The 228,270-nt window shown below is 58.8% G+C and carries 220 protein-coding genes and 2 tRNA genes (1 of these 222 cut by a window edge); 129 read left to right on the top strand and 93 right to left on the bottom strand.

All coding sequences use genetic code 11. The features are described 5' to 3' along the window. The 4 genes from WH7805_RS09500 to WH7805_RS09485 form a co-directional block, all read left to right on the top strand. A protein-coding gene (locus tag WH7805_RS09500; protein WP_006042855.1) for a DEAD/DEAH box helicase crosses the window boundary here: on the top strand, positions 1–2,131 show its 3' portion. It extends 1,082 nt beyond the left edge of the window; only the last 2,131 of its 3,213 coding nucleotides appear in the window; its start codon lies beyond the left edge, outside the window; its stop codon occupies positions 2,129–2,131. Then, the gene (locus tag WH7805_RS09495; RefSeq protein ID WP_006042854.1) at positions 2,128–3,030 is read left to right on the top strand and encodes an SWIM zinc finger family protein; all 903 of its coding nucleotides are present in this window, start codon (positions 2,128–2,130) and stop codon (positions 3,028–3,030) included. The genes WH7805_RS09500 and WH7805_RS09495 overlap by 4 nt, the downstream gene beginning before the upstream one ends. Then, entirely contained in the window at positions 3,023–3,502 is a 480-nt protein-coding gene (locus tag WH7805_RS09490) for an MEKHLA domain-containing protein (protein ID WP_006042853.1), read from the top strand. The genes WH7805_RS09495 and WH7805_RS09490 overlap by 8 nt, the downstream gene beginning before the upstream one ends. A 174-nt stretch (positions 3,503–3,676) precedes the next feature. Continuing rightward, entirely contained in the window at positions 3,677–4,090 is a 414-nt protein-coding gene (locus WH7805_RS09485; protein ID WP_006042852.1) for an Hsp20/alpha crystallin family protein, read from the top strand. Between the two features lie 87 nt (positions 4,091–4,177). Here WH7805_RS09485 and WH7805_RS09480 read toward each other — a convergent pair whose 3' ends face one another. Then, entirely contained in the window at positions 4,178–5,482 is a 1,305-nt protein-coding gene (locus WH7805_RS09480; RefSeq protein WP_006042851.1) for an NRAMP family divalent metal transporter, read from the bottom strand. A gap of 72 nt (positions 5,483–5,554) precedes the next feature. On the opposite strand from WH7805_RS09480, the gene WH7805_RS09475 reads away from it, so the two are divergent. The 6 genes from WH7805_RS09475 to WH7805_RS09455 all read left to right on the top strand — a co-directional run bounded on the left by WH7805_RS09475 (position 5,555) and on the right by WH7805_RS09455 (position 11,383). Next, positions 5,555–7,309 (top strand): diflavin flavoprotein, encoded by a 1,755-nt coding sequence (locus WH7805_RS09475; protein WP_006042850.1) that lies wholly within the window; start codon positions 5,555–5,557, stop codon positions 7,307–7,309. Beyond that, positions 7,309–9,138 (top strand): diflavin flavoprotein, encoded by a 1,830-nt coding sequence (locus WH7805_RS09470; protein ID WP_038004620.1) that lies wholly within the window; start codon positions 7,309–7,311, stop codon positions 9,136–9,138. Before WH7805_RS09475 ends, WH7805_RS09470 begins: the two co-directional genes overlap by 1 nt. Positions 9,139–9,212: 74 nt before the next feature. Beyond that, positions 9,213–9,740, top strand: coding sequence for an NAD(P)H-dependent oxidoreductase (locus tag WH7805_RS09465; RefSeq protein ID WP_006042848.1), 528 nt, complete (start codon positions 9,213–9,215; stop codon positions 9,738–9,740). Positions 9,741–9,764: 24 nt separating this feature from the next. Then, on the top strand, positions 9,765–10,514 hold the full coding sequence (locus WH7805_RS09460; protein WP_006042847.1) for a pirin-like bicupin family protein: 750 nt from the start codon (positions 9,765–9,767) through the stop codon (positions 10,512–10,514). A gap of 290 nt (positions 10,515–10,804) precedes the next feature. After that, positions 10,805–10,939, top strand: a complete 135-nt coding sequence (locus WH7805_RS15105; RefSeq protein WP_255344564.1) for a hypothetical protein — start codon at positions 10,805–10,807, stop codon at positions 10,937–10,939. Positions 10,940–11,176: 237 nt separating this feature from the next. Then, positions 11,177–11,383, top strand: coding sequence for a hypothetical protein (locus WH7805_RS09455; protein WP_006042844.1), 207 nt, complete (start codon positions 11,177–11,179; stop codon positions 11,381–11,383). Positions 11,384–11,389: 6 nt separating this feature from the next. Here WH7805_RS09455 and WH7805_RS09450 read toward each other — a convergent pair whose 3' ends face one another. The 4 genes from WH7805_RS09450 to WH7805_RS09435 all read right to left on the bottom strand — a co-directional run bounded on the left by WH7805_RS09450 (position 11,390) and on the right by WH7805_RS09435 (position 16,470). Beyond that, entirely contained in the window at positions 11,390–11,650 is a 261-nt protein-coding gene (locus WH7805_RS09450) for a hypothetical protein (protein WP_006042843.1), read from the bottom strand. A 97-nt stretch (positions 11,651–11,747) separates the two neighbouring features. Continuing rightward, positions 11,748–14,684, bottom strand: coding sequence for an aminomethyl-transferring glycine dehydrogenase (gcvP, locus tag WH7805_RS09445; protein ID WP_006042842.1), 2,937 nt, complete (start codon positions 14,682–14,684; stop codon positions 11,748–11,750). Between the two features lie 55 nt (positions 14,685–14,739). Continuing rightward, a complete protein-coding gene (gene gcvH, locus WH7805_RS09440) occupies positions 14,740–15,129 on the bottom strand; it encodes a glycine cleavage system protein GcvH (RefSeq protein ID WP_006042841.1) in 390 nt (129 codons plus the stop codon). 21 nt (positions 15,130–15,150) lie between these two features. Further along, a complete protein-coding gene (locus tag WH7805_RS09435) occupies positions 15,151–16,470 on the bottom strand; it encodes a methionine gamma-lyase family protein (protein ID WP_083773584.1) in 1,320 nt (439 codons plus the stop codon). 120 nt (positions 16,471–16,590) lie between these two features. Here WH7805_RS09435 and WH7805_RS09430 point away from each other — a divergent pair, with 120 nt between their 5' ends. Then, on the top strand, positions 16,591–17,502 hold the full coding sequence (locus WH7805_RS09430) for a fatty acid desaturase (RefSeq protein ID WP_006042839.1): 912 nt from the start codon (positions 16,591–16,593) through the stop codon (positions 17,500–17,502). On the opposite strand, the gene WH7805_RS09425 is transcribed toward WH7805_RS09430, so the two are convergent. Beyond that, a complete protein-coding gene (locus WH7805_RS09425) occupies positions 17,490–18,215 on the bottom strand; it encodes a hypothetical protein (RefSeq protein WP_006042838.1) in 726 nt (241 codons plus the stop codon). The two genes, WH7805_RS09430 and WH7805_RS09425, sit on opposite strands and share 13 nt — an antisense overlap. Before the next feature lie 56 nt (positions 18,216–18,271). On the opposite strand from WH7805_RS09425, the gene WH7805_RS09420 reads away from it, so the two are divergent. The 7 genes from WH7805_RS09420 to WH7805_RS09380 all read left to right on the top strand — a co-directional run bounded on the left by WH7805_RS09420 (position 18,272) and on the right by WH7805_RS09380 (position 25,473). After that, on the top strand, positions 18,272–19,204 hold the full coding sequence (locus tag WH7805_RS09420; RefSeq protein ID WP_006042837.1) for a fatty acid desaturase: 933 nt from the start codon (positions 18,272–18,274) through the stop codon (positions 19,202–19,204). A 41-nt stretch (positions 19,205–19,245) separates the two neighbouring features. Further along, a complete protein-coding gene (gene rplI, locus WH7805_RS09415; protein WP_006042836.1) occupies positions 19,246–19,704 on the top strand; it encodes a 50S ribosomal protein L9 in 459 nt (152 codons plus the stop codon). A gap of 97 nt (positions 19,705–19,801) precedes the next feature. After that, a complete protein-coding gene (gene dnaB / locus WH7805_RS09410; protein WP_006042835.1) occupies positions 19,802–21,220 on the top strand; it encodes a replicative DNA helicase in 1,419 nt (472 codons plus the stop codon). A gap of 456 nt (positions 21,221–21,676) precedes the next feature. Beyond that, positions 21,677–23,656, top strand: a complete 1,980-nt coding sequence (gene mnmG, locus WH7805_RS09395) for a tRNA uridine-5-carboxymethylaminomethyl(34) synthesis enzyme MnmG (protein ID WP_006042832.1) — start codon at positions 21,677–21,679, stop codon at positions 23,654–23,656. A 24-nt stretch (positions 23,657–23,680) separates the two neighbouring features. Continuing rightward, positions 23,681–24,364, top strand: coding sequence for a hypothetical protein (locus tag WH7805_RS09390; protein WP_006042831.1), 684 nt, complete (start codon positions 23,681–23,683; stop codon positions 24,362–24,364). Positions 24,365–24,396: 32 nt separating this feature from the next. Further along, positions 24,397–24,957, top strand: a complete 561-nt coding sequence (locus WH7805_RS09385) for a chorismate lyase (protein ID WP_006042830.1) — start codon at positions 24,397–24,399, stop codon at positions 24,955–24,957. Between the two features lie 87 nt (positions 24,958–25,044). Then, positions 25,045–25,473: a hypothetical protein gene (locus WH7805_RS09380; RefSeq protein WP_006042829.1), complete on the top strand. Its 429-nt coding sequence runs from the start codon at positions 25,045–25,047 to the stop codon at positions 25,471–25,473. On the opposite strand, the gene WH7805_RS09375 is transcribed toward WH7805_RS09380, so the two are convergent. The 3 genes from WH7805_RS09375 to WH7805_RS09365 form a co-directional block, all read right to left on the bottom strand. After that, a complete protein-coding gene (locus WH7805_RS09375; RefSeq protein ID WP_006042828.1) occupies positions 25,460–25,981 on the bottom strand; it encodes a DUF1269 domain-containing protein in 522 nt (173 codons plus the stop codon). The two genes, WH7805_RS09380 and WH7805_RS09375, sit on opposite strands and share 14 nt — an antisense overlap. Before the next feature lie 42 nt (positions 25,982–26,023). Further along, positions 26,024–26,542 carry a hypothetical protein gene (locus WH7805_RS09370; RefSeq protein WP_006042827.1) on the bottom strand — a complete coding sequence of 173 codons (519 nt, stop codon included), beginning with the start codon at positions 26,540–26,542 and terminating at the stop codon, positions 26,024–26,026. A gap of 110 nt (positions 26,543–26,652) precedes the next feature. Beyond that, on the bottom strand, positions 26,653–27,201 hold the full coding sequence (locus tag WH7805_RS09365) for a SprT family zinc-dependent metalloprotease (RefSeq protein ID WP_006042825.1): 549 nt from the start codon (positions 27,199–27,201) through the stop codon (positions 26,653–26,655). 91 nt (positions 27,202–27,292) lie between these two features. On the opposite strand from WH7805_RS09365, the gene WH7805_RS09360 reads away from it, so the two are divergent. Genes WH7805_RS09360 through WH7805_RS09345 form a run of 4 tightly spaced genes read left to right on the top strand, consistent with a single transcriptional unit; the run spans position 27,293 to position 31,156 of the window. Next, a complete protein-coding gene (locus tag WH7805_RS09360) occupies positions 27,293–27,724 on the top strand; it encodes a hypothetical protein (RefSeq protein ID WP_038005324.1) in 432 nt (143 codons plus the stop codon). 34 nt (positions 27,725–27,758) lie between these two features. After that, on the top strand, positions 27,759–29,837 hold the full coding sequence (gene ligA / locus WH7805_RS09355) for an NAD-dependent DNA ligase LigA (protein ID WP_006042823.1): 2,079 nt from the start codon (positions 27,759–27,761) through the stop codon (positions 29,835–29,837). An 18-nt stretch (positions 29,838–29,855) separates the two neighbouring features. After that, complete coding sequence (locus WH7805_RS09350) at positions 29,856–30,971, top strand: DUF389 domain-containing protein (RefSeq protein ID WP_006042822.1); 1,116 nt, start codon at positions 29,856–29,858, stop codon at positions 30,969–30,971. After that, entirely contained in the window at positions 30,968–31,156 is a 189-nt protein-coding gene (locus tag WH7805_RS09345) for a hypothetical protein (RefSeq protein ID WP_006042821.1), read from the top strand. Before WH7805_RS09350 ends, WH7805_RS09345 begins: the two co-directional genes overlap by 4 nt. Here the strand turns inward: WH7805_RS09345 and WH7805_RS09340 are convergent. Then, on the bottom strand, positions 31,138–31,773 hold the full coding sequence (locus WH7805_RS09340) for a TVP38/TMEM64 family protein (RefSeq protein WP_038005322.1): 636 nt from the start codon (positions 31,771–31,773) through the stop codon (positions 31,138–31,140). The two genes, WH7805_RS09345 and WH7805_RS09340, sit on opposite strands and share 19 nt — an antisense overlap. 142 nt (positions 31,774–31,915) lie before the next feature. Between WH7805_RS09340 and WH7805_RS09335 the strand changes: the two genes are divergently transcribed. The 3 genes from WH7805_RS09335 (at position 31,916) to WH7805_RS09325 (ending at position 35,658) form a co-directional block, all read left to right on the top strand. Continuing rightward, a complete protein-coding gene (locus tag WH7805_RS09335; protein WP_071933704.1) occupies positions 31,916–33,184 on the top strand; it encodes an extracellular solute-binding protein in 1,269 nt (422 codons plus the stop codon). Beyond that, positions 33,181–34,533, top strand: coding sequence for a mechanosensitive ion channel family protein (locus WH7805_RS09330; RefSeq protein WP_006042818.1), 1,353 nt, complete (start codon positions 33,181–33,183; stop codon positions 34,531–34,533). The genes WH7805_RS09335 and WH7805_RS09330 overlap by 4 nt, the downstream gene beginning before the upstream one ends. A gap of 369 nt (positions 34,534–34,902) precedes the next feature. Next, positions 34,903–35,658, top strand: coding sequence for a mechanosensitive ion channel family protein (locus tag WH7805_RS09325; protein WP_232198991.1), 756 nt, complete (start codon positions 34,903–34,905; stop codon positions 35,656–35,658). Between the two features lie 15 nt (positions 35,659–35,673). On the opposite strand, the gene WH7805_RS09320 is transcribed toward WH7805_RS09325, so the two are convergent. Genes WH7805_RS09320 through WH7805_RS09310 form a run of 3 tightly spaced genes read right to left on the bottom strand, consistent with a single transcriptional unit; the run spans position 35,674 to position 38,239 of the window. Beyond that, a complete protein-coding gene (locus WH7805_RS09320; RefSeq protein WP_006042816.1) occupies positions 35,674–36,462 on the bottom strand; it encodes an ABC transporter permease in 789 nt (262 codons plus the stop codon). Further along, positions 36,462–37,259, bottom strand: a complete 798-nt coding sequence (locus WH7805_RS09315; protein ID WP_006042815.1) for an ABC-2 family transporter protein — start codon at positions 37,257–37,259, stop codon at positions 36,462–36,464. Before WH7805_RS09315 ends, WH7805_RS09320 begins: the two co-directional genes overlap by 1 nt. Further along, complete coding sequence (locus WH7805_RS09310) at positions 37,259–38,239, bottom strand: ATP-binding cassette domain-containing protein (protein WP_006042814.1); 981 nt, start codon at positions 38,237–38,239, stop codon at positions 37,259–37,261. Before WH7805_RS09310 ends, WH7805_RS09315 begins: the two co-directional genes overlap by 1 nt. A 204-nt stretch (positions 38,240–38,443) precedes the next feature. Here WH7805_RS09310 and WH7805_RS09305 point away from each other — a divergent pair, with 204 nt between their 5' ends. After that, positions 38,444–39,664 carry an extracellular solute-binding protein gene (locus tag WH7805_RS09305; RefSeq protein ID WP_038004614.1) on the top strand — a complete coding sequence of 407 codons (1,221 nt, stop codon included), beginning with the start codon at positions 38,444–38,446 and terminating at the stop codon, positions 39,662–39,664. 5 nt (positions 39,665–39,669) lie between these two features. Further along, on the top strand, positions 39,670–40,917 hold the full coding sequence (locus WH7805_RS09300; RefSeq protein ID WP_006042812.1) for a mechanosensitive ion channel family protein: 1,248 nt from the start codon (positions 39,670–39,672) through the stop codon (positions 40,915–40,917). A 17-nt stretch (positions 40,918–40,934) separates the two neighbouring features. Here the strand turns inward: WH7805_RS09300 and WH7805_RS09295 are convergent, their stop codons facing one another. Beyond that, entirely contained in the window at positions 40,935–43,679 is a 2,745-nt protein-coding gene (locus tag WH7805_RS09295; protein WP_038005321.1) for a valine--tRNA ligase, read from the bottom strand. 55 nt (positions 43,680–43,734) lie between these two features. On the opposite strand from WH7805_RS09295, the gene WH7805_RS09290 reads away from it, so the two are divergent. Then, complete coding sequence (locus WH7805_RS09290; protein ID WP_071933703.1) at positions 43,735–44,991, top strand: extracellular solute-binding protein; 1,257 nt, start codon at positions 43,735–43,737, stop codon at positions 44,989–44,991. Beyond that, on the top strand, positions 44,988–46,247 hold the full coding sequence (locus WH7805_RS09285; protein WP_006042809.1) for a mechanosensitive ion channel family protein: 1,260 nt from the start codon (positions 44,988–44,990) through the stop codon (positions 46,245–46,247). The genes WH7805_RS09290 and WH7805_RS09285 overlap by 4 nt, the downstream gene beginning before the upstream one ends. On the opposite strand, the gene WH7805_RS09280 is transcribed toward WH7805_RS09285, so the two are convergent. Both WH7805_RS09280 and WH7805_RS09275 read right to left on the bottom strand, forming a co-directional pair. Further along, complete coding sequence (locus WH7805_RS09280; RefSeq protein ID WP_050752034.1) at positions 46,213–46,782, bottom strand: 2OG-Fe(II) oxygenase; 570 nt, start codon at positions 46,780–46,782, stop codon at positions 46,213–46,215. The two genes, WH7805_RS09285 and WH7805_RS09280, sit on opposite strands and share 35 nt — an antisense overlap. Before the next feature lie 61 nt (positions 46,783–46,843). Next, positions 46,844–47,302 carry a hypothetical protein gene (locus WH7805_RS09275; protein ID WP_006042807.1) on the bottom strand — a complete coding sequence of 153 codons (459 nt, stop codon included), beginning with the start codon at positions 47,300–47,302 and terminating at the stop codon, positions 46,844–46,846. Between the two features lie 67 nt (positions 47,303–47,369). On the opposite strand from WH7805_RS09275, the gene WH7805_RS09270 reads away from it, so the two are divergent. From WH7805_RS09270 to WH7805_RS09260, 3 genes are read left to right on the top strand one after another with little or no spacing between them, the layout of a single operon-like run. Beyond that, positions 47,370–47,627: a hypothetical protein gene (locus tag WH7805_RS09270; RefSeq protein WP_006042806.1), complete on the top strand. Its 258-nt coding sequence runs from the start codon at positions 47,370–47,372 to the stop codon at positions 47,625–47,627. Positions 47,628–47,669: 42 nt separating this feature from the next. Continuing rightward, entirely contained in the window at positions 47,670–48,590 is a 921-nt protein-coding gene (locus WH7805_RS09265) for an oxidoreductase (protein WP_006042805.1), read from the top strand. Between the two features lie 11 nt (positions 48,591–48,601). Beyond that, positions 48,602–48,994 carry a Fur family transcriptional regulator gene (locus tag WH7805_RS09260; protein ID WP_006042804.1) on the top strand — a complete coding sequence of 131 codons (393 nt, stop codon included), beginning with the start codon at positions 48,602–48,604 and terminating at the stop codon, positions 48,992–48,994. Positions 48,995–49,520: 526 nt separating this feature from the next. On the opposite strand, the gene WH7805_RS14985 is transcribed toward WH7805_RS09260, so the two are convergent. Together WH7805_RS14985 and WH7805_RS09250 are read right to left on the bottom strand one after the other, a co-directional pair. Beyond that, the gene (locus WH7805_RS14985) at positions 49,521–50,210 is read right to left on the bottom strand and encodes a hypothetical protein (RefSeq protein WP_232198990.1); all 690 of its coding nucleotides are present in this window, start codon (positions 50,208–50,210) and stop codon (positions 49,521–49,523) included. A 1,081-nt stretch (positions 50,211–51,291) separates the two neighbouring features. After that, a tRNA-Val gene (locus tag WH7805_RS09250) sits at positions 51,292–51,363 on the bottom strand. Positions 51,364–51,417: 54 nt separating this feature from the next. Here WH7805_RS09250 and WH7805_RS09245 point away from each other — a divergent pair. Together WH7805_RS09245 and mazG are read left to right on the top strand one after the other, a co-directional pair. Continuing rightward, on the top strand, positions 51,418–51,930 hold the full coding sequence (locus WH7805_RS09245) for a metal-binding protein (RefSeq protein ID WP_006042802.1): 513 nt from the start codon (positions 51,418–51,420) through the stop codon (positions 51,928–51,930). A gap of 28 nt (positions 51,931–51,958) precedes the next feature. Continuing rightward, positions 51,959–52,804, top strand: coding sequence for a nucleoside triphosphate pyrophosphohydrolase (gene mazG, locus WH7805_RS09240; RefSeq protein ID WP_038005319.1), 846 nt, complete (start codon positions 51,959–51,961; stop codon positions 52,802–52,804). 6 nt (positions 52,805–52,810) lie between these two features. Here the strand turns inward: mazG and WH7805_RS09235 are convergent, their stop codons facing one another. Further along, complete coding sequence (locus WH7805_RS09235) at positions 52,811–53,245, bottom strand: dienelactone hydrolase family protein (protein WP_006042800.1); 435 nt, start codon at positions 53,243–53,245, stop codon at positions 52,811–52,813. A gap of 467 nt (positions 53,246–53,712) precedes the next feature. Next, entirely contained in the window at positions 53,713–54,147 is a 435-nt protein-coding gene (gene arfB / locus WH7805_RS09225; RefSeq protein ID WP_006042797.1) for an alternative ribosome rescue aminoacyl-tRNA hydrolase ArfB, read from the bottom strand. 132 nt (positions 54,148–54,279) lie between these two features. On the opposite strand from arfB, the gene speE reads away from it, so the two are divergent. Then, positions 54,280–55,143 (top strand): polyamine aminopropyltransferase, encoded by an 864-nt coding sequence (gene speE / locus WH7805_RS09220; protein ID WP_006042796.1) that lies wholly within the window; start codon positions 54,280–54,282, stop codon positions 55,141–55,143. After that, a complete protein-coding gene (gene speB, locus WH7805_RS09215; protein ID WP_006042795.1) occupies positions 55,140–56,024 on the top strand; it encodes an agmatinase in 885 nt (294 codons plus the stop codon). The genes speE and speB overlap by 4 nt, the downstream gene beginning before the upstream one ends. On the opposite strand, the gene WH7805_RS09210 is transcribed toward speB, so the two are convergent. Both WH7805_RS09210 and WH7805_RS14450 read right to left on the bottom strand, forming a co-directional pair. After that, complete coding sequence (locus WH7805_RS09210; RefSeq protein ID WP_006042794.1) at positions 56,018–56,398, bottom strand: cyclic nucleotide-binding domain-containing protein; 381 nt, start codon at positions 56,396–56,398, stop codon at positions 56,018–56,020. The genes speB and WH7805_RS09210 overlap by 7 nt on opposite strands. 118 nt (positions 56,399–56,516) lie before the next feature. After that, complete coding sequence (locus WH7805_RS14450; RefSeq protein WP_156783658.1) at positions 56,517–56,666, bottom strand: hypothetical protein; 150 nt, start codon at positions 56,664–56,666, stop codon at positions 56,517–56,519. A gap of 244 nt (positions 56,667–56,910) precedes the next feature. Here WH7805_RS14450 and gcvT point away from each other — a divergent pair, with 244 nt between their 5' ends. The 10 genes from gcvT (at position 56,911) to WH7805_RS09155 (ending at position 69,607) form a co-directional block, all read left to right on the top strand. Next, complete coding sequence (gene gcvT / locus WH7805_RS09200; RefSeq protein WP_006042792.1) at positions 56,911–58,020, top strand: glycine cleavage system aminomethyltransferase GcvT; 1,110 nt, start codon at positions 56,911–56,913, stop codon at positions 58,018–58,020. A gap of 47 nt (positions 58,021–58,067) precedes the next feature. After that, positions 58,068–59,903: an aspartate--tRNA ligase gene (aspS, locus tag WH7805_RS09195; RefSeq protein ID WP_006042791.1), complete on the top strand. Its 1,836-nt coding sequence runs from the start codon at positions 58,068–58,070 to the stop codon at positions 59,901–59,903. 80 nt (positions 59,904–59,983) lie between these two features. Further along, positions 59,984–61,114 (top strand): RNA polymerase sigma factor, RpoD/SigA family, encoded by a 1,131-nt coding sequence (locus WH7805_RS09190; RefSeq protein ID WP_006042790.1) that lies wholly within the window; start codon positions 59,984–59,986, stop codon positions 61,112–61,114. Positions 61,115–61,143: 29 nt separating this feature from the next. Next, a complete protein-coding gene (locus WH7805_RS09185) occupies positions 61,144–61,626 on the top strand; it encodes a Dps family protein (protein ID WP_006042789.1) in 483 nt (160 codons plus the stop codon). A 59-nt stretch (positions 61,627–61,685) separates the two neighbouring features. Beyond that, the gene (locus tag WH7805_RS09180; RefSeq protein ID WP_006042788.1) at positions 61,686–63,317 is read left to right on the top strand and encodes a CTP synthase; all 1,632 of its coding nucleotides are present in this window, start codon (positions 61,686–61,688) and stop codon (positions 63,315–63,317) included. Beyond that, positions 63,314–63,940: a 7-carboxy-7-deazaguanine synthase QueE gene (locus tag WH7805_RS09175; protein WP_006042787.1), complete on the top strand. Its 627-nt coding sequence runs from the start codon at positions 63,314–63,316 to the stop codon at positions 63,938–63,940. Before WH7805_RS09180 ends, WH7805_RS09175 begins: the two co-directional genes overlap by 4 nt. Before the next feature lie 39 nt (positions 63,941–63,979). Further along, complete coding sequence (locus WH7805_RS09170) at positions 63,980–64,564, top strand: M23 family metallopeptidase (RefSeq protein ID WP_006042786.1); 585 nt, start codon at positions 63,980–63,982, stop codon at positions 64,562–64,564. A gap of 66 nt (positions 64,565–64,630) precedes the next feature. Then, positions 64,631–65,395: a peptidylprolyl isomerase gene (locus WH7805_RS09165; RefSeq protein ID WP_006042785.1), complete on the top strand. Its 765-nt coding sequence runs from the start codon at positions 64,631–64,633 to the stop codon at positions 65,393–65,395. Next, a complete protein-coding gene (locus tag WH7805_RS09160; RefSeq protein ID WP_083773583.1) occupies positions 65,392–68,346 on the top strand; it encodes a peptidase domain-containing ABC transporter in 2,955 nt (984 codons plus the stop codon). The genes WH7805_RS09165 and WH7805_RS09160 overlap by 4 nt, the downstream gene beginning before the upstream one ends. Before the next feature lies 1 nt (position 68,347). After that, complete coding sequence (locus WH7805_RS09155; RefSeq protein WP_006042783.1) at positions 68,348–69,607, top strand: HlyD family secretion protein; 1,260 nt, start codon at positions 68,348–68,350, stop codon at positions 69,605–69,607. 16 nt (positions 69,608–69,623) lie between these two features. On the opposite strand, the gene WH7805_RS09150 is transcribed toward WH7805_RS09155, so the two are convergent. Further along, on the bottom strand, positions 69,624–70,166 hold the full coding sequence (locus WH7805_RS09150) for an ecotin family protein (RefSeq protein WP_006042782.1): 543 nt from the start codon (positions 70,164–70,166) through the stop codon (positions 69,624–69,626). Between the two features lie 33 nt (positions 70,167–70,199). Here WH7805_RS09150 and queC point away from each other — a divergent pair, with 33 nt between their 5' ends. From queC to WH7805_RS09130, 4 genes are all read left to right on the top strand, one after another. Further along, positions 70,200–70,880 carry a 7-cyano-7-deazaguanine synthase QueC gene (gene queC / locus WH7805_RS09145; protein ID WP_038005315.1) on the top strand — a complete coding sequence of 227 codons (681 nt, stop codon included), beginning with the start codon at positions 70,200–70,202 and terminating at the stop codon, positions 70,878–70,880. Beyond that, positions 70,877–72,184 (top strand): anthranilate synthase component I family protein, encoded by a 1,308-nt coding sequence (locus WH7805_RS09140; protein WP_006042780.1) that lies wholly within the window; start codon positions 70,877–70,879, stop codon positions 72,182–72,184. The genes queC and WH7805_RS09140 overlap by 4 nt, the downstream gene beginning before the upstream one ends. Further along, positions 72,181–73,017: an aminotransferase class IV gene (locus tag WH7805_RS09135; RefSeq protein ID WP_006042779.1), complete on the top strand. Its 837-nt coding sequence runs from the start codon at positions 72,181–72,183 to the stop codon at positions 73,015–73,017. Before WH7805_RS09140 ends, WH7805_RS09135 begins: the two co-directional genes overlap by 4 nt. 129 nt (positions 73,018–73,146) lie before the next feature. After that, a complete protein-coding gene (locus WH7805_RS09130; protein ID WP_006042778.1) occupies positions 73,147–74,724 on the top strand; it encodes an APC family permease in 1,578 nt (525 codons plus the stop codon). Here the strand turns inward: WH7805_RS09130 and WH7805_RS09125 are convergent. Together WH7805_RS09125 and WH7805_RS09120 are read right to left on the bottom strand one after the other, a co-directional pair. Beyond that, positions 74,712–75,533, bottom strand: a complete 822-nt coding sequence (locus WH7805_RS09125; RefSeq protein WP_006042777.1) for an HAD-IIB family hydrolase — start codon at positions 75,531–75,533, stop codon at positions 74,712–74,714. The genes WH7805_RS09130 and WH7805_RS09125 overlap by 13 nt on opposite strands. Beyond that, positions 75,530–77,260, bottom strand: coding sequence for an alpha-amylase family glycosyl hydrolase (locus WH7805_RS09120; protein ID WP_006042776.1), 1,731 nt, complete (start codon positions 77,258–77,260; stop codon positions 75,530–75,532). The genes WH7805_RS09125 and WH7805_RS09120 overlap by 4 nt, the downstream gene beginning before the upstream one ends. Before the next feature lie 69 nt (positions 77,261–77,329). Here WH7805_RS09120 and WH7805_RS09115 point away from each other — a divergent pair, with 69 nt between their 5' ends. After that, positions 77,330–78,625, top strand: coding sequence for a hypothetical protein (locus WH7805_RS09115; RefSeq protein ID WP_006042775.1), 1,296 nt, complete (start codon positions 77,330–77,332; stop codon positions 78,623–78,625). Between the two features lie 109 nt (positions 78,626–78,734). Beyond that, complete coding sequence (locus WH7805_RS09110; protein ID WP_006042774.1) at positions 78,735–78,992, top strand: DUF1830 domain-containing protein; 258 nt, start codon at positions 78,735–78,737, stop codon at positions 78,990–78,992. A 19-nt stretch (positions 78,993–79,011) separates the two neighbouring features. Here WH7805_RS09110 and urtE read toward each other — a convergent pair whose 3' ends face one another. The 8 genes from urtE to ureE all read right to left on the bottom strand — a co-directional run bounded on the left by urtE (position 79,012) and on the right by ureE (position 86,070). Beyond that, positions 79,012–79,722: an urea ABC transporter ATP-binding subunit UrtE gene (gene urtE / locus WH7805_RS09105; RefSeq protein ID WP_038004608.1), complete on the bottom strand. Its 711-nt coding sequence runs from the start codon at positions 79,720–79,722 to the stop codon at positions 79,012–79,014. Next, complete coding sequence (gene urtD / locus WH7805_RS09100) at positions 79,722–80,474, bottom strand: urea ABC transporter ATP-binding protein UrtD (protein ID WP_006042772.1); 753 nt, start codon at positions 80,472–80,474, stop codon at positions 79,722–79,724. The genes urtE and urtD overlap by 1 nt, the downstream gene beginning before the upstream one ends. After that, positions 80,471–81,598 carry an urea ABC transporter permease subunit UrtC gene (gene urtC / locus WH7805_RS09095; RefSeq protein ID WP_006042771.1) on the bottom strand — a complete coding sequence of 376 codons (1,128 nt, stop codon included), beginning with the start codon at positions 81,596–81,598 and terminating at the stop codon, positions 80,471–80,473. The genes urtD and urtC overlap by 4 nt, the downstream gene beginning before the upstream one ends. 4 nt (positions 81,599–81,602) lie before the next feature. Continuing rightward, positions 81,603–82,757, bottom strand: a complete 1,155-nt coding sequence (locus WH7805_RS09090) for a branched-chain amino acid ABC transporter permease (protein ID WP_006042770.1) — start codon at positions 82,755–82,757, stop codon at positions 81,603–81,605. 98 nt (positions 82,758–82,855) lie between these two features. Continuing rightward, positions 82,856–84,151: an urea ABC transporter substrate-binding protein gene (gene urtA, locus WH7805_RS09085; protein ID WP_006042769.1), complete on the bottom strand. Its 1,296-nt coding sequence runs from the start codon at positions 84,149–84,151 to the stop codon at positions 82,856–82,858. A gap of 100 nt (positions 84,152–84,251) precedes the next feature. Continuing rightward, positions 84,252–84,875, bottom strand: coding sequence for an urease accessory protein UreG (gene ureG, locus WH7805_RS09080; RefSeq protein WP_006042768.1), 624 nt, complete (start codon positions 84,873–84,875; stop codon positions 84,252–84,254). Further along, the gene (locus WH7805_RS09075; protein ID WP_006042767.1) at positions 84,875–85,546 is read right to left on the bottom strand and encodes an urease accessory protein UreF; all 672 of its coding nucleotides are present in this window, start codon (positions 85,544–85,546) and stop codon (positions 84,875–84,877) included. The genes ureG and WH7805_RS09075 overlap by 1 nt, the downstream gene beginning before the upstream one ends. Beyond that, positions 85,543–86,070: an urease accessory protein UreE gene (gene ureE, locus WH7805_RS09070; protein ID WP_038004605.1), complete on the bottom strand. Its 528-nt coding sequence runs from the start codon at positions 86,068–86,070 to the stop codon at positions 85,543–85,545. The genes WH7805_RS09075 and ureE overlap by 4 nt, the downstream gene beginning before the upstream one ends. A 112-nt stretch (positions 86,071–86,182) precedes the next feature. On the opposite strand from ureE, the gene WH7805_RS09065 reads away from it, so the two are divergent. Genes WH7805_RS09065 through ureC form a run of 4 tightly spaced genes read left to right on the top strand, consistent with a single transcriptional unit; the run spans position 86,183 to position 89,507 of the window. Further along, complete coding sequence (locus WH7805_RS09065; RefSeq protein WP_006042765.1) at positions 86,183–87,142, top strand: urease accessory protein UreD; 960 nt, start codon at positions 86,183–86,185, stop codon at positions 87,140–87,142. A gap of 18 nt (positions 87,143–87,160) precedes the next feature. Further along, positions 87,161–87,463, top strand: a complete 303-nt coding sequence (locus WH7805_RS09060) for an urease subunit gamma (RefSeq protein ID WP_006042764.1) — start codon at positions 87,161–87,163, stop codon at positions 87,461–87,463. Positions 87,464–87,473: 10 nt separating this feature from the next. Further along, a complete protein-coding gene (locus WH7805_RS09055) occupies positions 87,474–87,794 on the top strand; it encodes an urease subunit beta (protein WP_006042763.1) in 321 nt (106 codons plus the stop codon). A 3-nt stretch (positions 87,795–87,797) separates the two neighbouring features. Beyond that, positions 87,798–89,507, top strand: coding sequence for an urease subunit alpha (ureC, locus tag WH7805_RS09050; RefSeq protein WP_006042762.1), 1,710 nt, complete (start codon positions 87,798–87,800; stop codon positions 89,505–89,507). Positions 89,508–90,218: 711 nt separating this feature from the next. Here ureC and WH7805_RS09045 read toward each other — a convergent pair. The 7 genes from WH7805_RS09045 to WH7805_RS15100 all read right to left on the bottom strand — a co-directional run bounded on the left by WH7805_RS09045 (position 90,219) and on the right by WH7805_RS15100 (position 97,296). Continuing rightward, positions 90,219–90,893, bottom strand: a complete 675-nt coding sequence (locus tag WH7805_RS09045) for a DUF1028 domain-containing protein (protein ID WP_006042760.1) — start codon at positions 90,891–90,893, stop codon at positions 90,219–90,221. Then, complete coding sequence (locus tag WH7805_RS09040) at positions 90,890–92,170, bottom strand: Zn-dependent hydrolase (RefSeq protein ID WP_232199045.1); 1,281 nt, start codon at positions 92,168–92,170, stop codon at positions 90,890–90,892. The genes WH7805_RS09045 and WH7805_RS09040 overlap by 4 nt, the downstream gene beginning before the upstream one ends. Positions 92,171–92,274: 104 nt before the next feature. Continuing rightward, positions 92,275–94,299: an asparagine synthase (glutamine-hydrolyzing) gene (gene asnB, locus WH7805_RS09035; RefSeq protein ID WP_006042757.1), complete on the bottom strand. Its 2,025-nt coding sequence runs from the start codon at positions 94,297–94,299 to the stop codon at positions 92,275–92,277. Between the two features lie 9 nt (positions 94,300–94,308). Continuing rightward, positions 94,309–95,424: an aspartate carbamoyltransferase gene (locus WH7805_RS09030; RefSeq protein ID WP_006042756.1), complete on the bottom strand. Its 1,116-nt coding sequence runs from the start codon at positions 95,422–95,424 to the stop codon at positions 94,309–94,311. A 175-nt stretch (positions 95,425–95,599) separates the two neighbouring features. Then, entirely contained in the window at positions 95,600–95,746 is a 147-nt protein-coding gene (locus WH7805_RS14980) for a hypothetical protein (protein WP_006042755.1), read from the bottom strand. A gap of 4 nt (positions 95,747–95,750) precedes the next feature. Next, positions 95,751–97,181 (bottom strand): sodium:solute symporter family protein, encoded by a 1,431-nt coding sequence (locus tag WH7805_RS09025; protein WP_006042754.1) that lies wholly within the window; start codon positions 97,179–97,181, stop codon positions 95,751–95,753. Further along, the gene (locus tag WH7805_RS15100) at positions 97,171–97,296 is read right to left on the bottom strand and encodes a hypothetical protein (RefSeq protein WP_255344563.1); all 126 of its coding nucleotides are present in this window, start codon (positions 97,294–97,296) and stop codon (positions 97,171–97,173) included. The genes WH7805_RS09025 and WH7805_RS15100 overlap by 11 nt, the downstream gene beginning before the upstream one ends. A 199-nt stretch (positions 97,297–97,495) precedes the next feature. On the opposite strand from WH7805_RS15100, the gene WH7805_RS09015 reads away from it, so the two are divergent. The 3 genes from WH7805_RS09015 to WH7805_RS09005 are packed head-to-tail and all read left to right on the top strand — an operon-like array spanning position 97,496 to position 100,829. Further along, positions 97,496–98,968: a circularly permuted type 2 ATP-grasp protein gene (locus WH7805_RS09015; protein WP_006042752.1), complete on the top strand. Its 1,473-nt coding sequence runs from the start codon at positions 97,496–97,498 to the stop codon at positions 98,966–98,968. Next, positions 98,962–99,945, top strand: coding sequence for an alpha-E domain-containing protein (locus WH7805_RS09010; protein WP_006042751.1), 984 nt, complete (start codon positions 98,962–98,964; stop codon positions 99,943–99,945). The genes WH7805_RS09015 and WH7805_RS09010 overlap by 7 nt, the downstream gene beginning before the upstream one ends. Further along, positions 99,930–100,829, top strand: coding sequence for a transglutaminase family protein (locus tag WH7805_RS09005; RefSeq protein ID WP_006042750.1), 900 nt, complete (start codon positions 99,930–99,932; stop codon positions 100,827–100,829). The genes WH7805_RS09010 and WH7805_RS09005 overlap by 16 nt, the downstream gene beginning before the upstream one ends. On the opposite strand, the gene WH7805_RS09000 is transcribed toward WH7805_RS09005, so the two are convergent. From WH7805_RS09000 to WH7805_RS08990, 3 genes are all read right to left on the bottom strand, one after another. Then, positions 100,817–101,308, bottom strand: a complete 492-nt coding sequence (locus WH7805_RS09000; protein WP_006042749.1) for a hypothetical protein — start codon at positions 101,306–101,308, stop codon at positions 100,817–100,819. The genes WH7805_RS09005 and WH7805_RS09000 overlap by 13 nt on opposite strands. A gap of 83 nt (positions 101,309–101,391) precedes the next feature. After that, on the bottom strand, positions 101,392–102,435 hold the full coding sequence (gene moaA / locus WH7805_RS08995) for a GTP 3',8-cyclase MoaA (RefSeq protein ID WP_006042748.1): 1,044 nt from the start codon (positions 102,433–102,435) through the stop codon (positions 101,392–101,394). Then, the gene (locus WH7805_RS08990; RefSeq protein WP_006042747.1) at positions 102,432–103,016 is read right to left on the bottom strand and encodes a molybdenum cofactor guanylyltransferase; all 585 of its coding nucleotides are present in this window, start codon (positions 103,014–103,016) and stop codon (positions 102,432–102,434) included. The genes moaA and WH7805_RS08990 overlap by 4 nt, the downstream gene beginning before the upstream one ends. A gap of 255 nt (positions 103,017–103,271) precedes the next feature. Here WH7805_RS08990 and WH7805_RS08980 point away from each other — a divergent pair, with 255 nt between their 5' ends. Continuing rightward, positions 103,272–104,840, top strand: a complete 1,569-nt coding sequence (locus WH7805_RS08980) for a NarK family nitrate/nitrite MFS transporter (RefSeq protein WP_006042745.1) — start codon at positions 103,272–103,274, stop codon at positions 104,838–104,840. 80 nt (positions 104,841–104,920) lie between these two features. Then, positions 104,921–107,149 carry a molybdopterin oxidoreductase family protein gene (locus WH7805_RS08975; protein WP_038005313.1) on the top strand — a complete coding sequence of 743 codons (2,229 nt, stop codon included), beginning with the start codon at positions 104,921–104,923 and terminating at the stop codon, positions 107,147–107,149. Here WH7805_RS08975 and WH7805_RS08970 read toward each other — a convergent pair. Next, a complete protein-coding gene (locus tag WH7805_RS08970) occupies positions 107,130–107,597 on the bottom strand; it encodes a nitrate reductase associated protein (protein ID WP_006042743.1) in 468 nt (155 codons plus the stop codon). The two genes, WH7805_RS08975 and WH7805_RS08970, sit on opposite strands and share 20 nt — an antisense overlap. A 107-nt stretch (positions 107,598–107,704) precedes the next feature. Here WH7805_RS08970 and WH7805_RS14445 point away from each other — a divergent pair, with 107 nt between their 5' ends. Genes WH7805_RS14445 through glp form a run of 4 tightly spaced genes read left to right on the top strand, consistent with a single transcriptional unit; the run spans position 107,705 to position 109,867 of the window. Then, a complete protein-coding gene (locus WH7805_RS14445; RefSeq protein WP_006042741.1) occupies positions 107,705–107,866 on the top strand; it encodes a hypothetical protein in 162 nt (53 codons plus the stop codon). 25 nt (positions 107,867–107,891) lie between these two features. Then, complete coding sequence (locus WH7805_RS08960; protein ID WP_006042740.1) at positions 107,892–108,116, top strand: hypothetical protein; 225 nt, start codon at positions 107,892–107,894, stop codon at positions 108,114–108,116. Positions 108,117–108,138: 22 nt separating this feature from the next. Further along, positions 108,139–108,615, top strand: coding sequence for a cyclic pyranopterin monophosphate synthase MoaC (moaC, locus tag WH7805_RS08955; protein ID WP_006042739.1), 477 nt, complete (start codon positions 108,139–108,141; stop codon positions 108,613–108,615). Further along, positions 108,596–109,867 carry a gephyrin-like molybdotransferase Glp gene (gene glp / locus WH7805_RS08950; RefSeq protein WP_006042738.1) on the top strand — a complete coding sequence of 424 codons (1,272 nt, stop codon included), beginning with the start codon at positions 108,596–108,598 and terminating at the stop codon, positions 109,865–109,867. The genes moaC and glp overlap by 20 nt, the downstream gene beginning before the upstream one ends. A gap of 13 nt (positions 109,868–109,880) precedes the next feature. Here glp and WH7805_RS08945 read toward each other — a convergent pair whose 3' ends face one another. Both WH7805_RS08945 and WH7805_RS08940 read right to left on the bottom strand, forming a co-directional pair. Then, positions 109,881–110,333 carry a molybdenum cofactor biosynthesis protein MoaE gene (locus WH7805_RS08945; RefSeq protein ID WP_006042737.1) on the bottom strand — a complete coding sequence of 151 codons (453 nt, stop codon included), beginning with the start codon at positions 110,331–110,333 and terminating at the stop codon, positions 109,881–109,883. Positions 110,334–110,336: 3 nt separating this feature from the next. Continuing rightward, on the bottom strand, positions 110,337–110,600 hold the full coding sequence (locus WH7805_RS08940; protein ID WP_006042736.1) for a MoaD/ThiS family protein: 264 nt from the start codon (positions 110,598–110,600) through the stop codon (positions 110,337–110,339). Between the two features lie 45 nt (positions 110,601–110,645). On the opposite strand from WH7805_RS08940, the gene moaB reads away from it, so the two are divergent. After that, entirely contained in the window at positions 110,646–111,176 is a 531-nt protein-coding gene (moaB, locus tag WH7805_RS08935; protein WP_006042735.1) for a molybdenum cofactor biosynthesis protein B, read from the top strand. A gap of 5 nt (positions 111,177–111,181) precedes the next feature. Here moaB and cobA read toward each other — a convergent pair whose 3' ends face one another. Together cobA and WH7805_RS08925 are read right to left on the bottom strand one after the other, a co-directional pair. Next, entirely contained in the window at positions 111,182–111,970 is a 789-nt protein-coding gene (cobA, locus tag WH7805_RS08930; protein ID WP_006042734.1) for a uroporphyrinogen-III C-methyltransferase, read from the bottom strand. Then, positions 111,967–112,482 (bottom strand): DNA mismatch repair protein MutS, encoded by a 516-nt coding sequence (locus WH7805_RS08925; protein WP_369776003.1) that lies wholly within the window; start codon positions 112,480–112,482, stop codon positions 111,967–111,969. The genes cobA and WH7805_RS08925 overlap by 4 nt, the downstream gene beginning before the upstream one ends. 150 nt (positions 112,483–112,632) lie before the next feature. On the opposite strand from WH7805_RS08925, the gene WH7805_RS08920 reads away from it, so the two are divergent. From WH7805_RS08920 to WH7805_RS08900, 5 genes are all read left to right on the top strand, one after another. After that, the gene (locus tag WH7805_RS08920) at positions 112,633–112,866 is read left to right on the top strand and encodes a hypothetical protein (protein ID WP_232198989.1); all 234 of its coding nucleotides are present in this window, start codon (positions 112,633–112,635) and stop codon (positions 112,864–112,866) included. Between the two features lie 250 nt (positions 112,867–113,116). Continuing rightward, positions 113,117–114,658, top strand: coding sequence for a ferredoxin--nitrite reductase (locus WH7805_RS08915; RefSeq protein ID WP_006042731.1), 1,542 nt, complete (start codon positions 113,117–113,119; stop codon positions 114,656–114,658). A 28-nt stretch (positions 114,659–114,686) separates the two neighbouring features. Then, positions 114,687–114,881, top strand: coding sequence for a hypothetical protein (locus tag WH7805_RS08910; RefSeq protein WP_232198988.1), 195 nt, complete (start codon positions 114,687–114,689; stop codon positions 114,879–114,881). 30 nt (positions 114,882–114,911) lie between these two features. Next, positions 114,912–115,799 carry a formate/nitrite transporter family protein gene (locus tag WH7805_RS08905; RefSeq protein ID WP_006042729.1) on the top strand — a complete coding sequence of 296 codons (888 nt, stop codon included), beginning with the start codon at positions 114,912–114,914 and terminating at the stop codon, positions 115,797–115,799. Between the two features lie 5 nt (positions 115,800–115,804). Further along, positions 115,805–116,530 carry a hypothetical protein gene (locus WH7805_RS08900; RefSeq protein ID WP_006042728.1) on the top strand — a complete coding sequence of 242 codons (726 nt, stop codon included), beginning with the start codon at positions 115,805–115,807 and terminating at the stop codon, positions 116,528–116,530. 73 nt (positions 116,531–116,603) lie between these two features. Here the strand turns inward: WH7805_RS08900 and cynS are convergent, their stop codons facing one another. Further along, a complete protein-coding gene (gene cynS, locus WH7805_RS08895) occupies positions 116,604–117,086 on the bottom strand; it encodes a cyanase (protein ID WP_071933702.1) in 483 nt (160 codons plus the stop codon). Positions 117,087–117,234: 148 nt separating this feature from the next. On the opposite strand from cynS, the gene WH7805_RS08890 reads away from it, so the two are divergent. Both WH7805_RS08890 and WH7805_RS08885 read left to right on the top strand, forming a co-directional pair. Beyond that, positions 117,235–117,405 carry a hypothetical protein gene (locus tag WH7805_RS08890; protein ID WP_006042725.1) on the top strand — a complete coding sequence of 57 codons (171 nt, stop codon included), beginning with the start codon at positions 117,235–117,237 and terminating at the stop codon, positions 117,403–117,405. 82 nt (positions 117,406–117,487) lie between these two features. Next, on the top strand, positions 117,488–118,549 hold the full coding sequence (locus tag WH7805_RS08885; RefSeq protein WP_006042724.1) for an anthranilate phosphoribosyltransferase family protein: 1,062 nt from the start codon (positions 117,488–117,490) through the stop codon (positions 118,547–118,549). On the opposite strand, the gene WH7805_RS08880 is transcribed toward WH7805_RS08885, so the two are convergent. Continuing rightward, positions 118,519–118,977, bottom strand: coding sequence for a GNAT family N-acetyltransferase (locus tag WH7805_RS08880; protein ID WP_006042723.1), 459 nt, complete (start codon positions 118,975–118,977; stop codon positions 118,519–118,521). The two genes, WH7805_RS08885 and WH7805_RS08880, sit on opposite strands and share 31 nt — an antisense overlap. 46 nt (positions 118,978–119,023) lie before the next feature. Here WH7805_RS08880 and WH7805_RS08875 point away from each other — a divergent pair, with 46 nt between their 5' ends. The 4 genes from WH7805_RS08875 to WH7805_RS08860 all read left to right on the top strand — a co-directional run bounded on the left by WH7805_RS08875 (position 119,024) and on the right by WH7805_RS08860 (position 124,329). After that, positions 119,024–120,247, top strand: coding sequence for a tetracycline resistance MFS efflux pump (locus WH7805_RS08875; protein WP_006042722.1), 1,224 nt, complete (start codon positions 119,024–119,026; stop codon positions 120,245–120,247). A 98-nt stretch (positions 120,248–120,345) separates the two neighbouring features. Further along, positions 120,346–122,484, top strand: a complete 2,139-nt coding sequence (gene ppk1 / locus WH7805_RS08870; protein WP_006042721.1) for a polyphosphate kinase 1 — start codon at positions 120,346–120,348, stop codon at positions 122,482–122,484. A 176-nt stretch (positions 122,485–122,660) separates the two neighbouring features. Then, positions 122,661–123,680, top strand: coding sequence for an RpoD/SigA family RNA polymerase sigma factor (locus WH7805_RS08865; RefSeq protein ID WP_006042720.1), 1,020 nt, complete (start codon positions 122,661–122,663; stop codon positions 123,678–123,680). 4 nt (positions 123,681–123,684) lie between these two features. Next, on the top strand, positions 123,685–124,329 hold the full coding sequence (locus WH7805_RS08860) for a diacylglycerol/polyprenol kinase family protein (protein ID WP_006042719.1): 645 nt from the start codon (positions 123,685–123,687) through the stop codon (positions 124,327–124,329). Here WH7805_RS08860 and WH7805_RS08855 read toward each other — a convergent pair. Together WH7805_RS08855 and WH7805_RS08850 are read right to left on the bottom strand one after the other, a co-directional pair. After that, a complete protein-coding gene (locus WH7805_RS08855) occupies positions 124,326–124,646 on the bottom strand; it encodes a hypothetical protein (RefSeq protein ID WP_006042718.1) in 321 nt (106 codons plus the stop codon). The genes WH7805_RS08860 and WH7805_RS08855 overlap by 4 nt on opposite strands. A gap of 119 nt (positions 124,647–124,765) precedes the next feature. Then, positions 124,766–125,830: a 3-deoxy-7-phosphoheptulonate synthase gene (locus tag WH7805_RS08850; RefSeq protein ID WP_006042717.1), complete on the bottom strand. Its 1,065-nt coding sequence runs from the start codon at positions 125,828–125,830 to the stop codon at positions 124,766–124,768. Positions 125,831–125,943: 113 nt separating this feature from the next. Here WH7805_RS08850 and acnB point away from each other — a divergent pair, with 113 nt between their 5' ends. The 4 genes from acnB (at position 125,944) to WH7805_RS13565 (ending at position 137,698) form a co-directional block, all read left to right on the top strand. Beyond that, on the top strand, positions 125,944–128,526 hold the full coding sequence (gene acnB / locus WH7805_RS08845; RefSeq protein ID WP_038005310.1) for a bifunctional aconitate hydratase 2/2-methylisocitrate dehydratase: 2,583 nt from the start codon (positions 125,944–125,946) through the stop codon (positions 128,524–128,526). 17 nt (positions 128,527–128,543) lie between these two features. Further along, positions 128,544–130,049: a ClC family H(+)/Cl(-) exchange transporter gene (locus WH7805_RS08840; RefSeq protein WP_006042715.1), complete on the top strand. Its 1,506-nt coding sequence runs from the start codon at positions 128,544–128,546 to the stop codon at positions 130,047–130,049. Positions 130,050–130,132: 83 nt separating this feature from the next. Further along, on the top strand, positions 130,133–131,677 hold the full coding sequence (locus tag WH7805_RS08835; protein ID WP_006042714.1) for a radical SAM protein: 1,545 nt from the start codon (positions 130,133–130,135) through the stop codon (positions 131,675–131,677). A gap of 135 nt (positions 131,678–131,812) precedes the next feature. After that, positions 131,813–137,698, top strand: a complete 5,886-nt coding sequence (locus WH7805_RS13565; RefSeq protein ID WP_006042713.1) for a S8 family serine peptidase — start codon at positions 131,813–131,815, stop codon at positions 137,696–137,698. On the opposite strand, the gene WH7805_RS08820 is transcribed toward WH7805_RS13565, so the two are convergent. After that, a complete protein-coding gene (locus tag WH7805_RS08820; protein ID WP_006042712.1) occupies positions 137,699–138,979 on the bottom strand; it encodes an O-antigen ligase in 1,281 nt (426 codons plus the stop codon). Beyond that, entirely contained in the window at positions 138,976–139,839 is an 864-nt protein-coding gene (gene purU, locus WH7805_RS08815) for a formyltetrahydrofolate deformylase (protein WP_006042711.1), read from the bottom strand. Before purU ends, WH7805_RS08820 begins: the two co-directional genes overlap by 4 nt. A 5-nt stretch (positions 139,840–139,844) precedes the next feature. On the opposite strand from purU, the gene WH7805_RS14440 reads away from it, so the two are divergent. The 4 genes from WH7805_RS14440 (at position 139,845) to pstS (ending at position 142,684) form a co-directional block, all read left to right on the top strand. Beyond that, positions 139,845–139,985: a hypothetical protein gene (locus WH7805_RS14440; RefSeq protein WP_006042710.1), complete on the top strand. Its 141-nt coding sequence runs from the start codon at positions 139,845–139,847 to the stop codon at positions 139,983–139,985. 51 nt (positions 139,986–140,036) lie between these two features. Next, positions 140,037–140,495 carry a photosystem II protein PsbQ gene (gene psbQ, locus WH7805_RS08810; protein WP_006042709.1) on the top strand — a complete coding sequence of 153 codons (459 nt, stop codon included), beginning with the start codon at positions 140,037–140,039 and terminating at the stop codon, positions 140,493–140,495. Between the two features lie 17 nt (positions 140,496–140,512). Continuing rightward, the gene (locus WH7805_RS08805) at positions 140,513–141,598 is read left to right on the top strand and encodes an FAD-binding oxidoreductase (RefSeq protein ID WP_255344573.1); all 1,086 of its coding nucleotides are present in this window, start codon (positions 140,513–140,515) and stop codon (positions 141,596–141,598) included. Positions 141,599–141,673: 75 nt separating this feature from the next. Next, a complete protein-coding gene (pstS, locus tag WH7805_RS08800) occupies positions 141,674–142,684 on the top strand; it encodes a phosphate ABC transporter substrate-binding protein PstS (protein WP_006042707.1) in 1,011 nt (336 codons plus the stop codon). Positions 142,685–142,761: 77 nt separating this feature from the next. Here pstS and dnaK read toward each other — a convergent pair whose 3' ends face one another. After that, a complete protein-coding gene (dnaK, locus tag WH7805_RS08795) occupies positions 142,762–144,678 on the bottom strand; it encodes a molecular chaperone DnaK (protein WP_006042706.1) in 1,917 nt (638 codons plus the stop codon). 123 nt (positions 144,679–144,801) lie between these two features. On the opposite strand from dnaK, the gene WH7805_RS08790 reads away from it, so the two are divergent. The 4 genes from WH7805_RS08790 to WH7805_RS08775 all read left to right on the top strand — a co-directional run bounded on the left by WH7805_RS08790 (position 144,802) and on the right by WH7805_RS08775 (position 147,086). Continuing rightward, on the top strand, positions 144,802–145,695 hold the full coding sequence (locus WH7805_RS08790; RefSeq protein ID WP_038005304.1) for a shikimate dehydrogenase: 894 nt from the start codon (positions 144,802–144,804) through the stop codon (positions 145,693–145,695). Positions 145,696–145,748: 53 nt separating this feature from the next. Beyond that, a complete protein-coding gene (locus WH7805_RS08785; protein WP_006042704.1) occupies positions 145,749–146,213 on the top strand; it encodes a Tic20 family protein in 465 nt (154 codons plus the stop codon). A gap of 80 nt (positions 146,214–146,293) precedes the next feature. Next, positions 146,294–146,665 carry a 30S ribosomal protein S6 gene (gene rpsF / locus WH7805_RS08780; RefSeq protein WP_006042703.1) on the top strand — a complete coding sequence of 124 codons (372 nt, stop codon included), beginning with the start codon at positions 146,294–146,296 and terminating at the stop codon, positions 146,663–146,665. A gap of 43 nt (positions 146,666–146,708) precedes the next feature. Then, the gene (locus WH7805_RS08775; RefSeq protein ID WP_006042702.1) at positions 146,709–147,086 is read left to right on the top strand and encodes a hypothetical protein; all 378 of its coding nucleotides are present in this window, start codon (positions 146,709–146,711) and stop codon (positions 147,084–147,086) included. A 26-nt stretch (positions 147,087–147,112) separates the two neighbouring features. On the opposite strand, the gene WH7805_RS08770 is transcribed toward WH7805_RS08775, so the two are convergent. Both WH7805_RS08770 and WH7805_RS08765 read right to left on the bottom strand, forming a co-directional pair. Beyond that, entirely contained in the window at positions 147,113–148,318 is a 1,206-nt protein-coding gene (locus WH7805_RS08770; RefSeq protein ID WP_006042701.1) for an argininosuccinate synthase, read from the bottom strand. Continuing rightward, entirely contained in the window at positions 148,318–148,542 is a 225-nt protein-coding gene (locus tag WH7805_RS08765; RefSeq protein ID WP_006042700.1) for a hypothetical protein, read from the bottom strand. Before WH7805_RS08765 ends, WH7805_RS08770 begins: the two co-directional genes overlap by 1 nt. A 70-nt stretch (positions 148,543–148,612) precedes the next feature. On the opposite strand from WH7805_RS08765, the gene WH7805_RS08760 reads away from it, so the two are divergent. The 3 genes from WH7805_RS08760 (at position 148,613) to WH7805_RS08750 (ending at position 150,252) form a co-directional block, all read left to right on the top strand. Beyond that, a complete protein-coding gene (locus tag WH7805_RS08760) occupies positions 148,613–148,864 on the top strand; it encodes a DUF3134 domain-containing protein (protein ID WP_038005302.1) in 252 nt (83 codons plus the stop codon). An 87-nt stretch (positions 148,865–148,951) separates the two neighbouring features. Continuing rightward, positions 148,952–149,992, top strand: coding sequence for a phospho-N-acetylmuramoyl-pentapeptide-transferase (gene mraY / locus WH7805_RS08755; protein ID WP_369776014.1), 1,041 nt, complete (start codon positions 148,952–148,954; stop codon positions 149,990–149,992). Positions 149,993–150,003: 11 nt separating this feature from the next. Continuing rightward, a complete protein-coding gene (locus WH7805_RS08750; RefSeq protein WP_006042697.1) occupies positions 150,004–150,252 on the top strand; it encodes a hypothetical protein in 249 nt (82 codons plus the stop codon). A gap of 31 nt (positions 150,253–150,283) precedes the next feature. On the opposite strand, the gene WH7805_RS08745 is transcribed toward WH7805_RS08750, so the two are convergent. Then, positions 150,284–150,463, bottom strand: a complete 180-nt coding sequence (locus WH7805_RS08745; protein ID WP_038004587.1) for a hypothetical protein — start codon at positions 150,461–150,463, stop codon at positions 150,284–150,286. Between the two features lie 44 nt (positions 150,464–150,507). Here WH7805_RS08745 and purT point away from each other — a divergent pair, with 44 nt between their 5' ends. Continuing rightward, the gene (gene purT, locus WH7805_RS08740) at positions 150,508–151,677 is read left to right on the top strand and encodes a formate-dependent phosphoribosylglycinamide formyltransferase (RefSeq protein WP_038004585.1); all 1,170 of its coding nucleotides are present in this window, start codon (positions 150,508–150,510) and stop codon (positions 151,675–151,677) included. On the opposite strand, the gene WH7805_RS08735 is transcribed toward purT, so the two are convergent. The 4 genes from WH7805_RS08735 to recN form a co-directional block, all read right to left on the bottom strand. Continuing rightward, a complete protein-coding gene (locus WH7805_RS08735; RefSeq protein WP_006042694.1) occupies positions 151,662–153,824 on the bottom strand; it encodes an HAD family hydrolase in 2,163 nt (720 codons plus the stop codon). The genes purT and WH7805_RS08735 overlap by 16 nt on opposite strands. Positions 153,825–154,046: 222 nt before the next feature. Next, complete coding sequence (locus WH7805_RS08730) at positions 154,047–155,567, bottom strand: alpha/beta fold hydrolase (RefSeq protein ID WP_006042693.1); 1,521 nt, start codon at positions 155,565–155,567, stop codon at positions 154,047–154,049. Then, complete coding sequence (uvrA, locus tag WH7805_RS08725) at positions 155,567–158,548, bottom strand: excinuclease ABC subunit UvrA (RefSeq protein WP_006042692.1); 2,982 nt, start codon at positions 158,546–158,548, stop codon at positions 155,567–155,569. Before uvrA ends, WH7805_RS08730 begins: the two co-directional genes overlap by 1 nt. Positions 158,549–158,595: 47 nt before the next feature. After that, on the bottom strand, positions 158,596–160,284 hold the full coding sequence (recN, locus tag WH7805_RS08720; RefSeq protein WP_006042691.1) for a DNA repair protein RecN: 1,689 nt from the start codon (positions 160,282–160,284) through the stop codon (positions 158,596–158,598). Between the two features lie 78 nt (positions 160,285–160,362). On the opposite strand from recN, the gene WH7805_RS08715 reads away from it, so the two are divergent. The 7 genes from WH7805_RS08715 (at position 160,363) to purF (ending at position 170,309) form a co-directional block, all read left to right on the top strand. Continuing rightward, positions 160,363–162,228, top strand: a complete 1,866-nt coding sequence (locus WH7805_RS08715) for an AarF/ABC1/UbiB kinase family protein (protein WP_006042690.1) — start codon at positions 160,363–160,365, stop codon at positions 162,226–162,228. Positions 162,229–162,251: 23 nt separating this feature from the next. Continuing rightward, entirely contained in the window at positions 162,252–162,836 is a 585-nt protein-coding gene (locus WH7805_RS08710; RefSeq protein WP_006042689.1) for an alpha/beta hydrolase, read from the top strand. Positions 162,837–162,889: 53 nt separating this feature from the next. Continuing rightward, positions 162,890–163,996, top strand: coding sequence for a threonine synthase (gene thrC, locus WH7805_RS08705; RefSeq protein ID WP_006042688.1), 1,107 nt, complete (start codon positions 162,890–162,892; stop codon positions 163,994–163,996). Positions 163,997–164,472: 476 nt separating this feature from the next. Beyond that, complete coding sequence (dnaN, locus tag WH7805_RS08700) at positions 164,473–165,642, top strand: DNA polymerase III subunit beta (RefSeq protein ID WP_006042687.1); 1,170 nt, start codon at positions 164,473–164,475, stop codon at positions 165,640–165,642. 3 nt (positions 165,643–165,645) lie between these two features. Continuing rightward, entirely contained in the window at positions 165,646–166,416 is a 771-nt protein-coding gene (locus tag WH7805_RS08695) for a hypothetical protein (RefSeq protein ID WP_006042686.1), read from the top strand. A gap of 90 nt (positions 166,417–166,506) precedes the next feature. Next, complete coding sequence (gene purL, locus WH7805_RS08690; RefSeq protein WP_198005771.1) at positions 166,507–168,804, top strand: phosphoribosylformylglycinamidine synthase subunit PurL; 2,298 nt, start codon at positions 166,507–166,509, stop codon at positions 168,802–168,804. Next, on the top strand, positions 168,804–170,309 hold the full coding sequence (gene purF, locus WH7805_RS08685; protein ID WP_006042684.1) for an amidophosphoribosyltransferase: 1,506 nt from the start codon (positions 168,804–168,806) through the stop codon (positions 170,307–170,309). The genes purL and purF overlap by 1 nt, the downstream gene beginning before the upstream one ends. 2 nt (positions 170,310–170,311) lie before the next feature. Here purF and WH7805_RS08680 read toward each other — a convergent pair whose 3' ends face one another. From WH7805_RS08680 to queG, 3 genes are all read right to left on the bottom strand, one after another. Further along, positions 170,312–172,777, bottom strand: a complete 2,466-nt coding sequence (locus WH7805_RS08680) for a DNA topoisomerase (ATP-hydrolyzing) subunit A (protein ID WP_006042683.1) — start codon at positions 172,775–172,777, stop codon at positions 170,312–170,314. A gap of 88 nt (positions 172,778–172,865) precedes the next feature. Continuing rightward, the gene (locus tag WH7805_RS08675) at positions 172,866–173,717 is read right to left on the bottom strand and encodes a tetratricopeptide repeat protein (protein ID WP_232199043.1); all 852 of its coding nucleotides are present in this window, start codon (positions 173,715–173,717) and stop codon (positions 172,866–172,868) included. Positions 173,718–173,777: 60 nt separating this feature from the next. Continuing rightward, positions 173,778–174,743: a tRNA epoxyqueuosine(34) reductase QueG gene (queG, locus tag WH7805_RS08670; protein ID WP_006042681.1), complete on the bottom strand. Its 966-nt coding sequence runs from the start codon at positions 174,741–174,743 to the stop codon at positions 173,778–173,780. 41 nt (positions 174,744–174,784) lie between these two features. Here queG and WH7805_RS08665 point away from each other — a divergent pair, with 41 nt between their 5' ends. The 7 genes from WH7805_RS08665 (at position 174,785) to WH7805_RS08635 (ending at position 181,975) form a co-directional block, all read left to right on the top strand. Further along, positions 174,785–175,444 carry an HpsJ family protein gene (locus tag WH7805_RS08665; protein WP_006042680.1) on the top strand — a complete coding sequence of 220 codons (660 nt, stop codon included), beginning with the start codon at positions 174,785–174,787 and terminating at the stop codon, positions 175,442–175,444. Between the two features lie 49 nt (positions 175,445–175,493). Next, entirely contained in the window at positions 175,494–176,231 is a 738-nt protein-coding gene (locus WH7805_RS08660; protein WP_038005298.1) for a DUF502 domain-containing protein, read from the top strand. Positions 176,232–176,249: 18 nt separating this feature from the next. Then, positions 176,250–176,882, top strand: a complete 633-nt coding sequence (nusB, locus tag WH7805_RS08655; protein ID WP_006042678.1) for a transcription antitermination factor NusB — start codon at positions 176,250–176,252, stop codon at positions 176,880–176,882. Between the two features lie 5 nt (positions 176,883–176,887). After that, a complete protein-coding gene (ftsY, locus tag WH7805_RS08650) occupies positions 176,888–178,330 on the top strand; it encodes a signal recognition particle-docking protein FtsY (protein ID WP_006042677.1) in 1,443 nt (480 codons plus the stop codon). A gap of 74 nt (positions 178,331–178,404) precedes the next feature. Then, positions 178,405–179,817 carry a PP2C family protein-serine/threonine phosphatase gene (locus WH7805_RS08645; RefSeq protein WP_038004583.1) on the top strand — a complete coding sequence of 471 codons (1,413 nt, stop codon included), beginning with the start codon at positions 178,405–178,407 and terminating at the stop codon, positions 179,815–179,817. Between the two features lie 32 nt (positions 179,818–179,849). Beyond that, positions 179,850–181,262, top strand: coding sequence for an argininosuccinate lyase (argH, locus tag WH7805_RS08640; protein WP_006042675.1), 1,413 nt, complete (start codon positions 179,850–179,852; stop codon positions 181,260–181,262). Positions 181,263–181,381: 119 nt separating this feature from the next. Then, positions 181,382–181,975, top strand: a complete 594-nt coding sequence (locus tag WH7805_RS08635; RefSeq protein WP_006042674.1) for an RNA-binding protein — start codon at positions 181,382–181,384, stop codon at positions 181,973–181,975. Positions 181,976–181,993: 18 nt separating this feature from the next. Here the strand turns inward: WH7805_RS08635 and dusA are convergent, their stop codons facing one another. After that, positions 181,994–182,998: a tRNA dihydrouridine(20/20a) synthase DusA gene (dusA, locus tag WH7805_RS08630; protein WP_006042673.1), complete on the bottom strand. Its 1,005-nt coding sequence runs from the start codon at positions 182,996–182,998 to the stop codon at positions 181,994–181,996. Between the two features lie 61 nt (positions 182,999–183,059). Here dusA and msrB point away from each other — a divergent pair, with 61 nt between their 5' ends. Together msrB and WH7805_RS08620 are read left to right on the top strand one after the other, a co-directional pair. Next, the gene (gene msrB, locus WH7805_RS08625; protein WP_006042672.1) at positions 183,060–183,578 is read left to right on the top strand and encodes a peptide-methionine (R)-S-oxide reductase MsrB; all 519 of its coding nucleotides are present in this window, start codon (positions 183,060–183,062) and stop codon (positions 183,576–183,578) included. Then, complete coding sequence (locus WH7805_RS08620) at positions 183,550–184,812, top strand: NAD(P)/FAD-dependent oxidoreductase (protein ID WP_006042671.1); 1,263 nt, start codon at positions 183,550–183,552, stop codon at positions 184,810–184,812. Before msrB ends, WH7805_RS08620 begins: the two co-directional genes overlap by 29 nt. Before the next feature lie 34 nt (positions 184,813–184,846). Here the strand turns inward: WH7805_RS08620 and WH7805_RS08615 are convergent, their stop codons facing one another. The 3 genes from WH7805_RS08615 to WH7805_RS08605 are packed head-to-tail and all read right to left on the bottom strand — an operon-like array spanning position 184,847 to position 188,859. After that, the gene (locus WH7805_RS08615) at positions 184,847–186,100 is read right to left on the bottom strand and encodes a type II secretion system F family protein (protein ID WP_006042670.1); all 1,254 of its coding nucleotides are present in this window, start codon (positions 186,098–186,100) and stop codon (positions 184,847–184,849) included. A gap of 16 nt (positions 186,101–186,116) precedes the next feature. Then, complete coding sequence (locus WH7805_RS08610; protein ID WP_006042669.1) at positions 186,117–187,190, bottom strand: type IV pilus twitching motility protein PilT; 1,074 nt, start codon at positions 187,188–187,190, stop codon at positions 186,117–186,119. Positions 187,191–187,200: 10 nt separating this feature from the next. Continuing rightward, positions 187,201–188,859, bottom strand: a complete 1,659-nt coding sequence (locus WH7805_RS08605) for an ATPase, T2SS/T4P/T4SS family (protein WP_038004581.1) — start codon at positions 188,857–188,859, stop codon at positions 187,201–187,203. A gap of 95 nt (positions 188,860–188,954) precedes the next feature. Here WH7805_RS08605 and grpE point away from each other — a divergent pair, with 95 nt between their 5' ends. Genes grpE through rsgA form a run of 4 tightly spaced genes read left to right on the top strand, consistent with a single transcriptional unit; the run spans position 188,955 to position 191,995 of the window. Continuing rightward, positions 188,955–189,668: a nucleotide exchange factor GrpE gene (gene grpE, locus WH7805_RS08600; RefSeq protein ID WP_006042667.1), complete on the top strand. Its 714-nt coding sequence runs from the start codon at positions 188,955–188,957 to the stop codon at positions 189,666–189,668. A gap of 50 nt (positions 189,669–189,718) precedes the next feature. Then, positions 189,719–190,849 (top strand): molecular chaperone DnaJ, encoded by a 1,131-nt coding sequence (dnaJ, locus tag WH7805_RS08595; RefSeq protein ID WP_006042666.1) that lies wholly within the window; start codon positions 189,719–189,721, stop codon positions 190,847–190,849. A gap of 2 nt (positions 190,850–190,851) precedes the next feature. Further along, positions 190,852–191,094 carry a sulfurtransferase TusA family protein gene (locus WH7805_RS08590; RefSeq protein ID WP_006042665.1) on the top strand — a complete coding sequence of 81 codons (243 nt, stop codon included), beginning with the start codon at positions 190,852–190,854 and terminating at the stop codon, positions 191,092–191,094. Between the two features lie 19 nt (positions 191,095–191,113). Continuing rightward, positions 191,114–191,995, top strand: coding sequence for a ribosome small subunit-dependent GTPase A (gene rsgA, locus WH7805_RS08585; protein WP_038005295.1), 882 nt, complete (start codon positions 191,114–191,116; stop codon positions 191,993–191,995). On the opposite strand, the gene WH7805_RS08580 is transcribed toward rsgA, so the two are convergent. The 3 genes from WH7805_RS08580 to murC are packed head-to-tail and all read right to left on the bottom strand — an operon-like array spanning position 191,970 to position 194,635. Next, positions 191,970–192,311 (bottom strand): YbaB/EbfC family nucleoid-associated protein, encoded by a 342-nt coding sequence (locus WH7805_RS08580; RefSeq protein WP_006042663.1) that lies wholly within the window; start codon positions 192,309–192,311, stop codon positions 191,970–191,972. The two genes, rsgA and WH7805_RS08580, sit on opposite strands and share 26 nt — an antisense overlap. 24 nt (positions 192,312–192,335) lie before the next feature. Beyond that, positions 192,336–193,268, bottom strand: a complete 933-nt coding sequence (gene murB / locus WH7805_RS08575) for a UDP-N-acetylmuramate dehydrogenase (protein WP_006042662.1) — start codon at positions 193,266–193,268, stop codon at positions 192,336–192,338. Then, positions 193,244–194,635: a UDP-N-acetylmuramate--L-alanine ligase gene (murC, locus tag WH7805_RS08570; protein WP_050752024.1), complete on the bottom strand. Its 1,392-nt coding sequence runs from the start codon at positions 194,633–194,635 to the stop codon at positions 193,244–193,246. The genes murB and murC overlap by 25 nt, the downstream gene beginning before the upstream one ends. Positions 194,636–194,868: 233 nt before the next feature. Here murC and gap point away from each other — a divergent pair, with 233 nt between their 5' ends. Then, positions 194,869–195,894, top strand: coding sequence for a type I glyceraldehyde-3-phosphate dehydrogenase (gene gap / locus WH7805_RS08565; protein WP_006042660.1), 1,026 nt, complete (start codon positions 194,869–194,871; stop codon positions 195,892–195,894). A 62-nt stretch (positions 195,895–195,956) separates the two neighbouring features. On the opposite strand, the gene thiL is transcribed toward gap, so the two are convergent. Continuing rightward, complete coding sequence (thiL, locus tag WH7805_RS08560) at positions 195,957–196,943, bottom strand: thiamine-phosphate kinase (protein ID WP_006042659.1); 987 nt, start codon at positions 196,941–196,943, stop codon at positions 195,957–195,959. Positions 196,944–196,949: 6 nt separating this feature from the next. Then, on the bottom strand, positions 196,950–198,068 hold the full coding sequence (locus WH7805_RS08555; protein WP_006042658.1) for a peptidylprolyl isomerase: 1,119 nt from the start codon (positions 198,066–198,068) through the stop codon (positions 196,950–196,952). 32 nt (positions 198,069–198,100) lie between these two features. Here WH7805_RS08555 and efp point away from each other — a divergent pair, with 32 nt between their 5' ends. Further along, positions 198,101–198,664 carry an elongation factor P gene (efp, locus tag WH7805_RS08550; RefSeq protein ID WP_006042657.1) on the top strand — a complete coding sequence of 188 codons (564 nt, stop codon included), beginning with the start codon at positions 198,101–198,103 and terminating at the stop codon, positions 198,662–198,664. 2 nt (positions 198,665–198,666) lie between these two features. Continuing rightward, complete coding sequence (gene accB / locus WH7805_RS08545; RefSeq protein ID WP_006042656.1) at positions 198,667–199,146, top strand: acetyl-CoA carboxylase biotin carboxyl carrier protein; 480 nt, start codon at positions 198,667–198,669, stop codon at positions 199,144–199,146. Here the strand turns inward: accB and pdxA are convergent. Then, positions 199,133–200,161 carry a 4-hydroxythreonine-4-phosphate dehydrogenase PdxA gene (gene pdxA / locus WH7805_RS08540; RefSeq protein WP_006042655.1) on the bottom strand — a complete coding sequence of 343 codons (1,029 nt, stop codon included), beginning with the start codon at positions 200,159–200,161 and terminating at the stop codon, positions 199,133–199,135. The two genes, accB and pdxA, sit on opposite strands and share 14 nt — an antisense overlap. Here pdxA and WH7805_RS08535 point away from each other — a divergent pair. Further along, complete coding sequence (locus tag WH7805_RS08535) at positions 200,160–200,351, top strand: hypothetical protein (protein WP_006042654.1); 192 nt, start codon at positions 200,160–200,162, stop codon at positions 200,349–200,351. The two genes, pdxA and WH7805_RS08535, sit on opposite strands and share 2 nt — an antisense overlap. Here the strand turns inward: WH7805_RS08535 and WH7805_RS08530 are convergent. From WH7805_RS08530 to WH7805_RS08520, 3 genes are read right to left on the bottom strand one after another with little or no spacing between them, the layout of a single operon-like run. Continuing rightward, complete coding sequence (locus tag WH7805_RS08530) at positions 200,317–201,243, bottom strand: SDR family oxidoreductase (protein ID WP_006042653.1); 927 nt, start codon at positions 201,241–201,243, stop codon at positions 200,317–200,319. The two genes, WH7805_RS08535 and WH7805_RS08530, sit on opposite strands and share 35 nt — an antisense overlap. Positions 201,244–201,300: 57 nt before the next feature. Continuing rightward, complete coding sequence (locus WH7805_RS14435) at positions 201,301–201,483, bottom strand: hypothetical protein (protein ID WP_006042652.1); 183 nt, start codon at positions 201,481–201,483, stop codon at positions 201,301–201,303. 27 nt (positions 201,484–201,510) lie between these two features. Continuing rightward, positions 201,511–201,942: an HNH endonuclease gene (locus WH7805_RS08520; protein ID WP_038004577.1), complete on the bottom strand. Its 432-nt coding sequence runs from the start codon at positions 201,940–201,942 to the stop codon at positions 201,511–201,513. A gap of 253 nt (positions 201,943–202,195) precedes the next feature. Here WH7805_RS08520 and WH7805_RS08515 point away from each other — a divergent pair, with 253 nt between their 5' ends. Continuing rightward, a complete protein-coding gene (locus WH7805_RS08515) occupies positions 202,196–203,704 on the top strand; it encodes a DEAD/DEAH box helicase (protein ID WP_006042649.1) in 1,509 nt (502 codons plus the stop codon). On the opposite strand, the gene WH7805_RS08510 is transcribed toward WH7805_RS08515, so the two are convergent. The 3 genes from WH7805_RS08510 to WH7805_RS08500 form a co-directional block, all read right to left on the bottom strand. Further along, positions 203,659–204,078: a hypothetical protein gene (locus WH7805_RS08510; protein ID WP_006042648.1), complete on the bottom strand. Its 420-nt coding sequence runs from the start codon at positions 204,076–204,078 to the stop codon at positions 203,659–203,661. The genes WH7805_RS08515 and WH7805_RS08510 overlap by 46 nt on opposite strands. A 12-nt stretch (positions 204,079–204,090) precedes the next feature. Then, positions 204,091–204,495: a DUF6554 family protein gene (locus WH7805_RS08505; RefSeq protein WP_006042647.1), complete on the bottom strand. Its 405-nt coding sequence runs from the start codon at positions 204,493–204,495 to the stop codon at positions 204,091–204,093. Positions 204,496–204,558: 63 nt separating this feature from the next. Next, positions 204,559–205,074, bottom strand: a complete 516-nt coding sequence (locus tag WH7805_RS08500) for an AbrB family transcriptional regulator (protein WP_038005290.1) — start codon at positions 205,072–205,074, stop codon at positions 204,559–204,561. A gap of 119 nt (positions 205,075–205,193) precedes the next feature. On the opposite strand from WH7805_RS08500, the gene WH7805_RS08495 reads away from it, so the two are divergent. Both WH7805_RS08495 and WH7805_RS14740 read left to right on the top strand, forming a co-directional pair. Then, positions 205,194–205,463: a hypothetical protein gene (locus WH7805_RS08495; RefSeq protein WP_006042645.1), complete on the top strand. Its 270-nt coding sequence runs from the start codon at positions 205,194–205,196 to the stop codon at positions 205,461–205,463. A 122-nt stretch (positions 205,464–205,585) separates the two neighbouring features. Continuing rightward, positions 205,586–205,747 (top strand): hypothetical protein, encoded by a 162-nt coding sequence (locus tag WH7805_RS14740; protein WP_006042644.1) that lies wholly within the window; start codon positions 205,586–205,588, stop codon positions 205,745–205,747. A gap of 389 nt (positions 205,748–206,136) precedes the next feature. On the opposite strand, the gene WH7805_RS08485 is transcribed toward WH7805_RS14740, so the two are convergent. Continuing rightward, positions 206,137–206,208, bottom strand: a tRNA-Gly gene (locus WH7805_RS08485). A 57-nt stretch (positions 206,209–206,265) separates the two neighbouring features. Continuing rightward, entirely contained in the window at positions 206,266–207,417 is a 1,152-nt protein-coding gene (locus tag WH7805_RS08480) for an alanine--glyoxylate aminotransferase family protein (protein ID WP_006042642.1), read from the bottom strand. 55 nt (positions 207,418–207,472) lie between these two features. Between WH7805_RS08480 and cbiD the strand changes: the two genes are divergently transcribed. From cbiD to mrdA, 6 genes are all read left to right on the top strand, one after another. After that, entirely contained in the window at positions 207,473–208,681 is a 1,209-nt protein-coding gene (gene cbiD / locus WH7805_RS08475; RefSeq protein WP_083773581.1) for a cobalt-precorrin-5B (C(1))-methyltransferase CbiD, read from the top strand. Further along, positions 208,662–210,248, top strand: a complete 1,587-nt coding sequence (guaA, locus tag WH7805_RS08470) for a glutamine-hydrolyzing GMP synthase (protein WP_006042640.1) — start codon at positions 208,662–208,664, stop codon at positions 210,246–210,248. The genes cbiD and guaA overlap by 20 nt, the downstream gene beginning before the upstream one ends. A gap of 1,340 nt (positions 210,249–211,588) precedes the next feature. Next, positions 211,589–212,653: a hypothetical protein gene (locus tag WH7805_RS08465; protein WP_038004571.1), complete on the top strand. Its 1,065-nt coding sequence runs from the start codon at positions 211,589–211,591 to the stop codon at positions 212,651–212,653. A 960-nt stretch (positions 212,654–213,613) separates the two neighbouring features. Next, positions 213,614–214,225: a hypothetical protein gene (locus WH7805_RS08460; protein ID WP_006042638.1), complete on the top strand. Its 612-nt coding sequence runs from the start codon at positions 213,614–213,616 to the stop codon at positions 214,223–214,225. Between the two features lie 18 nt (positions 214,226–214,243). After that, on the top strand, positions 214,244–214,621 hold the full coding sequence (locus WH7805_RS08455) for a hypothetical protein (RefSeq protein ID WP_006042637.1): 378 nt from the start codon (positions 214,244–214,246) through the stop codon (positions 214,619–214,621). 4 nt (positions 214,622–214,625) lie between these two features. After that, complete coding sequence (mrdA, locus tag WH7805_RS08450) at positions 214,626–216,440, top strand: penicillin-binding protein 2 (protein ID WP_006042636.1); 1,815 nt, start codon at positions 214,626–214,628, stop codon at positions 216,438–216,440. A gap of 9 nt (positions 216,441–216,449) precedes the next feature. Here mrdA and WH7805_RS08445 read toward each other — a convergent pair whose 3' ends face one another. From WH7805_RS08445 to WH7805_RS08430, 4 genes are all read right to left on the bottom strand, one after another. After that, positions 216,450–217,598 (bottom strand): glycosyltransferase family 1 protein, encoded by a 1,149-nt coding sequence (locus WH7805_RS08445; protein WP_006042635.1) that lies wholly within the window; start codon positions 217,596–217,598, stop codon positions 216,450–216,452. Between the two features lie 13 nt (positions 217,599–217,611). Then, positions 217,612–218,805, bottom strand: coding sequence for an NAD-dependent epimerase/dehydratase family protein (locus WH7805_RS08440; protein ID WP_006042634.1), 1,194 nt, complete (start codon positions 218,803–218,805; stop codon positions 217,612–217,614). Between the two features lie 58 nt (positions 218,806–218,863). Beyond that, complete coding sequence (psb34, locus tag WH7805_RS08435) at positions 218,864–219,031, bottom strand: photosystem II assembly protein Psb34 (RefSeq protein ID WP_006042633.1); 168 nt, start codon at positions 219,029–219,031, stop codon at positions 218,864–218,866. Positions 219,032–219,132: 101 nt separating this feature from the next. After that, a complete protein-coding gene (locus tag WH7805_RS08430; RefSeq protein WP_006042632.1) occupies positions 219,133–219,945 on the bottom strand; it encodes a thiazole synthase in 813 nt (270 codons plus the stop codon). 105 nt (positions 219,946–220,050) lie between these two features. On the opposite strand from WH7805_RS08430, the gene WH7805_RS08425 reads away from it, so the two are divergent. After that, entirely contained in the window at positions 220,051–220,560 is a 510-nt protein-coding gene (locus WH7805_RS08425) for a hypothetical protein (RefSeq protein ID WP_006042631.1), read from the top strand. Here WH7805_RS08425 and WH7805_RS08420 read toward each other — a convergent pair. The 3 genes from WH7805_RS08420 to rpmI are packed head-to-tail and all read right to left on the bottom strand — an operon-like array spanning position 220,528 to position 221,743. Next, positions 220,528–221,121, bottom strand: a complete 594-nt coding sequence (locus WH7805_RS08420; RefSeq protein ID WP_006042630.1) for a hypothetical protein — start codon at positions 221,119–221,121, stop codon at positions 220,528–220,530. The genes WH7805_RS08425 and WH7805_RS08420 overlap by 33 nt on opposite strands. Positions 221,122–221,155: 34 nt before the next feature. Continuing rightward, a complete protein-coding gene (gene rplT, locus WH7805_RS08415; RefSeq protein ID WP_006042629.1) occupies positions 221,156–221,503 on the bottom strand; it encodes a 50S ribosomal protein L20 in 348 nt (115 codons plus the stop codon). A gap of 42 nt (positions 221,504–221,545) precedes the next feature. Beyond that, the gene (gene rpmI / locus WH7805_RS08410; RefSeq protein ID WP_006042628.1) at positions 221,546–221,743 is read right to left on the bottom strand and encodes a 50S ribosomal protein L35; all 198 of its coding nucleotides are present in this window, start codon (positions 221,741–221,743) and stop codon (positions 221,546–221,548) included. Positions 221,744–221,802: 59 nt separating this feature from the next. On the opposite strand from rpmI, the gene WH7805_RS08405 reads away from it, so the two are divergent. Beyond that, entirely contained in the window at positions 221,803–223,380 is a 1,578-nt protein-coding gene (locus tag WH7805_RS08405) for a SpoIID/LytB domain-containing protein (RefSeq protein ID WP_006042627.1), read from the top strand. A gap of 32 nt (positions 223,381–223,412) precedes the next feature. Beyond that, entirely contained in the window at positions 223,413–224,747 is a 1,335-nt protein-coding gene (locus WH7805_RS08400; protein ID WP_006042626.1) for a glycosyltransferase family 2 protein, read from the top strand. Positions 224,748–224,762: 15 nt separating this feature from the next. On the opposite strand, the gene WH7805_RS08395 is transcribed toward WH7805_RS08400, so the two are convergent. The 3 genes from WH7805_RS08395 to clpX form a co-directional block, all read right to left on the bottom strand. Beyond that, on the bottom strand, positions 224,763–226,526 hold the full coding sequence (locus WH7805_RS08395; RefSeq protein WP_006042625.1) for a DNA polymerase III subunit gamma/tau: 1,764 nt from the start codon (positions 226,524–226,526) through the stop codon (positions 224,763–224,765). A gap of 27 nt (positions 226,527–226,553) precedes the next feature. Beyond that, the gene (locus WH7805_RS08390) at positions 226,554–227,228 is read right to left on the bottom strand and encodes a lecithin retinol acyltransferase family protein (RefSeq protein WP_006042624.1); all 675 of its coding nucleotides are present in this window, start codon (positions 227,226–227,228) and stop codon (positions 226,554–226,556) included. 7 nt (positions 227,229–227,235) lie between these two features. Further along, a partial coding sequence (clpX, locus tag WH7805_RS08385) for an ATP-dependent protease ATP-binding subunit ClpX (protein ID WP_006042623.1) occupies positions 227,236–228,270 on the bottom strand: 1,035 nt, incomplete at its 5' end.

Genomic DNA, 228,270 nt, shown 5'->3' with positions numbered 1-228,270 from the left:
GGCCGGAGCAGCCTGGGCCGCTGGACCCGAAGGCCTTCAACTCGGGGAGATTCCTGTGGAGCATCCCGGTGAGGTGCTGCTCGAAGGCATGGGGCGTGCTCTCACGGTGTTCGAACCAATCGAACGGGGCCTGGATAGCGCCACGCCGGAAGCGATGCAGCTCACCCCGGCGGAAGCCTTCGTGCTGGTGCGCACCGCCGCCCGTCAGCTCCGGGACGTGGGCGTTGGTGTGGATCTCCCTCCCAGCCTCTCGGGAGGCCTGGCCAGCCGCCTCGGTCTGGCGATCAAGGCCGAACTACCCAAACGCTCGCGGGGGTTCACCCTTGGGGAAAATCTCGACTGGAACTGGGAGCTGATGATCGGGGGCGTCACCCTGACGCTGCGGGAGCTGGAACGGCTGGCCGGCAAGCGCAGCCCCTTGGTGCGCCACAAGGGGGCCTGGATCGAACTCAGGCCCAATGATCTCAAAAATGCAGAACGATTCTGTGCCGCCAATCCTGATCTGAGCCTGGACGATGCCCTTCGCCTGACGGCCAGCGAAGGGGACACGCTGATGCGCCTCCCCGTTCATGCCTTTGATGCTGGCCCTCGCCTTCAAGGGGTGTTGGAGCAATACCACCAGCAGAAAGCACCGGATCCACTTCCTGCGCCCGAGGGTTTCTGCGGTCAGCTTCGCCCTTACCAGGAACGAGGCCTGGGCTGGCTGGCCTTCCTGCACCGCTTCGATCAGGGAGCCTGCCTCGCCGACGACATGGGCCTGGGCAAGACGATCCAGCTGCTGGCCTTCCTCCAGCACCTGAAGATGGAACAAGAACTGAAACGGCCGGTGCTGCTGGTGGCTCCCACCTCCGTGCTCACCAACTGGAAACGGGAAGCCGCGGCCTTCACCCCCGAGCTCACAGTGCATGAGCACTACGGCCCCAAACGACCCTCCACCCCAGCAGCACTGAAAAAAGCCCTGAAAGACGTTGACCTGGTGCTCACCAGCTACGGGCTTCTGCAAAGAGACAGTGAACTGCTTGAAAGTTTCGACTGGCAGGGAACCGTGATCGATGAAGCTCAGGCGATCAAGAACCCTTCGGCCAAGCAAAGCCAGGCAGCCCGTGATCTGGCTCGCACCCGCAAGGGCTCCAGGTTCCGCATTGCCCTCACTGGCACACCGGTTGAAAACAGAGTGAGCGAGCTCTGGGCCCTGATGGATTTCCTCAATCCGAACGTGCTCGGCGAAGAGGAATTTTTCCGGCAGCGCTACCGCATGCCGATCGAACGCTATGGCGATATGTCGTCGCTTCGCGATCTCAAGTCGCGGGTGGGACCATTCATTCTGCGGCGCTTGAAAACCGACAAGGCGATCATCTCCGACCTCCCCGAAAAAGTGGAGCTGAGTGAATGGGTGGGGCTGAGCAAGGAACAGAAGTCCCTTTACGCGAAAACCGTGGAGAACACCCTCGATGCCATCGCCCGAGCTCCCCGAGGCAAGCGTCACGGCCAGGTGCTGGGACTGCTGACGCGCCTCAAACAGATCTGCAATCACCCGGCTCTGGCCTTAAAGGAAGAGGTGGCAGGCGACGACTTCCTGCAGCGATCGGTGAAGCTGCAGCGGCTCGAAGAGATTCTCGAAGAGGTGATTGCAGCGGGGGATCGAGCCCTGCTGTTCACCCAGTTCGCGGAATGGGGGCATCTGCTGCAGGGCTACCTGCAACGCCGCTGGCGCAGCGAGGTGCCGTTCCTGAGCGGCAGCACTAGCAAAGGAGAACGTCAGGCCATGGTGGATCGCTTCCAGGAAGACCCGCGCGGCCCCCAGCTGTTCCTGTTGTCCCTCAAAGCCGGCGGTGTGGGATTGAACCTGACCCGGGCCAGCCACGTGTTCCACATCGACCGCTGGTGGAATCCTGCAGTTGAAAACCAGGCCACTGACCGTGCTTACCGGATTGGCCAGACCAATCGGGTGATGGTGCATAAGTTCATCACCAGTGGCTCAGTGGAAGAGAAGATCGACCGGATGATCCGGGAGAAGTCCAGACTGGCGGAAGACATCGTGGGCTCCGGCGAGGAGTGGCTCGGTGGCTTCGACATGGGCCAACTCAAGGAGCTGGTGAGCCTCGAGGACAACGAAACACGCAACCCATGACCATCACTCCCAACGGAAACGGCATTAACACCTCCCTAGGGGACGACGGCCTCGGTCAGCAGCCCTGGTGGGTGGAACAGTGGATGGAGCTGATCAACTCCTACCGCTTCAAGAAACGACTGGAGCGTGCTTGGGCCTATGCCCGAGAGGGGCATGTGACCTCGATCCGCTTCGAGGGGCGACGGGTGCACGCCAGGGTGCAGGGCACCGGCGAAGACCCCTACAAGGTGAAGCTCTGGCTGGACGTGCTCAGCGACGAGGACTGGGGATACGTGCTGGAGGCGCTGACCCAGAAGGCCCGTTGGTCCGCCCAGCTGCTGGCCGGCATCATGCCTTCCGACATCGAGCGTGCCTTTGCAGCCAGCGGCCGGCGACTGTTTCCCTTCAAGCTTCAAGAGGTGCGCAGCGAGTGCAGCTGCCCCGACAAAGCCAATCCCTGCAAACACATCAGTGCTGTGTATTTCCTGATGGGGGAGCGGTTCAGCGAGGATCCATTCGTGCTCTTCCAGTTGCGGGGTCGCACGCGGGCCAAGTTGCTGGAGGACCTGGCCGAGCATCGGCTGCAAGCGCTCAACACCAGGCTGGCCAGCGATGAGCTCGACAGCGAAGGTTCAACCAAGGAGGCCACAACCCCAACGGCCGACACACCGCCTCCTCCCCACCCTGCTGTCCTCGATCCCACGCTCTGGTGGCGCTATGACGCCAGCCTTGACGGTGATCTTGTGGTGATCACACCGGCAATGGAGGGCGACACTGGCCTGGATGCGGCGGGGGATCTCCCTCTCGCTGAGGAACCGCGCTTTCCAGAGGCGCGGCCTCGGTTCCTGACCCATCTACGGGACCAAGGACAGGCGCTTGCGCAACAGGCCATGGTGGAAGCCATGACAGCAGGTGGCTGAAACCAGCCCCTGGCAGACCCTGGAGATCCAGGGTCTCGTGACGATTCTTTTGCTCTCCCATCGGCGCGCCTTCGACAGCCCACTGCTGGCCAGCGACCGACAGGGAACATCGCGGCGCCTGAGCGCACAGGAGCTGTTCAACAGCAGCATGGCCGTGCTGGCCCACGACAACACGGCTGACCCAGCCCTGATCTACGCCAACGCCACCGCACTGAAGCTCTGGAAACGCACCTGGCTGCAGATGATCGGCATGCCCTCGCGCCTGACCGCAGCGCAGTCGGAACGACGGGAACGGGCGGCTTCTCTCAAGCAGGCCCTCGCCCACGATGCAATCCATACCTATTCCGGTATCCGTATCGATCGACACGGGCGTCAATTCATGATCCGCAACGCCCGGATCTGGACGCTCTGGGATGAGGAAGGTCGTCGTTGTGGACAGGCGGCTGCTTTCTCCAGTTGGTGGTGGCTGTAATCAGCGCACCCACTGTTCGGTTCACCCGACATCCCAGTTGTGACGACCGAACTGGGTGGTTGAGACCGTACAAAAAAAGACGGTTCTCACCCTGATCAGATTGATCAACTACACGCAGATTGTCTGTGCGGGTGATTCAAACACCCACCACATACCGTTCCTGAGGAGTCACTCATGATCACCCTTCGTCAATCACCATTTGATCTTTTTGAACGGCTGGACCAGCAGCTGTCGCAGGCCGAGCGTGTTCCAGCAGCAGAGATCCACGAAACAGCCGATCACTACACCATTCGCCTTGAGCTGCCTGGAGTGAGCCGCGAATCGATCGACGTGAAGGCCACCGATCGCACGCTCAGCGTCAGTGCCGAACGCCGTCGTCCCGACAGCAACAATGCGTCTGAAGAGAGCCCAAGCGAGGACACCGCCCGGCTGAGCGAGTTCCGCTACGGCACCTGGAGCCGCAGCTTCCGCTTCAGCCAAGGGCTGAACCGGGATGCCGTTCAGGCCAGTTACCGGGATGGCGTGCTGGAGATCACCGCCGCCAAGGCCCAAAGCCACACCAGCGTGACGGTGGCAGTGGACGCTTGAAGTGGACGCCTGAAGTGGATGCCTGCGGTAGAGGCATGAGAACGAGAAATCCCAACCCCCATCGGCTGATGGGGGTTTTTTGGGGTCTCAGCGCGTCAGGGACCAACCGAGAAAGAGCAGGCTGAAACCGATCAGAAACACCAATCCAAACCAACTGAGGCCGCGCATCAACGGACCATCGCGGTGGTCTGGTGCCACAAGCTCAGAGTTCATGGTGTCCATAGCCATCCAGGCGAACACCGGAGCCGTGAGAAAGCTGCCCGTCATCGCCCCGAACACAAAATCCTTCACACCGATGCCACCGCTGTAGGCCCACAGCAGCGCCGCCAGAGCGGCCAGCAAATGCATCAGAATCCAGGTACCGATACGTCGACTCTGGGGGCCGGGAGCCGCATCGCCACGGTCCACACCCAGCAAGAGCCCCTGAATCGCTGAGATGCTGCGGGGATAGGCATCCAGGCAGGTGAGCGTGGTGCTGAACATGGCAGCGAAAGCGGCTGGAATGATGATCCAGGCCGCCCAGGAACCCATGGCCTCGGTGTACAGACGGATGAGGTTCTGAGCAAAAGCAACGCCACTGCCCTGGAAGAGGCCGTCGCCGCTTCCATACATGGTGTATGCACCCAGGATCACGAAAAAGACTGCCGTGAGCACCGTGATGCCGTAGCCGAGATTGAAATCCGCTTCTGCTTCCTGCAGCGAAGCGGTGTGCTGGCTGTCACGAGCCCGGGAAAACATCCAGAGCGAAGGCCACACGCACATCTCGACAGGTCCTGGCATCCAGCCCATCAGGGGTATCAGAAAACCGAGATCTGCCATCTGCCAGGGCGACGGATCGGCCGCTAACCAACTGGACGCCACATCCCCAGCAGGACCACGCAGTAACAGAGACAAGGCCGCCACTCCCGTGAGCAGGGTGAGCAGAGCCACCAGCAACTTGGAGAGCCGATCGAGAGCCCTGTACTTGCCCATGAACAGGATCAAACCGCTGGCGGCGAGCACGGCGATCGCCAAAGCAAAGGGATTGACCTGGGCCAGGACAGGCACATTGGTGAGCAACAGCCCGGCAACAAAACTCACCGCGGCGATCGTGAACGTACCGGTGAACAGACTCACCAGCAGATACACCGGCAGATAAGTCCTGTTGCGCTGCTGAAATCCCTCCAACAGCGACAGCCCGGTCGCGGCGGTGAACCGACTGCCCACCCTGAGGAAGGGGTACTTGATCAGGTTCGTGATCAGGATGAGACCGACCAGAGCAAAACCGAAGCGGGCTCCTGCCGTGGTGGACGACATCAGGTGGGATCCGCCGATGCAGGCCCCCGCAAGCAGGATCCCGGGACCGATGCTGCGCCGCAATCCCGAGATCGCGGCAGCGGCGCTAGAGGTCATGACAGCAAATCGCACTGCTTGCCATCTTCCAACCTGGAGTTCTTACAGTCGAGAACCGTCGTGTTTGCCGCCATGGCTGCCTCCACCCAGGCCGTCGCCGGACGTCTGAGCCTTCAGTGCCAGACCATCGCATCGGACTGCACAGCCATCCGTTCCCTCGACTGGGATCGCAGCCGCTTTGACATCGAGTTCGGTCTTCGCAACGGCACCACCTACAACGCCTTCCTGGTGCGTGGCGAGCGAACGGCGCTGATCGACACCAGTCACGCCAAATTCCGGGAGACCTGGCTTCCCCTGCTTCAGGAGCAAATCGACCCGCAGGCCATCGATCATCTGATCGTGAGCCATACGGAGCCTGACCACTCCGGTCTGATCGGTGATCTGCTTGATCTGAATCCCGAGATCGAAATTGTGGGATCGAAGGTGGCGCTTCAGTTCCTGAAAGATCAAGTGCACCGTCCGTTTCGCTCCCGTGCCGTAAAAAGTGGCGACAGCCTGGATCTCGGAACGAACCCAGAGAGCGGGGTGGAGCATCGCTTCGAGTTTCTCAGCGCTCCCAACCTGCATTGGCCCGACACGATCTTTTCCTTTGATCACGGCAGCGGCATCCTCTACACCTGTGACGCCTTCGGCTTGCATTACTGCTCGGAGGAGCTGTTCGACAGTGACCCCGGTGCGATTGCACCGGACTTTCGCTTCTACTACGAATGCCTGATGGGTCCCAACGCTCGCAGCGTGCTCCAAGCGATGAAACGCATGGATGGACTGCCGACGATCAACACCATCGCTGTGGGCCACGGACCGCTTCTGCGTCAGCACCTCAGTCACTGGCTCAATGACTACCGCGAGTGGAGCAGCCAGCGCAGCAAGGGCGACAGTTATGCGGCGGTCTGTTATGTGAGTCAATACGGTTTCAGCGACCGACTCAGTCAGGCGATCGCCCATGGCATCGGCAAAGCTGACGCCCAGGTTCAGCTCGTCGATCTGCGCGCGACCGATGCCCAGGAACTGACAGCTCTGGTTGGGGAAGCCAAAGCCGTGGTCGTTCCCACCTGGCCGGCAGAACCGGATGCCGAGCTGCAGAGCAGCATTGGCACCCTGCTGGCAGCCCTTCACAGCAAGCAGCTGGTGGGGGTGTACGACGCCTTCGGCGGCAACGATGAGCCGATCGATGCTGTGGCGGATCAGCTGAGGGCCCAGGGCCAGAAAACCGCCTTTGCCCCCCTGCGGATCCGTCAGCTCCCCTCAGGAGCGGATTACCAACGCTGCGAAGAAGCGGGGACCGATCTCGGGCAACTGCTCACACGGGAGAAAACCATCGCGGCCATGAAAAGTCTCGATGGTGATCTAGACAAAGCCTTGGGCCGTCTCAGCGGTGGGCTCTACGTGGTGACCGCCAGCCAGGGGGAGGGTGAAAGCCTGCGACGCAGCGCCATGGTGGCCAGCTGGGTGAGTCAGGCCAGCTTCTCGCCACCGGGGATCACCGTGGCGGTGGCCAAAGACCGGGCCATCGAAGCGCTCATGCAGGTCGGTGACCGCTTTGTGCTCAACATCCTGCGCGAAGACAATCACCAGCAACTAATGCGGCATTTCCTCAAGCGCTTCCCACCCGGAGCCGATCGGTTTGCAGGGGTGAATCTGCTTGAGCATGAGGCCCAAGGCGGACCGGTGCTCAGTGATGCACTGGCCTACTTGGGGTGCCGGGTTGAGCAGCGGCTCGAAGGTCCAGACCACTGGATCATTTACGCCGAGGTGGAGCAAGGCAATGTGGCCGATGCCGATGCCACCACAGCGGTGCATCACCGCAAAGTAGGAAATCACTACTGATGACCGCTTCCATATCTCCAGCAGCGGCCAGCGCGGAGCGACAGATGATCACACTGCCGATCGCAGAGGGTCTTACCTGTTTTCGCGGCCTAAGCCCCAAGCGCTCGCGGTTTGAACTGGAATACGCCCTGGAACGGGGAAGCACGGCCAACAGCTTCCTCTTTGCAGCGGGGCCGGACACCGCAGAAGTCACGCAACCCGCCGTTCTCGTGCACCCACCGGGAGCGGCTTACGCGTCCGTCTTTCTGCCGGTACTTCAGCAGACTCTGCCAGATCCAGCGTCCAAGCTGGTGGTGGTGGTGGGTCATGTGAATCCCAACCGCGTAGCTCTGCTCAGGGATCTGGTCTCGGCTTATTCCGGCCTGGAACTGGTGGCCTCCAATGCAGGAGCAAAGCTGCTGCGGGAGTTGTGGAGCCTGCGCCGCCCACAGGCCCCCGGTGATGAGAGCCCCCAGCCACCGCTGCCGGATCTACCGGAGATCAAGGTGATCCGTCAGGAGCAGACGCTCCCCGTGAGCCACGGTCATCAGCTGCATGTGCTTCCAACCCCGACCCCTCGCTGGCCCGGTGGACTGCTGGCCTTTGAGGAGACCCTCGGATTGCTGATGAGCGACAAGCTCTTCAGTGCCCACATCTGTACATCGGAATGGGCCGAGTTGAACCGCAGCGAGACCGAAGAGGAACGCCGTCATTTCTACGACTGCCTGATGGCGCCGATGGCCAGCCAGGTGGATGCCCTGGTAGAGCGCCTTGAGGAACTGGACATCCGCACCGTGGCCCCAGGCCATGGACCGGCGATCGACACCAGCTGGCGGAGTCTGTTCAACGACTACCGGCGCTGGGGTGAAAGCCAACAGCAGGCCTCGCTCTCGGTCGCTCTTCTCTTTGCCAGCGCCTATGGCAACACCGCAGCCATCGCCGATGCCCTCGCCCAGGGCGTCAGCCGAACAGGGGTACGCGTTACAAGCCTGAACTGCGAATTCACCCCAGCGGATGAACTGGTGCGCACGATTCAGACGGCCGATGGCTTGCTGATCGGCTCCCCCACGCTGGGAGGTCACGCCCCCACGCCGATCGTCTCGGCCCTCGGCACCCTGCTGGCTGAAGGAGACCGCAGCAAGCCCGTTGGTGTGTTCGGCAGCTTCGGCTGGAGCGGCGAAGCAATCGACCTCCTGGAAACCAAGCTCAAGGACGGTGGATTTCGTTTCGCCTTCGAGCCAATTCGGATCAAATTCAGTCCTGACGCGGCCACCGTGCGCACCCTTGAAGAAACCGGAACGCGCTTCGGCCGTTCCCTGCGCCAGGAACAGCGCAAACAACAGCGGCGCGGTGGTGGTGGTCTGCGTGAGAGTCGCAGTGACCCGGCAGTGCTGGCCCTCGGACGCGTGGTGGGCTCCCTTTGCGTGCTGACGACGCGCAAGGGCTCCCTCAGTGGCGCCATGGTGGCGAGCTGGGTGAGTCAGGCCAGCTTTGCGCCTCCGGGAATCACCGTGGCGGTCGCCAAAGATCGGGCTGTGGAGGCCTTGCTTCACAAAGGTGATCGCTTTGCCCTCAACGTGCTGGCGGAAGGTCGGGAGAGTGGGCCGATGAAGCAGTTCCTCCAACCCTTCGAACCCGGGGCCGACCGGTTTAATGGATTGGACCTGCAGTCGAGTCCCTCCGAGCAACCACTGCTACCTGAGGCCCTGGCCTGGATGGAAGGCGAGGTGAAGCAACGGATGGAATGCGGCGATCACTGGCTTGTGTATGCGGAAGTTCTCCATGGGGGCCTGTTTGACAGTGAAGCCAACACAGCCGTGCACCATCGCCGTAGTGGCGCCAACTACTGAGCCTGGCTGGATGACATCGGGCAGGCCTTGGCAAAACCCGACAAAATGCAGTGTTTTCAACGGATCATCCGGTCATGAGCACCGCCAGCAACCCAGACGTTCTGGTGATCGCCGCCAGCAATGGCGAGAACCTCAAGCTGGCGCAGCGTTTTGTCGACGAAGCCAAAGCGCAAGGCAAGTCCGCTGACCTGCTGGACCTCACCACCCTGGATCTGCCGCTGTTCACCCCACGGGTGAAGGAAGCAGGCATCCCCGATGGTGTGCGTCCCCTGCATGAGCAACTGATGGGAGCCCCGCGCTGGGTGATCTGCGCCCCCGAATACAACGGGTCCATTCCCCCGGTACTCACCAGCGCCATTGCCTGGCTGTCGGTGCAGGGGGACGATTTCCGTTCCCTGTTCAACGGTCGTCCCGTGGCCATGGCTAGCTTTTCCGGAGGCCCTGGCATCGAACTGCTGATGGTGCTGCGCACCCAGCTCACCCATCTCGGTGCCCAGGTTGTAGGCCGCACCCTGGCAGGCAACCAGAACCGTCCTCCCCAGGACAGCTCCCTGCAGGATCTGCTGAACCGGCTGATGCAGATGGCACCACTGAGCCTCTGAGCGATCGATTCCTTCATTCCCCCCATGCGTGAACCGGTTTCACCTCCAGCCGATCGCATCCCCGATGTGCTGCTGCGCCGCGCCGAAGAACGCTTCCACAGCCACCACGACTGGCTCGAGTCCTGGCACAGCTTCTCCTTCGCAGGCCACTACTCCCCTGACTGGATGGGCTTTGGCCCCCTGCGAGTGATCAACGACGACACGATTGCTGCAGGTCGGGGCTTCGGCATGCACCCGCATCGCGATATGGAAATCATCACGGTGATGATCCAGGGCCAGTTGAACCATCGGGATTCGATGGGCAACAGCGGCGTGATCAACGCAGGCGATGTTCAGCGCATGAGTGCCGGCACCGGCATCGTTCACTCCGAGATGAATGAAGGTCACGAGGCCTGCCGACTGCTGCAGATCTGGATCGAGCCCAGCGCAGAAGGACTCTCACCGGCCTACGAACAGCGAACATTCAGCATCGGATCCAGCACCTGGACACCCCTGCTGGCCCCGAACGACCCTTCGGTGATGGCGATCGAACGACCAGTGAGCGTTTGGCGCGCTCAGCCCAGTGCTGATCAGGAACTGCAGTGGCCTGCCCAATCCATCGAACGCGGTTGGATCCAGATGATTGAGGGCGAGATTGAGCTGACGCGACCATCGGCAGCAAGCATCCGCTTGCACAAAGGCGACGGTCTGGGATTCAAGGGATCATCGTCCGATCTCAAGATCCTGCAAAGCCACAGCGAAAACAGCGATGTGCTGCTGTTCGCACTGCAGTGATGGCAATGAGAGGGGTTGATCTCTCCTCAGATCGCGGTGCTGGTGTCGCGCTCCATGGCATCGATGCAAGTTCAACTGCAGCTGTTCTTTGTTGTTACCGGGTCACTTCTTGGTTTTCAACAGTTTGCGCCCCTCAGCAAGGGTTCTTTTCGTTGATCATGCTTCGATGTGCCGCTCTGATGATCGTTGTTTCGCAATACCTCTGGTATCAATCATCACGATCATTAAGCACAATCAGCATGGGCCGGTGAACAGCACCAGGACCACTGATCGGACTGCTGGGAGCGGCCGTGATCATCCTCGGCATGACGATCACCATGTTCAAACCAACCTGCCCTGAGTCGAGCAGCCATGATGAAGAACTTGAAAAGAAAGTAACTCTGGCGGATTCACACCACCCCATTGGCGGATCAGCATGCCCCTGACCAAGACACCAGGTGTAGGGCCTTCATCGACACAGTGCCTTTGAGATTCCAGGCAGAAGGAAGCACATTGATTACCGGTACTTAATCAAAAAACCTGCAATCAACTGCCTCGAGAGCAACACAACGCCGATGCGATAAACAAATCGAAACCCGATCCCGAAGAGAATCAGTAATTCGCACACACCCCACATGTTGTGCCCTGAAATGGCAGCGTCACCACACGCTATCCCCTCGAGAATGGGATTCCAAGAAGAGCATCAATACGCGGTTCGTTACCGCGGGTTCGTTCTGCTGCAACAACGCAACCACAGCTGGCTGGTCCGACCAGAACGCAGCCCGATGAAACTGCTCCCATTCCGCACACCCACCTGCTCGCTGGAGGATGTCAAGGCACTGGTGGATTGGAGGCTTCAGCAGGAAAGGAGCCTGCTTTCAATTGCCTGAAGTCGCTCAGGCGGCCTGAGGAGGCGGTGTCGGTGAACCCTGGGGCTGGAAAGGGATCACTAAAGTGGCCCAACGTTCTGGGCGCTGAGGACGCTGACGACGGGCTTGGCGCACGCCAAACGGAACGCGCAACACATTGGTGCCTTCAATAGGCAGTGTGTGACCTCGACCAAACGCTGCCTCGAGGCATTCAGGAATTTCAGGAAGCTGGAGACCATCCCCATCCTGGGTGGATGACGATGACCCGTTGGGTGTGTCGCTGATCATGAATCCCCTTAAATGCGACGCGATGCTGTGCAGTGTGGTGATCAAACCATTTGCACAAACAAAAATCGAACGTTTAATTTTCGATTTCAGTGAAAATTTATCGCACTGGGAGCGATTCAGCCAGCTCGGCCACGCTCGGGCAGGTGCAGATCAGGTTGCGATCTCCAAAAGCATTGTCAATGCGGGCTACGGCCGGCCAGAACTTGTTCTGTTGCTGGCCAGGCAAGGGGAAAGCTGCCTCTTGACGCGAGTAGGGCCTCTCCCAGTGGTCGTCTGTCACGGCTGCCAGGGTGTGGGGTGAGCGTTTCAGGGGATTGTTGTCACGATCGCTCTCTCCGCTCTCAATGCGGGACACCTCCTCCCGGATGGCAATCATGGCGTCACAGAAACGATCGAGTTCTTCCAGGCTTTCGCTCTCTGTGGGCTCCACCATCACGGTGCCGGCCACAGGCCAACTCACGGTGGGGGCATGAAAGCCGTAATCCATCAGACGCTTGGCGAGATCATCCACCTCCAGCCCTGCGCTGCGTTTGAGTCCGCGCAGGTCAAGAATGCATTCATGGGCCACCAGACCTCCTTCACCCCGAAACAGCACGGGATAGTGCGCATGCAAGCGATGGGCCAGGTAGTTAGCCGACAACAGAGCCACCGCCGTAGCGGTGCGCAACCCTTCAGCACCCATCATGCGCAGATACATCCAGCTGATCGGCAGGATTCCAGCACTGCCCCAGGCCGCCGCTGACACTGATGAAATCGGCTGATTGCCTCCGCACGGCATCAGCGGATGGCCCGGCAGAAAAGGCTGGAGATGAGCAGCAACCCCGATCGGACCCACCCCGGGGCCACCTCCACCGTGGGGAATGCAGAAAGTTTTGTGCAGATTCAGATGGCAGACATCGGCGCCGAAGGCACCGGGGCGGCACAACCCCACCTGGGCATTGAGGTTGGCGCCATCGAGATACACCTGGCCGCCATGCTCATGAACCAGAGAGCAGATCTCTCGAATCCGGGTTTCGAACACACCATGGGTTGAGGGATAGGTCACCATCAGTGCAGCCAGCACATCAGCGTGCTCCCTGGCTTTGGATCGCAGGTCCCCCACATCCACATTGCCTTCCTCATCACAGGCCACGGCCACCACACGCAGTCCAGCCATCACCGCACTGGCGGGATTGGTGCCATGGGCGCTGGTGGGAATGAGGCACACATCCCGCTGGGCCTCCCCGCGGGAACGATGCCAGGCCCGGATCACCAACAGACCGGCATACTCCCCCTGGGATCCGGCATTGGGCTGCAGTGAAACTCCGGCGAAGCCCGTCAGAGCGGCAAGCCAACGCTCCAGATCACGGATCAACGCCTGGAACCCCTCCTGTTGCGCCACGGGAGCAAAGGGGTGGACCGCAGCGAACTCACGCCAACTCACAGGGGCTAGTTCGGCCGCCGCGTTGAGCTTCATCGTGCAGCTCCCCAACGGGATCATGCCGTGCACTAACGACAGATCCTTGCTGACGAGGCGCTGGATGTAGCGCATCAATTCGGTTTCGCTGCGATAGCGATGGAACACGCTCTGCTGAAGCCAGGGACGCTGACGCAAAGGCACCCCAGCCATCACCTCCGCTGGAGACGATGGCTGCGAAGACACAGGTGGAACCGTCTGAACAACCTCTGCGCAGATGGAGAGCAAGCTCTGAATCTCGGCCTCATCACTGAGCTCATCAAGGCTGATGCCAAAACCATGGGCTTCGTCCGCCGGCACACCGTCGGGCAGCACTCTCAGGTTGTAACCCTCGCGAGCAGCCAGACGATGGACGAGTGGAGCCTGGGGGCAATGCACGTCGACACTGTCGAAGCGAACGCCACCTGGCACAGGGAAACCGAGCGCAGCCAACCCCAGCTCCAGACGAGAGCGCAACATCACAATCCGGTTGGCGATGGTCTCAAGACCCTCGGGGCCGTGATGGATGGCGTAGAAGGACGCCATCACGGCGAGCAGAACCTGAGCGGTGCAGATGTTGCTAGTGGCTTTGTCCCGGCGGATGTGCTGCTCACGGGTTTGCAAGGCCAGCCGTAGGGCAGGACGCCCCTCGGCATCGCGGGACTGACCCACCAGCCGGCCAGGCACCTGACGGCGGTAAGCATCTCGGGTGGCGAAGAACGCTGCGTGGGGTCCGCCCCCACCCATCGGAACCCCAAAGCGCTGGGCACTACCCACTGCAATGTCCGCACCGAGTGCGCCCACGGGCTCTAAGAGCACCTGCGCGAGTGGATCCACCGAAACGGTGACCAGCGCACCATGGGTGTGGGCACGTTCTATGCAGGCACGAGGATCCCAAAGCCGCCCGCAACGTCCGGGAAGTTGGAGCAAGACCCCAAAAACGTCATCCCCCCAGCGGAAGGCCTCCGGTTCAGCAACGTCCAGCTGCACTCCGATGGGCTCGCAGCGGGTGCGCAGAACCGCCAAGGTTTGCGGCAAAACAGCAGCATCAACCAGAAAGCGGTTTGCCCCCTCGCGTTTGCATACGCCAAAGCTCATCGACATGGCCTCAGCGGCGGCCGTGGCCTCATCGAGCAGAGACGCATTGGCGATCGGCAGTCCCGTCAGCTCGCTGATGAGAGTCTGAAAATTCAGCAGCGCCTCCAGGCGCCCTTGGGCGATCTCCGCCTGGTAAGGGGTGTAAGCGGTGTACCAGGATGGATTTTCTAGAACTTGGCGCTGAATCAGAGCCGGTGTGACCGTCTCGAAATAACCAAGGCCGATCAGGGAACGGCTCAGCTGATTGCAACTGGCAATCGTTCGCAATTCAGCCAAGGCAGGAGCTTCATCGACTCCCTCGGGGAGATCCGCACAAGGCGGCTCTGGATCGAGGATGTCACCTGGAACAACCGCTTGGATGAAGGCGTCGAGATCTGCAAATCCAAGGGCTTGCAACATCTGGTCCACAGCCTGGGGCTCAGGTCCGATGTGGCGACGGACGAAGGGAGAAATTGGTTGAACAGTCTTCGAGGCCGCCGTCCGCTGATCGAGCAGGGTCATGGGGCCTCAGCAATGAATCGACTGTAAGAAACATCCAATCCAAGTGCCCTGAGTGTCAGATTGCTGCCACTTTGGCCGCATAGGTCGCCGCATCCATCAGCTGATCCATCTGGGCCGGGTCACTGGGTTGGATGACCAGCAGCCAACCCTCGCCATGAGGGTCATTTTGGAGTTCTTCCGGATTCGCCAACAAGGCATCGTTCCGCTTCAGCACAGCCCCATTGAGTGGTGCATAGATCTCCTCAACGGCCTTGACCGACTCCACGGTTCCAAAGCTGCTGCCACGGTTGAGTTCAGCCCCGACCTCCGGCAGATCCACAAAAACAATGTCCCCGAGCTGGTCAACGGCATAGGCACTGAGCCCGATCCGGACGACGTCGGCGTCCTGCCAGGCGTATTCGTGGCTGTCGGCGTAACGGTACGAATCGGGGAAGTCGAAGGCCATCGGGCCGGCATTTGGCAATGTTCACCCAGTGTGGGCCAGATCCAGCCGTCCTGCTGCAGCCAGTGCCGTCAGTGCATCGATCACAGCGAGCTCCACGTGGGCGCGATGTGTCCCGCCCTGCACGTAAAGATTGAAGGGTTCCCGCAATGGGGCATCAGCGGAAAATTCACTGGTGCTGCCATCGATGAACGTGCCTCCTGCCATCACCAGATCACTGGCATACCCGGGCATCGCCGCCGGCACCGGGTCGAGATAGGAGCCCACCGGTGAACAGGCCTGAAAGGCACGGCACACCACCTTCAACGCCTCAGCATCACCCAACTGCACGGCTTGGATCAGATCACTGCGCAACGCCCCGGCCGCTGGCTGCACGCGAAAGCCAAGATCCGCGAACACTCCAGCCACCAGATCGGCTCCGATCAGAGATTCCGCAACCATTTGCGGAGCCAGAAAAAGCCCCTGGAGCAGCAACCGATGCAGATCGAAGCCCGTTCCGCCTTCCCGGCCGATACCAGGAGCTGTGAGGCGACAACAGGCCTGCTCCACCAGATCACTGCGGCCGGCGACATAACCACCGGCAGGGGCGATCGTGCCTCCGAGGTTCTTGATTAGAGAACCGGCCACCAGATCGGCTCCCACGGCAGGCGGTTCCTGCTCTTCCACAAGCTCGCCATAGCAGTTGTCGACAAAGCAGATGCAGTCGGGCTGCAATCGGTGGATCCGCTCACAGAGCCTGCCAATCGTCTGCACGCTGAGAGAAGGGCGCCAGCTGTACCCACAACTGCGCTGAATCAACACCAATTGGCAGGGCTGATCAAGTACCTGCTCCACTCCCTGCTCATCCACCGACCCGTCCGGACGCAGGAGAAGCTCCTCGTAGGCAACGCCGAAGTCCTTCAAGGATCCCTGCCCCTCACCCCGCAGACCGATCACTTCTTCCAGGGTGTCGTAAGGGCGTCCGGTGATCGACACCATGCGATCCCCTGGACGGAGCACTCCGAATAACGCTGCAGCAATGGCATGGGTGCCGCTGACGAATTGCAGTCGCACCGCTGCGGCTTCTGCGCCCAACACCCGGGCGAACACCCGGTCGATCACCTCCCGCCCCTGATCGCCATGGCCGTAACCGCTCACCGAGGCGAAGTGCTGCGGACCCACCCGTTCCGCCGCAAAAGCGTCCAGAACCCGTCGCAACCGAGGAGCGACAGCGGCTGTTCGCATTCGGGCGACAGGTTCCAAGCGCTCGCGAACGGCTTCAACCCTTGCTCGCGCCAAAGCCAGAGCCTGGCTGGGTTCCAAGGGCGTTTGGGAGGGACGTGTCCCCGACCGTTCTGAACCCATTGCCATCGGTAACCCGCGAAGAACCTGCTGTGTTCTTTTACATTCACATCTCCAACCGTCTGTTTTCGCTCCTTCTGTATCCCTTCGGACAGCAGCTGGATCGGATCATGGAGAGTTTTCTTGGTCACCACCAACCCAGTCGACAGCGGCAGCCAACGGGACCTGCGCATGCGCGCAGCCGTCATGGCACCCCGTGCACCCTTGCCGCAGCGCCAGCGGCGCTTGAAGGGAGGAACCACAGGCTTCATGGTGGTGATGCACGTGCTCGCCACAGTGGCCCTGCTGCCCCGGTTTTGGAGCTGGCAAGGCATCGCCACCTTCGCCGTTCTGTATTGGATGACGGTGCTCGGTGTAACCCTGGGTTTGCACCGACTGGTGGCGCACCGCAGCTTCGAGGTGCCGTCATGGCTTGAGAAAACCTTGGTGCTCATGGGCACCCTTGCCTGCCAGAGCGGTCCAATCGAATGGATTGCGCTCCACCGCCATCACCATCGCTTCTCCGACCAGCCCAATGATCACCACGACGCCGGTCGCGGCCTCTGGTGGAGCCACAGCGAATGGATGCTTCATGAAATCCCGGCTCTGGAACATAAGGAGCGCTTTGCAGGAGATTTGCTGAGTAGCCCCTTCTATGTGTGGCTTGATCGTTGGTTCCTGTTGCTGCAGATCCCCCTGGGTCTTGCTCTGTACTGGTACGGCAATGCGGCTGATGTGCACGGCGGGGGACTCGGACTCGTGCTCTGGGCCATTCCTTTACGACTCGTGGTCGTGTATCACGTCACCTGGTTGGTGAACTCCGCCACCCACGCATTCGGCTATCGGAATTTCAATTGCCCGGACCTATCCCGCAATTGCTGGTGGGTAGCGCTGCTGTCCTTCGGTGAGGGTTGGCACAACAACCATCACGCCCATCCGGCCAGCGCCAGGCATGGTCTGCGCTGGTTCGAACTCGACATCACCTGGATGCACATCCGATTGCTTCAGAAATTGGGATTGACCCGCCGTGTTCGCCAGGCTCGCTACCCCGGTTGAGAGCCCGAGCGAAGCTCAGCAAGAAAGTCTTCAGCGCTGAGCCCCTGCCGGCCCTCAAGCTTGAGATGGGTGGCATGGAGATCGAGGAACTCACCATCGAGTTCCTCAGCGCTGTAGTCCCGCATTCCTGCCATCACTTCTGCGAAACGTTCGCGGCGTTGGCTTTTGGTGACCGGATAGGCCTCCATCACGGCATCACGGCACTGACGCCAGGACTGCCCGCGACAAAGCCTGTCAGCGATGGAGGCACTGAGGACAGCCGACTCCTCCGGTGCAATTCGCCAATCAAAACCAGGTGGAAGCGAGGCCAAACCGACAAAGATTTCGAAAAGGTCACCGGCACCGAGGGGATTCGATTGGGAATCGAGCAACGGCACGGCTCCGTTTGTCAGCACCTTGAGCAGATCGGGATGAACCTCAGCGAGGTGCTCTTGGATCGGAGCAAGACCGGCATGCAGGACAGCATTGGCCTGACCGAGAGCAAGAAACACTTCTGGGCCTGGTGATGCCAGCTTGCCGTTGCGGAGGTTGGAGATCTGGGAGTTATGCACACGCCCCAGATCGAGCGCGTCAGCCAAGGCAGGCAACACCTTGTGCGACCAACCATTGCGCTCATGCCAGACGTGAAGGAGATGGGCCATCGCCCGCCGGCCCTCCTCAAGCTGGTCGCGGTAACTCCTGGTCACAGGATCAGTATCACTGACGTTGCTCATTGCTTGATACGGATCCGTATCGGGTATAAACTTTCGAGTATTAACCGGATTAGGCCATGGCTTCCAGCGTCATCACTGCGCCATCACCACCCAGTCGACCAGCAGCTTCGCACCGGGCCCAGGCACTTGCAACCCTGCTGCGCCAGCCCCGCAACGGCGAGACCCCCGCAGCACCGGCAGAAGGTCTTCACTGGGTGACGATCGGTTTCATGATCGTGATCCACAGCTTGGCCCTGTTGGCCCTGCTGCCGATGTTCTGGAGCTGGCAAGCCGCCGCCAGCCTGCTGGTGCTCTACTGGGTCACCGCCTGCCTGGGCGTGACCATCGGCTACCACCGCCTGCTGTCACACCGATCGTTCCAACTCCCTCGCTGGCTCGAGCGCTTCTTCGCCACCTGCGGCGCCCTCAGCTGCCAGCACGGGCCGATTGATTGGGTGGGATTGCACCGCCATCACCACAAGTTTTCCGATACGGATGCGGATCACCACAACAGCCATCGCGGCTTCTGGTGGAGTCATATGGGATGGATGCTCCAGCCCGTCACAGCCATGCAGGCCGTGCCCCGCATGACCGGCGACCTGGTACAGGATCCTTACTACCGCTGGCTGAACAACAATTTCCTGCTGCTGCAGTTGCCCTTGGCCGGCCTGCTGTTCTGGATTGGCACCGCCACCGGAGCCGGCGGCTGGGCCTTGGTGCTGTGGGGCATTCCCCTGCGCCTGGTGCTGGTGTATCACGTCACCTGGCTTGTGAATTCCGCCACCCACTGCTGGGGGACCGTGGCTTACGACAGCGGTGATGCCTCCCGTAACAACAAGTGGGTTGCGGCCCTCACCTTCGGCGAAGGCTGGCACAACAATCACCATGCGTATCCGCACTCGGCCCGCCACGGACTGCAGCAGGGACAGATCGACCTCACCTGGGAGCACATCCGCCTGATGCGGGCCCTGGGACTGGCCACGAAAGTACGCCTACCCGTGGCATCGTAAAATTCTCGATCGCTCATTAGACGTCGTCCGGAATCATCGCCATGGCCAAGCGCGTACAAGTCGTTCTGAATGAGGACGTTCTCAGCCTCGGTCGGGATGGCGACATGGTGGAAGTTGCTCCTGGTTATGCCCGCAACTTCCTTCTCCCTTATGGCAAAGCCGTCCCAGTCACCCCAGCGGTGATGAAGCAGGTGGAGCATCGTCGGGCCAAGGAGGCTGAGCGCCAGGCCGCACTCAAGCAAGAGGCCCTGGCCTTCCGCACCGCCCTCGACACCATCGGTCGCTTCACCGTGAAGAAGCAGACAGGCGATGACAACGTGCTGTTCGGCACCGTCACCAACGGCGACGTAGCGGAAGTGATCGAAGAAGCCACCAAGAAGGAAGTGGATCGACGCGACATCACCGTTCCCGACATCCACCGCACCGGCAACTACAAGGTCAGCGTCAAGCTGCACAGTGAAGTCACCGCTGAGATCAACCTGGAAGTGGTCAGCTACTGACCCAGGTCACGGCTGGATGCGTAAGGCCGTCACAGCCCACTCTGTTGCGTGTTCGCAAGTACGCCAGAGTGGGCGTCGGCGTTGAAAGGTCAGGCCCATGGTGAGCGTTCCCCTGACGGATGCCGGCGGCGAGTCCGCCGATGGGGATCGCCACGGCTACAGCAAGGGACGTCGGCGGGACGAACCCAACTTCGAAGCCCTGCCGGATTCCGTGCCGCCCCAGAACGTTGAGGCAGAGGAAGCTGTACTAGGCGGCATCCTGCTGGACCCCGATGCCATTGGCAGGGTGGCCGATGTGTTGCAGCCGGAGGCGTTTTATCTCGGTGCGCATCGGGAGATCTTTCGCACCGCGGTGATGCTCCACAGCCAGGGCAAACCCACAGACCTCACAGCCATGACCGCCTGGCTTGCTGATACAGGTGCCTTGGAGAAGGTTGGAGGGAGCAGCAGGCTCGTGGAGCTGGTGGAACGGGTGGCCTCCACGGCCTCGATCGAGCAGGTGGCCCGCCTGGTGATGGACAAGTTCCTACGCCGGCAGCTGATCCGCTCCGGCAACGAGGTGATCCAATTGGGCTTTGACCAAAGCCTGCCGATGGAGCAGGTGCTGGATCAAGCCGAACAGAAGATTTTTGCGATCAGCCAAGAGAAACCCTCCAAGGGCCTCACGCCCACCGCTGAAATCCTGACCAGCACGTTCAACGAGATCGAAAGCCGGTCGCTGGGCACGTCTGTGGCGGGCATCCCGGTGAATTTCTACGACCTGGATGCCATGACCCAGGGCCTGCAACGCAGCGACCTGATCATCGTGGCCGGCCGGCCGGCCATGGGCAAAACCTCGATCGTGCTCAACCTGGCCAAGAACGTGGCCCAGCTGCACGACCTGCCGGTGTGCGTGTTCTCCCTGGAGATGAGCAAGGAACAACTCACTTACAGGCTTCTCTCGATGGAGGTGGGCATCGAAGCCGGCCGGCTACGCACTGGCCGGTTGCAGCAGGAGGAGTGGCCTCTGCTCGGCCAGGGCATCAACACCCTGGGGCAACTGCCGATCTACATCGACGACAAACCCAACTCCGGCGTTCTGGAGATGCGCTCCCTCTGCCGGCGCCTGATGGCGGAACAGGGCAAGGAACTGGGTCTGGTGGTGATCGACTACCTGCAGCTCATGGAAGGATCCAGCCCCGACAACCGTGTGCAGGAGATTTCCCGCATCACCCGTGCCCTCAAAGGCATGGCCCGGGAGCTGAACGTGCCAGTGATCGCCCTCTCCCAGCTCAGCCGTGGCGTGGAGTCGCGCACCAACAAACGACCGATGCTGAGCGATCTGCGCGAATCGGGCTCGATCGAGCAGGACGCCGACCTGGTGCTGATGATCTACCGCGACGAGTACTACAACCCGGAGACCCCCGACCGCGGCATCACCGAAGTGATCGTGACCAAGCACCGCAACGGCCCGGTGGGAACCGTGAAGCTTCTGTTCGAGCCCCAGTTCACTCGTTTCCGAAACCTGGCGGCGTGAAGCGATCTCATTATGTGGATCGGTCGAATTCTGCTCCTTGGTGTTGGCTCGTCCTACATCGCCCGATGGCTTCTAAGCCCACAAGCCCATCGGAATTATGTTGCAGGTTGGCTCAAGGCTTTGCGCAGAACCACCAAATGGTTACCACCTTGGCGACATAAGGTTCGCCGCTTTGGCAAACGCACCTTTGTCGCAACACTCAGCCGATCCAATCGAAAAGGCCGATCGGACAACACCTCACTGCAATAAACCACCTGGAACAGAAGGAGTGCCTACCGACAGATCACCTGCATTGTGTACTGAGGGTGAAGCGTTTCCAAAACAAGTGGCCCACTGGATCCAACAGCAATGAGCTGATCAAGTTGGGCTTGAACCGAAATCTGACCACTGCGCCCGCTGTCTTGCGCAGCGACCCACTCAAACCTGGCGTCAGGGACAGCGATTGATAATGAGGACATGAGCTTTTCCGCCGCCCCCACCGAATCCTTCGACGTGATCGTGGTTGGCGGTGGCCATGCCGGCTGTGAAGCCGCCATCACGGCTGCTCGCCTCGGACTGAACACAGCACTCTTCACCCTCAACCTCGATCGCATCGCCTGGCAGCCCTGCAACCCCGCCGTCGGCGGCCCAGCCAAAAGCCAACTGGTGCACGAGGTGGATGCCCTTGGCGGAGTGATCGGCCGACTCGCCGACGCCACGGCGATTCAGAAACGCATCCTCAACGCCAGCCGCGGCCCCGCCGTCTGGGCCCTGCGAGCGCAAACCGACAAGCGCCAGTACTCGCGCCAGATGCTGCAGCTGCTACAGCACACCCCCAACCTCGCCCTGCGCGAGGCGATGGTCACCGGACTGGAGATTGAGGGCGATGCCAGCGGTGGTGGTGAATCCTGGGATCCAAGCCAGGGTCCTGCCGCCCGCATCACCGGTGTACGCACCTATTTCGGCAGCACCTACGAAGCCAAAGCCGTGGTGCTCACCGCCGGCACCTTCCTCGGCGGACGCATCTGGGTGGGGCATCAATCCATGGCCGCAGGCCGGGCCGGCGAGCAGGCCGCCGAAGGCCTCACCGACGCCCTGCAGCAGCTTGGGTTCCACACCGATCGGCTCAAAACAGGCACACCAGCCCGGGTGGATCGGCGCAGCATTGCCCTCGATCAACTCGACGAACAACCAAGCGACGCCGCCGACCGGTTTTTCTCATTTGATCCCGCCGCCTGGGTGAGCGGTGAGCAGATGAGCTGCCACATCACCCGCACCACAGCCGCCACCCACCAGCTGATCAAAGACAACCTCCACCTCACCGCCATCTATGGCGGCGTGATCGACAGCAAAGGCCCGCGTTACTGCCCCTCCATCGAAGACAAGATCGTTCGCTTCGCGGACAAAGACAGCCACCAGATCTTTCTGGAACCAGAAGGACGCGACACCCCAGAGATTTACGTGCAGGGGTTCTCCACGGGGCTGCCCGAACCGATTCAGCTGCAACTGCTGCGCAGCCTGCCGGGCTTGGAACAAGCCGTGATGCTGCGCCCGGCCTATTCCGTGGATTACGACTACCTGCCCGCGACCCAGCTCTTTCCATCATTGGAAACCAAACGGGTGGAGGGGCTGTTCAGCGCCGGACAGCTCAACGGCACCACGGGCTATGAGGAAGCCGCGGCCCAGGGGCTGGTGGCCGGCCTCAATGCCGCGCGACGCATCCGCGGACAGAGCGCCGTGCACTTTCCCAGGGAAGGCAGCTATATCGGCACGATGATCGACGATCTCGTGAGCAAGGATCTGCGCGAGCCCTACAGGGTGCTCACCAGCCGCAGCGAATACCGCCTGGTGTTGCGGGGTGACAACGCCGACCGCCGGCTGACGCCCCTGGGTCGTGAGCTCGGCCTGATCGATGACCGGCGCTGGCAGATGTTTGAACAGAAGCTCACCGCCCTGGAAAGCGAAAAGCAGCGGCTGGAAACTCAACGACTGAAAGTGAGCGATCCAGTGGCCCCAGCAGTGGAAGCGCAAACGGGCGCTTCGATCAAGGGCTCCATCACTCTGGCCGACCTACTGCGTCGACCCGGAATGCATGCGGACGATCTGGTGCACCACGGCCTTGCCGATGCCGACCTGCCCCTGCCGGTTCGAGAAGGCGCGGAAATCGACATCAAATACAGCGGTTATTTGCAGCGCCAACAGCAGCAGATCGATCAGGTGAAACGCCAGAGCCGGCGGAAGCTTCCCGCAAGCATCGACTACGCCAAGATCAGCACCTTGTCGCGGGAAGCGCGTGAAAAACTCACGGCCGTTCGCCCGATCACCCTGGGGCAAGCCAGCCAGATCCCTGGCGTGAGCCAGGCCGACCTCACCGCTCTGTTGATGTGGCTGGAGCTTCAACAGCGGCGTAATCCGTCGAACGCTCCAGACCTCGCCCCCACCGGCCAGGCTCGATAGCGTTACGGGAGCTAAAGACCTGCGGTGTCGCCACGCCTTTCCACATCCCGGGCCTACTGGAACTTGCGTGCTGAGCAGGTGATGGATCGGGTGTTCAGCGGCGGGGAACGCACGCTCGACGCTGTTCAGGTGCAGGTGAGTGAAGTGAATGCGCCACCGTCAGCTGGCGCCACGCCAAAAACGCCCAAGTCCAAGGACACACAGCCAAGTTCGCGCGTCCCAATCAGCCTGCTGGTGCTGACCCTGATGGGAGTGCTGGGCACCCTCACCCTGGGTCTCCAGTGGTGGAACGCCCAACAGGCACTGCAAAAGGAACGCAACCTGGCGCTGATTGAAAAGCTGCGCCAGCGCGCGCTGGAGACCCAGCCCGCAGATGCAACCACCGCGGTTCAGGAAGCCCAGGAGCCGATTCAAGCCCCGTCAACCATTCAGCAACTGGAGCCGGTGACCATTCCTATTCGATCCCAATCCCCACCTGAGGCAGCAGCACTGGCGCCAGCCACACCGGAGCCCCTCCTCGTGGGTGTGGTCCATAGCGGCGGGGGCCAGGGATCCGCCATTTTTCAACTCGGTGACCAGTCTCTATCGGCAGCACCAGGAGAGAGCATCGGTAACAGTGGCTGGTCCCTGCGCAGCGTGACGGCCAACGGTGCGGTGATCGAACGTGGCGGTTCCCTCCGATCACTCTCGGTGGGAGGCGCATTCTGAGCCCCTCCGAAACCCTGACCCCCTCGCCAGCTGTGCTCTGGGAAGCACCCACGTCGGCTGTTTTGGCGGGAGAAGAACCCGGCTGGCTTCCTGGCCCCTGGCGATTGATGCTGCTCGGTGATGGCAGTCCAACGAGGCACCTGCGCTTGCTGACAAACCATCCAGTCGCCGTGCGCGTCATTGCCATGGAGGCTGATCAAGCACTGAACGGCGCGCCACAAGAAGTGCGTGAACTCAGCCATCCCCTGCTGCGACGCCAGGTTTGGCTGGAGTGCGGGGGCACCACCCTTGCCTGGGCGGAAAGCTGGTGGAACCAGACGGAAGCGGAGCAGCATCTTCAGGACCGCAACCTGCCGATCTGGCTCAGCCTCACCCAGGGACGCTCGGAACTATTCCGAGAAGTGGATGGCCTGGCTCTAGTGACAGCTCCCTGGCTGGAACAGGGCTTTGGTGAACAAGGACCGTTCTGGAGCCGCCATTACCGCTTCTTCCGACAGGGGCGGGAACTGACCGTGATCCGCGAAGTGTTCAACCCAGCCCTGGAACGCTGGCTTGGGGAAGCTCCACGTCGACCGCTTCAAACAACGTCATGAAGAAACCAAGCGTTTAGTGCGGATTTGAACTTGACAACTTGCCGCATGTCGTGCACGGGCAATCATGCGTCTATCGGTATCGATTCCATGGCGACTTCCACCTGGTTGAACCTCAACGATCTCGGCCGCAGGTTCGGAATCTCAGCAAGTCACTGCGGACGCATGCTCGAGCAGGAAGGATGGCGAGACCGCCATGGATGTCCAACCCCTGCAGCACTCGAGATTGGTGCCGCCGAGCAACGTGCTCCTCACAGCAAAGGCCGCTCAGCCCTCTGGAATGCCGATCTCTGTGCGGCAGTTCTGGAGCGTCACGGACATCACCCGGTCAGCCGTGCGCAGCACGTGAGCCAATGGACGGATCTTCTTGAAGCCATGGCTGATGGATCACCTTCAATCACCACCAGCGCCGATCAGATGGCAGAGGAGCTGCCGCCTGACCTCGTTGACGCGGTGAACCAGCAGCTGAACCGGCGCGGTTGCCCATATCGGGTGCATCGGCAAGTCACGCAAGCCTGAGAGCCTCAGCCTGCTTGCGAGCCGTTTCCAGCTGCTCCTTGAGGGCCTCTTCATCGGTGTGACTGAGGTTGGTGTGAATCAACCGGGCATGGGGTGCATGGCGGCGCAGGCGCTCGATCACCCGATCCGGCGTGGAATCGCGCACCAATAGAGCCAGAGCTGCACTGCCCTGGGGCAACGTCTCCGCCAGTTCCTCCAGAAACTTGTCGTTGATTCCGATGTCGTTGAGAGCACCGGAAGCGGCACCGGCGCCAGCCCCAACGGCCGCACCCAACAGGGGATTGGCGAAGATCAGACCAATGAGCAGACCCCAGAAGGTGCCGCCCATGGCACCGGCAGCGGTCATGTTGATGGCTTGGCGCAGATGCACATGACCATCGTCACCGTGTTCAAGCACGACCGCATCCTCCAGGGTGATCAGATGCTCCTGCTGGATGGTGACCAGCTCACGCCTAACTTCCTCAGCCTCAGTGACCTTTGGGAAGCCCACAACCACAAGGTTGCTCATGTCGGTTGATTCAGTTGGGCGGAGCCTAGGGGCTATCGAACGTCAGGCTCCGTCGCGCCGACGACTGGAGCGGGGAAGGGAGCGTCGCCCCGAGGCCCGGGAAGCTGGAGCGGAGGGTGGAGATGGGGGTAAAGGTGCACCGTCCGAGCGACTCCAGCGTTCCACACGAAAGTCATCATCGTCGGGCCAATCCTCCTGAGCGGGCTCTTCAAACGGCGGAGGACTCATCTCGGCAGGAGGCTTCAACAGCGGTTGCCGCCGCGACATCGCATCCAATGGTCGCTTCCCTGAGGGACGAGGCCTCACCACAGTTGATGGCTCAGGGGCAGGTGGCCGCTCACTCCAGTCGTCCTCTTCATCCAGAAGCCAATCCATCCGATCACCCACCCAGCGGCCCACGGCATCGAAGCGCGATCCGGACTGCGGCCGCCCACCACCACGTCGACCCGGACGGGCACCGGAGACTCCATCCACCAGTTGCCGACCCGTTTCAATCCATTGATCAAATTTCGAATCCAATGGCTCAGCACCACGCTGGCGGCGTTGTCGACGTGCATCCATCTTTAAACGTTACCGACGCCGGTGCTCCAACCAACGTTCCCGTTGCAAGCCGATCAAAGCGATGGACACACCGCCCATTTCCAAAACCCAGAGAAACAGATCCATGAACGTCAGCTCTCCTCTTGGGCCGGCACATAGCCAAGCAGACAACTGGGATGCCAACGACCACCATGATGCTGATTGCAGCATTGGCGGCAAGCGGCCTGTTTCACGCGCCGCCGGTAGGGCGTCCGCCGTCCGCAGCGCGGGCAAACAGCAATCCAGCGCGGTGGTTGCTGCGGAACCGGAAAACGATGTCGAACGCTTACCTCAAAGCGATCTTGATCCGCATTGATGGCCTGCATGCGCGCCAAAAAGTTGGGGCCATGGCTTTCGTTGCTCTTCAGCACGAGATCCACCCAGGCATGAATCATCTCGTGGCAAAGGGTGCTCTCCGTGGCTTCGCGCGGCAGCTGCCCCAACAGGGGCCTCGACAACACGATCTCCCTGCCGAGGGGGGGTGCCACGGAAACACCACGCCGATAAAGACCGGCGGTGCGGCGAAGCCGGCCATCGCTCCAGCGAACGGCAACCAGGGGCTGATGCCCCTGGGTGAGCGAGCCCTCGAAGTGTTCACGGTTCAGCCGATGAAACAACGGCAACAACGGCTCGAGCGGCATGGTCGGCAGTCGCCGGACGCGGGAGGTCGGCCCAGTCTGCCTCCATCCAGCGGATCGTCAGTCAGACTCACGGTCCAAATGGCATGGGCTGATGGATCTGGGTCTGGTGCGGGAAATCGGAAGCAAGGCACTGCTCGCCGGCGGTGGCGCACTGCTCCTCTACTGGACGATCACCGCCGTGAAACTGGTGCTCAGCGCCCGCGGCATCAATCCCCTGATCAAGCAGTTCTTCACCCAGGTGGCCGCTGGACGGGTGGATGCGGCCTACCTCCTCACCACTAAGACCTACCGCCAGCATGTGAACCGCCAGCAGTTCATCCGCTATCTGGCCGGACTGAAACTCAATCGCTTCCGCAACCTCAAATCAGGCCGTCCCCGGCTTCAGGAAGGCAACATGATTCTCACGGTGAAACTGATCGCCGAAGACAAAGAGGAGATGCCGCTCGATTTCACCTTCACCAAGGTGGACGACAACTGGAAGATCGACCGCATCGCCACCGTCAACGCCAACGTCAAGAGCTGACTGCCCCTCCGTGTCCACTTCAATCCCGCAGGGTTTGCAGGAGCGCGCCGCCGAACTGAGGCAGCTGCTCAACAGAGCCGCGCATGCTTATTACGTGCTTGATGCTCCCGACCTCGAGGATGCGGTTTACGACAGGCTTTACCGAGAACTGCTTGACCTCGAATCAGCGCATCCAGAGCTGGTTGAGGCCGACAGCCCCACCCAACGGGTGGGCGGCTCTCCGGCCGAAGGCTTTCGCAGTGTCACCCACCGCGTCCCTCTGTTCAGCCTCGACAATGCCTTCAGTGCTGACGAGCTGCGGGGCTGGTACACCCGGCTGATCAAGGTGCTCGACCGCGAGCCCCCATCGGATTCTCCCCTGCCGGCTCTGGCGATGGTGGGAGAACTGAAGATCGACGGCAATGCTCTAGCACTGAGCTACGAGAACGGCGTTTTGGTGCGCGCCGCGACCCGTGGTGATGGCGATCAAGGAGAAGAGATCACAGCCAATGTGCGCACGATCGCCTCCATTCCCCTGCGCCTGCACCTCGATCATCCACCCGCCTGGGTGGAGGTACGCGGGGAAGCTCTGATCCCCGACAGCACCTTTGCCGCCATTAACGGGGAGCGGGCTGCTCGCGACGAGCCCCTTTTCGCCAATCCCCGCAATGCCTGCGCCGGCACCCTGCGTCAGCTGGACCCGAAGGTGGTGGCCGCAAGACGCCTCGACTTCTTCGCTTACACCCTTCACCTCCCCGAGGAGTGGTCGGGACAACGCCCCGCCAGCCAGTGGGAGAGCCTGCGCTGGTTGGAGGATGCAGGTTTCCGCGTGAACCCCAACGCCGCCCTGCTCCCAAACCTGGAGGCCGTTGAGCAGTTTTTCAGCGACTGGGACAGCCGCCGCCACGATCTCAACTACGCCACCGACGGTGTTGTGGTGAAACTCAACGACCTGCGCCTGCAGGACGCCGCTGGCTTCACCCAGAAAGCGCCTCGCTGGGCCATCGCTCTCAAGTACCCGGCAGAAGAGGCTCCCAGCCGCCTGCTCAAACTCACCTGCCAGGTGGGCCGCACTGGCGTGGTCACACCCGTTGCCGAATTCGAGCCGGTTTCCTTGGCGGGCACCAGCGTCAGTCGCGCCACCCTGCACAACGCCGATCGACTGCAGGAGCTTGACCTGCATAGCGGCGACACCATCATCGTGCGCAAGGCAGGGGAGATCATCCCTGAAGTGCTGCGAGTACTCCCCGAACTGCGTTTGGAGGGTGCCCTGCCCCTGGAACTGCCGCATCACTGCCCGTCCTGCGGCTCGGATCTCGTGCGCGAAAGCGGTGAAGCTGCCACACGCTGTGTGAACAGCAGTTGTCCCGCCATCCTGAGCGGCGCCCTGCGCCACTGGGTGAGCAAGGGTGCGCTGGATGTGGACGGCCTCGGCAGCAAGCTGATTGAACAGCTTGTGGAGCGCGGCCTTGTGCGCTCGATCGCCGACCTTTACCGCCTCGACACCGCCTTGCTCACCAGCCTGGAGCGCATGGGTGAGAAAAGTGCCAGCAATCTGGTGGCTGCTCTCGAGCAATCCCGCTCTCAGCCCTGGTCACGCCAGCTCTACGGCCTGGGGATCCATCATGTTGGTGAGGTGAATGCCAAGGCCCTGGCCTCCGCTTTTCCTGATGCGGACAGCCTCGCTGACGCAGCCGTTCTCCAGCCGGAGGCGATCACCGGTTTGCACGGCATCGGCCCGGAGATCGCCCAGAGTCTGCAGCAGTGGTTCAGCACATCGGCAAACCAGGATCTGCTTCAGCAACTGCGCGATGTCGGCCTCACGCTGGCCGCCTCGGACCAGGAACGCCAAACACTGGCGGATCGCAGCAACGGCAGCGGACAGCTCAGCGGCCAGACCTTTGTGCTCACTGGCACCCTGCCCTCGCTCTCCCGATCCCAGGCCCAGGCCTTGATCGAAGCCGCAGGGGGCAAAGTGAGCGGTTCTGTGAGCAAGAAAACCAGTTTCGTGGTGGCTGGTGACGAAGCGGGCAGCAAACTGGAAAAAGCGAAATCACTCGGTGTCAGCGTGCTCGATGAAGCAGCACTGATGCTCTTGATCCAAGACAGCGCCGACTCCATTCATCCGCTTTGAACTGAGACAACAAAACCGATGCCAAATCTGATCTCTGTCGCGGTCGAAGCACTCACAGGGGAATGGCAGATCAACCTCGAGCAGCGCGTCCCACGCAAAGAGCTCTACAAAGCACGCATTGCCTCCTCAAAACCGTCCCTGGGCTTCTTTCTGCTGCTGCTGTGTTCAGCGGTCATTGCCACTCTCGGGCTGATTTCCAACAGCACCGCCGTGGTGATCGGCGCCATGATCGTGGCCCCGTTGATGGACCCGATTCTGAGCCTGGCCTTTGCTCTGGCCATCAGCAACAACACCCTGGCGAAACGTTCCCTGCTCACTATTTTCCTTGGTGTACTCACGGTGGTGGGGACAGCGGCATTCCTGTCGATGCTGCTCGATGTGAGCGAAGTCAATCGGGAGATGATCTCCCGGACAGCCCCGAACCTGATCGATCTCGGCATCGCCATCGCCGCGGCCGTTGCCGGATCCTTCAGCATGACGAGAGCGGGGTTGTCGAACTCGATCGCCGGTGTCGCCATCGCTGTGGCCCTCGTGCCTCCCCTCTGCGTCTGCGGCATCGGCTTGAGCCTGGGCCAGGAAGTGGTGGCAGTGTTCGGACGGGGAACAGTGGCGGGGATCACCAATCAGATCGCCGAGGGATCGCTCCTGTTGTTCCTGGCCAACCTGATCGGGATCACCGTGGCCAGCCTGTTCATTTTCTTGATCCAGCACTACGGATCGGTGGCCCAGAGCTGGCGCAATCTTCTGGTGTGGCTCGGTCTTCTGGGTTTGCTCTCGATCCCCCTGTCCTCATCCCTGCGCGACTTCAGCAACAAGCAACAACTGGATGGCCAGTTCGCCAGTTTCAAAGCCGGGCGGGTGCGTCAGTTTGAACTCACCCGGAAAAATCCCTATCTCTGGCAGAGGGTGCGCGTGCTTTACAGCAACGTCCGTGTTGTGGATAACGAAGCCACGGTTGATCTGGTGCTCAGTGCACCGAAAGGCCTGGTCACCGATGGAGTGGCACAAGAGCTGAATGACCGCATTTCCAAACGTGCCCGGACTGATCTAGGCCTGGATGACATCAGGACCACCATCAGCGTGATTCCCAATCAGATCTTTAAATACAAAGAAGCCTCGGAGCCATCCTCGTGACCCAACAGGACTATCAAAGGCCCTCGGTGTTTCGTTGGATCAAAACCGACTGCGGTCGCGCCAAATATGCCGACCTGAGTGCACGAAAGGGATTGCGGGCCAGAGGCCGGTTGATCTGGTTTGTGCTGATCGCCGCAGTCCGCGACTGGCGCCTCCCGGATCCCGATCAACCCGCCGGCTCCTGATCAAGCTCTGATCCCTCCTGCAAGGCCTTGCGAGCAGCGCGAGCCACCAGCCACACAACGGCAACGGTGGCCAGCACACCGACAACCCGCAACACCCAGGCCTGAGGAGTCGTCTCCCCCGCCAACACCTCCCCGAAACGAGCAGCGCTTCCAGCCAGCGCACCCAGCGCGCAAAACAAGATCGTGCCAGGGATGATGCCGATCAAGCCAAGGTTGTAGTCCCGCAGACTGACGTCGCTAAGCCCATAGGCGAGGTTCAGCAGAGAGAAAGGAAAGGCCGGAGACAGCCGGGTGAGCAGCACCAGCCGGAAGCCTTCACGGCTCACCGCCTTTTCGATTGCAAGCAGTTTTGGAAAGCGCTTGAGGCGAGCTTGTGCCCAGCCACGCAATCGATAACGCCCCAGCAAGAAAGCGGCTTCCGCCCCGAGCGTGGCTCCAGCGAACACGATCAGGCTGCCCCACCAGGTGCCGTACAGCGCTCCCGCCAGCATCGAAGCCCAGAGACCAGGCAACAGCACGGTGACCCAAACCGCATACAGCGGGATGAACACCAGAGCTCCTAACGGTGTCTGCAGCCACTGCAAAACGGCCTCCGTACTCAGCAGATCGCTCGCCATTCCCTCTCCCAAGCCCAACAACCGTTCCATGGGCATGGCGTTGAGCGCAAGTGCCAACGATTTGGCATCACGGGATCGCTGGGGTCACTATGGAGCTCGGTTACAACCGATAGCGACACCCTGCGGACGCAATAGAAGGCCGATGAAACGAAAGCTTGGGCAACGTTTATTGATCCTTAGGTTCAAGCTCCTTGGCTTGGCAGGAGCGATTGGCCTGCTCAGCGCATGCAGCAGCACGGACGAAGCCCGTCCCACCCTGCTCCGAGTCGTGCGCACCTTGCCCTCCCAGGAGGTGGTCACCAGCGAAGAAAGCTCACGAGACCGCGATGTTTTGCGCAATTTTCAGACCAGCTTGCGGGCTGTCATCCCTGGGATAAGGATCCAGCCCTCCCTTTACTCGGCATCCAGTGTCCAATCAGAACTGCAACGCCAGACCAACAGTGGACTGGGGCCTGATCTGGTGGTCAGCGATGCCCAGACCATCCAGGCTCTGTTCACAGCACGCATTCTGGATTCCGTCCCGGTCACACCTGAACAACGCCAGTCCATTCCAGCGGAGCTCCTCACGCGCGTGAGCACGAGCGACGGGGCAATCACTGGATTGCCGGTGTCCCAATACATCCAACTGGCCTGCTACGACAAACGCAAACTCAAAAGTCCACCCAAAACTCTGCGCGAACTGGCCCAACAAAGCAGTGAAGGAAGCATTTTCGGCCTCACACAGAACTTCGAGAATCTCTATTGGAGTGTGGGCAGCTATGGCGCTGGAAACGCGTTGATCAGCGCCCTGCGTGGAGAAACACCGACAACGCAGGATGTGAACCAACTGGTGCAATGGCTCACCTGGCTACGGGCAGCAAGCTTTCAGCAGAACGTTCTGTTCATGAACGATCAGGCCACCCTCCGGAAACAACTGATCGATGGAAGACTCCACTGGATCAGCTGCTGGAGCTCCCAGCTGCCCCAACTGCGGGAAGCCTTAAAGGACAATCTCGGCATTGGGCTGTTACCGGCAGGACCTGCCGGGAAAGCCACACCGGTAAGCCGGCTGCAAGTGTGGGGCCTTGGACGGAATTCCAGCCGTCAACAGCGGCAGAAAAGCTTGGAACTGATGCAATTCATTGTTCTGCCCTGGGCACAGAAAACATGGGCCCTGCGGTACCGCACCTCCTACCCGGTCAACCCAGCAGCGGCACAAATCATCAATCGCGAAATCCCTGGATTCGAAGACCTTTACCTCAGCACAGACCAGGATGATGTTCGCATCGGCGATGAAATCAGGGCAGTGCTAAATCAAAACCCAAAACTCGAACGAGTGATGCAATTCACACTGAATGATGTGATTTTTGGCACAGAAACTCCAAGCCAAGCTGCCGCAACACTGAACACCAAACTGGGACCGTCGTCATGACCATCACCTCTCTCATTCTGTCGGTGTCCCCCAGCGACATTCTCATCGAAATGCTGAGCTGGCTGGCCTTTCTGCAGCGCTGGTCGGTTCTGTCCCAGTTGCTTGTACTGGCCGTTGTCGTGGTGATTGCACGCACGCGCAGCATCCAACTCGATCCCAAGCGTTACCGGTTGCAAGCACTGTTTCCAGAATCGATCCGTGTTCTGCTTGGTCCTGCACTGATCCTGATCCTTGCGGCTGTCTTTGCTGCATGCCAAGCACCCTTCGGGCTGTTGCGTTATTTCGGGCTGCTATGGCTGGGCTGGAATCTGTTCACACCTTTGAAATCACTCGTTAAGCAGGTCAATCCGGGATTCCCAATCGAAGAGATTGAAAGCACATTTTTCAAACCTATCTATGTCATCACGGCCACTGTTTCAATGCTCAGCCTGCTCGGCAGCCGTGAAAATCTGGCGCGGATCGGAATCGCCAACCTCTTTGAAGTCGAGATCACCTTGGGCAAGGTCTATACGGCGATCGTGGCGATTTATCTGATCGTGACGATTGCATCGCGGCCTGCAGCACTGATGGCCTGGGCCAGTGGCACGATCTTCGGGGTGCGTCAGCAGAACCGGCGTGGCATGGAATTGCTGTTCCGCTACAGCGTGATCGCCATCGGCATTATGAGCGTGGCGTACTACATCGGCATCAATGGCAATGCATTCATCGCCATCGCCGGTGGTTTATCGGTGGGCATCGGCTTTGGAATCAAAGAAATCATCTCCAATTTCATTAGCAGCATCTGGCTGTTATTTGAAGGTTCCGTGCGCCCAGGCGAAATCTTGATGATCAATGGAGATCCCTGCACCGTGCGCAAGCTCGGCCTTAGGGCAACACAGCTGAAGCGTGGCCGTGACGGCGCCGAACTGCTGATCCCGAATCAGACCTTCTTCACACAAGAAGCAGCGTCCTACACAGCTGCTGAAACGGCACGTCGCGACAGCGTTGAAGTCGGCGCTGCCTACAACCACGACCCCGATCGGGTGATTGAGCTGCTGCTCGCGATTGCAGAAGACCATCCCAAAGTGAAGCAATACCCACCAGCGTCGGCTTTCGTAACGGCATTCGCCGATTCATCGATCAACTACAAAGTGCTCTTCTGGGTGGCCAACCCTCTGGATGCCTTCGCCGTCGGCAGCGATCTGCGCAGGGAGATCTGGAAACGCTTCGAGAAAGAAGAGATCACGATTCCCTTCCCCCAACGCCAGGTTTACCCCATGCAGTGGCCACCAAGTCTTCAACAAAGCCTCAGCACCAATGCACCCACAGAAGAAAACAGGACGAGTCCAAAGCAAGAAAACAACAGCTAAAATCTCAACCCCTGTCGCTCTAGACCCATTCGGGAATTCACAACAACTGCGGTCAACCGCGTTGAATTTCTACACACCAACACCGGCCTTGCTGTGGGGTCCTTGGTGCTGGTGGGTGCATGGCTGTGTCTGCAACTTCTCAGCCGCCATGGTCGCAACCTCGGGAGCAATATCAGCCGTAGCTTGAGGAGGCCAGTGCTGATTGGCCTAGGGCTCACGCTCTATGGAACCTGGATCACCCATCACATCAACCAGCGTGTTGATGTGATGGAACAGCAACTCCTGAACCGTCTTGCAGCGTCCTTGGTGATTGTCACGATCAGCTGGGCAGTGCTGAATGTGGGAAACACAATTCTGGAATCGGCGTCCATGCGCCGCTGGTTGCAGATGGACAACGAACAAGACGAAGCCATGCTCGTCAACCTGCTGGGTCGTCTCTACACCATTGTCGCGCTGCTGATCACAACAGCCGTATTAATGGTGAACTTCGGTATTCCCTCTGCGGCCATTGCAACCCTGCTGGGTGGTGCAGGAATCGGCTTCACCTTTGCCACGCAACAGATCAGCCAGAATTTTCTTTCAGGCTTCATGCTGTTCTTCAATCGGCCCTTTAAAGAAGGCGATTGGATTAACACTGACAACCTGCAGGGAACCGTGGAATCAATCGGCTGGTACTACACAAGAATCCGCACATTCGATCGCAGGCCACTGCACATCCCTAACTCGATTTTTGCGACAAAACCGATTGAAAACCCAGGCCAAATGTACAACAGGCGCATTCTTGCCAATATCAGCCTGCGCTATGAAGACATCAACAAGGTCGCAGGGATCACTCATGAGGTCAAAAAACATCTCCAGCATCATCCTCAGATCGATCAGGAACAAATCATCCTTGTGAATTTCAATCAGTGGGATGCATCATCCATCAACATGATGGTTTATTGCTTCACCAAGACAACGGTCTGGGCCGAATGGCTAGAGATTCAGCAATCCATATTCCTCGACATAGCAGGAATTGTGAGGCGGAGTGGGGCCGATTTTGCTTTCAATTGCATGACTCTCTACCCAGCGTCGTCCAGCACTCCAAAGCAATGGACTGCATTGATTCCGCAAGATGCATCTTGAACACGCCCGGTAATGTCAACTCGACGCTGAGGTGTAAGAGCGCAGGGCAAACAACCAGAAGGCTCGCGCCGCCGCAAAGAACAGCACAGCCAAACCACAACCCGTCATCAGCATCGGTGCAGCGGCTTGTCCAAGCAACACCTGGGCGGGAACCGTGGTGAGAAAGGCCACCGGCAGCACCAATGTGAAGAGCAGGCGCAGGGCCGGCGGATAGGCATTGAGGGGGTAGCGGCCAGAGGCCAGAAGAGCTCGTAACACCTCCGTGGCATTCCAGGTTTTGACGAACCAGATGCTCGTGGCAGCGATCAGAAACCACAGTGAATAAAGAATCAAGCCACCGGCCAGCAGCATCACCAGCACGGAGAAAAAGGAGGAAAGCGTGAGCACCACACCGGCCTGATGGCTGCCCCAGGCCAAAAGCCCAAGCCCCAGACCGATCTCCGGCAGCCCTGCCGGCGACAGCGTGCGCAGCGACAGCCAGAACTGACTGTCGATCGGCTTGAGCAGCACAAAGTCCAGGGTGCCCTCGCGCACATGGGTGACAATCGCGCCGAGATTGGGGCGCAGCCAGGTGGTGGCCATGCCGTCGAACACGGTGTAGAGCCCCTGCACCATCAGAGCCTGGGCCCAGCTCCAGTCCCCCAGAGTCTGCTGCGGTCCATAAAAGAGCGAAAGCAGAAACAGGCTGCCGCTAAGGCTCATCGCCACCGCCAGCAGCTCGATCAACACATTGGCCTGATACTCCAGCTGCACCGCAAGAGCGGTGCTCCAAAAGCGACACAGGGTTCGCCAATAGCGCCCCATCAGGCCCCCATGGCGCTGTAGCGCCGCACTCCGGCCCGCCAGAGCAGCAGCACCAGCGGCAACAACAAGGCGATCCAGGCCAGTTGCGCCCCAAAACCCGCCAGCAGATCCACCGGCTGGCCCGCCAGCACCCGAGCCGGGAAATCGATCAGATAGGGGAACGGGGTCCATTGGGCCCAGGCGCGAACCGCCGGCGGGAAGGCCGTGAGCGGCGCCAACAAGCCCGAAAGAAACAGAAAGGGAATGAACTGGAGCCGCTCCAGGGCACTGGCCTTTTCACTCCAGAAGCACAAAGCCGCAATCAGGCTCTGAAACAAAAAGGCGATGGCAAAGGCCATCCAGGTGGCGAGCCAGGCCAGCAGGAACCCGCCCACCGACGGCAACCAGAACGCCTGGGGCTGCACTACGAAGAACACTGCCGCAATCAGAGCCGCGAAGGGCAGACGCGTGAGCTGCTCACCGAGATGCGCCGCCACGTAGCGCCAGAGCGGGTGCAGCGGTTGCAGCAGGTAAGGGGAGAGCCGACCCATCAGGGCGTCTTCCTCGAAGTCGTACACCACCCACACCACCGAAAACTGGCGCACCAGAAAGGCACTGAGGAAATAGCGATCCAGGGCCACCCCATCAAGACCCAGCCCCGAGCGCGCATCACTGCCGCTCCAGACGCTGAGCATGATGAACGGCAACACACCGGAGAGCGCCCAGAGAGCGATCTCGGCGCGGTACTCGAGCATGTGGGCGTACTGGGTGCCCAGCAGCACGCGGATGATCCGCCGGTTCAGCCCGAAGATCCGCATCAGACGCGCCCCTGTCGGAACAGCCCACCGATCAGTTCCTCAATCGGCGGATCGGTCACATCCAAGTCGCGCACCTCGAAGCGCTCAAGCAGCTGGGCCACCACGGCGGTGAGCTGATCCCTTGAAACCAGCAGCCGCACATCACAGCCTTCGATTCGCTCCAAGCGCCCCAGACCCGCGAACACCGAAGGGGCAACAGGGGATTCCAACTCCAATCGCACCTCCCGCTCCGGCGCCAATTGCTCAGCCAGGGAGTCCAGCGGCCCATCGTGAAACAAACGTCCCTGATGGATCAGCAACACCCGCGGGCACAGGGCTGTGATGTCAGCCATGTAATGGCTGGTGAGCAGCACCGTTGCCCCCGTACGGCGGTTGTACTCAGCGAGGAACTGGCGCACCCGGGCCTGGGCATTCACATCCAGACCCAGCGTGGGCTCATCGAGGAACAGCACCTCCGGCTCGTGCAGCAGCGCTGCCAGCAGCTCGGCTTTCATCCGCTGACCCAGGGAGAGCTTGCGCACCGGCCGGGTGAGCTCCTCCCCCAGCTCCAGCAGATCAGCCAGTTCGCTGATCCGTCGCCGAGCCACAACATCGGGGATACCGTAGACAGCCGCATTCACCCGCAGCGAATCCATCGGCGGCAGATCCCAGAGCAGTTGCTGCTTCTGGCCCATCACCAGGGTGATCCGGCGAAGAAACTCTGCCTGACGGCGCTGGGGCCGGTGGCCCGCCACCTGCACCTCCCCGGCGCTGGGGTGGATCAAGCCACAGAGCATCTTCAAGGTGGTGGTTTTGCCGGCGCCGTTAGCGCCGAGAAAACCCACCATCTCGCCAGGCTCAATCGCAAACGACACGTTCTGCACCGCCGTCACGTCCCGGGTGCGGCGGCGGACGAAATGGCGCAGGGTGCCAGCTAGCCCTGGCTGCTTCTCAGCAACCTGGTAGATCTTGGACAGCTCCGAAACGCTGATGAGCGCCATGCCTCGCGTTGCCGGGTTGCTGCGAAAACTGTAACTAAATCAATTTTGACAAGCCGCTTGAGCAAGGGTGGCTTCACGATGTTCTATTGCTGATCTCTTCGCGGAAAACACAAACCGTTGGAGTGCCAGACAGTGCAGAACGGATCGGCAGCCTAATAAAACCAAGTTAAATTCACAAGGAATATGAACCCTGCGGCTCCGACGGTGCGCTGCCTGAAAACCTTCAACAGACTCTTAGCAGGATCACTGGCAATCCTGCTGAGCAGTTGCACAAGCCTGAAGGCGCCGAAGACACTCTTTATTACTACCGGAATTAATGAAGAAGATTTCAGAGCCGAAACAAGCCAAATACGATCGTTCCTGAGTAAATACACCGAAGCCTTTCAACGCTCCAACCCAGCCGTGAACGTTGTTTTCATTAACTACAAGTCAAAGAATTTTTACGACCAGATCACCAAAGACACCAGCCTCAACCTTGGGCCCGACCTGGTCATTACAGAACAAGTTTCAGCGCCTGAATTGTTCGCTCGCGACCTCATCACGACACTCCCCAGTCAGCAATATTTTAATGCCATTTATAGCCAGCGCACCCAATCGAGAGCCAAAACAAAAGCTGGATATTTGTTTGCACCATGGCTGATCAACACACAATTCGCATGCTTCAACAAAACAAAAATAAATGACCCTCCAAGCACGATTCAAGAGCTTGAAGAACTCAGCGCCAGCGGGAAAAGAATCGGACTGGCAGCCAATCTTTTTGAGCTCAGATGGACAGCGGGCACGCAGGGAGCGATCTCAGAATTCAGCTCACTTGGAAGAGGAATTACAACAAATCAAGCATACCCAGGCATCCAGGCATGGCTTCAATGGCTACAACGGGCTGCCCTCTATAAGAACATCTCATTCCATGAGAACTTCAGAGAATTGAGTCTCAAGCTGAAAAACAATCAACTCGACTGGATTACATGCTGGGGCGGCACCGCACTGGAAGATCTCAAAAAGACGATGGGGAACAAGCTCGGAGTCGCCGCACTCCCGAACGGCAGAAGCTCAAAAGCATTTCCAAGTCAAGTATTTTACGGCTTCTCACTAGGGAAAGATTCCAGCCAATCCCAACGGACTATGGCATTGAAATTCATCATATCCAATGTGAACGTCATCGCACAGAGAAAGATTCAACTCGACGATTTAGGACTCCTAGCAGCCAATCAAAACGTATCCATTCCACCTGAGATCTCAAAAATCCAATCTGCCATCAATACATCATATAACGAGCAGAGTCAGTCTTACTCGAAAGAGGAACCTGGACTACAAAGCTACGGAGAACGCTATGGAGATCCAAGCAAAACAATCGCAGATGTTATTGATGGCTCTCTCGACGTCGATGAAGCCTTAAAAATCCTCACCACACCACAAACAAACTGATCACCATGGAGGCACTACAGACAGAGATTGTGGGTTGGCTGGGCTACTTGGACAGGTGGAGCGTGAGCTGGCAGATCGCTTTTATCCTTCTTGTTGCGATTTCAGTTGCATTCACCCGCCGGACGACGACACTCTTCAACAACAATCAACCCCTTGCCAATCTTGTTGGCCCTCTAACCCTAGTAGGCACGGGACTGCTTCTTGGGATCGTGCCAATCCCATCTGGCATTGTTCTTCAGGTGGGGCTCTTCTGGGCACTCTTTAATACTGTCAGCTGGATTGAATCAAAACTAAAGATCAATAACCGCAAAAATCAACTTGCAGCGTTACTCAGTAAAATCGCGAAGCCCGCAATATTGGTCTGGGCGATTACTTATTTTATCGCAAGACTTAGCAGCCTGTCGGCTATAAGCATTGTTGGAATAGGTAATTTTTCAAACACTGAGTTCGCCATCGGCAACACCTTTTTACTTGCCATTGGATTGTACTTAATCTTAGTAACGAGTCAAACTTTTGCAGCACTTACAGCCTATGTGATTCAACTAATTCTCAAATACGATGATCGGACACGCAAACTACTTCAACCTCTTTTCCAGTATTTGATCATTACCTGTGGCCTGGTAGCGCTTGCATTATGGGCAAATTTTGACAGCAGCACTCTGCTCGTTATCTTCGGCTCATTAAGCATTGGCCTGGGACTCGGGCTACAACAACCAGTCTTGAACTTTGTTACTGGAATCTGGCTCTTACTTGAGGGTTCTATCAAACCTGGCGAAGTTCTCATGATCGACAATGAACCTTGTCTGGTGAAGAAACTTGGCTTAAGGGTGATCTACCTAAGTAGACAGCGTGATGACGCGGAACTGCTGATTCCCAATCAAATCCTTTTTCAAGCGAAAGCGGAATCATTCACCGCAGGAGAAAATAACAGACGAGAAACCATTGAAATTGGCGCCGCTTACCACCACAATCCGCAACTCATCATTGGCTTGCTGGAGGAGATTGCTCAATCTCACGACCGGGTTCTTAAACAGCCGATGCCGAAAGCATTCACGATCGATTTTGCCGACTCATCAATCACCTACATACTCAAATTCTCTGTTCGCAATCCGCTTGATGCTTTGACAGTCAGCAGTGAACTGCGTCAGCAGATCTGGACTGCCTTCGAAGAGAACGACATCACCATTCCCTTTCCCCAGCGCCAGGTGTACCCCATGGAATGGCCTCCCAAGGACAAGAAAACGCTTGGCTGACAAAGGCCAGGTCGAGATCAGCTGAGGTCGGCCAGACGCTTGCGGGCCAGATCGGCCTGAGCCTGCTTCTCATCCAGGTTGGCCTGGCATTCCGCCACCACCTCTGGCGGGGCCTTGCCAGCGAAGTTGGGGTTGCCCAGCCGGCCTGCCAGTCCCTTGATCTCCTTCTCGGCCTTGGCGATGTCTTTTTCCAGACGGCCCTTGAGCGCATCGAGATCCACAAGCCCTTCGATCGGCAACAGCACCTGCAGCTCACCGCTCACCCCCGCCAGGGCCTTGGCCACTGGAGCCGCATCAGCTTCCGCCGGCGTCATCACCGCCACCGACTCCACCCGGGTCAACGCCGTGATATCGGCCGTGCCCTTGGTGAGCACAGCCGCCAGCTCGCCGCGGCCGGTGACGAAGCGCACCGGCACCGATTGGGAGGGCTTGAGGCCCGCCACCGCCCGCAGGTTGCGCACCAAGCGGATAGCACCGATCAGCTCCGCGAAGGACGCTTCCAAGGCATCATCCAGAGCGCTCTCATCCCGAGCCGGCCAGGACTGCAGGGCCAGGAAACTGGTCTCCGGTTCGCCGGTGACGCTGTGCCAGAGCTCCTCGGTGAGGTGGGGCATCAGCGGATGCAGCATCAGGTGCATCTGGCTGATCACCTTGGCCAGCACCTGCTTGGCCACCCGTTGATCAGCCAGGGCCTCGGCTGAGGGGTTCTCACCGGGATTGAGCCGGCGCTTGCTCAGCTCCAGATACCAGTCGCAAACGTCGTTCCAGGCGAACTCGTAGAGGCCCTTGGCCGCTTCACCCAGGCCATAGCTGCTGTAGCGCTCGGCCGTCTCCCGGTTCACCCTGGCTAGACGCGAGAGGATCCAACGGTCCGCCAACTGCAGGGCCTCAGGGATGGGCTCACCGAGTTGGGCCGGCGTCTCGCCGCCCAGGTTCATCAGGGCGAAGCGGGTGGCATTCCAGAGCTTGTTAGCGAAGTTGCGCGAGGCCTCCACCGTGGCGGAGGTGTCTGTCTTGCGGTCGTAGTCCAGGCGGATGTCCTGACCCGCACCCGCCACCTCCCGCACCAGGGCGAAACGCAGGGCATCGGTGCCGTAACGGTCGATCAGCAGCAGCGGATCGATGCCATTGCCGGCGCTTTTGCTCATCTTGCGGTTCTGCTCGTCCCGCACCAGGCCGTGGATGTAGACGTCCTGGAAGGGCATCTCGCCGGTGAAGGCGCCGGCCATCATCGTCATCCGGGCCACCCAGAAAAAGATGATGTCGAAGCCCGTCACCAGGGTGCTGGTGGGGTACCAGCGCTGCAGGTCAGCGCTATCGGCATCGGGCCAACCCAGGGTGGAGAAGGGCCAGAGGCCACTGGAGAACCAGGTATCGAGCACGTCTTCGTCCTGCTCGATCTCCGCCGCAGCGCCGTACTCCGCCTTGGCCTTCTCCAGGGCTTCGGCTTCGTTGCGGGCCACCACGTAGGGCGTGGTATCGGTGTACTGACCGCCGGTCTCGCTGATCACGAACCAGGCGGGGATGCGATGGCCCCACCAGAGCTGGCGGCTGATGCACCAGTCGCGAATGTCGGTGAGCCAATCGCGGTAGACCTTCTCCCAGCGCTCGGGGATGAAGCGGGGATCTTGCTTCTCCAGTGCTTCGCGGCAACGGGCCGCCAGAGGCTCGGTTTTGACGAACCACTGGGTGGAGAGCAGCGGCTCAACCGGCACCTTGCCGCGATCGGAATAGGGAACGCTGTGGCGGTAGTCCTCCACCTTCACCAGCAGACCCAGCTCCTCCAAGCCGGCCACCACGGCCTTGCGGGCCTCAAAGCGATCGAGCCCCTCGAACTGACCGGCCTCACTGTTCATCGTGCCGTTTTTACGCATCACCGTGATCTGGGGCAGACCATGGCGCTGGCCGATGGCGAAATCATTGGGGTCGTGAGCGGGCGTCACCTTGACGCAACCGGTGCCGAAGTCTTTCTCAACGTGGTCGTCGGCCACGATCGGAATCTCACGACCCACAAACGGCAGCGTGAGGGTCTGACCCACCAGGTGGGCATAGCGCTCATCGGTGGGATTCACCGCCACCGCCGTATCACCCAGCATCGTTTCGGGCCGGGTGGTGGCTACCTCCAGATGGCCGTCGCCGCTGCTGAGCGGATAGCGGAAATGCCAGAGATGCCCGTCCACCTCCTTCATCTCCACCTCCAGGTCGCTCACCGCCGAACCGGAGGCGGGGCACCAGTTCACCAGGTATTCACCGCGGTAGATCAGGCCCTGCTCGTGCAGGCGCACGAAGGCCTCCTTCACCGCCTCGCTCAGGCCTTCATCCAGCGTGAAGCGCTGGCGCTTCCAATCAACGGAGTAGCCCAAGCGCCGCAGCTGGCCCACGATGCGGCCGCCGCTTTCGGCCTTCCACTGCCAGGCCCTCTCCAGGAAGGCGTCGCGGCCGAGGTCGTGGCGGGTCTTGCCCTCCTCTTTCAACTGCTTCTCGAGGATCGTCTGCACCGCGATCGAGGCGTGGTCGGTGCCAGGCAGGCAGAGCACGTTTTTTCCAGCCAAACGCTGGTAACGCACGATCGTGTCAATCAGTGCCGTGTTGAAGGCATGGCCCATGTGCAGGCTGCCGGTGACGTTCGGTGGCGGGATCACCACCGAAAACGGTTCACCAGGCGCTTTGGGGTCCGGATGGAAGGCTCCCTGGTCGTCCCAGGCCTGTTGCCAACGAGCTTCCGTACCAACCGGGTCGTAGGTCTTGGCCAGTTCGGGCACGGAAACGGTGCAATGCGTGGGCCATGCTCGCAAAGAAGAGAACGGCCAACTCAGAATGGCGCCAGCATCTCGACCCTTGATCGTGAACCTGCGGATCACAGCAGGACTGCTTCTCGTTGCCCTGGCCCTGAGTAGTTGCAGCGCGTTATCAACGGCAACGCCTGTGATGCTGTACGTGGCGATGGTGATCGGCAAAGACGACCGCATCAGCAGTGACACGCAGAAAGACGCGAGACAGCGGGTCGAACTGATCGTCTCCAATTTTCAGAAGCTGTACCCAAATGTTCAGGTGCAGCTGGCTCTTTACCGGCGCTCGATGCTGATGGCTGAGCTGCGCAGTCGCAGTGAGGCAGATCTTGGACCGGATCTAGTCCTGACTGATGCACAGCAAGCGAAAGCACTCCTTCGCGAGGGGCTCACGGATCCCTTGCCACAAACCGAGCGCAGCAGCAAACAGACAGACCCCGGCATTCTCAAACACGTGCGCCTTCAAGATGGACGACTGGCAGGGCAGCCCTTGGTGCTGTACCCACAGATCGCCTGCTTCAACACCCAGGCCATCGCAGCGCCACCGCAGACTTTGAACGAACTGCTTCAGGTTGGTGCTGCAGGCGCTCGCGTAGGCCTTTCCGTTGCCATGAATGAGGTGTTGTGGACGGCAGGGAGTCTCAATGCTCTACCAGCACTCGCTGCTGCAGCCCGCAACCAATCCTTATCAGCCGACCAACGCGATCGCATCACCGGCTGGCTGACCTGGTTGCAACAAGCCAGCAATCAACGGAATCTCACCTTTTTTGAAAACCAAGGTCAGCTGACCACACTGCTCGGCAATCGAGAACTGGATTGGATCAGCTGCACCTCAGACATGCTCTTTCGTCTGAAAGACCGACTCGGCGACGACCTCGGCATTGCTCCGTTGCCGAGTGGACCCAACGGATCGGCAGCACCCATGAATTTGCTTCGTGTTCTGGCCTTAGGCAAAGACTCAAGTGCACACCAACGCTCAATCGCAATCGCCCTGAGTGATTACGTCACCAATCCACTTTTACAGAGAAATCTTTCGCTGTTGTCAACGTCATTCGTGCCCGTGAATCCTGACGTGATGATTGCCACGAAAAGTTCAAAAAACCTAGCCGCTTTGGAGTTGGCTCTGAAAGATTCACAGATCCAGGGAGACAACCTGACCGCCATCGAGGGAGACGGACCGACCACCGAGACGATGACAAATCTTCTGATTCCGCTCGTGTTTGGCGTCAGCCAACCTCAAACCACTACCGATGAACTCATTTCGATTCTGAGCCAGGAGTCATGAATCAGCTGTTCTGGGAAATCATCGGTTGGCTGGGTTATCTGCAGCGCGCCTCGATCGTGTTTCAACTGCTGCTGATTATTGCGCTGGTGATGGCTTGGCGCTTTCTGCGACAACACCCCAGGCTGAAGACGATTCCCAAGCCTCTGAGCCTCCTGATCGCCCCAGCTGGACTGGGGCTGATCAGTGCCTTGGCGAAGAGCCTGGGCTGGGATGCAGGGCTGCTGAGCTACCTGGGTTTGAGCTGGCTTGGGTGGAACTTTCTGAGCTTGCTGGATGGTCTACTCCAGCAACTGATGCCTGTACCGAGGGTGCATGAACTACAGAGTCGACTGGTCAAGCCTCTGTACCTCACCACCGTGGTGCTGATGTTCATCAATCGGCTTGACAGCATTAAAGATCTATCGGTGATTGAACTCGGCCAGGTGTTCGGCGTTTCGCTCACCTTGGGCAAATTGTTCACATCCCTACTCGTGAGCTATCTGTTGCTCGTGGGCACAGGTCCCCCCACGGCTGGTGTTTCCTGGTTGATGCAAAAAATACTCGGCTATTCCGAGGGAAGTCGTAAGGCTATTGAACTGATCATCCGCTACGTGGTCGTTGGTATCGGAGTCACGGCTGTGGGATTTCACATCGGCCTGAATGGAACCGCCCTGGTAGCGATCGCTGGAGGACTCTCCGTCGGCCTGGGCTTCGGGATCAAGGAAGTCTTTTCCAACTTCATCAGTGGCATCTGGCTCCTGTTTGAAGGATCCGTCCGTCCAGGCGAAGTGCTGATGGTCGATAACGACCCCTGTGAGGTCCGAAAGCTTGGCCTCAGAGCCACCCTGCTGTGGCGCGATCGCGACAACGCGGAACTCCTGATTCCCAATCAGATGTTCTTCACGGCTCAGGCCACCAGTTACACCGCCACTGACCGCCTACGCCGGAGCGAGATTCGCATTCATGCCGCCTATCGGCACGATCCACGCCAGGTGTTGCAGCTGCTGGAGGAAACTGCCCTGAATGTTCCCAAGGTGTTGAAGAATCCCGCCCCAAGAGCCCTGCAGATGACGTATGGAGCATCGGCAATCGAATACTCGCTGCGCTACTGGATCGCCGATCCCATGACCAACATCACCATCGTGAGCGAAGTGAATCAGGCGATCTGGACGGCGTTCAAACGTGAAGGTATCGAAATTCCTTTCCCGCAGCAGGTGAACACGATTCAAAAGAATCGACAGCTCATGAGCGAGACAGACGCGCGAGAAAGGCCTTAGAAGCCCCGGCATTGATCCACCCCGTTGCAATTGTTTTGCTGTGGGTCTTGGTGATACGGCCCCGGTGAATGTGACTGGGACCAGCCGGGAAAAGAATCAACTTGCCCCGCTCGGCGGCTTCGTGATGGTGCTGCCAATGAAACTCGGTACCAGCCTCAGGCACGGTGTCGCAATAAAGAATCCAGGCGAGAACACGGTGCACCGGTTCGGTGGCCTCATCGCTGATCGTCCAGTCGCAATGCCACTGCCGGAAACCCTCCCCAGGGGCATAACGCTGCAGATTGAAGATGGGCATCACGAACAACTCCTGATCCGGACACACCTGCCGAAAGAGGGGCCGTTCGTCCAAGTAGCGGACAAGCGCGGCACTGACCCCACGCAGAATCACCTCTGCAAAGGCAAAGGCCTCGGCATCGGTGCGATCGATGGCCACGAGGCTGATGTCTGTGCTCACCTTCGCGGGTTCCGCATCGCCGTCAGAGCCGAAGGCAATGCCTGGTCGTTGGAGATCCGTACGACGATCAAAGAAGGCCATCACGGCATCAGCGACAGCCTCGAAGCCGGCATTGCGGTAAGAAGCGATCAAGGGGGCCTGCTTAATCACAGTCGTCCTCCCAGGGAATGGCCACTACCCCCTCCAGCTGCTGCCATCGCCCCTGATCCTGCACCACCTTTTGGATCAAAGAGACTCTCTCGAGTGCCCTCTGGAGGCGATCGGGGGCCAGAACCGAGGGATCACCCGGATCCTGAGACAGAAGCAACACCTGCTGCTCAGCCGGATCCGCGAGAACCTGAAGCTCAAGATCAGGCAGCTCCCGTTCAAAAAACGTGCGCCGCAACCGCGATGTGATCCGTTCGCCAAGAGCAACGGCGAAATGCTCCAGGCTTTCGGTGTCACCTGACAGACCGCAGTTCAAAGCCAGCCAGATCATCAGTTTGGCCCAGCTGTCCACCGTCCAAAGCGGCTGAAAACTCTCGCGGTTCTGTCGAATCAGCTCACCAAAGGCGAAATCCACCAGGGTGCCCTGGAGCTGTTCGGAATCCGGTAAACCCATCCTGATGCTCAGCTGAAGACATCCTCCTCCCCGGAGGTCAGACTGGTGCAGCGCGCTGAGCCTGACAATGACCCTGGATCTCAACGATCCCGAACTCGAATTCTCGGATCTGGTGTACGCCTATCAGAGCTGGGTGATGGCGGTGATCAACGACGAAAAACTGGACAGCGAGGACACCCTCCTCACGGACGAGATCACCGAAGATGCCCTGAACGCGATGCGCTTTCTTCCCGGTGAAGTGACCAGTGCCATCGAAACCTCTTTGGCAAGGGTCTACGACGTGGATGCGGACGAACTGGCAGGGCTGCTGTTCCCCGAGGACTGATCCAACCAGCGAGACTGAACCCAACGCTGACTTTCCCACTCCATGGGTTGGACCATCGAAGACATGCCTGATCAGCAAGGTCGGGTCGCCCTGGTCACAGGAGCGAACAGCGGCCTTGGGTTGGAAACCACGCGGGCACTCATCGGCCGTGGCTGCACCGTGCTGATGGGCTGCCGCAGCGCTCGCAAGGGTGAAGCAGCCCGTGCCCTGCTGCTCGAGGCAGGCGGTTCAGGGTTGGATCTTTTTGAGCTGGATCTCTCGGATCTGACCAGCGTGGCGCGTTGCGCGAGGGACGTGGCGGACCGTTATGGACGTCTGGACCTTCTGATCAACAACGCCGGGCTGATGGCTCCTCCACGCATGCTCAGCCAGCAGGGCCATGAAATGCAGTTCGCGGTGAATCACCTGGGTCACTTCGCCCTAACTCAAGCTCTGCTGCCCTTGATGAACAACCGCCCGCAGGCGCGGGTTGTCACGGTGACCTCCGGTGCCCAATATTTCGGAGCGATGGCCTGGGACGACCTCCAGGGAGAGCAGCGCTACGACCGCTGGAAGGCCTATTCCCAGAGCAAGCTCGCGAATGTGATGTTCGCCTTGGAACTGAATCAGCGGCTGCAGGCCTCCGGAAGTGCGGTGCGATCCCTCGCAGCCCACCCAGGACTGGCTCGCACCAACCTGCAACCGGTGTCGGTAGCCGCTACAGGAGCCTGGCAGGAAGCCCTGGCCTATCGACTGATGGATCCTCTCTTCCAGAGCGCTGCTCAAGGAGCCCTGCCCCAGCTCTATGCCGCCACGGCAAGCGCTGCCGGAGGCGGTGAGCACTACGGCCCCGGTCAACTGGGCGGAATGCGCGGTGCCCCCAAACAACAGCCGGTGGCCCGTGCCGCCAAGGATCAACACCAGAGGCAGCGCCTCTGGACAGTGAGTGAATCACTGACTGAGCATCACAGCGCTGCAGTGTGAACACAACGACGATGGAACGTGGAAATGCTGGCCGTGATCGCCAGCTGAAACTGCTAGAGGCACTGCAACGCTCCGAGCAGGAAATGACAGGCCAGCAGCTTTATCGCTGCCTCCAGGACAAACCTGGAGCGATGGGACTGGCCACGGTGTACAGGAACCTGCGCCAACTGCAGCGGCAAGGGAAAGTGCGCTGTCGTCATCTGCCCACGGGTGAAGCCCTCTATGCGCCAGTGGAGCGTGACCAACATCACCTCACCTGTGTGGACTGCGGCAAGACGGAACGTCTTGAACACTGCCCGATCCATGGTCTGCACGTGGAGGCCCCAGAAGCGAAGGATTTCGATGTGATCTTCCACACCTTGGAATTTTTCGGCCTCTGTCACAGCTGCCGAGATCGGCGCTGAACACACAGCCAAACCCTGAATTGAAGTAGGCGATGTTGGGATCGAACCAGCGACAATTTCCTTGAAAGGGAGCTTAACTTTTACTTCACTGCAACAAGTCTCGGGGAAACTTGAAAAACTGTGCTCAGAAGTGTGCACAAACAGGCCGCGTCGCCAAAACCGCAGGGCCACTGATTAACCTTTAAGGAACAATCACGCGACATGAGGCATCCCTCGTTGTCATTCCTGACAGCAAGAAGGGAGCAGCCGTCGGATCTGCAACAGAAGCATCACGTAATAAAACAGCACTGCCATCACAGTCATCTTGGGGCAGCGATGGCTCCGGAAGTGAAAGGTATCGCTGCAGCGAGATCGGCTTCTGGAGTGAGGCGCAGATCGTGCTCAATCAGAGATTTGCTTACCGAGATCACAATGGCGATGGAGAGGCTTGCGAGTGCTCGAGATAACGTGCAACCAGGAGAGCTCACAGCGACTTTGCATAAGTCTCACAAGTCAGCAACGAAAATACCGACAATCGCCAGGAAATTTATCGCATTTCTGAGTAAGATTTCGTTACAGGAGATCCGTCAACCAGAAGAGTATCCCTACCAACAACTCTCGATGAAAAGCAATGACTCGCAGAAAGAACATCAAGATTCCTCTGCCAGCATTTATAGCACTCAGAATGAACTTTCTTGGCAGCCCGAATGTCGGAGTCCAAGGCCATTATCCCATCACTTCTTTTCATTATTTGCCGGCAATTACGACGAAATTCACAAAATAATGTGTTGACAACGACAGTATCGAATCTGCCAAAAAAAGAATCGTTGAAATAATTCCTAAGAAGCACATCATTCTTTTTTTTATTAAGAATATCCTCCTCACGCCTCTTAGCAGAAAACAATGGATTGTCCTTTAAAAGACATGGATCCATTTTTTCAGAATGAGTTATCACGAGCTTCCTTAAGACGAAAGTAATATCTATATGAATGAGAACGCAAGACGGAAGAGACTCCTCTAATCTCAGCCTGGGTATATGATATGACTTGAAGTAAGATTGCTTACCTTTTGCAACTTCATATTTTTTGTACTCCTTTCCACTGCGGTCTTGATTCGTCAACAAAAATAGTTCGTGGTATTTTTCTCCAAAAATCCTCAAACTATTCAAATATGATTTGCGAAGAAGAGTTGTTTTACCACTGCCAGATGCCCCTGCGAGCAAAAACAAAGTTTTCATATTGAATGCTCGAAAGACTCTCCATGAATAAAATTGTCCGGCTTGGATTGGACTTAAACAATAACTATACCATCAACTCGATTTAAATCACTGTATAATTTTTTACAACCTCTTGCACAGGCAGTCCATAATATGCTATGAAATACCCTTATTTTTTAAAAAACAAACACTTTATAGCTGCAATTCTAGTCGTCACAAAATAAACGCCTGATTTTCCCTCCAGCTCTTTTTATACTTAAGATCAATTCAGTAGTTGAATAGAATCCTCAACCTCAAAGTTGATTGATGGAATGGCGAAATTCATTCGACCACCTCGATGCAGTAGTTCTGGAAGCATTCAGAGCGAATAACAAGGGAATCCAATGTGCCTATTCTGGATTTTCTAAGTCGGTGAGATCAGGAATCAAACGTATCCGAGTGATGCTGGTAAAAGATCTCACCAATCCACTCTTTAGCACCTTCTAGAAGGCGGCATCACCTGCCGCCTTTTTTTGCTTGCGGGCAGCCGAACCTTGAAGGGTCCTCAGCATCTCTCCTGATCGTTCTTGTACTCCTGAGCAAAGGGCAAAAGAAAACCTGCTGTCATTGCGCTGATGGTGGACTGAATAACGCCAATCCTCACGGCAGCAGAAGCCGACAAGGGAAAGCAGGGCAAGAGGTTCTCGCTATTCATCTCCCGACAGAACTTTCACACCGTCAGAAATGGCAGAGTTTTGATTGCCTACAGCTTGAGCAGTGCCTCTCTGGTCTTGTCAGGAGTGCACTGCATGGGGATTTCTCGCGAACGACAAGGATGCCCCTCACAAACTCATCTTGGTGTTAAAGGTCTTTGGATAACTCCCAAACAAAGAAGAAAATCCCCCTCCCGATGGACAAACAACCTGACTGATGCGTATGTCACGGATTCAAGCCCCAGCCCTCCTGGCACCACTGCTGCACCGATCTCAGTCGTAGTGAAGGTCTCAGGTTTTTTTGAGCAGCCAGCCTTTGCGCGTTTTTTTTGCGCGGAAAACAATGGGCAAAACAACAAAACCAGTTTTGGCGTTCGCCCAAAACGCAGTGACTGCAGTTGATCTCGGAGTGGGCGATGCTGGGATCGAACCAGCGACAATCTCCTTGTAAGGGAGGTGCTCTACCGCTGAGCTAATCGCCCGACGTTGAGATTCTGCCTGATCGCGGCAGGCTGGGTCACGGATGAACGACTGCGATGGCCTTGGGTCGGGATCATGACCGCGCCACACTGATGGTCTGTGTGCCCGCTGGCCTGCTCTCGGGGTTATGGCTGGGCTTGGGGATGGGCGTACTCACAGCCGCGGCCTTCGCCTGGGGAGGGCTCTGGCTCTCTCCCGATCTCGATACCCGCTCGAGAGCTCTGAAGCGGTGGGGACCACTGGGCTGGATCTGGCGTCCCTACCGAACGCTGATCCCGCATCGGTCACTGTTCTCCCATGGACCTTTGATCGGCACAGGACTGCGACTGACCTGGTTGATGACCATTGCGATGGTGGTCTGGTTCGGACTGACCGCCCTCCCTGGCTGGTTGTACCCCACACCCAGCGAGGGACTTCCGGTGGTTCTTCAATGGGTGCGCCAACATCCCAGTCCACTACTCGCTGTTCTCCTTGGGCTGGAAACCAGTGTTTGGCTGCATCTGATCCTTGATGGTGATCCTCTGCCCGCTGAATGGCCCCGACGCTGGCCTCGCAGACGGCGTCAGTGAGAGGGTGGCGCCAGACGCCGACAGCTCCATGGCTCAGCACGCCACGGTTCCTGGTGATCAGGATCCCCTACGCCGCCTCGAACACGTGGTGGCACACCTGCGGAATCCAGAGAACGGATGTCCCTGGGACCTGGAGCAGACCCATGCCTCCCTGGTGCCCTACGTGCTGGAGGAAGCCCATGAGGTGGCAGATGCAATTCGCCATGGCGACGACCGGCATCTGAAAGAGGAACTGGGCGATCTGCTGCTGCAGGTGGTGTTGCACGCCCGGATCGGTGAAGAAGACGGCCGCTTCGATCTCAATGCAATCGCCACAGCCATCAGCGACAAACTGATCCGCCGCCATCCCCACGTGTTCGGCGAGGCCACGGCGGAGAGCAGTGACGCCGTGCGTTTGAGCTGGGAGGCCATCAAGGCCGCGGAACGGGCGGAACAGACGGGAGGGGAGCGATCCTCCAGCCCGCTGAGCGATCAACTAGCCGGAAAAGTGCGAGGGCAACCGGCCCTGGCCGCTGCCATGACCATCTCGCGCAAGGCCGCCAAGGCCGGTTTCGAGTGGGATGCCATGGACGGCGTGTGGGGGAAGGTGCAGGAGGAACTCGACGAGCTCAAGGACGCCATCGCCTCGGGGGATCGCCGCCATGCCCAGGATGAGCTCGGTGATGTGCTGTTCACTCTGGTGAATGTGGCCCGCTGGTGCGGCCTTGATCCCGAAGAAGGACTGGCTGCAACCAATCACCGCTTCCTGGATCGTTTCTCCCGGGTTGAGAGTGCTTTGAAAGGAGATCTGCAAGGACGGAGCATTCAAGAGCTCGAGGAGCTGTGGCAGCAAGCGAAAGCTGCAATCCGCGCTGAAAATGCCCAGTCGCCTTGATCACACTCAACCCAGCTCCTTCTGGAGAAAGGCGATCACTTCCCACCACGCCTGGTCTGAACACTGGGGGTCCCAGCGTTCACCGTCATCACGCATGAAGGTGTGATTCGCCTTGTAAAGACGGGATCTCTGCCGCAGTCCAGGCACTGCAGCGAGCTCAGCGAGGATCGACTTGCGGGCTGGCTCTGACACATGGGGGTCGAGGCTTCCGAAGATCGTGAGCAAGGCCCCCTGGATCTCTGCCGCGCGCTGAAGGGAATCGGCTCGGTCTGAGCCCAGCACACCATCCTGGAGTCCAGTGGGATAGATGCAGGCGGTGGCCTGAGCTGCAGTGGGCGTGTTCCTGGCGTTGTTGTTCCCCCGCAGCCGACCCATGGCATCGGGCTTGATCACCGCACCGATCGGTTCACGGCGGTGGAAGATCTCTGGAGCGGCCACCACGTAGCCATAGCCCGCTAGGCGATCCGCCGAGCGCGTGATCGGATCACCAAGCTGAAGATATCGGAATAGAACAGCAGACCAGGCCAGCGACCCTCAGGCTGGGGCTGTGCGACGTAGAGACGCATCAAGCTTCCATTCAAAGTCAGGCCGATGGTGTCTCGTCTGATCTGCACACTGTGGCTGGCCAATAACTGGAAAGTAGGCCGTATTGATGCCCGATGGCATCAGAAATGCGGGTTGACGGATTCAGCTTGGGAACCCCAAAGAGCACGCTTGACCTGACCGGCCTCTTTGATCAGCAATCGCGCTTGAGCTCGTGTGCAGCAGCTCTTTGCTCTCTCCTCGATCAGCAGCAGATCAAGGAGGTCATCTACCGGTCGCCTATCGCTCGCATTCGTCATACCGAAACCTTCTAGCCATGTGCACCTTAACCAGGCCATAACCAAGCAATCCATCAGTAGATTTACTCAGTCGTCTGTGGATGGACGCCCTTGTCGGCGGCGCTTGAGCTCGCTGCGCCGGCCCTTGGCATCGAGCCTGCGTTTTACAGCTGCACGCCCAGGACGGGTCGCACGGCGCTGGGGTGGGGGTGGCTTCAGCCCTTCCCGCAACCAATCCGCCAGACGCGCCATCGCCCGCTGACGGTTTTGCCACTGCGATCGTTCCTCAGCGACCACAACCCTGAGGCAGCCATCCTCCAGACGCGACGCCAGCTGCTCCTTCAACCGCGCCTTGCGAAAAGGACCCAGCACCCGGGAGCCTTCCACATCAAACCGCAGCTCAACCCTGGAGTCGGTGGTGTTCACCCCCTGCCCTCCTGGGCCGGATGCGCGGGAGAAGCGCCAGTGCAACTCGGCAGCTGGAATCACCAGGCGTTCGTTGATTCGCAGCTCCTGAACCAAAACAACGCGCCTCCTTGCCTTGCGACATCCACGACGCCGCCGGAGTCGTGGATATCAGTCTGAGGCCACCTCTCAGGGGTGGCAAATCCGTGGTGCCCTTAGCTGGAACCTGGAAACCCTGGGCGCCACATCATGAGCGAAGCCCCCTCGACTGCATGCGACTGGATCGACGAACACCACAACGGGGTGCGCTACGGACTCCAGGGCAAGGTGATCGTTGACGAACAGAGCACCATCCAACGCATCACTGTGATCCATAGCAATCGCTATGGAAACGGGCTCTTACTCGATGGCTGTTGGATGACAGCCGAACATCAAGAACGGCACTATCACGAGCCTCTGGTCCATCCCGCCCTCTGTGCGGCCAACGCCATCGATCGGATCCTGGTGATTGGCGGCGGCGATGGCGGAACGGCTCGTGAATGCCTGCGTCACAAGGAGGTGAAGCACGTCGATCTTGTTGAAATTGATGGTCGGGTCGTGGAGCTCAGCCAGAAATACCTGGGGGCCATCGGAGGGGGATGCTGGAGCGACACGCGCTTTCAGCTCACCGTGGGAGACGGAATCGCCTGGGTAAGTCAGGCTTCAGACGCCAGCTACGACGTGGTTCTGGTGGATGGTTCAGATCCTGCGGGGCCGGCCGAGGGGTTGTTCAACCGCAGCTTCTTCCAGCACTGCCGCCGCATTCTCAAGCCCGGTGGAGTGTTCGCGACCCAGAGCGAATCACCGGAGGCGTTCCGCGACGTTCACATCGAAACCGTACGGATGCTGCGTGAGGTCTTCGGTTACGCAGACCCTCTCTATGGCTGGGTTCCCATGTATCCCAGCGGCTGGTGGAGCTGGACCTTCGCAGCCAGCGACGGTCCCCGCTACCGCAACCCCGACCCCATACGCGCCGCAGCGATCTGCGATGGCTGTGACATCTGGAGTCCACGCTGGCAAGAAGGCGCTTTTGACGCCATCCCTGCCGGCATCGAGAGGGAGCTCTCCGCATGAAGACAAACGGATTGGACACCTTTGCAGCTGAGGAGTTATTTGACCAAGACGGAGGGATCTTCATGGGCGCTCGCCGCGATCCATCCGGCTGTCAGGTCGGTGTATTCGGCGTGCCCTATGACGGAACCACATCGTTCCGCCCTGGGACCCGGTTCGGCCCTGCAGCAATTCGCGAGGTCAGCCCCGGTCTGGAGACGTACTGCCCGCAGCTCGATCGAGACCTCGACACCCTGGACTACGCCGATCTCGGCACACTCAACATCGCCTTCGGAGCACCCGAGCCTGTGGTGGAGGCCGTTAAACGGGCAACGTCAGAAATTCTTGCCCTGGGCCTCAAACCGCTGATGCTCGGTGGAGAGCATTCCATCAGCTCTGGCGCCGTAGCCGCTGTGGCCAAAGACCATCCTGATCTGGTGCTGGTGCAACTCGATGCCCATGCAGACCTGAGGCAGTCCTGGCTCGGCGCAAGCCACAGCCACGCCTGCGCCATGCGCCGCTGCTTGGACGTGCTGCCGAGCGGCGATCTTCTTCAGATCGCCATCCGCAGCGGAACGGCCGAGGAATTCTCAGAACTGCATCGCAGTGGCCGCTTGATTCCACTGCATCAGATGAGCCAAAAGCTCAGCGATCTGCGCGGACGACCGATCTACCTCACCGTGGATCTCGACTGGTTCGACCCTGCGGTGATGCCAGGCACCGGAACACCTGAACCCGGGGGATTCACCTGGGCTGATTTCGCTGTTCTGATCAATGAGTTGCAACATCACCACCTGGTGGGCGCGGATGTTGTTGAACTGGCCCCTCAACTGGATCCCAGCGGCATCAGCAGCGTGCTCGCTGCCAAGGTCACCCGAAGCCTGCTGCTGCTGATGGCTCAATAAAAGTGAGCCGCATCCATGCGCTGCTCCCTCAGCCTGGCGTGCTGACGGCCCAACAGGGTGACTACCAGGGTCGGGTGTTGATGAATCAGCTCCATAAAGCTGTTGCGATCCAACGAGAAAGCGTGAATCGGCGTGATGGCCGTCGCGGTTCGGCTGTGTCTCTGCGCCTCACCGATGAGATCTTCAAAGAAAAACATCTCACCATCTCCGTAACGCAGTCGATCGCGACCCCCACTCGATAACTCAACAAGACCGCGTTCAATCGCGTAAATCGACCTGGCAGGGGCACCACGAGTGAACAGGACACTACCGGTAGGCAGGATCAACTGATCGTGATTGCGATGCTCGGCAATCAGCTGCACAGCAGTCGGCATTGTCGTTGTCGCTGGCAACAGACTCAGTGGAAGATCACTCGTCATCTTCCAGTGAAGAGGCGAAAGAGAATGTTGCCAGTAAGACAATTATTCTTTCCTTAAAGCAAACCAGAAGAATTCACCGAAAACAGCTCCCCCTCAACAGAAGCTCCAAGGTCAAGTTGGCGATCGCCCCTGGGGAGGTGAGCTTTTCCAGGCCCCAGCTCAGGCAGGGATGGCCGTTGAGCCGTCCAGTGATGGCACCAAACCAGACGGGCCAGCTCGGCATGCACGGGCAGATGACGCAAGCGGCACCAACCGCCTTGATGGGACGAAGGCGCAGCGCAATGTGCACAAGACTGGCAGGTTGATGACGGCAGAATCACACCCACCAGAAGGAGAACTAAAGATAAGGACGCTTATGAAAGCGGTCCAGCGAAAGAGGACAATCTGCGGCTTTACTTCCACTTCCTACGCAATTCCGAAGACGTCCATAGGATTCAACTGAACCTTCGTCCATACGTTCAACAGGCATGGATCTGCACCGCACCCCGCTCCATGACCTCTGCGTAACTAACGGTGGCCGGATGGTGCCGTTTGCCGGCTGGGACATGCCTGTTCAGTTCTCGGGTCTGATCAACGAGCACACAGCGGTGCGGCAGAAGATGGGGCTGTTCGACATCTCCCATATGGGAGTGCTGCGCATCCACGGCATCAACCCCAAGGACGCCCTGCAAACCCTGGTACCGACCGACCTGCATCGCATTGGCCCTGGGCAGGCCTGCTATTCCGTGCTTCTCAACGAATCCGGAGGGATCCGCGACGACCTGATCATCTACGACCTGGGCGAATCGACCGCAGACCATGGGAAAGCAAGTTTGATCGTGGTGATCAACGCCGCCTGTGCTGCAGCCGATACCGCCTGGATTACAGAACAGCTCACGCCCTGGGGACTGCAGATCACCGATGAAAAGGCTGATGGTGTCTTGCTCGCCCTCCAAGGACCTGAAGCCTTGGCATGGATGCAGCACCTCAGCGGCGTCGACCTGAAGAAGTTGCCCCGCTTCGCGCACCGCACGTTTGAAGTCCCGGGTCTGTCTCGTCCTGTTTTCTGTGCCCGAACCGGATACACCGGGGAAGACGGCGTGGAGCTGCTGCTCGGACGTGATGACGGGCGGAGCCTCTGGAACCGTCTGGTTGCCGAAGGAGTGACCCCCTGCGGCCTCGGTGCACGGGACACTCTTCGCCTGGAGGCCGCCATGCATCTCTACGGCCAAGATATGGATGCTGACACCACGCCATTCGAGGCGGGCCTGGGCTGGCTCGTGCACCTGGAGATGCCCGCGACCTTCACCGGCCGTTCTGCCCTTGAGCGGGCTGTTGAAACCGGACCATCCCGTCGACTGGTGGGCCTGAAGCTGAAGGGACGCGCCATTGCTCGCCACGGTTACCCGGTGATCCACAACGGTGAACAGGCCGGTTCGATCACCAGCGGCAGCTGGTCACCCACACTCCAGGAAGCGATTGCCCTCGCCTACGTTCCAAACAACCTGGCCAAGGTGGGGCAGGAACTTGGCGTGGAAATCCGCGGCCAGATTCAAAGCGCCACGGTCGTCAAACGTCCGTTTTACCGCCATCCCTAAGAGACCCGGGCTGTGGGAAAATCTCCTGTCACGAGTTGAGAGATCCCATGCGCAGCAACGGTTGCGGCGACCTGCGCAAACAGCACATCGACGACACCGTGCAGCTCTGCGGATGGGTAGATCGCCGACGCGATCACGGTGGTGTGATTTTCATCGACCTGCGTGATCGCACCGGCACCGTGCAGATCACGGTGGATCCCGACCTGGGAGCTGAAGCCTTTGCTGTCGCAGAACACCTGCGCAGCGAAACCGTGCTTCAGATCAGCGGCAAGGTCCGGGCTCGCCCTGCTGAATCGCTCAACGAGAAATTGGCCACCGGCGCGGTGGAGGTGCTGGCCAGCGGCATCAGCGTGCTCAACAGCGTGAAAGGCAATCTGCCCTTCCCCGTTTCGGTGCACGACGAGGAGAACACCCGCGAAGAACTGCGGCTGCGCCACCGCTATTTGGATCTGCGCCGCAAGCGCATGAATGACAACCTGCGCCTGCGGGCTCAGACGATCCAAGCCGCTCGCCGTTTCCTGGAGAACGAAGGCTTCATCGAAGTCGAAACCCCGGTTCTCACCCGCTCGACCCCCGAGGGTGCCCGCGACTACGTTCTGCCCAGCCGTGTCTGTGGTGGTGAGTGGTTCGCCCTGCCCCAGTCGCCACAGCTGTTCAAGCAACTGCTGATGGTGGGCGGCATCGAGCGCTACTACCAGGTGGCCCGCTGTTTCCGCGACGAAGACCTGCGTGCTGATCGTCAGCCGGAATTTACCCAGCTGGACATCGAGATGAGCTTCATGGATCAAGAGCAGATCCTGCAGCTGAATGAATCTCTGATCTGTTCGATCTGGAAAGCAGTGAAGGGCGTCGAGCTGCCCCGCCCCTTCCCGCGCATGACCTGGCATGACGCCATGGAGCGCTACGGCACTGACCGCCCAGACACCCGCTACGGCATGGAGCTCACCAACGTGTCCGACATCGTCAAGGACATGGGCTTCAAGGTGTTCAGCGGCGCCGTGAAATCCGGCGGTTCGGTGAAGTGCATTGCTGTTCCCGGTGGCAACGACGCCCTCTCCAACGTGCGGATCAAGCCCGGCGGCGATGTGTTCAGCGAAGCCCAGGCGGCCGGAGCCGGTGGCCTGGCCTTCATCCGCGTGCGCGACGGCGGTGAGATCGACACCATCGGCGCCATCAAGGACAATCTCAGCGACGAGCAGAAGCAGGAGCTGCTCAGCCGCACCGGGGCGGAACCAGGCACCCTTCTGCTGTTCGGCGCCGGCGACACCGCCACGGTGAACAAGGCCCTCGACCGGGTGCGCCAGTACCTGGCCAAGGAGCTGGGCATGGTGAAACCCGACCGGGACAACGACCAGTGGAACTTCCTCTGGGTGGTGGATTTCCCGATGTTCGAGTTCAACAGCGACGAGAACCGCTACGAAGCACTGCACCATCCCTTCTGTGCACCGAACCAGGAGGATCTCGGCAGCAACGAGACGGAATGGGAGACAACCCTTCCCACCGCCCGGGCCCAGGCTTACGACCTGGTCCTCAACGGCCTGGAGCTGGGCGGTGGCTCCCTGCGCATCCACGACTCATCCTTGCAACGCCAGGTTTTGCAAACTGTTGGCCTGCCGTTGGAAGAAGCTCAGGAGCAGTTCGGCTTCCTGATGGATGCTCTCGATGTGGGCGCCCCGCCCCATGGTGGCCTGGCCTTCGGCATCGATCGCATGGTGATGCTGCTGGCTGGGGAAGAATCAATCCGCGACACCATCGCCTTCCCCAAGACCCAGCAGGCCCGCTGCCTGATGACCAATGCCCCTGGGGGCGTGGCCGACAAACAGCTGGAGGAACTGCATGTGGCCAGCACCTGGGTGGATCCAGCCGAAGGGGACTCTGACTAGAACCCGAACAGAAACCGGCGGTTCGGGGCACTTGTCAGCAAAACAGCTGAACCTGACTTCATACCGAAAGTGCCGGTTCATTGTCTGAGAAGGCTCGAACGACGGGGAAGGCCCGGATCCGCTGGAGCGGCGGCAACGACTTGTTGCGCCTCTACCTCCAGGACATCGGCCGCGTTGACCTCCTGACCAGCGAAGAGGAAGTGACGCTCTCCCGCCAGGTGCAGCAGCGGGAGCGACTGCTTGTTCAGGAGCGTGACCTCAGCACGCGCATCGCAGCCATCCGGGTGCTGCTGGATCTCGAGGAATTGCAGCAGCGTGAGGCCAATCACATCAGCCACTGGCCAACACGCCAGGAATGGGCCCGGGCTGCGGAGCTACCCCTCAGTGAGCTCAACCGACTCCTGAACGAGGGCTACACCCTCTGGGCTAAAGAAAGTGGCCTGGACACCAAGGAACTGCAACAACGACTGCGCGAGGGTCGCCGGGCCCGGGACCGGATGATCCAAGCCAATCTGCGCCTTGTGGTGGCCGTTGCCAAGAAATACCAGCAGCGTGGGATGGAGCTCCTGGATCTCGTCCAGGAGGGCACCCTTGGACTGGAAAGGGCCGTGGAGAAGTTTGATCCCACCCGCGGTTTCCGCTTCAGCACTTACGCCTATTGGTGGATTCGCCAAGGCATCACCCGGGCGATCGCCACCCAGAGCCGCACGATCAGGCTGCCGGTGCACATCACCGAAAAACTGAACCGGATCAAACGCGTGCAGCAGGAGATCGCCAGCGAGAAAGGGCGTCTGGCATCCGTGAGCGACCTGGCCAAAGAGCTGGGGGTCAGCGAGGAGACCGTGCGTCAGACCCTCGCCAGGGTGCCGCGGTCGGTGTCATTGGAAACCCGCGTGGGAAAAGACCAGGACACCCAGCTCGGAGACTTGCTGGAGGATGGTCATGCGACGCCAGAGCAGACCCTCACCCGGGACTCACTCCACGATGATCTCGAACATCTGCTGGAAGAACTAAGCCCTCGGGAAGCCGAAGTGATCCGCAGTCGCTTTGGACTCGAAGACGACACACCGCGCACCCTTGCCGAGATCGGCGAGGCCATGGCCCTGTCCCGGGAGCGAGTGCGCCAGATCGAAACACGCGCCCTACTCAAACTGAGGCAACCCCAGCGCCGCTCCAAGGTGCGCGATTACATCCAGGGGCTGGATTCCTGAGCTAGAACCGCCACATCACCGGTAACACCATGGCCAGCACGCCCTCCATCGACATCGGTATTCCCGAAGCCCAACGGAATGAGATCGCTGAAGGCCTCAGCCGTTTGCTCGCGGACACCTACGTGTTGTACGGCAAGACCCACGGTTTCCACTGGAACGTGACAGGCCCCATGTTCAACACCCTGCACCTGATGTTCATGGAGCAGTACACCGAACTCTGGAATGCTCTTGATGTGATCGCCGAGCGGATCCGGGCGCTGGGCGTGGTTGCACCCCATGGCGGATCCACCCTGGCTGGCTTGGCATCGATCAAGGAAGCCGATCAGAAACCGGCAGCGCTCGACATGGTGCGAGAGCTGGTAGCTGGCCACGAAGCGGTGGCCCGCACGGCCCGCAGCGTGTTCCCAGTGGCTGAGGCTGCCAGTGATGAACCCACGGCCGACCTGCTCACCCAGCGCCTTCAGATTCACGAGAAAACGGCCTGGATGTTGCGCAGCCTGCTGGAGGGATGAATCGAAGGGGTCCTCACCCCTTGGGGTGCTCGGTACATTGAAGAATCGCCCGAGGGGTCATGGCCAAGTTCGTCTTCGTCACCGGTGGAGTGGTCTCCAGCATCGGCAAAGGCATCGTGGCCGCCAGCCTTGGGCGGTTGCTGAAGTCACGCGGGTACAGCGTGTCGATCCTGAAACTGGATCCTTACCTGAATGTTGATCCAGGCACCATGAGCCCGTATCAGCACGGTGAGGTATTCGTCACCGAGGACGGTGCCGAGACCGATCTTGACCTCGGCCATTACGAACGCTTCACCGACACGGCAATGTCTCGCCTCAACAGCGTGACCACGGGCTCGATCTATCAATCGGTGATCAACAAAGAACGCCGGGGCGACTACAACGGCGGCACTGTTCAAGTGATCCCACACATCACAGGTGAGATCCGCGATCGCATTCACCGCGTGGCCGCCAACAGCAATGCGGATGTGGTGATCACAGAAATCGGCGGCACAGTCGGCGACATCGAATCCCTGCCCTTCCTCGAGGCCATCCGCGAGTTCAGGGGCGATGTGGGTCGCCATGATCTGGCCTACATCCACGTGACATTGCTGCCTTACATCGGCACCTCCGGCGAACTGAAAACCAAACCCACCCAGCACTCCGTGAAGGAGCTGCGCTCGATCGGTATCCAGCCGGACGTGCTGGTGTGCCGAAGCGACCGAGAGATTAACGCTGAACTCAAACGCAAGATTGGCGGATTCTGTGGCGTGCACGAACGGGCCGTGATCCCCTCACTCGATGCCGACAGCATCTATGCCGTGCCCCAGACCCTCGAAGAACAGGGGCTGTGCCGAGAAGTACTGGATGTTCTCAATCTCACCGACCATGAGAGCGATATGAGCGCATGGCAGCAGTTGGTGCACAAGATGCGCAACCCCGGTCCGGCCGTAAAGGTGGCGCTGGTTGGCAAGTACGTGCAGCTCAATGACGCCTATCTCTCGGTGGTCGAGGCCCTGCGTCATGCCTGCCTGGCCCAAGATGCCTCCCTCGATCTGCACTGGGTCTGCGCAGAAGAGATCGAAAACCGTGGCGCTAATGCACTACTGCATGGGATGGATGCCGTGGTAGTGCCAGGCGGCTTCGGCAACCGTGGCGTAGATGGCAAGGTGGCGGCCATCCGCTGGGCCAGGGAACAACGCATTCCGTTCCTGGGGTTGTGCCTGGGCATGCAGTGCGCGGTGATCGAATGGGCCCGCAACCTGGCTGGTTTGCCGGATGCCACCAGCGCCGAACTGGAGCCCGGCACCAGTCATCCGGTGATTCATCTCCTGCCGGAACAACAGGACGTTGTGGATCTGGGCGGCACCATGCGCCTTGGGGTGTACCCCTGCAGGATCGCCGAGGGCTCCATGGCCGATCGGCTCTATGGCGATGAAGTGGTGTATGAGCGGCACCGTCATCGCTACGAGTTCAACAATGCCTACCGCAATCTCTTTCTTGAATCGGGGTATCGGATCAGCGGCAGCTCTCCCGACGGCCGCCTAGTGGAACTGATCGAACTGCCGGAGCATCCGTTCTTCACTGCTTGCCAATACCACCCTGAATTCCTCTCCCGGCCGGGCCAACCCCATCCCCTGTTCCGTGGCTTGATCGAAGCCGCCCAACAACGACTGCCCAACAGTCCCAGCGAAATCAGAACCACAGCGTGAGCCAGGATCCACCGGCCTCCGGCTCTCTCCCTGTGGTGGAGACCTTCCACTCACTCCAGGGAGAAGGTCTCCATGCCGGCCGCAGTGCTTTCTTCATCCGCCTGGCGGGATGCCGTGTTGGCTGCAGCTGGTGCGATACCAAACACTCCTGGCCAGCCGATTCACATCCGTTGCGGCCCATCGACAGCCTTGCAACAGAAGCAGCAGCTGCAGCCAGCGATGGTGCGGCTTTTGTGGTGATCACCGGCGGCGAACCGCTGCATCACAACCTCGACGCTCTTGCGCAGGCCCTCCGCTCTCTCCGCAGTCTGCCCCTGCATCTGGAAACCAGCGGTGTTGACCCGCTCAGTGGCGATCCCGACTGGATCACCCTTTCGCCGAAACGACACGCGCCTCCCCGGGCAGAGCTGCTGAGGCGCTGCCATGAACTGAAAGTGGTGGTTCATGAACCCGCCGACCTGCTCTTCGCTGACGTGGTGGCAGCACAGGCACCGCAGGCCACCTGGCTGCTGCAACCCGGATGGGAGAGTGCCGAAGGCCAACAGCTGGCGCTCGATGCTGCACGCCGCGATGGCCGCTGGAGACTCAGCCTGCAAAGTCACAAGTGGCTTGGGGTGCGTTGAGCCGATACAACCGGCAGGTCATCAACACCGGATGCCCCCATGCGCCTGGCGCTGCTCATGGCACTGATGCTGGCCATCGGACAGGGGCTCCGCGGGCACGCACAACCGCAACCCCCACAACGGGTCCCGAAGCGCACAGGAGTCTCCAACCTGGCGCTGCTCAGTTCCTCGCGGCCACGGCAGCTACCCACCTCTCACAGGCCGTTCCGCCCAGGGGAGACGCTCCAACTGCGGTATCCACTCGGCGAGCGCGCCAAAGAAGTGCAGCCCTATGGCTGGCGCTACTCAGACCAGCGCAAGCGCTGGCGAATGCATGTTGGACATGACCTGATCGCTCCAGCTGCCACACCCGTACTCGCCATGCTCTCCGGCCGGGTGCTCCTAGCCCAGGCCATCAGTGGCTATGGCCTTACGGTTCTGATCGACCACGGCCGTGGCTGGCAGACCGTGTATGCCCATCTGCAAACAGCGGATGCGAGACCAGGGCAGCTGGTGCATGCCGGTGAGCAAATCGGTCGGGTTGGACGCAGCGGCTCAGCAAGTACAGATCATCTGCACGTAGAGCTGCGACGCCTTCAAGGACAGCAGGCTTATGCCCTGGATCTAGCCCCGCTTCTCGATTAGTTATGAAAAGCATAAACCGATATACTCATTATACTCTATTCAGACAATTTTAGAAAAGCAAAAGCGATGGATAATTTCAAGACTGAAGTCGAAGCCTCTCTTGCTGTCCTAGGTGCCGACAGCATTGAACTGCTCCGCCGCTGTGATCTTCTGAAATCTTTAGTTCAAAGGCTATTCATAAAAGAAGCCACAAAAAACATCAACCTCCCGAATGAGTTGATCATGAACTGCCTAAAAAATCATTGTCAGCAAGAAGGCTTGCGAGATGAAAAAGAACTTAAAACCTGGCTGGAAGAACACGCTTTAAGCAAAGAGGAGCTTTTAGAACAAGTAAGCCTGCCCTCAAAACTCTCCCAACTTGCCATTGACTGGTTTGACTCCCAGGCAGAAACGCGTTTCCTAGAGCGCAAGGAGTCACTTGACCAAGCGACATACAGCCTATTGCGGGTTCAAGACTCCGGACTAGCACACGAGCTTTATTTACAGCTTGAAGCAGGTGAAGCCGATTTCGAGAGTCTCGCAAAGCAGTACAGCGAGGGTCCAGAAAAAAACAATCGCGGCAAAGTGGGGCCTGCCAGTCTGATGCGTGCACATCCAGCGTTGCGCAATGTTCTTCGCACAGCCAAGATAGGAGTTGTTCTTGAGCCGATACCAATCGAGCAATGGTGGATTGTGACTCGCTTGGAAGAACGTCAGGAAGCCAATTTTGACAAGACAATGCGACAGCGCATGGCCACGGAGCTTCTTCAGAATTGGATGAGCATCGAAACAAATTTAATTCTGTCGTCCCTCAATAGTCGGCATAATTCAGAGGTGGCTACGAACCCATGACATCTAATACGACAATTGTTGAAGGCGAAGCCCCACTAAGCCAGAAGTTCTTTGAACTTGGCAAGCAACAACGATACGAATTAGGTCAACCTATTTGCGAAAGGCGTTTTATTCCTGGACAAGTTTTACTCATAGAAAGTGGTAACGCTCGATTACTCGGCGAAGAAGAAGGTCGGCTTAGCACCCTGAACCGACTTGAAACGGGCAGCTTCATCGGAGTTGTTTCGCTATTGCGTGGTGCCGGTTGTGAAACAGTACGCGCTGCATCAGAAGTTGTCGCAAGGTCTTTAAGCGACGACCAATTACTGGCGTTACTTCATGAGGACAAAGCCATTGCAGACATCTGCAGAAAAAAGCTTTGGGATGCAGAACTTGCTGACCTACTCCGCATTTTATCGAACCGATCTCCAAAACACTGCAATGTAACCAAGAGCTTGCTGAGTGAACTGAAACAGGATGCTCAGCTCCTGATTGCCGACGACATCCCAACCATCCAAAGCGCTTTTAACAATAATCTGAGGTTCTTTGTTGCCAGCCGTCCCGAAAACGAAAGTTTTGGCAAGCTCGGCGATGAAATTACTGACATCGATGCGATTCATGATTGGCCGAAAGATATTCACGGTTTTCCGCTGAGATTGATTGCCCTGCCTGACGAGGCTTTAGAGATTTTCGAAGTCCATGCACCATCCGCAGTGCTGGAACCAGAGGTGATTAGCGCACCAAGCAGTGACGCCACAGATCAAAATCTGATCCCGCAAGCGCCATTAAGCCCTCCGGTGAGTCGATTCAATCAACAGGGTGATCAAAGCCGTGATTTTTTCGTGGCTGGCGAAGGGCCTCTTGAGGAGACTTTGGCTTGCTTCCAGATGCTCACGAAGCTCATGAAGCTTCCGTTCCGACGCGATGCAATTGAGCGGGTCCTTCGTGATCAAGTGCGAAGATCTCAAACCCCAACACTGCGACTTTGCGGGCAAATTGCTGCCAGTCTTGGACTACACGTTGCAGGCGCCAAGGTGGCCGCCTCAATGGGGGTGCGCTTGCAAACACCGACCCTGATCCCATGGGGCCAATCCTTCGCAATCGCCATTCGTAGTGATCAGCGAGGCCTCGTATTGGCCTCACCCAGTCAAGGATTTCTTGAAATCACTCCTGATCAGCTCGAGAGTTCTTTTCCGGAGGGAATTGATCTTCTGCTTCTCGATCGCACGAGCACGACCCCGGAAGAAACGTTTGGCCCTTCGTGGTTCTGGCCAGCCCTGAACCGTTACCGAGGTGTTCTCATCCAGGTGTTGGCAGCCAGCTTTGTTGTCCAGCTGTTCACCTTGGCCAACCCGCTTCTGATTCAGGTGATCATCGACAAGGTGATCAACCAGAGAAGTTTGGACACCCTGCAGGTTTTGGGCTTCGCCCTTGTTGCGGTCACCCTGCTGGAAGGCGTTCTCGGAAGCCTCAAAACTTATCTGTTCGCTGAAACCACGAACCGAATTGACCAACGATTGGGTGCTGAAGTGATCGACCACCTACTGAGGCTTCCCCTCGGCTATTTCGATCGTCGTCCGGTAGGAGAACTGGGCTCACGTGTCAGTGAGCTCGAAAAGATCCGCAATTTCCTTACCGGCCAAGCTCTCACCACGATATTAGATGCAGCCTTTTCGGTGATCTATATCGTCGTGATGGTGATTTACAGCTGGCTTCTCACCCTCATTGCACTCGCAGTACTGCCCATTCAAGTTGCACTCACATTGCTGGGAGCACCTTTGTTTCGAAGGCAATATCGAAAATCAGCGGAAGCAAATGCTTCCACACAAAGTCATCTTGTTGAGGTTTTAACCGGAATTCAGACTGTCAAGAGTCAAAACGTCGAGATGATTAGCCGTTGGACTTGGCAGGAACGCTATGGCCAATACATTAACAGAACGTTTGAAAAGACAATCACGGGAACAGCGCTAACCCAAACTTCGCAGGTCTTGCAAAAGATTTCACAGCTTTTAGTTTTGTGGGTTGGAGCCTCACTTGTTCTCTCAGGCGATTTGACCCTGGGTCAACTGATTGCATTCAGAATTATTTCTGGCTATGTGACCCAGCCACTGCTAAGGCTTTCATCCATCTGGCAAACGATTCAGGAACTGAGGGTGAGCTTTGAACGTCTTGCTGATGTTATCGACACTCCTCAGGAATCAGATGATCAAGATAAAGCTAAAGTTCCTCTTCCCCCCATTGAAGGAGCTGTCAATTTTGACAATTTGACGTTCGGCTTCTCCCCTGGAACTCCACCGGTTTTGTCGAATGTATCCCTAAAAATCAAACAGGGAACTTTCGTTGGAATTGTTGGACAAAGTGGAAGTGGTAAAAGCACATTAATGAAACTCCTCCCTCGTTTGTACAAACCAAGCGAAGGCCGCATTCTGATTGATGGTTATGACATCGACAAAGTAGAACTTTATTCTCTACGACGCCAGATTGGCATCGTGCCACAGGACCCACTCTTGTTCTCAGGCAGCGTCAGTGAAAACATCGCACTCACGGAACCAGATTCCACGAGTGAGCAAATTGTTTTAGCCGCCCAGGTGGCTTGTGCCCACGACTTCATTATGGATCTACCTGCCGGATACAGCACTCCGGTAGGAGAACGAGGTGCCTCACTCAGCGGCGGACAGCGCCAACGTATTGCGATCGCACGAACCCTCCTGGCCAATCCCAAACTCCTGGTCATGGATGAGGCGACAAGCGCTCTGGATTACGAAACAGAGAGAAAAGTCTGCGAAAATCTCATTCAATCTCTACACGACTGTACTGTCTTTTTCATCACTCACCGACTCACCACCGTGCGCCGAGCAGATTTGATTGTGGTCATGCATCAGGGTGCTGTCGTTGAACAGGGAACGCATGATGAATTAATGGATCAACGTGGTCGTTATTACGCCCTCTACCGCCAGCAGGACTCCAACTAAAATGACGATGACTCCTCAAAACCTGCCAGAGCCTGACGATCAGGAGCAGTCAAACCGAGGTGGAAAGCTAATCCAGCAGGCCCGCTCCGCTCTCGAGACCAGCGTCACAAACGTTTCCAATCAGGAACCAGTATTGCGGCAGAGCCGCTTTTGGATGAAATCAGTCACCTGGACTCTCATTGGCACCACAGTGCTCGGGATCGGTTGGCTTGCCATCGCCAGAACAGAAGAAGTTGTTATCGCAACTGGAAAACTTGAACCCGTAGGCAACGTGAAGGATGTCCGCATCCCTCCCGGTGGCATCGTTGAGGAAATTCTCGTCAAGGGCGGGCAAAGGGTCACAAAGGGACAGGCTTTGATCCGCCTTGATCAGGAAAGTACAGCCGAACAGTTGAAATCACTGACCAAGGGTGTTGAAGAGAAAGCCTCCCAGATCATCCAAAAGGAACAGCAGTTTCAACTCAAATTACTGGAAAGGGAACGAACACTCGATCTAAATCGAGAGGGATTGAGCACCACCCGCGCCAATCTCCAACTTGAAAAACAGATCCTCGACCGCCTCGAAGGTTTGGCAAAGATCGGAGCAACCCCCGACATCCAATACCTCCAACAGCGCAACCGAGTTGAGGAGATCAAGGGCGAAGTCACGAAGCTTGAATTAGATGGTCGTCGTCAAATCAACCTGATCGACCAACAAATTGAACAACTGAATGCAGAACTGGCAGGACTTCGCAGCGAGCGGGCTCAATTGAATGCAAATCTCACCGATGTGCGGGTCACCAATAAAAACCAGACCCTTCGCTCACCAGCCGATGGCATTGTGTTTGATCTAAAACTCAATAATCCAGGCTATGTCTCCATGGCGATGTCTTCGGAGGTGGCAATGAAAATCGTGCCCTTCAACACCCTGGAAGCCGATGTTGAGATCCCCAGTAGCAAGATAGGTTTTGTACGTCCTGGTCAATCTGCAGATATCAGCATCGATTCTTTCCCCGCCACAGATTTCGGTGTGCTTTCTGGAACCGTAAAATCTGTAGGTTCTGACGCCCTTGCGCCTGACCCTCAACAGATGCGCCAGGAATATACCTACCCGGCTTCGATCAAGCTTGACAGTCAGCAACTCAAACTCAATGACGGCAAAGAATTACCCCTTCAAGTGGGCATGTCTTTAACCGCCAATATCAAATTGCGCAGCGTTAGCTACCTCCAGCTCTTGTTACAAACTTTCCAAAATAAAACTGATTCGCTCCGTCAAATTTGACAACGCCAGTCATCACTTAAAGGCTGATCGCTGTTTTTTGCAACGTCTCCGCTTTCCAGAGTCGCCAACGCAACTCTGCACCCTTCGGTAGATCCACCACAATCGGCCAAGATGGGTTGTAAGGCACAAAGTAGGGCTGTCGGCCGAGGGAAAGGAACGAGCGTTTCACCGGCTGTTCAGGAGAGCAGGCCATTTTTGTACTGATCACCCTTAACGGTGCCTTCACTTCGAACAGGGCCTTACCCGAAGCCTGCGGCAGCATGCGCATGGTCATCCCAGGGCCAGACAGCTGCTTTTGGTTGCAGTCCAATGTCACCTCCTGACCCACAATCAATTGAATGCGCCAGTCGAGCGGATGGGAGGACACTGTCGGATCACTGCTCTTCGGCAGCAGCCCGGATGGCTGAATCACCCAGCGCTGCAGACCTGGTGCGGGTTGGGGATAACCACTCAGGTTCAGGCGAGGAATCGCTGACGCAGGTTCCAGACCGCTGACCAGGAGCAGTGAGGCCCAGATTCCACAGCCGGAAATCGTCTTCAGGGACTGAGTGAACGCCATCGTCGACATCAGCGCGGCAACAGAATGTCCAGCATGACCGATACCACTGCGATCGCCCTGCTCTCCGGAGGGCTTGACTCCGCCACCGCCGCCGCGCTGGCCAAAGCAGCCGGCTGCCGCGTGATCGGTCTGTCGTTCGACTACGGCCAGCGCCACCGCCGGGAGCTACAGGCCGCCAAGGAGATTGCCCTGGCCCTGAACCTGCTCGAACATCACACCATCAGCGTGAACCTGGCCAGCTGGGGAGGGTCATCCCTCACGGATACCACGCTATCCCTCCCCACTGACGGGGTTCAAGAGGATGCGATTCCCAGCACCTATGTGCCTGGTCGCAACACGGTGTTCATCAGCATCGGGCTGAGTCTGGCGGAAGCCCGCGGTGCCGAGCAGGTGGTGTTGGGCATCAATGCCGTGGATTACTCCGGCTATCCGGATTGCAGGCCTGACTATCTGCGTGCCTTCCAGACTCTGGCCAATCTCAGCAGCAAAGTCGGCAGGGAAGGCCGGGGGCCCAGGCTCTGGGCTCCTTTGGTGGAGTGGAGCAAACAACGCATCGTGGAAGAAGCCCTGCGCCTCGGTGTGCCGATTGAGAGCACTTGGAGCTGTTACAGCGGCGGTGCCGTGCCCTGTGGTCGCTGCGACAGTTGTCGCATCCGCGATGCAGCCCTCAGCGCGGCCGGTCGGGACGACCTCTGCAGCCCCTCCAGACGATGACCCTGCTGCGCAGGCCAATGCGCTGGATTGATCCTGCCAGGGCCGCCGCAGCGCTCGCCCAACGCCACGGTGAGCAGGGACTGATCTGGCTCGACGGCGACGGCGGCGCCCTTGGGCGAAACATCACCCTTGCGGTGGACCCCGTCGAGCAACACTGTTGCCGCGGATTACCTGGAGATGCCGACGCCCGCAATCCCTTCACCACCCTGCGGGAGCTGACGACGGGACACTGGACCGGTTGGCTGAGTTTTGACGCTGCCGCCTGGACGGAACCCGGCAACCCCTGGCGCAGGGACCGCATGGCCAGCCTCTGGATTGCCCGCCATGACCCTGTCCTGCGCTTCGATCTCGGTACGGAAGAGCTTGTTCTCGAAGGAGTCGACCCGGATCGTTACTCAGCAATGGAAAACCTCCTGGGCAGCCTGGGCGAGGACACGGTTCCTGAAGACCCTCCACATGCCCTGGGCTGCACCTGGAAACGCCAGAGCGATCGAAACACCTTCATGGCCGGCGTGATTCGCATCCGGGAACTGATCGCCAGCGGCGATCTATTCCAGGCGAATCTCACCAGCTGTGCCACAACTGAGCTGCAGGCCCCACTCAGCAACCTGGACCTGTATGGACGCCTGCGTCGGCGCTGTCCGGCCCCGTTCAGCGGTGTGCTGATCGGCAGCGGAGCGGCCGCCGGCGAAGCGGTGCTCTCCACCTCCCCGGAGCGGTTCCTGCAAGTGGATCCGGAGGGCTCTGTGCAGACACGACCGATCAAGGGCACCCGTCCACGCCATGCCGACCCCCTGATCGACGATGCCCTCGCAGCGGAGCTGGTATGCAGCGCCAAGGACCGGGCCGAAAACGTGATGATCGTGGATCTGCTGCGCAACGATCTCGGTCGCGTCTGCGAACCGGGATCCGTTCAGGTGCCAGAACTGGTGCGGCTTGAAAGCTATGCGCGAGTGCATCACCTCACCTCAGTGGTGACCGGCCACTTGCGTCCTGGTACGTCCTGGGTGGATCTGCTGCAGGCCAGCTGGCCGGGGGGCTCGATCACCGGCGCTCCCAAGCTGCGCGCCTGCCAGCGACTGCAGGAGCTGGAGCCTCTGGGTCGAGGCCCCTACTGCGGCTCGATCCTCCACATCGACTGGGATGGCGGCTTCGACAGCAACATCCTGATTCGCTCCCTCCTGCGCAAGGACCACCAGCTCCGCCTGCACGCGGGATGCGGGATCGTGGCCGACTCCGATCCTGCAGAGGAAGCCGAGGAACTCGACTGGAAACTTCTGCCCCTGCTGGAGGCGCTGGCATGAGCGCTCCGGTACTGGGATGGATCAACGGCCACTGGCGCGAAGCCAAGACCTTGGGTCTCCCCTTGACGGACAGGGGATTGCAGCTCGCAGACGGCCTGTTCGAAACCGTGCTCATCCTCAACGGGAACGCCCAGTTACTAGGCGCTCATCTGTTGCGCTGGCAGCACGGCGCAGCCCTTCTGGGCATGGCAGCGCCACCAAGCCAGTCCTGGCTGCAGCCGCTGATTCAAGAGGGCATCGCCAAGGCAGACCTCAACAGGCCTGGCCGGGCCGGCACCCTGCGGCTGAACTGGAGCCGAGGCCAGGCAGCCAACCGAGGCATTGGCCTGTCCCCTGGCCAACCCGATCGCAACGCACACTGCTTCTGGCTCACTCTGCAGCGCCATCACCCCTGCTTCACACCTGCCCAAGCCTGGATCAGCGTTGAAGAGCAACGCAACGCCTCCAGCCGGTTGAGCCGTTGCAAAACCTTTGCCTACGGCCAGGCGATTCAGGCCCGCCGCGAAGCCCAAACGCACGGGGCTGAACTGGCCCTGCTGCGCAACACCAGCGGAGAGCTCTGCTGCGGCGACAGCGCCAACCTGCTCGTGCGGCGGCAGGAGGAGTGGCTCACACCACCTCTGAGCAGCGGCTGCTTGCCCGGGGTGATGCGGGCCCGGGCTCTGGAGGTGGGTCTGGCCGTGGAAGCGCACCTTGGCCCCGACCTGCAAACCGGGGATCAAGCTCTGCTGATCAACAGCCTGAGCTGTCGGCCCCTGCAGATGCTGAATGAACAGGCACTGCGACCGTGCTCGAATCCAGAACAACTCTGGCGAGGACTCTTGAAGGCCTAAGCGTTACGCAATAGCGTTAAATTCGTTACTCAACAAACACGAAAACGTGCTTCCGCGGTTGTTCCATGCGCCACTCCATGGCATCTGCCAACCTTCTCCCATCCCAGATCCACCGAAAGATCCTGATCCTTGGCAGCGACTCTTAAACGCGACCTGGGCGTCACATCCCTGATTCTCACGGTAGTGACCGGCACCATCGGCTCAGGCTGGCTGTTCGCTCCTTACTTCTGCGCCCGGATCGCAGGCCCCGCAAGCCTGCTGGCCTGGGTGATCGGCGGCGCCATGGCCTTTCTGCTGGCGCTGGTGTTCGCTGAACTTGGCGCACTGGTGAACAGCTCCGGGGCCCTGGCCCAGCTTCCCCTGCTCAGCCACGGTCGCTTATCCGGCTTCATCGGCGGATGGAGTGCCTGGATCTCTTACGTATCGCTACCCACGATCGAAGTGCTCGCCCTGCTCCAGTACCTCTCGAGTGTTCTCCCCTGGCTCACCCGCGATGTGGGTAGCTCCCAGTACCTCACTGGCGCCGGGCAGCTTGTGGCGGTGGCCCTGCTGGTGCTGTTTACCTGGATCAACCTTGCAGGCGTCAGCCAACTGGCGCGCTGGATTGATGGCCTCACCCTTTGGAAGCTGGTGGTTCCCCTGCTGGTATCCATCAGCCTGATGCTGATTGCAGGCCACTGGGACAACCTTCAAATCCCTGCACCAGGACAGCAAGACACGCTGGTGGATGCGATCGGCAGCGGTGGCATCCTGTTCAGCCTGCTGGGCTTCCGCACCGCCATGGACCTCGCCGGGGAAGTGCGCAATCCCCAGCGCAATGTCCCTCTGGCCATGGGGGTCGGACTTGGCCTGTGTCTGCTGATTTATCTCGTACTGCAGCTCGGCTTTCTCGTCAGCGTCCCGCCGGAGGCCTTGCAGCAGGGTTGGAGCCGTCTCAGCCTCAGTGCCCATGGGGGGCCGCTCGTGGCGCTGGCCACAGGTCTTGGCCTGGGCTGGGTGGCCACCCTGCTGCTCATCGATGCCGTGGCCTCCCCCGGTGCCACAGGCATGGCCTACCTGGGGATTTCCGCACGGGTGAGCTGGATGATGGGAGAGTGCCGACTGCTTCCAGGCGCTCTCGGGCGGATAAACAGTCGGGGGGTCCCCCACTGGTCGCTGATCAGCAGTCTGGTAATCAGCACGATCCTTCTATGGATGGCGCCGAGCTGGCAGAAAGTGGTCAGCTTTCTGACCTCCACTTTGATCATCGCCCTGGCCATGGGCCCGGTGAGCCTGCTGGCCCTGCGCCGCCAACTTCCCAATGCTCCCAGGCGCTTTCAGATTCCCTGTCCCTGGCTGCTCAGCGGCATGGCCTTCGTGATGGCCACCTGGGCGACGAGCTGGAGCGGGCGCGAGGCTTTGGAAGGAGCCGTGCTGGTGATTACGGTTCCCAGCCTGATCTACGCCCTCAGCAACGCCTGGAAAGGCCAACCGATTGAGCTGACAAGCGCATTGTGGTGGACGCTGTATCTCGGTCTGTTGATTCTCGACATGGAACTGTTCAGCACAGGCCAGCCCCTGGAATTGCCCATGGGCTGGCACCTCACCGTGCTGGCAGGGTTGGCCATGGCAGTGATGCCACTGGCGGTGAACAGTGCGCTCACGGAAGCCTCACCCCATGCCATCACCACGCTGACGGAACCGACCGGCAGCACTCAATCCACTTGATCCAGGTCATCGAGAAGTCCTGGAAGCCAGCGCTGAACGGCTGCAGCCCACCCCAGCGCATGGGGAGCTGGTGCCAACTGGAAGCAGCCGTTGTGCAGCCCGTCTTGCAGAGCGGGGTGTGGTCCCTCCACCCCTGGCACCACGATCGAGCAGTCGCCGGCATGCAGCAAAGGAAGGTCATTGGGCGAATCTCCCAAAGCCAGAACAGCGACTTCAGATGCACCCTGGCGCTGCTTCAGCACCGCCAGGGCCCGGCCTTTGCTGACGTCAGCACCCAGCAGATGGCCCAAGCGATTTCCCTGCACAATCGCAAGCTGACGGGCCTTCGCCAGCTGTTGCAGACGCCTGCGGGACTCGGAATCCACTGGAGACACGAACGGCACGCTGCAGGCCCGACGCTGGGCCTGTCGCAATGCCTCCCCGCCAAGGCCCAGCAAGCGATCAGCCTCCTGATCACTGAGATCATCAAGCGCCTGCAGCGGTTGTCCTAAATCCCGTGACAACTGCGAGAGCTGCGGGCGCAGCTCCTTCCATGTCGGACCGAGCATCTGCTGCCAGAGGCTGCCATCGGCGTTCTCACCATGAATGGCTCCCCCGTTCTCGACGATGAACGGATCCCTGAGACCGGTTTGTTCACGAAAACGACGGACTTCTTCGGCGGTTTTGCTTGTGCAGGGGATGACGGGAATTCCTCGACGCTGAAGGAGACGAATCGTGTCCAAAGCCGGCGCCCAGTCGTAGCGATGGTCCATCAACGTGCCATCGAGGTCGGTAACCACCCACCACTGACGCTCCAGTCCCGTCGTCATGACCTCACCAGCCAAAGCACTTCATAAGGGTTCAGCAGATGTCGTCTGCAAGGTTCAAGGGTGCGACCACTGAGGCAATCGACCCATGGGTCTGTGTCCTCCAAATCCAGCAAGCCAAAGGGATCCAAGGTGAGACGGGTCGATGTGACGTTATGAACCGCCACAAGGTCATGACCCGCATGGGATCGATGCAGCACAACGCGATCCACCCGGTCCGGGGTCAGCACCTGAAGTTGGCCATCCGGATGCAGCGCCGGCTGCGTCGCCCGCACCGCAATCGCCTGCTTGAGCGCAACCAAAACGGCTGCCGCATCACTGTCAGGATCCTGCAGACGCCGTTCCACCGAGGATTTTTTGAACTGGGGTCGGTTGAGATCACGTCGGTGACCCGTGCGCCTGAAGCGACCAAGATCATTGGCAGTGGCGAGCAGAGCCGGCAGATACAACGCAGGCACCCCGGGCAGAGCCAGAACCATCAATTGCGTCAGCAGGAAGCGTTCCCTCTGCCAGTAGCTGGGGTCGAGGCCCCCATCCGCCATGGCACTCCACCAACTGATGTTGATCTCATAGGGGACCTCGTTACCATCAGCCAACCGGCGATGGCTCACCAAGCCTCCGCGCTGCTCACACGCGATCAAGAGGTCCATAAGGCGTGAGGGCGGCATCAATCCCTCGAGAGGTCTCAACCCAACGCCGTCATGACAGGCGGTGAAATTGAGCAACGACGTCGACTCTGGCAGCGATGGCCAGCGCGATAACCAGAGATTGAGCAAATCAGCGGAGCCGCTGACAGCCGCCTCAAGCAGCAGCGGTGGCAGGGGAAAGTTGTAGGCCAGATGGGCCTCTCTCCCTGTGCGCAGATACGACAGATTCTCCTGTTCGGGAACATTGGTCTCCGTGACCACCACTCCGTCGGGGCAAGCGATGGTCAGCAACTGACGCAAGATTTCCACAAGCTGGTGGGCTTGAGGTTGGTGAATGCAACTGGTGTTTGGTTCCTTCCAGACAAACCCCACCGCATCAAGACGGATCCATCTCACCCCATGGGCCACCATGCGGGCAAGCAAACGGGTGAATCCAAGCAAAACCTCGGGATGGCTCCAATCCACATCCACCTGGTCAGGTCCAAAGGTGGTCCAGACCTGACGCATGCTGATGGGGCCTTGAAGCTTGGTAAAAAGGGCAGAACTGCGGGGACGGACGACGTTGTCCCAACAAGGATCAGGAGACGCCTCCAGAACGCAGGACCGACCCGGCTCCTGATCACGCAAGAACTGACGCACCCAGGGATGGGATGCCGAGACATGGTTCAACACCAGATCAGCCATCAACTTGCGCCCCTCAGCAAGATCAGCCAGGTCATTCCAATCACCATGGCGGGACTCCAGACAGTCGTGACTAGCCACGGCGAATCCACCATCACTCGAGGCTTCCAGGAACGGCAAGACGTGGATGACCCCTGCGAAATCGGAGAGCTGGCTGTTGATAAAAGTGCGAAGGCTCACCAAAGCCGGCTGATCGGCCTCAACGACAGTGTCGGCGTAGGTAATCAGCACCACATCGTCGACAGTCCAGGGATTGCCTTTGGTGGGGATATCGCCATTTCCTGATGCGGAGCTAAGAATCTGCAGCAATTGCGACGACAACGCCTCGAGATCCCAGGAAGGATGGCTTGAGTAAAGGCTTGACAGCAGATTTCGCAGCGTTCGCTCGCTCTGAAGCTGCATTCTGTTTCACCTGAACATTCTTCAGGTATGAAGCAGCGGCCTTCTTTCCGTTGTTGCATCGAACACCGCATGGATTTTCAGCAGAGCCTGATCGCCACGGTTCACGACTACAGCCTGGGCAATCTCAATGCCATCGCCTTCAACAAGGAGCTTCAGCAGAGACCAACCGCTCTGCTGATTCCATGCCTCATGGAGGAATTCAGCAGACCCGCTCTGCGCCTGATCCGCGACACACTCTCCTCGCTCACGGGACTCTCCAATCTGGTGATCGCACTGTCAGCGGACAGTGCAGCCGATGTGAAGGCTGCAGAAGAGTTTTTCGCCGACATGCCTTTCCCAGTGCAGGTGCATTGGACGAACGGTCCGGCCGTGAAAGAGATCCTGACGTCGATGGACCAGCATGGCCTCGATCTGACTGGTCCTCCCGGCAAGGGTTGGGCGGTATGGCAAGGCCTGGGCGTTGCCTGTCAGCACGCTGAAGTCATCGGCCTGTTCGACGCTGACATTCGCACCTTTGGCTCCGGCTATCCGGAACGGATGCTCAGACCCCTGCTCGACCCATCCCACGGAATGGCGTACGTGAAAGCCTTCTACAGCAGGCTTTCCCTGGAAACCCAAGCCCTTCAGGGCCGAGCCACCCGTTTGTTTGTAGGCCCATTACTGACGAGCCTGGAGCAGATCTTCGGACCACTGCCCTACCTCCGTTACCTCCAGACATTTCGCTACCCACTGGCAGGGGAGTTCGCTTTTACAAGGGATCTCGCCATGAATCTGCGCATCCCATCGGACTGGGGCCTGGAAATGGGCTTGCTCTCGGAGGTGTATCGGCACGTAGCACCCAGCCGAATCGCCCAGGTGGACCTGGGTCTTTTCGACCACAAGCACAAGAGCCTGGGTCAACGTCCAAATGAGGGACTCCAACGCATGGCCAGCGAAATCTTCTGCACGGTGTTGCGCAGCCTGATGGAACACGAAGGATGCGTGGTGTCCATGGATCAACTGCCCACCTTGGAAGTGCTGTACCGACGGGTTGGCGAAGACAGGGTGCGTCAGTTCGGACTCGACTCAGCGATCAATCGGTTGCCCTACGACCGACATGGAGAAGAACTGGCGGTCCATCGCTTCTCCGAACTCCTGAGGCCTGGCCTCACGTCTCTAATGGCATCGCCAATCGCCCATCAACTGCCGAGCTGGTCGAGGCTGCAGAGTTGCAATCCGTCCTTTGCCTCCGACCTCGCCCTGGCAGGACGTGCCGACCGAGCGTCCACCATGCGCAGTCAGGGAGCAAGGCGTCCACGTCGGCCCAATTGCCCCACCTTGACTTCCCCCGCTGAACGCCGCTCAGCCACCAGCACTGCGGCTTGAGCGCAAGCATGAGTCATGAAGAAAAGCTAAAGCAAGTGAAGTTCGGTCGCCAAACCAACACTTCTATCTGCTCAAAAATACGATCCTTGTCTCCAACCTCTTGATGCCCATGATCGAATGCATGTACAACAATGAAACCGACCGCATGGTCATATTGAAGTGCATTGGCGAAGGACAATTCTATCGAGAAAAGGTTTTAATGCCTAAAGAATTGTTCTGGTTCGAGGCACCACTCGACAGCAGACTTGAGATTTGGCGGATGTCGACACAAGGACAAATGCTTCACATTCGCGCCGATGTATCTGATTATGCATTAAATGAAAAATCAGCCGATGAGTCTCCTACCACGTCTCTCTGGGCATGCTGATCGATCACTTGATAGTGGATTAAACACTGAGAAATTGATCGACCACCGACTGACTTAATTCACTGGTTAGACCACTGGCCACAATGCCTCCACGCTGCATCGCGTAATAGCGATCCGCTTGCCGAACAAAATGCAGGTGCTGCTCCACCAGCAGTACACCAGTGCCTGTTTCAGCGATGATTCGGCGTACCGCAACTTCAATATCCTGCACAATATTGGGCTGAATACCTTCGGTTGGTTCATCGAGCAACAACAACTTAGGTTTACCGAGCAGGGCTCGGGCGATGGCTAATTGTTGCTGCTGGCCGCCACTGAGGTCTCCACCTTTTCTTGGCAGAAATTCCTTCAGGACAGGGAAAAGGTCATAAACAAATGGATCAATACTCCGGTTTCCCCTGAGCCCCCCGGGCAACGCTTCCATCCCAAGCGACAAATTGTCCTCGACCGTCAGCTGAGGAATAATTTCTCGCCCTTGTGGCACGTACCCCAGTCCAGCGCGGGCACGTTGGTAAGGAGCTTGGCGGTCGAGGCAATCACCGTTGAAGACAATCTCACCTCGACGAGGCCGCAAGAGACCGATTAACGACTTCAACAGCGTGGTCTTGCCCACACCATTACGACCGATCAAGCAAACCATCTCACCAGCCTTCACAGTGAGGTCAACATCCCGAAGGATGTGGCTTTCGCCGTAATAGGTGTTCAGACCATGGATTTCAAGAAGTTCTGTCATCATTTCTGCTGCTCCGTTGTTCCGAGATACACCTCAATCACACGCGAATCAACCTGAACCTGATCCATCGTTCCCTCACAGAGCACATGACCCTCATGCAACACCGTTACTTGGCTCTCCAAGCGGCGAATGAATTCCATGTCGTGCTCAATCACCAGCACGGTGTGATCTCCTGCCAACGATTTGAGTAGATCAGCGGTGAGATCCGTCTCCTCATCGGTGAGACCAGCCACCGGCTCATCAACGAGAAGAAGGTCAGGATCCTGACCAACCAACATCGCGATCTCCAGCCACTGTTTCTGACCATGGGAGAGAGCTCCTGCCATCCAGTGAGCCCGGTTTTGCAAATTGACGATGCCCATCAAATGATGCACCTGATCGCGCTGTGTGGCATTCAAGCCACCAAATAACAGCGACCATGGCTGTTTGGGCTGACTGACAGCCAGCGCCAGGTTCTCTTCCACACTCAGCTTCTCGAACACACGCGGACTCTGAAATTTGCGACCGATGCCGAGCCGAGCGATGCGGTACTCCTGAGTACCAAGAAGTGAGCGACCCTGGAACACCACCTCGCCTTCAGTAGGGGCCGTCTTTCCGGAGATCACATCCAAAAAGGTGGTTTTGCCAGCCCCATTGGGACCAATCACCGCCCTCAGTTCACCAGGCTGGAGACTGAGATTGAGATCGCGTAGGGCTAAAAAGCCGTCAAAGCTGACAGTGATCTTGCGTAACTCCAAAAGGGGGGCACTCATGGCTGCACCTCCTCTTGACCGTCGATTTCCAACTGGGGGTAGGTGGCAATTCGACGACCCAAACCCAGGCGGGACAGCAGGTTGCGAGGGCCGTCCGTGCGGAACCAACCGATGACGCCTTCCGGTAGAGCCGTGACCACCAAAATGAATAGTCCACCCTGGATAAACAGCCAGCTCTGAGGCATCGCCTCGCTCACCAGACTCTTGGCATACATGATCGAGACGGCGCCGAGAATGGCACCGACCAGCGTGCCGCGACCACCTACTGCAACCCAGATCACCATTTCGATCGAAAAGGGAACCGCCATGTACTGGGGTGAAACGATCCCCGACTGCACCGTGAAGAGGGCACCGCCGATACCCGCAAGCCCACCGGCGATCGCAAACACAATGGTCTTGAAGAGGGTGGGGTTATAGCCAGTGAACCGAAGCCGCGGCTCGTCATCACGGATCGCGATCAACACATCGCCGAAGCGACCACGAACCAACCAGCGCACAAACAGCCAGGCCAAGATCACGATCACAGCAGTGATCCAAAAGAACCATCGCTGCATCTCGGGCGAACCCACCATCTGGCCGAACAGCTTGGTCACATCGGTTTTGAGACCGTTGGTGCCGTTGATCAGCTTCTGCTGGCCATTGAAAAAATTGAAAAACACCAGCAAAGCCGCCTGGGTGAGGATCGAGAAGTAGACCCCCTTGATGCGGTTGCGGAAGACCATGTTGCCGAGCAGCGCAGCCAGCAACGCCGGCACCAGCCAGATGGCAATCAGCGTGAACAGAGGGTTGTAGAAGGGTTCCCAGAAAAAGGGCAGTCGATCCACGCCGTAAAGGCTGAAGAACTCCGGGATGCCGTTGGGATGACTGGCAGAGCTATTGAGCTGGAGATACATCGCCGCCCCATAGCCACCAAGAGCGAAGAAGATGCCCTGACCGAGGCTGAGCAATCCGGTAAAACCCCAGATCAGATCAATGCCGAGGGCCACGATCGCCAGGGAAAGGAAACGACCTAACAGGTTGAGCCGAAACACAGGAAGCACCGCTGGTGCTGCCACCACCACGGCAACGATCAGAACCCAGACGAGAACGAGGGACCAGCGACGGCGTTGAAAGGCTTGGATCATGACGTCAGGCCTCCACCATGCGTCCCTTCTGCGGGAACAGACCCGCTGGACGGAACTGCAGGAACACCACAATCAGAGCGAAGACCATCACTTGGGCCATGCTTGTGGTGGCGAAGAATTTCACCACTCCCTCCAGGGGGGCGGGCATACCAGGCCAGATCGAAAGCAACCGCCCTGCACCAATGAGGTCGGTCAGCAAGCCGATGGCGAAAGAGGCGAGCACCGTGCCCAGCAGATTGCCCACACCGCCGAGCACCACCACCATGAAGCAGCCAACGATGTAAGACGTCCCCACATTCGGGCCAACTGAACCCAGCAACGACACCGCCACACCAGCAACGCCAGCCAACCCCGAACCGATACCGAAGGTGAGCACGTCGACAGTGTCGGTGGGGATACCAAGGCAATCACTCATCTCTCGGTTCTGGGTCACGGCACGAATGCGCATGCCCCAGACGCTGCGGTTGAGGAACCAAGTGACGCCAACAACAGCCACCACCGTGATCATGATGATCACCAGACGAGGCACAGGGAAGGTCAGATCGGCGAACTCAAGCCCGCCGCGCATCCATTTGGGTGCCGTCACATCCACATTGCGAGAGGTGGCACGCGCGATCCGGCTGACCTGAGATGCCAATCCATTGGCAAACACCACACCAACAAGAGCCGAAACACCCCAGCTGCCGGCGCGCATCCAACGAGCTCGAGAACCTTGCAGCAGGGCCTTGGGAAGCAGCAAGGGCAACGAAAAACCAAGCACCAGAGCAAGCACCGCACCAGCTGCCTGAGCCAGTGGAACACTGCGCACGAACTGCTGCAGGATCAAGCTGACGCCCCAGGTTGCCAAGAGTGTTTCGAGAGGATTGCCGTAGAGGCGGCGAATCACGGTGCGTTCCAAAAGAATGCCCACCACGCCACTTGTGATGAAGGCCAGCGGAATCGCCACCAGCACATAGGTGTCGTAAATAGGCTGAAACACAGGCAGCTTGAAGATCAGCTGAACCACATAAGTGGTGTAAGCCCCAAGCATGATCAGCTCGCCATGCGCGAGATTGATCACACCCATCAAACCAAACACGATCGCCAATCCGAGGGCAGCTACCAGCAGCACCGAGCCGATGGCTACACCGTTGAACAGGCTCTCAAAAAGCAGTTGCACGAAAATTGGTTAACTAAGCGATTAGACCAAAAGATAAGGAGGAATCCCAGCAGGGATTCCTCCAGAAATCATTCAGCAGTTAGGACCTCAATGAGCCATCAGAGCTTGTACTTCTCGCCCTTGGAGGCGTCGGTCCAGTCGCAAGCGAAACCCTTGGAGCTGGGCTCGAACTGGTTCCAGGCCTGAGGAGCCACAGGGCCATCAGTGGATTCCAGAATCTTGAACTGACCATCGGTACCGATTTCTCCGATCAGAACTGTCTGAGAAAGGTGATGGTTAGGCATCACTTTCACAGGACCCTGAGGGGCATCAAATTCGATTCCAATCAGGGCCTCACGAACCTTGTCGTCATCAAAAGTGCCTGCCTTCTCAACAGCAGCCTTCCATAGATAGACCATGTTGTAAGCCGACTCCTGAGGGTCAGCGACAACAGCTCCAGGATCCTTGGTGAACTTTTTATAGTTCTCCGCGAAAGTCTTGGAAGCAGGTGTGTCGATCGACATCATGTAGTTCCAAGCACCGTAATGGCCCTCAAGGAACTCAGTTCCGATGTCCTTAATCTCGCTTTCCGCGATGGAGTAACTCATCACGTAATAGCCGTTATCGGGGGTGATGCCGGCGTCCTGAATCTGCTTGAAGAAGGCGACGTTCTGGTCACCATTCAGGGTGTTGATGATCACACCACCATCGGGCAGGGCCTTCTTGATCTTGGCGATGATCGGAGCAACCTCGGTGTTGCCGAGGGGCAGATAGTCCTCACCGACCACTTCGCCACCCAGGGACTTGAGCTGTTCCTTGGTGATGGTGTTGGAGGTGCGTGGGAAGACATAGTCCGAACCCACGAGGAAGAAGGGCTTGCCAGCAGCAGGCGACTTCTCATACATGAACTTGGTGGCAGGCTCCGACTGCTGGTTCGGAGTGGCACCGGTGTAGAAGATGTTGTTGGAACACTCCTGGCCCTCGTACTGAATTGGGTAGTAGAGGAAGGCGTCCTTCGATTCGTAGACGGGAAGCATGGCCTTGCGGCTGGCGGAGGTCCAGCCACCGAAAACGACAGGCACCTGGTCCTGGTCGATCAGCTTCTTGGACTTCTCGGCAAAGGTGGGCCAATCAGACGCACCGTCTTCGACGATGTACTCGATCTTGTATTTCTTGCCGTCCACTTCAACGCCACCGGCGGCATTGATCTCAGCGATCGCCATTTTCTCGGTCTCCGCCAAGGTGGTCTCGGAGATAGCCATCGTGCCAGTGAGGGAATGAAGAATTCCAACCTTCACGGTGTCGTCGTACTCGACATTGGAGGCCTGATCACCACCACCACAAGCCGTGACTGTCAAGCCAAGAGAGGCCGCCGCCAGGCTGATCAGGATACGTTTTGACAACGGTTGAGACATGGTGAATTAAGAGTGCTGACAGTTGCGTTAGCACTCATGACATTCTCAGCGAGGCAAACCTTCACTAGTAGCGCTGACTACCAAACAGACCAATCAGCCCTCAAAACGAGGAAATCGACTCAACATTCGGTAGTTGTCGCAACACAAATGCCACCACAAAATCCAGCCCCTCACCGCTGTGCAGGTTGGTAAAACACCAGGGGCGATCGCCGCGCATGCGTAGGGAGTCGCGCTCCATCACGGCCAGGTCAGCTCCCACCAGAGGCGCCAGGTCGATCTTGTTGATCACCAGCAAATCCGAACGCGTGATCCCGGGGCCGCCCTTGCGTGGGATCTTGTCGCCTGCGGCCACGTCAATCACGTAAATACAGAGATCAACCAGCTCCGGACTAAAACTGGCCGCCAGATTGTCGCCGCCGCTCTCCACCAACACCAGATCCAGAGCTGGGAACTGAGCTTCCAACTCCGCCACCGCCGCCCTGTTGATGGAGCAGTCCTCCCGGATGGCCGTGTGGGGACAGCCACCGGTCTCCACACCGCGAATCCGCGACGGCTCCAAAGCTCCTGCACGAGTTAAGAACTGAGCATCTTCCTGGGTGTAGATGTCATTGGTGACCACCGCCAACTGCAGTTGATCCCGCAGTCGCCGGCAAAGCGCCTCCACAAGAGCGGTTTTGCCGGACCCCACCGGTCCAGCCACACCCAGCCGCAATTTGCTCCCCATCAGCTTCGGAATAAACGGGAATACAACTCAGCATGGGACAGCTGCGCCAGTGATGCCCCCACGCCCGCTGACCACAAGGTCCGTGGATCAGCAGCGAGGAGCTTTTGGGCCTCGGCAGCGATCCGCGGCAACAGTCGGTGCTGAAGCACCTGAGCCCTGGTCGGGCCCAAAGGCAACAGACGCACGGCCGCACTGAGCTGATTGGCGACCCAGCTGTAGAGGTAGCCCTCCACCGTGTCAGCCTCCGACACCCCCAGCGACAGTGCCGCCCAAGCCCATGCCCCCGGCCAGGCCAGGGGGGTTGGTTCTGTCAGTGGATGACCCATATCGGCCAACAGCTGGAGTAGAGACCCCCCCATCTGACGTTGTTGAGCCCGCACCTCCGCAGCTTCACGGGTGGCCAGCAGCCAACCATCCAGCTCCAGCAAACGAAAACGAGCCGACTGATCAGCGCCGTTCATCCAGCGATTCAAGTCAGTCATCAAAATGGAAAGAGATGCAGCCTCCAGCCGCAGCGTTCCCCGCTCCAACTCGGCGATCAACCACTGCTCAAGGCAAGCCTCGCTCTTCAGCGCTCCGGCCTGGATCAAGACCTCCAACCCCTCTGAGTAACTGAACGCTCCCACCGGCAAAGCCGGGCTCACCAACTGGAGCAACGCCAGGGAGGTCATGGCGTTTCATGGCTGTGGCTGTGGACATGGCTGTGGCGGTGGGCATGGCTGGGACTACCTCCATAGGCGCCTCCCTCCGGAAGAAACGGACGCTCACAGGCACTCACACGCAAGCCACGGCTGCGCAACATCGCCTCCAGCACCGAATCCTTTAGCAACAACAATTCCCCGTCGTGGAGCTCCAGCGCCACATGGCGGTTACCGAGGTGATACGCCGCCTGCAGAAGCTCCAAGACTGAATCCGCCTGCACCCGCAGCAACGGTTCCGGCGCCGCAATCACCACCACCTCCCAGCTCCGGGAACGATCCAACAAGCGATCACCGGGCTGAAGGGGGCCCTCCCGAGGCAACTGAAGCAAAAGAGAAAGCCCACAATCGCTGCAGCGGCGCCCGCGAAGCACCGTGCGTTCTTCAGCCGTGAGCGGCAATTGCAGGCGGCGGTCGGGCGGAAAATCTCCAACGGCCTCACCCACTTGGCGATGCTCCAACACGATCGGTTTGTGATCGCTCACGTTGTCACTCATCGCGTTGTCGTCCAAGGCTGCTCCCCTTTCACCCTGAGCCTGCCCAGCCGTCTGCCTTGATTTGGTGTTGATTGCTACAGGTCATCGCAGCTCGAGAACCGAGCGTGGGGGAATGCAACGCCTCGATCCCTGGCATGGCCGCTGCGAGCTGCGGTTTGAACACCGGCAGACCGAGCACGGCGACGCAGGCACAGTTCACCAAGGGGGCTGCAGCGCCCCGTTCAAGCTTCTGCGGGCTGAACAGGGCAAAAACGGCCGCTGTGAACTGCCAATCCTTCACACAGCAGGAGGACTCGTGGGAGGCGATCAACTCAGCATTGCGCTGGACTTAAACACAAACAGCCGCTGCCTGATCACCAGCGTCGCCGCCCAGAAGGTCTACGGATCCATCGGTCGCAGCCGCCTGCACCCCGAAGGCCAATGGGCCCGTCAACAGGTGCACTGCAAGCTGGCGAACAGCAGCGATCTGGAATGGCTACCCCAGGAGCTGGTGCTCTATGCCAATGCCCTCTTTGAGCAGCATCTGACAGTGCAACTACCCGCCAACGCCTCCTTTCTCAGCGCGGAAATCGTGCGGCTAGGCCGCACCGCCGCCGGGGAAACCCTGCAGCAGGGTCGCTGGCGCTCAGCCCTGAGCCTCTGCCGACGCAGTGTCGAACCTCATCAAGCCAGTCGCTGGGAACTGGTGGACCGGCTGGACTTGGGGGGCGATGCCCTCAACGACCAGCACGGGCTGAACAAAAGGCCGGTGTTCGGGTCGCTGGTGTGGGCTGCGCCGATGCCATTGAACGGCGAAGCTCTGACGCAACTACTGGAGCTGGTCCGCAGCGATCGCGAAGGCCTGAACGGCACGATGCGGTGCAGCGCCTTGGACCAAGGCCTGGTGGCCCGTTATTCCGGTCCGTCCAGCCGCGATGCCCGCTTCTGGTTCAGCCGCATCTGGGCTCGCACCCGCGCCCTGCGCGCCTTGAGCGCTCCACAGATCCCACGGGTCTGGCCTCTGCAGGAACAGCCTTTGCCGCCATCATCGTTCAAAACGAACACTGCTGTGCCCGCGGTAAGGACACACTGATAACGACCGAGCCAGTCCATGCATCTCAGTCCCCAGGAAAAAGACAAGCTCCTGATCGTGACCGCTGCCTTGCTGGCGGAACGGAGGCTCAACCGCGGCCTGAAGCTCAACCACCCCGAAGCGGTGGCTTGGCTGAGCTTCCTTGTGCTGGAGGGTGCCCGCGACGGCAAGAGCGTTGCGGAACTCATGCAGGAAGGCACCACCTGGCTGAGCCGCAATCAAGTGATGGACGGCATTCCCGAACTGGTTCAGGAGGTGCAGATCGAAGCGGTCTTCCCCGACGGCACCAAGCTCGTCACTTTGCACGACCCCATTCGTTGAGGCTGAACCGATGGCACCCTTCATTCCCGGCGAGCTGTTGCCCGAACCCGGCGAGATCGAACTCAACGCAGGCCGGCCCGTCACCAGCCTCCACGTCGCCAACAGCGGCGACCGCCCCGTGCAAGTGGGGTCCCACTTCCACTTTGCAGAAGCCAACGCTGCCCTGCAGTTCGACCGCACTGCCGCGCGCGGTCAGCGGCTCGATATCCCCGCTGGCACCGCCATCCGCTTCGAACCGGGTGACAGCCGAGACGTGAACCTGATTCCCTTTGCCGGTGACCGACGCGTGATCGGTTTCAACGGCCAGATCAACGGACCCCTCGACGCCTGACCCATGCCCTATCGCATTTCCCGCCAGGCCTACGCCGAGACCTACGGCCCCACCACCGGCGACAGGCTTCGCCTGGCCGACACCGAGCTGATTCTTGAAGTGGAGAAAGACTTCACCGTCTACGGCGACGAGGTGAAATTCGGCGGCGGCAAGGTGATCCGCGACGGCATGGGCCAGTCCCAGACCCCTCGAGCCGGCGGTGCCGTCGACACAGTGATCACCAATGCCCTGATCCTCGACTGGTGGGGCATCGTCAAAGCCGATGTTGGTCTGAAGGACGGCCGCATCGTCGGCATCGGCAAAGCCGGGAACCCCGACACCCAGGCCGGGGTGACGATCGTGGTGGGCCCGGGCACCGAAGCGATCGCCGGGGAAGGACACATCCTCACGGCCGGGGGCATCGACACCCACATCCATTTCATTTGTCCGCAGCAGATCGAAACCGCTCTGGCCAGTGGCATGACCACGCTGATGGGCGGCGGCACCGGACCGGCCACCGGCACCAATGCCACCACCTGCACCCCCGGGGCCTTTCACATCGGCCGCATGCTTCAGGCCGCTGAAGGCCTGCCGGTGAATCTGGGCTTCTTCGGCAAGGGCAACGCCAGCACTCCGGAAGCCCTGGAGGAACAGGTGCGCGCCGGTGCCTGCGGCCTGAAGCTGCATGAAGACTGGGGCACCACGCCGGCCACCATCGATGCCTGCCTGTCTGTGGCCGACCGGATGGATGTGCAGGTGTGCATCCACACCGACACCCTCAACGAGGCCGGCTTCGTGGAAGACACGATTGCCGCCATCAAAGGACGCACGATCCACACCTTCCACACCGAAGGTGCCGGCGGCGGCCATGCCCCGGACATCATCAAGATCTGCGGCGAAGCAAATGTGCTGCCCAGCAGCACGAATCCCACCCGGCCCTACACCCGTAACACGCTCGAAGAGCACCTCGACATGTTGATGGTGTGTCACCACCTCGACCCCAGAATCCCCGAGGACGTGGCTTTCGCCGAATCGCGAATTCGCCGCGAAACAATCGCTGCCGAAGACATCCTTCACGACTTGGGCGCCTTCTCGATCATCGCCAGTGACTCCCAGGCCATGGGGCGCGTGGGCGAAGTGATCACCCGCACCTTCCAGACCGCCCACAAGATGAAGGTGCAGCGCGGTGCACTCCCGCAAGACTCCAGCCGCAACGACAACCATCGCCTGAAGCGCTACATCGCCAAGGTGACGATCAACCCCGCTCTTGCCCATGGCATAAGCAGCGAGGTGGGCTCGATCGAAACCGGCAAGCTCGCCGATCTGGTGCTGTGGAAACCGGGCTTCTTCGGCATTCGCCCGGAGGTGGTGATCAAGGGGGGGTCGATCGTGTGGGCCCAGATGGGCGATGCCAATGCCTCCATTCCCACCCCCGGCCCTGTGCACGGCCGGCCGATGTTCGGCGCCTTCGGGAAAGCCTTGGCTCCCAGCTGCCTCACGTTCGTGAGCGAAGCAGCCATGGATTCCGACATCCAACGCCACTTGGGCCTGGAACGAACCTGCATGGCCGTGAAGGACACCCGCAGCGTGGGCAAAAGCGCTCTCAAACTCAATTCCGCCCTGCCCAAGGTGAGCGTGGATCCGCAGACCTATGAGGTGTTCGCCGACGGTGAACTGCTCACCTGCGAGCCCGCCGAGGTGCTGCCCCTCGCCCAGCGCTACCTGCTGCTTTGAGCTCCACCCTGCGGGTCATCCAGCACGTTGACCACGAAGGGCCCGAAAGGGCCAACACTTTTTTTCATGTTGCGCTGCAACTGTTAACAACGGGCGCTGGAGCTCATTGCAATTGAAAACCAACCCTCAACAATTAAAGCCATGAATTTGCATCAATATGAATGATAGAAAAACAGGCTTAAGCGCAAACGCATCTTGCATTTTTAGCCATAAGCGTCCACTTCCCTTCATGCGAAGCGCAATACAAGCCAGACCATGAGAAGTGGAACGAAGTTTGCTTCGGAAAACAATCACGACCCCCACTAAACGATCGCTATCGCCTCTAAGCTGGTTTACAAGAGCGGCAAACAGCCACGAAAAGGCAGTTCATCTTACTGATTGCAAGATTGCCCTAACCCGCCAAGCGATTCGCAACTCGGTAACAAATAAAACAACTTGGCGATCAAATCTAGGGCGTAATGGAAATATGTTGCACACACAACATGGATCTGATCGCACAAACACTGGAGTCAAACTTTGTTCAACTCCAGCCTGCAAGCATTCATGGCGTGTTTTGGCTTCAATGCCACTTTCCGCAACAAGAGTGGGATGCCTTGATAGGAGGAAAAGCAGCTTTTACAACTGAATGCATGCATCATCTTGCACACGATGCAGACATCGCTGGTGTCACTGTGGAATGGAGAACATCCATTCACTCTCAGTAATCACCGCTCAAGCAATGAGACGATTTAATTGTGGCAATTCTGAAAATGAATCACGCCATTGCTGGGCCCAGAGCTCTTGACTTCGTTCATAGACATTCATCAGTTCAGAAACTGCCAAATCCCGAAAATCAACCCTTAAATCAAGCAACGGAAACGCTGCTTCACCACTAATTTGCAGCGCAGCCGAAGTTGAATGTGTCGAGCGACCATCACCTCCGGCAGCCTCACCCGCGATCAGTGCCGTCATCAAACGGCGACCCAACTTCCAGCATGGATCACTTGCCAGAAAGGCCTGTTCCATGGATGTGAGAACCGTCTCGCCGACCAGATAGTTGCCAGCAACAGAGAGATTCATGCGATGGCGATGCCCAGCCCAGAATCCACAGTCCCCCCCCGTCCAGGCAGCGGTACGACCTTGTGCATCAATCAGGTGGAACTGACGGCGTTCGCGGAGAGGATCATCGGCAAGCAAGCTGGCCAGCACCACATCAGCATCAGCACTCTGTTCGAGCCTTTCCAGGCCGCAGATTCCTAGATATGGATTGGTATGGGCTTGTGTCGCAACTGCGCCCACTCCAGAGCGGATGTGCGGAACCGTGGAGCCCACTGCGAGATGACAGGTGGCAACGGCAACACCGAAACGACCATTGCTGGGATCACGAGCAACGATCGAGAACGTCATGAGAGCACACGATCCAATCGTTCAAGGGTGTGCAAGAGAACAGCGGTTCCTGCCAGACACTGACTGTCACTGGTGAATTCAGCTGCTGAATGGCTCAAACCTTCGCGGCTGGGCACAAAGATCATTCCCATGGGCCAACGCCGCCCAATCTCTTGGGCGTCATGACTGGCACGGCTCGGAAGCCGACTCATGCTCAACCCCAAATCTTCAGCCACCGATTCAATCGTGGCCATCACCAGCGCGTCAGCGGGTGTGGGCGACACCTGAAACTGCGGCTCCAACCGGATTGCACAGCCGGTTGCCAAGCCGATGGATTCCAGCTCGTCCTGCAAGCAGGACACCAATTGGTCGAGAACAGCGGGATCCAGATCACGAATGTCCACCGTCATCGACACGGAGCCTGGAACAACGTTGGCGGCATTGGGCCAAACCTCAAGACGTCCCACCGTCGCCACCGGATCACCGGGATGACACCGAGCCATCTCTTCCACCGCCAGCACAATCCGGGAGGCAGCGGCGAGGGCATCCTGTCGGAGTCCCATCGGCGTTGTGCCGGCATGGTTGGCCTGACCCTTTACATGAATGCTGAAACGTCTCTGCCCGACGATGCCCTCAACAATGCCAATGGCATCGCGCCGCTGCTCGAGCACAGCACCTTGCTCAACATGCAGTTCAAGAAAGGCTGCAACGGCTGAATCAGATCGCGCCGCCGAGGGCAGGGATGGCCAGTGACCACCGATTCGCTCCAGGTTGATGTCAATCGGATCCCCGTTGCTGGTGGCGTAAGCCGATGGGTCCATCGATGCCGTGCCAGCCATGCCCTTGCAGCCGACCATCGTTGACTCTTCATCAGCGAAAGCCACGACCTCGAAGGGGTGTCGTAGACGCTGCCCCGCATCATTCAGCGCACGGACGCATTCCAGGCCCGCCAAGACGCCAAGGACTCCATCAAAACGACCACCTGTTGGGACGGTATCCAAATGCGAACCCGTCATCAGCACCGGCAACGAGGGGTCCTGCCCCTCGAGCCGGCCAATCAAATTGCCAGCGGCATCCACACGCAGCTGCATGCCGGCCTCTTGCATCCAGCACGCAAGCTGGTCCCGGCCTTGAACATCGGCCGAACTAAACCCGCGGCGACAAACGCTTCCATCGGCTTGAAGGCCAATGGCCGCCATGGACTCGAGCGAATCAATCAATCTGTCGCGCCGAGGCTGGACACCTAACCGCTCTCGATCGGCTCCAGCTGGAGCGATTTGTGAGCGATGGATCAACAGCTCGGGCAAGGATCGTGACCTTCAGTTCAAACCAAGGTCCAGTTTCGCTTTGGAACCCAATTGAGCTTGTCGTCAATGCGACGTTTTAACCCTCATCAAAGAATTCAAACGGGCATCAATACCCGCCAACCGAGGTGATCAGCCTGCTCGCGAGCCTGAGCTGGCACATCGGCCGCCACAAACATCCGATGCAGCATCTGAACACCCAGGAGGTGGTTGATCACAGCGTCCATCTGAACCCTCTCGGCGTCGGTGGTGACAGGGTCGTCATGGCGCGCAAACAAGGTACGCACCCCCTCTTTGCTCAACAACCCAGCCGCATCAATCGCCTCATCACTCAGGTAGTCATCGGCCAATTGCTTCATCTGCGCCCACTTCTCAGGCTCGGTGTGGGCCGGAGGCGCCATGAAGGCAAATTTCTCACGCTTGTAGAGCACCTCCGGCAGCAAGCCAGCCATCGCCTCCCGAAGCACGTATTTCTCGGTTTTGCCCTTGATCCGCAGCTCCGGAGGCACCTGCACCGCAGCGGCCGCTAGGTGGTGATCAAGGAAAGCCGGCCGAGCCTCCATGGAATTGGCCATGTCGACGCGATCACCTCCCCAGGTGAGGATCTGGCCCTCCAACATCGTTTTGATCCAGACGTACTGAGCCTTGTCGAGGGCATGGCGGCCCTCGAGTTGCTGCGGATTCAACTGCTCAGCAATGGCCTTACCCGGCGAATACTCCGCTAACGCCTGGCGGTGCTCTTCAGCCAGCAGATCAGGCACAAGCGGCGCGCAGGCCAGCCAGGGCTGCAGACAGCTGGGGGTGAAACCCACCACAGCATCAAGGTCGGGATCATCCACCTGATCAGCCGCCAGCATCGCTCCCTGCACCAGGGAATTGTTGGTTTGAAGCAGAGATTCCCAATCTTGGCGGTCGCTTTGCGGCAGATCATCCAAACCATGGAGGAACATGTCGCGCCGAAAGGCTGGATAACCACCGAACAGCTCATCTGACCCTTCCCCGGTCATCACGACCTTGTAATCAACGTTGTTGACGTGGCGACTCATCAGATATTTGGCCACAGCGAGGGTGTTGTAGATCGTGCGCTCGGTGTGCCAAAGCGTCTGTTCCATGTGGCCATACAACTCACGGCCCGACAGACGCATCACGTCCTGTTCGGCACCCGTGGCCTCTGCCATCTCGGCAGCAATGGGTGTTTCGTCGTAGCGGGCATCATCAAATCCGATCGTGAAGGCCTTGACGGGACCCTGACTCACCGCCGACGCCAGACCGAGGATCGAACAACTGTCGATGCCGCCGGAGAGATAACAACCAACCGGCACATCCGCCACCATCCGCATCTCCACCGCTTCCAGCAGAGCAGCCCGCACATTGGCAATGTGATCGGCCTCGGTGAGGGTGCTGTCCCGCTGATCCAAACGGGGAAAATCAACATCCCAATAGGTGGACTCCGACACCTCAAGCCGGTCACCCCTGCGTTGCACCTTCAGCACATGACCGGGCTGAACCTGGTGCACCCCGGCAAAGGCGGTCGTTCCCGGAACCATGGTCTGCATCAATTGATGAAACAGACCCTCCGAGGTGAAACGTCTCTCCACCAATGGATGGGCAAACAGCACCTTCAACTCGGAGCCGAACACCACTCCCTCAGGCGTCATCGTCCAGTACTGGGGCTTGATACCGAAGCGATCCCTCACCAGATACAGACAGTCATCCACGGCATCAAACAAGGCGAAGGCGAATTCCCCCCGCAGCAAGGGCAACGTGGACTCGAGACCTTGCCGTTGATAGAGACGCAGCAGGATCTCGGAATCACTCTTGGTGCTGAAACGCACCCCCTGAGCAGTGAGATCAGCCCGGATGCGCTGAAAGTCGTAGAACTCGCCGTTGTGCGCCATCAGCACCTGGCGGTCGTCGCTGAGGAATGGCTGCCTTGCCCGCGATTCGTTCAGATCGATAATCGACAACCGGGCATGACAGAAGCCGACACCGGCAGCGTCGATGCATTCCACACCGAAACCATCCGGTCCGCGATGGGACTGAATGGCCGCCATGTTGACCAACAACTGACGATCCAACGTCTGACGACGATCCGCCAGAAATACACCTCCGATTCCGCACATCAGTTCGCCTCAGATCACATCCATCACCCGCTCGGCACGATTCACCATGCAGGTGAGCAATGCCATGCGCAGAAACACCGCCCCACGCGCCTGGCTGAAATACCAGTTGTGCGGCGTGTCATCCAAACAGGTGCTCAGCTCGGGGCCCCGCGCCAGGGGGTGCAGCACGATCGCCTCAGGCTTGAACGGCAGATCCCGGGTGAGACGAAATCCACCGCCGTGCACCTCATAGCTGTCGCCAACCCAGGCGATCGCATTGATGTAAACAACGTCCAGCTCGGGAATCTCAGCCGCCAGATCTGAACTGCAGCGGATGGTCACACCGCTCGCTTCCAGCTCCTCCAGTTGACCCGGATCAAACAGAGGCGCTTCTGAGTCAACCCCGGCCGCATGAATCACCACCACCTCCTCAAGGATCTGGGGGAATTTGCTGAGGATCCGCAGCAATGAACGCACAGTGCGCATCCGTGACGGCAAACCGATCACCCCGATGCGGATCCGATCCTTGGGCAACACCTCAGTCAAAGCCAAACTGGGACGCCACTTGAAAATCGTGTAGAGATCCGCCATCGCCTGCGTCGGATGCTCATCAATGCCATTGCCGGCATTGATGATCGGAATCCGCAGAGTGGAAGTCATGGCATAGACAGCATCCGGATTGCTGTCGCGCAGCACCACACAGTCGCCGTAGTTGTTGAACATGTGCGCCACATCCTCCAGCGACTCCCCCTTGGCGATCCCGGTGGTGCTGCGGTCGGTGATGTTGATCGAATCGCCGCCGAGGCGATGCCAGGCGCTGTCGAAGGAAAGGCGTGTGCGCGTGCTGGGCTCGTAGAAAGCGTTGATCAGGATCTTGCCGGTGAGCGGCGTGTTGTGACGGCAGTAACGGTCAGGGTTGCTCTCGAATTTCGCAGCCAATCGAAACAGCTGAAGCAGAGTTTCGGGTCGGAACGCCTGCATCGACACAACATGCTGGTCGATCAGATCCAACAAGGGCTCGCCATCTTCAGCGATGGCAGCCAGAAGCTCCTGAGGCTGGTCATGACCGAACACATCGGGACCCATCGGCCGGAAGCGGAGCGGCGCCGATACCTCCTCAATCACTGCAGTGCCGGGATCTGCCATAAGCAAGTGCATCAACACCCGACGTGTAAATCGCGTGCTTGTGCTGTGAATCACATCCTCTCTCGATAACAAGAGTTGAGTGCGAACGTCTAGCTCGATACACGTTCTTTAGAAAAAGACTCAAAAAATAGTTTGATTTAATACAAAACACCCCAAATATGTTCGAAACGAACACTTACCAGACACGTCCGCTTCTCCACTCAATCAACCAAATCAACAACAGCGCTAGCACAGAGCAAACGAGCGCCACCTGACTTCCCACCAGGACGACACGGAACCAGCGTTGGTCCACCAGAACCATGAGCAACACCGACATCACCATGGCGTTATCCCTCCTCCTTCAAGAGATTGAAATCAAACCGTTCGGGCTTCCGACGACTGCCCACCACCATCACGACGGCCGAAACCGCCGCGGAGAACACTGCCGCGCAATAAGGGGCAATCAGAACGTAGGCCGTCAGACCGACAGCACTACCGGCAACCATGGCGACGATCGCTGCCCAACGATTGGCGGATGACCAGTAGAGACCGCAAGCCACAGGCCAGACCGTTGAGGCCACCAACGCACCGGTAAAGAACAACACCGACGCCAGCGAGTCCAGCCGCGGCCAGGACAGGGCCACAGTGACCACGGCCAGACCGACCACCATCAGCCGTGCCGCCTGCTTGAGCTGCGCATCATTGGCCTGGGGACGAAGCAGACGGAAATAGACGTCTTCAGCCAGCAAATCCGCGGTGGACGCCAACAGAGAATCCAAAGTGGAGGTGAGTGACGCGAAGACGACGACAAACACCAATGCAGCCCCACCAGCCCCAAGAAGATCGGCCGCCATCACTGGGAACACCATGTTCACCTGCTCCAGCTGCAGGTCTCTGGCCAGTGCGACCAGACCGATCGAGCCCGTCACCAAGGGGACACTCATCCAGGCCAGCCCCCCCAACAGAAAAGATGTCATCACCACGCTGCGACGGCTGGCGAACACTCGGGACCACCAGATGTTGTTGTGAAAAACCTCACCCATCGAGAACAGAGCTGAATTCCAGGCGATCAACAGACCGGCGGGGAGCAGCAGATCAAGACGGTCGGGATGCTCAGCGATCAAGCGAGCATGCACCTCAGGCATCGGGAACTGACGAAAAGCAAGTACCGCCACCACTGCCAGCAACACCATGATCAGCAGCGATTGGATGAAATCGGTTCCAATCACCGCCCGCATGCCACCAAACAACGTGTAAACCGTTGCGACACCGATCACCACCACCATGCCCACGTGGTAGTCAAACCCAGATAGAGCCTGGAGTAACAGCCCAGCGCCCATGGCTTGGGTCATCAGAAAGCCAAGGGTGTACACGGCGGTGATCACCATGAACACCCACCAAGCCAAGCGTCCGTAGCGCAGCCGAATGAAATCACCACTGGTGCGTCCGTTGGGCATCAGCTGCTTGATGCGAGCGGCCAGCGGCGCAAACAAAATCAACCCCAGTCCTGCCAGGGCGTAACTGAACATGCCCCAGAGGCCTGTTCTGTAGCCGAATTCCGGGGCCAGAAGGGTCGTGTTGCCCGTCACCCAAGACGCCATCAAGGTGGCTGTGCTCAGGGCCAACCCGATGTTGCGGCCCGCCAGCATGAAATCGTCCGCATCTCCTTTACCGCGGCGGCCCCAGGCGATCCCTAGCGCAATCCACAACACGGAGAACAGCACCACAAGCGCCCATGCAATCCCTGGTGCCAGAAAAGGGGCAGCGTCAGCGGACATCCGACGCTCCCCGATCACGGCAGCGAAGATGACCGGAAAGAATCATCACCACAGTGGCCAGGGTCACCGCAGCACCAAGGGCAAAGATCATTCCAGCCCAGAGATTGTCATCCAAAGCGAATGTCCTCTTCAGCAGATCTAAGACAAGCAAATCGCGGTGTTCGCAATCTTCCACCGACTGATAACAAAGTCGCCAGGGCTACCTGAATCACAGGCTGCCAGTGGCTTGATGCCTCCAATCTCGAAATGTGTAGCAATCACAACCAGCAGGGGCCTGCTCGAGTTTTTGGATGAGGGTGTTAATTACTCAGGCGATGTTCACCGAGTACCGACCAACCGAGGGGTACGACGAATATTTCTGCCGCGAACAGTCCGCTCCCCGTGCTGATCTGGAGCCACTTCTGTCCTCCCTCGGCGCTATGGGGCTGGCGGAGCTAAATCGCAGTCACGCCTCAGCGAGCAACCTGTTACGACGTCTCGGCGCCACCTTCCGACTCAACGGATCAGGTCTGCATGGCGGAGAGCGGATTCTGCCCTTCGATCCGCTGCCAAGACTCATTCACCGCCAGGAATGGTCCGTTCTGGAGCGCGGATTGGTGCAACGCCTGGAGGCCATTGATCAGTTTCTGGCGGACGTTTATGGTCCCCAACGGATCCTCAACGATGGCGTGATCCCGCGTGAGGATGTGGAGAGCTCCCAGGGCTGGCGGCCCCAGATGCAGGACATCACCGTGCCGCTCAATCGCTGGTGCCATATCTCCGGTCTGGATCTGATCCGCGATGGCGACGGCACCTGGAGGGTTCTGGAGGACAACCTGCGCTGCCCCTCCGGCGTGGCTTATTTCCTTGAGAACCGCCGGGTGATGAAACGGTTGTTCCCGAGCCTGTTTGCGGGCCGCACAGTGCAGCCGATCGACGATTACCCCTCCCATCTCTTGCGCACGCTGCAGGATCTGGCCCCCTGGAGTGATGCCCCCAGAGTGGTACTGCTCACCCCCGGCGTGTTCAACAGCGCCTACTTCGAGCACAGCTATCTGGCCCAGCAGATGGGCATTGCCCTGGTGGAAGGCCGCGATCTGATCTGTGAGGACGGACGCGTCTGGATGCGCAGCACTGCTGGCCGGGAACCTGTGGATGTGATCTACCGGCGCATCGATGACGATTTCCTCGATCCAAACGTCTTCCGGCGTGATTCGATGCTCGGTGTCCCAGGGCTCATCGATGCCATGCGCTCTGGTCGGGTGGCCATCGCCAACGCCCCTGGGAGCGGGGTCGCCGACGACAAGCTGATCTATGCCTACGTGCCGGCCATGATCCGGTATTACCTCAACGAAGAACCGATCATTGACAACGTCCCCACCTATCTCTGTTCAAGGGACGACGACCTCCGTTTTGTGCTTGAGCATCTCAACGAGCTGGTGGTGAAATCAGTCGCCGAAGCCGGCGGCTATGGAATGTTGATCGGGCCTCACGCCAGCACTGAGGAGATTGAGAGCTTCGCGGTGAAGATCAAGGCACACCCGCGCAATTTCATCGCCCAGCCCACCCTGCAGCTGTCCACAGTTCCATCCCTCAGTGAAGGAGAGCTGTACCCCTGCCATGTGGATCTGCGCCCCTATGTACTGCGAGGTAAGAGCGACTGGGTCAGCCCCGGCGGCCTGACTCGAGTGGCATTGAAACGCGGTTCCCTGGTGGTGAACTCTTCCCAGGGTGGCGGCTGCAAGGACACCTGGGTGGTCAGCGACAGTGCCGTAACGGCCGAGAAACCGGAGCTCGTACCGTGCTGAGCCGTGTGGCCGATTCGCTGTACTGGATCAACCGGTATGTCGAACGGGCCGAAAACATCTCCCGATTTCTAGAAGTGAGCGAAGCCATGGCCCTGGACTGCCCCCCCGGCAGCGCTGAGCCTTGGCTTCCATTGGTCGATGCCAATGGAGACCGTCAACGCTTTGACGAAAGCTATCCCCTGGGAAGTCCAAGGGATGTTGTTGGCTTTCTGCTACTGGATCGCAACAACCCCAACAGCGTCGTGAGTTGCATCGCCAATGCCCGTGAGAACGCTCGCCAGATCCGCGATGTGATCACCACAGAAATGTGGGAACAACTCAATGATCTCTATTGGAATGTTCAAGACGGCGAGGCGCTCTGGCAGGAACCGGATCAGGAGCAACTGCGCAGTATCCGTCGCGGTTGCCAGCTCTTCTATGGCATTACCGATGTGACTCTCAGTCGCGATCAGGCCTGGCTGTTCAGCCAGTTGGGGCGGCTGATCGAACGGGCTGACAAAACCTCCCGCATCCTCGATGTGAAGTACTTCCTGCTGTTGCCGACGCCAACGGAGGTGGGCGGGGTTCTCGATGAATTGCAGTGGATCTCCCTGCTGCGGACAGCTGGGGCCTATCAGATGTACCGCCAGAGCGTTCAGCAGGCGATCACACCAGTGTCGGTGGCGCGATTTCTGCTACTGGATCCAATCTTTCCCCGCTCGGTCCGCTTCTGTCTGCAGGAGATCAACGCCACGCTGGAGCGTATTCATGCGGGTCCCCATGCAGGCCCCCCGGATGATCTGGAGTGCCTGCGTGGCCAACTGTTGGCCCAATGGAGCTTTGTCCGCATCGATGCTGTGATTGAACGGGGACTGCATGAGGCCGTGGATCAACTGCAAAGCGACCTCAACAAGCTGCATGAACTCATCCACCGTCGTTACTTCACGACCACCGACTTCGGCTCCATTCCCACCGACCCGTCATGCGCGCTGAGCTGATCCACCGTCTCACGTACCGCTATGAGGCTCCGGTACAACTGGGGGAACACCGCCTCTGCCTGAGACCCCGTGCGCAGGGCCATCAACGCCTGATTCAGCATTCGCTGCAGATCTCACCGGTTCCTGTTCACAGCCATGAGCTTCTGGCAGCCAGTGGTGATGCAATCGAGCGAGTGCGCTTCCAAGGGTCGACCGCTTCGCTTCAGATCGAAGCCAGAAGCCTGGTGGAAACCCGGCAAGCCGCTCCTCTTCTCGATTGCTTCAACGGCCTTGAGCCGCCACTTCCCTACCCAAGGGGCCAGTTGAACCACGACCTGTTGGGTGCCCTGGAGGGTTGGTTACCCAATGGCCAGCATGATCCTTCAGCGGTGGAACTGGCTCAGGACGCGTTGATGGGAGGCAACCAGCAGGCATTGCCCTTTCTTCAGCAACTGATGGAGATGATTCGGGACCGGGTCAAGTACACCCAGCGCCATATAGGCCCGGCCTGGCCGGCGGGCCGCACCCTGCGCGAACGCGTTGGGTCCTGCCGCGATCTAGCGATGCTGATGATGGAGTGCTGCCGAAGCGTCGGCCTTCCAGCTCGATTTGTCAGCGGTTATCACCTGGCTGAACCTGCCCCTGAGCAGTACGACCTGCACGCCTGGACCGAGATCTATCTACCAGGTGCCGGATGGCGTGGCTTTGATCCGAGCGCCGGTGGGGAAATCACCTCGCGCTACATCGTGCTGGCCAGTTCCTCGAAGCCCGATCTCACCGCAGCCGTTCAGGGAACATTCAGTGGCCCTGTGGCCACTGAAAGCAAACTCACTTGGACCATTGAAGCCGTTGTGGAGCCCGAACCCCTATCAGCACCCGTCGCACCCCTGATTCAGGCTGCCTGAGCCAAGGGTTCCACGCCGTGAAAACGCGGCGGTGGGGCCTGGATCGATGTCACAGCCATCAGAGCCGGAATGCGTGCACTGTTGTAAACCCGGAACTCCTGCACCAACGACACCCCTTCCTCCCGAACCGCTTGGTTGAGGACCACGGAACCATCTGGGTCCGACACCGAGCGATGGAAGGTACCGGGTGGAATGCGCAGGATGTCGCCACCACTTTGGAGACGCACGATGTGAAACGGCTTCGTCCAAGCCAGATTCACCAGATAAAAAGTACGGCCACCACTGGCCGCTAAAAGATTGTCTTCCTGATGAGGATGCAAATAGAACTGCCAGGCCCCGCTGTCTGGATCATCGGGCGGACTGATTGCAGGCCCGCTGTGAATCACCAGATCACGGGCATTGGACGTTTCCACCGTCACGTCAAAGAAACGCACCGCTGGTGTGTCGCGGAAGCGCTCATAGGACAGCAATTCGAACATCCCCGATGCGTCTTTTGACGGCAAACAACAACTAGTGAGTTGTAGTGGCCTCAACCAAGGAAAACGGTGGCATCGGCAACGCTTCAGCCACCCAAATAGGCCATCTCCGCATGACGGGCTGATTCGTTGGTCCAGTGACGCTCCTCGCTGTAGCGATCCCGGCGTTGCCGCCAGAGCCCACGAAGAACAGCCTTCAAGGCCTCCTCGCTCTGCAAAAAAGGACGAAGGTCCGTGCCCTCAGGGGCAAACAGGCAGGTGTAGGCCTGACCATCGGCCGTCACACGCAAACGATTGCAGTCCCCACAGAAGGGCTCAGTGATCGAAGCGATCACCCCGATGCAACCTCGACCATCCACGTAACGCCATCGGCGGGCTGTAGCACCCGACTGCCGCGACATCGACTGCAAAGGCCAATGCGCATCGATGCGCTGAATCATCTCCTCCGCTGAGATCACCTGATCTGAAGTCCAGCCATTGCGATTCCCCACGTCCATGTATTCGATCAAACGAAGCTCAACCCCTCGGTCCCGCGCCAGCTTCGCCAGTGGCAGCAATTGGCAGTCATTCAGTCCTCGTCGCATCACGGCATTGAGCTTGAGCCCTCCGCTTGCAGGGTCAAAGCCAGCGCGGCGGGCAGCGGTGAGTCCTCCGAGAACCTGCTCAACCAACCGATCACCGGCGCCTTGCCCACCACGCAGACCAGCCATCTTGGCCACCACCGCTCCTTCGAGGGCATCCAGGCTCACCGTGATGCGATCCAAACCGGCGGCCCGCAAGGCCAGGGCTTTCTCCGGCGTCAGCAGCACCCCATTCGTGGTCAACGCCACGTCTCGCAACCGAGAAAGGGGATCGGCGGCGTCAGCACGGCCTGCCGCCAACGCCTCAAGCAGTGGCAACAAGCGATCGCTGAGAAGGGGTTCACCTCCCGTCAGGCGCAACGTCTGGATGCCTAAACCGCTGGCAACACGAATCAGACGAAGATGCTGATCAAGATTCAATAATCCCGGTGGATCCTTTTGGTCCGGGCAGCAATACGGGCAGGCCAAGTTGCAGCGGGCCGTCAAAGAGATCCTCAGAACGCCGAATGGTCGGCTCCATTGATCGAACTCAGCTGGTAAGGGGCTCATCGCATCAACGCTGCCAGATCATCTGGCCCGTTCGCATTGATTAGATCCTGGTCTGGGCAAAGGAACGTGGTGTAGTCAATTCGTTCCAACCAACCGAACCATCTGCCGCGTCCCTCGGCCAACTCCTGATCGAGTGCGGTTCTGTTGTTCGCTCCACAGGGGTACACACCGAACAACGGCTGTAAGCGATCACCACCCTCTGCCACCAAGGCCAGGCCTTCGGCCCGGCGCCAATGCTGCAAGAGGGACAGAAGCGTGCTGCGGCGAAGACCAGGCATGTCCACAGGAAGCGTGAGCCATGCTTCATCCTCCCGTTCGGACAACACACAACCGAAGGCCTGCAAAGGGCCTGCCGGTGCCCAAGGCTCAGCTTGAACGGTCACGCCGGGTTGACCGGCCAGACATTTCCGGTGGCTGCCATGACCACTGAGCACCCATACCTCAAGATCCACTGAGCGCAGAAGGTTGACCGTTGTGACTAACCAGCTGTCGCCATTGGGATGGCGAAGCAAGGCTTTATCTGTTCCCATTCTCTCGCTGGCACCTCCTGCAAAGACCACAGCACGAAGCGAACGAGCCATCGACAATGAATGAATGAGCCACCTATCACTTCCCTGGGAAGACACTTCTGTAACAACAACTACTTTTTTGCCATCAAGGGCTTTTTGTGATGCTTGCAGCGACTGAGCAACGCCCAATATTTAGTAGCAAATACAACCGGATGGAGGCACTGCAAATGGTGCAATGAAGAGGCGGTCTGCATGAGCGCCGCATTTTGAATCCTGAGCGCATTCTTTTCGAAGCCGGGGTTTGACTCTTCATCTAAACCAAACCCCATGCTTGGCGAACTTTGGTCATTCCAGGGCAGATATAGAACACTGCATCTCACCTGGTTTGCATTCTTTCTTACTTTTGTTGTCTGGTTCAATCTCGCTCCTCTAGCAACCACCGTGAAAGCCGATCTTGGCCTGACGGTTGGTCAGATTCGAACTGTGGCTATCTGCAACGTGGCCCTCACCATTCCTGCACGTGTGCTGATCGGCATGCTGCTCGACAAATTTGGTCCCCGGCTCACCTATTCCACGCTGTTGGTGTTTTCGGTGATCCCCTGTCTGATGTTTGCATCTGCGCAGGATTTCAATCAGTTGGTGGTGGCTCGTCTGCTGCTGTCAATCGTTGGCGCTGGATTTGTGATCGGCATCCGCATGGTGGCCGAATGGTTTCCCCCCAAAGAAATTGGTCTCGCTGAAGGCATTTATGGGGGTTGGGGAAACTTCGGATCCGCATTCTCTGCACTGTCACTGGTCGGCCTGGCTGGATGGCTCTCCTTCTCCGGTGGTTTCGAATTGCCAACCGGAGCCGTTCTGAACTGGCGCGGTGCCATCGCTCTGACGGGAATTATCTCAGCCATCTATGGCGTGATCTACTACTTCAATGTGGCTGACACACCACCCGGGAAGGTCTATCAGCGCCCTGAGCGAACGGCAGGCCTTGAAGTCACCAGCATGCGTGACTTCTGGGGACTTCTGGGAATGAATGTTCCCTTCGCAGCCATTCTCTGCGTGTTGTGCTGGAGACTTCAAAAAGTTGGATTCCTCAACGCATCCACCTATCCTCTCGCTCTGCTTGCGGTCTTGGTCTGGTTTGTTTTTCAAACCTGGGGCATCGTCCGCACCAACCGAGAGTTGATCATGGGGACCAAGGTATACCCCAAGGAGGATCGTTATGAGTTCAAACAGGTTGCCATTCTTGAGCTGACTTACATCGTGAATTTCGGTTCAGAACTGGCCGTGGTTTCCATGCTGCCCACGTTCTTCGAAACCACGTTTGATCTGCCGAAAGCAACGGCTGGAATTCTTGCCTCCTGCTTCGCTTTTGTGAATCTGGTGGCTCGTCCAGCAGGCGGTCTGATTTCTGACAAACTCGGCAGCCGCAAAAACACCATGGGTTTCCTCACCGCAGGGCTGGGTTTTGGTTATCTGATCATGAGTTTGATCAAGCCCGGAACTTTTACTGGCAGTACCGGCATCGTGATCGCCGTTTTGATCACCATGCTCGCTTCCTTCTTTGTGCAGTCCGGAGAAGGCGCCACCTTTGCGTTGGTGCCCCTGGTCAAACGTCGCGTCACCGGACAGGTGGCTGGCTTGGTTGGTGCCTACGGAAACGTTGGTGCGGTGACCTATCTCACCATCTTCAGCCTGCTGCCGCTTTGGATGGGCGGTGCTGGTGAACCAACTCCAGAAACGATTGCAGCATCCAACAGTGCCTTTTTCCAGATCCTGGGAATTGCTGGTTTGATCGTCGCGTTCTTCTGCTTCTTCTTCCTGAAGGAACCCAAGGGCTCCTTCGCTGACTTGCACGAAGGTGAAACCGCCTCTGAGGGCACTCCCTCGATGGCTGGTTAACACCTCAGCTCCATCTTCGGATGGTGACCACCCCCGATGCCGCTGGCATCGGGGGTTTCTCAATTCATCGGATTGCTGCCATGTCGCCTACCACCGCGTCTGTGCAAAGTCAGTGTCCCTACTGCGGCGTTGGCTGCGGTCTGGACCTCTTGCCTCCAGGAGAAGCCGGAAAAGCGGTAAAGCGGGACGCCGAAGGTAATCCGATGTGGAGTGCACGCGGTCATCGCGAGCACCCATCCAGCCACGGACAGGTGTGCATTAAAGGTGCCACGGTTGGAGAGACCCTGGGACAAGGTCGCCTTAGCCAGCCTCTATACCGAGCAACACTGGCAGATCCGTTCCAGGCCATCAGCTGGAACAGCGCCTTCGACCTGCTCACCGAGCGCATTCGTTCCACCTTGGCCAGCAAGGGGGCTGATGCCATTGCCATGTACGGCTCCGGGCAATTTCACACCGAGGATTACTACATCGCTCAGAAACTGCTGAAGGGCGCCCTCGGCACCAATAATTTCGATGCCAATTCACGGCTGTGCATGAGTTCAGCCGTAGCTGGCTACACCCGCAGTCTCGGCTCCGACGGTCCGCCCTGCTGTTACGAGGATCTCGATCACTGCTCCGTAGCCTTCTTGATCGGCACCAACACAGCCGACTGCCATCCGGTGCTGTTCCAACGCCTGTTGAAACGCAAAAAGCGTGATCCCAAGGGACTCACCATCGTTGTGATTGATCCCCGCTGCACCGATACAGCAAAAATTGCCGATTACCACCTCGCGCTTGCCCCCGGCACCGACCTCGCCTTGCTGCATGGCCTGGCGCGCCTGGTGCTTCAGGACAATGGCTTCGACAGCGACTTCATCGATAGCGCCACAGAAGGCTTCGCAGCGTTCACCCAAACAATCAAGGCCTGGACACCAGGAAAAACCAGCAAGTTCTGCGGCATCGCCGAAAAAGACCTGCGTTCAGTGGCAAGGCTTTGGAGCCGAAAGGAAGGGATTTTGAGCCTTTGGTCGATGGGCGTGAACCAACGGCGAGAGGGAACCGCCGTTGTGGGAGGGCTGATCAACCTGCACCTGCTCACCGGGGAGATCGGCAAAGCCGGTGCAGGCCCCTTCTCACTCACGGGTCAACCGAATGCCATGGGTGGACGCGAAGCCGGCGGCCTCGCCCATCTGCTTCCTGGCTACCGATTGGTCACCAATGCGGAGCACCGCCATGCGGTTGAGAAAGCGTGGGGGTTTGCCCCTGGATCCATTGCTGCCCAACCAGGACTGGACGCATGGAAACAAGTGGAAGCGATGGAACGGGGGGAGCTCGATCTCTGGTGGGTGGCTGCCACGAACCCACTGGTCAGCATGCCGGACCTCGAACGCGTCAAAGCCGCGATGCAACGCTGCAAACTCGTGGTGGTGAGCGAAGCCTATGCCGACACCGAAACGTCTCATTACGCCCATCTGCTTCTGCCGGCAGCCCAATGGAGTGAAAAGAGCGGAGCGATGACCAATTCAGAGCGGCGGGTCACCTTGTGCCCAGCGTTCAGGCCCCGCCATGGCGACAGCCGAGCGGACTGGGAAGTGTTTGCAGAACTCGGACGACGACTCGGCTTCGTCGACCAGTTTTCCTACAGCTCAGCCGCAGAGGTTTATGAGGAGTTCACCTCTCTCACGGCGGCCCGCGTCTGCGACATGTCGGGTCTTAGTCACTCCCTGCTGAAGGAGCATGGCCCGCAGCAATGGCCTTACCCCAAGGGTGAAGGCCCAACCAGAACCTCCAAACGTCTCTACGAAAAGAAACGATTCCCGACTGCCAGTGGTCGGGCCAGATTTCAAAAGGACAGTCCCCTGGGTCTGGCAGAACCCCCCTGCGAGATGTACCCGCTGGTGCTCACAGTGGGTCGCTATCTCGGCCAATGGCACACAATGACGCGCACGGGCAAGGTCGCACGCCTGAACGCCATGCATCCCGAACCCAGCCTTGAAATGCATCCCAGCGATGCCAAGCGCTTTGGTCTGGAAGACAACGGCTTGGCAGCCATCACATCCCGTCGAGGCACGCTCACCGCGCGGGTTTGCGTGTCGGAGCGGATCCGCGTGGGATCAGTGTTCCTACCAATGCATTGGGGCTTCACTCAGGCCGAAGCCTGCGAAGCCAATGCCCTCATGCACGATCAGGCCTGTCCGATCTCCAAACAACCGGAACTAAAAGCCTCTGCCGTGGTAGTCGCTCCAGCGGTATCGGTTGTGAAACCGACGGAACAGGACACAGGCGTTCTGGAGAACCTGCGGCGGCTGCTCACCCCAGCACTTCGTTGAATGCGGCGTCCAGATTGTGGTGATCGTGGCCGGGCCGCGCCAACTTGCAGAGCGCAAAACGGTCCAATTCGCAGAGATCCCTCCAGTGATGCAGTGACAGTTGAACCTGCCGCGTCCTCGCAGCCTCCAGGAGAGACTCAGGCAAAGCATCTGATTGCTGCCAGGGTTCCTGCGTGCATGGCGGGAGATCCTTCACAACCCCATCAGCCATGGCAGCGGTGCAGACGCGCAAGTGATCGCGCATCCGCGTCAGCTCTTGGGCCCCATCGTTCCAATCCACCAACGCCTGGCGTTGCTCCTGAGACATCGCAAGCCAGTGGCTGAGCTTGAGCTTGACGCCGGCCAGATCGAGTTTGCGGCGGACACACAGAGGAATGCAGCGCCAAGAACCAATGAAATCCTGTTCAAAGGCATAACAATGCCGCGACTGATCAAGTTGCCGGCGCATTGGTATCAGGAACAACCGTTTTTTCTTCTTTAGCTCAAAACAGTGACATCCACGACGAAGCGTTTGATCAGCACCATCGAAGCTTCGTTCATTCACTGACCAATCGGATGCGTTTCGCCCTCTCCCTTGGATTGTTGTTTGGCTCTGCCCATGGCTGGCTCGCATCCGAAGGGCTGGCCTCCGGCCTGCTTGTGATCAACCAGGAGCAGGGAACAACTTTGAAAACTTTCAGTGCGTTCGGTAACGGTTCTTACAGCCTGTCTCCATGATGCTCTAATTCGCGTCAATTCAAGAATGACCTTCAGCGCCTCCTCCAGCCAAGTCGTTCGCAGCCCGATCACCATCGCTGCTGGATTCATCGGAGCTTTCATCGTTGCTTCCCTTGCTGTTCAGATGGTTCGCAGCCAAGCCTCGGCAGCTCGCCCTTCCCTGAACGCTGGCCAAGCAAGCAAGGTCGAGCCTGTGATCGCCTCACAGGCCGCAATGTGGTCCGTTCTGGGCACAACCGAATCAAACTGAAATCGATCAGCCTTCGGCCTGCATGTCTGAGCGACTCACGCACCTCACCGAAAACGGTGAGGTGCGCATGGTGGATGTCGGCGACAGAGCCGTCACCAAACGCACGGCGACCGCAGTTGGCGAACTGCTAATGCTCACTTCAACGTTGGAGGCCGTCCTCAACGGCACCACTCCGAAGGGGGATGTTTTTGCGGTGGCCCGCATCGCTGGCATTCAAGGGGCAAAGAAAACAGCTGAGTTGATTCCTCTCTGTCATCCACTTCCGATTAGTGGACTGACGGTGGAGATCAAACCTGCCCAGGAGTTACCTGGACTGCGTGTCCAGGCCACGTGCAGCACCACAGGGCAGACCGGTGTGGAGATGGAGGCAATCACAGCGGTCTCAACCGCGCTGATCACCCTCTACGACATGTTGAAGTCGGTGGATCCAGGCATGTCAATCCGACAGATTCACTTGCTCGAGAAAGACGGGGGTCGCCATGGCCACTGGAAGCGCTGAACCCTATGGCCGTGAAGGCCTTCCACTCGACGAAGCACGCCAACGGATTTTGGATGCACTGAGAGCCAGCCGAACCCGGCTGACACCAGTCACTTCCGAGGTAGTGCCTCTCCAAGACGCTCTAGGCAGGGTGATTGCCGACGCTGTCCTTGCTCCGGCCGATGTGCCTGGGTTTCGCGCGTCGATCATGGACGGGTATGCCTTGGGCCAAGACTGCCAACCCAACGCCGAAGACAGCTGGAGGGTGGTAGGGCGCTCGGCGCCTGCTGATCCCTACCAGCAAACGTTGCATCCCGGCGAAGCGATCCGGATCCTCACGGGGGCGCCGCTTCCGCAAGCAGCTGCATGGGTTCTTCCCCAGGAATTGGTTGCCAATCAGAACAGCACCATCCGCCTGATCAGGGAGGCATCGTCCAACCCGTGGATCAGACCCGCAGACGAGGAATGCAGCCAGGGTTCCCTGCTCCTTGCCCCTGGGGAACGGCTCGGTGTGGCCGACATTGGACGTGCCTCGAGTTGCGGCATCTCCCACGTGAACGTGCATCGACGACCTCAGATCGGCGTTCTGGTCACGGGCGATGAGCTGGTTCCACCAGGGGAGGAACGCAGCAACGGAGCGATCTGGGAGAGCAACAGCACGCTGATCCGAGGCATGCTTGAACGTCTCGGCTACCCAGCGGTGGAGTGCCGGCTGGTCGCCGATGAATGCCACCTTCTCAAACAAGCCATCCTGGATCTGGCCGCGAGCTGCGACGTGATCGTGAGCACCGGTGGCGTCTCGGCAGGAGACAGTGACTGGATCCGACCTCTGATGCAGGAACTTGGCCAGGTGGAGTTCTGGAAACTCTTTCTGAAGCCAGGACGCCCTTTCGCCTTCGGTTGGGTCGGCGATGCAGTGCCATTGTTCGGCTTGCCGGGTAACCCTGTCGCAGCAACCATCACCGCTCTGCAGCTGCTCTGGCCAGCCCTGCAAATCCTTGAAGGTCAGCAGAATCCTGAACTGTTGCCCAGGGTGCTCGTGCACTTGGCCACGCCCTACCGGCGCAAACCCGGACGACCGGAACTGGCTCGGGCCTCACTGGACTGCAGCCCAGATGGACAACTGCTCGCCCGCATCGATGGGTCCCAAGCCTCTTCGCGCATTGGATCTCTGCAGAACGCGGATCTCCTCGTGGAAATTCCCGCGGACTCGGGCCCATTAGAGACCGGTCAACGGTTATGGGCCCAACTGCTGCGGCGACGAATTCTTTGACATGTCAACGGGATCAGAGCGGAGTATTCGCCGCAAGCCATGTGCCAACACCACCACTCCACTCCCGTTTCCAAAACGGTGCCTTGTGTTTCAACGACTCGAGCAAGTCAGAGCAGCAGCGTTGCACCGGTCCCCGACGATCTCCACTGACAGCCACCAACACGATCAGCTCGCCCGGGGACAGCCGGCCGACTCGATGCAACACCAGGGCGGACTGTGCGCCGTGATCGCGCAGTTGTTGTTGGGCCAGGCTCACCAGCAGGCGCTCGCACAAGCCTGGGTAGTGGCTGAGTTCCAGAGCCTCTAGCGGAGCACCGTCCATGGTTTCAGGCCGTACATGCCCCATGAACACGGCCGTGGCCGCAGCGGCTGAGGCTGCGCGTTGAAGCCAGCCATGCAGCTGATCCGTTCCGGAAAACGGTTGGGCATAAATGGCGACATGCACTGCATCGCATGGAATGTCCATCCTTCAACCTCCCGTGAATGGGGGAAGAAACGCCAGCTCGTCTCCCTCCGCGAGCGGATGATGCTCGGAGACGAAGCTCTGATTGACGGCGACACGCACACCATTAGGCCAAGCACCGAGATCGAGAAGCTGCCAGATGTCGCGTGCTGTGCACCCCGTCTGCGATGAAAGGGTGAACGGTCGGCTCGACCAGCCGGCCCTGTCACGCAAAGACGCAAAGAGCAGCACCTGAACCGTGCACGCACCACTGACTCGCATCTCACCCATGACCAGAACGGTTCACCGTCAAGGTTCTAGCGTTGACCGCGTCCGATGCCCTGCAGAATCCGCGTGCTGTCCATCGCCCTGTTGACGATCTCAGACAGCCGAACTCTTGCAACGGATCCAAGCGGAGACCGACTGCAGGAACGTCTGGTGAACGCAGGCCATCAACTGTGTTGCCGTGAGCTCTGTGCTGACGACCGTTATCGGGTCAGAGCAACGGTGAGCCAGTGGATCGCTGATCCGATCGTGGATGTGGTGATCACCTCCGGTGGCACAGGGCTCACGGGACGGGATGGGAGCCCGGAAGCGATCAGCCCGCTTCTGGACAAACACATGGAAGGCTTTGGCGAACTCTTCCGTGTGCTCTCATTTGAATCCATCGGAACCAGCACACTGCAGAGCCGCTGTCTCGCTGGGGTCGCCAACGGTACGTTTGTGTTCGTGTTGCCGGGATCCCTGGATGCCGTCACCACAGCCTGGGACCGACTGATCGCAGCGCAGCTCAATCCGGAAACTCGACCCTGCAACCTGGCGCAGATCCGGACGCGCCTGAAAGAATCATCCGACCATCCAGCCTGATCTCTTTAAAAGGGGATTGGCATCGTGACGGCCGCAGGCTCGGGAGCACAGGCGCTGATCTGCTCCTTCACCACATCGCCGACCACCACGATGGACGGGGACGCGAACTGTTCCTGGCGCACCCGCTCTGCGATCTCCGACAGCATGGCCTGAAGACAACGCTGTCCGGCCACGGTTCCCTGTTGAATCACGGCGACAGGAGTGTCGGGACTGAGCCCACCAGCCATCAGCTCATCAGCGATGCGCGGCAGGTTATGAAGCCCCATGTAGACCACGAGACCATCACTCGCAGACGCCAGGGAACGCCAGTTCACCGACGGGCGTCGCTTGTCAATCTCTTCGTGGCCCGTCACGAACGTGACCGAAGACCCTGCGCGCCGATGGGTGACGGGAATACCCGCATAGGCCGGTGCAGCAATCCCAGCGGTCACACCAGGCACGACCTCCACCCGCACGCCATGTTTGACGAGATGCGCCGCTTCCTCGCCACCCCGACCGAAGAGGAAAGGGTCCCCACCTTTGAGGCGAACCACACAGGCGTGACGTGCCGACAGCTCCACCAGCACGGCATTCGTACTCGGCTGCGGGACGGAGTGGTGACCCCTCCGCTTCCCCACGAAGTGACGTTCACAGTGTTCTGGCACAAGATCCAGAACCTCCCGTGGCACGAGCGAGTCGTACACCAACGCATCACAGGATTGCAGTAGACGGTGCGCCTTCAGCGTGAGCAGCTCGGGGTCTCCCGGACCAGCACCAACGAGATAGACAATTCCAGAACGGTCAGCAGCGGTCACGGCAGGGAAACAAGCAAATCGATCAGGCCCTGACGGATCAGGGGATGGTCCAGCAGAGGGGGCCATTCTCCAGCCTCCCCCAGGGACTCCGTCATCCGGTTTGGAGCCAGCGCCAGGGTGAGCGGCTGAGCATCTGGGTGCTGCCGTTCATACTCGGGCCATTGATCAAACGACACCAGTGGACGTCCCAAACGGACCGATAGCTGGGCCAAGAAGCGGTCAGCCAAGCCTGGGCGGAGTGGGTGATGAATCAACACACCCGTTGATGGATGCAGTTGAAGCGCACGAGCCACCAAGGTCCACCAGCTGGTCCACGCACCCAGAAACGGCAGGAGTGTGACGTTCTGGCCCTCCGTCCGGAGGCGAGTGCGGATCATCGGAACATCAATACGCGCATGCGAACCAGGCCAGAGCAGCATCGGCACAAGCCAGAGGGACTCGTCTGATCGGGCGGGGGTTGGAGCCCCGGTGAGGACCTCAAGCTCGACAGGTGCCTGACGACGCGAGTGCACGGACTGACAAAGCCGTCGCAGTGCGACTGGAACGTCGCCACCGGCACGGCCATGAACAACCAAACGGATTGCACGTTGAGGCTTCGAAACACTGTTTGGTAGCAATGGCCACGCCCTCGATGCAGGGGCGGCTGTTGTCATCGGTGTGTAATGACCAAGTTGATCTCCATGCCCTCCCGTCGATACTCCAACCGTGCCGCAATGGAGGCGCGTTCCGAACGAAAGCGTATTGATAAACGTTATCGCCCGAACAGCCAGCGACGGCAGGACGGGGACCGATTTCAAAGCGAACTGGACCGGGACTTCGCCGCCATGAAAAGGGTGTGGCAGATGCTGAGGCACGGAGCTGTGCGAATGCTTGGCGAAGTTGGACGCCAATACTGAAGAAGCAGAGGAAAGCCTTCTACGGCTGCCAATGCTTCCAAGGTGTAGCCGAAGCAACACTTTGGTCTGCCAGCCCAGAGCCGAGCAGGGCTTGAAAACTGTTCAAACTGCTACCGACAGCAACGGTACGAACCAGTTCACTACATCTAAGCGTCACTTTCGTTCTGACACGCTTTTGGACCATGGGTCCGTTATCGATTGATTCACGCATTGTTTGGAGTGATCAGTCCGTCCTTTCTTTTAAAAGATCATGACGATCAGCTCTCCCTCTAGACCCTATCTGGACGGCAAGAAGCTCAATAAGATCGAGCAGAACAAGGCAGCAAAAGACGGTCTTTTAGTGGGACCTGAGATCGAAAAATTTGCCGAAATTGGTTGGGAACAGGTTGACGAAACGGACCTCCAACTGCGCCTGAAATGGTATGGAATGTTTTGGCGTCCCAAAACCCCTGGGCAGTTCATGCTGCGCCTGAGAGTTCCAAATGGTGTTCTCTCAGCCCAACAGCTTCGTGTCGTCGCATCCATCGTTGAGCGCTACGGCGAAAGCGGCAGTTGCGACATCACAACGCGTCAGAATTTGCAACTTCGCGGAGTATTGCTCAATGACTTGCCCGAAATCCTGAAACGTCTGAAGGAAGCAGGACTCAGCTCGATCCAATCAGGTTTTGACAACCCCCGCAATGTCACCGGAAACCCTCTCGCTGGAATCGATCCCAATGAGATTGTCGACACCCGTCCATACACCACTGAACTTCAGAACTTCCTAACCAACAGCTGTCAAGGCAATCCCGACTATTCCAACTTGCCGCGTAAATGGAATACAGCCGTCGCAGGCGCCAAAGATAATTTTCTCCTCCATAACGACATTGTCTTCCATCCTGTCGAGCGGGATGGCGAGATGGGCTTCGGCGTCTGGGTCGGTGGCATCCTTTCATCGCAAATGAACGCCTACGCCATACCCTTGAATGCCTGGGTGAGGCCGGACGAAATCTGCCGCATCACCGATGCTGTGATTTCACTCTGGAGAGACAACGGTGAACGGGATAAACGTCCTAGAGGTCGCTTCCGCTTCTACTTGGATGCACTGGGAATTGACGCCTTCCGATCGAAAGTCGAAACACTGTTTGGACCTTTAACCCCGGATCCAGGTTCCGTTTTTGCCACCACGCCCCGTTCTCATTACGGAATCCATCCCCAGAAACAGGAAGGATTGTCGTTTGCAGGCCTTCATGTCCCAGTGGGTCGCCTAACGGCTCAGGATCTGCAGGACTTCGCCGCTGCAAGCCTTGAGTACGGCAGTGGAGAAGTGCGGCTCACCGAAGATCAGAACGTGATCATGGTGGGCCTGCCTGATGGGGCCATTCCAGCGTTCAAAGCTGATCCTTTACTGCAACGGTTTCCATTAGAGCCAGGGTCCATTGCAGCGGGAACGGTGTCCTGCACAGGAAACACCTACTGCAGTTTTGGCCTGACCAACACCAAAGACCAGGCCCTAAAGATCGCCCAAGAGCTTGACCAGGAGCTCAACCTTTCTGAAGAAGTGAAGATCCACTGGACAGGGTGTCCAAACACCTGTGGTCAGGCCTTCATGGGCGCCATCGGACTCACCGGAACCAAAGCCAAAAACAGCGACGGTGTGATGGGTGAGGGTTACATGCTCACCACTGGTGGATCCCAAGGGGAAAATCCAACAGTGGGTGAAGTGAAACAGAAAGCGATTCCTGCCGACCAAATCAAAACTGTTTTGAAAAATCTTCTGGTCGAGCAATTCGGAGCAACAGCCAAAAGCTGAGGCCCCTTTTGATTGAATCTGCACGGCCGTGGCGCTTCCTTTTGAAGTCACGGCCGTCACACTTCAAAACGTATCACCTTCTCTAACAATGGCAGAACCAACCGACATCTTTTCCAAGTTTGTTAATTGGCTGAGTGCCCAAGGAACTGCGCCCAAAACCATCACTCACAACGATGGTGGCAAGGACTTCTTCTCAAAACTGATGAACCGCATCTCTGGCTGACTTCACACACTTAACTTCTGAAACAGACTCATGGATTACGTTCTCCCCAATGAACTTGTCGACGGCATGATTGCCGCCGGCGGCAAAAAGTCGAGCGTCAGCGTCAAAGATCTGCTGCTGCGTGGTTTTTATTCAGGCGCCATCCTTGGTTTGGCAGTGATCCTGGCACTCACCGTTGGCATCACCGTGAAGGCGCCCTTTGTCGGCTCCTTGCTGTTTCCCTTCGGCTTCGCCAGCATCGTGCTCTTCGGCATGGAACTGGTCACCGGTAATTTCGCTCTGCTGCCCATGGCCACCTGGGCCGGTCGCTGCACTTGGGGAGCCACATTCCGCAACTGGACTTGGGTGTGGATCGGTAACTGGATCGGTACTGCTGTCGTCGCACTGATCATGGCGATCAGCCTGACCAGCGGGACCATGGATGGAGCAGCCGATAATGTCGGCGCGCCGATCTGGGACCTTGTGGCTCAGAAAATCATGGCTCTCAATAAGATCAACGTTGAGAAAAAGTATGAAGCACTGGGAAGCATGGGCTTCTTCCTGGCGTTCCTTCGCGGCGTGGTTGCCAACTGGCTTGTATGCCTCGGCGTCACCATGGCACTGGTCAGCAAAAGCGTTCCAGGAAAGATCCTGGCCTGCTGGCTTCCAATCACTGCGTTCCAATCGATGGGAATGGAACACATCGTGGTGAATCAGTTTCTGCACACAGCGGGACCAATCCTTGGCTCTGGCGTTCCTTACACCAAGGTGATCTTCTGGAACTTCCTTCCCGTCACTCTTGGTAACATCGTGGGAGGCATGGTGTTCATCGGCATGCTCTTCTACAGCACCCACCGCACCACCATGGACAACGTGCTTCCGAAGGAACACGATGAGAAACTGGAGCGCGAACTCGCAGCAGAACTGGGAGCGCGCTGAGCCCAATGAGTGTTGACGAAGCCATTCTCTGGGAGCGGCTGTCACGATCACGCAGGGCTCCACTGGAGCCTTCCTGGCTGGAGGAGTCCTACTCCTCCAGCCTTTCTGCTGATCTACGCAGAGCGCTCTGCGAAAAACTGGGATCCCTCGCTGACCGTGGCTGGCCGATCATCCTGCGTCTCCTGCATCGCCACGGTGACCAGAACGAGTTAATCCTCGCTGCAGGCTTGTGCCATCAACGCGAGGCCCGGGACTGGCTCCTGCAGAGACTGCATGAACCCAGTCATCTGAACGACGATCATCTCTGTGTGCTTCAGGCCCTGTCGTGCTGGGGAGCCGACGTTCCCGAATCAGTCCTGCATGCCTGCCTGCAGCACCCCGGACTCCAACATCGTCTGACCGGCCTGCAGCTGATCAGCTTCCGTGCTCACACACTCACGGATCAACAGCTCCTCGCTTATTGCGCAGATCTGCTGAATGATTGTCGCGATCCACTCGTGATCTCCACCATTCGTGTACTTCAGCGTCGGGATGGTGAAGCAATCAGCGAATGCCTGGCAGAACTGTGTCGGAGCAATTCGTTGGTGATTGCTGAAGCAGCCTTCCGAGCACTCGGCTGTATTGCCACTCCAGTCAGTCAACGGTTACTGCAAGAGCTCAGTACCTCACCTGAGGATCCAACACGCCAAGAACTGGCTCATCGTCAACTCAACCAACAATTCCGCAGCTGACAATAAAAAGCCCGGCAGTGCCGGGCATCAATCCACTCGCTGTCCTTAAAAGCTCACTTCATTTCATAGGCGATCACCACTTTTTATAAGGGAGAAACTTTCCGCACATGGTGATCTTCACTCGATCACCTTTAGGATCCTCAACCTTGTCAACCTCAAGGGTAAAGTCAATGGCGCTCATGATGCCATCACCGAATTTTTCCTGAATCACATCCTTCAGCGGCATTCCATACACCTGCATGATTTCGTAGAAGCGATAGATCAGCGGATCGGTGGGAATCACCGGCTCCAGACTGCCTTTCGTGGGAAACTCCTGGATTGCCGCTGTGATTGCAGGATCCAAAGAGAGCAGTGACGACAGCTTTTCAGCCTCCTCTGGTGATGCGGTGGCTTGTCCGTAAAACAAAGAAGCCACCCAAACTTCATCAAGCCCGAGCGCGGATCCCAGGTCAGCGAAGCTCATGCCTTTGGCTTTCTTTGCTGCCATCAAACTGGCTGTGACAGTGCTCGGCGAAGGCGCAGAAAGAGATGCAGTCGTCAGTGTGGAGGAGGTCATGTCAATAAGACATTTACAAAAATAGAATCCCGCAGGCATGGCCCCCAAAAAGCATCAATGACGACCAAAACGACAATCCAGTTTTGAAGCATTGAGCACATCAGTGCTCACGTAGATCTGTTGTATTGAAAGTCATCGACTTCATTGCATGAGCACCCTCTTCCGTTCTTTCAGTTCACTTTTTTTCAGCCAACAACTTGAATCCAGCGGGGCATCCAGCCTGATTCTTGAGCGGCTGTATTACGCCGAAGGTCGCCAAAATCCTGACCACCCGCTTCACGGCAGTTTCGCCGGATTGTCGTATTTCGACTCTCCATGACTGCCCCTGTCGCATTTGGTATCAATAACTACCTCTACGGCCTCCGCGCTGCTCAACACTAAATTGATCCGCTTGACCACACGTGACAAGCACTGTTCCCAGTGGTCGTGAACGGTTTAAGCAACACCTTCGCAAAGTTGGGAGCGGTGAACATACCAGCAAGGGCATGAGCCGCGAAGAAGCGGCTGATGCCCTTGAACTCATGCTGTACCAGGAGGCAACACCGGCCCAAATCGGTGCTTTCTTAATTGCACATCGAATCCGCCGTCCCGAGCCCCAGGAACTCACTGGAATGCTCGATACATACCGGAAACTTGGTCCGGTTCTGCACAGTGCCCCGGGACAACGATCGCCTTTGTGCTTCGGCATGCCCTATGACGGGCGCACTCGGACAGCACCGATTTATCCCCTCACCACCCTCGTGTTGCTGAGCTGCAACCAGCCTGTGGTGCTTCAAGGCGGTGAGCGCATGCCGATCAAGTACGGCATCACGGCGATCGAGCTGTTTCGAAGCCTCGGGCTCGATCTGCGGGGACTGCCGCTGGAGACTGTTCAGGACGGCTTGCATAACCAAGGGTTTGCCTTGATCCACCAGCCCGATCACTTTGCCATCGCCGAGAGTTTGATCAGTTACAGGGATGAACTGGGCAAACGCCCCCCAGTGGCGAGTCTCGAACTGCTCTGGACCGCCCATCAAGGCGATCATCGTCTGATCAGTGGATTCGTCCACCCCCCCACCGAAAGCCGGGCATGGGAGGCACTAAAACTGGCCGGTGAAACGGATCTCTTCACCGTGAAAGGGTTGGAAGGTGGCACCGATCTGCCCATTGGACGGGCCTGCATCACTGCCCGGGTGCATGGGGACAAAACAGAACGATTGATCCTGCATCCAAGGGATCACGGCTGTCATGCCACCGATGTCGAGTGGACTGACCTCACCACCTGGCAGGCCCAGGCCATGGACGCATTGCAAAACCGCGGACCACTTCGAGACTCTCTGCGCTGGAACGCCGGTGTTTATCTCTGGTTTGCTGGCCTCAGCGATTGTCTGGAAACGGCTTTGGACATGGCCACGACCGTGATGGATAAGGGCCAAGCCCTGCAGCAACTGGATCAGCTGTGCAGCTGCCTTTCCATCCGGTAATGCTCGAATGGCACGCCTGCGACCGTGAAGGTCTCGTGCCTCAGAAACCGCCAGCCACATCGCTCCAACAAGGGACGACTCAACAGACTCGCCTCTGCGTGAATGTGCGCCAGCCCATCGGCACGGGCATCGCACTCAATCCTTTTCACAAGTGCCGTGCCATGGCCCTGGCGTGACGCCCGCCCGCGGCAATACAGCAAAGCCAGCCGGTCCTGCGGCTGACGCATGGCAAAAGCCGCACCCTCTCCGCTGATCCAACCGTCACCGTCTCGAAACAAACGATCCAGCACTCCAGGAAGCCAGGCCAGAGACGTCCAAGCTCTGATTTGATCTGGTGTGTACAGGCCTGGGGCCTGGCTCTCAATAGCGTCCGCAAAGATCTCTCGAAGCAAAGAGGCATCCGTGGAACGAATGGGTCGCAAAGCCATCGCCGTAGCCTGTGGGAATGTGAGTCTCCTGTGAAAAGCAGCCAGATTGCAGCGTCCCCGGATCCCCACCCTGCTGAGTGCATTCCTCACGCTCCTGAACGACCGGCTGAGCGAAAGCATCGTGTTTCCGCTGCTGCCCTTCCTGCTGGCGAGCTTCAATGCCGACGGGCGCACCCTTGGACTGCTGGCAGGGAGCTATGCCCTCGCCCAGTTCGCCGCGACCCCATTGATCGGAGCCCTGAGTGACCGCTTCGGCCGTCGGCCTGTGATCGCCACATGCGTCAGTGGATCGGTGCTGGGCCTGGGTCTGTTCGCCCTCACCGTGAGCCTCGACTGGCCAGCCGGTGCCTCCCTGCCTTTGATGCTGCTGTTTCTGGCGCGGTTGATCGATGGCGTGAGCGGTGGAACCGCCGCCACCGCCAGTGCCGTCTTGGCCGACATCACGCCTCCCGAGCAGAGGGCCCGGGCCTTCGGGCTCATCGGTGTGGCCTTCGGGCTCGGATTCATCGTGGGGCCCTTCCTGGGCGGACAGCTCGCACGCATCAACGTGACCGTGCCGGTGTGGGCCGCCACCGGTTTCGCGCTCGTCAACCTCTTCATGGTTCTGAGACTGCTGCCAGAAACCCATCCTCCAGAGGAACGCAAGGCCATGCCGCGCAAACGGGATCTCAATCCCTTTGCCCAGGTCGCCAAGGTCACAGCCAATCCCATTGTCGGGCGGCTCTGCCTGAGCTTCTTCCTTTTTTTCCTGGCGTTCAACGGCTTCACCGCCATCCTGGTGCTCTATTTCAAACAGCGGTTCAACTGGGGCCCCGAACTGGCCAGCACAGCATTTCTGATCGTTGGCATCGTGGCCACCGTGGTTCAGGGTGGATTGATCGGCCCGCTGGTGAAACGTCTGGGCGAGTGGCGACTCACCTTGATCGGCTTAAGCCTTGTGGTCACGGGATGCTTGCTGATTCCAGCAACGTCGGCGGAACAAGCGCAAGCAGGGATTTTCAGTGCTGTGGCGATTCTGGCAACTGGCACCGGGTTGGTGACACCAAGCCTGCGCAGCCTGGTGTCCAGGCGACTGAACTCAGAAGGTCAGGGGGCAGCCCTCGGCAGCCTGCAAGCGCTTCAGAGTCTCGGCAGTTTTCTGGGTCCACCCCTGGCAGGACTCAGCTATGACCTGCTGGGACAGACCAGTCCTTTTCTGGGGAGTGCCGGCCTGCTGATCGCTGTGACCCTGCTGGTAGGGGGAACGCCTCGCCTCCGTCGAAGTGACTGAAGGGACAGCACCACATCCCAGAGCACGCTTTCCAGAACACATTCCGGCGGGTTCACGATTGCTACGTTGCGCGAGCCGGCTCCTCGACTGGTCACGCCATGAGTGACAAAGTGCTTTCCCCCGATCTCTACATCAACCGGGAGCTCAGCTGGATCGCGTTCAACGAAAGGGTTCTCGTTCAGGCATTGGACGAGCGGACACCGCTGCTGGAACAAGCGAAATTCAGCGCCATTTTCAGCAACAACCTCGATGAATTCTTCATGGTGAGGGTGGCCTCCCTGAAGGCCCAGGTTGAAGCAGGCATCGAAAAACTCAGCGAAGACGGACACACACCCATCGAGCAGCTCCACGCGATCCGCGAGCACCTCACCCCACTGCTGCACAAACAACAGGAGCATTACCGCTCCCGCCTGAAGATCCAGCTTCTCGAGCATGGTGCCCATCTGCTGGATTACGAACAGCTCAACGAACGTCAACGGCTCTGGGTTGACAACTACTTCCAGACAGCGATCTTTCCTGTCCTCACCCCCCTGGCCGTTGATCCGGCTCATCCCTTCCCGTTCGTGAGCAATCTGAGCCTGAATGTGGCAGCTCTGATCCACGACCCCCAAAGCGGTCAACGTCAGCTCGCCCGGGTCAAGGTGCCTCAGAAGATCCTGCCCCGCTTCGTCACCATTCCCGCCGATCTCGCCAGCGGTGACTGTGAACCGCTTCACACCGCCGTGCCGCTGGAGCAGGTGGTGGCGTTCAACCTGAGCTTGCTCTTCCCTGGCATGTCCATCGAAGGACACTATTTCTTCCGAGTCACCCGCGATGCGGACTTGGAATTGAGGGATCTCGAGGCCGATGACCTCATGATCGCCATTGAGCAGGGCTTGCGCAAACGCCGAATGGGCGGCGAGGTCGTGCGCCTGGAGGTTGCCGATGAAATGCCCCAGGACGTGGTCGAGATGCTGATGGAGGGAATGTCCGTTGAGGAGGAGGACCTCTACAGAATTGATGGCCCCCTTGGCCTGGATGACCTCTTCGCCCTGATGGCGATTCCTCTTCCGCAACTCAAGGATGAAAGCCACTCAGGACTGACTCCCGCCATCCTCGGGCGTGCCCAGCGAAGCATGTTGGAGGACGGCTCCCTCAAAGAAGAGGAGTTCGAAAGCATTTTTTCGGTGGTGCGACGCCGCGACGTTCTGCTGCACCATCCCTACGACCTGTTTTCCACATCCGTGGAGGAATTCATCAACCAGGCGGCCGACGATCCACTGGTGATGGGCATCAAGATGACCCTCTATCGCACCTCCAAGGATTCACCGATCATCGCCGCATTGATTCGTGCCGCCGAGAACGGAAAACAGGTCATGGCCCTGGTGGAACTCAAGGCCCGCTTCGATGAAGACAACAACATTCAATGGGCGAAGCACCTGGAACGTTCCGGCGTTCATGTTGTTTATGGAGTTCTGGGTCTCAAGACCCACACCAAAATCGTTCTGGTGGTCCGTAAGGAGAAAGAACGACTGCGGAGTTACGTGCATATTGGAACAGGAAATTACAACTCCAAAACCTCACGGCTCTATACAGACCTCGGTCTTCTCTCCGCGCGACCTGAGCTGGGCCAAGACCTCGTGGAGCTGTTCAATTACCTCACTGGTTTCTCCAAACAACAAGGGTTCCGCAAGCTTCTTGTCGCTCCCGTTTCCCTGCGTAAGGGAATGGAGAATCTGATCCGCAGAGAGATCGAACATGCCCAGCAGGGTCGGGGAGGCCACATCCGAGCCAAAATGAACTCCCTAGTGGATCCTGGAATCATTGCCCTGCTGTATGAAGCCTCACAAGCAGGCGTCACGATCGAATTGATCATCCGCGGAATGTGCTGCCTCTACCCTGGCCGCAAAGGACTCAGTGAATCCATCCACGTGGTCAGCATCATCGGCCGCTTCCTGGAACACTCACGCATCTTCTGGTTTGGGAACGGCGGTAGCCCTGAGGTCTTCATCGGCAGTGCTGACTGGATGCCCCGCAACCTGGACCGACGTGTGGAAGCGGTCACCCCGATCGAAGAGCCGGCATTGCGCGAACAACTCGAACGACTGCTACAGGTGTATCTCGATGACAACCGCGGAGCTTTTGATATGCAAAGCAACGGTGATTTCACGCAACGACATCCCGAGGACATCGAGAGAAATTCCCAACTTCAACTCATCGAAACCTGGAAGAAAGGCGTTCCCGCCTCGGATGACTGACTTGAAATTCGGTCAAATCAGTCACAAAAAAATGATGAAAACCTCGCCTCTTTCTTAGCTCTTGCATCGCGCTGATCCTGTTAATTTACAGCTATAGAAAAACTTTCGTTTTATCGAGGCTGCACTCGGCGGCGAGTGCTAAGTTGCGCGCAAATCTAATCAAGGAGTTCAGGGTGATGGGGATCCCTCTGGAATCCGAGGTCGAGGCTTCCAAGCCCTCGTCCACGGAACCTGTATTGCCGGCTACAAGCCAGCGCAATACAGGTCTGCGCTCACGTCAAACCGCCAATCGATCGAGTCGACAAGTTGGTCGTCTCTCCACTGATTCAATTGGCTACTACCTCAGCACCATCGGCCGTGTGCCTCTCCTCACCGCTGCAGAGGAGATCGAACTGGCACACCACGTTCAGGCCATGAAGGAGCTGTTGGATGTTCCAGAGGACGAACGCACACCGCGGCAACGTCATCGCATTCGCATGGGCAAACGGGCCAGAGATAGGATGATGGCGGCCAACCTTCGCCTTGTGGTGAGTGTTGCCAAGAAATATCAGAATCAGGGCCTTGAACTCCTGGACCTTGTCCAAGAGGGTGCCATTGGCCTGGAGAGAGCCGTAGACAAATTTGATCCCGCTATGGGGTACAAATTTTCTACCTATGCCTACTGGTGGATCCGTCAGGGAATGACCCGGGCCATCGACAACAGCGCACGGACCATCCGTTTGCCGATTCACATCAGCGAGAAGCTCTCGAAGATGCGTCGCATCACCAGAGAACTCTCCCATCGCTTCGGCCGTCAACCCAATCGCTTGGAACTTTCCAACGCGATGGGGATCGCACCACGCGATCTCGAAGAACTGATCGCTCAGAGTGCTCCCTGTGCATCCCTCGATGCCCACGCCAGGGGGGAAGAGGACCGAAGCACACTTGGAGAATTGATCCCAGACCCCAACGGTGATGAGCCGATGGAGGGAATGGATCGCAGTATTCAGAAGGAGCATCTCGGCGGTTGGCTGTCCCAGCTCAACGAGCGGGAGCAGAAGATTCTTCGCTTGCGCTTTGGACTCGATGGAGCCGAGCCACTGACCTTGGCCGAGATCGGTCGTCAGATCAACGTGTCCCGGGAACGCGTTCGCCAACTTGAAGCAAAAGCAATTCTGAAGTTGCGCACCATGACCGATCAGCAGCAGGCCGCCTGATCCCTTGCTGCTCTCGCTGTTCGTGATTGGAGCCTGGATGGCTCTGGTTCTCTCGGCAGCGGTGCTTTGCCGAGGCGTTTTGCCGGAGCACAAGGAACTCAGCCGCAAAATCGTGCATATCGGTACCGGACCCGTCGTGCCGCTGGCCTGGTGGCTGCAACTTCCGGCATGGGTAGCTGTTCCAGCCGCACTCTCAATTACCGTCATCACCGCCATTAACCATCGCTGGCGATTACTACCAGCCGTCGAGGATATCGAGCGCCACAGCTACGGAACTGTGGCGTATGGAGTGGCTATCTCTCTACTTCTCATTTTCTTCTGGCCTGAACAGGCCATCGCGGCTTGCGCTGGAGTGCTGGTGATGGCTCTTGGCGATGGCCTTGCAGGCTTGGTTGGGCGAGGCGTTCAATCACCAACCTGGAGCGTTTGGCAACAGCGGAAATCTGTAGCTGGAACCCTCACGATGGCCCTGGTCACGGGAGTTGTGCTGACTGTGCTTGTGATGGTCAGTCACAGCCCATTCCAGCCAATGCGCCTGTTGAGCGTATGCGTGCTTGCTGTTGGCCTTGAGCAACTGAGCCGATGGGGCATCGACAACCTCAGCGTGCCAATCGCTGTTGGCTTGTGCTGGTCTTGGATGATCGCCTAAGCACGCAGCAACCGTTCCATGTGCCGACACCAGTCATGCCTGCTACCGAGAGCAGCCACAAGACACTGATCATCCGGCATCGAGCGGAGCCTGGCCTGCCACGTCTGAATCTGCCCTGCCTGATCAACCCAGAAATGCATCACCTGCTGATGCAAAGCATCCAGATCCCAATGCTGTTGATCGGCAACGCCACCAGACCAATCGAGCAGAGCATCGAGCTGAAGCGGACGAAAACCCTGCACCCAGAGCTCCGTTTCCCGCTCCAGTTCATAGAGACGCATCAAATCACCAAACCCGAGAATTCTGATCCCAAACATGACGACAGCTTCAGGCAGAAGTTGCCCAAAATTAAAGTATTCGATCAGATCAAAAGTTCGCCGTGAACTGATTAAAACGAAGGTTTATTTCAAGGCTGAAGCTCTCAAAAACTTGGCACTCAAGCAACACGAGTGCCAACTTTCTTCAGCGAATCAGCCAAACCCTCCAGCAGCTCCGCTGTCGTCTCAATGCTGATGCATGCGTCCGTGACGCTTTGGCCATGGGTCAGTGCTGAACGATCCGAACTGATCTTTTGGTTGCCCTCAACAAGATGGCTTTCGAGCATCAGACCCATCACATGCGCTGACCCCTGTTCCACCTGAGCTGCCACAGCTTTCAACACATCACCTTGCCGGCGATAATCCTTGTTGGAGTTGCCATGACTGCAATCGACCATCAACCGGTCGGGTAGTCCCGCTGCTTTCAATTCTTCAGCAGCATCCTGAATCGCCTCGAGATGGTAATTCGTGCCTCGGTTCCCTCCCCGCAGCACCAGATGACCATCCGGATTTCCGGTGGTGCTCACGATCGATGCATGCCCCTCGCGATTGATCCCAAGAAAATGATGGGGTTTGGACGCGGCCTGCATGGCGTTGATGGCAATGGTGGCACTGCCGTCGGTGCTGTTTTTGTAGCCGATCGGCATCGACAAGCCTGAAGCCATTTCGCGGTGCGTCTGGCTTTCGGTGGTACGGGCGCCGATCGCCGTCCAACTGATCAGATCAGCGATGTACTGAGGAACTACAGGATCGAGCAGTTCAGTGGCACAGGGCATTCCATCCCTGGCCAAATCGAGCAGTAACGACCGAGCCATTCGCAACCCCGTGTTGATGTCGTAGGAGCCGTCGAGGTTCGGATCATTGATGAGGCCCTTCCATCCCACCGTGGTGCGTGGCTTCTCGAAGTACACACGCATCACCACCTCGAGCTCAGAGGCATGACGTTCACGCAGGGGAGCCAGTTTGCTGGCGTACTCCCTCGCTGCATCCACATCATGAATAGAGCAGGGGCCGACGATCACCAGCAGTCGCCGGTCCAGACCCCTGAGAATGGCTTGAATTCGGCTGCGCGAGGTGGCCACGGTCTCCGTCGCCCTGGCATCAATCGGCAGATCTCCATGCAGCAAGGCGGGAGGAACCAGAGGCCTGGTGTCCACCACATGAAGGTCGTGTGTGGTGGTCATACCCAAACAATTACCTCGCTACAGGGTACGCAAACCATGGAAACCCGCCTGCTTCCGGAACGGAACGGTGACGCAGGAGAATGGCCTGCAAGTCCGTTCCTGAGCAGATTTTGATGCTGAGCACCTACCGAGAGAACGCTGCCGAACGTCTGGCCCTGGGAATTCCGCCATTGCCCCTGGAGCCAAGCCAGGCCAAGGCACTCACAGAACTGTTGGAGAATCCACCATCAGGGGAGGAGCAGGAGCTGCTGCACCTGCTGATCGAACGCATTCCGCCCGGCGTCGACGAAGCGGCCTATGTGAAAGCCACCTGGCTCAGCGCCATCGCCCAAGGGCAGGCCAGCAGTCCCCTGGTATCGCCGCTGGAAGCCACCCGCCTGCTCGGAACCATGGTGGGGGGATACAACGTGGCGGCCCTGATCGAGCTGCTCCAACACAGCGACACGCAGCTGGCCGGCTGCGCCGCTGAAGGCCTCAGCCGAACTCTGCTGGTTTATGACGCCTTCAATGAAGTGATGGAGCTGGCCTCCAGCAACCGCTTTGCCAAGCAGGTGGTGGACAGCTGGGCAGCAGCTGAATGGTTCACCTCGAAGCCGGAGCTGGCCGACACGATCACGGTGACGGTGTTCAAGGTGGAAGGAGAAACCAACACCGACGACCTCTCGCCCGCCACCCACGCCACCACCCGTCCGGACATCCCTCTGCACGCCCTGGCGATGCTGGAGACCCGCGATCCAGACGGCCTGAAGACGATCGCCACCCTCAAGGAGAAAGGGCACCCCGTGGCCTACGTGGGCGACGTGGTGGGCACTGGCAGTTCCAGGAAGAGCGCCATCAACTCCGTGCTCTGGCACACCGGCGACGACATTCCCCATGTGCCCAACAAGCGAGGCGGCGGCGTCATCCTCGGCGGCAAGATCGCGCCGATCTTCTTCAACACTGCAGAAGACTCCGGCGCCCTGCCGATCGAATGCGATGTCACCGAACTGAACACCGGTGATGTGATCACCATCCGGCCCCATGCCGGCACGATCGAACGGGACGGTGAGGTGGTGAGCCGCTTCGAACTCAAGCCCAGCACCATCAGTGACGAGGTGCGGGCCGGTGGGCGAATCCCCCTGATGATCGGCCGCGCCCTCACCGACAAAGTGCGCGCCAAACTCGGCCTCGCACCCTCTGATCTGTTCATCCGTCCCACGGCACCGGCCGACACCGGCAAAGGCTTCACCCTGGCCCAGAAGATGGTGGGCAAGGCCTGCGGCCTGCCCGGAGTGCGCCCCGGCACCAGCTGCGAACCGCTGATGACCACCGTTGGCTCTCAGGACACCACCGGGCCCATGACCAGAGACGAGATGAAGGAGCTGGCCTGCCTGGGCTTCTCCTCCGACCTGGTGATGCAGAGTTTCTGCCACACCGCGGCCTACCCCAAACCGGTGGACCTGCAGACCCAGAAGGATCTGCCTGATTTCTTCGCCCAACGCGGTGGTGTGGCCCTGCGCCCCGGTGACGGCATCATCCACAGCTGGCTGAATCGCATGCTGCTCCCCGACACGGTGGGCACCGGCGGTGACAGTCACACCCGCTTCCCCCTGGGCATTTCCTTCCCCGCGGGCTCCGGCCTGGTGGCCTTCGCTGCAGCCATCGGCGCCATGCCCCTGGACATGCCCGAGTCGGTGCTGGTGCGCTTCAGCGGCTCGCTGCAACCGGGTGTGACCCTGCGGGATGTGGTGAATGCCATTCCCTGGGTGGCGATTCAACGCGGACTGCTCACCGTGGAGAAGGCCAACAAGAAGAATCTGTTCAATGGCCGGATCATGGAGATCGAAGGTCTCCCCGACCTCAAGCTCGAGCAGGCCTTCGAACTCACCGACGCCAGTGCCGAACGCTCCTGCGCCGGCTGCACCATCAAGCTCTCAGAAGAAACCGTGAGCGAATACCTGCGCAGCAACGTGGCGTTGCTCAAAAACATGATCGCCCGCGGTTACAGCGATGCCCGCACCCTGGCCCGCCGCATCAAGGAGATGGAAGCCTGGCTGGCTCATCCACAGCTTCTCAGTGCCGACGGCGATGCCGAGTATGCCGAGATCCTGGAAATCAACCTCGACGAGCTCACCGAACCGGTGGTGGCCTGCCCCAACGATCCCGACAACGTGAAGCTCTTGAGCGAGGTGGCCGGTGATCCGGTGCAGGAGGTGTTCATCGGCTCCTGCATGACCAACATCGGCCACTACCGTGCTGCGGCCAAGGTGCTGGAAGGCGCCGGCCCGAACCAGGCCCGCCTCTGGGTCTGTCCCCCCACGCGCATGGACGAAGAAACCCTCAAAGCCGAGGGCTACTACGCCACTTTCGAAGCCGCCGGATCCCGGATGGAGATGCCGGGCTGCTCCCTCTGCATGGGCAACCAGGCGCGGGTGGACGACAACACCACGGTGTTCTCCACCAGCACCCGGAACTTCAATAACCGTCTTGGCAAGGGCGCCCAGGTTTACCTGGGCAGTGCCGAACTGGCGGCGGTCTGTGCTCAGCTGGGACGGATCCCCACCCCGGACGACTACCGCAGCATCGCGGCAGAGAAGATCGATCCGCTCTCCGATGAGCTCTACCGCTACCTCAACTTCGACCAGATCTCTGGTTTCGAGGATCAGGGCCGAACCATCAGCGCGGACGATGAAGCCGCAGTGCTGGCTGGGTCCTGACCCGGATCAGCACAGCCATGACCGTCCTGAGTGAACTGAAACAACGACGCCACCAACTCGGCTCCAGCCGCAGCATCCGTCGCCTCCTGGAACGGCGCTGGTGGGTGGTGGTGCTCGCCCTGATGCTCACTGGGCTTGGGGCCGCCCTGACAGGCGTGCTGTTTAAAGCCGGCATCAAGACCCTGGGGGCATGGCGCCTGGAGTTGCTGGCCGATCTGCCCGCCTGGGCAGTGCTGCCAGGACTCGGGGCCGCGGGTGGATTGGTGTCAGGCCTGCTCGTCACCTGCCTGGCCCCTGCCGCTGGCGGATCAGGCATCACCCACATCATGGGCTTTCTCAAACACCGGGCCGTTCCCATGGGACTGCAGGTGGGCCTGGTGAAACTGGTGGCAGGAATCGTGGCCATCGGCAGTGGCTTCCCCCTTGGCCCCGAGGGCCCGTCGGTGCAGATGGGGGGATCTGTTGCCTGGCAGATGGCGCGCTGGCTGAAGGCCCCTGTGGCCTTCCGGCGGGTGATCGTGGCAGCCGGCGGCGGTGCGGGCATCGCCGCCGTGTTTAGTGCACCCATCGGTGGGTTTGTCTACGCCGTTGAGGAGCTGCTGCACTCCGCCAGGCCCGTGGTGTTGCTGCTGGTGATCGTGACCACCTTCTGGGCCGATGCCTGGGCTGATGTCCTCGGGCTAGCGGGGCTCAGTCCCAGTGGAAGCGGTCTGGATGCAACCCAGGGGTTCCAGCTGGAACGGGAATACACCCCCCTGGTGAGTTTTCTGCCGATCGATCTGGGATACCTGATCGGACTCGGGGTCGTGGTTGGGCTGCTGGCCGAGCTCTACTGCCGCTATGTGCTGGCCATGCAGCGGAAGGGGGATGCCTGGTTCGGCGATCGGCTGGTGCTGCGCATGGTGCTCAGTGGAGCAGTGCTTGGAAGCGTTTATGCCTCTCTTCCTGAAGAGTTCCACAATCTGGAGGGACTGCAACATCTGATCGCCGACGGTGAAGCCGACATTCCGATGGCGCTCGGCACCTTCATCGTGCTCTTTTTCAGCACTGGTCTGGCCGCGGCATCAGGCGCACCGGGGGGACTGTTTTATCCAATGCTCACCCTCGGCGGAGCAATCGGTCTGGCCTGTGGCTACTGGGTGGAAGCCCTCACCGGGCACGTTCCGACCACCTATGTTTTTGCAGGGATGGGGGCCTTTGTGGCCAGCTGTTCCCGCACCCCGATCAGCGCCATGTTCCTGGCCTTTGCACTGACGAAAGACCTGCTGATCCTCAAACCGATCCTGGTGGCCTGTCTGGCCAGTTTTCTGGTGGCCAGACTGTTTGATGAGCGCTCGATCTACGAGCGACAGTTGGGCATGGAACTGAAGGAAGAAGATCACCGGGAGGCACGCCTGAATCGGCATGGCGGCATTCATCACGCCTGGGGAGGTTCGATCCGTCGCCGGGCCTTCACACCACCGCCACCGCCACCGCCACCGCCACCAGCCAAGGCCAATCCCAACCCGGACGAAGACCCCTGAATCAGGAAACGCTGCTGTTCGATCCGGCTGTTCCGGAACCCGGTGCCCTGCGCACGGTCCTGGCGTTCCCCAGCACCTACACCGTGGGAATCACCAGCCTCGGTTACCAAATCGTCTGGGCCACGCTGGCCTCGCGATCCGATCTGGATGTGCGCCGGCTGTTCACCGATCAGGGGGATCCCCCGCATCGCCGCTGCGATCTGTTCGGCCTGTCCCTGAGCTGGGAACTGGATGGTCCGGTGTTGCTGGATCTGCTCGAAGACCAGGGCATCCCGATCTGGAGCGAACAGCGAACGGACGCTGACCCGGTCGTGTTCGGAGGGGGGCCTGTGTTGACCGCGAACCCCGAACCATTGGCGCCATTTTTCGATGTCATCCTGCTGGGGGATGGGGAGGAACTGCTTCCGACCTTCATCGACGCCCTGCAGGACGTGCGCGATGAACCACGGGCCGTGCGTCTGCGGCACCTGGCGAAGGTTCCAGGCATCTATGTGCCAGCGCTCTATGCCCCAAGCTTTGATGCCGAGGGATCACTGCGATCGATCGAACCGATCGAAACGGATCTGCCTGCCACCGTGACCAAGCAGACCTGGCGCGGGAACACCCTCAGCCACTCCTCGGTGATCACGCCGGCGGCCGCATGGCCGGACATCCACATGGTGGAAGTGGTGCGCAGCTGCCCTGAACTCTGCCGCTTCTGTCTGGCCAGTTATCTCACGCTTCCTTTCCGCACACCATCGCTGGATGACGGCCTGATCCCAGCGGTCGAACGAGGCCTCAAGGCGACCCGGCGTCTGGGACTGTTGGGAGCGTCAGTCACCCAGCACCCGCAATTCGATGAACTGCTCCGCTGGCTGAATACCGATCGCTTCAACGATGTACGCGTGAGTGTGAGCTCCGTGCGGGCCGCCACCGTGACCCCTGCCCTCGCCTCTGGGCTTGCCAATCGAGGCAGTAAATCGCTGACCATCGCGATTGAAAGCGGCAGTGAACGGATGCGACGCGTCGTAAACAAGAAGTTGAGCAGCGAAGAGATTGACGCAGCGGCACGCCATGCCAAGCAGGGTGGTCTGAGCGCCCTCAAGTTGTATGGAATGGTGGGCCTCCCCAGCGAAGACGATGAGGATGTAGAGGCGACCGCCGATCTGCTCCTACAGCTGAAGAAAGCCACACCTGGGCTGCGCTTCACCCTGGGGGTGAGCACATTCGTGCCCAAGGCCCACACGCCGTTCCAATGGCAGGGGGTACGGCCGGAGGCCGACAAACGCTTGAAGCGCCTCGGCAAACGACTCAAACCCAAAGGTATTGATCTGCGCCCAGAGAGTTATGGCTGGAGCGTGATCCAGGCGCTGCTGTCGCGGAGTGATCGTCGACTGGCTGCGGTGATCGTGGCTGTTCGCGGAACACAAGACAGTCTGGGTGGTTGGAAGAAGGCCTACCGGGCCGCCAGGGCCGGGGAGCTGCCAACAGCCAAAAGCGCGGGAGTGGAGCTACCCCTCCCTCCAGCATGGGAAAGGGTTGTACACGACACCTGGCCCGACGACACGGTGCTGCCGTGGGAGCACCTCAGGACAGCGCTGAAGAAAGAAACCCTTCAACATCATCAAAACGAGAGTCTGGGAATTTAATGAGAATTGAATGAGAAACCATGATAATGCAATGAGAATGCGATGCCCTCACATACATTTAATGTCGTAAATCGAACAAAGCCTTGCGGTTTCCGTATGATTTGAACATAACAAGGCCTCATCAGGCTTAGGCAAATGAACTTATCTAACCTGATTGAATCACTGAGTGCCTATCGGGCGCGTTCTCTGCATACCAGCCTCAATCAACCTGAGGAGCCAGACCCAGACATCAGCTCGATCGACAACAACCCGGCACTCACCCCCATTGATCAACCCCTGACAGTGGCGCGTGGCTTGCTCCAAAACGGTGCCACCACTCCGCCAAGTCAACAACTGAATTCAACTGAGAGTTTCAGCGAAGCAATCAATGGGAATAACTCCATAACAACCGAGGAAGAAGCTAATGAAACCACCAATATTGAGTTCAGAATTGAATCGAAATATCTGCATGCAGGACGGTGCGCCTGCTTTGCTTGTAGCTATAGCCGGGATTCATTAGAAACTAATCGTGAAAGCAATTCAGAACTAAACAACACCCTATCGAATGCAGATCCAACGATTGCCTTTGGAACACTCAACGAACTATCGGATTATCTGACCACCGGATTCTGGGAAGAGGCAGGAACATACACAAGGCGATTCAACTTAGGTGGCAGCGGTTTAGGCGCCAAAAACGGTCAATTGACCTACAACATCACCGGATGGGCGGATGATTCAAACGGATTGTCTGCGGAACGTCAAAATCTCACCCGAGAGGTTTTTAACGTCTACGAAGCCATCACTGGCATTGAATTTGTTGAGGTCGCAACCGAAGGTGATTTTCGCTTTACAGATAATGATTCAGGAGCCTATGCCTATCTTGGTGGCGGATGGTATGACCAAGACCCAAACACAGGAACCATTGATTACAACGCAGCCATTATCGACTACAGCGTTATCAACGTTGCGTCATCCTGGTTTTACGGAGATTCCAGCTACAACAGCTACACACCACAAACGATTTTTCATGAAATCGGACATGCTCTTGGCCTAGGACATCAGGGGCAATACAACGCGGGCAATGGAAATCCTACCTATGAGAACAGTGCGCAATATGGCAATGACACCTGGCTGACCACCATGATGTCGTATTGGTCTCAAACAACCAATACGAATGTCAACGCCTCAAGAGCATATCTACAGACACCGATGACGGTGGATTGGATTGCGTTAGATAAACTCTACGGATCACAGGGCTATGGATCATTCAAAGCCTTCAACGGCAACACAGTTTACGGCGTAGGCACAAATATCTCAAGCGGTACCAGCGAAATCATGAATAATTTCGCAACGATGATTAGCGATACAGCTTACACACTGGTTGATGGATCAGGTTATGACATCTTGAATGTCAGCAATTATTCTGATGATCAGTTTATCAATTTGGCGCCATCAGAACTCAATGGCACCCTTCCGTCGAGTTCAAGCATTGGCGGCCTCGTTAACAATCTAACGATTGGAGTTGGCACCATCCTTGAGGAAGCCATTGGCGGCAGCGGCAATGACACATTTCTTGGAAATATTGCAGATAATGTCTTTAGAGGTGGCAATGGTGGTGACAGATTTTACGACAGCTTCGGATCCGACACGTATTACGGAGGATCCGGTACTTTCGACACGCTCTACTTCTCTGAAAACTACAGCGATTTCTCCATTGAAAACCTGGGGACATCCTTAGCCTTCAGCCGAAACAATTCGGGCTTAGCTGACACCGATCTAATCTGGAATGACATTGAACTTGTTTATTTCAATGACGACGTCATCAAGACCTATCAAGAACTCTTAGCTGATATAACTCCTATCAATACTCCGCCAACCGCTAATGATGTGTTCGTCGCGACGTCAGAAGACAGCAATAGCGTCAGCGGAAACTTCAATGCGAACGATCCAGACAGCAGCGATCAACTCACTTACACGATAACAACGGCACCAACGATTGGATCAGTTGTCGTTAACAGCGACGGAACCTTCACCTACAACTTCGGCAACAATTTCCAATCACTGGGCGACGGAGACTCAACTGCCGTTGTTTTTCAATACATCGCATCCGACGACAATGCTACTGATAGTGCACCAGCCACAGTCACTATTACGATCAACGGCAGTAATGATGCTCCAATCCTGAGTGGCACGCCGTCCGCACTAACAAATGGCACAGAGGATATTGCTTACCTACTGAAAGCGTCGGATCTGCTGCAGGGTTACAGCGATATCGATGGTGACACTCTCTCCATCACCAGCGTCACCACTGCCTCAGCCAACGGAACCCTCACCCCTAACGGCAACGGCACCTGGACCTACACCCCAACACAAGATCTCAACGGTGAAGTGGTCTTCAGTTTTGTAGTCAGTGATGGAAATGGGGGAACCGCCAATGGCAGCACATCACTCACACTCGATCCAGTTGAAGATGAAGTGCTTCTCGATGAAGACAACAACGGCATTGTTGATGGCACCGAACTCACCGCTTATCAGCTCTTCTCAGAAGCTGGTGCTATCACACTCAAAAACAATGCTGGCCAAACTTATAACAACAGCTCATCTGGCAACTCCGATGTAGTTGCTGCTATCGAAACCGATAACGGCTTCCAGGTCCTACTGGAAGGTACAGGTTCTCGAAACGATACGTTCTACGTCTGGAATACGAATTCAAATGGAGTGATCATAGGCGGTAGTGGCTGGAAGTCTGGTGATATCGCAACTCGTCTTGGATGGGAAGAAACTTTCAACTTTGATACCAATCGTGATGGAACCATTGGCGCTTTGATCCTTGATGACGACAACAACGGCATTGTCGATGGCACCGAACTCACCGCTTATCAGCTCTTCTCAGAAGCTGGTGCTATCACACTCAAAAACAATGCTGGCCAAACTTATAACAACAGCTCATCTGGCAACTCCGATGTAGTTGCTGCTATCGAAACCGATAACGGCTTCCAGGTCCTACTGGAAGGTACAGGTTCTCGAAACGATACGTTCTACGTCTGGAATACGAATTCAAATGGAGTGATCATAGGCGGTAGTGGCTGGAAGTCTGGTGATATCGCAACTCGTCTTGGATGGGAAGAAACTTTCAACTTTGATACCAATCGTGATGGAACCATTGGCGCTTTGATCCTTGATGACGACAACAACGGCATTGTCGATGGCACCGAACTCACCGCTTATCAACTCTTCTCAGAAGCTGGTGCTATCACACTCAAAAACAATGCTGGCCAAACTTATAACAACAGCTCATCTGGCAACTCCGATGTAGTTGCTGCTATCGAAACCGATAACGGCTTCCAGGTCCTACTGGAAGGTACAGGTTCTCGAAACGACACGTTCTACGTCTGGAATACGAATTCAAATGGAGTGATCACAGGCGGTAGTGGCTGGAAGTCTGGTGATATCGCAACTCGTCTTGGATGGGAAGAAACTTTCAACTTTGATACCAATCGTGATGGAACCATTGGCGCTTTGATCCTTGATGACGACAACAACGGCATTGTCGATGGCACCGAACTCACCGCTTATCAGCTCTTCTCAGAAGCTGGTGCTATCACACTCAAAAACAATGCTGGCCAAACTTATAACAACAGCTCATCTGGCAACTCCGATGTAGTTGCTGCTATCGAAACCGATAACGGCTTCCAGGTCCTACTGGAAGGTACAGGTTCTCGAAACGACACGTTCTACGTCTGGAATACGAATTCAAATGGAGTGATCACAGGCGGTAGTGGCTGGAAGTCTGGTGATATCGCAACTCGTCTTGGATGGGAAGAAACTTTCAACTTTGATACCAATCGTGATGGAACCATTGGCGCTTTGATCCTTGATGACGACAACAACGGCATTGTCGATGGCACCGAACTCACCGCTTATCAGCTCTTCTCAGAAGCTGGTGCTATCACACTCAAAAACAATGCTGGCCAAACTTATAACAACAGCTCATCTGGCAACTCCGATGTAGTTGCTGCTATCGAAACCGATAACGGCTTCCAGGTCCTACTGGAAGGTACAGGTTCTCGAAACGACACGTTCTACGTCTGGGATACGAATTCAAATGGAGTGATTACAGGCGGTAGTGGCTGGAAGTCTGGCAATATCGCAACTCGTCTCGGTTGGGAAGAAACTTTCAACTTTGATACCAATCGTGATGGAACCATTGGCCTTCCCCCCTCACTGTCTTCGCCCACCCTCGAAGCCCGCTTCAAAGACCAATGGCACCTAAAAGACTCATCATCGGGAGGTGCCAATGTTGCTTCGGCATGGTTATTGAAAAACAAATCTGGGAGCAATATTTACGGCACTGGAATTCATATCAACGTGATCGACGATGGGCTGGATTGGCGTCATCAAGATCTGAGCACGAATTACATTTCAGCATCGAGTTATGACTACGTCGGAAAGGACAACGACCCGACCCCAAGCTCCTCTGCCGACCACGGCACAGCCGTCGCTGGCGTCGCAGCAGGATATGGGCATAACGGCATTGGCATCACCGGTGCCGCGCCCAACGCCAACATCAGTGGGCAACGACTGCTAGGTGCAGGAACAGCAAGGAATGAAGCCTCTGCCCTAACGCGAACGATGAATGCTGTGGATATCTACAGCAACAGCTGGGGACCGAATGACAACGGCAGGCTTCAGGCAGCACCGGCTCGAGTTCTTGCTGCGCTGAAGGATGGAGTCACCAATGGACGCGATGGCAAAGGCGCGATCTATACCTGGGCCGGTGGAAATGGACGGAACAGCAACGACAACTCGAACTACGACGGCTATGCCAACTCCCGCTATGTGATCTCGGTGGCAGCAATGACCAATCGAGGACGGTATTCCGGATACAGCGAACCGGGTGCGAATGTTCTGGTCAGCGCTCCGTCCAACGGTGGTACCGATGCCATCACCACCACCAGCACCAACAACAGTTACATCGACAACTTTGGTGGCACCTCCTCGGCCACACCGTTGGTGTCTGGTGTGATCGCCTTGATGTTGGAGGCCAACCCCAATCTCACTTGGCGAGATGTGCAACATGTGCTGGTCAACAGCTCGGATGTGGTGGATGCCAGCAGCAATGGATGGTTCACAAATGGAGCCGAGCACGACTTCAGCCATGACTACGGATTTGGCCGCATCAATGCAGAAGCAGCGGTCGCCTTGGCCAAAACGTGGAACAACGTGGGTGACGAAGTCTCCTATTCCGCCAGCACCACCCCAGGAATCGCCATTCCCGATGCCGGTGGCGGATCGATCAGCAGCACGATCACCATCTCACAAGACATCACCTTGGAGTCCGTGGTGATTCCAATTCTGTCGGACCATACCTATGCCGGCGATCTCACCATCACGCTCACCTCTCCGGAAGGAACCACTGCAATCCTCAGTGAAGGAAATCGACGGGACACAAGCACGCTGAATTTCAACTTCAGTGCCAAAACCTTCTGGGGAGAGAGCAGCCGGGGAGTCTGGACGCTCACCATCAATGACCTGGCAAGCCTTGATACAGGCACACTCGACCAGTGGGGCCTGAATCTGTACGGAACCCAGGGAACCAACTTCAACGCAGCAATCACCGACTCGATCACCGGCAACGAACTGGAGACCTTCACCGGTGCTTCAGGAATGACCTACGCATCGAAAGAAGCACTCGAGCAGATTGAAGGCCTGTCGAGTTATCTCAGCCACATCGAAGATCTCCTTGCTGAATCACCCGAGAAGGCCACTGGGGATTGGCTGATCGGAACCCAAGGGCCACAAGATCAAATCATGCGTGCTTCGGAATTAGGAATTTCTGATTCCATGACGAGCCAGACATTTAATGCCCAAAATGGCATTTCAAGCTTCTCGATGATTTCAGCACTGGACCCAACAGAATTCATTGCTCAAAGCCTTGACTCTTTAGGAACAAACTTGAGCTATGCCTACCCCGAATTGTTGCATGAAACAACAACGCGGAGCCTTATTCCTTCCCTTGAAACCAGCACGTTCAAGGCGTAATCATCGATTAATATCCTTATAGTTTGCAATCCCGCTGCGTAACCCCGCCAGCAGGATCCAACCGGCAATATTTAGACGGCTGTCGAAAAACGGTAGATCCGTGGCGTGCAGAACCACCAGCACCAGCACGGCCGTCCACCAGGCTCGATCAAACAAAGTCGACAAACCACGGCGCAGGCTCACCACCAGCAACGCCAACACCAGACCCACCACCAACACAGCCACCGGCAAGCCATGGCTGATGGCCAGTTCAAGCGGAAGATTGTGGGCATGACCATGCCACTTACCCGCTCTCAGGGGATAGATCACTGAAAAAGCTGCAGCACCCCAGCCAAACCAGGGGCGTTCCGCATTCAACTGCAGGGCCAGCCCCCACTGGCTGAGCCGTGTGGACGCCAGAGCACGCTCGCCGGCGTACTGCGCATCGCTGAGACGAGCCCAGACCCCCTCAGGCACAAGCGTACGGGCGGGATCCTGGAGCGCAGGCGGCAGCCCCGGCACAACAGCCACCAGTACAGGCAACAGGGCCAACGCAAGCAGAGGCAGCAGCCAAGGCCAACTCGGCGGCCCGAGCACCAGCGGAACAGCCAAAACCAGCGCTCCCCAGCCATTCCGGGACTCTGTGAGCACCAGAGACAGCACCACGGACGCGGCCACCGTGAGAACCACCCCACGACGCGTGCGGTTGAGACCGGGCTGAACCAACGCCGCGAGCATCAGTGGCCAGACCATCGCCAACCAGGCCGAAGCGATGTTGGCGTAATCGAACAGTCCAGACAATCGTCCTTCAGGGCGGCCACCGGCAGACACAAACCAGATGATCAAGCCGCCAAACAACTGCCAGGGTCCCTGCCATCCCAACCACAGCTGGCCCAGGCCGGTCACCACCACTGGAACGCTCCCGGCCACAAGCCAGAGACTGCAGCGCCGGCGGGATTGCGGAAGAGCCAAGTAGGGCTGAAACCCCCAGAACCCCCAGAAGAAGGGAATCCAGTTGGCCAGACCTGCCCAGGCCAGCACGCCTGAATACGACCGAAAACAACCAACCACCATGAGCGATCCAGCCAGAAGCAAGGGCGCATTCCAGGGATCACGCCAGAACGGCCGCGCCCGGCCCAGGCTTCCCAGAATCAGTGCCGGAAAGAGCAGAAGGCCACCCAGCAGCGCACTGGATGGCAGCAGAAAGAGCCCCAACTGAAAGCAACGCCATCCCCAAATGGACGCCGAATCAGGAACTTCTCCGTCCAGCCAGGCCTTGACCATGGGCAGGGAGACAGTCATGCAAACACAGCTGTACGTCCGCGATACACCATCACCTGACGACGAAGGTGGAGACGCAGGGCGCGGGCTAGGGCCAGCCGCTCAGTATCACGGCCTTTTCGAATCAGATCCCCCACCTCATCACGGTGACTGATGTTGGCGATTGTCTGCTCAATGATCGGCCCATCATCGAGTTCTTCGGTGACGTAGTGCGCCGTGGCTCCGATCAGCTTCACACCGCGCTCCCAGGCCCGGTGATAAGGCTGCGCACCCTTGAAGGCCGGCAGGAAGGAGTGGTGAATGTTGATCACCTCGGGAAAGCGTTCCAGAAAATCTCCGCTCAGCACCTGCATGTATTTGGCAAGCACAGCCAGATCAATCTGGTGCTCATCCAACAGGTTGAGAATGGTGGCTTCTGCCTCCGGCTTGCTGTCCTTCGTCACGGGAACGCAGACGAAAGGAACACCGAAATCAGCGCAGCAGGGTTCCAGGTCGGGATGGTTGCCGATCACCAGGGGAACCTGCATCGGCAGCTCCCCGCTGCGTGCCCGCCAAAGCAGATCCAGTAGACAGTGGTTCTGCTTGCTGACCAGGATTGCTACCCGGGGGTGGTCATCGGAAAAATGAACATTGGCGTCACCGCCCAGACGCTCCGCCAGAGCCTTAACCGCCAAAGGAATGGCATCCCTGGGTAACCCGAACCCCTCAACATCCCATTCGATCCGGCTTAGGAACAATCCAGCCTCAAGATCCGTGTGGTGGTCGGCGTGACGAATATTGCCGCCATTGGCAGCCACCCAGCCGGCAATGTCACTGACGAGCGCCGGACGATCCGGACAGATCAGATGCAGGATGACCGAAGCGGAAGACACAGATGACATGGTGAATGACCCTGATTCTGAGCCTGGAAGAGCCGATGAGCTCAGCAATGGTGCGGGATGAGGGCCCTTGGTGTGGCCCGGTGACATCCGTTGAACCCCTGGAGCTGGCACTCAAGATTGCCCAACCGTACCCATTGCGACTGTGAAGATGACCGCTGAAGGTCGCGGTTAAGCTCATTGCACTTCTTTTCGCTTCCATGCTGAGCGCCCTGCGTCGCCTTGCTGCGTTCTGCCTCTGTCTCGCTCTCTGCTTCGGCCTGGCCGCTTGCAGTGGCGGTGCCAATGCCAAGCCTGCCACCATCAGTCCTGACGACATGGCGGTGATTCGTCGCCAGGTTGAGGGATTCACAGCGGCCAAAGAGCGCCTTCCGGAATTGGCCCAACTTGTGAATCAGCGCGACTGGACCTTCACGCGCAATCTGATCCACGGGCCGATGCAAGAAGTAGGCCGCGAGATGCTGTACATCAACCAGCGCCTACTTCCCCAGGATCGTGACCAGGCCAATGCTCTGGCCGCTGACCTCAAAGAGGCCATGGCCGATCTCGACGAAGCAGCCCGTCTTCAGGATGGTGCTCGCCTCCAGAAGGCCTATGTGGCCGTGGCCACCGGCTTCTCCAACTATTCCAAGGTGATCCCTGCCCAAGCTCTGAGCTGACAGCCTCCATCGCCGTCATTGGTGCCGGCATTGTCGGCACTGCCACGTCCTGGCATCTCAGGCGCCTGGGACATGCAGTGGTTCTGGTGGATCCCTCTGTGGCATCCGCCGTTCCGCAAGCATCGAACCAACGCTGCTTGAACGGAAGCACAGCGTCCCTCGGCGTGCTGATGGGCCATGCCTTTCGCCGTTCCAGCGGCCGGGGCTGGCGGCTTCGCCAACGAAGCATGGCGCTCTGGCCTGAATGGGTCGTGCAGCTTGACGATCCGACCTCACCACTCAGCCTTCAGACCCCTCTGGTTCAGCTGGCCAGCAGCGACGAGGACGCCGAACGCATGCGACAGCTCGCTGAAGCCAGACCGCACGCAGGGCTGCGTTTTCTTGACGAACAAACCTTGACGCCAGCACCGCATCCCTGGCCAAGGCCAGGCCATGGGGCTCTGCTGTCGGAACGGGACGGACGCGTGGATCCTCTGGGGTTGCTGCGGGCCCTGCGTCGTGCATTCGACGCGGAGGGTGGGGCAACTCAAGCAACCCGTGTTGAGCATCTGCAACGCTCCGACGCTGCCAGGGGAGGCCGATGGCAGGTGATCACAGCCGAGGGCGATCGCTTCAACGTTGATGCAGTGGTGATCTGCTCGGCCCTAGGCAGTTCGCAATTGCTTGAGCCCCTGGGACACCACCGACCGATGGAGGCTGTGCTGGGGCAGGTGCTGGATTTGAAACTGCCGAACCCTCACCCCGGCTGGACGGGATGGCCAGCTGTGCTCACTTGTGGCGGCATCAATCTGATCCCCCACGGCGATCAGCAGCTGTGGTTGGGAGCCACCGTGGAACCAGGCACGGTGGCTGATTCCTCCCTCGTGTCTGCGATGACAACGCTGAACAACCAGGCACCGTCATGGTTGCTTGAGGCGGAGCGGATCGGCCAGTGGCAAGGACTGCGGGCGCGCCCGCAGGGCCGCCCGGCACCGCTACTGGAGACACTGGAACCAGGCCTGATTCTGGCCTCAGGCCACTACCGGAACGGCGTGCTGCTGGCACCGGCCAGCGCCGAATGGGTGGGCCAGCAAATTGATTCACCATTGCTTACCGGTCCTTAATTCGACGCTGAAAGGGAGTGCATAAGGTTCGAGCGGAGCTCTATCTCCTGACAAGCCGTTTTCGCCATCGAATTCATGCGTCGTTCTTTTCAAGCCCGAGCGCTCACTGCCATCGCGGGACTCACCGCTGGCGTCAGCCTCGCCGCCTGCTCTTCAGGCGGTGGTGGTGGTGGCGGAGACCAACTCAAGGGCAGCCTCTCTGGGGCTGGCGCCTCGTTCCCCGCAGCCATCTACACCCGTTGGTTCCAGGAACTGGCTCCCCAGGGCGTCAGAGTGAACTATCAGTCGGTTGGTTCCGGCGCCGGTGTGCGTCAGTTCCAGGCGGGAACCGTGGACTTCGGAGCCTCTGATGCACCGATGAAGCCAGACGACATCGCCAAAGTGACCCGCGGGGTGCTGCAGATCCCAATGACCGCGGGCGCCATTGCCGTGGGCTACAACTTCCCTGGCTGCGAACTGAAGCTCACCCAGGAGCAACTGGCCGCCATCTTCCTTGGCAAGATCAAGAACTACAGCGAAGTTGGCTGTGATGACAAGGCCATCACTGTGGTCCGTCGTTCCGATGGCTCCGGCACCACCTACAACTTCACCAAACATCTCTCAGCCATCAGCGATGCCTGGAAGAACGGTCCTGGTACCGGCAAATCCGTGGCCTGGCCCACAGGCGTCGGTGCCAAGGGCAACGAAGGTGTCTCCGCCCAGCTCAATCAGATCGATGGTGGACTGGGCTACGTGGAAGTGGCCTACGTGAAAGGAAAGCTGAAGGCCGCTGCTTTGGCCAATGCATCCGGTGAGCAGGTGAAGCCCACCAACGAGAGCGAGAGCACAGCTCTGGCTTCGATCGACCTGGGTCCCGATCTAATCGGGGGCAATCCCAATCCTCCCAAGGGCTATCCGATCGTGACCTTCACCTGGATCCTTGCCTACAAGGAAGGCAACGCCGACAAGACCGAGCTTCTGCAAAAGGCCTTCAACTTCATGCTTTCGGAGAAGTCCCAGAGCCAGGCTCCGGAACTGGGCTACGTCTCCCTGCCGGCCGAGGTTGTGGAGAAATCCAAGGCTGCCGTGGCCCAGATCAGCAAGTGATCGCAGAGCTCTAAAGCGCAGAGATCAACAAAAAAGGGGGCCTAACGGCCCCCTTTCTGTTGATCACTTGATTGGAATCACTTGGTTTCAGTGAATTCGGCGTCGATCACATCATCACCAGCATCTGATGATCCGCTGGCTGCATCGGCTCCGGCACCAGCATCGCCACCAGGTGCAGCGCCGGCTTCCGCACCGGCCTGTTGGTAGACAGAAGCACCCACGGTGTAGAGCTCCTGCTGAAGTTCCTCGAGCAGAGTCTTCATCGCGTCGTAGTCCTCCTTCTCGGTGGCCTCCTTGAGCTTGGTGCGCTTCTCTTCAACCTTGGCTTTGGCATCCGCATCCACCTTGTCGCCGAGCTCGCCCATCTGCTTTTCGGCCTGATACACAAGAGTTTCAGCCTGATTCTTCAGGTCGATCTTCTCGCGCTTCTCCTTGTCAGCACTGGCGTTGGCTTCCGCATCCTTCACCATCTTGTCCACTTCGGAATCACTGAGGGTGGAGGCACCGGTGATGGAGATGGACTGCTCCTTACCGCTGCCCTTGTCCTTGGCGGTGACGCTGAGAATGCCGTTGGCGTCGATGTCGAAGGTCACTTCGATCTGGGGCACGCCGCGGGGAGCTGCAGGAATTCCATCGAGGCGGAAGGTTCCCAAGCTCTTGTTATCGGAGGCCATCTCGCGCTCACCCTGGAGCACGTGAATCTCCACATTGGTCTGGCCGTCCACGGCCGTGGAGTAGGTCTCGGACTTCTTGGTAGGAACCGTGGTGTTGCGGGTGATCATCTTGGTCATCACACCACCGAGGGTTTCCACACCCAGGGACAGTGGGGTGACATCCAGAAGAAGGATGTCCTTCACTTCACCGGCGAGGACACCGCCCTGAATGGCAGCACCCACAGCCACCACCTCATCAGGATTCACCGTCTGATTGGGGTCCTTGCCGGTGGTCCGCTTGACCAGCTCCAGCACAGCGGGGATGCGGGTGGAACCACCCACCATCACAATCTCGTCGAGCTCGCTGGAGGACAACTTGGCGTCCTTCAGCGCCTGCTCCACAGGAATGCGGCAGCGGTCGATCAGGTTGGAGGCGAGCTCTTCGAACTTTCCACGGGTGAGGGTGAGATCGAGATGCTTGGGTCCCTCGGGAGTGGCCGTGATGAACGGCAGATTGATCTCGCTCTGCGTAGCACTGGAGAGCTCGATCTTGGCTTTTTCAGCCGCTTCGGTCAGACGCTGAAGAGCCTGCTTGTCCTGACGCAGATCAATACCTTCGTTGGCCTTGAAGCTGTCGGCCAGGTGATCGACGATCACCTTGTCAAAGTCATCACCACCCAGATGGGTGTCACCGGAGGTGGAGAGCACCTCGAACACTCCGTCGCCCACTTCGAGCACGGACACATCGAAGGTGCCGCCGCCGAGGTCAAACACCAGGATGCGCTCGTTGCTCTTCTTGTCGAGGCCGTAGGCAAGAGCAGCGGCGGTGGGCTCGTTGATGATGCGCAGCACCTCGAGACCGGCGATCTTGCCGGCATCCTTGGTGGCCTGACGCTGGGAGTCGTTGAAGTAAGCAGGAACAGTGATCACTGCCTGGGTCACGGTTTCACCCAAGTACTTGCCGGCGTCTTCAGCCAACTTGCGCAGCACCTGAGCGCTGACCTCTTCAGGAGCAAATTGCTTCTCGAGAACCGGGCACTTCACCTTCACATTCGAGCCGGCCTTCTCGACCGAATAGCTCACTTCCTTGGATTCCTCATTCACTTCATCGACCCGCCGGCCGATGAAGCGCTTCACCGAATAAAAAGTGTTGTCTGGATTCATCACCGCCTGACGCTTGGCGATCTGACCCACCAGCTGATCCTGGTTCTTGGTGTACGCCACCACCGATGGCGTGGTGCGGAAGCCCTCGGCGTTGGCGATCACGGTGGGCTTGCCGCCCTCCATCACCGACACACAGCTGTTGGTGGTTCCGAGATCAATGCCGACAACTTTTCCCATTCGGTGGCTCCTGTCTCCGCGAAATGACTGATTAGATCCTTCGCATCTTCGTCAGAGGAAACGCTTGCAGGCGAGGTGTGGTTCCCGAACAGGCAGGCTGGTGGCCAGACACAGAACGGCAAGATGATCAGCGGAACCACCGGTCTGATCGGCCTGCTGGGGCAACCGGTGCGTCACTCGCTTTCGCCGGTGATGCAGAACGCCGCCCTCGAGGCCATGGGGCTTGATTGGCGTTACCTGGCTTTGCCGTGTGCGGAGTCCGATCTGGAGTGTGTGCTGACCGGCCTCAGAGCCGTGAACTGCCGCGGACTGAACGTGACCATCCCGCACAAACAAGCCGTGGCGTCCTACTGCACGGATCTAAGTGCTCTGGCCTCGCGTCTCCAAGCCGTGAACACCCTCATCCCCACCGACAACGGCGGGTGGCATGGTCACAACACCGACGTTGAGGGATTCCTGGCGCCTCTTCAGACTGCGGCGGAGGCTTGGAACAACAGCACAGCGATCGTGCTGGGCTGCGGTGGCAGTGCCCGTGCCGTGGTGGCAGGGCTTCAGCAACTGCCTCTGAAGGCCATTCACATCGCCGGACGACGGGATGCAGCCCTGGCTGCCTTCCTGAACGATCTGCGCCAAACCGTCGGAGAGGAGCGGGTCCCTCTGTTTGGCATGCCCCTCGAAAGAAGCCGGGTTAGGGAGCTCCTCGATCAGGCTTGCCTTGTGGTGAACACAACCCCGCTGGGGATGGAGGGACACCAGAACGGTTCAAGCATGCCCCTCGATCGGGAGATCTGGACCGATCTCACGTCCAGCACAACCCTTTACGACCTCATCTACACGCCAAGGCCCACGCCTTGGTTGTCGCTGGGAGCAGAACGAGGTTGCCGCACGATTGATGGCTTGGAGATGCTCATCCAACAGGGCGCAGCATCCCTTCGCCGCTGGAGCGGTTGCTCGGACGTGCCGGTGGAGGTCATGCGCGAGGCGGCTCTCGACAGCCTTGCCTCGACAAGACGCTGAGCCTCTGCATCCCCAGACTCCGGGCCTACGCTCAAATCGTTTGAACCGCGGTCATGTCCATCCCTCCCTGGCAACGGTTCCTGGGTCTACTGGCGTACTTACTCCCCTGGAGTGACGCGATTCCCTTCGGACGTCACCTGATGGGGCAATTTCCTTGGCTGCAGTGGCTGACGCTGCCCGCTCTGCCGATCGCTCTCCTCGAGCAGGGAATCCCCTTCGGCAACCTTCTGATTTTCTTCCTGCTGTTCCTGGCCGTGGTCCGCAACCCGGCTGTGCCTTATTTCATTCGCTTCAACACGCTGCAGGCGTTGCTGGTGGACATCATCGTTGTGCTGCTCGGGTATGCCTTCATGATTCTCCTGCAGCCTTTGGGCAGCGGTTTGATGCTGAGAACCCTCTCCAGCACTGTGGTAATTGCCGTGCTGGCCGTGGTGATTTTCGCTCTCGTGGAATGCATCCGCGGCCGAGAGCCAGATCTGCCGGGCTTGAGCCAAGCTGTACGAATGCAGCTCTTCTGAAGACGTCAACCCTCAGGAGATAGGCTGCTAGATCCGTCGCTCACCAAGGTGAGCCATCAGTCCCTGTCGGAGCTGTCTCCATGACCCAGCAGCCTTACTACGAAACCATGTACATCCTCCGCCCGGACATTCCGGAGGAGGAGGTTGAATCCCATCTCACCAAGTACCGCGACATTTTGGTCGAAACGGGCGCCGATGTACTTGACAACCAAATGAGAGGCAAAAGGCGCCTGGCCTATCCAATTGCGAAGCACAAAGAAGGCATCTACGTGCAGCTCAGCCACAACGGCGATGGTCAGCAGGTGGCCGTGCTCGAAAAAGCCATGCGTCTCAGCGAGGATGTGATTCGCTATCTCACAGTCAAGCAGGAAGGTCCTCTGCCCGCACCCCGCGTTGTGCCCGGCACCGAGCCTGCTGCTCCCCAACCAGAACCCGCTGAAACCACGGCCTGAACAAGGGATTGTGGAAGTCGTGACCGGGCGATAGCGTCCGGTCATGCACCCCCAGGACCCCTCCCACCAAGCTCCGGTACCCATTTGGCGTCCAAAGCCTGATGCCGTTGAAGCCGAGCCCAGCGAAGATCTAACGATCAGTGGCTTGAAGCAACGCATCGTCGATCTCGAGCAGACCGTGAGTGACTACGAAGTGCTGCTCAAAGAACTGCCGGACATGTTTGAACGCAAATTCCAGCAAAGGCTCGAGCCTTTGCTGGAACGGTATCGACTTCTCGCCAGAGCCCAGCAACTGCTTGACAGCACAGCCGCTGAGTTGATCGATGAGTCTCCGGATAATGAGCAGCCGCCATCGCTGTACCGCTGGCGATCGGATCAGCGTCGCAGCAGGCAGCAACCGGATGTGGATGCGGCGGCTTAAGTCAGGCGGCATTCACACCACAGACATCAACGACGGCGGGCTGCTGACCAGAGACGAATGGGAAGACCCCAGATGTAGATAAACCCTTCGGCAGCGCGATGATCGAACTGATCCTCGCTGCCGTAGGACGCCATTTCTGGAGCGTAGAGGCTGCTATCGCTGGACCCCCTGCCGGTGACAATGGCATTGCCCTTATACAGACGCAGCCGGACCACACCGTTCACATGGGTCTGGGTGCGGTCCATGAAGCCATCGAGGGCGTCCTTGAGCGGACCGAACCACAGTCCCTGATACACCAGATCAGCCCACTGCATCTCCAGTTGTCGCTTGGTGCGGAGCACATCAGCTGCGAGGGTGAGACTCTCCAGTTCCTGATGGGCCTGGATCAGCAAAAGCAAACCGGGCGTTTCATAAATCTCCCGACTCTTGATGCCCACCACCCGGTTCTCGATCATGTCGAGGCGACCGATGCCATGGGATCCAGCCAAACGGTTGGCTTCTCGGATCAAGGCGACAGGATCCAAACGCTGGCCGTTGATGCTCACCGGATCACCAGCTTCGAATGCGATCTCGATCTCCTCTGCCGCTGAGGGTGCCGCATCAATCGACACCGTCATGGCGAACACCTCTTCTGGAGGAGCCTGCATCGGATCTTCCAAAGGACCGGCTTCAATACTGCGGCCGAGAAGATTGAGATCGATTGAGTAGGGAGATTTCTTGCTCACCGGCGCTGGAAGGCCGCAACGTTCGCCATAGGCAATTGTTTCCTCCCTGCTCATTCCCCATTCCCTGGCCGGCGTGAGCACCTTCAGATCGGGAGCCAAAGCGGCAATCGCCACATCAAACCGCACCTGATCATTGCCCTTACCGGTGCATCCATGGGCTACTGCATCCGCACCGACCTCGCGCGCCACCTCCACAAGCCGCCGGGCGATCAACGGACGTGCCAAAGCGGTCGACAAGGGATAGCGACCCTCATAGAGGGCATTGGCCCTGATGGCGGGAAAGGCGAATTCTTCGATGAACGGCCGAATGAGATCGCCCACAAGAGACTGACTGGCACCGGCATCGAGAGCCTTGCGCCGAATCGGCTCCAGCTCATCGCCCTGGCCGAGATCAGCTGCAAACGTGATCACCTCCTCGACACCCCACTCCTGCTTGAGATACGGAATGCAGACACTCGTATCCACGCCGCCGGAATAAGCAAGCACAACCTTCTTGGCGCGTCCCATCAAGCGGACTCCTGATCTGTATCGGACTGCTCCGATTCTCCACTCCCGCGGGACGACCACAGCAACCAGATGGTGATCAACAGGGCAGGGGCCAGCACCAGCAGCAGCACCGGACCAGAATGGGCTGGCAGAGGCTCGGGGTGACGCGCACCCCAAAAGCGCAGTGCTGCACTCAGGAGCAGTGCTCCTCCCCACAGGAATCCAAGCGACGCCGCTTTGTTCAAGGAACTGTCACGGACTGTCTTCTATGATGGCGGATTGGCTTGCGAGATCTTGTCCTCAGCCCTCACGGACATGAGCGCCCTTGACGGCGTCAATCCAGCTCTCACCCGCTACGGCCGAAAGGAACCCGCTCCGGTGCTCCCCCTGAGGGAAGAGCCTGATCTGCTGAGCTGGCTCGAAACCAGTGGGCGACTGGTGGAGGATGAAGAATCCAGCTCTCCTGAAGTGAGCACTGTGGAAGAAGAGGAGCTGTCAGCTCTCATGGGTGAGAAAGAGGACTACAACGCTGCCGACGAGCAGAACGAAGAAAACTGGGAAGACTGATTTAACGTCCAGCCGATTTGCGGTTGGGTTTTGAGCGACGCTTCGGACCAGACATCTCGTCTTGATGGTCGATGGCCGGCCGCTGTTCTGATCGGCGCGGTCAGCACTGCGGCCTTTGTTTCGGACCGCTTGATCCCCAACAGCCTGTTGAGCCTGCCGCTCATGGCAGCGATGCTGGTGTCAACACTGATCACCTGGTGGGGAGTCCCCAGGTTGCGCGCCCTGAAAATGGGTCAGGTGATTCGAACGGAAGGCCCTCAGGGCCACCTCAGCAAATCAGGCACTCCCACGATGGGCGGGTTACTCGTTGTTCCCGTGGGCGTGATCATCGGGGGCCTCGTGAGCAGCGAAGGGCGCAGCGCGCAGCAGCTTCTCGCCATCGCCCTGGTCACCCTCGCGTACATGGTCATCGGTGGTGTGGATGACTGGAGCAGCCTGACCAAACGCACCAACACCGGACTCACACCCCGGGGCAAGCTGCTGCTTCAGGCCACTGCAGCTGTGCTGTTCCTGGGCTGGGCTGGATGGCAGGGCTGGATGGCAAACACAGTGAGCCTTCCGTTCAATCAGGAGCTTTCACTCCATTGGCTGATCTGGCCCTTGGCTCTGTTTGTGTTTCTTGCCGAGAGCAATGCCACCAACCTCACCGATGGCCTCGATGGTCTGGCATCCGGTTGCGGAGCTCTGGTGTTCGCAGGGCTAGCCCTGCAACTAATGCTTCGAGGCAATGGCGGCGATCCGGCGCTGGCGGGATTTTGCATGGCCATGGCTGGATGCTGGCTGGGATTTCTGATCCACAACCGCAATCCCGCCAAGGTGTTCATGGGCGATACAGGCTCCTTGGCGATGGGAGCAGCGCTCACCGCCGTGTCCCTTCTCTCCGACAGTCTCTGGCCCCTTCTTGTGATGGGCGGGGTCTTTCTCGCCGAGTCCCTTTCAGTGATTGTGCAGGTGTGGGTGTTCAAAGCCACCAAGGGAGCCGATGGTCAAGGGCGCCGCATCTTCCGCATGGCGCCGCTGCATCACCATTTCGAACTGGGAGGAACACCCGAACAGGTGGTGGTGCCCTTGTTCTGGCTGGTGACGGCAGGTCTGGTCATGCTGGGGCTGGGGCTTCACCCCAACTGATCCCAACACCCATGAGTTATTTCACCTGGAAGGATGCCGGTCTGACCTCCGACTGCGCCAGTCTCGAAGCGATGGCCTCCCGCTTTGAGGAAGCCGCTCGACTGATGCGCCGGATGGCTGACCAAGGCTTCGTTCTGGAACGTCACAACGGAGCACAACGGATCAACCACAGCGATGCGGCGGTGTTCAACGCATGGGGATTCGTGGATGAGGAACCGGCCGTGCGTCAACTCACGCTGATGCAGGACCTGAATTCCTGAACGGAGCGACCCGCTGATCGCTCTCTCAGCCTTATAACCTCGTTCTGAAGGCTCCCACCAGCCAAACCACAACAAACGCCAGAAGCGACACCCCGAGATAAATCAACGCCCACTTCTGAACAGTGGCGATCTCCCAACCAAACAGAAGACCATCCGCCGCATCCCCAGCTGTTGTGAAGCCAGTGGTGGTGAAGCTCAGAGAATTGGCCATCAGGCAGAGGGAGAGGATGGGTTCATGCTGCCGGGGAATCTTCCATGACGACATTGCCTGCCACCATCCTGCTGCTGGGGAGCGGTGAACTGGGCAAGGAGGTAGCCATCGCAGCCCAGCGCTTGGGCTGCCGTGTGATCGCCTGCGATCGCTACGCCGACGCACCAGCCATGCAGGTGGCGGATGTGTCGGAGGTGCTGGCGATGACCGACAAAGAAGCGCTGCTGAAGGTGGTGCGACGGCACAGGCCCACGGTTGTGATCCCTGAAATCGAAGCACTGGCGGTGAATGCCCTTGCTGAACTGGAGGATGAGGGAATCACGGTGATTCCAACTGCGCGTGCGACGGCAGTCACCATGAATCGCGACCGCATCCGAGATCTGGCAGCAGGTGAACTGGCCTTGCGCACAGCGCGCTTCGCCTACGCCTTCAGTGCTGAAGAACTGCAGGCTGAAGCCCCTGCCCTCGGCTGGCCTGTGGTGGTGAAACCGGTGATGAGCTCCTCCGGCAAAGGCCAGAGCGTTGTGGATGAACCGGAGGGACTGAATGAGGCCTGGGAGGCAGCCATGGCCAATGCCCGGGGGACGTCCACCCACGTGATTGTGGAGGAATTCCTGCGCTTCGATCTGGAGATCACCCTTCTCACCATCCGTCAGAAGGATGGCTCCACAGTGTTCTGCCCGCCCATCGGACATGAACAGGCCCGCGGCGATTACCAATGCAGTTGGCAACCAGCTGCTCTCAGCGACAAACAGCTGAATGAGGCCAAAGCCATGGCGCGCACTGTGACAGACAACCTCGGAGGCGCCGGACTGTTCGGTGTGGAATTCTTTCTCTGTGGAGATGAAGTGATTTTCTCAGAGCTGTCGCCCCGCCCCCATGACACCGGCCTGGTGACCTTGATCAGCCAAAACCTCAACGAATTCGAACTGCACCTGCGCGCAGTTCTGGGGCTGCCGATCCCGACGATCCGTTGCGCCGATGCCGCGGCCAGCCGCGTCATCTTGGCCGACAGTCACGGCAGCCGAGTGACCTACAACGGCATGGAGGAGGCCCTCAAAGAAAGCGAAACCAGTGTGTTTCTGTTCGGCAAACGTGACGCCCGACCGGGACGGCGGATGGGAGTGGCGTTAGCCCGAGGCGAGCATCAGGCCGAGGCCCGTGCCAAAGCAGACCGCAGTGCTGCAGCCGTACGCCTTCAGATCGAAGACTGATCCGCACGAGAACGTGCACTGAGGAAGCGGTAGTGCTGGAGTCCTTCCAGGACACCGGATAAACGTGCTCGATCGGCGAAGTACACCCTCTGCAGCTGGCGGCAGCCGTCGAGGCAGGGGTCATGATCCGAGGGAATCACCGCAGCAGGGAGGCCTTGAACCAACTCAAGATCCCCCTGCTGACTGGCGACAACCAGAAACCGGTCCAATGGCAGAGACCAACGCAGGGAAAGAAAACGGATGGCTTCGCTGCGGGACGCCCGAAGCGGAAGCACATCCAGAAACCAATGGCAGCGAAGGTTGGGACGGGCCGCTTGATGCTGCTGCCGAAGACGCTGACGGATCAAAGGAAGCACGGAAGGTCCTGGCTGCCTGAGCAGGTAACTGACCTTGAAAGGACCTTGATGGTCATCGGCCTGCAGCGTGATGTGATCCCCTAAATCGGCCAGCGCCTGCTCCACACCCTCACGCTGCCAGTCCACACCGATCTCAGCGGCCCAGAGACGATCGGACTGATCCTCCTGGCCGTAGTGAATCTCTGTTCCGGCCTGGGTGATCCAGACGCATGGATCCGATAGCTGCAATTCGGTGAATCGCTGCCTGGCGGCCGCCAGGGACCGACCGGTGATGATGCCAAGCCCGGGCCTAATGGACCGCTCAGCAGATGCTGTGAGCTGATGACGCAGAGCCTGCAATGGCTCAGCGTCGGGTTGTTCGAGGCTGCTGTCGAGGTCGAGCAGGAGCAAGCGATCACCCAAAGGGTTGGCTTGAGCAACAGAGCGGTCAAGCAGCTTCACCGACGCAGCAGAGGGGCTGAGACGCCCCTGCATTAACGCCAGATAACTGCAGACATGTGCATCCCAGCTGTAGTGACGACTGACGGCTTCCACCCCATTGTCACTCCAGCGCCGCCAGCGTCCGGGATCCGATCCAGCACGTTCGAGGCCATCCTGCAGGGACTCGCGGTCAGTGACATCCACCAGCAGGCCGTTCTCGCAACGACGGTGAATATCGCGGGGACCTCCGTCATCTGTAGCCACCATGGGCAGCCCGGAGGCAGCGGCCTCCAAAAGCGTCAGGCCAAACGGTTCGGTTAGGGCTGGATTCACGAACAGCCCTTTGCGCTCGGCAGCCCAGCGATAAATCGCCGGCACCTGATCACGGCGATGGTGCTTGGGATACGCAACCGATCCATAGAGGTCATAACGATCCACCAGATCGAAGATCTGCTGAAACACGTCCCGCTGCTGCCGATCCATCTGGCGGGAGTCATCCCGATTCCCCAGCACGAGAAGGAGATTGTGACGCTCGCGCAGAACCGAGGATCGACCGTAGGCCTCAACCAGTGCCGGGATGTTCTTGCGGCGATCAGCCCGGCAGATGGCCAGAAGCGGGGGGCGCTGCGGCTCTCTCAGAAAGGACTGCACCATGGCCGAAACATCCGCTGATTCCTGCGGCGTGCTGCGGGGATGAAACCGTCGTGCATCCACACCCGGAGGAATCACATCAGCGCGACCCACTTCAAAACGCCCATAACGGGAATATTGATGATCTCGCTCCTGACGGGTGCTGGTGATCACCAGATCCGCGTGGGCAAGCGCCAGTTCCTCCGCATCAATGCGACGACTGATGGAGTAGGTCTGCTCGATTTGCTCACGATCACCGCCTGCTGCAAGCAGACGGCGCAACTTTTCGCGTCCCAGGGAGTGACCGGTAAACACCAGGGGCAAGCCGAGACGTCGACTCACCAAGGCCCCGACATATCCGGCATCGGCGTAGTGGGCATGAATCCAGTCCGGACGCCGATCCGCAGCTTGCAGCTGAAGCACCAGCTGATCCGCCAGCTCATCGAGATGGGGCCAAAGCTGCTCCTTACGCAGATAGCGTTTTGGACCAAAACTGAAGCGGCGAATGCTCGCCCCGGGAGCAATCGATTCCTCAGGCCGGGCGTAATCCGCAGACACGCGACGGTCCTGAATCAAACGAGTGACCACTTCGACGTGATCAACCTCAGCGCGAGACGCGAGACTTCGAACAAGTTCGAGAACATAAAGGGTCTGACCACCCGTGTCAGCATCCCGTCCAAGCTCCAGATCATGGGAACGGAACAGACCATGGAGATGAAGATGAAGAAGATTCAGTCCCAATCCATCCTCCGCAGCAGACAGGAAAGAGCCCTGACGGACTGATCAATGGATAAGGGGTTTAACCAACAACAAAGATGAAAACAATCTGAGAAAGTGCACGAATCACTGACTCAAATCAGGCCATAAGCCTGTGCTGAAAAGGAATTTGCACGAATTAAATCAAAACGACGATCACTTCAAGTATCGAAATACCAACAGGCATAGTTTGTGGTAAGACGATGCTCAGAATTGACCGCTGACATCCACAAGTCGTCGATCAGGATGGCCCCAGCGACCTTCCTCAAAGGTGGGCGAGGACGTGACCTGCAACTGTTGATTGATCCAGGCCAGAAGTAAGGGGCCGATCACCGCCTGCAGAGCCTGCCCGCGGAAACTGCGCAAATTGAAATGGGTTCCACTATCGACAAGCACCAGGCGATGGCCCAGTCGGGCTGCCTGCGTGTCACGCATGGGAAACACAGCTTCCGGGCCTGAAGGAACAATCCAGTCACGCGTTCCACTGATCAACAAAATCTTCGGGCGAGAGGATCGAGCCGGATCCGCCCGGTCCAGCGACTTGTCTGGATCGAACAGAAGCCGCAGGGGAGGACTCACCGCCACAACCGTCTTCACCCTTGCATCGGCAACGCCTGCGTTGTTGATCCCTGAGAGCCAACTGCACTGCAAAACCCAACTGATGTTGCGCTCAGGATTCTTGAGATCGCTGCAACGGGCTTTCAACTTCTGATCCGTTGGACTACCACCCGCCAACTGGAGCGTCGTCGTGCCTCCCCAGGAATGGCCGACCACGGCCACTTCTTTGGTGTTGAGGTCCCGATCAGCGAGAACCCGACCTTTCTCGACAGCCGTCAGCAGCGCGGACACATCCAGAGGACGCAAACGCAGCTCCTCGGGACCCGGTGGCGGCTGATCACCCGCGAGCATCGCCCTCTGCTGATTGAAATTGCTGCCTGGATGGTCCGGCAGCAGAACGACGTAGCCATTGGCAGCGAGAGCCTCGGCCCAGCCTTCAAACGACTCCGGGTCATCCCAGAGACCATGGGAAATGACCACCAGCCGTTGGTTTCCCGCACCCTGTGGCTTCACAACGAGAACGCCCAGAGGCTCCTCACGGTGCTGTACAGACACGCGGATGATTTCTCGACTCGTAGTCTCATCACGCAGAGACTCGAAAATCTCAGACGACACCTGAGCAGCAGAGCCCACCTTCACAAGCTCCAGGCCGTCTTTTTGATTGGCCATCAAGCGGTTCACCGCCTCTCCAAGCTTGGAGAGATCGATGGAAGCCTCCTCTCCAGGCAGTTGATGAAGGAAGCCGAGAAGATTGTCCTGACCGTTGTCGTAAGCGCGAATCAACGCCTTTGTCAGCATCGATCCACTGGTATCGGTGGGAACGCCTTCGAGATTGACGATGTAAGCGGCCGCCTTGAGTGCCTGCTCCAGCAAGGGCTGGCCGGTCGATCCTTCCAGAAGCCCTCGAAGCTCAATCGGTAACGGAGTCAGAAAAATCTTCTGAAGAAGAGCGAGCAATCGACCATCCGAAGCCGATTCCAGATCAGCAAGATCCGGACTGGATTGAATGACCTCTGCAACGGACCGCCCTTCGCCCAAATTGATCGTGAAATCCACATCAAGAACAGGCAGGCGCAGCACGAGCCGCTCCAATGCAGCAGCTGGAGACCCAGTGAGGAGAACAGCGGCGCTGGCCGCGGCCGCCGCAATGATGGAGCGAATGCGGGACATCAGGCGGCGAGGGGAACGTCAACTTCAGGGGGATGCTGCTCGAGAACCTTGGCCAGATAACGACCCGTGTGACTGGTTGGATGCTGGGCCACCTCTTCAGGAGTTCCGCAAGCCACGATCTGTCCCCCTTTGTCACCCCCTTCCGGACCGAGGTCGATCAACCAGTCCGAACAACGGATCACATCCAGATTGTGCTCAATGCAGATGATGGAATTGCCCTTATCCACCAAACGCTGCATCACATCCATCAGCTTGTGAACGTCATAGAAGCTGAGGCCCGTGGTGGGCTCATCGATCAGATAAAGCGTCTTGCCCGTGGCCCGTTTGGACAGTTCGGTCGCCAGCTTCACCCGCTGGGCTTCACCGCCAGACAAGGTGGGTGCAGGCTGACCCAACTTCACGTAGCCGAGACCGACATCCACGAGCGTGCGCAAGCGATCCGCCGCCTGAGGAATCGCTGAAAACACCTCCGCTGCCTGTTCCACCGTCATCTGCAGAACGTCAGCAATCGTGAAGCCCTTGTAGGTGACCTGAAGGGTCTCGCGGTTGAAGCGAGCTCCCTTGCAAACGTCACACTGCACATACACGTCCGGGAGGAAATTCATCTCAATCACATTCACCCCTTGACCTCGGCAGGCCTCACAACGCCCTCCCTTCACGTTGAAGCTGAATTGACCGACCTGGTAACCACGGGCCTTGGCCTCAACCGTGGCGGCAAACACCTGACGGATCGGATCGAAAGCTCCGGTGTAGGTGGCTGGATTGGAGCGGGGGGTGCGGCCGATCGGTGACTGATCGATCACGATCACCTTGTCGATCGATTTAATGCCCCGAAGTTCACCAAGGCCATTGGGAAACGGCACCTTGTGACCGAGACCATGCTCCAGGGCAGGGTGCAGCAATTCATTGACCAAGGTGCTCTTGCCACTACCGCTCACCCCAGTGACCGACACCAGTCGACCCAGCGGAAATTCAACACTCAGATCGGTGAGATTGTTGCGAGCACAGTTGAGAAGCTTGAGGCTGCGCGTTCCGGCCGAACGCCGCTCGGAGGGTGTAGGAATGCTGCGACGGCCGCTGAGATAAGCACCGGTTAGCGATTCTTCAGCACTCAGAAGATCCTCGAGGGACCCCTCAGCCACGATGTGACCACCATGGACACCGGCTCCGGGGCCGATGTCCACCAGATGATCCGCGGCACGAATGGTGTCTTCGTCGTGCTCCACCACCACCAACGTGTTTCCGAGATCTCGCAGACGTTCGAGGGTGGCCAGCAAGCGGTCGTTGTCGCGCTGGTGGAGACCAATGCTCGGTTCATCGAGCACATAAAGAACACCGGTGAGTCCTGCACCGATCTGGGTAGCGAGACGGATGCGCTGGGCCTCTCCACCGGAGAGGGTCATCGCTGGCCTGTCGAGGCTGAGGTAATCCAGCCCCACGTCGAGGAGAAAACGCAGACGCATACGGATCTCGCGCAGCACCAGGTCACCGATCTGAATCTGACGATCCGTGAGCAACGGTTCACTGGCTTCGAAAGCCCCCACACCCATCAGCCGCTCAATGCGCTCAAGGGTCTGACCAACACTGACGGCGGTGAGTTCCGTGATTCGGTAAGGCCCGACCCGAACAGATAAGGCCTCGGGCCGCAACCGTTGACCAGCACAGCTTGCGCAAGGCACCAGTTCCAGATATTTCTCCAGCTTCTGGCGCATGGCCTCACCGCTGGCATCGCGTAACTGACGCTCAAGAATCGGCAGGATGCCTTCGAAAGGCCGCTCATACCCGGGCTTGCCCTTGCGATAGCGACTATCCGCCTGAATCAGAATCGGATCCCGACTTCCATTCAGCAACACGTCTTGCTGCTCTTCAGTGAGGTCCTTCCATGGCGTTTTGATCTCAAATCCGAATGCTTCTCCTACTGAATAGAGCAGAGAGAAGTAATAGGAATTGTCTTTTTCTGCCCAGGGTGCAACGGCTGCATACACGGGCAGAGAAAGATCAGGGATGACTCGCTCGGCTGTGAACTTGCGCAGATGCCCAATGCCATGACAAGCCTCACAGGCTCCGTAAGGACTGTTGAACGAAAACAGTCGTGGCGACAGTTCTTCCATCACGGCCCCATGCTCAGGACACGCGAAGTTTTCAGAATAAAGACGCTCCCGCTCCACACCCTCGGGAAGCTCCTCGTCCTTCTTGGGAACCACCTCAACGATGGCAAGACCATCGCCGCGTTTCAGCGCCGTTCTCAGGGAATCCGTGAGTCGCTCCTGAATGCCATCACGGGCCACCAAGCGATCCACCACCACTTCAATGCTGTGCTGATGGTTCTTGTCGAGCTCAATATTGTCGGCAAGCTCCCGCACTTCGCCGTCGATGCGCACACGAGCGAATCCCTCAGCCGCAAGACCACTGATCAGCTTGCTGTGGGTGCCTTTTTTGCCTCGGACCAGCGGCGTCAGCAGCTGGTAGCGGGTGCCTTCAGGAAGCGTGAGGATCTGATCGACCATTTCATCGATGGTCTGAGGCCGAATCGCCCGATCACATTGTGGACAGTGAGGTTCTCCGGCCCGACCGAAGAGAAGTCTGAGGTAGTCCTGAATTTCTGTGACCGTTCCCACTGTGGAACGGGGGTTGTGGCTCGTGGATTTCTGATCAATCGAAATTGCCGGTGAAAGCCCTTCGATGGCATCCACATCCGGCTTGTCCACCTGACCCAAAAACTGGCGGGCATAGGCCGACAGACTCTCGACATAGCGGCGCTGACCCTCAGCAAAAATCGTGTCGAAGGCAAGGGAGCTCTTGCCGCTGCCACTCACACCGGTGAACACCACCATCTTGTTGCGGGGGATGGTGACATCGACATTCTTGAGATTGTGCTGACGGGCACCACGCACCCGAATCACATCCTCAAGGGTTCCACCACTGAGATTGACGGGCCTGGAACCCGACGGGGCCTTGGGTTTGGGAGCAGGACGCCCCATAGGGAGGAACCTCGGCAGCATCGGATTCTACGAAGATCGAATCGGATTCAGGCCACGTTCTGATCCAGAAGGCTGGCTGCATAGGCCTGAGCCTCTTCTCGGTCGCCGCCGGCCAGTTCCGCCAGCTCCCGCTGGCGCTCCTGAGTGTCCCGCAGGTGGGACACTCGTGATCGGGTGATTCCAGCGGAAACGTCCTTGCTGACGCGGAAATGATGGTCAGCAACCGCAGCCACGAGCGGTTGATGGGTCACACAGAACACCTGACGATGGCGTGAAAGGGTGCGCAGCAGATCGGCCATGGCCCCACTGACCCTGCCGCTCACACCGGTGTCGATTTCATCAAAAAGAAGAGTGCTGGATCCATCGACCATGGCCAGTGAAGTTTTGAGAGCCAGCAGAAAACGTGACATCTCACCCCCCGAAGCCACCTCGGCCAGTGGAGCCATCGGCTGACCGGGGTTGGCCGAAAACAGAAAACAAACAGCATCGGCACCGAATTCCCCGGGGTCGACCGGCTCGATCTTCACTTCAAAGCGCACATTCGCCAGACCCATCGGACGCAGATAGGCCATGAGATCGGTCTGGAGCTGTTGGGCCGCGGCCTGACGTGAGCACGTCAAAGACGCGTTGCTGTGATCGCGAGCCACGCGGGCTGCCAGCTCCTGCTCCTGCAAACGACGAAGATGCTCATCCGAACCATCAGCCTCCTGGCTTTGTCGCAACGCATCACGCTGCTGGATCAGACCTGCCAGATCCTGACCATGACGACGCTCCAGTCGCTTAAGCAGCGACAACCGATCCTGAAGAACCGCCAGACGTTCGGGATCGCTGTCTAACGACGTGCCGTAACGCTCCAACGAGCGAATCAAATCCTGAACACCAGCTTCGAGATCGAGACAGCGGTCCGTCCAAGGTTGCAGAGAGCTGTCCATGGCCTGCATCGACTGCAATTCATGGGTGCAGGCAAGGAGATGATCCAGAACCGATGGAGCCTGATCAGCGCCGTCTTGCAAACGACCAATCAAAACGGAGACACCCTCCAGCAAGCGCACTCCATGCACCAAGCGGTCCTGCTCCAACTCCAACTGAGCAATTTCTTCTGGATCGTCGAGAGCAGCCTGTTCAAGCTCCATGAGCAACGCTTGGAGCTCATCGCGTTGCTGTTCCAGTTGCAGACGGTCCGATTCGGCTCGGTTCAACGCATCAATACATTGCTGCCAGTTGAGCCAGTTGCGTCGCACCTCGACGAGCTCCAACTCCAACTCCGCACCACCGAGACGATCCAACCAGCGACGCTGCTGACCAGGTCGCGCCAGCTGCTGGGTCTGACCTTGCACCGTGAGATCGATCAACAGAGGGCGTAACTCGAGCAACTGATGCCGGTTGACCACCACTCCATTCAGGCGGGATCGACTGCTGAGACGGTCGTCCTGCCGACGCCATTCGCGCGTGACCACCAGCTCAGGCTCTCCATCATCGAGCTGATGGCGTTTGAGCCAACGCTGTCCACTGTCTCCAACCCGGAAACTGGCTTCGATCAGAGCTCGATCGCAACCGGTGCGCAGCAGTCGCGATGCAGCAGATGCCTGCATGCCGCCAAGCACGGCATCGAGGGCATCGAGAAGGATGGATTTACCAGCGCCGGTCTCGCCGGTGAGCACGGAAAAACCCTGATCAAACGCCAGATCCAGGCTGTCGATCAATGCGATGTTTTGGAGTCGCAAACCGGTGAGCACGGCAAGCCCCGGTGGTCGTGCCGACCGTAGCGGCGGCTCAGCTCGTTTAGAAGGGGTGTGAACCTGGCAACTCGGCCCGTGGCCCCACAGGAACTTGGAGATTTCATCGAAGCCTCGGGTCTGCTCACCTACGACCCTGCAGCGATTACCCGGATCTATGCCGGTCACCCGCAGCGTCTGCTGAAGCGTCTCTGGCAAACCCTTGTGCCCATCGGCCTGTTTCTACTGGGCGTCGGTACCGACAAAGTGCTCGGGCTACTGAACGATCAACAGCGTGCGCGCGCTCGGGCAAGGGAATTTGCAAACCTGCTGGTGGATCTCGGCCCCGCCTTCATCAAAGCGGGCCAGGCGTTGTCCACACGACCGGACATCATTCCTCCTGTTCTGCTGGAGGAACTCGCCCAGCTGCAGGATCAACTTCCAGGTTTCGATAGCGCCTTGGCCATGGCCTGCATCGAGGACGATCTCGGAGCGCCGGTGGATGACATCTATGAATCCCTTGAACGGGAGCCGATTTCCGCGGCATCACTCGGACAGGTGCATCGGGGAGTGCTGAAAAACGGCCAACGGGTGGCCGTGAAGGTGCAGCGACCAGGCCTTCGCGAGCAGATCACACTTGATCTCTACATCGTGCGCAATATCGCTGCCTGGTTGAACACCAACGTCGGTCTGATCCGCAGTGATCTCGTAGCCCTCATTGATGAGCTGGGGCGCCGAGTCTTCGAGGAGATGGACTACCTGAATGAGGCCAGTAACGCCGAACGATTCAGCGAACTGCATCGGCATAACCCACGCATCGCCGTTCCCCTGATCTTCAAGGAAGCCACCAGCCGCCGCGTGCTCACGATGGAATGGATTGATGGGGTGAAGCTCACCAATCTCGAAGCGGTACGCCAGCTGGGTATCGATCCCGATGACATGGTGGAGGTGGGCGTGAGCTGCAGCCTCCAGCAACTTCTGGAGCATGGGTTCTTCCATGCCGATCCCCACCCCGGCAACCTGCTTGCCCTTGAGGACGGCCGGCTCTGTTACCTGGATTTCGGGATGATGAGTGAAGTAACCAGGGAATCACGCACCGGACTGATCCAGGCCGTGGTGCACCTTGTGAACCGCAATTTCGGAAAGCTCTCGAAGGATTTCGTCAGCCTTGGATTCCTTGCAGAGGATGTGAACCTCGAACCGATCGTTCCTGCCTTTGAAACTGTGTTCAGCCAGGCTCTAGAAGCCGGTGTGAGCCGGATGGATTTCAAAGCAGTCACCGACGACCTCTCAGGGGTGATGTACAAATTCCCCTTCAGGGTTCCGCCCTATTACGCACTGATCATCCGTTCTCTGGTCACCCTCGAAGGCATCGCCCTCAGCGTGGATCCGGACTTCAAAATTCTCGGTGCCGCCTACCCGTATTTCGCGAGGCGACTGATGGAAGATCCCGATCCACAACTGCGTTTGAGTCTTCGGGAGATGCTGTTCGATGGCGACATCTTCCGTTGGGCCCGTCTTGAAAATCTGGTTGCCAGCGCCGCAAGCCAGGATCAACTCGATCTAGACACGCTTCTGGATCAGGTTCTCGACTTCCTTTTCTCACCCAATGGAGGGATGCTGCGCCGTCAGCTGGTGGATGCCATCGCTGATCGCCTCGATGCCTTGAGCTGGATGACCCTGCAACGCATCGGACGACGCCTGCCACGCCCGTTGCAACCGCCCTTGCTTCTGGAGGCAAGCGACAGCTTCGACCAGAGCACCTACCTCGATCTTGAGCCGATCAGGCAACTGATCGCCGTTCTGCAGCAACTGCCTGGTTTCAGTCCTGATCTGGTGTTCAGCCGTCTGCCCCGTCTGATCCGTGAACCGGATGCAAGGCGAATGGGAGTGGAGCTGGCCCAGGGTTTAGCCGAACGAGGAGTTGTCCGTCTAGTGAAGGCAGCCGCTGGGGTCTCCCCCTAAATTCCAAACGCTGAGACTCCGCAATGCCCGCACATTCACGTCTGCGTCACTACGCACTGGCTACGGGTTCAGCCCTGGCTTTCACACTGCTGAACTGTTTTCAACCTCTGAACGCCGCAGAAGATATTGCTCTGGTGAGCGGTGCCTTCATCCGATCCATCAGCGTGGCCGATCTCGAATACCTGGCTGAAACCGGCAAAGCCCGCGGGTTGCTCTCCGATCTTCTGCGCCTGGGTCAGCAGGACCCAGAAAACGTCGCCAAATTGTTGAATCAGGAATTGGACGTTCCGCTGGTGCTCACCAGCCGTCTGATGTCCACCAAGATCGGCGATGTGATCCTCAGGCGCGTCGCCCAAATCATTTACCCACTGCGTGTTCCAGAGCCTTCGGTGAGTGTTCCAGCGTTGCGAGCCGGAGTGATCAACGGTCTGCAGATTGGAGACGGTGGCCTCAACATGATCAAGTTCTTGGAGGCCTATCCCGCGGACGTGATGGAGATCAATCTTCCTGCCCTCATGGCCGCCATCGAAAAGGCCGAATCGATCGCCGGGCTGGTGAAATTCTTTTCTGACTCCCCTCTCGATGGCCTGAAAGAGAGCGGTCAGTAAACCCGCTGGCGAGTATCGCCACATAGATTCCTCTGGACGAATGCCCTCCGCAGGTGTCAGTAATCAACGCCTTCCGCCGCCGTTTCTCCCCGGCACCAGTCCTCCAAGACTGGCCAGGGCTGATCGAAGCCTATCGGCCTTGGTTACCAGTCACGAAGTCGACCCCAGTGGTCACCCTTCGCGAAGGCGCCACTCCCCTCATCCCAGTGCCATCGGTTGCAGAACGCATAGGCCGCGATGTGAAGGTGTTCGTCAAATATGACGGCCTGAACCCCACGGGGTCCTTCAAGGACCGGGGCATGACTATGGCCATCAGCAAAGCGAAAGAAGCCCATTGCGAGGCCGTGATTTGTGCCAGCACTGGTAACACTTCAGCCGCTGCTGCTGCATACGCACGCCGCGCCGGCATGCGGGCCTTCGTGCTGATCCCCGACGGATACGTGGCCCAAGGAAAGCTGGCTCAGGCCCTCGTGTACGGCGCAGAAGTGCTGGCCATCCGCGGAAATTTCGACCGAGCTCTGGACATCGTCCGCGAGGTGTCTGATCAGTTCCCGGTCACCCTGGTGAACTCCGTGAATCCCTACCGCCTGCAGGGACAGAAAACAGCGGCCTTTGAGGTGATCGATGCGCTGGGCGATGCACCTGACTGGCTTTGCATTCCCATGGGCAACGCAGGCAACATCACGGCCTATTGGATGGGCTTCCAGGAGTACAACCAGGCAGGGCGCAGCCGCAAGCTCCCCAGAATGATGGGCTTCCAAGCCAGTGGCTCCGCGCCTCTGGTGAACAACACCACGGTGACGGACCCGGACACGATCGCCACAGCCATCCGCATCGGTAACCCTGTGAATCGCGAGAAAGCGATTGCCGCGCGCCAAGCCAGCGATGGTGACTTCCTGGATGTCACCGATGCTGAGATCATTGAGGCCTACAAGCTGCTCGGCGGGCAGGAAGGGGTGTTCTGTGAGCCAGCGAGCGCTGCCTCAGTAGCAGGTCTGCTCAAAAGGAAAGAAGAGGTGCCATCGGGAGCCACGGTGGTGTGCGTGCTCACCGGCAATGGACTGAAAGATCCGGATTGCGCCATCAACAACAACGATGCGGCCTTCCACACCGACCTGGATCCCGATCTAGGGACTGTGGCCCGTGTGATGGGCTTCTGATCCCGATCCAGGGTCATTCACTCGTCAACTGGACCCATTCCCCCTGATGACAGCGGGTTTTTTATGGGTTGAAGAGACCTCAGCCCCTCCAAATCAGCCGTAACCAGATGAAGAACTGCCTGGGGACATCCAGGCAGAACCTGCCAATCCATGGGGAGAAACATCCTCGAAGTCCACAATCCCAGCACCGGAGGGAATTCCTCAGCCTGTTGAAACAGTGGAGAACGACAAGAGTTCCTCACAGGTCGATCCAATTCCCCCATCCCTGTGCAAAGTGAAACCCAGTGTCCAAACCATGAATGAAGGGTTTTCCACGTTTTCCCCACCCCCTTCTACGGCTGTTTAGTAGTTCTTTTCTAAGAACCTTTTTAATCCAGTAGAACAGGATCGAGAGGCCTTTGCTCACAGCCATTGCACTTCCTGCCCGCCTGTGAAACCTTGGGAGATCTTCTTCTCCAGCTGCGGTTACCAACGCGATGAAACTGGTCTGTTCCCAGACGGAACTCAACACCGCACTTCAGCTGGTCAGTCGGGCCGTGGCGTCCCGTCCCACCCATCCGGTGCTTGCCAATGTGCTGCTCACCGCCGATGCCGGCACGGATCGGCTCAGCTTGACCGGGTTTGACCTCAGCCTGGGCATTCAGACGTCTCTCCCTGCATCCGTAGACACCAGCGGGGCGGTCACGCTTCCCGCCCGCCTCTTCGGGGAGATTGTTTCCCGTCTGTCCAGTGACTCCCCCATCACCTTGGCGACGGATGACACCAGCGAGCAGGTGGAACTGACCAGTCTGAGCGGCAGTTATCAGATGCGTGGCATGCCGGCTGATGACTTCCCCGATCTGCCTTTGGTGGAAAACGGCACGGCGATCAAACTTGATCCCGCTGCGTTGGTTCGAGCACTACGCAGCACCTTGTTTGCGAGCAGTTCCGACGAAGCCAAGCAGCTGCTCACCGGCGTGCATCTGCGCTTCGATCAAACCCGCCTGGAGGCAGCGTCCACGGACGGGCACCGTCTCGCTGTGCTGAGTGTCGACGATGCCCTAAAGGACGCCATCGCTGCTGACGATTCCGCCGAAGCTGATGAGAGCGCAGCCTTGGCTGTCACCCTCCCCGCCCGTTCCCTGCGTGAGGTGGAACGCCTCATGGCCGGCTGGAAAGGCAACGACCCTGTCAGTCTCTTTTTCGAGCGCGGCCAGGTGGTGGTTTTAGCGGCCGATCAGATGGTGACCAGCCGTACGCTTGAAGGCACTTATCCCAACTATCGACAACTGATTCCCGAGTCTTTCAGCCGCACCATCGGTCTGGATCGACGGGCATTCGTTGCCTCTTTAGAGCGCATTGCCGTTCTTGCAGATCAGCACAACAACGTCGTCAGGATCAGCAGTGATCCCTCCAAGGGGCTGATTCAGATCTCTGCCGATGCCCAAGATGTGGGCAGTGGATCTGAGTCTTTGCCTGCCCAGATCGAAGGTGACGAGGTGCAAATTGCTTTCAACGTGCGCTACGTCCTTGATGGCCTCAAGGCCATGGATGGTGATCGCATTGTCCTGTCCTGTAATGCACCGACCACCCCAGCCATCCTCTCTCCGGAGGATGATGGTTCCGGCCTCACTTACCTCGTGATGCCCGTGCAGATTCGCTCCTGAGCCTTGCCCCTGCCCGATCCGTTTCTTCTCAGCGATCTGCTTCGCCATCGCGTGCGTTGTGATCAGGGACTTGATCACGGACCTGGCGTGATGGCTTGGATGCACCCTCCAGTGCATCGTCTTCTGGGTTGGGTTAGCCGTCCCTCAGCTCTGCGCAGCAGTCGAGACGTCTGGAGGTTGGATCAATGCCGCGGCGTGGATGATCAACAGGTGTTTGTGAAAGGACTCCCGGCGGAGACCGATCAGACGACTCTGGATCGCCTGCCCACGCTTTTGGATGCGGATCTCCTCGATCGGGATGGTCAGCGGATGGGGCAGGTTGCCGATCTCGCGTTTGTTCCCACGACCGGTGAGATTCTTTATTACCTCGTCGCCCGCAGCGATCCAAGGCTTCCTGGGAGCAGCCGTTGGCGTCTCAGCCCCGATCGCATCGTCGATCAGCAACCCGGACGGGTCTTCACGGCCCTTCAGGACCTGGATGATCTTCCTCAGGCTCGCGCCAGTGTCCGTCAGGATCTCGTGCGTCGGTCCCGTCACTGGCGTGAGCAGCTCCAGCAGTTGGGTGATCGCGCTGGAGAACGGCTCGAAGGCTGGCTGGAGGAACCGCCTTGGGATGAGCCGACACGGCGTGATGCCCGCAACGATGAATGGTCCGAGTCACGGTCAAGCCCTTCGGACTCACGCGAAGCCTGGGATGATGAGGAGTGGTCTGATCCCGGTGAGCTTCGCAGGGATCAATCCCGTTCTGAGCACGACGAAGACCCCTGGATTTGAATGCGGATGGTCTGCAGGCCGTCGGCAACACTGGGGAGAGATGAACGGTTGGCTGTGACTCAGTCCCCTTCAGTGGAAGGTTCCTTTGATGTGGCCTCAGCACTGCGCCAGGAAGGGCTGACGCAGCAGGATTACGGCGAGATTCAGCGACGACTCGGGCGAGATCCCAACAGGGCGGAGTTGGGAATGTTCGGTGTGATGTGGTCCGAGCATTGCTGTTACCGCAATTCCAGGCCACTCCTGCGTGGTTTTCCCACGGAAGGACCTCGCATCCTTGTTGGCCCCGGCGAGAATGCTGGAGTGGTGGATCTGGGGGAGGGACACCGCCTGGCTTTCAAGATTGAAAGTCATAACCATCCTTCGGCGGTGGAGCCCTTTCAAGGCGCTGCCACAGGAGTGGGAGGCATCCTTCGGGACATCTTCACCATGGGAGCCCGACCGATCGCTTTGCTGAATGCCCTGCGTTTCGGTCCCCTCGATGAACCCATCACCCACGGATTGGTGGAAGGTGTTGTGGCGGGGATCTCCCATTACGGCAATTGCGTCGGAGTGCCGACCGTGGGTGGGGAAGTTGCGTTCGACCCTGCTTATCGCGGCAACCCCCTGGTGAATGCCATGGCTCTGGGCCTGATGGAAACGGAAGACATCGTGAAATCGGGGGCGTCCGGTGTTGGCAATCCTGTGGTGTATGTGGGCAGCACCACGGGCCGCGACGGGATGGGGGGTGCCAGCTTCGCCAGTGCCGAACTCAGCGCCGATTCCTTGGATGATCGCCCTGCGGTTCAGGTGGGCGATCCCTTTCTTGAAAAGGGACTGATTGAGGCTTGCCTCGAAGCCTTCCAGAGCGGGGATGTGGTGGCCGCCCAGGACATGGGGGCTGCGGGACTCACCTGCAGCTGCTCAGAGATGGCCGCCAAAGGGAATGTGGGGGTTGAGCTGGATCTCGACAGGGTTCCAGCCCGTGAACAGGGCATGACTGCGTACGAGTTCCTGCTGTCTGAATCGCAGGAGCGGATGCTGTTTGTGGTGAAGGCCGGTCGTGAGGAGGCGTTGATGCAGCGTTTCCGCCGCTGGGGCTTGCAGGCGGCCGTTGTGGGTCAGGTTCTCGCGGAGCCTGTTGTACGTGTGCTTCAGCATGGATCGGTGGCTGCTGAGGTTCCTGCCCGGGCTCTTGCGGAAGACACTCCCATCAATCAGCACACCTTGATCTCTGAACCTCCAGAGGACATCCAAAAGCATTGGTGCTGGTCTGAGACTGATCTTCCGCAAGTTCCCAGCGATCACGACTGGGGAGCGGATCTGCTCGCTCTCCTTGATGACCCCACCATCGCCAGCAAACGCTGGGTCTATCGCCAATACGACCAGCAGGTGCTCGCTAATACCGTTGTGCCCGCTGGTGGAGCGGATGCTGCTGTGGTGCGGCTCAGACCTCAGCAAGGGGATGGAGCGTTTCGGGGGTCCAACCGAGGGGTAGCGGCCACGGTCGACTGTCCCAATCGTTGGGTGGCTCTGGACCCTGAACGTGGGGCGATGGCCGCCGTCGCGGAGGCTGCCCGCAATCTCAGTTGCGTTGGGGCTGTCCCGGTGGCTGTCACCGACAACCTCAATTTTCCGTCTCCAGAAACGTCCAAGGGCTACTGGCAGTTGGCGATGGCCTGCCGAGGGCTGTCGGAGGGCTGTCGGGTGCTGGGCACCCCAGTGACCGGGGGGAATGTGTCGCTATACAACGAGACCCGCGCCGACGATGGCCGCCTGCAACCGATACACCCCACGCCCGTGGTGGGCATGGTGGGACTGGTTGAGGATCTTCGCCTGGTGGGTGGTTTGGCCTGGCGTCAACCGGGTGATGCCGTTGTGCTTCTTGGGGTTTCCACTGATGAACGCCAGGACGACCGGGTCGGATTGGCCGGCAGCAGCTATCAGGGGGTGATTCATGGTCTGTTGACCGGCAGACCTCCGAGGGTTGACCTTGATCTGGAGCTGCGCGTTCAGGCTCTGGTTCGGCAGGCTCTGGCTCAAGGGCTGCTCGCGTCTGCCCACGACAGCAGTGATGGTGGACTGGCCGTTGCTTTGGCTGAATGTTCGATCGCTTCGGGCCTCGGTGTGGATGGGTCGTTGCCTGGTGATGGCGTGCGTCCGGAGCGGAGTCTTTTTGCTGAAGGAGGAGCCCGCATTCTCGTGTCCGTGCGGGCAGAGTGCCTGGACGCCTGGATGTCGCTGCTGGCCTCTGATGCCCATGTTGGTGTTCCGGTGACCACTCTCGGAGCCGTGGCGGATCACGGACGCTTCCGACTCTCCCTGGGATCAAACCCTGTGCTGGATCAGGCGGTGCAAACACTGACGGAGTGTTTTGAGCAGGCTCTCCCCCGTCGGCTGGGAACAGCGTGATGCAGAATTCCGAAGGAAATCCGAAGTCGAGGCGGAGCGTGCATCAGCTCGAGGCGGAGCGTCCCGATCGGATGGAGGAAGCCTGCGGTGTGTTCGCCGTTCAGGCTTCCGAGCAACCGGTGGCCAACCTGGCTTATTTCGGTCTGTATGCACTGCAGCATCGCGGCCAAGAATCCGCAGGCATCGCTGTGTTTAACCAGGGAAAGGTTCGTCTTCATAAAGACATGGGCCTGGTCAGTCAGGTGTTCGATCAAGACGTGCTTGCCCGGATGCCCGGTGATCTCGCCATTGGCCATAACCGTTATTCCACAACTGGCAGCAGCAGGGTCTGCAATGCCCAGCCGGTGGTTCTGATGACTCGCCTTGGTCCCTTCGCGCTGGCCCACAACGGCAATCTGGTCAATGCCGCTGAATTGCGGGAACGCATTGATGATGGAGAGGTTGAATTTACCTCCACCACTGATTCCGAGCTGATTGCCTTCGCCCTTCAGCAGGCTGTTGATCGTGGGCTCGACTGGAAGGCTGCGATCACGTCTGCGGTGTCGCTCTGCCAGGGGGCCTTCAGTCTGGTGATCGGCACTCCGGAAGCGCTTTATGGCCTGCGCGACGGCTACGGCATCCGACCGTTGGTGTTCGGTTCTCTCGGTGAGGATTCCAGTGGGCAGTGGGTTCTCAGCAGTGAAACCTGTGGGCTCGACATCATCGGGGCTTCCTTCGTTGACGATGTGCAGCCCGGTGAGCTCGTGACCTTCCTTCCCGGTGATCCAATCCCCCAGAGGGAGTGCTGGATTGAGCCCACCACGCGCATGTGCGTGTTCGAGATGATCTATTTCGCCAGGCCGGACAGTCGGTTTTTCGGAGAATCGTTGTACAGCTATCGCCAGCGCATCGGTCAGATTCTTGCCAGGGAATCGGCAGTGGAGGCTGATCTCGTGATCGGCGTGCCTGATTCAGGGATTCCTGCTGCGATCGGATACTCCCAGGCCACGGGACTGCCCTACGCCGATGGCCTGATCAAGAACCGTTACGTCGGTCGCACCTTCATCCAGCCCACCCAAGCGATGCGCGAAGCCGGCATCCGGGTGAAGCTCAATCCCCTCCCCGATGTGCTCAACGGAAAGCGCGTCGTGGTGATCGATGATTCGATTGTGCGTGGAACAACCAGTCGCAAGCTTGTTCAGGCTCTTCGCGATGCTGGAGCCACGGAGGTGCACATGCGTATCAGCTCACCACCGGTCACCCATCCCTGCTTTTACGGCATTGATACCGATACCCAGGATCAACTGATCGCTGCTCGCTACACCCTGGAGGAAATTGAAGCCCATCTCAAGGTTGATTCACTGGCTTATCTCAGTCAGGCAGGAATGTTGGAAGCGGCTGGAGCCGATGCCAAACACTTTTGCACCGCCTGTTTTGATGGTGATTACCCCGTGCCGATGGATGAATCCATCAGATCCAGCAAGCTGATGCTGGAACCTGCCGGTGTGGCTGCCAACCTGAGTTGAGATCAGTTCAGAAGTGGAACAATGCGTTCGAGTGTTTCTCCGGATTTGAGCGTTAGATCATTCGGTTCACGCGTGAGCAGACGGCCATGACGGCCTGAAGAGGTGACGATGCCGACCAGTCCGGAGCCGACGCAGGCAGCACAAAGTCGATCCTCCCCTTCGTTTCCATCCTGTTCGGGTTGCCAACCGATCACACCCAAATTCCCCCTTTGGCAAAGGCGCACAGTGTCGAGAGACAGCGGTTTGATCCTGCCGTGACGGCTGAACAGCAGCAGCGGGTCCTGTTGCTCGGGGTCTGTCGCGACGGCCGCGATCAATGTTTCTCCGGGTAGCAGGCGCATGGTGACTGGGCCTTGAGCCAGCTTTCCCATCAAGGGAAGATTGTCTTCCGTGACTGGGAGAGGCAAGACGCGACCGAGATCACTGATCAGAGACAGAGTCCCTCCTTCCCGGCAGATCACTGCGGTTTTGAGTTCAACGCCCTCCTTGAGCTTCACCACACTGGCTGCCCGTCCGGAGAGGTCCAGAAGTTCTTGCATCGGCAGCCGTTTGAAACGGCCGTCACTGCTCAGAAGTCCGAGCGATGAGACCGCTGCCTTGTTGCTGTCGGCATCGGCGTCGGGCAGCTGCAAGACCGATACAACGGGATCTCCCTGCAGGGCCGTTGGGAGAAATCGTTCCAGGCTTCCGGGTTGCTGCCCTGCGAATTCCCAGCGGATCAGTGCAACTCGTCCGCTGGCTGTGACCGCCAGAAGTTTGGCGACCGGTTTGATCGGCAGGATGACCCTTGCTGGGGATGGCTCATCACCCAGTGCCGTTGGCTCATTGAGATGCAGCCGGCCCATCAGTTGAGGACTGATCACCTTCACCTGACCGTCGTCTTGAATCAGGATGCGCGAATCAGGTGGGAGGGCGTCGAGAGCCTGTCGGCGCTGCAGTTCTGCATTGGGGCGCTGGTTGGCAGCCCGTTCTGCCAGGAGATGATCACCCCCTTCCACCAGGCGTGTGCGGCGAGGAGTGGCAAAACGCTTCTTGAGTTGACGCAGTTCCTTGGTGAGCGCATCCAGCAACTGATCGCGGTTGTCCAGAAGTAGTTTCAGGCGCTGGCGTTGGGCCCGTAGCTCTTCCGCTTCCTGCCGGAGGCTCTCCCGCTCCAAACCGGTCAAGCGTCGCAGGGGCATGGCCAGGACTGCGTCGGCCTGACGTTCGCTGAGATCGAGATGCACCATCAGGCTGGCCCTCGCGGCAGCGGCATCCTGTGCCTCCTGAATCATGGCAATCACCCGCTGGAGGGATTGCAGTGCCGTGATCAGACCTTCCACCACCTCGAGACGGTCTTCCGCTTTGCGCAGGGCGTGGGTTGTGCGGCGGATCAGGGTCAGTTCCCGGTAGTCAAGGAACGTCTGCAGAAGCTGGCGCAGGGACAGCTGCTGGGGTTGACCATCCACCAGGGCCAGCATGATGGCCCCGAAATTGCTCTGTAGAGACGTCCGTCGTTGCAGATCTTTCAGAACCGCGTCTGGATCGGCATCCCGGCGAAGTTCCACCACGACGCGCATTCCTTCGCGATCGCTTTCATCTCGGATGTCGGCGATGCCGCCGATTTTGCCGTCATTGACCTGTTCGGCCAGCTTTTCGATCCATCCGGCTTTGCTGAGCTGGTAGGGCAGTTCGGTCACGATCACTGCATTGCGTTTATGACGCCCCTTGCCCAGTTGCACCTCTTCCACATGGGCCACACCGCGCATCGGAATACTTCCGCGCCCGCGCAGGTAGGTGTCCCGAACTCCGCTTCCCAGAAGGACTTCACCACCGGTGGGGAAATCGGGTCCTGGGATCAGCTTGAGCAGCTTGTCATTGCTTAGATCCGGTTCGCGCACTAGGGCAATCAGTCCATCCACCACCTCTCCGAGGTTGTGGGGCGGGATGCTGGTGGCCATGCCCACAGCGATACCTGAACATCCGTTGAGGAGAAGAAAGGGCAGCTGGGCAGGCAGAACCGTGGGTTCCTGCTGGGACCCATCGAAGTTGTTGGCGAAGTCGACGGTGTCATTGCCGATTTCATCCAGAAGGCCTTCATGGGCAATCGGAGCCAGACGGGTCTCCGTGTAGCGCATGGCTGCCGGTGGATCGTCGTCAACCGAGCCGAAATTGCCGTGACCGTCTAGCAGTGGATGACGGCTGGAAAAGGTTTGTACCAGACGAACAAGGGCGTCATAGACCGCTTGATCGCCGTGGGGATGGTATTTGCCCAGAACATCTCCAACCACCCGTGCACATTTGCGGTATGGGCGGTCAGGAGTGAGACCCAGTTCGTGCATCGCGTAGAGGATGCGGCGTTGAACCGGTTTGAGTCCATCGCGGACATCAGGCAGGGCCCTGCCCACGATCACGCTCATGGCGTACTCGAGGTAAGAGCGCTGCATCTCCTGATGCAGGGCAATCGGTTGAACGCGCTCCTCGGCCATCCGGTTTGGAATCAAGAAGGCAGAAGGGGCTCAGCCTACAGATCTTCTTTCGCTTGACCAGCCCAAGTCATGCCGAAATTGCATCGAATCATTCTGCGGTTTTGGGATCGGCATTGGCTTCTGCCCGTTCAACGGCGCTTTTTAAAGCCCCCTCTGAGAGCAAAGTTTCTGTTGCTTGGCGCAGTTTCAGGCCCCAGAGTTGGTTTTCCTGATGACCCGGAAGAACGTAATTGGGATCCTCTGCAAGGGCTTTGCGAGCCAGTTCGATGGATTCAGTGTCACCAGGTTTCTGCTTGTTGAGAGCCGCGGCCAGCGCCAGCATCGGCTCAGCGTTGCTTTTGATCTTGAGGACGGAACGCCAACGCTTGATCGCCTCGCTTGTGTTGCCCATTTCGAACAGCACCAGAGCCTGATTGTTGAGAGCTTCCCAAAAACTTGGCTTGATCGATGTGGCTTTTTCAAACGCGCGCAAGGCCTGGCGCAGGTCGTCCTGCATCACTCGGGCATTCCCAAGATCGAAGTAGGCCCCTGCATTTTTGGGATCAAGACGCAAGCCTTCATCCAGCAAAGGAACAGCGTCATCAGGACGGTTGTCTCTGAGGGCCAGCGATGCTTCAGCGAACCAGAGCCCTGCCTTTCCTGGATTCAGAGATTTGGCCTTGGCTAGGGATCCCGCTGCATCGTTGAGTTGATCACTGCGGAGCTGCGCTTCCGCAAGCACAGACCACAAGCGTTCGTCGTTCGGTTGCAGTCGAACTGCCAGGGCCGCCAGACGGGAGGCTTCCTCAGGCTGACCAAGCCTCAGCAGCTGTGCGGCTGTACGGCCGATGCCAATGCCTGCACCTTCCAGTTCCTGGGTGCTGGGTGTGTACACATAGGGAACCAAGGCCCTGGCAGGGGCCGTTGTCGTGGCACCAACCGATCCCAGCATCAGGGACATCACCAGGGACTTCTGCCAGAGCTTCCAGGAACGAGCCGGTCCCATTGTTGAACCATAAGTTCAACTCAGGTTAGGTCCGCCATCGAGGCGTGCGGCTTCAGCGTTGCGACGCCACATCCAGGGTTTGATGCGTTTCAGTGCTGACCCTTTCAGCCGTTCCGCCCAGTCCTGATCCGTCCAGCTCTGGATGATCTCCGGGGTCAGATCCAGCAGCCAGGGTCTTGGCTGCATGTCGGGATCATCACTGGAGGGCAGCACATCGGTCTGATTGAAGGGGCAGACGTCCTGACAGATATCGCATCCGGCGACCCAGCCCCCCAGGGCGTTGGCGATCGGTGCCGGGAGCTTCCCATTGCGATTTTCAATCGTGTGATAAGCGATGCATCGCCTGGAGTCCACCACAAATGGTTCGGTGATCGCCTGCGTCGGGCAGGCGTCCATGCAGGCGCGGCAACGACCGCAACGGGACGCAGCCGGTTGATCAGCAACGAGGGGTTCACTGGTGAGCAGATGCCCGATCACCATCCACGACCCGCGCGTGGGGTGAATCACGTTGCTGTGCTTTCCGATCCAGCCAAGTCCAGCTTCTTCCGCCCAAGCCTTATCGAGCAGGGGCTCTGCATCCACGCACGCACGCCAGCGGCAGTTCGGTCTTTGATCCTGCAGCCAGCGACCCACCCTCCTCAGGCGCTGGTTCACCACCCGGTGATAATCGCGGCCCCAGCCGTAGCGAGCCACTGCCAGGCGGTTGTGGCGGCGTTCATGAGCAACGTGATAGTTGAGCCCAACGGCTAGCAAACTTCGGGCTCCTTCCAAGAGGGTGTCAGCGGACCTGCGTCTGGGCGCTTCCATCCAGCCCATGTCGGCTTGGTGTCCGGCGTCTAGCCAACGTTGCAAAGCGTCCGTGCGCAAGCGCAGGCGTGGACTCCCGGGGAGCGTGGCGATGCCGACGGGTTCGAATCCTTCCGCTCTGGCCCGCTCCTTGAGGGACAGGCTCAGCTGCGCACCGTCGTCAGGGACGTTCACGAAAACTAACCGTAAAGTTGGACACCTTTTGACATCGTGACGTGTCCGCATCCCACCAGGAGTCCTCACCTCGGCTTGCGCCGCTTCTGCGCTGGCTTGGGCTCACCCTGGTTCTGCTTCTCGCTTTGCAGCTCGGTGTGGTGCTCAGCGCTGCGGATTGGAGTGATGAGGTTTATCAACAACTGTTGATCGAACGGTTGGTCAGTCAGGCGCCGATGGGATTCATCGGTCTGTTACTCATGCTGATCTCTTCGCGTTTGGACCAGCCCCGATCAGAGCGGACGCCGATCCGGATTGTGGTCTGCGTGCTTGCGGCACTGCTCGCTCTGGCCATGATCGCTGTGATTCCACTTGGTATCAGTGGTAATCAGTCCCTCTCTGTTGAAGCCGATCAAAGCCTGAATCAGAAGCGTGGGCAATTAGAGATGGCGAGACAGCAGTCCGCCAATCCCGACAACGTGAAGATTCTCGGGGAGCAGCTCGCTCAGGCTGGGCAGCTGCCTGCTGATGCAACCGATGAGGACAAGTCCAAGGCGGCGCAGGAGTTCATCGACAAGCAGTTGTCACAGATGGATCAGCAGATTCAACAGGCCGAACGCCAGCGCAACCTGGCCGTGAATCAGCGCCGTTTTGGAGGCACCCTCAGTGCAGTTGTGCTCGCAGTGGCCTTGGCACTGCTTGCGATAACCGCTGTCCTCTGATCGCTGGTTAAGTTAGTGGAACACGTTGGCCGCAGGCCCCGGGCGTTCCTTGGTCCAGTCCAATCCAAGACCTGATCTGCCTCTTGGCGCCAGGCTTCAGCAGGATCTCAAGAATGACCTGATCGCAGGTCTGCTTGTGGTGATTCCTCTGGCCACCACGATTTGGCTGGCCACCATCGTCAGCCGCTTCGTTCTGGCCTTCCTCACGTCGATCCCTAAGCAGTTCAATCCGTTCATCACGCTCAATCCGCTTCTGCAGGATCTGATCAACTTGGCCCTTGGGCTCACAGTTCCTTTGTTGGGAATTCTGTTGATCGGTCTGATGGCCAGGAACATCGTGGGGCGTTGGTTGCTGGAGTTCGGTGAGGGAACGCTCCAGCGCATTCCGCTTGCAGGTTCGGTCTACAAAACCCTCAAACAACTTCTTGAAACCTTTCTGCGCGATAACTCACAACGCTTTCGCAGGGTCGTTCTTGTGGAATATCCCAGGGAGGGTCTTTACAGCGTTGGTTTTGTCACAGGAGAAGTTGGTCCCACGTTGCAATCGGAGCTTGAAGAACGTTTGCTGAGTGTGTTTATCCCCACAGCTCCCAATCCCACCACCGGTTGGTACACCCTCGTGCCTGAATCGTCGGTAAGAGATCTGAATCTTTCCGTTGAGGATGCTTTTAAAACGATCATTTCGGCTGGAATCGTGAACCCTGATGCCAGGGAGGCGCCAGCTGGCCGCAGCTTTTCGAGCCTGATCGCCCAGCTCAGAGCTTCTGTTGCACCGTCTTCGTCTTGAGTCGTTCGTTAAAGATCTATGCAGACCCGTTCCCTCTCCCGTGAGCTCGCCTTGCTTGTGCTCAGCCAGTGCGCCGAGCGGGACCGTTCCCTTTCTTTGGATTCTCTCGAGGCTCTTCTTCAGAAGGCCCTGGAGAGTTTGATGCAGCACTGGCGCGAGGTTCTCGATCGATGTGCTGCCGATCTGGAGAAGGCCCAGCAGTCGTTGTTAGACAGTGAGCTGCAGGAGGGTTCAAAGGCTGCAGTCATGCCGGTCCGTGATCATTTGCGTGAATCCTTATCCAATGCGGAGCAGGTGCTGAATGGTCTCTCGGCAAGCCTTGAGTTGCCCAGATTGTTGGCTCTGGCTGATCAGGAGATGGTGCAGAAGGAGGCGATGCGCAGGGTTCAACTGGTCCTCGATGCCCGTGCATCCCTTGATGACCAGCTGGATGGGGTAATGGAGGGTTGGCGTCTCAGCCGCCTTCCCCGCATCGATCGCGACATCCTCCGCCTTGCTGTTGTTGATCTGCAGACGATGAAGACGCCTGCGTCTGTCGCTTGCAGTGAAGCCGTTGAGCTTGCCAACCGTTACAGCGATGAGCAGGGTCGCCGCATGATCAATGGGGTGCTGCGCCGCCTGCAGAATGCCTCTTCCCAGGCAGTGTCCTGACTCTCATGGTCTACGACTGGTTCAACCGGCAGTCTGAGACTGCCCCAACTCAGCCCCCGGCAGATTCCGACGCCACATCGCAGGAACCGCAGCAGGAAACGGCTGCCAATGCCGACGACGATCCTCTGGAGTGGGCACGGCAGGCTTACGCCCGTTTGAAAGCGCAGAAAGAGCAGGCCAACGCGATCGTTGCGGAACCGGTTCCTGAATCAAACCCCGCAGCTGAATCTGAATCCCAACCTGAATCCGCAGCAGAGCCAGAGCCAGCCGAGGCAGAGCCAGCACCCGTTGCTGGTTTGTCCCTGCTCGAGCAGGCCGCGGCCCAACGCCAAGAACGACAGCAGCAACTCGAACAGGAGCCGGAGGTTGCCGCTCAACCGATTGCTGAGGCAGAGGCAACTGATAACGCCGATCGCGACGAGGAGCCAAGTCTTGGTGAGTTCGACGACACCTTCACTTGGTCTGCGGAGGTGCTGGCCGCCCAGGGCCGTCAGGCAGGCCAGGTCACCTTGGAGGAGATCGACTGGCTCGGTCGTTTGCGGCAAGGCCTGGAGAAAACCCGACAGGGTTTTGTTACCGGGCTTCTGGAGAATCTGGGTGATGACCCCCTCACCCCGGAGGTGCTCGATGATCTGGAGTCATTGCTGCTTCGCGCCGACGCCGGGGTGAAGGCCACCGATCAGGTGCTGGATGCGTTGCGCAAGCGCATGAACGAGCAGGTGGTGGATCCAAGCGAAGGCATTCGTTTTCTCAAGGAGCAGCTTCGAGATCTTTTAGATGCTCCGATCAAGTCCAGCGGCGTTGAACTTCTCGCACCTCAGCGTGGTCAGCTCAATGTTTGGCTGATGGTCGGTGTCAATGGCGTAGGGAAGACCACAACCCTCGGCAAGTTGGCCAATCTGGCGGTACGCAGCGGCTATTCCGCGATGATTGCTGCCGCCGATACGTTCCGGGCGGCGGCGGTTCAGCAGGTGCAGGTTTGGGGTGATCGCAGCGATGTTCCGGTGGTGGCCAACCCTTCGGCGAATGCGGATCCTGCAGCCGTGGTGTTTGATGCCATCGGGGCTGCCCGATCCAAAAGCACGGATCTGGTGCTGGTGGACACCGCCGGTCGCCTGCAGACCAAACACAACCTGATGGAAGAACTCAACAAGATTCGCAGGGTTGTGGATCGCTTGGCCCCTGACGCAACCGTGGAATCCCTGCTTGTGCTCGATGCCAGCCAAGGTCAGAACGGTCTCAAACAAGCCATGGCTTTTGCTCGCGCAGCCGGGCTGACCGGGGTGGTGATCACCAAACTTGATGGCACGGCTCGGGGGGGTGTTGCTCTGGCTGTTGCTTCGGAAGCCGGGCTTCCCATCCGTTTCATCGGTGCCGGGGAAGGAATCCGTGATCTGCGGCCTTTCAACAGTTTCGAATTCGTTGAAGCGCTGCTCGCCGGTCGCTGAGTGGTCACTTGCCCTTGGGCTGCAGTAGCCCGCAGTAAACCTTGCTACGTTGCGGGCCCTGCCATGGTGGTGCCGTGAGCAGCAAGCCACCACGGCGACATCCGGCCTCTCCTGCCCGTAGTGCTAGTCAGCAGCCCCTGACGGCTACGGCATCACTGCGTCAGCTTCTCGACAGCTTGGTTCGCGAACAACGCTCCAACCAGGAGCTGTTGGTGTCGCTCGGGTTTGCTCTGCGCAGTTTCACCAACCTCAACCGTTTTCTCGAACTCGTCCCCGTTGTGGCAGCCCGCCTGGTTGGCGTTGAAGGCGCACTTCTGGTGCCGTTTCAGGGGGATGGCCGCCTCTGGGCGGATCAGATTCAAATGCTCCCCGGCGTGCGTTCGGCGTCGCTACTTCAGACGTTGAGCCAGCACGAACCTGGCCGGTCTGCAGGCTTCGGCTCTGATGACGCTCTTGTGCTGGCGCTGGATCGGCTGGTTCAGGGTCAGTTGGGGTCTGCCGGGATGTTCGCCACCTCTGTGGTGGCGAGAGGCCGGCAGCGGGGTCGTCTTTACGTGTTTGAGCCCAAAGGGTCTCTGGTGTGGAGCGACGTGCATCGCCGGCAGGTGCAACTGGTTGCTGATCTCACCGGTGTCGCGATTGAAAATGACCAGATGCTGCAGGAAGCCAGGCGCCATGAGCGCGTGGATCGTCAGCTCAGCATCGGCGCGGAGATCCAGGCCCAGCTCCTGCCGGATCATTGCCCAGTGATTGAAGGGGTGGAGCTGGCGGCGCGCTGTCGGCCGGCGTTTCAAGTGGGTGGCGATTACTACGACTTCATTCCAACGCGCCCCGAGTTGATCGGACGTCGCCGGGAACGGGGTCGCTGGGCCCTGGTGATGGGTGATGTGATGGGCAAGGGGGTACCCGCGGGGCTGCTGATGACCATGCTTCGCGGCATGTTGCGGGCCGAGGTGCTGAGTGGATTACCGCCGGATCGGATTCTTCACGATCTCAATCAGCTGGCTCTTGAGGATCTGTCCCAGTCCCATCGCTTCGTGACTCTCTTTTATTCGGATTTCGATCCGCGGACCCGTCGGTTGCGCTTTGCCAATGCCGCACACAATCCGCCTTTGATCTGGCGTGCTCAGCAACGCACGATCAGCCGTCTGGATGCGCCGGGATTGTTGATTGGCTTGCAGCCCGAGGCGGATTACGGCACCGGCTCCGTCGTTTTGGAACCAGGAGATGTGCTGCTGTATTACACCGATGGGGTCACCGAAGCTCCAGGCATCACCGGGGATCGTTTTGATGAAGCAAGGTTGATCCGCAGCCTGGAATCAGCCTGCCGTTCAGGTTCAGGCTCCCAGGGAATTCTCGATCAGTTGTTCGATCGCCTGGATCGTTTCGTGGGGGCCGATCGTCAGCTGGAAGATGATGCGTCGATGGTGGTGTTGAAGGTGCGCGAGGAGGTGATGCTCCCCTCGGTATCCCGTTCTCCGGCCTGACAAGCTGAGGGCATCTGTACAGAGGTGAGGTGATGGCTGGCGGAGTGACAGGAGGAGGCTCCGCAACCTGGAGTGATCGCTTCGAGCAGGGATTGCATCCGGTCATTGAGCGCTTCAATGCCTCGATTGGCTTTGATATCAATCTCCTGCAGGAGGATCTCGACGGATCCATCGCCCATGCCCGCATGCTGGCGCAGTGTGGCGTGATCAGTGAGGTTGAGGGGGATCAACTTTGCGGTGGATTGGAGCAGATTCGGTCTGAGGCGGCCGAGGGCCGCTTCCAACCTGGCCTGGAGGATGAGGATGTGCACTTTGCGGTGGAGCGCCGTCTGATTGCTCTGCTTGGACCTGTTGGCAAGAAACTGCACACCGGCCGCAGTCGCAATGATCAGGTGGGAACGGATCTGCGCCTTTGGCTGCGACGACGCATCGATGAGCTCATTCCTCAGGTGAAGACATTGCAAAAGGCCCTTTTACGTCAGGCCCTCAACCATCGTCAGACGTTGATCCCTGGTTACACCCATCTGCAGCGCGCGCAACCTGTTTGCTTGGCCCATCATCTGCTGGCCTATGTGGAGATGCTTGAGCGAGATCGGCAGCGTCTTGAGGATGCGCGCAAGCGAGTGAATGTTTCACCACTGGGTGCAGCTGCGCTAGCCGGCACTCCTGTGCCCATCGATCGGCGAAACACTGCCGCGGCTCTTGGTTTTGACAGCCTCTATGCCAATAGCCTTGATGCCGTGAGCGACAGGGATTTTGCAGTGGAATTCTCTGCTGCCATCTCCTTGGTGATGGTGCATCTCAGCCGCCTTGGGGAGGAGGTGATCTTCTGGGCTTCCGAGGAATGCGGCTTTGTTCGGCTCAGTGATCGCTGTGCGACTGGAAGCAGCCTGATGCCTCAGAAGAAAAATCCGGATGTGCCCGAATTGGTGAGGGGAAAGTGCGGACGGGTGTTTGGTCATCTCCAGGGCCTGCTGACGATGATCAAGGGCTTGCCTCTGGCTTACAACAAGGATTTCCAGGAAGACAAAGAGGCCCTGTTCGATGTGGTCTCCACAGGTTCCCAGTGCTTGGAAGCGATGACCATCCTGATGGACGAGGGCCTCAGCTTCCGGGAAGACCGTTTGGAAGCAGCAGTGGCTTCCGACTTCTCCAATGCCACTGACGTTGCTGATTACCTTGTGGCTCGCCAGGTTCCCTTCCGGGAGGCTTATCAGATCGTTGGCTCGGTGGTGAAGCAATGTCTGAGCGAGGGGCTGTTGCTGCGGGACCTCAGCCTGGATCGCTGGCAAAATTTTCACCCTGCGATTGAATCTGATCTCTTTGAGGCACTGGCTCCTCGCCAGGTTGTGGCGGCGCGAACCAGTGAAGGCGGAACGGGCTTCGATCGCGTGGAGGAACAGTTGTCAGTTTGGAGTGAGCGGTTGGAATTAACGAATGGATGAACATTTCGCGTGGACGGGTCTACGCTGAGCAAGCCGGAGGTGACGCGTTCCTTCACTGGACCTTGACCCGATGGCTTGTCTGATCCCAAGGGTCTCTTTCATTCAGGTTCATCAGGAACGTGAGCATTTTTGTAGGCAATTTGCCCTTCCGCGCTGAGCAGGAAGACGTCATTGAATTATTCGCTGCTTTCGGAGAGGTCACGAACTGTGCCCTCCCCCTTGAGCGCGATACCGGTCGCAAACGCGGTTTTGCCTTCGTGGAAATGGCTGATGACGCGGCCGAAGCCGCTGCCATCGAAGCCCTCCAGGGTGCTGAGCTGATGGGGCGTCCTCTGCGAATCAACAAGGCGGAGCCTCGCGGGAGCGCACCTCGTCGTGGTGGTGGCGGTGGCGGCTACGGCGGCGGCGGTGGTGGTGGCTACGGCGGTGGCGGTGGTGGTGGCTACGGCGGTGGCGGTGGTGGTGGTTACCGCGGCGGCGGCGGTGGTTACAACGACGGCGGCGGCGGCTACGGCGGTGGCGGTGAGCGCCGCTCGGGTGCCCGCGGATGGGAAGATCGTAGTTATGGCGGCGGCAGTGGAGCTGCTGGTGGCGGTGGTTACAGCGATGGTGGCGGCGGAGATGACGGCCGCAGCCGTCGCCGGCGTGGGGGAGCTGCACCCAGTGAGGGCGGCGGAGATGACTACAGCGGTTACGGCGGCGCTGAAGGCTGACTCTTCCGCATTGTCTCGTTACAGCCCGGCATCGATCAGCTGCCGGGCTGATGACTCCAGCACTGTGAGATCGGCGCCGGCACGCTGAGCGTTCTGGCCCAAGTCACGGCGCCAATGACGGGCTCCAGGAACCCCTTCCACCAGTTGCACGAGATGACGGCCGATGTCCCAGAGACGGCCTCCGCGCTGGAGGTGTCGTTCGGCATGGGGGATTAGGCCGATCAGTACGTCGGATGCCCGTACGGTGCGACAAACATCTCCATAGATGAGCTCATCCACTGAAGCCCAGCGCAGGGGGTGGGCATAGGCCGCACGGCCCACCATGGCACCGTCACAGTGCTGCAAGGCATCAAGGCACTGTTCCGGGGTGTCGAGGCCTCCGTTCAGTTCGATCGTGAGCTGCGGTCTGCGCTTTTTCAGGGCAATCACCCGGTCGTGTTGCAGGGGGGGGATCGTGCGGTTCTGTTTGGGGTCAAGACCCTCTAGCCACGCTTTGCGCGCATGCACACTGAAGCGAGAGGCACCGGCATCAGCCACCCGGTCCACGAAAGCAGTGAGCAGATCATCGCTGTCGAGATCATCGATCCCCACGCGGTGCTTCACCGTGATGGGCCGATCGCTCGCCGACACCATGGCTTCCACGCACTGCGCTACACGTTCTGGTTCCGCCATCAGACAAGCGCCGAAATTGCCGGCTTGCACCCTCGGGCTGGGGCAGCCCACATTCAGGTTGATCTCGTCGTAGCCCCAGTCCGCAGCCATTCGGGTGGCTTCGGCAAGCAGCCGGGGTTCGTCACCTCCCACCTGCAGCACGATCGGGTGTTCTTCTGGATCGAAACCCAGCAGTCGTTCCCTGCGGTTGCTGTGGTGCAGCGCCTGGGCCACCACCATTTCGCTGTACAGCAGTGAATGGCGGCTGATCAACCGCATCAACTGGCGGAAATGCCGGTCGGTGCAGTCCAGCATCGGGGCGACGCTGAAACGCCAGGGGGGTTCCCGATCGGCATCAGTGAGGGAATCCATCCCCCCATGGTGCCTGGCCTTGGGGTTCAGTTTGCTTAGAACAGACCCATATCAACCGGAGATGACAGCGATGACTCCCACCGTTGAGCATTGGTTGCTGAGCAGACGGTCCCTGATGGTGGCGACGGCAGCGGGTTTGTTTGGGGTGTTCAGAGCTCCAGACCGGGTGTTGGCGGCCTCCAAGGCGTCTGATTCGGCCTGGGATCTGACGGATGCGGAATGGAAGAAGCGCCTCACACCAGAGGCCTATTCAGTGCTGCGCAAGGAGGGCACTGAACGTCCGTTCACGAGTGCGTTGAACAACGAGAAACGAACCGGCACGTATCACTGCGCCGGGTGCGATCTGCCTTTGTTCTCCTCAAAGGCCAAGTTTGACAGTGGCACCGGCTGGCCCAGTTTCTTTGAGCCTTTGCCGGGTGCGATCGCCACGAAAGTAGATTTCAAACTGATCGTTCCGCGTACGGAATACCACTGCAGCCGCTGCGGCGGACACCAGGGCCATGTGTTCAATGACGGCCCCCGGCCGACCGGCAAGCGCTATTGCAACAACGGTGTTGCCCTGCGCTTCCAGCCTTCTTGATCTGATCGTTGTTGGTGGTGGTCCTGCCGGAACCATGGCAGCGATCACCGCCGCTGAGCAGGGCCTGGCTCAGGTGTTGGTGCTGGAAGGCACTCCGGAGCCTCTGCAGAAGGTGCGCATCAGTGGCGGCGGCCGCTGCAACGTGACCCATGCTTGCTGGGATCCACGCGAGTTGGCCAGCCACTATCCGCGCGGCAGCAGGCCCTTGCGCGGTCCGTTCAGTCGCTTCGCCTGCGGTGATGCCATCGCCTGGTTTGAAGAACGTGGTCTCACGCTGGTGGAGGAGCCCGACGGACGCCTGTTCCCCCAGGAGAACCGATCCGAGGCGGTGATCCGCTGCCTGCAGCAGGCAGCAGCAGCAGCCGGCGTGCAATGGCGGCTGCGGGCCATGGTGCAGCAGATCACACCCCATCCTCAGGGTGGCTTTTTGATTGAGGGCCGCGGCCTGGAGCAGCCCTTGCGGGCCCGCAGCGTGATGCTGGCCACCGGTGGTCACCCCAGTGGTCGCAAACTGGCTACTGGGCTTGGCCATCAGGTGGTGCCACCGGTGCCGTCGCTGTTCAGCCTCTCGCTGCAGGCCCGGGAGCTCACAGCTTGCAGCGGCATCGCCCTTGATGATGTGGGCTTGGATCTGAAGCTGGGTGATCAGCGTTTTCGCCAGACCGGTCGGGTGCTGATCACCCACCGGGGTTTGAGCGGTCCTGCCACTCTGCGGCTTTCGGCGTTTGCAGCCCGAGCACTGCATCAGAGCCATTACAAGGGGGATCTGAAGGTGGATTGGAGTGCTGGGCTGGGCCGCTCCGGAGTAGTCCAGCGGTTGCAGCAGTGGCGCCAAGAGCAGGCCCGGCGAACCGTGTCAGCCGCCAAGCCTTTGGATCACCTGCCGCGTCGGTTGTGGCAGGCCTTTCTGGCTCTGGCTGGAGTGGAGGCTGACCGGCGCTGGGCGGATCTGCCGATGAAGGCCGAGCGACAGCTGGTGGAGATTCTCTGCGCTCAGCGGCTGGCCATCCAGGGACGTGGCCCTTTTGGAGAGGAGTTTGTAACGGCTGGCGGCGTGGATCTCGGTGAGGTGAACCTGGCCACAATGGAAAGCCGCCGCTGCCCTGGTTTGTATCTGGCCGGTGAATTGTTGGATGTGGATGGCGTGACCGGTGGCTTCAATTTCCAGGCCTGCTGGAGCGGCGGCTGGCTGGCTGGGATGGCGATTGCAGGTGTTAATCAAGCTGATTGCTAATCACTGAAGCAATCAAGTGCTTTCTTACTTCTGTTTATTGAATCTGATCAAACACGGTGAACATCGGCAGGTACATCGCCAGCAAAATTGAGCCCACTATTCCGCCCACCACCACGATCATCGCGGGTTCAAGCATTGAGGTGAGCGCCTTCACGGATGCCGAAACCTCGTCTTCGTAGAAGTCGGCTACTTTGCTCAGCATCTGATCCATCTCACCGGTTTCCTCGCCGATTGAGAGCATGCTCAGGGCCATATCCGGCAACACTTTCTGGCGAGTGAGCGCTGTGCTCAGCAGTACTCCCTCCTGAACAAGTGCGCGCGATTCAAGGATGGCGTCGGAGATGATCGAATTGCCTGCTGTTTCGCTGGAGATCTCCAGCGACATCAGAATCGGTACGCCAGCGCGGGTAAGCGAACTGAAGATTCGGCAGAATTGGGCGGTGGCGGTTTTCATGATCAAGTCGCCAAATAGTGGAACTTTCAGCATCAGTCGATCAACCACTCGGCGGCCCTTGTGGGTGCTGTAGTAACGGCTGAACAGCCAGATGCCCACCAGAAGTGCACCGGCGAAAAGAATTGCGGCTGAGGAGCGCAGCAGTTTGCTCAGGTCCACCATCAGCTGTGTGAACAGCGGTAGTTCAGCCCCCAGGTCTTCGAAGATTCCCGCAAAGGTGGGAATCAGGAAGATGGTCATTCCCAGGAACACCAGAATCGCAATCACCAGAACGGCCACCGGGTAGCCAAGCGCTCCCTTGATCTGGTTCTGCAATCGGGCGTTGTCTTCCAGCAGCTTGGCCAGACGCTTCAGCGACTCATCCAGCACGCCGCCAGCCTCACCGGCTTCCACCATGGCGACGGTGAGTTGATCAAACACCTTCGGCCACTGGCGCATGGCAGCTCCCATGGCTGTGCCCTGGTTCACTTCCAGTCCCACGGCGGTGAGCGCCTTCTTGAACATCGGCAGCTTCTGCTGGGTGGCCATCAGATCGAGGCTGCGCACGATCGGCACACCGGCATCCACCAGCGCAGCCAGTTTGCTGGCCCAGACCGCTTTGTCTTTCACTCCTGGAGGCTTTTGGAACATCTCCCCAAGATCCACGGACAGGATCCCACCGCTGGCCTTGGCCTCTTGCGGGCGTTTTGCTGAAGTTTCGGCAGCCCTCAGTTCTGTTGCCTTAATGCCACGGCGGCGGAGTTGTTTGCGTGCCGTCTGAACATCCTTTGCCCGAATGATTACCGAGCGCGTCTGACCGGTGGCGGAGGTGTAGTTGGCGGTGAATTTGGCCATAGCGAACGGCAGCGCCTCAACCAGCCGCGAGCCGATCCAGTTCGGAGGGTTTGCTCGCCTTTGCCCGCGCCTCCTGAAGGGTGATGTCTCCTCGATTGATCAGATCTGCTAGCGCCTTCTCCAGGGTCTGCATGCCCAGTTCGCCACCGGTTTGAATCTGTGAATACAGCTGGGCGGTTTTTCCTTCGCGGATGAGATTGGCGATGGCCGGCGTGTTGATCATGATTTCCTGCGCCATCACCCGGCCGAATTGTCCAGGTGCAGGGTTGCGGCGGCGGCATAGGGTTTGAGAGAACACGGCTACCAGGCTCCCCGAGAGCTGCACGCGGATTTGGGTCTGCTGAGCGGGAGGGAACACATCCACCATGCGGTCCACGGTCTGGGCCGCTGAGCTGGTGTGCAACGTGCCGAACACCAGGTGTCCGGTTTCAGCAGCGCTGATCGCCAGCTGGATGGTTTCCAGATCGCGCATTTCTCCCACCAGGATGACGTCGGGGTCTTCCCTCAGGGCTGCTCGCAGTGCATTGGCGAAACTGCGGGTGTCTTCGTTGAGCTGGCGTTGATGCACCAGGCTCTGATCGCTCTTGTACACGAATTCGATCGGATCCTCGATCGTGAGGATGTGTTCCGCCCGGCTGTGGTTGATGTGATCCAGCAGGGCCGCCAGGGTGGTGGTTTTGCCTGACCAAGTCGGGCCGGTCACGAGCACTAATCCCCGGGGGCGTTTGCTCGTTTCCACCACCACGGGAGGAAGATTCAGCAGTTCGATGCTGGGGATTTTGCTACCGAGAGCGCGCAGACAGGCGGCATAGCTGCCTTTCTGGCGGTATACATTCACCCGGAAGCGGGCCACGCCTTTGAGTCCGTAGGCACAGTCGAGCTCCCAGGTCTGTTCGAGTGTTTTGCGCTGGCTGTTGTTAAGCATGGAGAAGATCAGCCGGTTGCAGCTTTCCTCCATCAGGGGCTCGTCGCGCATGGGCCGCAACTGGCCGCTGAAGCGGCCGTAGGGGGGTTGACCGCTGGCGATGTGAAGGTCGCTGCCGCCTGCCTCCACCAGCTCCTGCATCAGGTCCTCGATCATCAGTTCCATGATGTGGCCCTCATTGGCGTGGGGTAAGGCAGTACGGACATTCCAGCCAACCTTCCTGAAGTCCGCCACCACATCCGCTGCAGCTGAGCGTGCTCAGGGCTCGGGCCCGGCGTTCGGATTCGAGGCCTGCATCAGTGAGCACCATGCGGCCGACTTCCTCCAGGGTGGTGCGCCCTTCGCGAACCAGATCAAGGCTGTAGCCCAACAGTGTTTTCATCCCTGATTCCAGGGCCAGCTGGCGCACCATGTCGGTGGTGGCTCCCTTGGCCACCGCAGCAGCCATCACTTCATTCATGCGCAGCACCTCATAAACCCCCACCCGGCCCTTGTAGCCGCTCCCCTGACAGGTGGGACATGCGTCCGGATGCCCTTCTCGGTGGTTGGGTTTGAAGAACGTCACGCCCTCCTCATTGCTGGTCATCAAACCGAACCGACCAAGTTCCTCAGCTTTCGGGTGGTAAGGAATGCGGCAGTCCGGGCAGACACGCCGCAGCAATCGCTGGGACACGATGCCGATCAGTGACGCGCTCACCATGAAGGGTTCAACGCCCATCTCATCCAGTCGGGCGATGGCACTGGGAGCGTCGTTGCAATGCAACGTGGTGAGCACGAGGTGACCTGTCAGTGCTGCTTCGATGGCCGTCTTGGCTGTTTCCAAGTCACGGGTCTCCCCCACGAGCAGCACATCCGGGTCCTGGCGCATGAAGGCCCGCAGCGCCTGGCTGAAATCGAAACCTTTCTCCCGGTTCACTTGGCATTGGGTTATGCCTGGGAGGGTGTATTCGATCGGATCCTCCACTGTGGAGATATTGATCCCGGGGTCGTTGCGTTCCGCCAGCAGGGAATAGAGCGTGGTGGATTTCCCCGATCCGGTGGGCCCGGTCACCAGGATCATTCCGAAGGGTTTGGAACCCAGGGATCGCACGGTGTCAAGCGTTGACTCACTCGTGATCAGCTTGTCGAGGCCTAGCTGAGTGGCGGAGCTATCCAGCAGGCGTAACACGATCTTTTCCCCAAATCGGCTGGGCAGGCAATTCACCCTGAAGTCCACGGTGCGGTGCTGGAATCTGCGCCGGATTCGCCCGTCCTGGGCCATGCGCCGTTCAGCAATATCTAAGTCCGCCATGATTTTGAAGCGGGAGGTCACCGCCGGTACCAAGCGGCTCGGCAGAGGTTCGATGCTGCTCTGCAGAACGCCGTCCTGGCGGAAGCGCAATTGCAGCCCAGCCTGCTGGGGCTCCACGTGAATATCGCTGGCTCCCAGCTGCAGCGCCTGCATCAGGATCCGGTCCACGAGATTGATCACCGGTGAACGATCCGCATCGTTCAGTCCGTCTTCCAGATCCACGATGGAGGAAGACTGCAGCGCGGCTTGATCGGGGTCGTCTTCCAGTACCCCGTCCACGGTGAATTCCGCGAGATAGGAGGTGGCCGTGTCGGCGATGCTCTCCGTGTTTTCGTCGTTGTCGTCTGGGGCCTGACCGGGTTCCGCCCTTGCTGGCTTGAGAAGGCTGCTAAGCGCCGCAGTCAGTTCGCCATGGCGAGTGGGATCCAGTCCCATCGCCGCGAGATCGTTCAGAAGATCCGGTTCGTCAGCGCTGCTGAGAGTCCCAGGGATCGCTCGCTTCAGCAGCAGTTCCAGTTCCAAACGTCGGCGAACGTCACTCACAGTTCATCCAATCGAAAAGGTGCGGGCTTCCGCCGCTTGTGGGAGGCGTACCTCACCCATCAACATGTCTAGACGTGAATTCGCAACCGGTCAGCATGAGTGGCGACGTCTCCACCCCTGAGCAGGAACCCGCCCAGGCTGTCTCCGACGGTCAGCAGCCTGCTGTCAATCCCACCGATTCAGTGGAGGCCGCTGCGTCTCCTGATTCCGGCACCGTGGCTGAGGCACCGCAAAGCGGTGACAATGAAGCCCGACTGGAGCAACTTGAGCGGGAGCACAACAGCCTGCGGGATGAGCACGATGTGCTGAGAGGTCAGTACATGCGCATCGCCGCCGACTTTGACAACTTCCGCAAGCGCCAGAGCAGAGATCAGGACGAGCTCAAGATTCAGCTCACCTGCAGCACGCTGAGCGAGATTCTTCCCGTTGTCGACAACTTCGAGCGTGCCCGCCAGCAGCTTGATCCTCAGGGAGAGGAGGCACAGGCTCTGCACCGCAGCTACCAGGGTCTCTACAAACAGCTGGTCGATGTGCTCAAGCAGCTTGGCGTGGCTCCAATGCGTGTGGTCGGCCAGGAGTTCGATCCCACCTTGCACGAAGCGGTTCTTCGAGAACCCAGCGATGCCCATGCCGAGGATGTGGTGATTGAGGAGTTGCAGCGCGGCTACCACCTCAACGGAAAGGTGCTGCGCCACGCCATGGTCAAGGTTTCGATGGGCCCAGGCCCGCAGAATGCGCCTGCCGAGGCCGGAGCAACATCGGATGATTCTGCCGCTGACGAAGGCGGTTCAGGCGATGGCAACGGTTGATCCGATGATCAGACGCCTCCCCTTACTGTGACTTTCGGGATTACCAGCTGATGGCCGATTATTACGAGCTTCTCGGTGTCAGCAGGGATGCCGATGCTGACACTCTCAAGCGTGCCTACCGCCGTCTGGCTCGCCAATACCACCCGGATATCAACAAGGAGCCCGGAGCCGAAGACCGTTTCAAGGAGATCGGCCGCGCCTATGAGGTGCTCAGCGATCCTCAAACCCGGGGTCGTTACGACCAGTTCGGAGAGGCGGGGCTCGGTGGTGCCGCCGGCATGCCCGACATGGGCGACATGGGTGGTTTCGCAGACCTTTTCGAAACCTTCTTCAGCGGCTTCGGAGGTGCGGCAGGTGGAGGACGTCAGCAGCGTCGCCGCGGCCCCCAGCAGGGTGATGATCTCCGCTACGACCTCACGATCGATTTCGAGCAGGCGGTGTTCGGCCAGGAACGAGAGATTCGTGTTCCCCATCTCGAAACCTGCACCACCTGTGGTGGTAGTGGGGCCAAGAGCGGCAGTGGCCCAACCACCTGTTCCACCTGCGGAGGTGTCGGCCAGGTGCGCCGGGCCACCCGTACCCCCTTTGGAAGTTTCACTCAGGTGGCTGAATGCCCAACCTGCAACGGCAGCGGACAGGTGATCGCCGATCCCTGTAATGCCTGTGGAGGACAAGGTGTCGTGCAGGTACGCAAAAAACTGCGAATCAATATTCCTGCTGGAGTCGATACGGGAACGCGACTGCGCGTTGCCGGTGAGGGCAATGCTGGGCTCCGCGGTGGTCCCTCCGGGGATCTTTATGTGTTCCTCACCGTGAAGAACCATCCCACGCTCCGTCGCGACGGACTCACCGTGCTGTCGGAGGTGAAGGTGAGTTATCTGCAGGCGATCCTCGGCGACACCATCGAAGTGGAGACGGTGGATGGCCCCACCAGCCTGGAGATTCCCGCCGGTACCCAGCCCAATGCCGTGATCACCCTTGAGAACAAGGGCATTCCCAAGTTGGGCAACCCTGTGGCTCGGGGAAATCAGCGGGTCGCCGTTACGGTGAAACTACCCACCCGACTCAATAACGAGGAGCGTGGGCTGCTTGAGGAGCTTGCGGGTCATCACTCCGCGAGGGGGGAACAGCATCACCATCACAAGAGCGGACTGTTTGCGCGTCTCTTTGGTCAGCGCTGACCATGGAAGCCCGCCAGCCTGATCAGGTGCTGGATCTATGCGGTACGCCCTGTCCGCTCAACTTCATCCGTTGCCGGCTTGCCCTGGAAACCCTTGCCTCAGGGCAGTGCTTGCAGGTGGATCTCGATCCTGGAGAGCCTGAAGAGATGGTGGTGCCAGGATTGCGCCGGGATGGCCATGCGGTCACGGTGGAACGCCTGGGGCCTGATCGGGTCCGCCTTTTGGTGATCTGCAGCGGTGAGTGAGGCTGCACCCCATCGCGGCATGGTGGTGGCGCTGCAGGCCAATTACCTGGAGGTGGAACTGGATGTCCCATCCCCCGGAATGCCGGCCCGTCTTCTCTGCACTCGCCGGACAAGGCTTCACCATCGCGGCGCTGCTGTGCATGTGGGGGATCGGGTCACGGTGGAGGCGATCGATCCCCTTCAGGCCCGAGCTGTCGTGTCTGATGTGGAACCACGCAGCAGTTTCCTGGTGCGGCCTCCTGTCGCCAATGCCTCCTGCGTTCTCGTTGCTCTGGCTGTGGAGCAGCCTGCCTTCGATGCCGATCAGGCCAGTCGCTTTCTGCTCACCGCGGAACAGACTGGTCTGCGGGTGCAGCTGGTGCTCACCAAGAGCGACCTCCTTGCGCCTGAGCATCAGCTGGCCTTGAAGCAGCGTCTGCATGGCTGGGGCTATTCGCCCGTGTTGGTGTCTGTGCAGACAGGCGCCGGTTTGAACACGTTGCGCGCCGTGCTCGCGTCCCAGGCCATCACCGTGCTTTGCGGTCCTTCAGGGGTGGGCAAAAGTTCGTTGCTCAATGCGTTGCTTCCAGGCCTTGCACTCAGGGTTGGCGCCGTGTCGGGAAGGCTGCAGAGGGGCCGGCATACGACGCGGCACGTGGAGTTGCATCCCTTCGCACCAGGTGCCCGTGTGGCTGACACGCCCGGTTTCAACCGACCGGACTTGCCTGGGGATGCCCGCAATCTTGAAGTGCTGTTCCCGGAACTTCGGGACCAGCTCACCATCCACCCCTGTCGCTTCCGCGATTGTCTCCATCGCGATGAACCCGGCTGCGGGGTGAGTCGCGACTGGGAGCGCTATACCTTCTATCGCGGAGCGGTGGAGGAATTACTAGGGATCAGCCGCCCATCCCGGGGAGGTTGAGATCGAGGCCACCGGTGAGGTCTTGCATGCGTTCCTTCATGGTGGCGGTGGAGCGTTCGTAGGCCGATTGGAGAGCAGCGAGAACGGCGGCTTCGGCGGTGTCCTGCCCCTCGCTCAGCAAACTCGGATCCAGCTTCACGCGCAGGGGTTGTTGATTACCGGAAAGCCAGATGCTGGCCCGACCATCCTCACTGCTGCCCTCGATTTCCATGGCATCCAGCTCTTCCTGCAGTTTCTGGGCGTCTTGCTGAATCTGCTGGGCCTTGCGGAAGGCTTCGGTGAGCTGTCCGAAATTGGGAAGTCCGAAACCGGCCATGGAACTGCTGAAGGAACTGGAAGGCTAATCGGGCGTCTCGAAGCCCAGGCGTTTCACTTCTGGATGCAACGCAATGCCTTTGGCCTCCATCACTACGCCTTGCACCAGGCTGATGAGGGCGCGGATGTCCTCCGCTGTGGCATCACCGGTATTCACGATGAAATTGGCGTGCAGCTCAGACACTTGGGCACCACCGATGGCCCGTCCTTTGAGCCCCAGGGATTCGATCAGCCGCCCGGCTTTTTCCGGTTCGGGATTGCGGAAGACGCTGCCGCAGCTGGGCAGTTTGTAGGGCTGCGTGGAGGTGCGATGGTTGAGATTGCCGCTGGTGCGGCGCTGCAGTTCGGCCGAGTCGTGACCGGGTTCAAGCTGAAATTCGGCGGCCACCACCAGGTGCGGGTTGGTTTGGAGTGCACTGTGGCGGTAGCTGAACGCCAGGTCTTCCCGACTGAGGTTCGCGAGGGTGGGTTTTGGGTCGCTTAACCGAATCACATCCACACTGATCAGCTGTTCAGCCGTGCAGCCTCCCTGCGCCCCGGCATTCATCACGGCGGCACCCCCCACAGTGCCGGGGATCCCCACAGCCCATTCCAACCCTTGCAAGCCAGCTTTGGCAGCACGCCTGGCCAGGGTGGGCAGCGGCTCTCCAGCGGCGGCACGGATGCGGCCCGTTTCTGCATTCAACGCACTGCCCTGCAACCGTCTTAGGCAGAGGGTGAGTCCGGGCAAGCCGCCGTCGGCGATGAGCAGATTCGAGCCGGCTCCGATGATATGAACGGGCAGACCTTCCTCCCTCGCCCACTGCAGGAGCTCTGGGATCTGCTCGGTGCTGATGGGTTCAGCCAGCCATTGCGCCGGACCTCCGACGCGCCAGGTGGTGAACTCCGCTAGCGGCACCTCCTGTTGCAGGACACCGCAATCCTGCAGAGCCGTCAGGCCGCCAGTGCCGGTGGACATGACGCCTGACCCTCTGTTGAAGACTGCGACAACCGCGACCAAAGGCTGTTTACATCACCAGCGCCCATGGCCAGCACCAGATCATCGGGGAGGCTGTGCTCCTTCACGAGGGTGACGAGTTCATCCATCGTTGACGCCACCAGAACGGATTGCTGCGTTGACAGTTCCTGCATGACGCTGGCCAGCGCTTCACTGTTTACCCCTGGTATTTCAGCTTCACCAGCGGAGAAGATCGGAGCCAGCAGTACTAGTTCAGCGGAGAGTAGTGCCTCGGCGAATTGGTGTTGGAATTCTTGGGTGCGGCTGTAGCGATGGGGTTGGAACACAGCCACCAACCGCTGGGGTGATCGAGGCAGAGGGCTGCGACCGCTGGACACCATCAGATTGGCCATGTCCAGCGTTGCTGCCACTTCACTCGGGTGATGGGCGTAGTCGTCAACGATCTGCCGGCCCTGCCAGTCGCCTCGGTAATCGAACCGGCGTCCTGGGGTTTTCAGCTCTGATAGATGGCTGATCAAGCGTTCGAGGGGCACACCCTCCATGCGGCAGGCGGCGAGGGCTCCGATGGTGTTGCTCAGGTTGTGCAGTCCGGGCATGGGCAGGGTGATTTGCCCCACGAAGGTCCCCTGTTCATAGAGGTCGGCGATGGTGCGATCGCCTTCCAGAGCCACTGGCAAGCCTGCAAAATCCACGTTGTCGCTGCGCTGGATCGACCACCAGGCATCGGCTTGGAAGTGCTCGTTGAGGATGGGATCGTCCTGATTGGCCAGCAGGCGTTGGCAACCATTTCCGAAGCGCTGAAGGGTTTCGATCAGGTCGTCAAGGTCGCGGTAATGGTCGGTGTGATCCAGTTCGAGATTGGTGATCACACCCAAGGAGGCTCTGAATTTCACGAGCGAGCCGTCGGATTCGTCGGCTTCAGCCACGAGGAGGCGTCCTTGGCCGGCATGGCCGTTACTTCCGTAACAGGGAACGATGCCTCCGATTACAGCCGTTGGATCCTCGCCGGCGCCATGAAGAAGTGTGGTCACCACCGTGCTGGTGGTGGTTTTGCCATGACTGCCAGCGATGGCGATCGAGGGCTGCTGGTCGATCAGGGCTGCAAGAAGATCCGAGCGATGCCAAACCTCGAGCTGTTGATGTCTGGCGGCAACCAATTCCGGATTGTGTTCGGGAATGGCGCTGCTGATCACCACGATTGGTGATGAGCGGTTCAGATGATTCAAGGTCTGGAAGTTGGTGGCCTCCTGTGACTCAAAAGCCACCATTCCTGCCCTTTTGAGACTCTCCATCGCCGGCGTCAGGCGCCGATCCGAGCCGCTGACGCGATGACCGCGGCTGAGCAGAATCCGCGCCAAGGCAGACATGCCAATGCCTCCGGCACCGATGAAATGCACAGGTGCGTGAATGTCAAGCGTGCAGACCAATGACCGTCACCGTGGATGCGCACGATAAATCAGCTTTCCAAGCTGACCAGTGGTTCAGGAATTTTGTAGCCCTGGTCTTTCCGTGATCCCAAACCCCCCTTTAACAGAGTAAATCCCGAAGATTTCTGTATGATCGGCGGCCAAACACCTATAGCGGACGATCCGCTTTTGTTATGACCCTGCGCGTTGCGATCAATGGATTCGGCCGGATTGGTCGCAATGTGATGCGGGGTTGGCTCAGCCGCGGCGCTGACACTGGTCTCGAGATCGTTGGGATGAACTCCACATCCGATCCCAAAACCAGTGCCCACCTCCTCACCTACGACTCGATCCTTGGTCACATCGACCGCAGCGTTCAGATCGAGACGACTGACGAAACGATGATCGTCAATGGCAAGGAGATCAAATTCTTCGCCGATCGCAATCCCCTCAACTGCCCCTGGAAGGATTGGGGTGTGGACCTTGTGATCGAGTCCACCGGTGTCTTCAACACCGATGAGAAAGCGAGCATGCACCTTGAGGCCGGTGCCAGCAAGGTGATCCTGACGGCGCCTGGCAAAGGTGACGGTGTGGGCACCTTCGTGGTGGGCGTGAATGACGATCAGTACCGTCACGAAGACTGGAACATCCTCTCCAACGCCAGCTGCACCACCAACTGCCTGGCTCCGATCGTCAAGGTTCTCGATCAGAGCTTTGGTTTGGACTGGGGTCTGATGACCACCATCCACAGCTACACCGGTGACCAGCGCATCCTCGACAACAGCCACAGGGATCTGCGCCGTGCCCGTGCCGCTGCGCTCAATATGGTTCCCACCACCACCGGTGCTGCCAAGGCTGTGGCTCTGGTTTACCCCGAGGTGAAAGGCAAGCTCACCGGTTTCGCCATGCGTGTCCCCACGCCGAATGTGTCTGCTGTTGACCTCACCTTCGGACCCTCCCGCGCCACCAACGTTGAGGAAGTGAAGGCTGTGATCAAGGCCGCTTCCGAGAATGGAATGAAGGGCATCATCAAGTACAGCGACCTGCCCCTGGTCTCGACCGATTACGCCGGCACCAACGAATCCACCATCTTTGATGCCGACCTCACCTACGCCATGGGTGACAAAGCGGTGAAGATCCTTGCCTGGTATGACAACGAGTGGGGCTACAGCCAGCGCGTGGTGGATCTCGCCGAAGTGGTCGCCCGCAACTGGAAGTGATCCTGTAAAGCTCCCTGATCTGAGCGTTCTCATCCCCCCTGCAAAGGGGGGATTTTTGTGGGTCAGGACGCTCTGTAATGGGCGAAACCCTTAGAGACCACGGGTGCGTTGTCGTCGCTCCAGACGATCGCTTCGGCTTGATCCGTGATGACTCCCACCTGCCGGCTGGACGGTTGCAGGTCAATCCAGGCTTTGGCCCATGCTGGGGGCAGCGTGACCACCAGTTCGAAGTCTTCACCACCGCTCAGGCACCAGCGTTGCCAGTGCGGACCATCCGGCCATCCGCATGCCTGAGGCAACTTTGTTTTGTCCAAAACAGCGCCGCAGCCACTGCTTCGGCAGAGACAGTCGATGGCTTGAAGCAGACCGTCGCTGCTGTCGGTCCCACCGGCTCTCCAGGGAAGCTCCTCTGGCTTGCAGGTCACAAGCAACTTGAGTGCATCAAGCTTCGGCTGTGGACGCTGATGCTGTCGAATCGCCTGTTCTTTGAGTGCACTTGGCAGGGTGACACCCAGCAACGAGGGATCTTCGAGAAGCAGGGCCAATCCCAGTCGGCTCAGTCCATGAGCTCCGCTCACCACGATCCAGTCTCCAGGCCTTGCCTGGGAACGATGCAGCCGCAAGGGCCCGAGTGTCCCGATCGCAGTGATCGAAATCATCCTGACGGGTCCCTGGGAGCAGTCGCCTCCCAGCAGCACACCCCCACTCACCTCAAGCAGGGAGTCGATGCCGCGGTAGACCCCTTCCACCCAGCTCCAGGGGGTGTGTCCCGGCGCCACAAGCCCCACAGTGATCCCCAGGATCTGATCCACCCCGCTGGCGGCAAGGTCGGAGAGGTTGGCAGCCACCGCACGCCAGCCCACATCGGCTGATGCGGTGGTGGCATCACTGAAGTGGATGCTCTCCACCAGTACGTCGGTATTAATAAGCAGATCCGCTGATGGCTGTTGCAGTTGCGCGGTGTCGTCATCCAGCTGACCCGGCGGAGCGAAGCGCGCAAGGCGCCTCAGGAGCTCCGCTTCTCCCAAGTCAGCCAGTGTCTGCGTCACGGCAGGTCAGGCGTGGGGCTGCAGCCGATCGGCTCCATCCACCACTTCAATACGGTTGATCTGATCGTCCACGCTGAGTTCCTCGAGAACATCGAAGCCATCCACCACGTATCCGAACGCGGCATTGCGTCCATCCACCAGATTCAGACCGGCAGGGGTGAGCTCCGCTTCGTAAAGAAACAGGAAGAATTGGGATGAGCCATCATCGAGCGCCTGATCGGAATGGGCCCAGCCGAGGGTGCCGAGGGTGGAGAAGGGCAGAACGGGCGTGGCCTTGTACAGGCCCACATCTTCAAAGGTCTCGTTGTAGAAGGTGTCCGGCTCGCCTGGAACACGAATTTCCAGAGGCACATGCCGTTCCTGCTTGCTGGTTGGATCCACATAACCGATTGCAGGACCTTCAGGATCGCCGCTTTGCAGGATGTAGAAGTCCTCGGCCCTGGTGAAGGGAAGGCCGTCGTAAAAGCCCTTGAGGCTCAGATCAATAAAGGCGCCGGCCGTCAGGGGTGCGTTGTATCCATCCACCACGGCTGTGAGATCGCCCTGTGTGGTGCTGATCACCACGGTGGCCCGCCCATTGAGGCGGGGCAGGTCATCGAACTCCGCGGGAATGGCAGGGATCCGGTCATCAATCAGCAGGTATTCGAGATCGCCAATTGTGGTCAGCGTCTGCCGGCGGGTCTGGATGAATCCTGATTTATCGGCGGCATCCACCCGTTCCTGCAGTTGCACCAAGTCGTCTTTGACCGTGTCGAGCAGCTGTTCGGCCTGCTGACGCTCGGCATTGGGCACGGCGTTGAGAATGGTGTTGCGACGCGTGTTCAGCAACGCTTCGCTGCGGCTGATGCTGCGTCCGAGGGCACTCCAGCGCTTGGCCCGCAAATCGTCACTGGTGCCTTCCAGTCGGTGCTGCAGTTCACGCAGATCCTCTTGGTCCATCGGCAGGGAATCCCGCAGGATCGCAGCGGGATCCTTCACGGCATTTCCCTGGGGCAGTCCGGCCCAGACGGGTTCGGCCCAGACCAAGCCGATCACCATCAGAAGGCCGAGCAAGCCAGTGCTCAAACGCTGAAAAGCCAACCGAATCGCCAAGGAGAACCCCAGGTGCTGAAAGGACTTTGGCACAGCCGTATGATCCCCTGAACCGTTCAGCGGGAATGATTTCCAGCAACGACTTTCGCACTGGCACCACCATCGAGCTGGACGGTGCCGTCTGGCGTGTGGTCGAGTTCCTGCACGTCAAGCCCGGCAAGGGTTCCGCCTTTGTCCGCACCAAGCTCAAGGCGGTGCAGAGCGGCAACGTGGTGGAGAAAACCTTCCGCGCTGGCGAGATGCTGCCTCAGGCCATTCTTGAGAAAGCCACGCTTCAGCACACCTATATGGAAGGTGAGGACTATGTCTTCATGGATATGGGCACCTACGAAGAAACCCGCCTGTCTGCGAAGCAGATCGGAGAGAGCCGCAAATATCTCAAGGAAGGGATGGAGGTGAATGTCGTCTCCTGGAATGACAAGCCCCTGGAAGTTGAGCTGCCCAATTCGGTTGTGCTCGAGATCAAGGAGACGGATCCTGGTGTGAAAGGCGACACCGCGACTGGTGGCACCAAGCCGGCCATTCTCGAGACCGGTGCCCAAGTGATGGTGCCTCTCTTTCTCTCTATTGGTGAGAAGATCAAGGTCGACACCCGCAACGACACCTACCTGGGTCGGGAGAACAGCTGACCATGCATCTCGACCACGATCAGTTGAATCAGCTTCTCGACAAGCTGGCGGAGAGCGACATTCAGGAATTCCGGCTCGAGGGGGATGATTTCCGCCTAGAGGTTTGCCGGAATCTTCCTGTTCCGGCTGCGTCCACCCAGATGGTGCCTGTCGCAGCTGCTCCTGTGCCAGCGATGGAGATCAAGACTCAGAGCGAGTCATCGTCCGCAGCCCCTCCAGCAGCTGCAGGAACTCGCTCGGATCTCGTGGATGTCACTGCACCGATGGTGGGCACCTTCTATCGGGCTCCTGCACCTGGAGAACCTTCCTTTGTGGAGATCGGCAACCGCATCTCTGCTGGTCAGACGATCTGCATCCTCGAAGCCATGAAGCTGATGAACGAGCTGGAGGCTGAGCTGAGTGGTGAAGTGGTGGAAATCCTTGTGGATAACGGCACACCGGTGGAATTTGGTCAGGTGTTGATGCGCGTTAAGCCTGGCTAAGCGTCCAGGCCGCTGCGATGGCGGAGAGCATGCTGTCGCAGCGTGCGATTCCTTGTCCGGCGATATCAAATCCGGTTCCATGATCGGGCGATGTCCGCAGAAACGAAAGGCCGAGTGTGGTGTTGACTGCCTGGTCGAAGGCGAGCAATTTCACGGGAATCAGTCCCTGATCGTGATATAGGGCCAAAATCCCGTCAGGCCCTGGACTGTTGTTTCTGCTCCATGCCTGCGCTGCGCTGAGCCAGCAGGTATCTGGAGGTAGAGGTCCTCTGAGCCGGATCGTGGGGTTGGCCTCAGCCCAGCGATGCATCAGAGGCGTGAGCCATTGCTCTTCCTCTGTGCCGAGCTGACCTTGTTCGCCGGCGTGGGGATTGAGACCGGCCACCAGAAGCTCCGGTGAGGGGTTGAAGCGCTGGCAGAACCTGGCCAGGGTCTTCAATTTGGTGGTCACCAGAGCCGGTGTGAGGGCTTGAGATACCTGTTGCAGAGGGATATGTGTGGTGGCCAGAAGGGTGTTCAGTCGCCATCCGGTGCTGGGTGATACGGCGGTGAACAGCATCGATGCGGAGTCTGCTCCGTCGAGTTCGGCCAATCGCTCGGTCTGCCCGGGATAGGGATGACCTGCTGCATGCCAGGTGTGCTTCGCGATTGGCGCTGTGACCAGGGCCCGCCCGTGCCCTCCTTGGACGAGCTCCACAGCTCGACTCAGCCAGCGGAAACTGGCTTCCCCACTTGTGACCCCTGCATCGCCTGGATCCAGCGGGCCGCCCGGGATGGGAAGGTCTTCAATCTCAAGGTCATCAGGATCCACCAGGGGAAAGTTCTTCAGGTTGTGCAGGAGCTGATGCGTGCGTTTAAGGCTGGCTCTGCAGCCCACAAGCAACGGTTTCATGTCCCGCGGACAGCGGGGATCTGCAAGGGCTTTGATTGTGACTTCCATGCCGATACCGGCGGGATCCCCTAAAGCGATGACCAGACGCTGATTAGCGTCGGTGAGTTGATGGAGTGGGATCATGCTGCGCTGGCTGTTGATCGGGTTGCTGCTCTACGGCCTGGGGACTGCTTTGAAGCAGGGATGGCTGGAGGTTCAGTGGAGCCAATTTCTTTATGACGCCGGTCTCACGTTCATCGATCCCGACCAGCCTCTGCAACTGCATGAACTGCCCATGTTCAAGCCGGAGAGGACGGAGTCCTCGACTCCGTGAGGGTCTCGATCTCAAGGCATTGCGCCAGCCCGCTGCGGTAGGTCGGATAAATCAGCTCATAGCCGAGATCCTGGCGGAGGCGCTGGTTGCTGACCCGTCGGTTGTCCGCCCAGAACGACCTGGCCATGGCGCTCATGCTGGCCTCCGCCTCGGTGAACGGTTTTGGTTGCGGAAGCTCGCAGTTCAGCAGGGATGCGGCATAGCGGTGCACTGAAACACTCGCGGCTGGTTCGTCATCGCAGACGTTCACGATCTCTGGGTGCTGACCCTGAGCGGATCGATGCATGAGATGGAGGCAGGCCGCGGCTACGTCATCCACATGAATGCGACAGAACATCTGTCCAGGCTTGTCCACCGGCTGCAACGTTCCTGCTTTCACCGCAGCGAGAGCGGAGCGGCCAGGTCCATAGATTCCCGGTAAGCGCAGGATCTGTAGGGGAAGTCCGCTGGCCTGCCACTCCTGCTCGCACGCCAGCCGACGCCGGCTTCGGTCTTGGGTGGGTTCTGGAGGGTCGTCTTCACAGACCCAGGCGCCATCGGTGTTGCCGTACACCCCTGTAGTCGAGAGATAGCCGACCCAGCGCAGCGGCCACTGCTGGATCTGATCGCCGAGCGTTTTCAGGACCGGATCGTTGCCATCGCGATCGGGTGGGATGGTGTTGAGCAGATGGGTGATGCCCTCAAGTTGGCGACGATCGGGCGCCTGACCCGTAGCCGTGTCGAAGGCGAGGTGTTCGCTGTCCGGCGAGGGTTCACGCCGGGTGCTGATGACAGGGATCTGCAGGGCAGAAGCCAGAGAAGCGAGGCGGCTGCCGCTGAAACCGGCGCCGAGGATGCAGAGCTTGGAACCCGCAGGCAGGGGCTGACAGCGGTTGACAAATGAATCATGCATGAGTACAAACGTATTATTCGCCATTCGGTCGTGACCGGTTCCTGTCTTTCTTTGGTGTCATCCCAAGGCTCCATGCTGCCTCGTCGTGAGCCGGTCAGTAAGGCTCGTGCGGCAGATCGACAAGAGACAGGCCTGCTCCGAGGTGTCATAGCCGTGGCTGCTGCTGCTCTGGTCAGTAGCGCCTTTCTGCTGGCTCCAGAGCACCCAGAGCAGCAGGCTTCCATCTGCCGACAGCACCATTCAGCTGATGCTTGCCGGGTCTGGTGATCAGGCCATCTGGAAGGCCCAGTCGCTGTCGTCCTGATTGGTCATGAGCGTGTCGGCGTCCATGGGCTCGGTCATCGCTTCTTGAAGGTCAGGTTGTGCCCATTGCAGCAGGCGCAGTGCCAAGCGGAGGTCGCCATCCATCCAAGCTCGGATCGCCATGGCTCGTCTCGGATCATAAAAACGCTGACGCCGATACCAATCGAATACATCAGCATCTGACTTGTGACCATTGCAGGACAAGCAAGCAGGTACGCAATTTTCAGTAATGCTCAACCCTCCGCGACTTCTCGGTAAAACATGATCAATTGATTCTGAGGGTTTGCCGCAATAGATGCAACTTTTGCCGGTGTAAGTGTGGAGTGATTGACGCCACCTTCGGACACGCAATTTAGGACAGAGATCTTCGAGAAAAACCGCATCTCTGTTATGCATCCGAATCGTTCGGTTAATCGAAGTTTGCCGTGACCGACACCGTCGTCAATGTGTTCAAGACTGCATTTTCGCGATTTCGTTCTGTAGATTTTGGTTGGGGCGTCGGCCCCCTTGTGTCTCTCGCTGAGAGACATAAGATGATGTTTGCTGATTTGGATCCACGGCAGGATCTCCTCCTGGTTGCAGTCTTGGACTGACCCCATCGGGTTTAGTGCATGCAACGTATCCCTTTGATGCGGTCACTCATGCGCAAATGGGTCGCATTCGTCCTCGGGGGCTCTGGCGTGGCTCATCCCTGGGTTGGGAGTTTCCGCTCGCGGCTGCAGAGACTCTGCTGGAGCGTTTTGGAGACCGCTTTCGTGTGGATGATGAGCTCTTGCGCTGGTTGCATTGGCATCGGCATCCCTTACCGCCGTTGCCTCATCACCGCGAGTTGATTGCGCAGGCTGATCTGAATCAATCGCTAGCTGACGGTCGCAGGCCTCTTCCCCATCAGCGATCTGGTGCCCGTTGGCTCCTCGCTCGCCGTGGAGCTCTTCTGGCCGATGAAATGGGACTGGGTAAAACGCTGACGGCCCTGTTGGCAGCGCGAGCCCTTCTGCGCGTGGTGCCTCTTCGCCTGCTTGTCGTTGCGCCGGTGGGATTGCATCCCCACTGGCAACGGGAAGCGTCGGCCGTTGATCTCGAGGTTTGCCTGCACAGCTGGGCACGTCTGCCGAGTGAGCTTCCTGAAGCCGGAACGTTGATGATCGTGGATGAAGCGCACTACGCCCAGACGATGCAGGCGCAGCGCACCCAGGCTCTGTTGCGGTTGGCTCGCCATCCGCGGTTGCGAGCGATTTGGATGCTCACGGGAACTCCGGTTCGCAACGGCAGACCAATTCAGCTTTATCCACTGTTGGCTGCGATTGACCATCCACTCGCTCGTGATCAGCGCTCCTTTGAGGAGATGTTTTGTCAGGGTCACTGGAGTGAGCGTGGAGGTCAGCGACGCTGGCGTGTGGATGGTGCTAGCCGTCTTGATGAGCTGCGGCGGCTCACCACGCCACTGGTGCTACATCGCCGTAAACAGCGGGTGCTGGGTCTGCCGCCCAAGCGTCGCTCCTTTATCCCAGTGACACTGGAGCACAACCAGTCCAGAGGGTTTGACCACCGGCTGGCGTTGGTAGTTGAGGACTATCGCCGACGTGTAAGGGCCGGTGAGGTGCGTTCTGATGCCGAATCCCTTGCGGTGTTGACGTCATTGCGTTTGATCGCTGCTGAATTCAAGCTGCCGGCCGCTGAACGGCTCGTGCAGCAACTCCGCGCGCAAGGTGAATCGGTCGTTCTCTTCAGCTCGTTCGTGGCTCCTCTTGCACTGTTGCAGCAACGTCTGGGTGGGGAATTGCTGAGCGGTCGGCAGAAACCGGAGGAGCGTCAGATGGCTGTGGATCGCTTTCAGGACGGATCGACGGATCTGCTGCTAGCAACCTTTGGCGCTGGTGGTCTGGGATTCACTCTCCACAGGGCCCGTCAGGTGGTTCTGCTCGAACGTCCCTGGACTCCAGGTGATGTTGATCAGGCTGAGGATCGTTGTCATCGGCTGGGAATGGATGGGGAGCTCATGAGCCATTGGCTTCAGCTCGGTCCAGCGGACCAACTCGTGGATGGACTGGTGGCCAGCAAGGCCAGTCGAATCGAGTTGCTCATGGGTCCGCGACGGGTGAGCGTTGAACGTCAGTCCCTGCCGACCATGGTCGCCCGCTGCTTGCAGGACTGCTGACGCACAGTCAGCTCGTGCATCACCATCGGGTCGGGTTTTTGTTGGCTCTGCTTGAGTAATTCAGCTGCTTTGGCCACGTCGCGGCAGGCTTCATCCGGTCGGTTCATCAAGTTGTAGATCAAGGAGCGATCCACAAGGGGAATCGGATTGCTTCGGTGGATTTTGACGACCTCATCACAACGCTCTAGGGCTCCATCCAGCTGTTTGAGATTCAGATTTTCAAGACATCCTGATACCTGCACATCAACGCCTGAGGTTGGGGTGATTTCAGCTGATTGTCTGCCGCAGCCCAGGCTGTTGAGAAGAACCCCGCCAAGGATCAGAACGGAAATCAGCCGATGAGGGGGTTGAATCTGATTCCGAGACTGATTCATCACCGACTGGTTTCAGTAGCTGTAACGCTCATCAGCATCCCAGTTGGAGGTTTCTTTGCTCTCGCTGGTGCGGGTCGATGAGGTGGGCGATTCAGTAACCCTTTGGGACCCGCCAAACAGATCGCCCAGATACTTGCCGCAATCAGGGAAGCTGGTCGGATCTTCGACCACCGCTTCGGTGATCATCACGGCAGCATGCTTAGGGGAGGTTTTGAACAGGCCACTCCCCTGACGCTTGATCAGCGAATAGGAGGCTTCCCAGCTCACGATGTGATCATTTCCGCTACTGCGCATGTAGCAATAAATCTGTGCCCCCTTCTCGGCTGGACTGCTGGATGCTGCCCTGGCAGGAGCGACTGACCACAACATGCCTGCCATCGGCAGCAGCAGGGCAAGGCGAGTTGGAAGGCTGGCCATTTGTAGACACTACGGGCGATCTGCGTCAACGTATCGACTCTTATTTTTCTGTCCAGAGTTGGATCAGGAATTGCCGAGGCCAAGCGGCGCCAGCATTTTGACGACCAAGGGCAGGACGAGAAGCACCGTGATGAGTCGCACGGCGTGCAGTGCAGCCACGGCTGCTCCAACCCCGTAATCGGCTGCGACCAGACTCATGCCGCTGATGCCTCCCGGCGCTGCACCGAGCAAAGCAATGAGTGGATCCACGCCAAGAAGTCTGCTGGTCCAGAGACCGATCACCACACCGGTGAGCACCAGGGTGACCGTGATCAGCACAGCCGGCCTCCAGAGATCCTTCAATTGATCGAGGGAAGCCGTGGTGAGACCAGTTCCAATGATTGTGCCGATTCCGATCTGAAGTGCTGTTCGCGTGCCAGTAGGCCACTGCGCCATGTCCAAGCGTCCGCTCATGCTCACCACGGCGGCTCCGACCAGAGCTCCGGCGAGGGGTGCTGCAGGGAGTCCGGTTTTGATCGCCAGCAGGCCAAAGATGGTTCCTGCCAGGAGGTACACCAGCAGAGTCAGCAGAGAAGGCAGCACGTCAAACTCCCAGCGGGTGGTGTTTCGATCTCAAACCACAGTGGCATCACCTGATCCGCGACTTGAGGGTCTGTCTTGCATGTGTTGTGATCTGCCCATTGCTGCTCTGTTTTCGGATGAGCCAATCCGTGTCTTTCCGCATCACTCGTACGGCTGAGGATGTTGCTCAAACGCTCAATGCTCTGTCTCAGCGCCTGATCAGGCTTGAGCAGCGTTTGGAAAGTCTTGAATTGCAGTTGGAGACGCAACGCAGCGAAGCGCAGACGATGCCGGCCGAAGAGCTGAATCGGCTTGATGGTGTCGATCAGTTGTTGCTTGAGTGTCAGGAGCTACTCGGTCGTTCAGAACACCAGCTGGATGAACCGGATGTGGATTTGGCCGCATAAGGCTGGCCAGGGGTGGCAAAATAAAAAGAAAGCCAACTATGGCATCTTCAACTCTCGCCACATCTGGTACCCGCGGTTCCGGAAACGTTCCGCGACCAGGCTGTTCCACGTCTGGGTTGCCAATGCCAGGCAACCGTCGCAGCTTCTTTGAAGGTGGTCATCAGCTTGAAAAACTGGAGTTCGCCCTCGCCGTTGCGATCACCCGTGGTGATGACAACCGATGTCAACTTCTTCGGGCTCAGATTGCCGAGTTAGGCGGCAACGTCGAAGAACCCGGAACCTGACGCTCTCTCTGAAACTGATCGTCGGACGACTGAAGTGTTCGTAGCCCGAGATGAATCTTTGTTGTGCGTTGTTCTTTGTGATCTTTTGTTGATATAGTTTGGGTAAGTGGAAAAAGTAATGACGTGGTCGCCACGCTATTGAAGCCTGTAAGCCAAGCAACGATTCCTGGAGCTTCGCGCGAACAATGTTTGAAGCTAGCTGATCAGCTTTATCAGGAGGCTCGATCCAATGCTGAAGCGGGTCAAGTTTCTGAATCTGCTCAGATGATTCTCAGAGCTCTTGACCAAGAGCGTCGTGCGAGAAGCGTTGGCCCACAAGTTGTTCAATTGATCAAGCCCCGTTCATCTTGGGGCAATCGCAGCTAGATCTGATTTCAATTATTTGTTCAAGCGGGTGACCGGATTCGAACCGGCGACGTTCAGCTTGGGAAGCTGACATTCTACCACTGAATTACACCCGCGTTGTGGGCATGATGGTATCCCATGCCCTTAAACATCGTTTATTGGAACGAGTTTTTTTAATTGCCCAACGCTAATGATGCTGCACTGAGGCCTGCACCCATCTCGCCTTTGTGCAGACCAAGGGATTGCAAAACAGACTCGATTGCGGCCACGGCTGTGAGCACATCGCGATCACAGACAAACCCAAGGTGGCCGATCCGGAACACGTGACCTTTGAGATGGTCCTGACCTCCAGCCAGCAGGATGTCGAATCGCTCTTTCACGGCTTTACGAAGCTGTTCGGCATCAATTCCATCGGGTGCAACAGCGGTGATTGCAGGGCTGCCATAGCCTTCGGCCGCGAAGAGCGGCAAGCCGATGGCCTTCATCGCTGCAGTCGCAGCAGCCCGATGGCGTGCGTGCCGGGCAAAGATTGCTTCCAGTCCCTCCGACTGCATCATCTCCAGAGCCGCATCCAGGGCGAAGTAGAGATTCACCGCTGGTGTGAACGGGTTGCTGTTCTTGGCTGCCGTTTTCCGGTATGGACCGAGATCCAGATAGAACTTGGGTAGGTCGGAACGTTCGTAGGCGGTCCAGGCCCGATCGCTCATCGCCACGAAGCTCAGCCCCGGAGGCATCATGTAGCCCTTCTGAGACCCTGAGGCCACCACATCCAAGCCCCAGGCATCCATAGGAACATTGGTTGCTCCAAGGCTCGTGACGCAGTCAGCGATGGTGAGCGCCACACCATGGGCCTTCACGTAACTGCTGATCGTTTGAAGATCGTTGATCACTCCGGTGGAGGTTTCGGAGTGCGTGAGGATCACCGCCTTGATGGTTTTGTCGGTATCGGCCTCGAGAGCTGTGCGGAACGCTTCGGGGTCGAGAGGCTGACCCCATTCGGCCTTGATCACGTCTACGTCGAGTCCGTAGGCCCGCGCCACCTTCACCCAGCGTTCACCGAACTTGCCGTTGTCTCCGCAGAGCACACGATCGCCGCGGCTCAGGGTGTTGATGATGCCGGCTTCCATGGCCGCCGTGCCGCTTCCGGTGATCACCAGTACATCGCTGCTGGTCTGATGCAGCCAGCGCAATTGGGCGTTGGTGCGCTCCACCACGGCCTGGAATTCCCCGCTGCGGTGACCGATCGGGTGTCGTCCCATGGCCTTGAGCACCGTTTCGGGCACCGGGGTAGGCCCGGGAATCATCAGGGTCAGCTTGTCCTGCACGGCCTCTGGAGTGCCAATCCTCCATCCTAAAAAATGATCCGCTGCCCTTCCCGTTATCGCTGCCCCTGTTGTTGATTCCGGATCTGGGCTCACCCTGCCGGTGTGGGTGGCGGCGGCAGCCCGTGCCGCTACCCAGGTGTTGCTGGGGGATCCAGCGCCTGATCGGGTCAGCCTGCAGATTCCTGGGGAGTCCGACTCCCGCAGCGTGCCGGTCCACGCGGCGAGTTGTGTTCGCGATGGTGCGCAGGCGCTGGCCATCAGCGTGTGTGATCCAGGTCCTGGCCTCGATCTCACCCGCGGTCTGGAAATCTGGGTGCATGCCTGCTGGGGCCCTGCTGAGCAAGGTTGGCTGATGCTGAAGGCCGGGGCGGGGGTTGGTCGTCTTGAGAGCGATGGCACCCTTTGCATTTCAGGGTTTGCCAGGGATCTCCTGGAGTGCAATCTCCAGGACCTCGTGCCCAGCGGCCAAGGTCTGCAGCTCGAGGTGGTGCTTCCCAGGGGCCGAGAGCTGGCGCAACGCACTAGCAACGCCGCTTTCGGTGTGGTGGAGGGCCTGGCGCTCATCGGCACGCAGGCTGAGGTGCAGGCGAGTGCCTCTCCCGATCAGCTCCAGGCCGCTCTGGTGCGTCTTCAGTCCCTGACGGGGGCGTCTGGTTTTCAGGGGCGGCTCACGTTGGTAATCGGCGAAAACGGTCTTGATCTGGCCCGATCTCTGGACCTCGCGGCCCATCAGCCACAACTGAAGGCCGGCAACTGGATGGGTCCGCTGTTGGTGGCTGCCGCCGAAGCGGGGGTGCAGGAGCTTCTTCTTTTCGGATATCACGGGAAACTGGTGAAGCTGGCCGGCGGCATCTTCCACACCCACCACCATCTGGCGGATGGGCGTCTGGAGGTGCTGGTGGCGCAAGGGGTGAAGCAGGGCCTGTCTGGTGATCGCCTGCGCGGATTGATGGCTGCTGCGTCCCTGGAGGAGGCATTTCGCTGGCTTTCGGATCAGGATCGAGAACAGGCTTTGGCGTTATGGCAAGCCGTGGCCGCTGCGGTAGAAGAACGAAGCCTGGCCTACCTCGTGCGCTATGGCTGCAGCGGCATGCGCGTGGGCGCCGCTTTGTTCGATCGTCAACGCCAGTTGCGCTGGGCAGGACCTTGTGGGCAGGAGATGCTCAAGCGCTGTGGGGTCCTTCTCTACGCTGATGGATCGGCCGCCGATTGCGCGGTCACCCGTTCCACGGCTCACGGGCGAGATGTCACAGGCTCCGAATGAAGGTCAGCGTCAGCCGGCCATTGTCATTCTTGATTTCGGCTCTCAGTACTCGGAACTGATCGCCCGGCGGGTCCGAGAGACCGAGGTGTTCTCCGTGGTGCTTGGTTACAGCACCACGGCAGAGGAACTGCGTCGGATGGCTCCGAAGGGAATCATCCTCAGCGGTGGACCCAGCTCCGTCTACGCGGAGCACGCACCTCTGTGTGACCCGGAGATCTGGAACCTGGGCATTCCCGTTCTGGGGGTTTGCTACGGCATGCAGCTGATGGTGCAGCAGCTGGGCGGTCGTGTGGTGGCGGCCACTGGCAAAGCCGAATACGGCAAGGCACCGCTCGAGGTGGATGACCCCACCGACTTGCTCACGAATGTGGCCAACGGATCCACGATGTGGATGAGCCATGGGGACTCGGTGGAGGCCCTGCCGGAAGGGTTCGTGCGTTTGGCTCATACCGCCAACACGCCCGAGGCCGCTGTGGCCAATCACCAGCGCAGGCTCTACGGCGTGCAGTTCCATCCCGAGGTGGTGCATTCCACCTGCGGGATGGCGATGATCCGCAATTTCGTCTATCACATCTGCGGATGCGAGCCGGATTGGACCACGGCGGCATTCATCGAAGAAGCCGTGAAACAGGTGCGGTCGCAGGTTGGTGACAAGCGGGTACTGCTGGCCCTGTCCGGGGGTGTCGATTCCTCCACCCTCGCCTTTTTGCTTAAGAAGGCCATCGGTGATCAGCTCACTTGCATGTTCATCGATCAGGGATTCATGCGGAAGGGGGAGCCGGAATTCCTCATGGATTTCTTTGATCGCAAATTCAACATTCACGTTGAATACATCAATGCACGCCAGCGTTTTCTCGAAAAACTCAAAGACATCACCGATCCGGAACAGAAGCGCAAAATCATTGGAACGGAGTTCATTCGCGTGTTTGAAGAGGAGAGCCGCCGCTTGGGCCCCTTCGATTACTTGGCCCAGGGCACCCTTTACCCCGATGTGATCGAGAGCGCCGGCACCAACGTTGATCCGAAAACCGGCGAGCGGGTAGCGGTGAAGATCAAGAGCCACCACAACGTTGGCGGCTTGCCGAAGGATCTCCAGTTCAAGCTGGTGGAGCCCCTACGCAAGTTGTTCAAAGACGAAGTGCGCAAGGTGGGTCGTTCGCTCGGCCTGCCGGAGGAGATTGTTCGGCGTCATCCCTTCCCAGGGCCTGGGCTGGCCATCCGCATCCTCGGCGAAGTGACCGCTGAGAAACTCAATTGCCTGCGCGACGCAGATCTGATCGTCCGCGAAGAGGTGAAAGAGGCGGGGCTTTATCACGAGATCTGGCAGGCGTTCGCCGTGCTTCTGCCCGTGCGCTCAGTAGGTGTGATGGGCGACAAACGCACCTATGCCTGGCCGATCGTGCTGCGCTGCGTGTCCAGCGAGGACGGCATGACGGCGGACTGGTCGCGTCTGCCTTACGACCTGATGGAGACCATCTCCAATCGCATCGTGAATGAGGTGAAGGGCGTGAACCGGGTGGTTCTCGATATCACCAGCAAGCCACCGGGCACGATTGAGTGGGAATAGTTATAAGGACCAAACTTATCGTAATCATTGAAGAGTTGTACTTCCCCACTATGACCCTTTGAGGTTGTGTGAAACACTTTCACCTGGTTTTGGGTGACCAACGACCTTACAACTCAATTACTCTTCGATTGCTTCCTTGCTTCTCTAGAAAAAGCTGTGGATCATTGTTCTCTCTTCGCAGGGGTCTGTGCATAAGAGGAAGTCTTTAGGTGGAAGAGACGACGTGCTGATGTGGATGGAATTGTCTTACTTGAGGGTGGAGGCGAACACGCCAACCTGTTGCCATCAACAAGTGCCAACCCGTCCAGAAGGACTTCACCCGAGGAGCGCACTATTACGCTCTCTTCTCTATCAGAGTTACAAGGGGGCAAGAGGAAGTCATTTCTGGTGATGGTGTGATTGCGATCGATCCATCCAGAACTCTGGATGCCAAACAGCCACACTTCCACCCAAACCAGAAGCAATACTTCCTGTAGTTTGCATTCCCTTCTATAGCGTCATGCTTTGTAGACGACGAGCGAGCGAGGACTGCCCTGGATGTGCTGACTATCGTGAGTGAAGAGGGTTTTGAGAAGATGGTCATTGTCGTTGGCAGTGAACGACTGGAAACTTTCGAAGCAGACTGCAATGAGTAGTGCTCACGCGCTGAACCTATTCACCGCAGTGGCCGAAGGTTGGTAGAAAACCTCTGAGATGTGTATTCCTCAGGGATTTTTCTCTCTTGTTCTGACCCGTCATCACCTTTTTCTTGGCGGTCTCCTGTGAGGAGTAGGAGAATTATCAGAAGAGGTGGCATGGAATGCCACTTCTTCAAACGGGAGCACCACCAAGGTGATGGAAGACATTCCTACGATTCGTCACCATCACGACAAAACGACTCTGCTTTGAGACAGCCAATGAATAAAGATGTTTTCCTCGTCCCTTCCTTGATGACGGACTCTTCACTTCTTAAAGGGGATGACCTGATGTTCCAGCCGCTACAAACCTTCTGCCATCCGTAGAAACACGGATATGGAGTGAGAAAGCAACGAGAAGGGGAGCATTTCGCCCTCCTAAAGGTCGTTACTGCCTGACATTGCTTACTAAGTATATCTCTGGCCTGATTCAATGCTAGGAGGAATCAGCTAACTCTGTAAAAGTTTAATTTCTTATTCCATCAACTCAGGCGACCTTGAGAGGAGCACTGGATTGCCTGATCACTCGCTAAAATGAATGATTGAATCTAAAGACGTTCTATAAGAACGATGGGAGATGTAAGTTGGTGTTGGAGTGTAAATTTAAATGCTGCATGGCTTCGGTTGCAGAGGTCTATAATTGATTCAAAGACTTTTCAGGAAGACGTGGATTTAGTGCTGCATATTGGAACGGAAAAGACAGGTACTACATCTATCCAGGAATTTCTAAAGAAGAATATGGTCAGACTTAGGAAAAATGGTGTCTATATCCCGCAATCCCCCATGGTGGGTTACGGAAATCATAGATGGATCCCATTGATCGCGAACAATGATGATTTCTCTGACGATTTTGCTATCATTCAAGAATTTAAAAGCTTAGAAGACAGGAAAGAGAGAATAAATAAAAAAAGAAATGAGCTGATCGATGAATGCCGAAATGCCGCCGCTTCATGCAAGACTTTGATCTTCACATCCGAGCACTTTCAATCTCGATTAAGGGGCATAGAGGAAATTCAGAGACTCAAAAAATTGGTTGAAGAGCTTGCAAGTAGCATACGCATTCTTATTTATATAAGAGATCCCCTCCAGACAGCAGTGTCACTCTTGTCAACTGCAATTAAAGGCGGTGGCACGTTGGTAGGTCTTCCTTCTCCGCAGCAACAATCTATTGAATACCTCTGCAACCATGCTCAAACAATTAGGCGTTGGCATGAATGTTTCCCTGATGCAGAAATTATTGTTAGAAGATTTGAAAGAAGCTTTTTGGAAAAGGGAGATGTTGTAATCGATTTTTGCTCTCAGGTTATCGATGAGTTTTCCGAAAATGAATATGAACTTTTGAATCGCTCTAATGAAACCCTTTCATTGAGTGGAATGGCGTTGCTCCGCAAACTCAACTTGGAATACCCTAAATTTGTTGATAATAAGTCAAATCAAATGCGTGGGCAGATCTCGAGGTTTATCATGAATAATACAAACGATGGCTCAAGATTTTTGCCATGCAGGGATGAATTTGAAGCCTATCAAAGCCACTTTCATGAATCCTGTGAAATCGTGCGCTCTCAGTATTTTCCTCTCAATCAATCATTGTTTGATGATCAGAAAGAGTTTGCCGAAAAGAAAATTAATTTAACAGAAGTGCAGCTTGATCCTAGGCTTTTAGAAAAGCTGATCATATCTCTTTGGGGTGACAAGCGAAAGCTGCAATTAAAATTAAGAAATGCAAAATAATCTGAATTTGTTTTTGCTTTTCTGAGTCATCTGCATCTTTATTATGATCTATAGGTTCTCCCACAACCTGCCAGTCGAATACTGGTGTCTTCGTTGAAGTTGTGCTGCTGCAGAAACTTGGTTGCGTTAACTCCTGGATTGTTGTGAAACAGGAAAGATCTCTGTTCTCGGCTAGATCCAGATAGTGCAAATATGATCTCTAAAAAGCTGAATTTTGATTCAACCCCAATGGTTGGCTGCCGCAATGACGATTCAAAGTCATTGTTGGCCTTGGTTGAAGTCTTTAACTGTTGAAGAAAAAAGAATTCAACTCTAAGGTGGAATTGATTTATTTTAATAACGTAGGATTACCTGTAAGTTATACCGATTTTATTCACCTTATTCCATTGAGGTGAACAGGGTAGGCATTATGAATGTAAGATGTCTATTGCTTTCATTGGTCAGCAATTGATGGTGCATTGATGGTTCGTTATGAGATCAAGCTTCCTGAGGTTGCGTTTCTATAGAGTTTTGTTCAGTCGCTGTGTCGCTCCTGAGTCATGGTTTTGTAGGTTACCTTTTTAGACGGTTGTAAACTTATAGAGTTAACCTCGACCGGTCGCGTGTTTATTTGTAGCCCTCATTAGCGATAAATTTGATCAACCTTGTTGACGAGACAATGCGTTTGGATCCCAAAATCTCTTCATCGCTTCACTTATTTTGAAAAGGAATAACTGTTTGATATAGGAAAAATTCGAAATCTCTACTGTTCAAGTTAGTATCAATTTCTTTTCAAGTTTGTTCTAGGCCGATCCGAACTCCTGTGCTATTGGCGATGAAGTTTCTCGTCTGATCACAGGCGTCCCGATCGTTCACCGTGACTGGCTTCCCGTTCAATGGGTTGATCAAGTGGGAACAAAAGGCGCAGGGGCTGGTGCTCGGTGCTCAGTGCCGATAACCTGAGCCCCCGGCCTCAAGTCTGTGACCGCTGCTCAACAGCAGGACCTGCAAACTCAGCGTCGTCTGCAGCAGGACAGCATCCAGCTGGCAGGCAAGACCATCTATATCAATCCTTTCCTCTACTGGAGGAGGTTTGACAGCAACACTGACCGCTGGCTCAGAGAGCCTGGCCAGCTCAGTGAGGAGCAGATCCAGCAAAACCGCAGCCGTTTTTATCCGGAGCTCGAGTGGGCGCTCCTTGATGAACGCGACCAGGAGGTCAAGGATGGTGCTGTGGAGATGTTCCTCAAGAGCCTGGAGCTGATCAGCACTTTCCATCCTGAGCTCACTTCCGGACAGATTCTGGAGGTGGAGCGCAAGATGGCGATCACCAAGAAGCGGTCTTTCGAGCGGTGGGTCGAGAAGTCTTATCGCCGCAGGTCCCGGGAGGAGACCAAGAAAAAGCGGCGTTTTGCCCGCAACCGTTTCTTGCAGGGATGGGGCGAATGGATCGCCTTGGACACGACCCATCAGGCCTTGGTGCCAATCGTGGCGCTGTTGGTGCTGTCCGCCGTTTTGGGGTGGTCGTATGGCTCTTCTCAATCCAGCTGTCCGACACTTGTGCCTCCGCAGCAGCAGACTGGAGTGCGTTGATCAAGGCATTCTGAATCCATGGCTGAAAGCCAACCGCTGGATGAGCTGCGTCTGGCTTTGATGCAGGACGTGCTGCCTATGGGTTTGGCCTTCGTGGATCGGGTGCGCTCCGATGGACCGGCTCGCGCTGTGGAGTCATTGGCTCAAGCTGATGATCTGTTGGAAGACCTGCGCAGGGAGGGTGAGCCGGCTGCACGGGTTCTGAGGGAGCGTCTCGATCAAATCAGCCCGGGGCTTGGCAATCCAGTGATGTCGGTACAGGTGCAGGTGGATGAGCCAGTGGAGCCGCTGGAGTCCCCTGCGCTCTCGAATGATCCTCAGGAGCTGCAGGAGGTGCTGGCCCGCATTGAGACGCGCCTGCAACGTCTCGATGCTCTGATCACGCCACGGAATTAACGCCATGGCGGGTTTCGCGCAGGGGGATGGTCAGCGTCATACCGGGCTGCGGCAGCAGCCATTAGTACTCCTGGGTCTGGTGTTGATGATGAGCACCGCCATGGTGTCCCGATTGGTCTGGCTTCAGGTGCTCGAAGCTCCGCGCTATCGCCAACTTGCGGATGAGAACCGAATTCGCCTGGTGCCCCGGTCGCCCACCCGCGGTCGACTGCTGGATCGCAAAGGCCGGGTGCTGGCCTCCAGCAAGCTCACCTATTCGTTGTATGTGGAACCGCGTCTTGTGGATGACGCGTCATGGCCGGATTTGCGCGATCGGCTCGCCCGACTTCTGAACCTTGATGCGGATGTGTTGGATCAGCGTCGTGGTGGTGGCCTGGCAAGGGATGGCTACCGCATCAATCTGGCCACGGATCTGAAGCCGGAACAGGTGCTGCGTTTCCGGGAGCAGGCACGTGGGCTCAAGGGGGCGCAGGTGGATGTGGACATCCTCCGGGCCTATCCCCATGGAACTCTGGCAGCCCATGCCCTCGGTTACACCCAGCCAATCACAGAAGACGAATACAAATCGCTGGGCAAGAAGGGGTACAAGATCCGTGATCGAATCGGCCGGATTGGTGTGGAAGCCGCCTACGAATCCCACCTGCGCGGCGCCTGGGGCGGCCAGATGCTTGAGGTCAATGCCATGGGTGAGGTGCAGCGCCACCTCGGTGATCGTCCGTCGGTGGCGGGCAAGGATCTCACTCTCACCCTGGATCTCGATCTGCAGAAGGTGGCAGAGCAGGCCCTGGCGGACAAACCCGGGGGCGCCATCGTCGCCATGGATCCAAAAACCGGCGCCATCCTGGCGTTGGCCAGCAAGCCCACCTTCGACCCCAACTTCTTCTCCAAGCTCGTCACCACACAGAAGGAGTACGACGCGCTGTTCTCCAACCCGAAGAAGCCCTTGCTCTCGCGGGCGATGAACCCTTATGACCCCGGCAGTACCTGGAAGGCGGTGACAGCAATGGCCGCTATGGAGTCCGGCAAATTCCCTCCGGACACCAAGTTGCCCACCATGGCCTGCATTACTTATGGGGGGCATTGCTTCCCCGACCACAACGGCGCTGGTTTCGGCACCATCGGTTACGCCGATGCGTTGCGCTTCTCCAGCAACACCTTTTTCTATCAAGTGGGGGTGGGAGCCGGCTCGCGTGCTCTTCAGAAAGCGGCGACAGCCCTGGGTTTCGGGCAGAAATCAGGCATTGAGATCGGCTGGGAGGAAAGTGTCGGTTTGGTGGGTGATGAAGACTGGGCCGCGGCCGGTCGCGGCTGGGCGGAGCCCGGTACGACCCCATGGATTCCGGAGGACATGGCCAGTGCGTCCATCGGTCAGTCGGTGGTTCAGATCACCCCCCTGCAGTTGGCCCGGGCGTATTCGGTGTTCGCCAACGGTGGCTGGCTGGTCACACCCCACCTTGCGGATCAGGGGCTGGACTGGACCGATGCCTCCCGTCGTACCAAGGTGGACCTGAAGCCTTCCACGCTCGCCAAAATCCGAGAAGGTCTGCGCAAGGTGGTGTCTGATGGCACTGGGTTTGGGCTGAACGGTCCAGGCATTCCTCCAGCAGGCGGCAAGACGGGGACCGCAGAGGACAGCACTGGTGGTCCGGACCATGCCTGGTTTGCCACTTACGCCCCCTATCCGGAAGGAGAGATCGTGATCGTGGCTTTTGCACAGAACACACCCGGGGGAGGCTCAGTGCATGCGCTGCCGATGGCCAAAAAGGTGATGGAGGTTTGGAACCGCACCCGTGGTCAATCGGAGGCGTCGGGAGTGTGAGCGCCTGATTCAGGCGGCCTCGTTCAATTGAGGTTGCTTCAGAACTTGGCGGTAATAGCCGCGAAGCTGCTCGGTGGCTCCAGCCCATCCCCAGCGCTCGGCTTCCGAGCGGGCAGCGTTGCGCAGGGCCTGGCGTTCAAGGTCGTTACCCAGCAGGCGTTGGGTGGCCTCGATCAGGCTGGCGGCTCCACTATCGGCGCCATCGGGTTCGTAAAGGCAACCGTTCACTCCGTCGGTGATGATGTCGGGAATGCCTCCTCGGTTGGCGCCCACCACGGGGCATCCGGCCGCCATCGCTTCAAGCAGCACCAAACCAAGGGTTTCCGTACTCGAGGGGAACAGGAAAGCGTCGCCGCTGGCGTAGGCACCGGCCAGTTCTTCGCCAGCCAAATAACCCACGAAAGTCGTGGCGGTGCCCTCGAAGTGCTTCTCCAATTGCTGACGGTGAGGCCCATCACCCACAAGGGCGAGGCGGGCGTCGGGTAAGGCCTCCAGTACCGGTTTGATTCGCTCGATCTGTTTCTCAGCGGAGAGACGGCCCACGTAAAGCAGCAGGGCTCCGCGGTCGTCGTAGCCGCCGAGCAGTCGCTGCCGGAGCTCAGGACTGCGGAGCTCAGGGCGGAACAGTTCGGTGTCAACACCGCGCTGCCAGAGGTCTGTGTGCTGAATTCCTTTCTCACTCAGTTCCTGCACCATGGCGGTGGAGGTGCAGAGATTGAGCAGAGCCTGGTTGTGGGCCGCCTTGAGTAGCTCCCAGAGGAGGGGTTCAAGCATCCCCATGCCGTAGTGCTCGAGATATTTGGGCAGGTGGGTGTGGTAACTCGCCACCAACGGAACCGATTTTGCTTTGGCTAGCCAGATGCCCCCCAAGCCCAGCACCGCCGGATTCACCACATGGATCAGGTCCGGCTCGAAGCTGTCGATCGCTTCGGAGACGGCGGGTCGAGGAAGCGCCAGCTTGAGTTCGGGATAGAGCGGCAGTGGCATCGCCGGAACGCCGATCAGGCGAGCTCCCATGTATTCCTCTGGGCATCCCTCCGGACAGAACACGATCACCTCATCACCGGCCTCTACCAGGTGCTTCACCGTTTTGGTGAGACGAGTGACGATCCCATCAACCTTGGGGAGGAAGGTCTCGGTGAAGAAGGCGATTTTCAAGGGAGTGCCCTGATCAAGCGGTGGCGATGGCCTGGGCCTGGGTCTTGGTCCAGGCGGAGGTGCAGAGGATGCGGTTGCGATCGCAGCGGTCGGCGTAGCGCGTTGCGATCTCCACCACTTCCTTGAGCAACCCATCATCGAGGGTGGTGGGATTGAGTCCCAGCTCGATGAAGCAGCGGTTGTCCACGATCAGGTCGTTCTCCACGGCCTCATTCCGGGGATTGGGCAGGTTGTTCACCTGTGCTCCGGTGAGGGCAGCCACCTTTTTGGCGAGTTCGCCCACCTGATGGCTTTCGGTCATCTGGTTGAAGATCTTCACTCGCTCCCCCTGGGTGGGGGGGTTCTCCAAGGCGAGCTGAACACACTTCACGGAATCGCGGATGTGAATGAAGGCGCGGGTCTGGCCGCCGGTTCCATGAACGGTGAGGGGGTAACCGATGGCCGCCTGCATCAGGAAGCGGTTGAGCACCGTGCCGTAATCGCCGTCGTAATCGAAGCGATTGGTCAGGCGTGGGTCGCGGTCGGTGGCGTCAGTGTTGGTGCCCCAGACGATTCCCTGGTGGAGGTCGGTGATGCGGACCTTGTCATTCTTGTTGTAGTAAAGGAAAAGCAGCTGATCGAGCGTCTTGGTCATGTGATAGACGCTGCCAGGGCTGGCGGGATGGAGGATTTCCTCCTCGAAGCGGCTGCCGTCCGGCTGGGGCACTTCCACCTTGAGGTAGCCCTCGGGAATGGTGGCGCCGCGGTGGGAGCCGTAGCCATAAACACCCATGGTGCCGAGGTGCACCACATGGATGTCGAGCCCGCTCTCCACAATGGCGGCGAGGAGGTTGTGAGTACCGTTGACGTTGTTGTCGACGGTGTAGCGCTTGGTGGCGCTGTTTTTCATTGAATAGGGCGCGGCCCGCTGTTCGGCGAAATGAACAATGGAATCCGGCTTCTCCTCTAACAGCAGATCAAGCAGCCGCTGATACTCGTGAGCGATATCCATATGAAGGAATCGCATCGGCTTGCCGCCGATCTCCTCCCAGGTTTTAAGCCGCTCACCGATGCTGACGATCGGTGTGAGCGATTCCACCTCTAAATCGATGTCGATCTTGCGGCGGCTGAGGTTGTCCACGATCAACACGTCGTGGCCCTGATCAGCGAGATTCACTGCACAGGGCCAGCCGCAGAAGCCGTCACCACCGAGAACGAGAACTTTCACCTCAAACTCCTGCTGAAGCGTGCGAGCCGCCAATCTGAGGCAAGCTACTACAGGCTTTTCAGCTGATCGCCACAGCGAAAGCCATCAGGACGGCCACGAGCAGGGAGCCACCGATCATCGCCAGCCGGGAGCCGTTGCTGTGTCTGGCTTCCTCGCTCAATATTTCCATCCGAGGTTCTTTGGCGAATGCATTGAGACGACCTCCGTCCTCTTGAGTGACCTGCATGCAATTTCTCGGAAACTGATCCGGAACTTATGGAATTGGTCGCGGTGTGTCCTCGTACCTCAATGCAGCGTCATAGGCCTTGATTTGTCTTAACAGATGCTTCAGCCGTTGACCTTGCCGGTGGTCGGGGAGCTTGGCGATGCCTGAGCCCTGGTCGGCAGCCGTCCGGCCTGATGGGCCTGGCGCCCGGCAAGGACGGCGGAGGCCATCGCTTCGGCCATCAGAGGCGGGTCACCGGCAAGGGCGATGGCACTGTTCACCAGAACGGCGTCTGCTCCCATCTCCAGAGCCGCGGCCGCCTCGCTAGGCACGCCAATGCCCGCATCCACGACCACGGGAATCGAGGCGTTTTCGATGATCAGAGCGATGTTGGAAGCATTGCGCAACCCCTGACCCGATCCGATCGGAGAACCCAGGGGCATCACCGTGGCGCATCCCACCTCTTCGAGGCGTTTGGCCAGCAAAGGATCCGCATTGATGTAAGGGAGCACCGTGAATCCCTCCTTCACCAGCTGTTCAGCGGCGTCCAGGGTTCCGAAGGGATCCGGTAGCAGGTGGCGGCTGTCGGGAATCACTTCCAGCTTGACGAAGCTGTTGTTTTCTTGGCCGGCGAGCTTCGCCAGTTCGCGCCCCAACCGCGCCACTCGAACAGCTTCCTCTGCTGTCGCACAGCCAGCGGTATTGGGCAGCATCCAGATCCGTGACCAGTCGATCGCCTCCATCAGACCAGCGTGCCCAGCTGCCACCGTCTGCACTCTGCGAACGGCCACGGTCACCATCTCGCAATTTGAACGCTCCAGGCTCTGTTGCATCAACGCCAGGTTTGGATATTTTCCCGTGCCGGTGAACAGCCTGCTGTGGAACTGGCGGCCACCGATCAGAAGCGTGTCGGTACTGGTCGGGGTCGAATCCATGAAAAAGAATGGAGGGACTGGTTAGGGAACCGGAGCGGAAAACGGACGAGTAACGCTGGAGCGCACTACCGTGCGCCCATCATCATTCTCGTCACGTCTGTCACCATGGACATGAACGCGCCGATTGAGATTCCGGCGACCTTCGAACCGTCTCTGCCTCTCGATAGCTCTCTTCTCGATGAGCCTCTGGTTTTGAATGGTGCTGTTCAGCAGTTCGATCCGGTGCTGCGTGCGGCCGATCTGGCAGCGACCATGCCTCGTCAATGGTGCGGAAGCTACAAGTCGTTCACGTCCGGCAACACGGTTGATGTGAAGCTCACCCTGGCGAGCGTGCAACCGATCGGCCAAATGGTGGATCTGCGAGGTGACATGGTGATCGCTGGCGTCAGCACGCCCGTGCAGGGCAATCTCAATGCCACATCGGACCAGCTCGATCTGCTTCCTTTGGCCGGTGAGCTTGCTGACGATCTCGAAGCTGGTGGTGACTTTCTCGGACTGCAGGGAATGAGTCTTTCAAGCTGGCAAGCACCCAGGCTCACCAACCTTGGCGGCAGTCTCAGCCTGGCTCCCAGCTGCTCCGCTTCAGAAGCCCCTCCCATCCGGGCTCTCTGGTGATTCGTTCGTCGGCGTTGTCTCAGAGCGGCTGCTGAGCTGACGCTTGGCGGCTTTTTCTAAGCGTTTGAGGCGCTTCTTCGCTGTTTGATTGTCCGGCTCGAGCCTGAGAACCTTCCGATACAGCTCACAAGCCGCATCTCTGTTGAGCAGTCGTTCTTCTGCAAAGGCCAGATTGTTGAGAGCCACGGGATATTCCGCCTTGGCTTGCAGTGCCGATTTGTAATGCCTGATGGCTGTTGAAAAATCCTTTTGGGCGGCCAGAGAGAAGCCAAGAGCGTTTTGGATCAGTGCTCGAGCTTCCTGCGGCTCGTTTCCCAGTCGTTTCACGGCTTGCCGCAAGGTGGCCGTGGCCTGTGGATAGAGGCGTTTGCGTAATTGAACAGAGGCCAGCTCGTACAGATCGCCGGCATCGCGAGAACCAGCTGCATCCGCCTGTTCGAGACGGATGAGGTTCTGTTCATCGCGACGTACGCGCAGGAGCTGGCGACCAACAACAACGGCAACGATCGCAAGCAGGCCTATCAGGCCCAGCAGATAGGTCTGCGGAAGGAGGGATTCCATAAAGGAGAGCAATGGTCCCGGGGCGGGACGCTACTCAACCCTGGGTGGCATTCACCACAGTTGCGAAGCTGGAGGGATCTGCAACAGCGAGTTGGGCCAGCATCTTGCGATTGATACGCACGTCCGCCTGCTTTAAACCACCGATTAGGCGGCTGTAACTCACACCATTGAGACGTGCTGCCGCATTGATGCGTGCAATCCAAAGACGGCGAAAATCGCGCTTGCGCCGGCGCCGGTCGCGGTAGGCGTTGCACAGGGCTTTCATCACCCGCTGGTTGGCAGTTCGGAACAAAGTTCCGTTGCTGCCGCGAAAACCGCGGGCTAGGCGGAGGATCTTGTTGCGACGCTTGCGGGCGACGTTGCCTCTCTTGACGCGTGCCATTGATTCGGTGAGTAATTAAGAAACGATCGTGCTCTGACGCTATTAGGCGTAGGGCATCATCAGAGACACCCGTTCTTCGTCCGTCCGGTCAACCACTGCTTTGGTGGCCAGGTGGCGCTTCAGTTTCGGGCTCTTGTGATCCAGCAGGTGATTGCGGAAGGCGCGCCGACGCAGGAACTTGCCAGTGCCTGTTGCCTTGAACCGCTTGGCGGCTGCTTTGCGGGTCTTGAGCTTGGGCATGTCTCTGGCGGCACGTGGCACAAACAAAGACAATAGAACTTCATCCGCCCTTCAGCCAAATGTTCGGCGTCAGATCTCTGGCCAACCTGCTGGTGCTGCCGGTTTTCGCGACGGTCGGTTGCCGTGCTCAGGACCTGAGGTCCCTACCTCCAGACTTGAAGGTTCCGGTGCTTCCCACCCATCGCTCCGTGCCTGCGCCGCCCGCTGCGGGGCAGGGGACTCTGTGGGTGTCGCTCGCGGATCACCTCGGCCGCGGCACTCGTCCGCAGCGTTCTGCGCCTCTGCTCACGCTCACCAGTGCCGGCCAAGCGCCGCTGCAGCTTCTCGATCCCAGTGGAACGGTTGTGGCCGATGGCCCAACCCTGCGCTTCAGCTGGCGATTGGTGCCTTTGGAGACCCCCCTTGCCGTGGCCAGACGGGTGGCAGGGCCTTTGGCCAGTTTCGAATCAGCCGAGCGGCTTGCGGATCGTTGGCGGGATCAAGGTGTGGAGGCCAAGGTCGCCCACCCCGATGAGTGGGAGGTGTGGGCACCGCTCGATGCGCCGGATCTGTCCGGTGTGGCCTTGCGTGATGTCACCATCACGATTGCGGCCGTGGTTCGACCCGTGTTGGAGGGGACTGATGGTGGCCGCACGCTCCAGGGACCTCTGCAGGTTCAAGCTCCGACTGGACTGCGTTGGCAGGGCGGTGTGATGCGTGGACCTTTCCGACTGCAGGCCGATGCTTATGGCAGCTGGACCTTGCTGGAGCAGGTCCCTTTGGAGCGTTACCTGGAGGGCGTGGTGCCCCATGAGATCGGCGCAGGCTCTCCCGCTGCAGCGCTTCAGGCCCAAGCGGTTCTTGCCCGGACCTGGGCCCTGGCCAATAGCCATCGATTCGCGATTGACGGGTATCACCTCTGCAGTGATACCCAGTGCCAGGTCTACAGCGATCCGCGGCAGGCTTCAGCCTCGGTTCGCGAGGCCATCCGTACGACATCCGGTGAGGTGCTCCGCTGGGAGGGCGAACCCATCCATGCGGTGTATCACGCCACCAATGGCGGCATCAGTGCCAGCGGAGAAGAAGCCTGGGCGATGGACCCTCTGCCCTATGTGCGCGTGCAACTGGATGGATCTCAGGCCTGGCGCGATTCCACGATGCTGCCGCTGCAGTCGTCGGAGGGTGTGAAAGCGCTCCTGCAGCGCCGGGATGGGGCTTATGGCTCTGGTCATCCACGCTTCCGCTGGACCCGCACTTATTCGGCTAGCCAACTGGCCCAAGCACTGGCGGCCGCTGGCAAGGGCAACGCTCTTCCCTCCGCAGTCAGTGTGAAAAACCGGGGCCCCAGCGGACGCGTTCTGACCCTACTGATTGAGCGAGACGGGGGTGCGTCACCTGTGGTTTTACGCCTCGATGCGATCCGACGCACGTTGCGCCGCCTACCCAGCACCCTGTTTGTGCTTCAGCCTGATGGACCTGATGTTTGGCAATTTCAGGGCGGTGGATTCGGTCATGGTGTCGGCCTCTCGCAGGCCGGGGCCATTGATCTGGCTGGCCGCGGTTGGAATGCTCAGCGCATCCTTCAGTATTACTACCCCGGAACTCTCCTAGAGCCACTCAGGCCGAAACCGGCGACTCCTTCTGTTCAAGCCCCTTAAAGTTCGAGGCAATTGAGGTCGGGGAAGGGGGCGTGGCCGCAGGCACAGGGGATCACCGACGCGGCAAGACGGCTGTCTTTCTTGTTGCCTGCGGCTGGGCCGGAGCGGCACCCCATTGGCTGGATCCGAGTCGAAGTCTCCTCCCAGCACTCACCCTCGCGATCGTGCTTGGTGGCTACGGCCTCCGAACAGTGCTTCGCAGGGCCGCGTCTGCTGATGGTTCTGAGACCGTTTCCGATAGTTCTGATTTGCCAGATGCGGCAACGGCCTGTTGGCCTTCTGTTGATGTGGTTGTGGCTGCCAGGGATGAGGAGGCGGTCGTCACCCGACTCGTAGAACGTTTGAGTGCGCTGCGCTACCCCGCTGATCGCCTCAGCCTGTGCGTTGTGGATGACGGCAGCGAAGACCGCACGCCCGACCGATTGGCTGTGCTGCAGGATCGCTTCCCAGCCCTGCGGGTGATCCGCCGGCCCCGCAATGCCGGTGGAGGGAAATCCGGTGCCCTCAATGCAGCCCTGGCTCAAACGCAGGGGGAGTGGTTGCTGATTCTTGATGCCGATGCCCAGCTCGCGGAAGATCAGCTCGAGCGGCTCATCCCCTTTGCCAGCGGCGGGGGTTGGTCGGCTGTACAGATGCGCAAGGCCGTCAACAATCCCGAGGACAACTGGCTGACCAGAGTGCAGGCCATGGAAATGGCCTTCGATTCCCAGATTCAGCAGGGACGTCTTGCCGGTGGTGGGGTGGCGGAACTGCGGGGAAATGGTCAGCTTCTGCGCCGGGATCTGCTGGAGGCCTGCGGCGGATTCAACGAGGAAACGGTTACCGACGATCTGGATCTGAGCTTCCGACTGCTGCTGCATGAGGCTCGCATCGGCATCCTCTGGAATCCACCGGTCCAGGAAGAAGCGGTTGAAACACTCCAGGCTCTCTGGAAACAGCGTCAACGTTGGGCCGAGGGGGGGTTGCAGCGTTTTCTGGATTACTGGCCGGGTTTGCTTTCATCCCGACTCACCCTGGCCCAGCGCCGCGATCTCGCCAGCTTCTTTCTTCTCCAGTACGCCCTCCCCGTGGTGTCCTGGTCGGATCTGATTACCAGTGTGCTGAGCAGAACCTCACCGGCGTACTGGCCTCTCTCGATCGTCGCCTTCGGTGTGTCGGGTGTGGCCTATTGGCGGGGATGCCGCAGGGCCAGCGATGGTCCTGATCTTCCTCAGCCAGATCTATTCAACCTGTTGCTTGGTATTGCTTATCTCAGCCACTGGTTTGTGGTGATCCCCTGGGTCACTCTGCGTATGGCTCTCCGTCCCAAACGGTTGGTGTGGGCGAAGACGAGCCACCGCGGCCAGGAGGAAGCGGTTCAAGCCTGAGGCTGTTCAGGTGGATCAAGTCTCCAGATCCACGTTCAGCACCTGACCGTTGAAGAAATCAGCCAGGCGCTTGGCTTTGTCATCCAGCACGGATGGTTCCTGTCGCTGTGCAGGTGGGGGGTCGGATTCCGGCTTTGGGGCAGGAGCCGATGTCGGTGTTGGTGGTGCGGCTACCGGTCGCGGCGGCAATTGCGCTTCGCTGCTCGTGATTGCTGGAACTGGAACTGGAACTGGTGTGGGAGTCGGTGCTGGTGCCGGCGTGGCGGCCATTGGTGCAGCCCCCCCATGGCTCTCCAGCACGAGTTGGCGGCTGCCGCCAACAGCCCGGGCGATGGCCTGCTCCAGCAAGGCCACGCGGCTTTGCACCATGCCCATCCAGTTGCCGGCCACCTGCACCACGGCGCGGTGATTGTCCAGCCTCACCAGCTCGGCCTGTTGGGACAGCAACATGCGCGTGGAAGGCAGTTCCAGGCCAGCCAGGATCTGTTGCCAGAGCTCTTTGAGATCTTGAGGAGGCGATGGGCTTGCTGCCACTGCAGGCTCTGCTGCCGGGGTGCTGGTGTCCGGAAGGCTGATGGGAGCTGGTGTAGAGGCCTGCGCTGGCGCTGGCGGGGTTGGGTCCGCAGTTGCGGGGGATGGACGAGGGGGCTGACGGGAGGTTGGGACGGTGGCTTGGGGGGCAGTGGGCTCTGAGAGCAACCCCAGCAGCAGCACCTCCAGCCAGAGCCGGGGTTGCACGCTCTGGCGCAGTTGTTGCTCCGTCCCGCGCAGTTGGGATTGCCACTGCAGCAAGCGGCTGCGGCCGATCGCTTTGGCCAGCTCTGGCAGCTGGTCGCGGAACTGGGGCGACACGCTGGTGAGTTCCGGCCGGTCCGGAGCTGCAGCCATCAGCACCAGATCGCGCAGGATTCCTGCAAGGCCCTGCAGCACGGAGCCAGCATCGCGACCACGGTCCAGCAGGGTTCGGGTGGCTTCCAGCAGGGCTACCGGTTCGCCGCTGCTCATGGCCGTCACCAGCGCCAGCAATTCCTGTTCGGGCACGGCACCCAGCAGATCCCACACCGCATCGGCCTGAATCGGTCCGGGCAGAAGGCTGAGTTGATCCAGCAGGCTTTCGGCATCACGCAGGCCTCCTTGTGCCCGTTGGGCCACCACATGCAGGGCTTCGGGCTGGATCGGGATGGTTTCCTGCTCTGCAATCCAGGTGAGATGCCGTTCAAGCGCCTCCAGGGGAATGCGCCGGAAGTCGAAACGCTGACAGCGGCTGAGGATCGTGGGCAGCACCCGTTGCGGGTCGGTTGTGGCCAGCACAAACACCACCTGCGGCGGCGGTTCCTCGAGAGTTTTGAGAAGGGCGTTGAAGGCCGCTGTGGAGAGCATGTGGCATTCATCCACCACGTACACCTTCCAGCGCGCCTGCACCGGGGCAAAGCGGGAGCGTTCGATCAGATCGCGGATGTTGTCCACGCCTGTGTTCGAGGCCGCATCGATCTCGATGACATCGAGGGCCGTGCCGGCTGCAATCGTGGTGCATAGCTCGCAGTGGCCGCAGGGTTCCGGTGTGGGCCCCTCACTGTTGAGGCAGTTGAGGGAGCGGGCCAGGATCCGAGCGCTGGAGGTTTTGCCGGTGCCCCTGGGCCCGCTGAACAGATAGGCCGGGGCGATGCGTCCCGACCGCAGGGCGTGGCCAAGGGTCGCGGCAATCGCCTCCTGCCCCACCAGTTGATCGAGACGCTGGGGCCTGTATTTGTGATGCAGTGGCTGGTAAGCCTGACTCATGCACTGCCAGCGGGATGCTGAGGCTACCTAGATTTCAGGCTGGCTCTCTAAGAGAGTTCTGATGCGGTTTTCCAGGTCTTCCACAGCAGCCAGTTCGTCGGCGATGGTGCGTCCGGTGAGCAGCAGCTGGCGTCCACGGCGATCCAGGCGGTCATCTGCACCCTGGCCTGGCATGCCTTTCAGCCAGACCTCCGCCTGCTCAAGGGTGGACTCCAGCTTCTCAAGCAGGGTCTGACGCAGGCGCTGGAGCTGCACCAGTCCCTGACGGGCTCGTTCCTTCGAGGCCTCGTCGATCAGACCTTTTCGGAGCAGCAGGCCCAGCCCGGTGAGCAGTGCAGCGGGCATCAGTTGACCGAGGGCGAGGGCGCCGAGGCTGCCGGTGTGCAGCCAGTCCTCCACCTGTCCACTGCGATGCCGGCCTGTTTTGCACCAGTTGGCGAAATGCTCGCAGTTGTTGAAGAGCAGGTTGTAGTTCTGCTCGCCGATACGACTCATCGCCCGGCGCAGGGTGACTCCGGCTGGAGAGGCTTGATCGTGACTGACGACGCTCACCTCCTGGCCGCGGCTGAACTCCTCAAGCGGACTGCGCAGGATCTCCCGCCCCTCGAGATAGTGGGCGACGCTGCCGTCGCCCAGATCGATGCCGTGGTGGAGAAAGAGTCCGTGCTGGCGGGGCACCCGAAGATGGTCGGCAGCGGCCATGCTGGCCTCAGGCGGATTCTTGTTGCCGCTCGCTACCGGGAAGAGGCAACACCTTGCCTCCGGTGTGTTCTTCCACCATGGCGCGTGTGATGGTGAACGATGACACGTTTTTGCTTGAGGGCAGTTCGTACATCAAATCGAGCATCAGCTCTTCCACAATCCCCCTCAGGGCACGGGCTCCAGTCTTGCGTCGATGGGCTTCCTGGGCGATGGCTTCAATCGCTCTGGGTTCAAATTCCAGTTGAACGTTGTCCATGCTCAGCAGGGTTCTGAATTGCTTCACCAGGGCGTCCCTTGGTTCGGTGAGAATGGATTCAAGAGCGTGTTCATCAAGGGGCTCGAGCACGGCGCTCACAGGCATGCGGCCGATGAACTCCGGAATGAGCCCGTAGCGCACAAGATCATCGGGCTCGAGATGGCGCAGCACCTGAGCAGCCTGCAGGTCACGGGTTGCTTTCCCGCGCCCTCGGCCATCGGCGGGTACGAAGCCGATGGCATTGCGGCCCATACGCTTCTGCACCACGTCATCGAGCCCGACGAAGGCTCCGCCGCAGATGAACAGGATCTGGCTGGTATCGATCTGGATGCAGTCCTGGTATGGATGCTTGCGGCCACCTTGGGGGGGAACGTTGGCCACGGTGCCTTCCAGCATTTTTAAAAGCGCTTGCTGAACCCCTTCGCCCGAAACATCCCGGGTAATGGACGGGTTCTCGCTCTTACGGGCGATCTTGTCGATTTCATCGATGTAGATGATGCCCCTCTGAGCAAGCTCCACATCCATGTCGGCCTTCTGCAGCAACCGCAACAGGATGTTTTCCACGTCTTCGCCCACATAACCGGCCTCGGTGAGGGTGGTGGCGTCGGCCACGGCGAAGGGCACATCCAACATCTCTGCCAGCGTCTGAGCCAGGAGGGTTTTGCCGCAGCCAGTCGGCCCGATTAGAAGGATGTTGGATTTGTGCAGACGGGTGGCGGTTTCTTCCGTTTCGCCTTTGCCATCGCCTTGCCACGCCAGGCGTTTGTAGTGGTTGTAAACAGCAAC

The sequence above is a fragment of the Synechococcus sp. WH 7805 genome, from assembly GCF_000153285.1.
Taxonomy (GTDB): Bacteria; Cyanobacteriota; Cyanobacteriia; order PCC-6307; family Cyanobiaceae; genus Synechococcus_C.
This window is presented reverse-complemented; position numbering and strand designations above follow the sequence as displayed.

Bases quoted from the DNA above. Each gene is read 5' to 3' on its own strand.
- WH7805_RS09495 (WP_006042854.1), top strand. From the start codon at position 2,128: ATGACCATCACTCCCAACGGAAACGGCATTAACACCTCCCTAGGGGAC.
- WH7805_RS09485 (WP_006042852.1), top strand. From the start codon at position 3,677: ATGATCACCCTTCGTCAATCACCATTTGATCTTTTTGAACGGCTGGAC.
- WH7805_RS09480 (WP_006042851.1), bottom strand. From the start codon at position 5,482: ATGACCTCTAGCGCCGCTGCCGCGATCTCGGGATTGCGGCGCAGCATC.
- WH7805_RS09475 (WP_006042850.1), top strand. From the start codon at position 5,555: ATGGCTGCCTCCACCCAGGCCGTCGCCGGACGTCTGAGCCTTCAGTGC.
- WH7805_RS09470 (WP_038004620.1), top strand. From the start codon at position 7,309: ATGACCGCTTCCATATCTCCAGCAGCGGCCAGCGCGGAGCGACAGATG.
- WH7805_RS09465 (WP_006042848.1), top strand. From the start codon at position 9,213: ATGAGCACCGCCAGCAACCCAGACGTTCTGGTGATCGCCGCCAGCAAT.
- WH7805_RS09460 (WP_006042847.1), top strand. From the start codon at position 9,765: ATGCGTGAACCGGTTTCACCTCCAGCCGATCGCATCCCCGATGTGCTG.
- WH7805_RS09455 (WP_006042844.1), top strand. From the start codon at position 11,177: ATGGGATTCCAAGAAGAGCATCAATACGCGGTTCGTTACCGCGGGTTC.
- WH7805_RS09450 (WP_006042843.1), bottom strand. From the start codon at position 11,650: ATGATCAGCGACACACCCAACGGGTCATCGTCATCCACCCAGGATGGG.
- gcvP (WP_006042842.1), bottom strand. From the start codon at position 14,684: ATGACCCTGCTCGATCAGCGGACGGCGGCCTCGAAGACTGTTCAACCA.
- gcvH (WP_006042841.1), bottom strand. From the start codon at position 15,129: ATGGCCTTCGACTTCCCCGATTCGTACCGTTACGCCGACAGCCACGAA.
- WH7805_RS09435 (WP_083773584.1), bottom strand. From the start codon at position 16,470: ATGGGTTCAGAACGGTCGGGGACACGTCCCTCCCAAACGCCCTTGGAA.
- WH7805_RS09425 (WP_006042838.1), bottom strand. From the start codon at position 18,215: ATGAGCAACGTCAGTGATACTGATCCTGTGACCAGGAGTTACCGCGAC.
- WH7805_RS09420 (WP_006042837.1), top strand. From the start codon at position 18,272: ATGGCTTCCAGCGTCATCACTGCGCCATCACCACCCAGTCGACCAGCA.
- rplI (WP_006042836.1), top strand. From the start codon at position 19,246: ATGGCCAAGCGCGTACAAGTCGTTCTGAATGAGGACGTTCTCAGCCTC.
- dnaB (WP_006042835.1), top strand. From the start codon at position 19,802: ATGGTGAGCGTTCCCCTGACGGATGCCGGCGGCGAGTCCGCCGATGGG.
- mnmG (WP_006042832.1), top strand. From the start codon at position 21,677: ATGAGCTTTTCCGCCGCCCCCACCGAATCCTTCGACGTGATCGTGGTT.
- WH7805_RS09380 (WP_006042829.1), top strand. From the start codon at position 25,045: ATGGCGACTTCCACCTGGTTGAACCTCAACGATCTCGGCCGCAGGTTC.
- WH7805_RS09375 (WP_006042828.1), bottom strand. From the start codon at position 25,981: ATGAGCAACCTTGTGGTTGTGGGCTTCCCAAAGGTCACTGAGGCTGAG.
- WH7805_RS09370 (WP_006042827.1), bottom strand. From the start codon at position 26,542: ATGGATGCACGTCGACAACGCCGCCAGCGTGGTGCTGAGCCATTGGAT.
- WH7805_RS09365 (WP_006042825.1), bottom strand. From the start codon at position 27,201: ATGCCGCTCGAGCCGTTGTTGCCGTTGTTTCATCGGCTGAACCGTGAA.
- WH7805_RS09360 (WP_038005324.1), top strand. From the start codon at position 27,293: ATGGATCTGGGTCTGGTGCGGGAAATCGGAAGCAAGGCACTGCTCGCC.
- WH7805_RS09350 (WP_006042822.1), top strand. From the start codon at position 29,856: ATGCCAAATCTGATCTCTGTCGCGGTCGAAGCACTCACAGGGGAATGG.
- WH7805_RS09340 (WP_038005322.1), bottom strand. From the start codon at position 31,773: ATGGCGAGCGATCTGCTGAGTACGGAGGCCGTTTTGCAGTGGCTGCAG.
- WH7805_RS09335 (WP_071933704.1), top strand. From the start codon at position 31,916: ATGAAACGAAAGCTTGGGCAACGTTTATTGATCCTTAGGTTCAAGCTC.
- WH7805_RS09330 (WP_006042818.1), top strand. From the start codon at position 33,181: ATGACCATCACCTCTCTCATTCTGTCGGTGTCCCCCAGCGACATTCTC.
- WH7805_RS09325 (WP_232198991.1), top strand. From the start codon at position 34,903: ATGCGCCGCTGGTTGCAGATGGACAACGAACAAGACGAAGCCATGCTC.
- WH7805_RS09320 (WP_006042816.1), bottom strand. From the start codon at position 36,462: ATGGGGCGCTATTGGCGAACCCTGTGTCGCTTTTGGAGCACCGCTCTT.
- WH7805_RS09315 (WP_006042815.1), bottom strand. From the start codon at position 37,259: ATGCGGATCTTCGGGCTGAACCGGCGGATCATCCGCGTGCTGCTGGGC.
- WH7805_RS09310 (WP_006042814.1), bottom strand. From the start codon at position 38,239: ATGGCGCTCATCAGCGTTTCGGAGCTGTCCAAGATCTACCAGGTTGCT.
- WH7805_RS09300 (WP_006042812.1), top strand. From the start codon at position 39,670: ATGGAGGCACTACAGACAGAGATTGTGGGTTGGCTGGGCTACTTGGAC.
- WH7805_RS09290 (WP_071933703.1), top strand. From the start codon at position 43,735: ATGGCGCCAGCATCTCGACCCTTGATCGTGAACCTGCGGATCACAGCA.
- WH7805_RS09285 (WP_006042809.1), top strand. From the start codon at position 44,988: ATGAATCAGCTGTTCTGGGAAATCATCGGTTGGCTGGGTTATCTGCAG.
- WH7805_RS09280 (WP_050752034.1), bottom strand. From the start codon at position 46,782: ATGGCCTTCTTTGATCGTCGTACGGATCTCCAACGACCAGGCATTGCC.
- WH7805_RS09275 (WP_006042807.1), bottom strand. From the start codon at position 47,302: ATGGGTTTACCGGATTCCGAACAGCTCCAGGGCACCCTGGTGGATTTC.
- WH7805_RS09270 (WP_006042806.1), top strand. From the start codon at position 47,370: ATGACCCTGGATCTCAACGATCCCGAACTCGAATTCTCGGATCTGGTG.
- WH7805_RS09265 (WP_006042805.1), top strand. From the start codon at position 47,670: ATGGGTTGGACCATCGAAGACATGCCTGATCAGCAAGGTCGGGTCGCC.
- WH7805_RS09260 (WP_006042804.1), top strand. From the start codon at position 48,602: ATGGAACGTGGAAATGCTGGCCGTGATCGCCAGCTGAAACTGCTAGAG.
- WH7805_RS14985 (WP_232198990.1), bottom strand. From the start codon at position 50,210: ATGAAAACTTTGTTTTTGCTCGCAGGGGCATCTGGCAGTGGTAAAACA.
- WH7805_RS09245 (WP_006042802.1), top strand. From the start codon at position 51,418: ATGGCCTTGGGTCGGGATCATGACCGCGCCACACTGATGGTCTGTGTG.
- mazG (WP_038005319.1), top strand. From the start codon at position 51,959: ATGGCTCAGCACGCCACGGTTCCTGGTGATCAGGATCCCCTACGCCGC.
- speE (WP_006042796.1), top strand. From the start codon at position 54,280: ATGAGCGAAGCCCCCTCGACTGCATGCGACTGGATCGACGAACACCAC.
- speB (WP_006042795.1), top strand. From the start codon at position 55,140: ATGAAGACAAACGGATTGGACACCTTTGCAGCTGAGGAGTTATTTGAC.
- WH7805_RS09210 (WP_006042794.1), bottom strand. From the start codon at position 56,398: ATGCCGACTGCTGTGCAGCTGATTGCCGAGCATCGCAATCACGATCAG.
- WH7805_RS14450 (WP_156783658.1), bottom strand. From the start codon at position 56,666: ATGCCGAGCTGGCCCGTCTGGTTTGGTGCCATCACTGGACGGCTCAAC.
- gcvT (WP_006042792.1), top strand. From the start codon at position 56,911: ATGGATCTGCACCGCACCCCGCTCCATGACCTCTGCGTAACTAACGGT.
- aspS (WP_006042791.1), top strand. From the start codon at position 58,068: ATGCGCAGCAACGGTTGCGGCGACCTGCGCAAACAGCACATCGACGAC.
- WH7805_RS09185 (WP_006042789.1), top strand. From the start codon at position 61,144: ATGGCCAGCACGCCCTCCATCGACATCGGTATTCCCGAAGCCCAACGG.
- WH7805_RS09180 (WP_006042788.1), top strand. From the start codon at position 61,686: ATGGCCAAGTTCGTCTTCGTCACCGGTGGAGTGGTCTCCAGCATCGGC.
- WH7805_RS09170 (WP_006042786.1), top strand. From the start codon at position 63,980: ATGCGCCTGGCGCTGCTCATGGCACTGATGCTGGCCATCGGACAGGGG.
- WH7805_RS09165 (WP_006042785.1), top strand. From the start codon at position 64,631: ATGGATAATTTCAAGACTGAAGTCGAAGCCTCTCTTGCTGTCCTAGGT.
- WH7805_RS09160 (WP_083773583.1), top strand. From the start codon at position 65,392: ATGACATCTAATACGACAATTGTTGAAGGCGAAGCCCCACTAAGCCAG.
- WH7805_RS09155 (WP_006042783.1), top strand. From the start codon at position 68,348: ATGACGATGACTCCTCAAAACCTGCCAGAGCCTGACGATCAGGAGCAG.
- WH7805_RS09150 (WP_006042782.1), bottom strand. From the start codon at position 70,166: ATGGCGTTCACTCAGTCCCTGAAGACGATTTCCGGCTGTGGAATCTGG.
- queC (WP_038005315.1), top strand. From the start codon at position 70,200: ATGACCGATACCACTGCGATCGCCCTGCTCTCCGGAGGGCTTGACTCC.
- WH7805_RS09140 (WP_006042780.1), top strand. From the start codon at position 70,877: ATGACCCTGCTGCGCAGGCCAATGCGCTGGATTGATCCTGCCAGGGCC.
- WH7805_RS09135 (WP_006042779.1), top strand. From the start codon at position 72,181: ATGAGCGCTCCGGTACTGGGATGGATCAACGGCCACTGGCGCGAAGCC.
- WH7805_RS09125 (WP_006042777.1), bottom strand. From the start codon at position 75,533: ATGACGACGGGACTGGAGCGTCAGTGGTGGGTGGTTACCGACCTCGAT.
- WH7805_RS09120 (WP_006042776.1), bottom strand. From the start codon at position 77,260: ATGCAGCTTCAGAGCGAGCGAACGCTGCGAAATCTGCTGTCAAGCCTT.
- WH7805_RS09115 (WP_006042775.1), top strand. From the start codon at position 77,330: ATGGATTTTCAGCAGAGCCTGATCGCCACGGTTCACGACTACAGCCTG.
- WH7805_RS09110 (WP_006042774.1), top strand. From the start codon at position 78,735: ATGATCGAATGCATGTACAACAATGAAACCGACCGCATGGTCATATTG.
- urtE (WP_038004608.1), bottom strand. From the start codon at position 79,722: ATGACAGAACTTCTTGAAATCCATGGTCTGAACACCTATTACGGCGAA.
- urtD (WP_006042772.1), bottom strand. From the start codon at position 80,474: ATGAGTGCCCCCCTTTTGGAGTTACGCAAGATCACTGTCAGCTTTGAC.
- urtC (WP_006042771.1), bottom strand. From the start codon at position 81,598: ATGATCCAAGCCTTTCAACGCCGTCGCTGGTCCCTCGTTCTCGTCTGG.
- urtA (WP_006042769.1), bottom strand. From the start codon at position 84,151: ATGTCTCAACCGTTGTCAAAACGTATCCTGATCAGCCTGGCGGCGGCC.
- ureG (WP_006042768.1), bottom strand. From the start codon at position 84,875: ATGGGGAGCAAATTGCGGCTGGGTGTGGCTGGACCGGTGGGGTCCGGC.
- WH7805_RS09075 (WP_006042767.1), bottom strand. From the start codon at position 85,546: ATGACCTCCCTGGCGTTGCTCCAGTTGGTGAGCCCGGCTTTGCCGGTG.
- ureE (WP_038004605.1), bottom strand. From the start codon at position 86,070: ATGAGTGACAACGTGAGCGATCACAAACCGATCGTGTTGGAGCATCGC.
- WH7805_RS09065 (WP_006042765.1), top strand. From the start codon at position 86,183: ATGCAACGCCTCGATCCCTGGCATGGCCGCTGCGAGCTGCGGTTTGAA.
- WH7805_RS09060 (WP_006042764.1), top strand. From the start codon at position 87,161: ATGCATCTCAGTCCCCAGGAAAAAGACAAGCTCCTGATCGTGACCGCT.
- WH7805_RS09055 (WP_006042763.1), top strand. From the start codon at position 87,474: ATGGCACCCTTCATTCCCGGCGAGCTGTTGCCCGAACCCGGCGAGATC.
- ureC (WP_006042762.1), top strand. From the start codon at position 87,798: ATGCCCTATCGCATTTCCCGCCAGGCCTACGCCGAGACCTACGGCCCC.
- WH7805_RS09045 (WP_006042760.1), bottom strand. From the start codon at position 90,893: ATGACGTTCTCGATCGTTGCTCGTGATCCCAGCAATGGTCGTTTCGGT.
- asnB (WP_006042757.1), bottom strand. From the start codon at position 94,299: ATGTGCGGAATCGGAGGTGTATTTCTGGCGGATCGTCGTCAGACGTTG.
- WH7805_RS09030 (WP_006042756.1), bottom strand. From the start codon at position 95,424: ATGGCAGATCCCGGCACTGCAGTGATTGAGGAGGTATCGGCGCCGCTC.
- WH7805_RS14980 (WP_006042755.1), bottom strand. From the start codon at position 95,746: ATGGTGATGTCGGTGTTGCTCATGGTTCTGGTGGACCAACGCTGGTTC.
- WH7805_RS09025 (WP_006042754.1), bottom strand. From the start codon at position 97,181: ATGTCCGCTGACGCTGCCCCTTTTCTGGCACCAGGGATTGCATGGGCG.
- WH7805_RS09015 (WP_006042752.1), top strand. From the start codon at position 97,496: ATGTTCACCGAGTACCGACCAACCGAGGGGTACGACGAATATTTCTGC.
- WH7805_RS09005 (WP_006042750.1), top strand. From the start codon at position 99,930: ATGCGCGCTGAGCTGATCCACCGTCTCACGTACCGCTATGAGGCTCCG.
- WH7805_RS09000 (WP_006042749.1), bottom strand. From the start codon at position 101,308: ATGTTCGAATTGCTGTCCTATGAGCGCTTCCGCGACACACCAGCGGTG.
- moaA (WP_006042748.1), bottom strand. From the start codon at position 102,435: ATGAGCCCCTTACCAGCTGAGTTCGATCAATGGAGCCGACCATTCGGC.
- WH7805_RS08990 (WP_006042747.1), bottom strand. From the start codon at position 103,016: ATGGCTCGTTCGCTTCGTGCTGTGGTCTTTGCAGGAGGTGCCAGCGAG.
- WH7805_RS08980 (WP_006042745.1), top strand. From the start codon at position 103,272: ATGCTTGGCGAACTTTGGTCATTCCAGGGCAGATATAGAACACTGCAT.
- WH7805_RS08975 (WP_038005313.1), top strand. From the start codon at position 104,921: ATGTCGCCTACCACCGCGTCTGTGCAAAGTCAGTGTCCCTACTGCGGC.
- WH7805_RS08970 (WP_006042743.1), bottom strand. From the start codon at position 107,597: ATGCGCCGGCAACTTGATCAGTCGCGGCATTGTTATGCCTTTGAACAG.
- WH7805_RS14445 (WP_006042741.1), top strand. From the start codon at position 107,705: ATGCGTTTCGCCCTCTCCCTTGGATTGTTGTTTGGCTCTGCCCATGGC.
- WH7805_RS08960 (WP_006042740.1), top strand. From the start codon at position 107,892: ATGACCTTCAGCGCCTCCTCCAGCCAAGTCGTTCGCAGCCCGATCACC.
- moaC (WP_006042739.1), top strand. From the start codon at position 108,139: ATGTCTGAGCGACTCACGCACCTCACCGAAAACGGTGAGGTGCGCATG.
- glp (WP_006042738.1), top strand. From the start codon at position 108,596: ATGGCCACTGGAAGCGCTGAACCCTATGGCCGTGAAGGCCTTCCACTC.
- WH7805_RS08945 (WP_006042737.1), bottom strand. From the start codon at position 110,333: ATGGACATTCCATGCGATGCAGTGCATGTCGCCATTTATGCCCAACCG.
- WH7805_RS08940 (WP_006042736.1), bottom strand. From the start codon at position 110,600: ATGGGTGAGATGCGAGTCAGTGGTGCGTGCACGGTTCAGGTGCTGCTC.
- moaB (WP_006042735.1), top strand. From the start codon at position 110,646: ATGCCCTGCAGAATCCGCGTGCTGTCCATCGCCCTGTTGACGATCTCA.
- WH7805_RS08920 (WP_232198989.1), top strand. From the start codon at position 112,633: ATGACCAAGTTGATCTCCATGCCCTCCCGTCGATACTCCAACCGTGCC.
- WH7805_RS08915 (WP_006042731.1), top strand. From the start codon at position 113,117: ATGACGATCAGCTCTCCCTCTAGACCCTATCTGGACGGCAAGAAGCTC.
- WH7805_RS08905 (WP_006042729.1), top strand. From the start codon at position 114,912: ATGGATTACGTTCTCCCCAATGAACTTGTCGACGGCATGATTGCCGCC.
- WH7805_RS08900 (WP_006042728.1), top strand. From the start codon at position 115,805: ATGAGTGTTGACGAAGCCATTCTCTGGGAGCGGCTGTCACGATCACGC.
- cynS (WP_071933702.1), bottom strand. From the start codon at position 117,086: ATGACCTCCTCCACACTGACGACTGCATCTCTTTCTGCGCCTTCGCCG.
- WH7805_RS08890 (WP_006042725.1), top strand. From the start codon at position 117,235: ATGAGCACCCTCTTCCGTTCTTTCAGTTCACTTTTTTTCAGCCAACAA.
- WH7805_RS08880 (WP_006042723.1), bottom strand. From the start codon at position 118,977: ATGGCTTTGCGACCCATTCGTTCCACGGATGCCTCTTTGCTTCGAGAG.
- ppk1 (WP_006042721.1), top strand. From the start codon at position 120,346: ATGAGTGACAAAGTGCTTTCCCCCGATCTCTACATCAACCGGGAGCTC.
- WH7805_RS08865 (WP_006042720.1), top strand. From the start codon at position 122,661: ATGGGGATCCCTCTGGAATCCGAGGTCGAGGCTTCCAAGCCCTCGTCC.
- WH7805_RS08855 (WP_006042718.1), bottom strand. From the start codon at position 124,646: ATGTTTGGGATCAGAATTCTCGGGTTTGGTGATTTGATGCGTCTCTAT.
- WH7805_RS08850 (WP_006042717.1), bottom strand. From the start codon at position 125,830: ATGACCACCACACACGACCTTCATGTGGTGGACACCAGGCCTCTGGTT.
- acnB (WP_038005310.1), top strand. From the start codon at position 125,944: ATGCTGAGCACCTACCGAGAGAACGCTGCCGAACGTCTGGCCCTGGGA.
- WH7805_RS08840 (WP_006042715.1), top strand. From the start codon at position 128,544: ATGACCGTCCTGAGTGAACTGAAACAACGACGCCACCAACTCGGCTCC.
- WH7805_RS13565 (WP_006042713.1), top strand. From the start codon at position 131,813: ATGAACTTATCTAACCTGATTGAATCACTGAGTGCCTATCGGGCGCGT.
- WH7805_RS08820 (WP_006042712.1), bottom strand. From the start codon at position 138,979: ATGACTGTCTCCCTGCCCATGGTCAAGGCCTGGCTGGACGGAGAAGTT.
- purU (WP_006042711.1), bottom strand. From the start codon at position 139,839: ATGTCATCTGTGTCTTCCGCTTCGGTCATCCTGCATCTGATCTGTCCG.
- WH7805_RS14440 (WP_006042710.1), top strand. From the start codon at position 139,845: ATGACCCTGATTCTGAGCCTGGAAGAGCCGATGAGCTCAGCAATGGTG.
- psbQ (WP_006042709.1), top strand. From the start codon at position 140,037: ATGCTGAGCGCCCTGCGTCGCCTTGCTGCGTTCTGCCTCTGTCTCGCT.
- pstS (WP_006042707.1), top strand. From the start codon at position 141,674: ATGCGTCGTTCTTTTCAAGCCCGAGCGCTCACTGCCATCGCGGGACTC.
- dnaK (WP_006042706.1), bottom strand. From the start codon at position 144,678: ATGGGAAAAGTTGTCGGCATTGATCTCGGAACCACCAACAGCTGTGTG.
- WH7805_RS08790 (WP_038005304.1), top strand. From the start codon at position 144,802: ATGATCAGCGGAACCACCGGTCTGATCGGCCTGCTGGGGCAACCGGTG.
- WH7805_RS08785 (WP_006042704.1), top strand. From the start codon at position 145,749: ATGTCCATCCCTCCCTGGCAACGGTTCCTGGGTCTACTGGCGTACTTA.
- rpsF (WP_006042703.1), top strand. From the start codon at position 146,294: ATGACCCAGCAGCCTTACTACGAAACCATGTACATCCTCCGCCCGGAC.
- WH7805_RS08775 (WP_006042702.1), top strand. From the start codon at position 146,709: ATGCACCCCCAGGACCCCTCCCACCAAGCTCCGGTACCCATTTGGCGT.
- WH7805_RS08770 (WP_006042701.1), bottom strand. From the start codon at position 148,318: ATGGGACGCGCCAAGAAGGTTGTGCTTGCTTATTCCGGCGGCGTGGAT.
- WH7805_RS08760 (WP_038005302.1), top strand. From the start codon at position 148,613: ATGAGCGCCCTTGACGGCGTCAATCCAGCTCTCACCCGCTACGGCCGA.
- WH7805_RS08750 (WP_006042697.1), top strand. From the start codon at position 150,004: ATGAGTTATTTCACCTGGAAGGATGCCGGTCTGACCTCCGACTGCGCC.
- WH7805_RS08745 (WP_038004587.1), bottom strand. From the start codon at position 150,463: ATGGCCAATTCTCTGAGCTTCACCACCACTGGCTTCACAACAGCTGGG.
- purT (WP_038004585.1), top strand. From the start codon at position 150,508: ATGACGACATTGCCTGCCACCATCCTGCTGCTGGGGAGCGGTGAACTG.
- WH7805_RS08730 (WP_006042693.1), bottom strand. From the start codon at position 155,567: ATGTCCCGCATTCGCTCCATCATTGCGGCGGCCGCGGCCAGCGCCGCT.
- uvrA (WP_006042692.1), bottom strand. From the start codon at position 158,548: ATGGGGCGTCCTGCTCCCAAACCCAAGGCCCCGTCGGGTTCCAGGCCC.
- WH7805_RS08710 (WP_006042689.1), top strand. From the start codon at position 162,252: ATGCCCGCACATTCACGTCTGCGTCACTACGCACTGGCTACGGGTTCA.
- dnaN (WP_006042687.1), top strand. From the start codon at position 164,473: ATGAAACTGGTCTGTTCCCAGACGGAACTCAACACCGCACTTCAGCTG.
- purF (WP_006042684.1), top strand. From the start codon at position 168,804: ATGCAGAATTCCGAAGGAAATCCGAAGTCGAGGCGGAGCGTGCATCAG.
- WH7805_RS08680 (WP_006042683.1), bottom strand. From the start codon at position 172,777: ATGGCCGAGGAGCGCGTTCAACCGATTGCCCTGCATCAGGAGATGCAG.
- WH7805_RS08675 (WP_232199043.1), bottom strand. From the start codon at position 173,717: ATGTCCCTGATGCTGGGATCGGTTGGTGCCACGACAACGGCCCCTGCC.
- nusB (WP_006042678.1), top strand. From the start codon at position 176,250: ATGCAGACCCGTTCCCTCTCCCGTGAGCTCGCCTTGCTTGTGCTCAGC.
- ftsY (WP_006042677.1), top strand. From the start codon at position 176,888: ATGGTCTACGACTGGTTCAACCGGCAGTCTGAGACTGCCCCAACTCAG.
- argH (WP_006042675.1), top strand. From the start codon at position 179,850: ATGGCTGGCGGAGTGACAGGAGGAGGCTCCGCAACCTGGAGTGATCGC.
- dusA (WP_006042673.1), bottom strand. From the start codon at position 182,998: ATGGATTCCCTCACTGATGCCGATCGGGAACCCCCCTGGCGTTTCAGC.
- msrB (WP_006042672.1), top strand. From the start codon at position 183,060: ATGACAGCGATGACTCCCACCGTTGAGCATTGGTTGCTGAGCAGACGG.
- WH7805_RS08615 (WP_006042670.1), bottom strand. From the start codon at position 186,100: ATGGCCAAATTCACCGCCAACTACACCTCCGCCACCGGTCAGACGCGC.
- WH7805_RS08610 (WP_006042669.1), bottom strand. From the start codon at position 187,190: ATGGAACTGATGATCGAGGACCTGATGCAGGAGCTGGTGGAGGCAGGC.
- grpE (WP_006042667.1), top strand. From the start codon at position 188,955: ATGAGTGGCGACGTCTCCACCCCTGAGCAGGAACCCGCCCAGGCTGTC.
- dnaJ (WP_006042666.1), top strand. From the start codon at position 189,719: ATGGCCGATTATTACGAGCTTCTCGGTGTCAGCAGGGATGCCGATGCT.
- WH7805_RS08590 (WP_006042665.1), top strand. From the start codon at position 190,852: ATGGAAGCCCGCCAGCCTGATCAGGTGCTGGATCTATGCGGTACGCCC.
- rsgA (WP_038005295.1), top strand. From the start codon at position 191,114: ATGGTGGTGGCGCTGCAGGCCAATTACCTGGAGGTGGAACTGGATGTC.
- WH7805_RS08580 (WP_006042663.1), bottom strand. From the start codon at position 192,311: ATGGCCGGTTTCGGACTTCCCAATTTCGGACAGCTCACCGAAGCCTTC.
- murB (WP_006042662.1), bottom strand. From the start codon at position 193,268: ATGTCCACCGGCACTGGCGGCCTGACGGCTCTGCAGGATTGCGGTGTC.
- murC (WP_050752024.1), bottom strand. From the start codon at position 194,635: ATGTCTGCCTTGGCGCGGATTCTGCTCAGCCGCGGTCATCGCGTCAGC.
- gap (WP_006042660.1), top strand. From the start codon at position 194,869: ATGACCCTGCGCGTTGCGATCAATGGATTCGGCCGGATTGGTCGCAAT.
- efp (WP_006042657.1), top strand. From the start codon at position 198,101: ATGATTTCCAGCAACGACTTTCGCACTGGCACCACCATCGAGCTGGAC.
- accB (WP_006042656.1), top strand. From the start codon at position 198,667: ATGCATCTCGACCACGATCAGTTGAATCAGCTTCTCGACAAGCTGGCG.
- WH7805_RS08535 (WP_006042654.1), top strand. From the start codon at position 200,160: ATGCTGCGCTGGCTGTTGATCGGGTTGCTGCTCTACGGCCTGGGGACT.
- pdxA (WP_006042655.1), bottom strand. From the start codon at position 200,161: ATGATCCCACTCCATCAACTCACCGACGCTAATCAGCGTCTGGTCATC.
- WH7805_RS08530 (WP_006042653.1), bottom strand. From the start codon at position 201,243: ATGCATGATTCATTTGTCAACCGCTGTCAGCCCCTGCCTGCGGGTTCC.
- WH7805_RS14435 (WP_006042652.1), bottom strand. From the start codon at position 201,483: ATGGTGCTGTCGGCAGATGGAAGCCTGCTGCTCTGGGTGCTCTGGAGC.
- WH7805_RS08520 (WP_038004577.1), bottom strand. From the start codon at position 201,942: ATGCATAACAGAGATGCGGTTTTTCTCGAAGATCTCTGTCCTAAATTG.
- WH7805_RS08515 (WP_006042649.1), top strand. From the start codon at position 202,196: ATGGGTCGCATTCGTCCTCGGGGGCTCTGGCGTGGCTCATCCCTGGGT.
- WH7805_RS08510 (WP_006042648.1), bottom strand. From the start codon at position 204,078: ATGAATCAGTCTCGGAATCAGATTCAACCCCCTCATCGGCTGATTTCC.
- WH7805_RS08505 (WP_006042647.1), bottom strand. From the start codon at position 204,495: ATGGCCAGCCTTCCAACTCGCCTTGCCCTGCTGCTGCCGATGGCAGGC.
- WH7805_RS08495 (WP_006042645.1), top strand. From the start codon at position 205,194: ATGAGCCAATCCGTGTCTTTCCGCATCACTCGTACGGCTGAGGATGTT.
- WH7805_RS14740 (WP_006042644.1), top strand. From the start codon at position 205,586: ATGCCAGGCAACCGTCGCAGCTTCTTTGAAGGTGGTCATCAGCTTGAA.
- guaA (WP_006042640.1), top strand. From the start codon at position 208,662: ATGTCACAGGCTCCGAATGAAGGTCAGCGTCAGCCGGCCATTGTCATT.
- WH7805_RS08455 (WP_006042637.1), top strand. From the start codon at position 214,244: ATGGCTGAAAGCCAACCGCTGGATGAGCTGCGTCTGGCTTTGATGCAG.
- mrdA (WP_006042636.1), top strand. From the start codon at position 214,626: ATGGCGGGTTTCGCGCAGGGGGATGGTCAGCGTCATACCGGGCTGCGG.
- psb34 (WP_006042633.1), bottom strand. From the start codon at position 219,031: ATGCAGGTCACTCAAGAGGACGGAGGTCGTCTCAATGCATTCGCCAAA.
- WH7805_RS08430 (WP_006042632.1), bottom strand. From the start codon at position 219,945: ATGGATTCGACCCCGACCAGTACCGACACGCTTCTGATCGGTGGCCGC.
- WH7805_RS08425 (WP_006042631.1), top strand. From the start codon at position 220,051: ATGGACATGAACGCGCCGATTGAGATTCCGGCGACCTTCGAACCGTCT.
- WH7805_RS08420 (WP_006042630.1), bottom strand. From the start codon at position 221,121: ATGGAATCCCTCCTTCCGCAGACCTATCTGCTGGGCCTGATAGGCCTG.
- rplT (WP_006042629.1), bottom strand. From the start codon at position 221,503: ATGGCACGCGTCAAGAGAGGCAACGTCGCCCGCAAGCGTCGCAACAAG.
- rpmI (WP_006042628.1), bottom strand. From the start codon at position 221,743: ATGCCCAAGCTCAAGACCCGCAAAGCAGCCGCCAAGCGGTTCAAGGCA.
- WH7805_RS08405 (WP_006042627.1), top strand. From the start codon at position 221,803: ATGTTCGGCGTCAGATCTCTGGCCAACCTGCTGGTGCTGCCGGTTTTC.
- WH7805_RS08395 (WP_006042625.1), bottom strand. From the start codon at position 226,526: ATGAGTCAGGCTTACCAGCCACTGCATCACAAATACAGGCCCCAGCGT.
- WH7805_RS08390 (WP_006042624.1), bottom strand. From the start codon at position 227,228: ATGGCCGCTGCCGACCATCTTCGGGTGCCCCGCCAGCACGGACTCTTT.